Genomic DNA, 226560 nt, shown 5'->3' with positions numbered 1-226560 from the left:
TCTTCGACGTCGCGTGCCTGGGGTTCGCGTGCTGGGCGGTGGGCGGTGAGCCGTCGCTGCCGGGCCTGCTGATCGCGTTCGCGGCGGCCAAGGCGGTGGGGAGCATCCCCCTGGCGCCGGGCGGGCTGGGGTTCGTCGACGGCACGCTGATCGCGACCCTCACCGCGGCGGGGATGAGCGCCTCGCAGGCCCTGGCAGCCGTGTTCGTGTACCGGGGCGTCAGCTTCCTCCTGGTCGCGCTGGTCGGCTGGACGGTGGTGGCCGCCAAGTTCCGGTCGAGCCAGCACGACGAGCACATCGACGCCGATCTCGAACGCGAGGAACACGCCCGTTCGGTGCTCGAGCGACGGCGCGGACGGGCCGCGAGCGAGGGCACCGCCCTGCCGGAGTGACGAAGTGTGTTCCACCTCACATCCGAAGTAGTTGCGGAATCAATCATTCGATGCGATCGTTGAGTACATCGAAGGTTGAAACTTCAACCAAAACTCGACTCGGAGGAATCCCATGACGACCGCTACCACCACCTTCCCCGGACTCACCGCCGGCACCTGGGCCATCGACTCGGTCCACTCCACCGTGGGCTTCACCGTCCGCCACCTCGTCGTGAGCAAGGTGCGCGGCACGTTCAACGACTTCTCCGGCGCGATCACCGTCGCCGAGGACGGCACCCCCGCCGTCGCCGCCGAGATCCAGGTCACGTCCATCGACACCAAGAACGCCGACCGCGACGCCCACATCCGCTCCGCAGACTTCTTCGACGCCGAGCAGTTCCCCACCGCGACGTTCAAGTCCACCGGCGTGCGCGCCGCCGGCAGCGACTACGTCGTCGACGGTGAGTTCACCCTGCACGGCGTCACCAAGCCGGTCGAGCTGAAGCTGGAGTTCAACGGCGTGAACCCGGGCATGGGCCAGGGCCCGGTCGCGGGCTTCGAGGCCACCACCGTCCTCAACCGCAAGGACTTCGGCATCTCGATCGACATGCCGCTCGAGGGCGGCGGCGCCGTCGTCGGCGACAAGATCACCATCAACCTCGAGATCGAGGCCGGTCTGCAGGCCTGATCCGCCGCACCCGCACGACACGCGAGCGCTCTCCGTCCCGGAGGGCGCTCGCTTTCGTCGGCGACCTACGCTGGACGACGTGAAGAAGTACGCACCGGCCCTGCTCGACGTCGTCCTGGTCATCGTGTTCGCCGCCCTCGGGCGCGCAAGTCACGACGAGGGGCTGACGCTGGCGGGACTGGCGAACACCGCGTGGCCGTTCCTCGGCGGCCTCACCGTCGGATGGCTCGCGACGGCGGCCCTCTACAAGGAGAAGTTCGATCCGTGGCTGGTCGTGCCGACCGGCGTGATCGCATGGGTGTCCACCGTGGTCGTCGGGATGCTGCTGCGCGTGATCACGGGCCAGGGCACAGCCGGTTCGTTCATCGTCGTCGCGTCCATCGTGCTGGGCGTGTTCCTGCTCGGCTGGCGCCTGCTCGCCGGGCTGTGGCTGCGGCGCCGCGTCGACGCCGCCTGACCCCGGCCGCGCGGAGGTGACCCTCCGCACCGCCGAAAGCCGCGCGCCGGAGGTGGCCGCGGTGCCAGAGTGACAGCCATGAGCGAGACCGCCGCGCCCCCCGATCGGACGAAGGAACGCACCTTCTTCGGCCAGCCCTTCGCGCTGGCCAACCTGTTCGGTGTCGAGATGTGGGAGAGGTTCTCCTTCTACGGCATGCAGGGCATCCTGATCTATTACCTGTACTACTCGGCGGCCGACGGCGGACTGGGGATCAGCGAGCTCGCCGCCACGTCGATCGTCGGGGCGTACGGCGGCACGGTCTACCTGTCGACCATCCTCGGCGCGTGGATCGCCGACCGGCTGCTCGGCTCCGAGCGCACGCTGTTCTACAGCGCGATCCTCATCATGCTCGGCCACATCTCCCTGGCGCTGCTCCCCGGCCTCGGCGGCGTGGCGGTGGGCCTGGTGTTCGTCGCCGTCGGCAGCGGTGGCCTCAAGGCCAACGCCACCTCCCTGGTCGGGGATCTCTACGACGAGCAGGACACCCGGCGCGACGCCGGGTTCTCGATCTTCTACATGGGGATCAACCTGGGCGCACTGATCGGCCCGCTCCTCACCGGCTGGGCGCAGACCGAGCTGGGCTTCCACTACGGCTTCGGCCTGGCCGCCATCGGCATGGCACTCGGCCTGATCCAGTACACCCTCGGCCGCAAGCACCTGCGCGGGATCGGCGCCACGCCGCCGCACCCGCTGCCCGCCGACCGGCGCACCAGGGCCGCCGGCGTCGCCGTCCTGGCCGTCGCGCTGATCGCGGCGCTGTTCGGCACCGGGCTGGTCACCGTCGACAACCTGTCGGACGTCGTGGTCGCAGCGACCGTCGCCGCGTCCGTCGTCTACTTCGTCGTGATCCTGTCCAGCCGGCAGATCACCGCCGTCGAACGCAGCCGGGTGATCAGCTTCGTCCCCATGTTCCTGGCCAGCGCGGCATTCTGGTCGCTGTTCCAGCAGCAGTTCACCACCGTCGCGGTGTACGCCGACAAGAGGCTCGACCGCAACCTGTTCGGCTGGGACTTCCCGCCGGCGTGGGTGCAGTCGATCAACCCGGTGTTCATCATCGTGTTCGCGGGCGTGTTCGCCGCCGTGTGGACCCGGCTCGGCCCGCGGCAGCCGTCGTCGCCGGTGAAGTTCGCGATGGGCACCGTGATCATGGGCATCGCCTTCCTGTGCTTCATCCCGATGTCCGGCGGCGGCCCCAACAGCGCCCCCCTGCTCGGCCTCGCGGGCATCCTCCTGCTGTTCACGTTCGCGGAGCTGCTGCTCTCCCCCGTGGGCCTGTCGCTGGCGACGAAACTGGCCCCGCGCAACTTCCACACCCAGATGGTGGCGCTGTTCTTCCTGTCGGTGGCGCTCGGCACGGCCATGGCCGGCACCCTCGCCAAGTACTACGACGAGGCGAACGAGAAGCCGTACTTCGCCTGGGTCGGCCTCGGCTCGATCGCGATCGGCGTCGTGCTGGCGCTGCTGTCACCGTGGATCCGGCGGATGATGCGCGGAGTGCACTGACCGGTTCTCACCGCACCGCCAGCCACACCGCGAGCCCGAGGCCGGCGAGCGCGACCGTCACCCGCAGCACCTCGGGTGGGATGCGCCGGACGACGGGCGGCCCGCACCAGCCGCCCGCGACGGCGCCGAGCGCCATCGCGGCGGCCGCACCCCAGTGCACGGGGCCGAACACGGCGAAGCCGATCGCAGCGACGAGGTTGGCGACCCCCAGCAGGTAGCTCTTGAGGATGGTGGCGCGCCAGATGTGCTCGGAGGTGCAGATCAGGGTGAGTGCGAGGAAGACGACACCCGCACCCGCCCCGAAGTAGCCGCCGTACACCGCCACGACGAACAGCAGCGCCGAGTACGTCCGGGGCAGGTCCCGGCTCCCGGACATGGCGCGGATCCGGGGTTGCGCCAGCAGCGCGAGGGAGGCGAACGCGACCATGTAGGGCACGACCGTCTCGAAGGACCCCGCGGGCGCCCACATCAGGACGACGGCACCGACGAGGCCGCCGAGCGCCGAGTACAGGGTCCACCGCCACAGCCGCGGGCCGGTGTCGACGACCTCGCGGGTCGAGTTGGCGAGCGCCCCGACGCCGACCCCCACCATCGCGACGGTGTTGGTGACGTTGGCGGCGACGGGCGGCAGCCCCGCGGCGAGCAGCGCGGGGTACGAGACGATGGACGCGAGGCCGGTGACGAACCCGATGAGCCCGGCGAAGAACCCCGCGACCGCGAGCAGCAGCAGGTCGACAGGGGTCACGACCGACAAACGTACCGGGGTCCGCTTCGGCCGGTCCGGCGAGGGCGGCAGCGGTCAGCGGTCGGCGGGCGGCTTCCCCAGCTCCCGCAGGAACATGTCGGCCATCTTCACCGCGCGGTCGCCGCCGTCGGCGTTGGCGACGAACACCGCGAACGCCAGGTCGCCGGTGTACCCGTAGAACCAGCGGTCGTCACCGCTCGCGGCCGCGATGCCGGACAGACCGGGGTGCCCCTTCAGGAACGACGCCGGGCCGCTGCGCACGTTCTCGGCCATCGCGGCGCGCAGCGCGTCGGTCACGTGCGGCGGCAGCGGTTCGGCGGCCTCCCCCACCGTCGCGGGCTTGCCCTGCACGATCGCGGGCAACGGCGCCTCCCCCCGCGCGACGGACGCGGCGAGCAGCGCGGCACCGAACGGACTGAGGAGCGCCTCCCCGCCGCCGTCCGAGCCGGAGAACTGCACCACACCGGACCGGTCCTCCCCGATCTGCGCGGTCTCGAAGTCGAAGCCGGGGACGTCGTAGTCCAGGCCGAGCCCGAGCCGGCGGGCGGTGTCGGCCAGATCGTCGGTGCTCACCGAGGCCGGGTCGACGCCCCGGTCCAGGCCCGCGGCCAGCCGCACCGGATCCAGCGTCTGCCCGGCCGGATACAGCCCGCGGGAGGCGACGGGTCCGAGTTCCATCGCCCAGTTGTTCACGTCCAGGGCCAGGACGCCGCCGGTGGACGGCTGGATCGCCACGATCGCCGCCGGGGTGCCCACGCTGACCACCGCTTCCTTGGCGGCGAGCTGGACGTGCGCGTCGAGGGTCGCCTGCAGGTCCGGCGGCGGCGGGCCCTGGAAGCCGGCGACCTGCACCGGGTCGGCGCCGGGCTCCTCGAGGGTGACGGCCCACCCGGCGGTGGCGTCACGCTCGAGCTGCCAGGCCGCGCGCAGCGGGTCCAGCAGCGGCGTGGAGATCCGCCGGTCCGCGCTGATCAGCGTCGGGGTCTTGACGACCACCACGCCGGGGATCGGGACGATCTCGTCCTCGAGGAACTGGTAGTCCTGGTCGCGCAGCTTCACCGCGGTGATGCGCGCCCCGGGGTCCGCCGCGAGGTTGCGCTGCAGCAGGTCGGCGGTGATGACCGGCGCGACGGGTTCGAGCACCTTCGCCAGCCGCGTCGTGGTGTCGACCGGGTCGGGCATGAGGGCGGGATCGACGACGACGGCGTTGATGGTCTGCTCGGCCATGAGCAACTGACCGGTGCGGTCGAAGATCTTCGGCGGCGCGGCGTCGGTGCGCACGTGGTGCACGGTGCGGGTCCGGTTCAGCTCGGGCACCAGCACCTGCGGGTCCCAGGAGATCCGCCAGCCGACGGCGAGGTTCTTCGCCACGCCGTCCACCTGGTATCCCCAGTCCTTGCCGGGTCCGAAGTTCCAGTCGGCGCCGAGGGTGAAGAACCCCGTCTGCTCGTTGAGTTCGACGAACTGGGCGACGTCGTAGTCGACGCTGCCGTCCTTCATGCCCTCGAACATCTGCCGGATCGACGCCTCGGCGGCGTTCGGGTACGACGTGAGCGCGGCAGCGCCGGCGGCGTCGCCCTCGTTCAGTTCCGCGACGAAGTCGTCGACGAGTCGCTGCGCATCGCTCCGGGGTTCACCGAACACGCACGACGCCATGCCGGCCGCGAGAACCACGACGGAGACCAGGGCTGTCACGCGGCCGCGCCCCCTGCGCCAGTCCCGAAAACCCATAACGACCAACCTTCACTTCTGTCACTTCAGTAACAAGCACGCCCTGCCTACGATGCGATCACGATTGCGCCACAAGCCGCGCATCACCCCCTCAGCAGGCGTCCCGCCACGTCCACTGCCGGCGCCGAACTGCCCGCTCCCGCAACGAAAACCGCGAACGCGAGGTCTCCCTGCGAGCCGACGAACCAACCGTGGGCACCGGTGCCATCACCGTACTCTGCCGTCCCCGTCTTACCGACGAGTTCGGGTAGGTCCCGCAGCGTGCTCGCGGTTCCACCCGTCACAGTCTCCCGCATCATCGTCCGCAACGCGGCAGTGACCTCCGCCGGCGCGGCACCAGGGGTGCGATCGGCCACCGTGGGCCGGCCCTCGACGAGCACCGGCAGCGGCGTCGAGCCGTGCGCGATGGACGCCGCCACGAGTGCCATACCGAACGGTGACGCCGTCACCCGGCCCTGGCCGATCGCGGACTCGACGCGCTCCGCCGGGGTCTGCGCCTCGGGCACGCTGCCGGTGACCGTGACCAGTCCGGGCGTGACGTAGTCGACCCCGAGCCCGAACTGCAGGGCCGCGTCGGTGAGCGCGGTCGCCGGCAATCCCACCGCGAGCCGGCCCATCGTGGTGTTGCACGAGAAGGCGAAGGCCGTGTGCAACGGGACCGGTCCGAGGTCGAAGCTGTCGTCGTTGGGGATGACCCGACCCTCGATGTTCGCCGTCCCGGGGCACGGCACCACCGTGTCGGGGGTCACGGCCCCGGCCTGCAGGGCGGCCGAGGTGGTGACGGTCTTGAAGGTCGAACCGGGCGGATACAGCCCCGTCAGCGCGATCGGTCCCTCGGCGTCGGCGGCGGCGTTCTGGGCCACCGCGCGTACCGCCCCGGTGGACGGTTCGATCGCGACGATCACCGCCGGCTGCGGCAGCGGCGCCAGCACCGCCTCGGCGCGGGTCTGCAGACCCAGGTCGAGCGTCGACTGCAGGTCCGGCGCCGGCGGACCGTCGGCACCGGCGACGCGGCGGGCGCTGCCGTCTTCGGACACCGTCTGCACGGCCCAGCCGGCGGACGCGTCCTGGCCCTGCTGCCACAGCTCCCCGAGCCCGGAGAGGACCGGGGACGCGAGCGCGCGGTCGACCGTCAGCAGCCGGGTCTGCCGGACGAGGGTCACGCCGGGCAGCGCGGCGAGCCGCGCCTCGATCGGCGCGATGTCCGCGTCGCGGAGGGTCACCGCGGTCACGGGCTTGCCCGCCGCCGCGGCGACGTCGGCGGCGAGCGACTCGGCGGTGACGGTGGGCGCGGCGGTCGCGAGCAGCGGCGCGACGGCCGCCGGGTCGGCGGTGGCATCGACGTTCACCAGCGTCACGACCTGCTGTTCGAGGATCGGCCGCCCGCCACGGTCGAGCACGGACGGCGGCGGGCCGACGGTCGTCGTGTAGCTCAGCGTGGTGCCGGCGGTCAGGCCCGGGGCCAGCACCGCCGGGTCCCACTCGATGCGCCAGCCCTCCGCGTCGACGTCCAGGGCACTGCCGGACGTGCGGTACGACCAGTCCCGGCCCTCGGCGAAGTGCCACGCGACGTCGAGTTCGAAGGTGCCGCCGTCGCCCGTGCCGGCGAGCTCGAGGTCGGGCCGGACCCCGCCGAGCCCCTCGAACACGCCGTCGATCGTGGCGGCCGCCGCCGCGGGATCGGTGGTGAGCTCCGCCGCGGCCCGCACGTCACCGGCCTCGAGCGCCGCGGCGAACTCCCCCACGACCGTCTCGGGCTGGTCGGGCCCGAAGGAACACCCGGCGGCCGCCAGCGCGGCGGCGACGGTCAACAGGAGCGGAACCGGTCGGCGTCGGAGGAGTGGCACAGCAACGATCATGCCCGAAGCCGGACGGTGCCGTCGTTCACCACCGCCCGCACGTTGCGTACACGCTGCCTGTAGTGACGCGGCCCCCAATTCGGGAAAATCGATTGCCGGCCCCACGGACGCTGTTCTACCGTCGGTTCCTGTCACATTCCCGTCGATCGGAGAAGGCCGTTGCTCCTGTAGAGGTTTCGCCCGCCGCGCCGCACCTGCGCGCGGTACCGTCACCTACTCCGGGAGCAGCCATGTCACACCCTTCCCCGTCCTCGGGCCTTTCCCTGTCGGACCTGACCTTCGCCTGGCCGGACGGCACCGCCGTGTTCGACGGTCTCGACACCACCCTCCCCGCCGGGCGCACCGGACTCGTCGGACGCAACGGGTCCGGCAAATCAACTCTGCTGCAGATCATGTCGGGTGAGATTCAACCGACCCGGGGCTCCGTCACGGTGCGCGGCCGGGTCTCGCGGCTGCCGCAGGACGTCATCCTCGATCCACACCGCGCCGTCGACGCCGTCCTCGGCATCGACACCGTGCGCGCGGCGCTGCGGCGCATCGAGGCCGGCTCGACCGCCGTCGAGGACTTCGACGCCGTCGGCGAGCGATGGGACATCGAGGAGCGCGCCCTGGCCACCCTGCACCGTCTCGGTCTCGACCGAATCGTCGCCTCCCCCAGCGACTTCGAGCGCACCGTCGGCACCCTCTCCGGCGGCGAGACCGTCCTGCTGGCGCTCACGGCACGCCTGCTCGACGAGCCGGACGTCCTGCTGCTCGACGAGCCGACGAACAACCTGGACTCGGCGGCCCGCGCGCGGCTGTACGACGTGCTGCGCGAGTTCGCCGGCACGCTCGTCGTCGCCACCCACGACCGCGACCTGCTCGAGCGGGTCGACACCGTCGCGGAGATGCGCGACGGGCGGCTGCGGCTGTTCGGCGGCAACTACAGCGAGTACGAACGCATCGTCGCGGCCGAGCAGGAGGCGGCACTGGCCGCGGTGCGCGACGCCCGGGCGGACGTGCGCCGGCAGGCACGCGAGCTGAGCGACTCGCACATCAAGCTCGCCCGACGAGAGCGATACGGCCGCAAGATGTTCGAGAACAAGCGGGAACCGAAGATCGTGATGGGGGCCCGCAAGCGGCAGGCCCAGGAGTCGGCGGGCCGGCTCCGCCGCGAACACGAGGGCAAGCTCGCCGGCGCGCGCGAGAACCTCGAGCGCGCCCAGGGCACCGTGCGCGACGACCGGGAGATCCGGGTGGACCTGCCCGAGACGGAGGTGCATCCCGGTGCGCGCGTCGCCGAGGGGCCGCTCGAGATCGTCGGCCCGGAGCGGATCGCGCTGCGCGGACCCAACGGCTCGGGCAAGACGACGCTGCTGCGCGACATCGTCGCGGCCGGTCCCCGGGTGCCGTTCGCGGTGCTGCCGCAGCGGCTGGACGTCTTCGACGAGTCGCTGTCGGTGGCGGACAACGTCGCGCTGCGGGCCCCGCATGCGTCGCCGCAGCAGGTGCGGGCACTGCTCGCCCGGTTCCTGTTCCGCGGCGCCGACGCGGACATGCCGGCGGCTGCCCTCTCGGGCGGCGAGCGACTGCGGGCGGCGCTGGCGACTCTGCTCGCGGCGGACCCGGCTCCGCGGCTGCTGCTCCTCGACGAACCGACCAACAACCTGGACCTGCCGAGCCTCGCGCATCTGGTGCAGGCACTGCGCGCGTACCGGGGCGCCTTCGTGGTGGTCAGCCACGACGAGCGGTTCCTGGCCGACATCGGGGTGACCCGGTCGGTCAGACTGGAGCGGTGAGCCACGCGATCAACCCTGTCGACGGAACCCGCATCGCCTTCACGGTGATCGAAGCGGACGCCGGCGCCGGCAGCCCGTCGCTGCTGCTCGCGCACGGCAGTGCTCTGTCGTCGGCCATCTGGCGGGGATTCGGATACGTGCGCCCCCTGCGCGAGCGGTACCGGCTGATCCTGCCCGACCTGCGCGGTCACGGCCGCAGCGACAAGCCGCACGTCCCCGACGCATACGCGATGGACCTGATCGTCGGGGACGTGCTGGCGGTCCTCGACGCCGCCGGCACCGAGCGCGTGCACTACCTCGGGTACTCGTTCGGAGCGCGGGTCGGCTTGTCCCTGGCGGTGCGCGACGCCGGCCGGCTGCAGACGCTCACCGTGGGCGGCGGCAGTGCCCGCGCGCAGGCCGGGGCGTTCGATCGCCTGTTCTTCCCGGGATGCGCCGACGTGCTCGGGCACTACGGGATCGACGGGTTCCTCGAGGCGTGGGCGGAACACCTCGGTTCGCCCGTCGATGCCGCGACGCAGGCCGCGTTCCGGGCGAACGACGCCGCCGCCCTGGCCGCGTACATGCGACGGTCGGATCGCGAACCCGGGATCGACGACGCCGACCTCGCCGCCCTGGACGTGCCGACGCTGGCGTTCGTCGGTTCGGAGGACCGCGAACGGATCGACGACACCCGCGAGCTGTCGCGGACGATCCCCGGTGCGCTGCTCGCGGTGATCCGGGGATATGACCACGCCACGACGATCGCGGCGGCGCCGGAGGTGCTGTCGGTGGTCGGACCGTTCCTCGCGGCGCACGCCGGCCGATCGTCCGGCTAACTCACCGAGGGCGCCTCGTCCATCCACTGCACGAGCTGGTAGACGATGCCGTTCGGGTCGCGCATCTGGAAGTACCGCTCGCCCCACGGCTCGGTCTCGATCGGCGTGACGATCGGAACCCCCTCCGCCCGCAGTCGTTCGTACTCGTCGTCGATGGCGTCTACGACGAACGCGACGAGCGTCCCCTGCCCGGCGTCGCCGGCGATGCTCGCGGGCTTGAAGGTGCCGAGCCCGGTGCGCAGGAAGACGAGGCTGAAGCCCGCGTCCTCACGGGTGAGCGAGACGAACCCGTCCTCGGCCATCGTCTCGGTGAACCCGAGGTGACGGGTCACGAAGTCGGCCGACGCGGCCACGTCGGGAACGTTGAGGGACAGGGCACTGGCGGTGATCTGCAAGGTGAACTCCTTCCGGTTGCACGACTCCGAACGTCCAGGGCCCCCGTCCGGTTCCCGCGCCCCGCTGCGGGGCCGAATGTGACACCGGATCGACGAGGTGTCACATTCGGCCCCCATGGGGGCGTTGTCCGCCGCCCGGAACCGGAGGACTCTCGGAATCACCCCTGTCCCTCTCATCCGGAGGCCCCACCGTGACGCACACCGTTTCCCCCGTCGACACCGTCGCCCAGCGCGTCCTCGACTCGGCGCTCGGCGCCGTCGATCTGATCGCGATCTATCTCGGCGACCGGCTCGGCTGGTACCGCAGCCTCGCCGCCGACGGTCCCGCCACCTCCGACGAGCTCGCGGCGCGGACCGGGACCGACCCGCGCTACGCCCGCGAATGGCTCGAGCAGCAGGCGGTGACCGGCCTGCTCGAGGTCGACGACGGCGATCCGCCGCGCTTCACGCTGCCGCCCGCGGTGGCCGAGGTCCTCACCGACGAGCACAGTCTCAACTACCTCGGACCCCTGGCCCGCATGTTCGCCGGGGTGTCCGCGCAGCTTCCGGCCCTGCTCGACGCCTACCGCACCGGGGGCGGCGTGAGCTGGGCGCAGCTCGGCACCGATGCCCGCGAGGGGCAGGCGGACATGAACCGGCCGTGGTACGAGAAGGCGCTGCCGGGCGCCCTGGCGTCCGTGCCGGACCTCGACGCGCTGCTGCGCCGACCGGATGCCGAGATCGCCGACATCGGCTGTGGCGGTGCGTGGTCCACGATCGCGCTGGCCCGTGCGTACCCGCAGGCCCGGTTGTTCGCCATCGACATCGATCCGGCGACCGTCGCCCTGGCCCGGACGAACGTCGCGGCCTGCCCCGACGTCGCCGACCGGATCACCGTCGTCGAGACCGACGCGGCGAGCCTGCCCGACGAACGCTTCACGGCGGCGTTCGCCTTCGAGTGCGTCCACGACATGCCACGTCCCGTCGAGGTGCTGTCCGCGGTGCGCGGCTCGCTCGCGGCCGACGGGGTCATGGTTGTCATGGACGAGGCCGTCGCCGACCGGTTCACCGCACCCGGCGACGAGGTCGAGCGGCTGATGTACGGGTTCAGCATCTCGTGCTGCCTGCCGGACGGCATGAGCCACCCGCCGAGCGCGGGAACCGGCACGGTGATGCGTGCGGACACCCTGCGCCGGTACGCGCTCGACGCGGGCTTCTCGGACGTGTCGGTGCTGCCGATCGAGGACTTCGGGTTCTGGCGGTTCTACCGTCTGACGCCCTGACCGGCCTCAGCACGATGTCGGCTGGCGCGCCTCCGACAGCAGTGCCGTGACGGTGTGCTTCATCAGTTCGGCGGCCTCGGCCACCGGCAGGTCCAGCACATCGCGCAGCGCCACCCACGACGCCCAGGTGCTCGCCACCGCCACGGAGCGCACCAGCGTGGCCCGGCGCGACGCGTCGAGCGCGGCGAGTTCCGCCGCGAACAGCTCGTCGACCTCGTTGACCACACGTGCGATGTGCCGCAACCTGTTTCGCTGGATCCTCTTGGACTGCGGGGCCCGGATCGCCGACGCGCGCGCGAACGGCGCCATCAGCTCGAGCAGTTCGGCGCGCTGCCGGCAGAACGCGTCGATCCGCTCGTCGAGCGGCAGGTCGACGGGGACCGGGGCGAACGCGGTGTCCTGCCGCCGCAGCAGCTCCGTCCCCGTCTCCTCGAACAGCGTTTCCAGATCGTTGAAGTTCGCCCACAACGCCCGGAGCGAGACCCCGGCCCGTGCGGCGATCTGCGCACCGGTCGGTTTCAGCTCACCGGCCTCGATCAGGGCGATGTGCGCCTCTATCACTGCGTGGCGGGTCCGTTCGGCCCGCGCGACGCGTCCGTCGGTGACGGTCACGTGTCCCTCCTCCCGTGTCGCCGACCGGTTCCTCCCAACCGGTGCGGCGCACTCGATTGTGCCAGGGCCTGTGTCACCGAGGGGGTGGCGCCGCGCGGGGGCGGGTCAGTCGTGGTCGAGGACGGGGGTGCGGGCGGTGGCCCGGACGATCGCGTCGTACAGCGAGCGAGCGGCGCGACGCGTGGCGCCGGCCCCTCGGACGAGGGTGAATCCGTGGAATACGCCCGGCCAGCAGTGCAGTTCGACGCGTACCCCGGCCTGCAGGAGACGCTGGGCGTAGACGAGCCCCTCGTCGCGGAGCGGGTCGAGTTCGTTGACGGTGAGGTAGGTGGGCGGCAGGCCGGTCAGGTCGGCCCGGCGCGCGGGCACGGACTGCTCGGTGGGCTCCTGCCCGCCGAGGTAGTGCCGCCAGCTCTGGGCGGCCTTGCGGTTGTCCCACACGGCGGTGGCGCCACCGCCGCGCATGGAGGCGGTCTCGAGCCGGTCGTCGAGTGCGGGTTCGAGCAGGGCCTGCAGCGCAATGCGCGGGCCGCCCTCGTCCCGGGCCCGCAGCGCGACGGTCGCGGCGAGGGCGCCGCCCGCGGAATCGCCGAGGACGACGACGCGGTCCGGATCGATGTCGAGACATGCTGCGCCGGAAGCGATCCACTCGAGGACCGCGTAACAGTCGTCGGCGGCAGCGGGATAGGGGTGCTCGGGGGCGAGCCGGTAGTCGACGGAGATGACGACGGCACCGGTCGCGCGGGCGACGGCGGCGGCGAAGGCTTCGCTGTGGGCGGCGCTGCCGAGGACGAATCCTCCGCCGTGGATTTCGAGAACGACGGGCCGGCCCGCGGGGTTGCCGTCGGGACACATGTCGGGCGTGTGGATCCGCACGGGCACCTCGGGGCCGCCCGGCGCGCCGGGGACGAGCCACTCCTCGACGGTGACACCGGTGGTGTCGGCGGGGCCGGCGGCCGCAACGATCGAGTCGAGGGTGCGACGGCCTCCGTCCACGTCGGCGAGATCGAGGTCGGGGAGGGTCGTCACCGCGTCGGCCAGTTCGGGATCGACGTCGGTCGAGACTGGCATGATCTCGGTCATGGCGACACGATAGTGGAATGTGCAGCGTAGGTGCAGATACCGGTCCCGGGTACCGGGACCCCGGACCGCGCGGCCCGGCCCGGGGTCCCGGTCATTCGGCGAGCAGGCCCTTGGCGATGTGCGTCACCTGGATCTCGTTGCTGCCCGCGTAGATCATCAGCGATTTCGCGTCCCGCGCGAGCTGCTCGACGCGGTACTCGGCCATGTAGCCGTTGCCGCCGAAGAGCTGCACCGCCTCCATCGCCACGTCGGTGGCCGCGCGCGAGGAGTACAGCTTCATCGCCGAGGCCTCGGCCAGGCCGACGGGCTTGCCGGCCTCCGTGCGTTCGATGGCGCTGAACACCATGTTGCGGACGTTGATGCGGGCGATCTCCATCTCGGCGAGCTTGAGCTGGATCAGCTGGAACCGGGAGATCTCCGCTCCCCACAGCTTGCGGGTGCGGGCGTAGTCCTTGCACAGGCGCAGACATTCCTCGATGATGCCGAGGGCCAGGTAGGCGATGCCGATCCGCTCGGCGGCGAAGGATTCGCGCGCGCTCTCCTTGCCGTCGCTGCGGCCACCCTCCTCCGTCTCGCCGAGCAGCCGGTCGCGGGTGATGCGGACGTTGTCGAAGAACAGCTCGCCGGTCGGCGAGGAGTTCATCCCCATCTTCTTGAACGGCGGGCTCTGGGTCAGTCCCTCCATGCCCTTCTCGAGCACGAATGCGAGCACCTTGCGGTCCCGGCGGTCGATGCTCGGGTCGCCCTCGTCGAGCTTGGCGTACACGATGAGGACGTCGGCGTAGGGACCGTTGGTGATGAAGGTCTTCTGCCCGTTGAGGATGTAGTCGTCGCCGTCGCGCCGGACGGTGGACTTCATTCCACCGAAGGCGTCCGACCCGGAGTCGGGTTCGGTGATGGCCCAGGCGCCGACCTTCTCGAAGGTCACCAGCTCGGGCAGCCACCGCTTCTTCTGGGCGAGCGTGCCGCGGCTGCGGATGGTGCCCGCGGTGAGGCCGAGGCTGACGCCCATCGAAGCGACGAGCCCGAGGCTGACCCCGGCGATCTCGCTGTTGAGCAGGGCCGCCATACCGCCGGAGCCCATGCCGCCGCCCGGCTTGGCAGTCGACGCCTCGCCGGCCTCCTCCCGGGCGAGGGCCTTGTTGAGGCCGTCGCGGGCCAGCTCGTCGATGCCGAAGGCGGCGAACAGTCTGCGGATGATGTCGTAGGGCGGCAGCTCACCGCTCTCGAGCCGATCCACGTGGGGGCGGATCTCCTTGTCGATGAATCCGCGCAGCGCGTCACGGAACATGAGATCGGTGTCGGACCACTCGTACATGCCTCGAAATATAGAACACGTTCTCGTGTACGTATACGGATCCACGGAACCGGCAGTGACATCGGGCATATTTAGCCTACGATTAGTTAATGCACGATCTATTTGCGTAGACTTCTGGTGTCGCCCCCGCACGAAAGGCCCGAGAGATGCGCACCCGTCCCGGCCCGTTCCAGTGGCTCGCCTACGCCGTCGGCCGCCCCCTTCCCGCCTCGATGCGCGAGTGGGTGCGCAACGACCTGATCGGCGACCACGCCGTCGCCCGCCACATGGTCCGCAGCCAGGTCCCGTTCCTCCCGCTGTACGCCGCATTCCTGCTGCTGCCCGGCCCGGTGTGGCTGCGCCTGTCCACGATGGGGCTCGGCGTCGCCCTCGCGCTGTTCTTCTCCGCCGCCTACATGGCGCAGAACCGCCGGCGCCGGCTCGAGCGCAACGGCCTGCCGGGAGACCTCGAGAATCCCCGGCGCGTCCGGGAGCGCGACGCCGAGAAGGCCGCCTACGAGCGGCTCCACTCCACGATGCGCGCCGACCTGCGGACGCGGGGGTAAGGCGCAGTCACCTCTGCCGAGTTGACGTTGCAGAGGTGGGTCCGAGGAAGCTTCACCACAGGACGACCAGCCGTCGGTGTGGCCTTTCAGCCCGAGATCCGGTTTCTCACAGCTGATACGGCAGCGGCGTGCCGATCGCCTCCACCAACGGCAGAAGACGGCACCGATCGTCTCCTCCTCGAGCCGCGCGACGACGTCGACGGCGTCACCGCTCACGACGGTCGCGTTCGGCCAGTCGAGGGCCCCTTCCAGTGTGGTCGACACACCGTGCGGCATGCTCCTCATCCGGGTGACCCATGAGTCGTTCGCGCCGGACTCCTCGGTCCTCGAGGCCGGCAGTCGCACGAATTGCCGATAGGTAGTGGCTCCGAGGACCATCCGCCCGCTCCGCGTCGTACAGGGCGAGGCGGTGGTCGAGCAGCGCGGGGCCCTGCTTGCCCCGGTTGCCGCGGTGGGAGCCGTAGCCGTCCGGGCTGGAAAAGACGTCGAAGGTGGAGGTAGCGGTCCTGATGCTCTCCTCGAGAGCGGGTGATCGGGTGTGGATACAGACTGAAACCACGGCCGAACTCATCGCCGTCGGACTCCAGAAGTCCGGCCGCCCGGATGCCACCGACGGACCACCGCTCCACGGTGACCGGGATGCGCTAGGGAAGACCAGCCCTCGGCGTCCTTCCGGCGCCGGTGGTCCCCACGGGTGCGCTGCTCGCCGCCCGGCTCGGCACGGGCGCCGCCGTCGGCTCCGGCCGACCGACAGGTGCTCTAATTCGTCCCCGACTCATCCGGTCGCAGCGCCCGAAAAAGCCGGTCCGGGTCGAGTTCGGCTACCGGGGCCACCACCACACCGAGCGCCCGCGCCTCGGCCACCGCACGGGCCAACAACCGGCGGGCATACTCGTAGCGGCACCGAAGATCGTCGGTCAGCGCAACATCGCGCAGTGCGACTCCCGCGGGGACCTCCTCGAGCGCCTCCGCGACCAGAGACCGCACGATGAGAACCCCGGTCTGTACACCCTCGACCGCCCAACGCTGCTGCCACTGCATGCCGACCGCCCTCGACTCGGCCCAGCACCGATCACCCGCCGCCATTATCCGCCCCGCAGGCCCACGGCGTCACGCCTGGAACAAGGGGATCGCCGTCGGTGACGTGCCCGGTGTCGCAGACTGCCGCCGCGACGAGACGGGGTCGCCGCCCGGCTGGACCGGGTCGCCGGTCCGGGGGATGCAGGCGCCCGAGATCGCCCCTGGGTGGACGTCGATTCGACTGCGGGAGGTGGCACACCGCCCTCACACCACCCCGGTTTCGGATCCCGGAGTCCGAGCCGGGTGATGCGGTGACAAACGCCTTATCGTGGAGTTGAGTCGACTCTGTGCGTCCAACCAAACTGTCAGTCGCCTTGGGCCGAGAAGCCCTCGCCGCACGTACCGAATCCGCGAACGGCTGGTTGCAGGGAACACCACCGGGACGGACGGTCCGGCGTGTCATCGACGGACTCATCGACATCGAGCTCGCCGACCGATCGATGAGCCTCGCAGCCAAGATCTTCACCTCGGTACTGCCGCTGATCATAGCCGCCTCGATCTTCAGCAACTGGGATCTGGCCACCCACGCAATCGAGGAACAACTCGGTATCGACTCGACCGACCTGTCGGCCTGGGCCAGCGAGTACGACGCCACCGACCCGACCTTCGCGGCATTCGGTGTCCTCGGATTGCTGCTGGTCGCCATCAGCGGCACATCATTCACCCGGACCCTGGCACGGATCTACGGAAAGATCTGGAACGTGCCGCCGATCAGCGCCCGCGATGCCTGGCGGTGGCTGGTGGTCCTCCTCTTGGTCGCTGCGTCGGCTGCGCTGATCGGCGTGATACGGCAGGTGTCCGGTCCGCACTTCGTCGGCAGGTCGCTGGCGATCCTCGGCGAACTGGCGGTGTGGGCGGTCGTGTGGACCGTGTGCCCGTATCTGCTCACCAGGGGCGCGTTGTCCGGTCGCGTGCTGTGGGCCACCGGGATGCTCACCGCGTCAGGCCTCACTGTGGTCCGTGCCGCAGGTCGAATCGTGCTGCCGAAGCTTACAGCCACAGCAGAGACGAAGTTCGGTCCCCTGGGGGTGGTGTTCACCTCGATCAGCTGGCTGTTCGCGCTGTCGATGGTGATCGTGGGTGCCGCGACGATCACCAAAGCACTCGCCCTCGACGAGAGTTACCTCGGCAGATACCTCCGCGGGCCGAGCGCCGGCGCCTGAGGTAGCCCGTCGCACTCAGGCCCGTGAGGAGTAGCTGCCGACGGCACGATGAACCGTCCTGGATCGAGTGGAGACCTCGTTCAGGCCACCTCGAGACCTGAGGCGGCGGTGGGACGGGGTTCGCGAGAGCGTGTCTCGTAGTCGATCGGCGAGAGGTATCCGATCGACGAATGCAGCCGGTCCGCGTTGACCAGCGCACCCACTCCGCGGTTTCCGTCTCCACTTCTCCGCTTGCGTCCGCACGGACCACAATCGGCCCGGTGGATCAATTCGATCTTGTAGAGCCCTACGGTCGGTTCCCTCATCGCGTTGTCGAGGGCGTCCCCGACGCCACCGATCGAGCCGGCGATGCCCGATTCGGTCCGTGCCTCGGTGAACGTCCGTGAGGTGCACTGACCGACCACATCCGGGCGATACACCAAACCCGTTGAGATGGAACGCAAATCGGTTCTCTTCCGGATGAACAGCGCTAACCCGTGCACGCCGCCGACGGCGCGGGGGCGTGCCGGTGTGGTTGAGCTCGGCCGCCGGCCCGGACGAACGGTGGTGGACGTTTTCCGGGTTACGCTCAACCGGCCCCAGAAGGACGATAAGAAAAGTGCTGTAATGCTCTGCAGTCAAACACTTTATCCGGTGTCGCCGTATACCGAAGCCGCGCGACGGGCAGGCCGGGTCCATCCCGGTCCGACGTCGGCGCGCCAGGGGGCGCGTCGTTCGACGATCGTCGGGTGGCGCGTCGTGATGCCGCGGACGTACGCGCGGAAGACGGCCCGTTCGCAGTCGGTATCGAGCAGCATGAGCTCCACAGTGTCGTGGCCACCTCGTCCGGGATCCGGAGGTGGTGCACCGGGCTCCTCGGCACGGCAGCGCACTGACCCAGCGGACCCCGATTCCCGGCGGTGGCGGCCCGCACCGGCGCACCCGACTGCTCGGCGAGACGGCGCGCCGGGCCGGGAGCCTCGTCCGGCAGCTCGCGAGAAAACAACGCCGATCGCCGACGAGCACGCTGTCAAGGACTCGACTCCGGGCACGTCCGTGGTCCGCAAGCCCAGGACCTATCCGATACGGCGGGGACGTACCCGATACCCCTGGTCCGTGAGCCATGCGCGGGCGCGACCAGCTCTGCGTTCGTCCGAGAACAGCCGATACCGGTGAAACTCGTTGGGCGACTGCGAGAGCACGTCCTTGAAGCGGCGGAAAGCGCCTCGCCCACCGAGCGCGATGCGCAGCTGCTCGGCCAGGGCGGGATCGGCCACCGAGTCGAGGAACACCTCCATGTCGCGGTAACCGGGGCGCGATCCGACGCACTCGACGAACAACCAGCGGTCGGGGTCGCCGTCCGTATCGTCGTCGGACATCTCGTCGATGACCATGGCCGGCCACGTGTGCCCGGTCTCGAGGTCGAGACGGCCGCCGCCGTAGACGACGTCGCCTTCGAGCAGCGAGGACAGCTCGTCGAGATCGACCGGCAGTGGCCGGAGCATCGGAGTGGCCCGGGCCAGTGCGGCCTCGAGCTGGTCGGCGAGCTCCGCGTCTCCGGTCCAGCCGCGCACGTGCAGCGCCGCGGCGCACCGGGTGGCCACCTCCCGCGCTCCGGGCAGCCGATCGTCGACGGCCGCGACGAGCGCGTCACCGATCAACTGCAAGACCGCATCGGCGGGTCGTCCCCGCACCAGCTCGAGGACCGTGTCGGTACTCGTGTGCAGAGCGGCACGCAGCGCCCGCACCGCGTGTTCGTCCCAGCCGGTGTCCATCGAGTGCCGACGATAATCGCACCGGCCCCGACGCGGCATCGTTTCGGCCTTCCGGTCGACCACCTCCCTGCCGCTGGCGACAGCCGCACCGTCCGATACGACGAGCGCCCAGGACCATACGGCCCATGGCTCCCTCGCACCGACATGAAAGCGAGAAACTCGCTTTTCGGACTGCCTCACGGTCGAGCTGCGAATCCCGTTGCGGACTGACACCGAGGATCACTGCGATATCCCGCACCGACAGCCCAGGGCGGCGCAGATGCACCACCGCCGCCCGCGCAGCCTGCTCCTGCGCGCGAGCGGCTGCTTCGACCCGGGTCCGCGCCTGGCGTGCTTCGGCGATGGAACGACGGTCCGACCTACCACCATCTGTGGGCAAAGCAGAAGCCGCTGTTGTGGGTGCCCGATGCGGTGACCTGGTGCAGCTCCTGCAGGGACGAGCACCTACCGCAGGTGCGCCGGCGGGTCGCCGGGGGTGATACCGAGGTGGATGTGATCGTGGTGGACGCGGTCGGAGAAGAAGCCCTTGCGTACTCCGTTGAGGTCGACAGGTCCACCGACCTCGGTGGCCCCCAACTCGGCGGCTCGCCGCATCAGGCGAAGCGGTCGATCGTCACCGGCCGGGGCGACCACCGGCCGACCGTCGATCTCGCGGATGTCCACGGCTCGTCCGACGGCGTGGTTGGACACCCGCGCGGTCGGAAACACCGTCTGGATGTGGCCGGTATGCATCACCTGGATCGTCAGGGTGAACTCCCGGGACAGTGCGTGAAGTATCGCCAGCAGCTGGGTGTCGATCCTGCCGGTGCGGACGTCGCTCCGGGCGGGGTCCGGCAGGACGATCTTCGGGTCGGCGAGCACCGCTGCGGCCGTGTCGGTCAACGGCAGCGGCGAACCCAGCGAGGTCGGTGGGACGAGTCGCTCGACGGTCCAGTTGCCGCCGGGTTCTCGGGCCAGCCGCACGTCCACGACGAGTTCTCGGATCCAGGGCCCCGAGACGGTGCGCAGGTTCTGACCGACCAAGGCGATCACCGCCGCGGTGTCGCGGGCCAGCCCGCCGTACTGCGGATAGACCACGGTCAGTTCCCCGGCGCGGGCGGTGGCCGGTTGGAGGACGGACGCGGTCGCTGCCGCCGCCGGTGACGCGCCGGCCCGGACGAGGTTGTCGACGGCCGTCCCGTCGTCGCTCCAGTTGCCGGCGGTTTCCAGAAACGCCGCCGCGGTGCGCTTGATCTCCGGGGACACTTCGCCTGGGGCCGGCCGCCAGCGACTCGCGTCGGCGGACAACGGAGAACGAAGTGGGCCGGCTCCGGGACCAGGGTGAGGTTGCTGCGGTGTCGGCGTGGTTGCCGGGTGCGCAGGTTCGGACGGGGTCCACTCGACGGCGCACGATGCCACTGCGGCGGCCGAGCCCGCGGTCAGCAACGTCAACAGCTGACGCCGGGTCAGATTCATCAGGGATCTGTCCCGCACCGGTCGCAGAAACTGCCGGGGCGGGCCGGAGGCACGACGGGGTGGCGATAGCTGCGTACGGCGACGCCGTCGCGGGTGAGGTGTTCGCGCACCGGGCTCCATCCCAGGTGTTCGTAGAACGCGCCGGCGCCGTCCGGGCCGGCGCTGGTGAGCAGCTCGGCTGTTGCAGCGCCCCGCTCGTGCGCATGGGTGAGAAACAGCTCGACCAGGCACGCACCGACGCCGCTACCCCGCAGCGGCGGCCGGACGGCGACCGCGGCCAGCAGAGCTACCGGCACGGGATCGATCTGGGCCGAGTGCGCGGCAGGCCGTGAGGTGATCGTGCGAAGAAGGCGTCGGGTCCACGGCCCCGCCCGTGTGCGCAGGAACCGCACCGCCAGTGGTGGGTGATGCAGCAGCGACAAGGCTGCGGTCGACGCCAGGGCCAGCATGCAGCGGCGCTCGGCCAGCACCGCCCGCATGTGTGCCGATTCGTCGGTCGATCCGAACAGGAAGGCGCACACGTCCTCGCCGGAGTCGCACCGACGCACCGCGACGAACGCCACTGCATGCGGTGAGTCGAGGAATGTCCTGTGCCAGCGACGCATGAAACGCGGCCCCAGAGCGGGGAAGAACCCGACAGGCAGCTGCTCGATGTGCAGTTGCGCTGTGGCGTCGAGATCGGCGGCAGTGGTGCCTCGCAGGACGAGATCGTTCGCGGTCAACGGACCGGGCCGTGGAGAAGGCGCCGGTCGGGCACGGCACCGCGGGCGGCGGCGACGCAACGTCGGTCGGTACACGAACCGGTTCCCCTTCTGCGGTCAGGTCAGGCCGGGCATGCCGTGGTCATTTCTCGACGTCGCATCTCTCGATACGGCCGCCGAATCTCCGACGCAAGGCCGGACAGCATTGCGCCGATCCCTGGGCACGGAGTCTTCTGCGCCGCAACTGGGGGGTCCGGGCCGTGAGATGGCGGAGCCCGAGCGATCGCGCCGACACGAGGAGGGCGACGCGCGTCGCGGCTCCTCCCGCGGGCCCAGAAGCACGTGGCGTCGTTGACGGTGTGGTCTTACCCGAACAGGGTGCTGCTCCTCACGGACGACGGCCTGCCCTCAACCCTCTTCCCCGGTCCGGACCGGGGAAGACGAAGTCCTGTCTCGAGTGTGCCCCTGGCGGTATGGCTTCGCCCGCGTTTCCGATGAATCTGCTCGAGACCCGAGCCGGGCGTCTCACGGAGCGGACCCTCGCCGGAAACCACGGCTGGGCCGAAACGCGGCTGCCGGACTCGGCTGTCAGGACAGCGACGGGACGGCGGTAGCCTCAGGTCGTAATCGAGCACCACCTCGATCTCCTCGACGGAACATCCTCGAGCAGATGCACGGCATCGACGACCATCTCCGGGACCTGGTCGAGCCGACGAGCCTGGGCTGCGGCCTCAGGGCCGCAGGGGGCGCGGTGTCCGCCACCCGAGCGAACTCGTCCGCGGCGGTCTCGACCGTCACCTCCGGCTCGCGGGCGTGGAACTGGACGCTCGTCCCGGTTCGCCGGCGCCGGCCCCCGAGCGGCCGCGTCATGCCGACAAGGATACATACCGCCTGAATGTCTTACCGCCTAATGTAATTCGATACTGTTGGACGTCACAGCATCAATTCGGTGAGACAATCCAGGAGTCGAAGGGAGGCGCATGATGGCCCAGGCACGAACCGTGATCGGTGAGAGCGTCGAGGAGTCGATCGGGGGTGGCGAGGACGTCGCGCCCCCGAGGCTCGGGCCGGCCGTCGGCGCCCTGGCCGACGTGTTCGGTCACGGCCGGGCGGTGGCCCGGCACGGCGTGTCGTTCGGCAGGGAACTGGCGAAGATCGCCGTCGGCCGGTCGACGGTGGCTCCGGCGAAGGGAGACCGCCGGTTCGCCGACTCGGCGTGGAGTGCGAACCCCGCCTACCGCCGGCTCGGGCAGACCTACCTGGCGGCAACCGAGGCCGTCGACGGAGTCGTCGACGAGGTCGGTCGCGCGATCGGCCCGCGACGCACGGCCGAGGCCAGGTTCGCCGCCGACATCCTCACCGCGGCCCTGGCCCCGACGAACTACCTGTGGACCAACCCCGCGGCGCTGAAGGAGGCGTTCGACACCGCCGGACTCAGCCTCGCACGCGGCACCAAGCACTTCGTCTCCGATCTGATCGAGAACCGGGGCATGCCGTCGATGGTCCAGCGCGGCGCCTTCACCGTCGGGAAGGACCTTGCGGTGACCCCGGGTGCGGTGATCTCCCGCGACGAGGTCGCCGAGGTGCTGCAGTACACCCCGACCACGGAGACGGTCCGCCGCCGGCCGGTGCTCGTGGTGCCCCCGCCGATCGGCCGGTACTACTTCCTGGACCTGCGGCCGGGACGCAGCTTCGTCGAGTACAGCGTGGGCCGGGGCCTGCAGACCTTCCTGCTGTCGTGGCGCAATCCCACCGCCGAGCAGGGCGACTGGGACTTCGACACGTACGCGGGCCGGGTGATCCGGGCGATCGACGAGGTGCGGGAGATCACCGGCAGCGACGACGTGAACCTGATCGGTTTCTGCGCCGGCGGGATCATCGCCACCACGGTGCTCAATCACCTTGCCGCGCAGGGCGACACCCGAGTGCACAGCATGGCCTATGCGGTGACGATGCTGGACTTCGGCGATCCGGCACTGCTCGGCGCGTTCGCCCGGCCCGGCCTGATCCGGTTCGCCAAGGGCCGGTCCCGCCGCAAGGGCATCATCAGCGCCCGCGACATGGGGTCCGCGTTCACCTGGATGCGCCCGAACGACCTGGTGTTCAACTACGTCGTCAACAACTACCTCATGGGTCGCACCCCACCGGCCTTCGACATCCTCGCCTGGAACGACGACGGCACCAACCTGCCCGGCGCCCTGCACGGTCAGTTCCTCGACATCTTCCGTGACAACGTGCTCGTCGAGCCCGGCCGGCTCGCCGTGCTGGGCACGCCCGTCGACCTGAAGTCGATCACCGTGCCCACGTTCGTCTCGGGCGCCATCGCCGACCATCTGACCGCATGGCGCAACTGCTACCGCACCACCCAATTGCTCGGTGGAGAAACAGAATTCGCGCTCAGCTTCTCCGGGCACATCGCCAGCCTGGTCAACCCGCCGGGCAATCCGAAGGCACACTACTGGACCGGGGGCACACCCGGCCCGGACCCGGATGCCTGGCTCGAGAACGCCGAGCGGCAGCAGGGCAGCTGGTGGCAGGCCTGGTCCGACTGGGTGCTCGCCCGCGGCGGGGAGGAAACCGCCGCGCCGGACGCACCCGGCAGTGCGCAGCATCCCGCGCTCGACGCCGCTCCCGGCCGGTACGTGCGCGACCTGCCCGCCGGCTGACCGCCCGTCCCCCGGCGACCCGTCCGGACCCGGACCCGGACGGGTGTCCCACCACAGCGGTAGTGACGACCGCTCTGCTCCTGCTGGAGACCCGCTCTCCGGCACCTTGGAGACGTCTCGGGTTTGCAACGCCTTCCGATCGTTGCATCGACCCATGGAACGGGCGCCTCCCGTACCCGTCGGACAACGCGCAGACGCACCCGACGGCGTGGTGACACAACACCGGCGCAGCATTCTGCTGTGGACACCGAGGGCATGCACCTCGGAAAACACGAGACCCCGCGAGCCCGCGACGACTGCGACCGCTCCTGGCCGCCGAGAGAATCGGCCACCGCCCATTGCCTCCGGCGGATTGAGGGAGCAGGGTGAAGCACGGGGGAATGACCGGCGACGCCGCGTCGGCGCCGCCCTGAGGAGAAGGGTGCCGATCATGTTCGCACGCTCCACCACAATTCACGCGCATCCGTCGTACATCGACGCCGGGATCAAGCACGTACGCGACACCGTGATGCCCGCGCTGGCGGACATCGAGGGCTGCCTCGGAATGTCCCTGCTGATCGATCGCGGCTCGGGCCGGTGCATCGCGACCAGTTCGTGGCGGGACGAGGAATCGCTACGCGCCAGCGAGGGCCCGGTGCGGACGCTGCGTGACGCCGCCGCCGAGATCTTCCACGGCACCACGGAGGTCTCGCGGTGGGAGATCGCTGTCATGCATCGCGACCACCATTCCGAGCGCGGGGCCTGGTGCCGCGTCACATGGGTCAAGACCGAACCCGCCCACATGGACCGCGGCGTGGACATGTGGAAGATGGCCGCACTGCCCCAGATGGAGGAACTCGAGGGCTTCTGCAGCGCCAGCCTGATGCTCGACCGCGCCGCAGGTCGCGGGGTGTCGTCGCTGACGTTCGACAGCGCCGAGGCGATGGAACGCAACAGAGAACGCGTCGACAGCATCCGGGCCGAAGTGGCTCGCGCGGCGGGCGCCGAGGTGCTCGATACCTGCGAGTTCGAGCTCGCCATCGCGCACCTGCACGTCCCCGAGATGGCGTGAGCTGATCAACTTTCGAGAAGGACGACCCCGGCCGGTTGCGCCGGCTGCCGCAGCGACCGGCCGTCATTCGAAGATCGAATATGTGCTCGGGCAAGGGGAGCGGTCTACGCACCGAAACCGTGTCCGAAGACATGAATGCCGTGTCCGAAGACGTAGATTCAGGGACCGGAGACCGGTCACCATCACTCACACCCGGTGGGGGCGCGGCGGTGCGAGGCCGGATAGGAGGCCGCCATGATCGAAGTCGAGGACAGCATTGTCATCGCGCGCCCGATCGGCGAAGTATTCACCTTTGTCGCGGACCAGACCAACGCTCCCCGATGGCAAGACGGATTGCTGGAAGTACGCCGGATCACCGACGGACCGCCGGGAGTAGGTACCAGGCATGTCGCTGTCCGTAGATTCATGGGACGCAAGCTCGAGCTGACCAACGAGTACGTCCACTACGAGCCGAACACGAAGATCACCTTCACCGGGGCTTCGGGACCGAGCAGTTTCGAGGCGGCGTATCTGACCGACACGACAGCCGACGGGACCCGGGTGACGTGCCGCATGCGGATGGAGCAGAGGGGCCTCTTCAAGCTCGGTGACCCGCTGGTTGCTGCCGGCCTCCGACGGGAATTTGCCGTGAACCTGGAGAACCTCAAGGGTCTGCTCGAAACGAAGGCCGACGGCCACCTGCCGACGAAGGACCGTGTCATGCGTGTCGACCGTTCGACCATCGACCTGTCCGGCTACCCGGACCTGGTCGTCGTCTACCTCGGAATGCGCGTGAATCGTCCTCGCGGCTTGCTGCGGATGCTGGGGCTCGGACCGCAGATCAACCGATCGTGGAAGGACAAGCCCGACGGGCTGCTGCTGCACGAGGACTTCATCTGGTCCCTGCTTCCGCCCCACGCCGGGATGCGGCAATACTGGCGCGACCTGGACAGTCTGGAACGCTGGACCCGCTCCGACCCGCATCGGCTCTGGTGGCGCACGTTCCTGCGCGACTCCGGCGGCACCGGGTTCTGGCACGAGACCTACTTCATGCGCGGCGGCGTCGAGGCGATCTACGACGACATGGCCGAGCCGACCGGTCTCGCGCGGGTTGCCCCACGCGTGCCGGCCCGCGGAGCGATGTTCTCCGCACGACGGCGCGCGGGCGACACGACGCCGGCAACGGTCGCGCCCGTGGTCTTGGAGAGCAACTACTACGCCGACGAACCAGAGACGCGCTGACGTTGCTCCCTGGTGTTCCGAGTGGGCGCGGCGACCGGTCCGGGGAAGCAGCCCCCGCCGGGCCCCGACTGCGGTTCCGCCCGGCCCCGGCGCTGCAGACAGGGATACCCGTCGCTCGCGGTGGTTGTCACAGGGGGCCGGTTATCGGACGAGTCTGACTTCGACGAGAGCCGTGCCCGGGTAGTTCTTCTCCGCTCCGTCGGGCAGGAAGCCGTTGCGGCGATAGAAGCTGTGCGCGCGGGGATTGTCCTCGGCGACCCAGAGTTGCGCACGGTCCCCGGCCAGAACCGCGTCGAGAAGTGCCTGCCCTGCACCACTCCCGTGGTGTTCGGGCAGGAGATAGAGGGTGTAGAGCTGAAGATCTCGGACGGGGTCCTCGTCGTCTATCGGTATGCCTGCAGAAGCGAACCCGACAATCTCCCCGTGAGCCTCTGCAACGCGTAGTCGCGGCGGCCGCCGCGGTCCGTTCAGCATGGAGCGCCACATGGCCGTCCGCTGTTCGAGCGCGTCGTCGTCGAAGAAGGAGCTCGGGAGAAGGTGCCCGTACGTGGCGCGCCAGGTGACGATCAGCACCCGAGCGATCGCATCGGCGTCGGCCGGTCCGGGCGCCCGCACGTGGAACTCCGAAGCCTCCCGCACGGTTCGAGACTAGCAATGCGGGCAGATACCGCACGCAGGGCTCGTCGGAGGGCCGATGCCGACCCTGACCGATTCGGCGAGCCCTGTCAATCCTCGTACGGCGCGAGGACGTAGATCGGGATCTCCCGCTCGGTGCGCCGGGCGTACACCTCGTAGTTGGGCCACACCTCCACCAGCACCTCCCAGTGGATCGCCCGCTCGCTGCCCTCCGAGCGTCGCGGTACCACCACGGTCTCGCGGCCGCGGTAGGTGACCCGGGCCTCGTCGGCGGCGTCGAGATTGCGGGCCCAGCCGGGCAGCTCCGGCATCCCCCAGTTCGAGCCGGCGACGAGCCAGGCGTCGTCGTGCGGAACGCCCAGCAGCGGCGTGCTCCGCTCGACCCCGCTCTTGCGGCCGCGGACCGTGAGGACGAGCTCCGGCAGGCCGGCCAGGGTGAGCAGGGTGACGCGGCCGAACGTGACCCGCTGGATGGTGTGGTCGACGGTGACGATCTGCTTGCCGAACCGCGGCAGCCACGGCTGGCTCCCCAGTTTCACCGCCACCGGCCGGATCGGATTCACGCCGGCGACCAGGCCGCCAGGACCGTGCGCACGGCGGTGACCACCGCCAGCGGCTGGTCGATGACCGGGTGATGTCCCGCGACCGGCAGATCCGTCACCAGCGCGTCCGGACCGAACTGGGGCCGCATCCGGGCCAGCAGGTCGGGACCGACGATGCCGTTCTCCGAGCGGAAGTAGGCGATGCGGCACTTCGCCTCGAAGCTCTCGAGGCTGGTGCGCCGGTCCTTGGTCATCCGCAGGGCGTCGAACTTCCAGCTCCACCCCCCGGGCACCTGCCGCATGGACTGCCGCGCGATGTGCTCGAGCACGTACGGCTCGGCGGTCTCCTGGGGCGGGACCAGCCGGAACCGCGCCATCGCCTCCTCCGCCGTCGGATACACCTTCGTGCCACTGCGCTCCCGCGCGGCCTGCGCCCGCATCTCGATCTCCTCGGGCGTCAGGTCCCGGATCGGGGAGTCGAGGATCACCACCCCGTCCAGCCGGTCGCCGTACAGATGGGAGGCCGCGAAGGAGACGATCCCGCCCATGCTGTGGCCGACCAGCACCGGGGGCCCGGCGATCCCGCCGGCCTGCGCCACCGCGAGCACCTCCGCGGCCCACAGTTCGAGGGAGTAGCCGTCGCGGTGGCCGCTGTCCCCGTGCCCGCTCATGTCCAGCGCGACGACGCGCCGGCCCTCGGCGAGCTGGGGTGCGACGTGATCCCACCAGCGCGAGTGCGCCATCCCGCCGTGCACCAGCACGATGCCGGGACGGCCCTCCTCACCCCACGCGCGGTAGGCGATCGAGACGCCGTCGACCTCGACGTTGCCGGTCTCCACCGGCGCGGCAAGTGCCTCGACGAACCACTTCGGCGCCGATTCGTTGTCGATGCTCATTACCCGAACCTACTTCGCTCTCACCTTCCGGTCACCAGCTGGGCCACCAGAGCGAGACGCGGCTCCTCCTGCTCGGGCTGCGGGTGGACCACCGCGGCGACGGCCTCCCCGTCCAGCAGGTGCACGATCGTGAACAGCAGCGTGTCGAATTCCGCCGGTTCGAACCGGGAGGCGATCGGCAGGGTGCGGCCGAACTCGGCGATCTGGGCGTGGTACCGCTGCGCCATCGGAGCGAGACGGGCGCGCAGCGCGGGATCGGTGCGCGCCGCGCCGAGCAGTTCGTACCAGGCGGCGTTGATCGGGGCGCGGCACGCGGCCCGCAGCAGCCGCAGGCACTCGCGGACCGACTCGGGGCTGTCGCCGGGCCCACCGAGTTGTTCGAGCCCGAGCCGGAAGTTCGCGAACTGCCGCTCGCGGACGGCGTCGGCGGCGGCGACCATCAGATCGAGCCGGGCCGGGAAGTGCCGGAACACCCCACCGGAGGACACCCCGGAGCGGCGGCACACCTCCCCGATGGTGGTGGCGGTGTAGCCGAGTTCACCGAGGGCCTCGACGGTCGCGTCGAGGATCCGCTCGATCGTGGCCGTGCGGCGCTGCTGCTGGGTGCGCCGCCCCGCGACCGGGTGTCGTTCTCGCTCCGGCGCTTCCGTCATCGGGTGCCGCTCCGCGCCGGCACGGGTCCACGCGCGTCGACGCCCGCGCGCAGGAAGCGCCCGGTGCCGACGGTGGCGCCGTAGCCGGGCACGAACTCGCCCGCACGGAACACCACGCGCCCGGCCACCGCGGTCGCGGTGACGGCGGCGTCGTTGCGGTTGACCATGCGGCTCAGTCCGCCGAACTCGGGCATGGGCGCCTCGTGGTAGGCGTCGGTGTCCTCGTTCAGACCGGCCGGGTCGACCACCACGACGTCGGCGCGGTCGCCGATGCGCAGGTGCCCGGCGTCGATGCCGTAGAAGTCGCCGAGTTCACCGGTGAGCTTGTGGATCGCCGATTCCAGCGGCATGACGGGCTTTCCGCGCCCGGCGTACTCGTGGATGCGGCGCAGCATGCAGATGCCGTAGTTGTAGAACGCCATGTTGCGCAGGTGCGCGCCGGCGTCGGAGAAGCCGACGGTCACACCGGGCTGCCCCAGGAGCCGGTTGGCCACCTCGGGCCGATCGTTCGCGATCACCGTGTGCCAGCGGAACTTCCGTCCGTGTTCGACGACGAGGTCCAGGAAGGTGTCCACCGGGTGCACACCGCGTTCGCGCGCCACGGCGCCGATGGAACGGCCGACGAGCGACGCGTCGGGGCACTCCACGATGGTGGTGTCGTCGAAGTCGCGGTGCCACACGCGCGGCGAGAACTTCTTGTCGAAGTCCTGCCGGAACCAGCGGCGGTACGCCTCGTCGCGCAGCAGCTCGTTGCGGGCGACCTCCTCCTTCAGGTGCAGGGCGGCCCGCCCAGAGCCGAACTCCTCGAACACCACGAGGTCGATCCCGTCGGAGTACACCTCGAACGTGGTGGGCAGGTGCTGCCAGCGGAAGGCGCCGCGGCCGATCCGGTTGGCGGCGAAGGCGATCGGAGCGAAGATGCGGTGCACCCAGCGTTCGGCCTTGGTGTCGGCGGCGGCGAGCACGGCGGCCCTCATTGGCTTGCGGCCCAGGCCGGTGGTGGCGAGGGCGAAGAACGCCACGTCGTACTTGGTGTTGAGGTTCGGCACGGCCTGCAGGACGCGGCCGCGGCGGCGCAGGATGCGGTGTATCCGGCGGAACTCGGACCACGAGGCGTGGGTCGAGGGCAGCGTGCGGGAGCGGTAGCGATCGCCGTCGAGTTTGTCCCAGGGATTCGTCATGGTGGACACGCCGAGGAATCCGGCGTCGAGGGCGTCCTCGATACCGGCCTCGATCGCGGCGAGTTCGGCACGGCTCGGAGCGCTGGCGGGATCGGTGGAGCGGCCGAGCCCCAGGACGGCGGCCCGGACGTCGGAATGCCCGATGAACGCGGCGACGTTCGGACCGAGCGGCAGGGCGTCGAGCGCGGCGACGTATTCCCGGGGCGACGACCAGGTCCTGCCCTGCTCGAGCGCGGCGAGCACGTGTTCACGGGGCAGCGCCTCGACCCGGCTGAACAGGTCCGCGGCGTCGAGCGGCGGCACGAACACCGTCGAGAGCGAGCAGTTGCCCATGAGGACGGTGGTGACGCCGTGCCGCACCGACTCGGGCAGGCCGGGCGAGACGAGCACCTCGGCGTCGTAGTGGGTGTGGGGGTCCACGAAGCCGGGCATCACCCACCGGCCTTCCGCCTCGATCACCTCGGTGTCCGGCCCGATGGGCAGCGGTTCGGCGCTCGCCGCCGCCACCACCCCGTCCCGGACACCGAGGTCGCGGACGACGCCGGGTGCGCCGGTGCCGTCGAACCACAGACCTCCGCGGACAACCAGGTCGAACTCGGCGGGCGCCGGTGTCGTGTCCATGTGACCTCCCTCACGTCGATGCACCGAGCATAGCGAGAAAGAGGACGACCGCTCTCTATTTTCGGTAACTCGCCGGGCAGGCGCCGGACCGGTCGGGGCCACGAATAGAGTGCGGCCATGCCCGCGTTCCCGGCCGTCCCCGCCACCCCCGCTCTGCTCGTCGACCGTGACGTCCTCGACCGCAACATCGCGCGGATGGCCGACGCGGCGCGCATTCGTGGCGTGACCCTGCGCCCGCATGCCAAGACGCACAAGTGCGTCGAGATCGCCCGTCGCCAGATCGCCGCCGGCGCCGTCGGGCTGACCGTCGCGACGGTCTCCGAGGCCGAGGTCTTCGCCGATGCCGGTTTCCGCGACCTGTTCATCGCGTATCCCCTGTGGACGGACGCCGCGCGCGGGGCCCGGCTGCGTGCGCTCGCCGCGGAGGTCCGCCTGACCGTCGGGGTGGACTCGGCCGAGGGCGCGCGGGCACTCGCCGAGCACGCCCGACCGGGCCTGCACGTGCTCGTCGAGGTCGACAGCGGTCACCACCGCACCGGGGTCGCCCCGGAGCGGGCCGGGTCGGTCGCCGTCGCGGCCGCCTCGGTCGGGCTCGAGGTGCGCGGCGTGTTCACGTTCCCGGGGCACTCCTACGGGCCCGGTCGGCCGGCCGTCGCGGCGGCGGACGAGGCGACGGCACTGAGCCGGGCGGTGGCGGCGGTGGCGGCCACCGGACACGACGCGAGCGTGGTCAGCGGCGGCTCGACCCCCACCGCGCACCTCGACGTGCCGGCTGCCACCGAGCTGCGGCCGGGCGTGTACGTCTTCGGCGACGCGCAGCAGCTCGAGCTGGGCACGGCCGGTGCGGACGCGATCGCGCTGACGGCGCTGTCGACGGTGGTGTCGGCGCGTGACGACACGGTGGTGCTCGACGCCGGCAGCAAGGTGCTCGGCGCCGATCGCGCCGCCTGGGCGACGGGCTACGGCCGCATCCTGGGCGCACCGGACGCGCGGATCGTCGCGCTGTCCGAGCACCACGCCACCGTGCAGTGGCCGGACGCCGCCGATCGCCCCGCGCTCGGCACCCGGGTCCGGGTGATCCCCAATCACGTGTGCACCACGGTCAATCTCGCCGACGACCTGATCGTCGTCGCCGGGGACACGGTCGTCGACCGGTGGCCCGTCGCCGCCCGCGGCTGCAACACGTAGGCGGCTCCGCCGCCGGTGCGTCCTTTGGGCGGCTAGGACAGCCCGAAGGACACACCGCGCAGGGCCGCCCCGATCGCGTCGGCCGCGTCCACCGCCCGGGATTCCGGCAACCGCGCGTACCCGCACACGAGTCCGCGCGGACCGCCGGGGGCCGCGCTGTACGTGCTGAGCGGCGCGCTCTCCACCCCGAGCCGTCGTGCTGCGGCGGCGACCGCCACGTCGTCGACGTCCTCCGGAAAACGCAGCACCACATGCAAACCCGCTTCGATACCGGTCACCGACACGCCGAACCGCTCGAGATCGCGTAGCGCACCGACGAACGCGGACCGCCGGGCGCGGTACGTGCGGGACGCACGCGCCAGATGCCGCGACAGCGCCCCCGACTCGATCAGCCGGGCCAGCGCGGACGCGGTGACCGAACACGCCACCTCCCCGCTCTCGGTCACGGCTGCCGCGATCCGCGAACGCAGCGGGACCGGCGGTATCAGCCACGCGAGCCGCAGATCCGGCGACAGGATCTTCGAGGCAGTCCCCACGTAGGCGACGCACTCGCGCCCGCCGTCGATGCTGCGCAGCGCCGGGAGTGCGGACACGTCGTATCGGAACTCGCCGTCGTAGTCGTCCTCGACGACGACAGTCCCGGTCTCGGCGGCACGGGCGACGAGCCGTGCCCGACGGGACACCGGCATGCGCGCCCCCATCGGATACTGATGAGCGGGTGTGCAGTACACCGCGGCGTCGGTCTCCCGCACCAGGTCGGGATCCAGACCGTCCTCCCCCACCGGGATCGGCCGCGGCCGGGCGCCCTCGCCGACGAGCGCCCGTCGCGCACGGCCGTACCCCGGGTCCTCGAACGCGACGTCGCGGTCCCGCAGCGTCGCGGCGATCGCGAGCACCCGGATCGCGGCGGCGACGCCCGGCAACACGACGATCTCGTCCGGGCCGCAGGCGAGGCCCCGCGTCCGCCGGAGGTGATCGGCCAGCGCCCGGCGCAGCTCCGGATGCGCATCCGGATCGGCGACGCCGAGGGGGCGTGGTGCCGCGGCGGCCGCACGCCAGGCCCGGCGCCACTCCGCGTCCGAGACCAGCGCCGGGTCCGGTATGCCCGGCCGCAGGTCCAGTACGGGCGCGCGACGAGCCCGGTCCGGCTCCGACGGCGGCGCGGCGGCCACGACCGGGTGTGATGCGGCGTGCGCCCGGGCCGCCACGTCCGCTCCGGCCGCGACGCGCGTACCCGAGCCCGCCCGGGCCACAGCGAAGCCCGAGGCGCACAGCTCGTCGTACGCCTCGACCACGCAGCCGCGGGACACCCCGAGCTCCGCGGCCAGCGTGCGGGTCGACGGCAGGAGATCGCCGACCCGGATGTGACCGCACCGGATCCGGTCGACGACGGCCTCGGCGAGACGCTGCCGCAGGGGGGCGCCGGTGTCGGGCAGCTCGAAGGTCAGATGGACGACGGGCGCGACGCGGGGCACGGCACGACAATACTGGTCCTGGATTCGGCGGGTCTTGTGGATCTGTTCATCGGTCCGCATATCGACGAGGCTCGCCTGCATGGACAACATCAGGCGCTATCCCGAACGGGCCCGGACCCGGCGGGCCGACCTCGACGCGGTACTGGACGCGGCGGTCACGTGCACGTTCACCACCGTCGCCGACGGCCTGCCGTGGGTCGTACCGATGCTCTACGCGCGCGACGGCGACCGGCTCCTCCTGCACGGCTCCACCGGCGCGGGCGCGCTGCGCCTGGCGACGTCCGGGGCGCCGGTGGCCGTGTGCGTGTCGATCCTCGACGGCGTCGTCGTGGCGCAGGACCTGTTCCACTCGTCCGCGAACTTCCGATCCGCCGTGGTCCGAGGCGAAGTCACCGTCCTGTCCGCAGAGGAGTCCGCCGGCGCACTGGACGTCCTGTCGGACGGCTTGATACCGGGGCGCAGCGCCGAAACCCGGGCACACACCAGGAAGGAACTGGCGGCCACGGCCACCCTGGCGCTGCCCATCCGGCCGGGGCAGTGGACGGTCAAGATCCGCGACGCACCGCCGTCCGCGCCCGACATGAGCGACGGCTCCTGGGCGGGCGTGGTCCCGTTGCGGACGGTCGCGGGCCGGCCGGTCGCCGCGCCGTGGGTCGCGGACGACGTGCCCGTACCCGCGTCCGTCCGCAGGCTGGTGGACCGCTACGCGACGAGCACGACGATGGTCTCCGCGACCAGCGCCGGCTTCTCGGCGCCCTCGGCCTCGACGGTGTAGGTGACGGTGAGGTTCGCGCCCTTGGCGGTGCGCTCGAGGGACGCGAACTTCGCGGTCGCCCGCACCTTCGAACCCACCGGGACGGGCGACGGGAAGCGAACCTTGTTGGCGCCGTAGTTGATCTTCATCTTCAGGCCCTCGATGGCGAAGATCTGCGATCCGAGGACGGGCAGCAGCGAGAGGGTGAGGTAGCCGTGGGCGATGGTCCGGCCGAAGGGGCCGGACTTCGCCCGCTCGGGGTCGACGTGGATCCACTGATGGTCGCCCGTGGCATCGGCGAACTGATTCACCCGTTCCTGGGTGATCTCGAGCCAGTCGCTGTGGCCGAGGTCCTCGCCGACGGCCGCCTCGATCTCGTCGATTCCGTTGAAGGTCCGCATGTTCCATTTCTCCTGTGTCAGGGCCGCAGTGGCCGGTGCCCGGCGCGGCGGAGGGTGACGCGATACGTGTAGTGCTCGGGCAGAAAGTAGCTGACGGACAGCTCGGTCGGTTCGCCCGCATCGTTCGAGTACAGCCGGTCCACCCGCAGCAGCGGATGTCCGGCTCCGCAGTTCAGCTCGCGCGCAACCTCTTCCGTGGCCCGCGCGACGGTGATCGTCTGCGCCGCCTCGACGATGGGGTGCTCGAGGTACGGCTCGAGCAGGCCCATCACCGTGTTCCGGCTCGACGCCCCGGCCGCGAGCTCCGAAGCGCCCTGCACGTGCGCGGCCACGTGATCGGGCAGGTACACGGTGGTCAGCGCGAACGGGATCCCGTCGTGCACGCGGCGCAGCACCACCGCGTGCACCAGATCGGTGTCCAGGCGCAGCCGGCTCGCGGCCTCGATGTGCACGCCGCGGCGCAGCGGCGCGACGATCTCCATCGTGGTGTCGGCGGCGAGGTCGAGCAGGTCCTCGATGGAGCCGAGCTGGCGCCGGTAGCGCCGCCCGTCCTCGTTGGCGAACGTGCCGCGGCCGGGCACCCGGTAGACGACGCCGTCGGCGACGAGGTCCTGGAACGCGCGCCGCACCGTCTGCCGGCTCAGCCCGTAACGCTGCGCGAGTTCGGCCTCGGTGGGCAGGCGGACGCCGCCGCGGTACTCACCGGCGTCGACGGCCTCGCGCAGCCGTCGCGACAGCTGCGCGTACGCCGGTTCCGTGTCGCGTTCGCCCATGACGACCATGAATCCTAGTGACGGCTGGTCACAGGCCGCCGCGGGCCACCAGTTGGGACGCGATGACGCCCTTCTGGATCTCGTTGGTGCCCTCGCCGACGATCATCAGCGGGGCGTCGCGGAAGTAGCGTTCGACGTCGTACTCGGTGGAGTAGCCGTAGCCGCCGTGGATGCGCACCGCGTTCAGCGCGATCTCCATCGCGATCTCCGAGCAGTACAGCTTGGCCATGCCGGCCTCCATGTCGCACCGCTCGCCGCTGTCGAACTTCTCCGCCGCGTAGCGGGTCAGCTGCCGCGCCGCGGTGAGCTTGGTGGCCATCTCCGCCAGGTAGTTGCCGATCGACTGGTGCTTCCAGATCGGCTGCCCGAAGCTCTCGCGCTGCTGCGCGTAGGCGAGGGAGTCCTCGAGCGCGGCCGCTGCGACACCGAGGGCGCGGCACGCGACCTGGATGCGGCCGGTCTCGAGACCCTTCATCATCTGCGCGAAGCCCCGGCCGGGCTCACCGCCGAGGATCGCCGTCGCCGGGGCACGGTAGCCGTCGAAGCTCAGCTCACAGCTCTCGACGCCCTTGTAGCCGAGCTTGGGCAGATCCCGCGAGACGGTCAGGCCGGGCCCGTGCTCGACCAGGACGATGGAGATGCCCTTGTGCCGCGGGGTGGCGGCCGGGTCGGTCTTGCACAGCAGCGCGATCAGCCCGGCGCGGCGGGCGTTGGTGATCCACGTCTTGGCGCCGTTGATGACCAGGTCGTCGCCGTCCCGGCGGGCGGTGGTGGTCATCGCCTGCAGGTCCGAGCCGCCGCCGGGCTCGGTCAGCGCCATCGTCGCCCGCACCTCGCCGGTCGCGAGGCGGGGCAGGTACGTGCGCTTCTGCTCCTCGGTGCCGAACAGCGACAGCAGCTTGGCGACGACGGTGTGCCCGCCCATCGCGCCGGCCAGCGACATCCAGCCGCGGGCGAGTTCCTCGGTGACCTGCGCGTAGCACGGCATCGACACCGGCATCCCGCCGTACTCCTCCGGCACCGCCAGCCCGTAGATCCCGATCTGCTTCATCTGCTCGATCCACTTCTCGGGGTACTCGTTTGCGTGCTCGACCTCCTGCACCGACGGCTTGACCTCCCGGTCGATGAACTCGCGCACCGTCTTGACCAGGAAGGTCTCTTCGTCGCTCAGGTAGCTCACGGAAAATCCTCGAATCGACACGGGACCTGCGATCCCACCCGTCATTTGTACGGCCATTTTTAGCCTCACGCCCTCGCGATGTCAATACCTCTGGGCGCGAGACACCCCCTGAACGGCCTATGCGTTGCCCCAGTCCTCGCTTATGAGTCGGCGCCGGGTAGCGCTGGACCAGACAATGGCCGTACATTTATCCCGTTCCCGACCGCCCCACAGCAGAGGTTGATCCGTGAATCCTGCGCAGCCCCGCCGCCGGCGAGCCGTGCTCGTCGCCCCCGGCTCCGACGAACGCAAGGCCGGCAAGGCGCTGGCCTCCTCGGCCGACGAGGTGGTCCTCGACCTCGAGGACGCCGTCGCCACCGCCCTCAAGGACACCGCCCGCGACCTCGTCGCCGATCTGGTGTCCACCCGCGGCACCGGCCGCGCGATCGCGGTCCGCGTCAACGGTCCCGGCACGCCGTGGTTCGCCGACGACCTGCGCGCCTGCGCCGCCCTCGGACCGGCCCTGTCGTCGATCGTGGTGCCCAAGGTGGAGGGCCCGGCCGACCTCGCCGAGACCGACCGGATCCTCACCGAGGCGGGCGATGCCGACCTCGTGGTGCAGGCACTGATCGAGACCCCGGCCGGGGTGACCCGCCTCGACGAGATCGTCACCGGCCCCCGGCTGGCCGCGGTGATCCTCGGCTACGCCGACCTCGGCGCCGCGCTCGGCCGCGCCCGCACCGCCGCCCCCGAGCACTGGCTGTACGTGCAGGACCGCCTCCTGCACGCCGCCCGCGCCGCGGGCGTGCAGGCGATCGACGGACCGTTCCTGTCCATCACCGACGACGAAGACTTTCGTCGCGCCGCCCGCTGGACCGCCGACCTCGGCTTCGACGGCAAGTGGGTCATCCACCCGGCCCAGATCGACTCGGCCGCAGCGGCCTTCACCCCCGACGACGCGCAGGCCGAGCAGGCCCGACGGGTGCTGGCCGCCCTGGCCGAGGCCGAGGCCCGCGGCGCCGGAGCCGCCCAGCTCGACGGACAGATGCTCGACGAGGCGGTCGCCGTCGCCGCCCGCCGCACCCTCGCCCTGATCGGAGACAAGTGAGATGACCACCGCACGCACCGCCACCGAGGTCGGCGGACCCTACTTCGACGAGCTCACCGTCGGCCAGGTCTTCGACACCGCCCCGGCCGTCACGATCACCGACGGCCTCGCCGCCGCCCACCAGGCGATCCTCGGCGACCGGCTGCGCCTGCCCCTCGATGCGCACCTGTCGGCGGCCGTCGCCGGTGGGCCCGTCGCGCACGCCGGCCTCGTCACCGACCTGGCGATCGGCCAGTCCACCCTGGTCACCCACCACGTCAAGGCCAACCTGTTCTACCGCGGCCTGCGCTTCCACCGCTTCCCCCATATCGGCGACACCCTCTACACCACCACCGAAGTGGTGGGCCTGAAGGAGAATTCGGCCAAGCCCGGCCGCAAGCCCACCGGGCTGGCGGCGCTGCGCATGAACACCGTCGACCAGAACGGGCACACCGTCCTCGACTTCTACCGGTGCGCGATGCTGCCGCTGAGCGAAACCCCCGATCCCGCGCGCGTCGTGCCCGCCGACGACCTGTCCGCGATCGGCCCGCAGGAACCGCCGCGGTGGTCCGCCCCCGCCGACTGGGACCTCGCCGCCTACCGGACCCGCGTTCCGGGACCGCATTTCGATCCGTCGCTCGCCGGTGCAGTGCTGCGGTCCAGCGGCGACGTCGTCTCCAGCGCACCCGAACTCGCGCGCCTGACCCTCAACATCGCCGCCACCCACCACGACGAACGCGTCGGCGCCGCAGGACGACTGGTGTACGGGGGCCACACCATCGGCCTCGCCCTGGCCCAGGCCACCCGCGCGCTGCCCAACCTCGTCACCGTCCTCGGCTGGCACTCGTGCGACCACACCGGCCCGGTCCACGAGGGCGACACCCTCACCAGCGACCTGCACATCGACTCCGCCCAACCCCTCGACGGCGGCGGGGGCGTCCTCGAACTGCGCTCGATCGTCCACGCCCACCGCGGCACCGACGCGCCGGCACCCGTGCTGGACTGGCGCTTCACCGCCCTCATGGCCTGACCCCGGAACCGACATGACACTCCCCGCCTTCGCCCCGAGCCCCACCGAAGTCCCGGACCCACACGACGGGCACCACTGGCGTCTGCACGCCCGCTGCCGGTTCATCGGACCGGACACCTTCTACGCCCCCGAGGACGAGACCTGGGGCGAGCGGCAACGCCGGGAACGAGCGGCCCGGGACATCTGCGCGGCCTGCCCGGTCCGCATCCCGTGCCGCGACGATGCCGTGAAGAACAAGGAACAGCACGGGATCTGGGGCGGACTGACCGAAAGGGAACGCCGCGGACTGCGGTATGTCCGCTGGCTGCCGGACGGTTCTGCGACTCGTGGGGCGGGTACGTCGGCGGCCGGCTGACCTCCCTCGCATGCGCTCGGGGCCGAGCGAATGTATCGCCCACTCGATCTGATCGAGTGGGCGATACATTCGCTCACTCCCCTTCGCTCACTCCCCTTCGCTCACTCCCCTTCGCTCACTCCCCGCGGACGGCGATCTCGTCGATCAGCCCCCACTCGAGCGCCCGCGGTGCCTCGAGCGCGACGCCGGTGACGAACAGGTGCAGCGCGCGCCAGCGGCCGATGCGGCGGGGCACGCTCACGGTGCCGCCCGCGCCGGGGATCAGGCCCATCGTCACCTCGGGCAGCCGGAAGAGCGTGTCGGGGGCGGCGACGATCCGGTGTGCGAACGCCGGGACCTCGATGCCGGCGCCGACGCAGTGCCCGTGCACGCGCACCTCGGTGCGGTCCGCGAGCGCGGCGATCAGCCGTCCGGCGCCGCCGCGGGTGCGGATCAGGTGCGCGGTCGCGGTGTCCGGGGTGTGGCCGAACTCGTCGAGGTCACCGCCGGCGCAGAACGACGGCCCGGCGCCGTCGAGCACCACCCGCGCGACGGTGTCGTCGAGCAGCGGCAGGCGCAGCGCCTCGACCAGGGCGTCGCGCAGCGCGGTGCCGTAGGCGTTGCGGCGTTCGGGCCGGTTGAGGGTGAGGTGCAGGGTGTCGCCGTCGCGGTGGATCAGCACCGGATCCGCGACGGGCGGCGGCGGCAGCGGCCGCCCGAGCCTGCGACGCTCGTCGAGCCAGCCACCGAACTCGGCGCCGCCCTGCAGGGTGGAGTAGGCGAGCGATTCGACGTCGATCGCCTCGGGCACCGGCAGCGTCTCGGTGATTCGCAGCACCTGCCCGGCGACGAGGGCCGACTGCGGATACCGCCCCACCGCCCGGACGAACTCGGCGAGCGCCGTTTCGACGTCCTCGGTGCCGACCACCGCCCGGTCCGCCGGATCGGGCCCCGCGACGTACGTGAGGTCCAGCGCGGCGGTCAGCGGCGCCAGGGCGGCCGGGACGGCGCCAGTGCAGCGCCCGACGAGCAGCCGATCCAGTGCCGGCACGTGGGCGGCCGCGGCCTCGACAATCGACGCGTCGGCGTCGTCGAGGTCGACGATCAGCACGGGTTCGCACAGGGCGGCGCCGTCGCCGAGAACCGGTGTGTCCGCGTCGCCGCCCGCGAGTTCCGCCACCGTGAGGGTTCGTACGCCCGTGCCCATGTCCGCCGTCCTGAAGTCGTTTCGCGGACTGTAGCATCGGCGGCGTGTCGACCTCCGCGCGCCCGGATGTGCTGCGGGACTGGGCCGAGAGCGGAATCGCTTCTCTCACCGGCCGTCCCGACGGGCCACCCCTGATTCCCCCCGGTCGCGCGGCGACCGTCGCGCGGGAACGCACCGCCTGGATCGCCGACGTCACCGGCGGAGCGGTGCAGCTCGACGGGGCGCGCATGCTCGCCGAGCGCGCCGCCTTCACCGGGCATCGCCGCGGCGGCGCGACGTCGGCCGGCGGTTCGTGCCGGCTGCTGCCGACGGCCGACGGCTGGGCCGCCGTCTCCTGCGCCCGGCCCGACGATCCCCTGCTGCTCGGCGCCCTCGTCGGCGCCGACGTCGGGGACGACCCGTGGCCCGCGGTCGAGGCCTGGCTGCGCGAGCACACCGGCGCCGACCTGGCCGAGCGCGCCGACCTGCTCGGCGTCGCGGCCGGACCCGTCACCCCTGCGCACGCTCCTGCCCCCCTGCGACCGCCGGCGCCGCGCCCCGTCGACGGGTTGCTCGTCGTCGACTTCAGTGCGCTGTGGGCGGGACCGCTGTGCGCGCACGTGCTGGGCCTGGCGGGGGCGCGGGTGATCAAGGTGGAGACACCGTCCCGGCCGGACGGCGCCCGCCGCGGCAATCCCGACTTCTATCGCCTGCTGCACGGCGGCCACGAGGCCGTGACCCTCGATCCCGCCCTCCCCCACGAGCGCGCAGCCCTCGCTGCGCTCGTCGCGGCCGCCGACATCGTGATCGAGGCGTCCCGCCCGCGCGCGCTGGCCGGATTCGGCCTGCACGCAGACGAATTCGTCGCCACCGGCGGGACCTGGATCTCGATCACCGCGCACGGACGCGCCTCGAACCGGATCGGTTTCGGCGACGACATCGCCGCGGCCGCGGGACTGGTCGCCCGCGACGGCGACGGGCCGATGTTCGTCGGCGACGCGATCGCCGATCCACTCACGGGTCTGACCGCGGCGGCGCTGGCGATGTCCACACCCGGCGACGGCGGCGGGGTGTTGTGGGACATCTCGATGTCGGCGACGGTGGCCGCCACCCTGGACGGAGCCGAAACTGCTGCGGCGCAGGCATACCGGCGGGGCGAGAAGTGGTACGTCGACACCGCGGCGGGCACCGCGCAGATCGAGACGCCGCAACCACGCGCCCCGCGCGGCGACGTCGCCGAACCGGGTCGCGACACCGCCGCGGTGCTCGCCGAACTGGGGTCGGCGCGGTGACCGGCCTGCTGCTGCGCGACGTCGCGCTGCCGGCCGGCCGGTGCGACGTCGCGGTCCGCGACGGCCGCATCACGGCGATCGGGGTCGGCCTCGAAACCGACGGCGAGGTGATCGACGGCCGTGGTGGGGCGCTGCTGCCGGGACTGCACGATCATCACCTGCACCTGCACGCGATCGCCGCGGACGCCACCTCGGTCCGGTGCGGGCCCCCGCACGTGCGCACACCCGGCGACCTGGCCCGGGCGCTGGACGCCGCGCCCGGCGACGGCTGGGTCCGCGGCGTCGGCTACGTCGAGACGGTCGCGGGCCTGCTCGACGCCGCGGCGCTGGACCGGCTGCACGCGCGGCGACCGGTGCGGGTGCAGCACCGCAGCGGCGCGATGTGGGTGCTCAACTCGGCGGCGACGATCCTGGCCGGACTGGACTCGGCCGACCATCCCGGGGTGGAGCGCGACGACGCCGGTCGCCCCACCGGGCGGGTGTGGCGGGCGGATGCCTGGCTGCGCGAGCGGCTGCCCGCCACCGGGCCGCCCCCGCTCGATGCCGTGGGCGCGGACCTGACCCGCCTCGGGATCACCGGGATCACCGACGCCACCCCAGATCTGGCGCCGGGCTCGCTGGCCGCGCTGATCGACGCACACGTCTCCGGCGCGCTGCCGCAGCGAGTGCACCTGCTGGGGGTGCCCCTCGGCGACGAACCCGAGGATCGACCGGCGACCGTGACGACCGGCCCGTACAAGATCGTTCTCACCGACTCGGGACTGCCCGACTTCGAGGCCCTGGCCGGCACCGTCCGTCGCGCCCACGCCCGCGGCCGGCCGGTGGCGGTGCACTGCGTCAGCCGCGAGGCGCTGCTGTTGCTGCTCGCGGTGTTCGAGGAGGCCGGCACCCGTCCCGGAGACCGGATCGAGCACGGGGCGCTGGTCCCGGCCGAGTCGATCGGCGAGCTGCGTCGTCGCCGGGTGTGCGTGGTGACCCAGCCCGGCTTCCTCGCGCACCGCGGCGACGACTACCTCGAGCGGGTCGATACCCGGGATCTGCCGGACCTGTACCGCTGCCGGTCCCTGCTCGACGGCGGCGTGCCCGTCGCCCTGTCGAGCGACGCCCCGTACGGGCCGCTCGACCCGTGGGCTGTGATCGCGGCCGCGACGAACCGTCGCGCCCCCACCGGCGACGTCGTCGGTCCACAGGAGCGGATCACCGCCGCCGCCGCCCTCGACCGCTACCTGTCCCCCCTCGACGACCCCGGTGCCGAGCCGCGCAGGGTGCGGGTGGGCGCGCCGGCGGATCTGGTGCTGCTCGACCACCCGCTCACCGATGCGCTTGCGGAGCCGACCGCGGAAGCAGTGCGCTGCACCGTGATCCGCGGCGAGATCCGGTATCGCCGCTGAGCCCGGGCCCGGTCGGACGAGGTCCTGCCCGGGCTGCTGCACCCGTTCGCGGGTCACGCCCGCACCACCGTCATGAATACCTGTTCCTTGGTCGAGGAGTGCGTCCGCGCTGCACGACGAGGTCGTCCCGGTGGGTCGCGATCTTCGTCTCCAGCGCGGCGCACCGCCCAGGTGGGCTGCCTCAACGCGCGACCAATGCGCGCACCCGGCGCGCGATGCCGGGCAGGAGCGTCACCACCGCCCCCAGCGCGACCGCGGCGACGACGGCAGTGGCCGTGTCGCCGAACGTGGCGGTGCCGAGCTCGTGGCCGCGCAGGGCATCGGTGGCGTGCGCGACCGGGTTGAGCGTCGCGGCGGCCTGCATCCAACCGGGCATGGTCTCGATCGGGGCGAAGGCGCTCGAGACGAACATCAGCGGCATCATCACCATCATCCCGGCGAACTGCACCACGTCGGGACGGCGGAGTCGGTCACCGATGAGCCCGAACAGGGCACTCATCGCCGCGGCCAGCACGGCGAGAACGACGATCCCGGCCAGGGCGTCGACGACGGTGCCATGGAACTCGAATCCGAGTACGACGGCGGCGACACCGAGGAGCGCGGCCCGGGCGAGCGTGAATGCGGCTTCGTTGAGCGTGCGCGCCACACCGGGCAGCGCCCCCCGCATGGGTAGCGCGGCGAAGCGATCGTGCAGGCCGTTGGTGTGATCGATCGCCGCGGACACCCCCGCGTTGGTGCCGGCCATCACGGTGGAGACTGCCAGCATGGCGGGGGTGAGGAAGTCGATGTAGCTGACCCCGGGAGGGAAGCCGGGTCCGGCCGCCACACTGCGGAACACCTGACTGAACAGGACCAACATCGCCATCGGCATGGTCAGCGAGAACATCAGCAACTGCGGGACGCGGGCACTCGTGCGCAGATTGCGGACCACGAGGGCGGCGAGCTGGTCCGCGGCGGGTGAGCGCCCGGGTCCGGTGGTGAGCATGGCGTTCATCGGGTGGCTCCGTTGTGGGTGAGGTGGGTGAAGACGTCGTCGAGGCTGGGCGAGGTGACATCGAGGTCGCTGATGCCGACGCGGTCCCGGGTGAGCTGGGCGACGAGTTCGGCAGCGGTCATCGCGTCGCCCACGGTGAGTGCGACACGGACCCGGCCGTCCTCGACGGGATTTTCGGCGTCGGGGCGGAACGGCAGGTCGCCGAGCTGGTGCGTGGGGATCGTGGCGGTCACCACCTTGCCGCCGACAATCCGCTTCAGCTCGGCGGGAGTGCCGCGGGCGGCGACCCGCCCCTGGCTGAGCACGACAATGTGGTCGGCAAGCCGGTCGGCCTCTTCGAGGTACTGGGTCGTGAGCACGACGGTGGTGCCGTTGGTGGTGAGTTCGTCGACGACGTCCCACAGCGCGCTGCGGGCGATGGGATCCAGGCCGGTGGTCGGCTCGTCGAGGAACAGTACCGACGGAGATCCGACCAGGCTGGCGGCCAGGTCGACCCGACGTCGTGAACCGCCGGAGAGCTCACCGACCCGCCGCGACGCTAGGTCGTGCAATCCGAGCCGGTCGATCAGGGTATCGGCCCGAGCCCGTGCCCGACCACGCAGGCCGGCGAGGCGGCCGATCAGTTCCACATTCTCTCGGGTAGTGAGGAACTCGTCGAGGCCGGCGTACTGGCCGGTGACCCCGATCCGGCGGCGGACGTCCATCGCATCGGTGACGACGTCGAGGCCCTCGACCAGCGCCCGGCCGACGGTCGGCCGCACCAGCGTGGTGAGCACGCGAATCAAGGTCGTCTTACCGGCGCCGTTGTGGCCGAGCACGCCGAGCGTCGTGCCCGCCCCCACCTCGAGGTCGAGGCCGTCGAGCGCCCACGTCTTGTCGTAGGCGACATGGAGATCTTCCACAACTACTGCAGGGGTGTTCATCTCACGCCTCCGAACCGGTGCCGGGCACGTGCACCGCCAGCGCGCCGCGATGTCGCCGGCCCGGACGGTGGGGCACCCCCGCAGGGAGGGGCGGTGCGTTGGTGTCGTCGACGTCGAGCGCGATGTGGACACGGCTGGTCATCATCTGAGGGTCCTTCCGAGACGCGCTCCCCTGGGTGGGGAACTTGACTCTTCTGACGAGCGACCCGCGATGTGGACGCATCACATCGACAGCGTCTGCTCGAGCGCGGCGCGGCAGGGCCGAACGAAGGGATCGTGGTGGGAGCCCGATCGGCCCACCAGAACCGGCGCATCTCCCGGGGCAGATGCGAACGGCGGAAGGGCCCGGGCCGTCTCCCGCAGGTCGCACAGGTCTTCGACGACCTGACTGCCCGCGCACCCGCGGGCTCGGTGCAGCAGGCCGAGCTGCTCGCCCCGGCCGCCTCCATGTGGAGCTTGACCGGCTACCAGGGGAACTCGGTGTCCCTGGCGCGGACTACCTTGACGAGCGCGGAGCCGACGCCGAATTCGCCTGAGAACCAAACGGGCGGACGGGCGCGCCGGTCAGGCGCCGAGGTCGTGCGCGAGCCGTTGCACCCGCTCGCGCGCCGCGTCCAGGCTCGCCGTGGAGCGCTCGGTCATCGGCGCCAGCGCCGGAATACGGGACGCGAGAGTGTATTCGGCGGTCACGACCGTGACGTCCATGCCCAGTGACGTGCCGAGCACCTGCTGCAGCGGCGGCACGGTGTGGTCGAGGCCCTCGTCCGGATCGCCGGGCCCGTAGGCCAGCCCACGGCTCGAGATCACCACGACGGGCGTGCCCGCGAACGGCTGGTCCAGCGTGTCGAACGGCACGGTGGTGCCGAGCACGTGGACGTGGTCGATCCACGCCTTCAGCGTCGACGGCAGCGACCAGTTGTACATCGGGGCGCCGATCACGACGACGTCGGCGGCGGCGACCTCGGCGATCAGCTCGGTCTGCACCGCCTCGGCCGCAGGATCGACGGCGACGCCGGAAACCCGCAGCCGGGGCGCATAGTGCAGTTCCGCGTCCGCGAGATGCGGGACCGGGTCTCGGTGCAGGTCCCGCTCGACCACGGTGTAGCCGGGTCCGCGGCGGCGCCACGTGTCGGCGAACAGGCGGGTCAGTTCGCGCGTGACGGACGTCTGCCGGTTCGCGGACGAATCGAGCTGCAGCAGCTGGGGCACGTCGGGCTCCTTCGGGTTCGGGTACTGCGCTGGACGACTACCGGCTACTGCACGATGCCGGCGGCACGCAGCCCGGCGACCTGCGCGTCGGTGAGGCCGAGTTCGGCGAGCACTGCGTCGGTGTGCTGTCCCAGCGCCGGTACCGCACCCATGCGCATCTCGACATCGGAGAAGGTCATGGGCGGCAGCACCGCCCGCACCGCGCCGGCCTCGGTGCCGACCTCCCGCCAGCGGTCGCGCTCGGCGAGCTGGGGATGCTCGATCAGGTGCTTCATGTCGTTCAGGCGGGCGGCCGGAACACCGGCCGCGGCGAGACGTTTGTCCAGTTCGGCGGTCTCGAAGCGGCGTGTGTTCTCGGCGACGACCGCGTCGGTCTCGGCGCGGTGTTGCACCCGCAGGATGTTCGTCGCGAACTTCGGGTGCCCGGCGAGATCCGGGCGGCCGAACACCTCGGTGACCAGCGCCCGCCAGCCCCGGTCGTTCTGCACGCCGATGAGGATCTTTCCGTCGACGGTCGGGTACGCGTCGTAGGGCGCGATCGACGCGTGGCTCAGACCCATCCGCTGCACCTGCGTGTCCTGGTACATCTGCAGGTACATCGGGTGGCCGAGCCACTCGACGGTCGCGTCGAACATCGACACGTCGATCGTCGCCCCCGCGCCGGTGCGTTCGCGCCGGAACAGCGCCGCCTGGATCGAGGTGAGCGCGTACATGCCGGCCGCGATGTCGGAGGTTGGGATGCCGGTCTTGGTGGCGGTCTCCGGGGTGCCGGTGATCGAGCACAGCCCGGTCTCGGCCTGGACCAGCATGTCGTAGGCCTTGCGCTCGCGCAGCGGGCCTTCGGTGCCGTAACCGGTCATGTTCACCACGATCAGCTCGGGCCGCTCGCGCCGCAGCTCGTCGGCGCCGAGCCCGAGCCGCGCCGCCGCGCCGGGCGCGAAGTTCTGGATCACCACGTCGGCCTCGCCGACGAGCCGGCGCACCGCGGCGACGCCCTCGGTGGACTTGAGGTCGACGCAGATCGACTCCTTGCCGCGGTTGAGCCACACGAAATGCGATGCCAGCCCGTGCACGGCGGCGTCGTAGTTGCGGGCGAAGTCGCCCTCCCCGATGCGTTCGACCTTGATGACACGGGCGCCGAGATCGGCGAGATGGCGGGTCGCGATGGGGGCGGCGACCGCCTGCTCGAGGCTGACGACGGTGATGCCTTCCAGCGGCAGTCCCGCCGATCCCCCGGCTTTCGGCTCGCTGTTCTCGCTCATCGCGTCGGTGCCTTCCTGTCTCCGTATACCGTTGCAGCCACGTCTTCTCCTCGGGCACGTGCGCGCCACCGCCGCACGTCGTCCTCCCCCGCCCCGTGGTCGATCAGCCACGCCCCCGGCCCTCCGGGATGCGCGACGAGGCGTTCGACGATCGGGGAGATCGCCTCGGCCGGGGCGCGGAACAGGTCGGACGGCACCGCCCGGTCGCCGCCCGGGAACGAGCCGCCCACGCGCAGCCCGACGGCCTCCCAGCGACGGAGGAGCAGGGGCATGTTCGTGTCGGTGGCCGCGTAGTCGTCGACGACGGCCTGCGGTTCCACGCCTGCGGCGAGCAGCAGGACGGCGACCGCGAGACCGGTGCGGTCCTTGCCGGCGGTGCAGTGCACGAGGACCGGGCCCGCGGCCCGCGCGACGACCGGCACGAGCCCGGCGAACAGCGGCGCGGCCACGTCGAACACCCGGCCGTAGAGTTCGGCGAGGCCGAGGCCGGTGCGCCCGGCCGGCGCGGCGTCCGCGTGCAGCGACAGGCGATGCACGTGCGTGCCGTCCGGCCAGGTGAAGGCGCGGTGCCCGCGTTCGGCGTCGGATCGCAGGTCCACCACCGTCGTGGGCGGCCGGTCGGAGAGGATGCCGCGCACCACGTCGCCGGTGTAGCAGGCGTCGCCCCGATACAGCACGCCGGGCGCGGTGCGACCGCCGTCGGTCAGCGGCAGTCCGCCGAGATCTCGCAGATTCACCGGTCCGGGCACGCGCTGTTGCTCGTCCTGCACTCGCACCTCTCCTCGTCGGTCCGGCACCGCCGGAACACGCGCCGTCACCCCACAGTTCATACCGGGCCGGTGGTACCTGTCCAGCGGGCCGCGGCGGATGCCCTATTCCGGTCGGCCGTCCGCGATCAACGGCCACAGCCCCCGGGACCCGGCGTCGACGGCCGCCGCGGTGAGCACCTCGTCCCAGAACCGCACGGAGCCGAACTCCCTGCGCCACGACAGCAGCCGGTTCGCGTGCCGGTGCAGCTCGTGCTCCATGGTGAAGCCGATCGCGCCGAGGCTCTGGTGGGCGTTGCGCACGACCACCGACGCGGCGTGCCCCGCGCAGGACTTCGCGGCAGCGATCGCGAATCCCGCTTCGTCGCTGCCGAATCCGGAATCCTCGGCGATCGTCACGGCTGCCTGCGCGGCGGCACGCGCGAGCGCGCCCTCGGCGGCGATGTCCGACACCAGGTGCTGCACGGCCTGGAACTTGCCCAGGGCACGGCCGAACTGCACACGCGTGGTGGTGTGCTCGACGACCAGGTCGAGCACCCGCTCCATCGCGCCGCTCATCGCGAGAGCCCGGGCGAGCGCCCCCCGGCGCAGGAACTCCTCCGCGGTGCCCGCCGGAACTTCGGCGCCGGACAGCGCGGCGACGTCGACACGGATGTGGTCGCGCGGCTCGGACGCGACGTCGACCGCCTCGGTGACCTCGACGTCGGCGCGGGCGACGTCGGCGACCCGCCACGTGCCGTCCGCCTCCCACAGCACGACCACGGCGTCGACGTCGCGGGCCCACGGCACGTGCCGGGCCGAGCCGTCGGCGGTCAGCACGGCGGCGGTGCGTGCCGCCGCCGGATCGGTCACCGCGCGCTTGCAGCCGGACAGCTGCAGCAGCCAGCCCGCGAGGAGGTCGTTCTCGGCCACCGGCACCGCCGCGGCACCGGCGCCCGCGGCGCCGAGCAGATATGCGGCCTCGGCCCAGCCCGCCTCGCTGCCCCCGTCCGCCTCCGGACCGGTGAGCCGGGCGAGACCGAGTTCGACCAGAGTGGACCACAATTCGCGGTCGAGGCGCAGCGGCCCGGTGAGGCGGTGATCGTCGCCGCGGCGCTCACCGAAGACCTGTTCGAGCATCTGCGCGAATTCGCGCATCTCCACATCGTTATCGGTCGACGTGCCGTTCGTCGCGTTGCTCATCAGCGCATCCCCAATCCCCGCGCGATGACCCCGCGCAGAATCTCACTCGTGCCGCCTCGGAGGGTGAATCCGGGACGCTGCATGACACCCGACCGCACCAGCTCGGCGAACTCGTCACCAGCGGTGTCGCTCTCGCCGGCCAGCTCGTCGGCGAGGTCGGCGATGTCGCCCTCGGCCTGCGTGCCGAGCACCTTGACCACCGAGGCGGCGACCTCCGCGTTCTCGTGCCGCTGCAGCGCCTCGGACACCCCGCGCGACATGTGGTGCAGGCCGAAGATCCGGCCGACGAACGCGCCGATGCGGGGGTCGGCCGGCAGGCGGCCGGCGGCTGCCTCGTCCACCGCGCCGGCGAGCACACCGAAGGTGGACATGAAGCGTTCCGGGCCGCTGCGCTCGTAGCCGAGTTCGGAGGTGACCTGCGCCCAGCCGTCGCCGATCGTGCCGAGCACGAGGTCGTCGGGCACGAACACGTCGTCGAGGACGACCTCGTTGAAGTGGTGCTCACCGGACATCGACAGCACGGGCCGGATCTCCACGCCGGGCGAGTCGAGCAGGACGATGAACTGGCTCAGCCCGGCGTGCCGGTGCGCCGGGTCGAGCGGGGCGGAGCGGGCCAGCCCGAAGAAGGCGTCGGCGTGGTGGGCGCCGGAGGTCCACAGCTTGGTGCCGGTGATGCGCCAGCCGCCGTCGACCTGCACGGCCTTGGTCTTCACGCTCGCCAGGTCGGATCCGGACTCGGGCTCGCTCATGCCGATGGCCCAGCAGATCTCGCCGCGGGCGATGCCGGGAAGGAACCGTCGCTTCTGCTCCTCGGTGCCGTACTTGAGCAGCGAGGGCGCGGCCTGCCGGTCCGCCACCCACTGGGCGGCGACCGGCGCGCCGACCGCGAGGAGTTCCTCGGTGACGACGAAACGCTCCATGAAGGTGCGGCCGTGCCCGCCGTACTCGGTGGGGATGGTCATGCCGACCCAGCCGCGGGCGGCCAGGGCCTTGGTGAAGTCGGTGTTCCAGCGGGCGAGCCAGGTGTCCACGCCCGGGGTGAACACGCCGGCCTCGATCTGCTCGCGCAGGAAGGCGCGCACCTCGGCCCGCAACGCTGCGAGACTCGGGTCGGGGGCACCGGCGGACGGTACCAGTGATGTACGCATGGTCGTCTTCTTCCGTGAGGGGGTCAGGGTCGCGGCTGCAGCAACAGCAGGGCCAGATCGCCGTACCGGGCCGCGATGTCGGCGGGGGTGTCCGGACCGTCCGGGTCGTACCAGTTCGCGATCGAGGTCGTCATCGCCAGGATCGAGCGGCGACAGTCCTCCGGGTAGGGGGTGGTGAACGCTCCGGATCGCATCCCGTCGTCGATGATGCTGCCCAGCAACTCGTTTCCGGAACGCCGCCGCTGCTCGTAGACGGCCGCGTTCTCCGGTTCCAGGTTGCGAACCTCGGTGCCGATCATCAGGCTCTGTTCCTGGCAGATGGTCCGGAACCGGACCAGGGCGACCACCAGGGCCCGGAGCCGCTCCACCGGGTCGTCACCGACGCGTGACAGCTCCTCGTCGCACATCGCGTCGAAGGCGTTCACGCCGTCGATGAGGATGGCCAGCAGCAGGTCCTGCTTGTTCTTGTAGTGGTAGTACAGCGCCGACAGGCTCACGCCCGCCTCCTGGGCGATCGTCCGGATCGACGACGCACCGTATCCGTTGCGGACGAACTCGCGACGCGCCGCCTCGATGAACACCCGTTGCCGCTCCGACGGCGCCACGGTGTCGCCCTGTCGTGCGTATGTTCCCCGTCGAACACTCATCCGTTTCCTCCGGCGGTCGCGGGGCGCAGCGCCCCCTTGACGAGCTTGCCGGTGGGTGTCCGGGGCAGCGCGTCGACGAAGTCGACGCTGCGCGGGCACTTGTACCCGGCGATGCGGTCGCGGCAGTAGGCGATCAGCTCCGCGGCGAGCGCGTCGTCGCCGGCGACGCCCGCCGCCGGCTGGACGACCGCCTTGACCGATTCGCCCATCTCGGCATCCGGCACACCGATCACTGCCACGTCGAACACCTTGGGGTGCAAGGCGAGGGCGTTCTCGATCTCCTGCGGATAGATGTTCACCCCGCCGGAGATGATGGTGAACTTCGCCCGGTCGGTGAGGAAGAGGTAGTCGTCCTCGTCCAGGTATCCGATGTCTCCGGTCGTCGCCCAGGTGGGGTGGAGCGGGTTGCGGGACTCGGCCGTCTTCTCCGGGTCGTTGTGATACTCGAAGCTGTAGCCGGGACGTTCGAAGTAGATCAACCCGATCTGTCCGTGCGGCAACTCCGTTCCGTCCTCGGCACAGATGTGCGCGAGGCTGGCATGGCCGTGTCCGGTGCGGCCGACGGTGCCGGGCTTCCGGAGCCATTCCTGCGGCGAGACGATGGTGCTGCCCACGGATTCGGTGGACGAGTAGTACTCGTAGATCACCTCGCCCCACCAGTCGATCATCGCCTGCTTGACCTCGACGGGGCACGGCGCGGCGGAGTGGATGGCGGCGCGCATCGCGGACAGGTCGTAGCGGCCGCGGACCTGCTCGGGCAGCTTCAGGAGCCGGACGAAATGCGTGGGCACCCACTGACTGTGGGTCACGCGGTAGCGCTCGAGGTCGGCGAGGCAGGTCTCGGCGTCGAACCTGCCCGCGACGATCGCTGTGCCGCCGAGTGCCTGCGCCGCGGCGCCGAACCGCAGGGGCGCGGCATGGTAGATCGGGGCGGGCGCGTAGTACACGCAGTCGTCGTCGAAGCCGAAGCTCTGCAGCAGCCCGACCGCGTTGGAGGCCGCCTGCTCACCGACCTGCGCTCCGCTGAGCGCGGGCTTGATCCCCTTCGGCCGGCCGGTCGTGCCCGACGAGTAGAGCATGTCCGTCCCGCCGGGCTGGTCGACCGGCGCGGTGGTGCTCATCGCGGCGATCTCGGCCTCGTATCCGAGGTGGCCGGGAACGTCGCCGCCGAACGCCAGGCGGTGCCGCACCTTCGGCGTGTCGCCGGCCACGGCGACCGCGAGGTCCACGAGCGGCGCGGACACCACGAGAGCCGCGGCGTCACAATCGTCCACGATGTAGGCGACCTCGGGCGGGGCGAGATGCGTGTTCACGAACGTCACGTACATGCCGGAACGCACTGCAGCCCAGTACAGTTCGAAGACGGTCACGTCGTTGACCGACAGCACGGCGAGGTGGTCGCCCGCGCCGAGGCCGTGGGCGCGGAGCCAGTGCGCGAACTGCACCGAACGGTCCTCGAGCTCGCGGTAACTGATCTCGCGCCCCGTGGCCGCCTCGATCGCCGCCGGCTTGTCCGGGGTGATCGAGGCATAGCGTCCTGGATACATTCGTGCTCCTTCTGCCGGTCCCACCGGGACGTCTAGAGGCCGAGGTCCTTGGCGATGATCGTCTTCATGACTTCGCTGGTGCCGCCGTAGATCCGGCTGACGCGGGTGTCGGCGTAGAGGCGGGCGATCGGGTATTCGGTGATGTAGCCGTAGCCACCGTGCAACTGCAGGCACTTGTCGATCACGCGGCCGGCGACCTCGGTGCAGTACAGCTTGGCACGGGCGGCGTCCGCCACCGACAGCTCGCCCCGGTCGAGCAGCTCGAGGCAGTGGTCGGCGAAGACTCGCGCCGCCTGCACCTCGGCGGAGCATTCCGCGAGAACGAACTTGGTGTTCTGGAAGGAGGCCACCGGCTTGCCGAACACCTTGCGGTCCTTGGTGTATGCGACGGCATGCTCGATCGCGGCCGCGGCCTGGCCGACCTGGTTGAGCGCGATACTCAGACGTTCCTGGGGCAGGTTGTGGGCGAGGTAGCCGAAGGCCTTGCCCTCCTCGCCGAGGAGATTCTCCACCGGAACCCGCACATCCTGGTACGACAGCTCGGCGGTGTCCTGCTGGTGCAGCCCGATCTTGTCCAGCTTGCGACCGACGGAGAACCCCTCGGCATCGGTGGGCACGCAGAGGATCGACAGGCCGGCACGGCGGTCCTCCGGGTCGAACGGCGCCGTCCGGCAGACGGTGAGGACCAGGTCGGCGGTGACGCCGCCGGTGATGAACGTCTTCGCGCCGTTGACGACGTAGTGCGAGCCGTCGGCGGACAGCTTGGCGGTGGTGGCGATGTTGGCCAGGTCCGAGCCGGTGCCGGGCTCGGTCATCGCGATGGCGGTCATCATCCGGCCGGACGCGAAGTCCGGCAGCCAGCGCTTCCGCTGCTCGTCGCTGCCGTACTCGAGCAGGTACGGCAGGATCAGGCAGGAGTGCACGGTGTAGGAACCGAACGACACGCCGGCCCGGGCCACCTCCTCGAACACGATGGCGTTGTACTTGAAGCTCGATTCGCCGCCGCCGCCGAACTCCTCGGGCACCTGGATACCGAGGACGCCGAGCTCACCGAGACGGTGGAAGAACTCGCGCGGCGGCCGGCCCAGCGCATCCCACTCCGCCTGATGCGGCAGAACCTCGCGGTCGATGAAATCCCGCAGCATGGAACGGAATTCGTCGTGTTCCTGAGTGAAGATCGTCCGCTCCACGGCCGTCTCTCCTTCGTTGTGTGCGGCGGCTCGGGGGCCGGGGCGGTCAGTTGCCGGTGAAGTTCCCGGTGCGGCGTTCGAGGAACGCCGAGAGTGCCTCACCGTGGTCGGCGGTGTGGTGCGAGAGGGCCTGGAACGCGGCGGAGAGCTCGAGGATGCTGTCGAGATCCTGGCGCTGCCCCTCGCGCATCAGCTTCTTGGTCATGCGCAGCGCGTGCGGCGGATTCACCGCGACGCGGGCGGCGAGTTCGTTCGCGGTGACCAGCAGCTGCTCGGGTTCGACGACGCGGGAGACCATGCCCCAGTCCAGCGCGGTCGCCGCGTCGACCCGGTCGCCGGTGAAGGCCATCTCCGCGGCCCGCGCCGCACCGATGGCGCGGGGCAGCAGCCACGCGCCGCCGTCGCCGGGGATGATGCCGAGCTTGACGAAGCTCTCGGCGAAGAATGCGGTGCTCGAAGCGATCCGCATGTCGCACATCATGGCCAGGTCGCAGCCGGCGCCGACCGCGGGTCCGTTGACGGCGGCGATGATCGGCACCTCGCAGTGGTAGATCGCCTTGGGCAGCCGCTGGATCCCGCGACGGTAGCCCTCACGCAGCTGATGCGGGGCACCACCGAACATCCCGGCGCGGTCGGCCATGTCCTTGACGTTGCCGCCGGCCGAGAACGCGCTGCCGGCGCCGGTGAGGATCACCACGCGGGTCTCGTAGTCCGCGTTCGCCTCCTCCACCAGCTGCACCAGCCGCTCGACGACGTCGTCGCCGGAGATCGGATTGCGCGCCTCGGGCAGGTTGATCGTCCACGTCGTGACGTGGCCTTCCCGGCGGGAGAGTACGACGTCCTCGGGTGCGCTCATGCGGAGGTCCTTTCGGCCGGCGATCGGCGGCAGGCAGTAGATTAGGTCGAACGATCGTTCAAATTACTGCCTTGCGGACCGGTTGTAAAGGCATGGACGGATCGACTGCCGTTGTTCGGTGACCGACGGTCACGCGAAGTCGAACATCGGCGGGAGTAGGCAGACGACCAGCGCCGCCCAGATGCCGAAGACGGGCAGGTAGCGGGTCTGCCAGCGTTCGAGGGAGCCGAACCCGCGGCGGCCACGGACGAACCCGAGGACGAGCCGGGCCGACCAGGCAAGATTGACCAGTAGGACCAGGTTCATCCCGAGAGCGGCCACCTTGTTGGGGGTGAAGCCGAACTCCGCGATCCGGGTGAGCATGGCTGTGAGCATGAGCAGGTCGACCGCGAGAGCGAGGACGACGAGGACGAGCTGGAGACGGTCGAACAGGTCGGGCGGCAGGTGAGGTTCGCGGGCGGAGATCGCATACAGCAGCAGCCCCAGGACGACGACGAGGATGAGGTCCATCAGGATCAACAGGTTTCGGTCGACGTCGACGACGCTACCGGTCGTCGCGAACGCCGCGAGCAGCACCAGCAACATGAGGATTGTGAGGGGTGTGAACACGCGGGTGAGGACGGGCGCGATGTTCTCCACCACGTTCTGCTTCGCCTCCACGAGCCAGGCGGCGACGACGACCGCGCCCGCCGCACCGAACGGCAGCACCCACTCCTCGACGACCCACTCGGCATCCGTGCCGAGCGCGTCGAACGCGCCGATCGTCAGGCCCACGAGGACGCCGCCGCCGAGGGCGAGCAGGGTGAGATAGACGACCCATTCGCCGGTGAATCGGACGAAGTCCATCCACCGCCGGTCGGACCGCCACTCGCCTCCGACGTAGGCGAGGCCGACGACGAACCACAAGGCGATCGGGGCATGGATCGCGGCGATCACCTCGGTCGATCCGTTCGGGACGAAGGGAAACGCGTTCGTCACGACCGCCACCAGGGCGAACGGCACCAGCAGCGCCGCGGCGCCGCGGGGCGTCACGCGGCGCTTCCAGGCGAAGTACCCGGCGAGGAACGGAAGCACGAGCAGGCTGACGTTGCGCACGACGACGCCCTCGTCCAGTGTCGCCAGTCCGGCCTTCAGGGCGACCGCCGCGCCGACGGCGAGCGCGAGCACGACGAACAGCTCACGTGTGGGCCGCGTGGCACCGTCGTCCGGTGCGGGCATCAGCACGAGTTGCTTCCACAGGCGTTCGGAATGCTCCCGCGCGAACTCGCGGGAGATGTCGTCCACGCTGCCCATGCGTTTGACCGCGACCAGGAAGGCCTCGTCGGCCCCCAGTCCGGCGGCGGACAGATCCGAGATCTGGTCACGCAGGTGGTCTTCCATCTCGTCGGCGTCGGCGGCGGATATCGCGCGACGACGCTCGACGTAGACGCGCCACTGACCGATCTGCGACTCCAGCGCGGCATCGGTGTCCATCACGACCATCCTCCGGCGGGGGTCGCGGGCACCTCGGCGCAGCGCCAGACCTGGTCCAGCGCGTCCGCCACGACGTCCCACTGACTGCGCCGTTCCGCGAGCACGCTCCGGCCTGCGTCGGTGATCGCGTAGTGCTTGCGCCGTCGCCCACTGTCGGAACTTCCCCACGACGCCGACACGTATCCGGACCGTTCCAGGCGATGCAGCAGCGGGTACAGCATTCCGTCGGTCCATTGGATCCGTCCACCGGACAGATCCTTGACTCGTTTGAGGATGGCGTACCCGTAGGAGTCGCCGTCGGCGAGGATTCCGAGCACAAGCGGGGTCGCCGAGGCCGCCACCAGGTCCTTGTCGAGGTACATAGAACTCCTATGCCTAGATCAGCTAGGTATCAACCTAGCAGATTCAGACATGAGCCAACCGCACTTCTCGATGCGCCCGGTTCGTCCAAGGCCGGCACGCCGGCGGGGTTGATCGCGAGGGTCCGGGGCGTACGGACAGCGGTCAGGACTTCTTCGGCTCCGCCTCGACCTCGTCGTCGTCGGCGAAGACGAGCCGGCCGTCGTCCAGCGCGACGGCCCACCGGCGCACCGGCGCCCAGTCCCGCCCGAGCTGCTCGCCGGCCCGGGCGGCTTCGCTCGCATAGTCCTCGACCACCACTCCGGGCAGTCGGCTCTTGTCGTCGCCACGACGCACCACCACCCGCGAGCCGACGGTGAGCCCGCCCCTGCCTGCAACTCCCGAGTTGTCACTCATGACAAATGATCATTGCATCGATCGCTCTTCCGGACACCCCTACCACGGCAGGACCGCCTCCGTGTCGGCACCTGCGCGTCACCGGCGGCGCCCATCTCACTCGACCACCGGGAAGAGGGACTCGCCGTCCTCGGGGCTGCCGCCGATCTGACCTCGATCGACCCGCGAGTCCTCGACGATGACACCCTCGACCAGCTCTGCGTGCTTACGTCCGCCGTCGTAGACGGCTGTGCCGCCTCCGCCGTCGTAGACGGCTGTGCCGCCTCCGCCGTCGTAGACCTCGTCGACGATGTCCTCGGTCAGCTCGTCGTCCGGCATGGCCGCAACCGGCCGCTCGAGCGGCTCCGGGGGCGCCACGTCGGGTTCCTCCTCGGCGAGGCGCTGGTCCAGCGACTCGCCTTCCTGCTCCTCCCGCTGCGTGGTGCCGAACCGGTCGGCCCCGCTCCAGCCCTCCGGCGGGTCCACGACCTCGTCGCCGTCGTCGTTGCGGACTTCGTCGGAATCGAGGCCCTCGCTCGGGCTGAGCGTGTCGCCGGGACCGTCTTCGATACTCATGGCTGCGAGGTACCCGAGCCGTGGGACCGCGAAACGCGGACGGGTTTGTCTGCCCCGGATACCGTCTATGCCCGGGGCACGACCACGGCGAGGGGGCCTTCCCATGGGCGAGAACGACCTCTTCCAGCACATCGAGGGGCTGGTGAGCGAGAAACGGTCGACTCCCGTCGCCGGTGACGGACACCGCGAAGGACGAGGTGGGGAGTAGACATGGGCGAGAGCTCGGGAACCGGGGACGCGGAGACGCTGACCGTGGAGCTGGAGGACGCGGGCGGCACGTCGTGGTGGGCCTCCCTGCTCGCGACGCTGAGTTCGCAGTACGGCAACGCGTACAAGCGGTTCGTCGGCCGGGTGGACGAGGAACGCCGCTATGTCGGTCCCACCTTCCCGGTCCCCCGGACGTGGGGGGACATCCCGCCGCAGGAGGCGTGGGCGCCGGAGATGAACCGAAGCCTCGCCGAGGTGCTCCGGCACATCGAGGACGATCACTGGGTGCAGACCGGTAAGGGGCAGCAACCGTGGGAGTTCCGGTTCACCCGGCCTCGGTGACCGGATCGCGACGAGGATTCCGTGCGGGTACGATTGCCGAAAACTGTTGCTGCAGTGACTGTCTCGGTAGGATTGGTCGCGTCGTGCGGCGACGGCGACACCACGCCGGGCGCGCAATCGACCACGAGCGCGTCCGTTCCCGCGTCGGCACCGGCACCGGCGACGACGGCCGAGAGCGCCCCCGCGTCCTCCTCGCCGGAGACGTCGCCGGCCGCGACGAGCGAGGACGCGACGCCACCGGCCGGGTCGTCCTTTCCCGGAGAAGACCTCACCCCGGAGCAGGCCGAAGCGCTTCAGCGCGCGGTCGACGAGGGTAGCCAGCCGTGGCGGCTGGATCCGTCCCTCGTCGCGCAGGCGTTCGTGGCGGACCGATTCGGATGGAGCGACACCGACGCACGCGCGGCCGACCCGCACACCGTCGAGGTGACCAACCGGGCGGACGGCAGCATCGTGGTGCTCCAGCTGCGCCGGCCCGTCCGGGAGAGCGCCGACGGAATCTGGGTCGTCACGGACGGCGTCCGGATCGGCTGAGCCACCAGCGGAAGTGCAGCCGGCACCCGCTCGCCGGAATCATGCCTCCGCCGCGGCCCGCCGGACCAGGTCGACGATCGCCTCGGGGACATCCCACTGCGGCGCATGCCCGGCCCACGGCAGCGGCACGAACCGGGCCCCGGGAACCAGCGGGACGTACCGCACCGTCTGCGCGGAGGCGACGACGTCGAGTACGCCCTGCGCGAGGGTGACGGGGCACGCGATCCGGTCGAGACCCGTCGGCACGGCGTTCCACAGCATCGCCCCCCGATTCCGCGAATCCTCCCTTCACGGAATGTGATTCGGATCGCGAGGCGCGCCACGGCAGGGCCGCCCGAGCCCCGATGGCCCCGCGCCGCTCACACCGGCTCGAGCAGTTCCGGGCGGTTGTTGCGAGGGTTGTTGACCGCGGTGCCGACCTCGTAGGGCTCCAGGTGGGGTTCGGGGACGGAGGCGATCAGCGCGTCGACGTCGTCGCGGTCGGTGAGGGCCGGATCGAGCCACACGTCGTGGAAGGACGGCGGCAGCACCAGCGGGCACCGCTCGTGGATCTGCCCGGCGGCGTCGGTGGCCTCCGTCGTCAGCACCGTGACGGTCCACAGCCACTTGTCGGGATGGTCGTCCGGCAGGCTCGGATCCGGCCACAGCTCGTACAGGCCGGCCATTCCGAGCACGCCGTCGCCGTGCAGGAAGTACGGCACCTTGGTGCCGTCCTCGCGCTTCTGCCACTCGAAGTACCCATCGGCCGGCAGGATGCACCGTCGCCGGGCGGCCGCGGCCTTGAACGACGGTTTTTCGGTGATCGTCTCGCAGCGGGCATTGATCAGCCGGTTGCCGATCTTCGGGTCCTTGGCCCACGACGGCACCAGCCCCCACCGGGCGGACCGGAGCTGACGCACCGCCTCCCCGCCCGGATCGTCCTTCGGGGCGCGCTCGAGCACCACCCGCACCGTCTGCGTCGGCGCGACGTTGTACGACGGGGGCAGCGGCTCGCCCACCGTCTCCACCACGTCGAACAGGGAGCGCAGTTCCTGATCGGTGACCGTGCTCGCATACCGACCGCACATGCCGCCCACCTTCTGTCGTCGTGCCTCGACCGGTCGATTCCCATGGTGCCGCACCGCACCGACATGCGCCGGGCCGCATGTGACGCCGGTCATCGGCGCAGGTCGTCCGGCCGGGACGCACGGCCGGGCGCGCTAGCCTGGTGCCGGGACCGATCGTGCGAACCCGGCGACGACGTCGCGGGCAGCCGTGGTCTCCCCCGACGTGCCGGTACCTTCCGGGTCCGGCACGCAGTCTGTCCCCCATCGGATTGGAGTACATCGTGGTCGACCTCGCCTATGTCATCGCCGGGTCCGAAGCCACCGGCGGCGCAGGGTTGCAGGTGGATCTGAAGACATTCCAGGAGCTGGGCGTCTACGGCGTCGGCACCACCACCTGCATCGTCTCGTTCGACCCGCGGAACGACTGGTCGCACCGCTTCGTCCCGATCGCGCCCGAGGTCATCGCGGACCAGATCGAGGCCGCCACCGCGGCCCACGACCTCGACGTCGTCAAGATCGGCATGCTCGGCACCCCCTCGACCATCGAGGTGGTCGCCGAGGGCCTGCGTCGCCAGTCGTGGCGGCACGTCGTCCTGGACCCGGTGCTGATCTGCAAGGGTCAGGAGCCCGGCGCCGCGCTCGACACCGACAACGCGCTGCGCGAGGCCGTGCTGCCCCTGGCCACGGTGGTCACCCCCAACCTGTTCGAGGCCCGCACCCTGGCGGGGATGGACCGCATCGAGAGCGTCGACGGCCTCGTCGAGGCCGCCCGCCGCATCCACGCCCTCGGCCCGCGGTACGTCCTGGCCAAGGGCGGCGTGGAGCTGGCCGGCGACGACGCCGTCGACGTGCTCTTCGACGGTGTGGAGGTCACCGTGTTCTCCGCGCCGAAGGTCGGCCGGGAACGGGTCTCCGGCGCCGGCTGCACGCTCGCCGCGGCCGTGACCGCCGAACTCGCCAAGGGCGCCGACGTGCCCGCCGCCGTCGCGCTGGCGAAGGACTTCGTCACCGCCGGCATCGAGGGCCGGGTCGGGGCGCACACGCCGTTCGACACGGTGTGGCAGGGCGCGTACGCGGCGTCGCGCACGGCATAGGACCACCCCCGTCCGTCGGCGATCCGGATTCGACTATCGGAGTGCATGTTTCGGACATCGACAACCGCCGGGACGGTTGTCGATGTCCGGAACCGGCACGTGTGGCTCGGTATCGCGATGCGCGGGCACGTCCGACGCCTATCGTGGACGGGCATCCGTCCGCTCGGCCGAGAGGATTCCCATGACCGCGATCCGGACCGCGCTCGTCACCGGCGGCACCGGCGGGCTCGGTGCCGCCGTCACGACGCATCTGCTCGAGACCGGCTGGCGGGTCGTGGTCCCCTGGGTGGCTCGTACCGAACTCGGCCGGCTCGCGGACCATCCGCGTCTGCATCTCGTGGAGGCGGACCTGTCCGACGAGGCGCAGCTGCGGCAGGCCGTCTCGCTCGCGGCGGCCGAGGAATCCGCGCCCCTGTTCGGTGTGGTGAATCTGGTGGGCGGGTTCACCTCGGGGCCGCGGGTGCACGAGACTCCGATCGAGGTCCTCGACGCCCAGCTGGATCTCAACGTGCGCACCGCCTACGCCGTGACCCGCGCGGCGCTGCCGCACCTGCTCGCGGGCAGCGGTGGGTCGGTGGTCTGCATGTCGACCGCGGCGACGAAGCGGCCGTTCGCCGGGGGCGCCGCCTACGTCGCGTCGAAGGCCGCCGTGACCGCACTGGTCGAGACCCTGGCCGTCGAGTACGCCGCCGACGGCGTCCGGGTCAACGCGCTGCTGCCCGTCGTAATCGACACGCCCGCGAACCGGGCGGCGATGCCCGACGCGAACCGGCGCTCGTGGTCGCAGCCCGCCGAGATCGCGCGCGTGATCCGGTTCCTGCTCTCCGACGACGGCGCCGCCGTCACCGGGGCTTCGATACCCGTCACGCATGTGGGCTGACGCGCCCGGCGCACTCCGCACCCGTCGGGCCGCCCCGGCTCGAACCGAGCGAATGGACCATGCTGTCGACGTGAGGAGCTGAACGATACATTCGCTCGCCCCCGCGCCCCGCGCGCCCGCGCCCGCGCTACGCGGGTAGCTCGAGCCCCTGCTCGCCGGCGCGGCGCGCCACCTCCTCCGGGAAGACGTTGCGCAGCAGGTACAGGTCCTGGCCGATGACCCAGCCGGGGGCGAGGGCGGTGGCGTAGCGCTCGAAGTAGCCGAGCTGCTTGCCGAACAGCACCAGTTCCTCCGGGCTGGCGATCCCCCATTGCTTGCCGAGCCGGATCAGCGCGACGATGAGTTCGCTGAGCCGGAGCTGCCCGAGGTCGCGGCCGAGGAGCGGAGCGAGGGCCTGCGCCACCTGCCGGCCGATCTCGGCATCGTCGGCATCGAGTCCGCTGGTGTAGCCGAGTGCGCGGATGCCTTGCGCCACGCGGGCGAAGTCCCCGTCGATGGCGGTCGCGCGGAACAGGTCGCGCAGGATGGCGCGCCAGTGCTCGGGCAGCTCGCCGACGATGCCGAAGTCCAGGAAGGCGAGGCGGCCGTCGTCGAGCAGCCACAGGTTCCCGGCGTGCACGTCGCCGTGGAACGGCCCGTGCAGGACGACCGATTCGATCCATACCTTCACCCCGCGGCGGATGAGCAGGCGGGTGTCGATGCCGGCGTCGGCGGGCACGCGGTCCATGGGCACACCGCGAAGGCGTTCCATGCAGATCACGCGCGGCCCGCAGTAGTCCCAGTACACCTGCGGCGTGGTGACGGCCGTGTTGTCCCCGAACGCGCCGATGCACTCCCGGAACCGGCTCTGCCGGTCCGCCTCGACCGCACTGTTGAGTTCGGTCATCGTGGACGAGTGCAGGTCGCGGATGATGGCGGTGGCGTTCGCGATGCGGAAGAACTCGAAGGCCTGCAGCAGGCGCGCGCCGAGGTAGGCCGCACGCAGGTCGATGAGCATGCGGTGGGCGATGCCGGGCCGCTGCACCTTCACGACCGCCTCCCGCCCGTCGTGCAGCACGCACGCATGCACCTGGCCGACGGACGCGGCGGCCAGCGGCAGGTCGTCGAACCGGGCGAACAGTTCGCCGACGGGATGCCCGAGGTCTTCCTCGATCACGGCGCGGGCCTGGTCCGCGGAGACGGGCGCGACGTCGTCCAGGCAGCGCAGGCACGCGTCGGCCAGCGGCTTGGGGAACACACCGGACGACGACGCCATGAGCTGGCCGAGCTTGACGAACGTGGGGCCGAGGATCTCGAATGCGTCGACGGTGCCCTCGGCGGCGGCGTCGGCCGGGCCGCGCCCGTCGGGTCGCAGTGGCCAGGCCAGCAGCTTCAGCAGCACGCTGACGACGAGCACCACGGCGACGACGACCGTGCGGCCGGCTTCGCGCAGACCGAAACGCTCGAGCGGGGGCATGTCGACGTGCAGGGCCGACGCGGGCGGTCCCCCGGCGTACGGGCCTGTCGGTCGTGGCGCGATGTCGGGCACGCGTCCCCCTCGTCCTTGCTGCCTGCCGGCGGGGCTGTCGGCCGGGGGCAGTTACTGGACGGTACCCGGAGTGCACAGATAGTTCGAGACCCTGTTTCCTGTCGGCCCCCAGGGCTACGCTCACGCTCGTAACTGCACTTCGGACCGACGGGCAGGCGGGGGCACACCATGACGGAGCAGGTTCTCGATTCGCAGGACGACTTTCTGACGCTCGCCGGTCCGTACCGGCGTGAGCTGCTGGCGCACTGTTACCGGATGAGTGGCTCGATCCACGACGCGGAGGACCTCGTGCAGGAGACGTACCTGCGCGCCTGGCGCGGCTACGCCAACTTCGGCGGCCGCTCGTCGCTGCGGACGTGGCTGCACCGCATCGCGACCAACGTGTGCCTGACCGCGCTGGAGGGCCGGTCGCGCCGGCCGCTGCCGACGGGGCTGGGGGCGCCGAGTTCGGATCCGGTCGACGACCTCGTCGAGCGCGGGGAAGTGCCGTGGCTCGAGCCGATTCCCGGCGGATCCCTCGGCGACGACGGTCGGCCGGACGACCCGACGGACCCGGCGGCGATCGTGACCTCGCGCGAGTCCATCCGTCTGGCGTTCGTGGCGGCGCTGCAGCATCTGTCGGCGCGGCAGCGGGCAGTGCTGCTGCTGAGGGACGTGCTGCAGTGGCGGGCGACGGAGGTGGCCACCGCGCTGGACACCTCGACGGCCGCGGTGAACAGCCTGCTCCAGCGGGCCCGCGCGCAGCTGCAGCAGGCGCAGGTGACGAAGGAGAATCTGGTCGAGCCGGAGAGCCCGGAGGCGCAGGCGCTGGTGCGGCGCTGGGTCGAGGGGTTCGAGAAGTACGACATCGATTCGATCGTCGAGATGCTCACCCAGGAGGCGGTCTGGGAGATGCCGCCGTTCGAGGGCTGGTACCGCGGCGCCGAGGCGATCGGGACCCTCATCCGGACGCATTGCCCGGCGAGCGGGCCGGGAGACCAGGTTCTGCTGCCGACGGTGGCGAACGGGCAGCCCGCCCTCGGCCTCTATATGAGAGGCGAGGACGGGCAGCACCATCCGTTTCAGCTGCAGGTGCTCGATGTCGTGGGCGACCGGGTGGTGCATGTGACGGTGTTCTTCGACACCGAGCTGTTCGCCCTGTTCGGGCTGCCCGAGCACCCCTGACGCCGGCCGCTACGTCTGCACGGACGTCTCGGCCTGGGGTCCCATCGCGGCGGCCGCGGCCTCGACGTCCATCCACATGACCTCCCAGACGTGCCCGTCGAGGTCGCGGAAGGCCCGGCCGTACATGAAGTCGGTCTTCATCTCCTCCGAGCCGGCGGTGATCCAGTCGCTGCCACCGGCGGCGAGCGCGGCGTCGACGAGCCGGTCGACCTCGTCGCGGCTCTCGGCGGACACGCTCATGAGCACCTCACGGGCCGTGGCGGTGTCGCAGATGTCGCCGGTGATGAAATCGCGGAAGCGCGGCTCCTCGAGGAGCATCACGTAGGTCTGTTCGTTGATCTCGAGGCAGGCGGTGTTGGCGTCGCAGAACATCTCGTTGAAGGTGAAGCCGAGAGCGTCGAAGAACGTGCGGGTGGCGGCGACATCCTTGACGGCCAGGTTGGCGAAGAGCATGCGGGACATCTTCAACTCCTTGCGTGTGAGCGGGCGGACGGTACCTCGGGTGAGGGTGTCGAGCAGGTAGACCACCCGGCAGCGGGAAACTCATCGCCCGCCCGGGATCGCCGAAATCCCGGCGCAGAGCCGTGCGAGGAACTATGCTCTGCGGCCGGTGCTCAGCGCACCGAAGCGATGGACCATACCCCAGCGGGTATGTATCCTGGCTTCATCCGGCCGACGGAGACGATCGGCCGTCACAGACACCGCGTCCCACCTCCCTCCCCCCGTAGGCGGGACGTGGCGCCGGGCGTCACGCGCCCGGCGCGGACCCCCTGCCCTCCCCTCCCCTCGGGCAGGGGGTTTGCCGTTTCCGGACCGGCCGGCTCGCGCCCGTCGCACGGCAGGAACAAATCCCCCGGCCGGTCGGTTAGAGTAGTTGAACAGTCAACTACATGCCGAAGGAGCCCGCCATGCCCGCGGTGACCGTAGACAACATCCTCACCCTGCCCCGCATCCCGTCCCCCGCGCCCGACGCCCCCGCCCGTCCCGTCCTCGGCGTCCGTACCGCCCCCCTCGGATACGAGGGTGAGGGTTTCCCCGTGCGCCGGGCATTCGCAGGCATCGACCAGCGCTTCCTCGATCCGTTCATCCACATGGACCAGATGGGCGAGGTGCAGTACGCACCCGGTGAACCCAAGGGCACCCCGTGGCACCCGCACCGCGGCTTCGAGACCGTCACCTACATGATCGACGGGATCCTGGAGCACAAGGACTCCAACGGCGGCGGCGGCACCATCGGCGGCGGCGACACCCAGTGGATGACGGCGGGGTCGGGCATCCTGCACATCGAGGCCCCGCCCGAACATGTCGTGGCCAGCGGCGGCCTGTTCCACGGCGTGCAGTTGTGGGTGAACCTGCCCCGGGACAACAAGATGGCGCAGCCCCGATACCAGGACATCTCCGGCAGCCAGGTGGCCCTGGCCTCCTCCCCCGACGGCGGCGCCCTCGTCCGCGTCGTCGCCGGCGAGATCGGCGGTGTGCGCGGCCCCGGCGTCACCCACACCCCGATCGCCCTGGCCCACCTGACCGTCGCGCCCGGCGCCTCGGTGACCCTGCCGTGGCGCCGGGAGTACAACGCGCTCGGTTACGTGCTCGCCGGGGACGGCACCGTCGGCGCGGAGCGCGCACCGATCCGGGCGGGACAGACCGCCGTGTTCGGACCCAACGGTGACAGCGTCACGTTCACCGCCGCCGCCACCCAGGACTCGCGCACCGCGTCGCTCGAGGTGTTCCTGCTCGGCGGGCGGCCGATCCGCGAGCCCGTGGCGATGTACGGGCCGTTCGTGATGAACACCAAGGCCGAGATCATCCAGGCGTTCGAGGACTTCCAGGCCGGCCGGCTCGGGACCGTCCCGGCCGAACACGAGCAGTTGCCGTAACGCGCGCCGGGACCGGGGCGCGCATCCGAAAGCTGCGCGGCCCGGCCCGTCCGCGCCCCGTTCCGCTCCGTACCCTGAACCGCGATACCTTTCGAGGAGACACCATGACCGACGCCCCGACCATCGACATCCGGCGCGCCGAGGACCGGCTGACGACGAAGATCTCCTGGCTCGATTCGAAGCACTCGTTCTCCTTCGGGCACCACTACGACCCGGACAACACCCACCACGGGCTGCTGCTGGTCAGCAACGACGACACCGTCCTGCCGGGCCAGGGCTTCGACACGCATCCGCACCGCGACATGGAGATCGTGACCTGGGTGCTGCGCGGCAGCCTCGTGCACCAGGACTCGATCGGGCACTCCGGCGTCATCTACCCCGGCCTGGCGCAACGGATGAGCGCCGGGACGGGCATCCTGCACTCGGAGAAGAACGACTCCTGGCGACTGCCCGGCGTCACGGGGCTGCACGCCGGGGAACACGCCGAACCGGTGCGCTTCATCCAGATGTGGGTGGTCCCGGACGAGTCGGGCATCACCCCCGGCTACGAACAACTCGAGATCGACGACGAGCTGATGCGCGGCGGACTGGTGCCCGTCGCGACCGGGATCCCCGAGCACCGCGACCACGCCGCCATCCGCATCCACAACAGGTACGCCGGGCTGTCGGTCGCCCGGCTGCAGCCGGGCCGGACGGTCGTCCTACCCGATGCGCCGTACCTGCACGTGTTCGTCGCCCAGGGCACGGCCGAGCTCGAGGGCGCCGGCACCCTGCGGGAGGGTGACGCCGTGCGACTGACCGGGTCCGGCGGACAGCGGATCCACACCGACACGGCCGCGGAGATCCTCGTGTGGGAGATGCACGCGCATCTCGGCTGACCGGGGTGGGCGGGACGCCCCGGTCCCGGCCTCGGTACGGTGACCGAGCGAACCCTCGCTCCGTCCCTCCCGATCCCAGGATGCCTCCCGTGACCGTCACCGCCCCCGAAACCGATCGCCTCAACGCCTTCATGGGTATCGACACCGTGGTCGGGGAGCCCCGAACGGTGGCGTTCCGCCAACCGCTCGGCAACCGGTTTCTCGACCACCGCGGCCGCACCACCGTCGGGTCCGTCGGTGTGCTCACCGACGTCGTGCTCGGCGCCGCCCCGCACCTCGTGTGGCGGGGCCAGGGCCGCGACACCCGGTCCGTACTCACCCAACTCAGCGCGTCGACCGCGAATCCGATTTCCGCCCAGGGGAATCTGCACGGTACCGGCCGCGCCGTCCACGTGGACGAGGACACGGCACTGAGCACCGCGCAGATCCGCGACGACGCAGGCGATCTGGTGATCCAGCTGACGGGGCGGTCCATGGTCGTGAATCGTCCCGCCGTGTTCGACGCAGACTCGTTCGCGGACGCGTCCGGTCTGTCCCGGCCCACCCCCGAACCCTGGACGGATCCGGCGGAGCTCACCGACCGCCCCGGGCTCGACGTAGTCTCCGGCATCGCCGCCGGCACGGTGGCCCGCGGACCGCTCGCGGGACTACTCGGCCTGCGCCTGCAGACCGTCGAGAAGGGCCACGTCACCGCGGTGGTGCCGCCGGTGGAGTGGATGGCCAATCCCATGGGGGCGGTGCAGGGCGGGGTGCTGGTCTCCGTCGCCGACGCCGTCGCCGAACTGGCGGCCCAGACCCTCACCGCCGCCGGCCGGCAGTACCGGCTGCTGAACCTGACCCTCGACTACCTGCGCTCACCCGAGGCGCCGGGGCCCGACATGCTCGTCGAGGCGAAGGTCACCCGTGCGGGCCGGCGACTCGCCTCGATCGACACGCACCTCACCGCACCGGACGGCGCGGTCCTGGTGCGGGCCCACGCGAGCGTGCACATGGGTTCGCTCTGAAGGTGTCGGCTTCCGACCGCGCTCGATCAACTCGCCGAGCGGCGGGCGGAGACGACCCTCGTCCGGCCCCCGGGCTCGGACCGTCGCATCAGGGGCGGGCGCAGGTCGTACCGGTCAGTGGTCGTCGTAGTGCCCGTCGTGCGCGGCGTGCCGGTGCCCGTCGTGGATGTAGTCCAGGTGATCCCCGTGCGGGACGGCCACGTGCCCGCAGCCTTCACCGTGGACGTGGTCGTGTCCTTCGTGGGCCACATGCTCGGCGGGTTCACACTCGTCGACGTGTCCGTCGTGGACTCGGTGCAGATGCCCGTCGTGCACATAGTCGACGTGGTCGCCGTGTGGCACGGCCACGTGCCCGCAGCCCTCGCCGTGGGCGTGTTCGTGGCCTGCATGTTCTCGGTGGGTGGTCATCGCCGCGCTCCTCGGACAGACGAAACCGTTTCGCGCTTCCCAGTCTCCCACCGTCATCCGTGGTTCGGAACAGAGCCGCCGGTGATCCTGCTGTTCGTGGTCGAGGCGGTCACCGGGCGCCGCGTGCACCACTGACAGGTCCCGGGTCGGCACGGGGTGCGGGCTCCTCGGCAGGCCGTCAGGTAGCCCGCCGTCAGGCCGCCTGCCGGGCGACGACGACACCCGCGGCGCCGAGGCGCGGGAACCGCATGTCCGAGATGGGGGTGACGCTCCCGAGGCGGTTGGTGACGAAGGCGATCGACAGGCCGGTTTCCGGATCGGCGAACGCGCCGGAGCCGCCGAAGCCGAAGTGGCCGATCGACTGCAGCGGCTGCTCGCGCAGGGCGACCCAGCCCGGGTGGTAGCCCAGCCGCCAGTTCGGGCGGATACCGAGCACGTAGTCGCGGCGACGGGTCTGCACCTCCAGGACCTGTTCGAGGGTCTCCTCCTTCAGCAGCCGCGCCCCGCCGAGTTCGCCGGCGTTCGCGAGGGCCCCGTACATCCGGGCCAGCGCGCGAGCGGTGAACACCCCGTTCCACCCCGGCATCACCGCGTCGTGCGCCGCGGGGCTGCGGGCCAGCTCGTCGAAGCCTTCGGCCATGCCCGCTTCGGCGACGCCGCGCAACCCGGGCAGCCGCGACAGCACGGTGCCGGTGACCGCCCACGGCGCGGGGGTCGGATTCAGCCGGGGGAACACCCGGGCGATGCGGTGCCGATCTTCCTGCGGCACGTGGAACCAGAACTCGCGCAGACCGAGCGGGCCGGCGATCTCCTGCTCGATCAGCTCGGTGAAGGACAGGCCGGTCACCCGGATGGCGATCTCGGCGACGAGGTTGCCGTAGGTGACGGCGTGATAGCCGGGGCCGGCGAGCCGGCGCGGGTCCGGCGCGGCTGCCGCGAGGGCGGCCGCCACCGCGTCGGAGTCGAGCAGCCCGAAGCGTCCCGGCACGAGGCCGCGCGCGCGGTGCAGGCCGGCGCGGTGCGACATCAGTTCCCGGACGGTGATGGATTCCTTCCCGGCGGCCCCGAATTCGGGCCAGTACGCCGCGACCGGTTCGTCGTAGTCGACCAGCCCGCGCTCGGCGAGCCGGTGCAGCACGGTGCTCGCGACGCCCTTGCCGGTGGAGAACGACAGCGCCACCGTGTCGTGGGTCCAGCGCTTGTCCCGGGACGCCCAGCCCGCCCAGATGTCGAGCACCGGTTCGCCGTGCAGGTACGCGGCCAGCGCCCCGCCGCCCTGCCGGGTGTCGCGGAACATCTTGAAGAACCGGTCGGCAACCGGCAGGAAGCGAGGGTCGACGATCATCTCCGTCCGGGGGTGCTCGCCGTCCACCCGCCTGGTCGCTCCGGTGTCGGAACTCATGGCGCCACTCCTACCGCGGCCTCCAGTTGTGACAGAGACCGCTCTGTCAGAGGTATCAACGCTTCGATGTCCGGTATTACTTCCCCACCGGCCACATATCCGAAGCCGACTCGGTCGGCATACGAGCACACCGTGACGTTGAGAGCCATCCCGTCGTACACGATCGACACGGGGTAGATCTCCTCGAGGTGGGCGCCGTTCCAGTACAGCTCGGTGCGCGGGCCGGGCACGTTGGAGATCGGGAGGTTGTAGCCGGGCCGCACCCTCGGGTCGAACGGGAGCATCGGGACCAGAATGGTCGGCAGGATGCTCGGAGCTGCCACCAGCAGCGACGGCACCGGCCCCAGCGACGCGACGCGCTCCTTGGCCACCTGCATCGACCGGTGGATCAGGCCCAGCCGGTCGGCCGGATCGGCGAGGTCGGTGCCCAGGGTGCACACCGCGGTTCCGAACGCATTGCCCGCCGTCCCGCCGTCCTCCCGCCCGCGTACCGAGACCGGGCAGATCGCCACCAGGGAGTCACCGGGCAGTTCGTCGTGCTCGGCGAACCACGAGCGCAACGCCCCGGCCACAACGGCCGTGACGACGTCGTTGCCGGTCACCCCCGCCGCGTGCTGGATCGCGCGCAGCCGCGCCTTCGGCCAGCCGGCGGCCGCGAAGGTGCGGCCGGCTCCGAGAGGGCCGTTGAGCCGGGTGCGGGGCGCCGCGAACGGCAGCACGGTGGTGTCGGTGGTCAGGCCCTGCACCGTGGAGCGGACCTGCCCTTCGACGGTCCGACGGACCAGACCCATCCCGGAGGCGACCGTCCCGACGGCCGAGCGGGCCAGGGCGAGCGGGGTGGGAAGCCCGCCGTGCGCGGACCCGGGCCGGTCCCGCCCGCCGGTGGCGAAGAACGGGGACATCGATCGACGATCGGGGTCCGGCGACATCGACTCCTCGATCATCCGCAGGCCCGCGATCCCGTCGAGGACCGCATGGTGGACCTTGATGTAGAGCGCGTACCGGCCGTCGGGAAGGCCGTCGACGAGGTGTGCCTCCCACATCGGGCGGGAGCGGTCGAGGGGCTCGGCATGCAACGCGCCCACCAGCTGCCACAGCTCGTCCCGTCCGGCGCCCGGCGGCAGCGACGCCCGCCGCACGTGGTAGCTCAGGTCGATGTCGTCCACGTCGCGCCAGGCCCACCACCCGCCGGTGTCCACTCCCCGGTGCGCCCGGCGCCGCAGCACCGGATCCACCTCGCCGCCCCGGCCGAGGGCGTCCCGGTACGCGTCGTCGACGAACCGCGGGCCGGCATCCTCGGGCGGGTCGAGGATCAGCACCACCGCGACGTGCATGGGGTTGGCCAGCAGCTCCGCCGTCATGAGAACGGCGTCGATCGGGTCCATCAGACCCACATGCTCACCCCGCTTCCACGTGTCTGTGAGGCTTCGGTCACGGTAACTCGAGCGGGACGCGTCGCGGGCCGGGACGGCCGGTCGCGCACGCGCAGGCCCGTGCCGGGTGCGGAGAATGGGTGTAAGGATGGACGACATGACCATCGTGGAGCATTCCCGGGCTCGGCACTCGGGCATCGACCTGACCCACCTCGACGAGAGCACCCGAGCGCAGGACGATCTGTTCGAGCACGTCAACGGGCGCTGGCTCGCCGAACACGAGATCCCCGCCGACCGGGCCCTCGACGGCGCGTTCCGCACGCTGTTCGACAAGGCCGAGGTCGACGTCCGCACCCTCATCGAGGAGGCGGCCGCGTCCTCGGCCGAGCGGGGCACCGACGCGCAGCGCATCGGCGACCTGTACGCGAGCTTCCTGAACACGGAGGCCGTGGAGGCGGCGGGGCTGAGCCCGATCGCCGGCGAGCTGGCCGCCGTGGCGGACGCCGCGGACCGGGCCGAGTTCGCGGCCGTGCTCGGGCGGCTGCAACGCGTCGGGGTCGGCGGCGCCGTCGCGCACTACGTCGACACCGACGCGAAGAACTCGTCGCGCTATCTGATGCACACGACGCAGTCCGGCCTCGGCCTGCCCGACGAGTCGTACTACCGCGAGGACGGCCACGCCGAGATCCGGGCGCAGTACGTCGCGCACATCGGGCGCATGTTCGAGCTGGCGGGCATCGGGCACGACCCGCAGCGGGTCCTCGACCTCGAGACGCGGCTGGCGGCCGGGCACTGGGACGTGGTCAAGCGGCGCGACGCCGACCTGTCCTACAACCTGGTGACGTTCGAGGCGCTGACCTCCGATCGGCCCGGCTTCGACTGGCGCGGCTGGATCGACGCGCTCGGCGCCACCGAGGAGCAGTGGGCCGAGATCGTGGTCCGCCAGCCGGACTTCCTCGACACGTTCGCGCGGCTGTGGGCCGACGCGCCCCTCGAGGACTGGAAGGCTTGGGCCACCTGGCGGGTCCTGCACGCCCGCGCGCCGTACCTCACCGAGGCGCTCGTCGCCGAGAACTTCGCGTTCTACGGCCGCACCCTGACCGGCGCGCAGGAGATCCGCGACCGGTGGAAGCGCGGCGTGGCGCTCGTACAGGACCTGCTCGGCGAGGCCGTCGGCAAGCTGTATGTGGAACGGCACTTCCCGGCCGAGGCCAAGGCCCGCATGCAGCACCTCGTCGCCAACCTGCAGGAGGCGTACCGGCGCAGCATCGCCGATCTGGAGTGGATGAGCCCGCAGACCCGCGAGGCGGCGCTGCGCAAGCTGGAGAAGTTCACCCCCAAGATCGGCTACCCGGACAAGTGGCGGGACTACTCGGCCGTGACGATCGACGCGGGCGATCTGGTCGGCAACTACCGCAGCGGCTACGCCGCCGAGTACGACCGCGACCTGGCCAAGCTCGGTGGGCCGGTGGACCGCGACGAGTGGTTCATGACGCCGCAGACCGTCAACGCCTACTACAACCCGGGTATGAACGAGATCGTGTTCCCTGCCGCGATCCTGCAACCGCCGTTCTTCGACCTGCACGCCGACGACGCCGCCAACTACGGCGGGATCGGCGCCGTCATCGGCCACGAGATCGGGCACGGCTTCGACGATCAGGGCGCCAAGTACGACGGCGACGGCAATCTCGAGAACTGGTGGACCGACGACGATCGCACCGAGTTCGGCAAGCGCACCGCGGCGCTGATCGCGCAGTACGACGAGTTCGAGCCGAAGGCGCTCGCCGGCCATCGCGTCAACGGCAGCTTCACCATCGGCGAGAACATCGGCGACCTCGGCGGGCTGTCCATCGCGCTGAAGGCGTACGAGATCGCACTCGACGGCGCCGAGGCGCCCGTGATCGACGGCCTCACGGGCCTGCAGCGGGTGTTCTTCGGCTGGGCGCAGGTGTGGCGGACCAAGGTCCGCGACGAGGAGGCGCTGCGCCGGCTAGCCGTGGACCCGCACTCGCCGCCGGAGTTCCGCTGCAACGGGGTGGTACGCAACATCGACGCCTTCTACGAGGCGTTCGACGTGCGTCCCGGCGATGCGCTGTATCTCGCGCAGGAGGAGCGCGTGCGGATCTGGTGAGCCGGACGCCGGTGCGCCGCGCCCCCCGACGGGGCGGCGTACCGGCGCCCGACTAGGAGCGCGAGGCCTGAGGTACCGAGATCCCGCGCGAGCCGAACCAGGCCATCGGGTCCATCTTGGCGCCGCCCGGCTGCCACACCTCGAAGTGCAGGTGCGGCCCGGTGGACTGGCCTCGGTTGCCCATCGTGGCGATCACGTCGCCCGCCCGCACCTGCTGGCCGACGGACACGAGCGACTCGTTGATGTGCCCGTAGACGCCGATGGTGCCGTCGTCCTGTTGGATGCGAACCCACAGCCCGAAGCCGGAGGCGGGACCGGATTCGATCACGGTGCCGTCGGTGACCGACTTGATCGGCGTGCCGATGGCGTTGGCGATGTCGATGCCGTTGTGCGCCGTTCCCCAGCGGGGACCGAAGCCGGAGGTCAGCGCCCCGACGGTCGGGAAGACGGCGCTCGGGCGGCTCGCGAGTTCCCGTGCGATCCGCTCGGACTCCTGCTGGGCGAGGCGTTCGGCCTCCTGCTGGGCGAGGCGCTCCGCCTCGCGCTGGCGCTCCGCGGCCTCCGCGGCGAGGCGCGCGGCCTCCCGCTCGGCGGCGCGCTGCAGCTGGTCGACGTACCGGTCGGTGCCGGCGTCCGGAAGCTGCAGCACCTGCGGTGCCGTCGAGAGTCCGACCGTCGGCTGCTGCCGCTCGGGGGCGGCCTCGGCCCGGGGTTGGCCGGGCGCCGCCTGGGCCGCGGCGCTGCCGGCCGCGAGCACGGCGCCGACCGCCAGGGGGATGGTCAGCAACCGGCGCGCGGGCCCGGTCCGGGTCGAGCGCCGGTGGGCCCCACGCCGGGGCGCCACGGGTTCGGAAGCTTCGCTGGAGTTGTCACCATCGTGGCGGGCGTACGGGGCCAATCTGCTGTCCTCGCCGTTCGAGCGGTCCGTTTAATAACGGATTGATCACGGTCGAGTCACAGATTAGCGCATAGCTCCGCTGGTGGGTAGCCGCTCCCAGCGGACCGAATGTCACAGGCGTTCCGCTCCGCGATCCAAATGTGACATTCGGCCCACTAGGAAGGGGTCGCCGGCTCGCGCACCAGCCGCTGGTACGAGACCCGCCACAACCACTCGACCGGCCCCTGCCGATATCGCCACAGCCACCAGCTCGCCGTGACGAGCAGCACCGCACACACCAGCAGGTACACCGCGACGGTGAACGGCACCCGCAGCGACGGATCAACTCTCGCCGCCAGCCCGAGGCCCCAGCCGTAGCACAGCGCAGAGGCGAGAACGTTCTGCGCGACGTAGCAGCTCAACGCGGTCCGGCCGATGCGTTCCAGCCCGGTCCCGACCACCCCCGCCCGCCGCGGCGTCGCGTGGAACTGCGCGATCCAGGCGAGCAGGCCGACCGCGACGAACGGGGCCACGCCGTAGCGGGCGACCAGCACACCGGCCTCACCGCCGCACAATCCCACGACCGCGTCGACCGGGGCGGCGACCGCCCCGAGCAGCATCAGCTTCCGCCGCAGCACCCGGCTGCCCGGATCGAAGATTCCCGCCTCGTACAGCGCGGCACCGGCGAGGAACATCGCGATCGTCATCGGGATCACGAAGATCACCTCGGCCCGGAACGCGCCGACGTTCTCGGCCCGGAACACCACCAGATCCCACCAGCTGCCGGTGGCGAACACGTCGGTGGCCGGGGCGGTGGGCGCCCCGGAATCCGGCTCGGCCGCGATCGCCGCCACCAGCGCGGTGAGCAGCAGCACGTGCACGGCGGACGCGGCGACGGCCACCCACAGCCGCGCCCGTGCCGATGCGACGACGAGACCGCACACGAGCATCGACACCAGTGCGTAACCCATGAGGATGTCGAATTCGGCGACGAGCAGGTAGTGCAGCGCGCCGTCGAGCAACAGCAGCGCGGCACGCACCCGGTACCCGCCCGGCCACGGCCGTCCCGCCCGTCGCGCCGACGCCGCCTGGATCGCCAGACCGATCCCGAACATCAAGGTCAGCAACCCCAGGAACTTGCCCTGGGCGAGTGGCATGAGGATCCGCTGGGGCCACGGCTCGGAACCGAGCGTGTTCAGGTAGCCGACGATGCCGGCCGGGTCGGTGAAGATCCAGATGTTCGTGCCGAGCGTGCCCAGGATGGCGATGCCGCGCGCGACGTCGAGCGCAACGATGCGCCCGGGCCGGGTCGTCGTCTCGGTTGCAGTCATGACTTCGACCCTGACGTGAGGCGGTCGCCGGCGCGTCGGCCACCCGACGGACCGGGTGTCCTCCCTCCGGAGGAGGCGACCTACCTGCCCGCGATCTGCCGGGCGACGAACGCGGCGTGCAACCGCGAATCCACCCCCAGCTTCGCCAGGACCCGGGAGACGTGGGTCTTGACGGTGGTGGCGCCGATGTTCAGGCGCTCGGCGATCTGCTGGTTCGCCAGGCCCTCACCGAGGCAGTCGAGCACCTCGCGTTCCCGGTCCGTGAGCAGGTCCACGCCGGTCGGCGGCGGCACCGGTTCGGCGGCGCCGGTGGCCAGGCCCGCGATGACGGTGCGGGTCACCTGCGGGGACAGCACGCCGTCGCCGTGGGCCACCCGCCGGATACCGTCGGTCAGTTCCTGCGCGGAGGCCGACTTCAGCAGGAAGCCCGCGGCGCCGGCGCGCAGCGCACCCAGGACGTACTCGTCGACGTCGAAGGTCGTGAGGACGAGCACCTGGGTATCGCTCGTCTCGCGGATCCGGCGGGTGGCCTCGATGCCGTCGGTGCCCGGCATGCGGATGTCCATGAGCACCACGTCCGGCCGCAGCGCCCGCACCTGACGCACGGCGACGTCGCCGTCGGCGGCCTCGCCGACCACCTCGAGATCGGAGGTCGCGGACAGGATCATCGCCAGCCCCGCGCGGATGGCTCCGTGGTCGTCGGCGAGCAGCACCCGGATCACGACGGCGCTCCCGGGCGCAGCGGCAGCGACGCCCCCACGACCCACGTCCCGTCGGACGGACCCGCCCGGAACCGGCCGCCGAGAAGTTCGGTGCGTTCCCGCATGCTCGCCAGGCCCCGGCCGCCCGACGGCGTGCGCGGCGCGGCAACCGTCCCGTCGGGGAGCGGGTTGCGCACGGTCACCTCCAACCGGTCGCCGCGCGCGTCCAGCGACAGCTCGACGGGGACGCCGGGCGCGTGCTTGGCGGCGTTGGTCAGGGCCTCCTGGACGATGCGATAGGCGGCGTGGTCGACGGCGACGGGCAGCTGCCGCCCCGGACTCGACCGGCGGACGTGGACGACGGTGCCCCCGGCGTGGGCCGAGTCGACGAGCTTGCCGAGGTGGGCCAGCCGCCCGGGCGCGGTCGTCTCGCCGAGGACGGGCCGGTCCCGCAGTAGTCCGATCATCTCCCGCATCTCCTCGAGCGCGTCGACGCTGTTGCTCCGCACCGATTCGAGCACGGCGTGCAGCGCCTCCATCCGGCGGGCCGTCGGCGACGACGCATCGCGGGAGAGGCCCAGCGCGGCCTCGGACTGGATCGCGATCGCCGACAGGTGCCCGGCGACGACGTCGTGCAGATCGCGGGCCATGCGGTTGCGCTCGGCCGCCACGGCGGCCCGCCGGTCGAGTTCGGCGATCGTGGTGACGGCCTCGGCGCGGGCGCGTTCGGCGTCGGCGATGTCCTTGTGCAACCGGACCGCGCGCCCCCACCACAGCGGAGTGCCGACGAACGCGGACAGCGCAATCGCCGTGAGCACCAGCAGCTGCCAGTTCCCGGTGACGACGTAGACGACCCCGAAGCAGGCCGCGGAGAGCGCGGAGGCGAGGCCGAGCAGCGCCCGTGCCTGCCGCTCGGTGCCGTAGCGGACGCCGGCGTAGAGCAGGTCGGAGTAGACGAGCCACACGGGCAGGGACGGTCCGAGCAGGAGGTCGATGCCCAGCGGCACCGCACCGAGCACGAGTGCCGCCACCGGCCGCCGCACCCGGAGCACCGCTGCGCCGCACACGGCCGCCAGCAGGCCGACACGCACGGCCGCCGGAGCCTCCACCCTGACGGGGGCGAGTTCGTACAGACCTGCGGACAGCAACAGCAGCCCGAGCAGGAACTCGGCCACCGCGATACACCAGCCCTGCGCGGTGACGGAGAGAGACGACCAACGCGGCACCCGTTCATCACAGCACAGGCGCGCGGCCGGTTCGTCCTCCCGACGGAGGACCCCGCCTCGTTCCGAAGACCGACGACACGCGTGCGGTGACCGCCGAGCATCGAGCCATGGACCTCGCTCTCCTGGGCACGCTCGCGGTGCTGGCGCTCGTGGACAGCACCAGTCTCGGCACCCTCGTCGTGCCGCTGTGGTTGCTCACCGTGCCGGGCCGGCCCCCCGTACGCCGCCTGCTGGTGTACCTGCTGTCGATCGCCGCGTTCTACTTCGTCGTCGGACTCGTGCTGATGTCCGCGGGCCGGAGCGGCGCCGCGGCGCTCGCGCGGTGGAGCGACACGACGGCGTGGCACTGGGCGCAACTCTCGGTGGGCGCGGCTCTGTTCGCGGTGAGCTGGCGATTCGACTCGGGGAAGGCGCGGGTTGCGGGCCGCGGGAGCCGGCTGCGGCACTGGCGCTCCCGGGCCCTCGAGCGGCAACGGACGGCGTCCGGTGTGGCAGTGCTCGCGCTCGGTGCCGGGACCGTCGAGGTCGCCACGATGCTGCCGTACCTGGCGGCGATCGGGACGATCGTGGCGACGGGCCTGCCGGCCGCCCCCGGCGCCGGCCTGCTCGCCGGGTACTGCGCGGTGATGGTGCTGCCGGCCCTGCTGCTGGTGGTGGGCCGGCTCGTCGTGCACCGGCGGATCGAGCCGCTGCTGCGACGTCTCGACGAGTTCACCGCCCGGCACGCCGACTCGGCGCTGGGATGGGTGCTGGGTATCGCCGGGTTCCTGATCGCGCGGGATGCGGCGGCGGCCCTGTTCTTCGCGGACTGAGGAGGTCTCCGGGCCGGATCTCCTGCCCGGCGGCCACCTCGCTCAGCCGTCCGCCACCTCACGCGCCGACGCGCCGCCGGAGGCCCGGACGCGGGCCCGGTCGGCCAGCACCGTGTCCAGCCAGTCGAACATCCGCTGGTCGGTGAGGCTGCGAGCGAGGGGCTGGCAGTGGAAGTTGGCACCCTCCGCCGCGGTGAACGACGCCAGTTCCTTCGCCCCGCGCAGCCGCTCGGCGAGCTGCCGGGACTGGCCGGGCCAGAACTGCTCGTCCTCGGGGTCGGTGACGAACAGCGGCGTCGTGATCGACTCGGGGAGATCGCCGAGCCGGTACTTCAGCACCTCGGTGAGGGTGTCGAAGTACGAGTCCATCCTGCGGTAGGGGCGGGCCCGGAACCGCCATGTGCGCTCGAGCCGGCCCGACAGCCGCATGCCGAAGGCCATGTCGCGATCGAACTTCTCCCGGTCGCCCTTCTCGAGCAACTCGATCATGTTCTTGGGCATGTGGGCGAGCCACGACGCGGACACGTCGACCACCCCCGGATCGGCGATTGCCGCCGCGATCCGGTGCTCGAAGGCCAGTGCGCGCGGCACCCAGTATCCGGCCTGACTGATCCCGTAGAGGGCGATGCGCGAGCCGTCGACCTCCGGGTACCGGAGGAGGAAGTCCACGATCGGCGTGATCACGGCCTCCCAGTCGTGCCGGAACGGCACGCCGCGCTCGAACAGCATGGACTGCTGCCCTGGACCGTCGAAGAACAGCACGTTGTAGCCGCGGGCGAGGGCGCCGGCCCCGGCGGCGGTCCACAGGCTGCTGATGGGCCCGTCGCTGCCGTTGTTCAGGATCAGGGTGGGGCGTGGTTCGCGGGTCTCCTCGCCGAGCGGCCGCAGCAGGTAGCCCGGCAGGAAGCCGTCCTCGTAGGGAATGTCCACCCGCTCGGCCGGGTGCGCGGTGGTCTCGACGAACCGGTCCCACGCCGCCCGGTGCTGCCGAAACGTCGGCAGCAGCGGGCCGTCGTCGGCCAGACCGTCCACGGAGTTGACCGCGGTAGCGAAATACGTTGCGGCACGCAGGTATGCGCCCGCGGCGCTGACGACGTGCCCGGCCTCGGCGGAGGCATCGGCGAGCCCCCGGACTCGACTGCCGAGCGCCACCCAGGCCTCGAACCACTTCTCGTGATCCTTCTCGCCGAGCGGGGCGATGGTGGCGAGTACCTCCCCCACGTCCGCCGCACCGTGCACGGCCTGTCCGAGCAGGAACCGGACCTCGAAGTCGAAGTCCTCGTCGCGGTAGAAACCTGCGGTGAACGCCTGGTGCGGATGCGCAAAGAAGGATGCAGGCATGTGGGCTCCCTCGGGCGGTGGCGGGGCACACCCACCGTACGCCCGAACCGGTCGTTCGGCTCGATATCCGACTTCCGCCCGTCACAGGCGGTGCAGTTCCACCTCGTGCAGTCCGCCGTCGGCGACGGTCGCGGTCACGAAGGTGCAGAACGGTTGGCGCCGACGGTCGGTCGGTGACCCCGGGTTGAGCAGGCGCAGCCCCGTCGCCGTGGTGGTGTCCCACGGAATGTGGCTGTGCCCGAACACCAGAACGTCGGTGTCGGGATGAGCGGCCGACATCCGCCCGTCCCGGCCTGCCGAGGCTCCGGTCTCGTGGACGACGGTGAAGCGCACACCCTCCAATGTCACGCGCGCGGTCTCGGGCATCCGGCCCCGCAATTCCGCACCGTCGTTGTTGCCCCAGCACGCGACCAACCGTCCGGCCCGCTCGGACAATGCGTCGAAGAACGCGACCTCGACCCAGTCGCCGGCGTGCAGCACCACGTCGGCGCGGTCGACCTCCTCCCACACCCGCGCCGGCAGGTCCCGCGCGCGGACGGGGACGTGGGTGTCGGCCAGCAGCAGCAACCTCATGCGACCAGTGTGCCGCCCACCCGAGGTTTCGCCCGTCCCCCACCGGGCACCCGGCCCCGGAGGACACGACGAAGGACGCCCGCGGCGGACGCCGGGCGCCACCGGGAGGAACAGCATGGCCAACGTCGCCGACGGGATAGTCGACCGGCTCCGGGCGTGGGGCGTCCACCGCGTCTTCGGCTACGCCGGAGACGGGATCGACCCGATCCTGGCCGCCCTGGATCGGGCGGCCGAGCACATCGAACTCGTCACCGCCCGGCACGAGGAGATGGCGGCCTTCATGGCCACCGGGCACGCGAAATACACCGGGGAGGTAGGAGTGTGCCTCGCCACCCAGGGACCCGGGGCGGTGCATCTGCTCACCGGCCTCTACGACGCCAAGCTGGACGGCAAACCGGTGGTGGCGATCGTCGGGCACGTGGTAACGACGGCCCAGGGCAGCGGCTACCAGCAGGAAGTCGCGCTGCCCACGCTGTTCAAGGACGTGTGCGCCCAGTACGTGCAGACCCTCGATACCCCCGAACAACTCGGCGCGGTGCTCGACAACGCCTTCCGCACCGCACGGGCGACCTCCAGCCCGACGTGTGTGATCGTCCCGCACGACGTGCAGCAGGCCGACGCCGCCGGGGAGGAGCACACCCACGGCGTGGTCCCCAGCGCCGCGACGGTCGCGGTCCCGCGGGTGCTGCCCACCGACGCCGATCTCGACCGGGCCGCCGACCTGCTCAACGCCGGGCGACGGGTCGCGCTGCTCGTCGGCCAGGGCGCATACGGCGCGGCCCCGGAGATCGGCGAGGTCGCGGAGCTGCTCGGCGCCGGCGTCACGACGTCGCTGCTCGGCAAACCGGTGATCGACGAGTCCCGGGACTGGGCCTGCGGTGTCATGGGACACCTCGGCACGACCGCCTCTGCGGACCTGACGGCCGCGTGCGACACCCTGCTGATCGTGGGCAGCAACGATCCGTGGACGGAGTTCTATCCCGCCCCGGGACAGGCACGTGCCGTGCAGATCGACATCGCCGCCCGCAACCTCGGCGCCAAGTATCCCGTCGAGGTGCCCCTCGCCGGGGACGCCCGCGAGACCCTGCGCGCCCTGCTGCCCCGGCTGCACCGGACCGCCGGACCGTGGCGCCGCGACGTCGAGCAGATGGTCCGGAACTGGCGGCGGATCGCCGCCGCACGGTGCGCGGAGCCCCCGGACGGTCTCGATCCGCAGGCCGTCGTCCTCGATCCGCAGGCTGTCGTCGCAGCCCTGTCCGACCAGATCCCGGCGGACGCCCAGGTGGCGGTGGACGTCGGATCGGTCGTGTATTGGTACGCGCGTTTCCTGCGACTGCCGCCGGGAGTGCCGGCGCACCTGTCGAGCACGCTCGCCTCGATGGGGTCCGCGATGCCGTACGGACTGGCCGCCAAGCTCGCCCATCCGGATCGTCCGGTGATCGCCCTGGCCGGGGACGGCGCCATGCAGATGAACGGCATCTCGGAGCTGATCACCCTCGCCCACCGCTGGCGAGACTGGGCCGATCCGCGCTTCGTCGTCCTCGTCCTCGACAACGGCGACCTCACCGAAGTGTCCTGGGAGCAGAGGGAAATGGAGGGCGACGCCCGCATCCCCGCCTCGCAGACCGTCCCGCCCTTTCCCTATGCCGACTACGCCCGGCTGCTCGGCCTGGAGGGCATCCGGGTCGATCGCCCCGAGGACGTCGACGGGGCATGGCACACCGCCCTGACCGCCGACCGTCCGGTGCTGATCCAGGCGGTCGTCGATCCGGCTACCCCGCTGCTGCCGCCGCGCGCCTGCGGACAAGGTCGAGAAGATGCTCCAGGCCCTCGAGCGGGAAGGCGCGCACACGGCCGCGCAGCGGCTGCGGCGGCAGCGCGAGCAGGAAGCCGAGAACTGACGGCGGCGGTTCCCCGGCCCGAAGGGCCTCCACCGGGCGTCGACGGGGCCGCTTCCGGGTATACCCCCGTAACGGCAACGGAGGACAGCGCAGTGGATCGGTGTACATGAGGGCCTCGTTCGATCAACAGTTACGCGACCTCACCGGCAGGCTCCGCGGTCTCGCCGAGCTCGCGGCGAAGGCCCTGGAGCTGTCGACGCGTGCGCTGCTCGACGGCGACGTGGCCGCGGCCGAGGAGGCGCTCGATCTCGGCGAGCAGATCGACACGTTGCACACCGAGTGCAGCGAGCGGGCCGTGGCGATCCTGGCGTTGCAGCATCCGGTGGCCGGCGATCTCCGGTTCGTCTTCTCGGCGGTGCGGATGAGCAGCGACCTGGCGCGGATGGGCCAGCTCGCCCTGCACATCGCGCGGGCAGCCCGGCGGCGCACCCCCGGAGAGCTCGCCCCCGACGAGGTCCGGGACGACATCGCCCGGATGGGCGAACTCACGGCCGGCATGGCGCGCGGACTGTGTGACGTCTTCACGGAGCCGAATCTGGAGCTGGTCACCCGGGTCCGGAGCACCGACGCGGAACTCGACGCCGTCCACGCCCGTCTGCTCGGGACGCTCCGGGACCCGGCGTGGACGCACGGCGTGACCCCCGCCGTCGACCTCGCCCTGGTGGCACGCTTCTACGAACGCTTCGGGGACCAGGCCGTGGACGTGGCCGAACGGGTCATCTTCCTCATCACCGGGCGGCGCCCCGACGGCGATCCAGCTCCACCCGAGCGGCCCTGAGAATGTGCCCGGGCCGGTCCGGGTTCACGGTCCGTTCGAGGTCGGCGACGAACTCCTCCAGGCGCTCCGTAGGCCACGATTCGAGTCCCGCGCCCGTGCGTTCGGGATAGGCGGCGTGGACGACGTCGAGAATCCGGTGTGCGAGCCGGCGCGCGTCCGCCACGCCGAGGCGGTGGGTCGTGGCGTCGACGGTGACATCCAGCCCGTCGCCGGTGTCGGTCACGGCAAAGGTCGTCATGGGTGCACCTCCTGTGCTCACCGGTCATGACGTTACTCGAGGTGAGCGCCCGTCGACCACCGATCGGCGTGGAGGGGACGACGAGTGGGTACAGGCCCTGCATGAGTATTCCTGCACCCGAGAGACTTGCGATCGTCACCGGAGCCGATTCGGGAATCGGAAAAGCCACCGCCGAGGTGCTGGCCTCGGAGGGATTCGACGTAGGCATCACGTTCCACACCGACGAGGCCGGGGCCCGGAACACCCGGGACGGGATCGAGGAGCGCGGACAGCGCTGCTTCGTCGTCCGCCAGGACCTGACCAGTCCGGACATTGCCGACGTCGTCGACACGCTCGCCGAGAAGCTCGGCGGCCTGGGCGTTCTGGTCAACAACGCCGGAACCGGGCACATGGACCGGATCCTCGACCTGAGCTACGACACGTGGCGGGAGGTTCTCGCGACCGACCTCGAGGGTCCGTTCCTGTGCGCTCAGCGCGCCGCCCGTCGGATGATCGCGGGCGGCCGCGGTGGCCGGATCATCAACGTCACGAGTGTGCACGAGCACATCCCCCGGCTCGGCGCCGCCGCCTACTGCAGCGCCAAGGCCGGCCTGGGCATGCTCACCAAGTGTCTCGCACTCGAGCTGGGACGGCACGGCATCCTCGTCAATGCGATTGCGCCGGGCGAGATCTCGACCCCGATGACGGGCATGGACGAATCCCAGGCATATCGTGAGGACCGCCCCGGCAACCCGGTCGGCCGGCCCGGGCACGTCAACGAGGTCGCGTCGGCCATCGCATTTCTCGCGTCGCCGCGCTCGTCGTACCTCACGGGCGGCTCGATTCCCGTCGACGGTGGACTGATGCTCATGGCGGCACACGGCCACGACATGGCCGGGGAGAGCTGGCGCGAGATCTGAGATCGCACCGACCTGATCTCGCGGTACCGGGCGGAGGGCACGACGATGCCGCGTCGGCGCCTCTACGCGAGTCGCTCGATGTCCGGCAGCTGCCACGTTTTGTCGAACCACGGTGCGAGGGGACCGTACAGCCGGAACATGGCCCACCAGCTCTTGCCGGGAACGGTCTGGATCCAGTTGTGACCGTCCTCGGGCGGTTCGGGACCGAAGTGGACGTCGACGGAGCCGTCCTCGTTCGTGGTGAAATCGCGGTCCTGGCTCGTCACCGACGGCCACTCCTGTCCGGTCTGCAGCATGGACCGGGTCTGGGTGTCGTAGGCGAGGATCGACCAGAAGTCGCCGGCCGGAACGTTCGCAGGGACGCGGAGCCGGTAGGTCCGGCCGCCGTCGAACGGGGCGCCGTCGGCGTCGACGCAGGCGACGACGTACTGGGATCCGGTGCCGATCCTCTCGACGTCCTCTGCCGGACTCACGCCGGTTACCGAGAAGTTGAACTGAGCGGCGGCGTCGAGCAGGGCGACCCCGTCCTCCTCGAACCGATGACCACCGAGGAAGAATGCGCGCCAAGTACTGCCCGGGTAGCGGTAGGCCTCCGGCTGCCGGAACCGGTAGGTGAGGGCGCGACCGGTGGCGTCACCCACCGCGGCGGCTTCGGTGAGGATCGCGCGCATGCGCTCGTCGGGGTCGAACGGCCTGCCGCGCCGGATGCCGATCGAGGCGAAGAATCCCAGGGTGAGCGGATCGGACGACTCGGGCGGCTCCGACTGCACCACCTCGTCGAGCATTTCCCACGCCCGGAAGTCGGCCGGGGGGACGCCGACCATGGGTTCGGGCGACACGTTCACGAACCGCATGGACGGCGGACGGTCCGCGAGCGCGAGGGGGTAGGCCCGGGTCTTGTCCTTGATGACCTCGACGGCGGGGTGGGGATCGCCGTGCTCGTCGAGGAAGCCCCGAACGAACAGCACCATGCCGAAGCTGTTGGTCCGCACCACGAAGTAGCCGCCGGGGACCTCACCGTCGTAGCCGGGGGGCAGCAGCAGGTAGGCGCCGCCCCGGCCCTTGTCGGGTCCGGTCAGGCCGACGTCGACCACCCAGCGTCCCCAGCTGTCGTCGATCGCGCCCAGCACGCCGGGCGGCGCCTCGATCACGAGCGGACCGTCGCGCAGGTCGATCCAGATGGCCGCGTACGACGTGCTCGTGTTCGCCGTGAGCCACACGGTGCGCGGATGCATCAGGTCTTCGAAGACGTACGCCGTCGAGTTCACCGGGCCCCACTCGAGGAGCGCGCTGCGCATCGCCGCCATGTTCAGCGCGGGCAGAGCCAGCAGGTACGCCTGCACGGCACGCTGAAAGTCCAGGTTGTCGAACAACGTCCGGACCGTCGCGTCGTCCGGGAAGCCGTCGAAGAACCGCAACGTGCCCAACCGGGTGTGAACCTCGTCGGGCGACTCGATGCCGGCCGGGATGGGGGTCGCCGTCGTATCAGTCATCGCCAGCCTCCTCGTCGCGATGCCGCCGACTCCGACGCTACGAATCACATCACCGGCTCTCTAGGGTCCAAAGCCCATAGCTCGCCCCCAGGGACGACCGAAGTCAGCGGCTTCTCCGGGACCCGTCATCCAGGAACCTTCGCCGTTGTGGCCACGGCGCCGCCCCGGGCCGGGTGCCGCCGTACCCAGCACACCTGTGTCAGCCGAGGTTGCCCTCGGAGGTGGATCGCAGTTACTCGGAGATGGGCAGGCACATCCGGACCTCGGTACCGTGCGGGTGGTTTGGCAGGTACCGGATGCTGCCCCCGTGTCGCTCGACGATGTGCTCCGAGATGATCAGGCCGATCCCGGAACTGTCCTGCTTGGCCGAGAAGGCCCCGGAGGCCAGACGGTTTCCCGAGGCACCGTCCATCCCTCGTCCCTGGTCGAGAACGGAGACGCAGGCCCACTCACCCCGCCGGGCCGTCCGGACGGTCAGCTCCTTGACGGAAGTCGAGGGCAACACGATCTCGTCGATCGCGTTGAAGCAGAGGTTGATGACCACCTGCCCGATCAGCACGCTCTCTCCTTCCACCGGCAACGGGGAACGGGACCTGTCGATCGATATGTGCACGCCCCGCTCGGCTGCCCGCAGACGAACGAAGTACAGGCTCTCCTCGACCGTCTCGTTGAGGTCGATGGCAGCCTTGGTGCTCTCGATCCGCCGCACGTAGCGCTTCACGGAGGACACGATTTCCGCCGCCCGGCCGAGCTGCTTCTCCATCCTGTCCAACCCGTAGCTCAGCGCCTCGGGGTCGAGGGATCGGTCGGAGATGCGCGCCTTGAGGCCGCTCAGATAGTTCGTCGAGGCGGCGAGGGGCTGCCCGAGTTCGTGAGCGAGGATCATGGCCATGTCACCCATCGCGTTGTACCGGCTGAGGTACTGGAGGTTGGCCTCCTGATACGCATGCCGGCGTTCCCACTCCACGCGATCCGTCACGTCACGGATCGTCAGCACCCGGGACGTCATTCCGTCGTGCACCACGGCCTCGAGAAAGCCGGCCAGCCAGGTGGTGCTGCCGTCGCTCTTCTCGATCTCCTGCATGATGCCCACCGGCCCGGCCGCCGCGTCCAATTTGGCGACGACGGGCTCGGCGGTCAGGCGAGGCTCACACCGGCCCAGATCCTCCAGGTACACACCGGACAGTTCGTCCGGCGTTCTGCCGAAGAGCTGGGCCGCGAGCGGCGAGATGTCCTCGATGCAGTTCATCTCGTCGAGCACCACGATGCCCGCCGACGTGTGCGTCATGATGCGCTGTAGGGACTGCGACACCCAGCTGAGCTCCTCCTGGAGCTCCACCTCTTCGGCGATGTTGCGGAACTCGACCATCACGACCTGCCCGTCCTGGAAGGTCAGGAGCGAGGCGACCGCGTCTGCCAGGAAGTCCTGACCGTCCTTGGTCCGGTACTTCCACTGTCTGCGGCTCGAGCCGTGTACGACCGCGTCCTGCAACCACGCCACCCCGACCGAGCGCCGGTACTGACGCTCCTGGCTGCTCATGTGGTGGGCCTTCAACGGGCGCAGTTCGTCGAGGGTGAAACCGAACATCCGGCACGCGGCGGGGTTGGCCCAGAGGATGTTCTTGGACGCGGCCTCGTGGATGAGGATCCCTGTTTCCGTCTTCTCCACCATCTCCTGGAAGTCGCGGCCTGTCGGGAACATCGATCCTCACCTCCGGGTGCCGTGACGGTTCATTGTCGACCCACGAGCGGCGGATCGACCATAGGGGAATGCTTTATGACCGGCGGAGGAAATCCCGATACCGCGTCGTCCGAACCTTTCCTAGCGTTTTCCTCAGCGCGACACGACGAGGTGGATGGAGACGACGATGGCGATCCGGAGCACGATCAAACCAGTGCAGGCGGCAGCGGGGGGTCCTGCACGGGAGAAGGCCTTCGAGGACGCCCTCGCCGTGCTGCTGGACCGGCGCGACGAGTTCAACCGGCAACGATTCGTGCCGAAGGACTTCATCGCGCTCTTGAAGCAGGCCGGACTCTACCGCGCGTCGACCCCGGCACGGTTCGGCGGAGAACCGATGGCCCCCTCCTCCTTCATGAGGCAGATCGAGCGGATTTCCGCGGTGGATCCGGCCACCGGGTGGGTGGCAAGCTTCGGATCCTCGCTCGTGTACTTCGCGGCCCTGCCGGTCGAAACCCAGGAGACGATCTACTCCGACGGCCCGGACGTCGCCTATGCCGGCGGGTTGTTCCCCATGCAGAAGGCCGAGAAGGTGGACGGCGGCTACCTGTGCAGCGGGCTCTGGCAGTTCGCCAGCGGATGCCTGGGCGCCGACATCCTCGGCATCGGTCTCGCCGGAGGCCCGGAAACGAACGGCAAGCCACTGACCGCCCTCGTGGACCCTGCCGACGTGGAGATCGTGGAGAACTGGGATGTCGCCGGAATGAAGGCGACGGGGTCACACGCAGTGAAGGCCGACAGGCTCTTCGTCCCCGAGGAGATGACGTTCGTCCGCGGTGGCGCTCCCCTGATCGACGAGCCGCTCACGCGGTATCCGTCGCTCGCCTACGCCGCCCAGGTGCTGGCGGTGGTGACTCTCGGCGCCGCCCGCGGCGCGCTGGACTACGTCCACGAGGTCGGAGCGGTCCGATCCAGCATCACCGGCGGTGACAGCAAGGGAAACCGGCCCGCCTACAAGACCGGCCTGGCCCGCGCCGAGGCCGATCTCCGCTCCGCTCGGGCCTTCTTCTACGAGATCACCGACGAGGTGTGGGACCTGGCGGTCCGCGGCGACGAGATCACCGACGAGTACACGGCCCTGCTCCGTCTGGGAGCAACCCAGGCCGCCCACGTCGGCCGCAACGTCGTGCTCGCCGCGTTCGACCTGGCCGGCACCGGGGCGATCTACGAGAGCCACCCGCTGCAGCGCTACCTTCGGGACGCTCTCGTCCCGGCTCAGCACGCCATGCTTCAGACCAACACCTTCGAGGCGGCCGGAGCCGTTCTCCTCGGCCTGGAACCCGGGATCCCCAGTTTCCCCTGACCAGGGCGGGATCTTCGAGACCAGCGCCTGCCTTCCCAGCGAAAGGACGCCCCATGACCGCCGAACCGTTGCGCACCCTGTTCTGCATCGGCAACAACCAGAACTTCTTCGACCTGCCGAAGGCGGAGATCGGCCCGGTGTGGGTCGGCATCTCCACCATGCTCTCGAATCTCGCGAACATGGACGGCATCCATGTCATCGGCACGTTCGACGACGACGCCCACATGGTGGGCCCGTCCGACGGCTGGCCCTGGACCTGCTACGTCCTGGCCGACGTGAAGGACCAGGAAACCGTGCGGGCCGCGTGCAACCTGTTGCGGACGACGATGATCGGCGAGTACGCCCTCTGGAAGTACTTCAAGATCGAGGCCCGCATGGGCCGAGAGCTGACGATCCGCGCCGACGTCGGGGTCTGATCCGTGACCGACACGGAGCACCGCCTCGAGGTGGTCGAGGCGAAGGAGGCCGTCCGCGACTGTCTCGCCCGATATCTGGACCTGTGTGACGTGCCCGGCCCGCTGCAGAGCCCGGATCAGCTCGGCGTCCTGTTCACCGACGACGCGACCTGGGAAGGACTGGGTCCGGAGTACGCCGGCAAATTCGGAATCGCCCGGGGCCGAGACGAAATCGTGGCCCTCGTGTCCCGGTACCTGCCGCCGGCCGACCACTTCCTCCGCAACGTGCATCTCCTCGGGAGCGAGCAGATCCGTCTCGACGGCAACCGTGCGAGCGGGCAGTGGATCATGCAGCAACTGTCGCTCTATTCGACGGGAACGGCCGAGATTCTCTGCGCCCGGCTCACGATCGACTTCGACCTGGGCCGGACCGGGGGACGTACGGCGGCTCACATGAGCCGGTTCTGCACCCGCCGGATGTTCGCCGCGCCGCTGCCCGCCGAGGCGATGTTCCAACGGATCTGATGCATCCCGGTGATGCCCGCCCTTGCACTTCACGAACGAAGGAATCACATGACGACGACAGAAGAACCCACCGCACGCACCTACGCGGACCTCGTCGCGAACGACCGGGTCGCGGGCCGGCTGTACACCGATCCGGACATCTTCCAGGAGGAGATGAAGAAGATCTTCTACAAGACCTGGGTGTGGGTGGCACACGAGAGCGAGATCCCGGAGGCGGGCTCGTTCAAGACCACCCAGGTCGGAGACCAGCCGGTCATCGTGACCCGGGATCGCAAGGGCAACTTCAACACCCTGCTGAACCGGTGCCGGCATCGGGGGGCGACGGTGTGCGACCAGCGCAGCGGCAAGGCCAACGGCTTCACGTGCCCGTACCACAACTGGTCCTACGCACTCGACGGACGTCTGCGCGGCATCCCCTACCCGGACGGTTACGAGGGCGTCGTGGACAAGAAGGACTTCCCGCTCCAGACGCTGCGCACCGAGAGCTACCTGGGGATGATCTGGGCAACCTTCGACCAGGACGCCGAGCCGCTCGAGGACTTCCTCGGCGACGCCAAGATCTGGATGGAACGCTTCTTCAAGCAGAGCAACGGATTTCCGACCAAGGTGCTCGGCGTTCACAAGTTCCGGTTCAAGGGGAACTGGAAGATCCAGCTCGAGAACACCACGGACGGGTACCACTTCCCGATGGTGCACAAGTCGTGGATGGCCTCGGTCGACGCCGAGACGGCGGACATGATGTCGTTCATGGACGACCCCGCGGCCGAGACCCACGCCCTCGGCAACGGGCACAGCGTCGCGATCATGGCCGCGGCCCACGCGGATCTCGATGTGGACGACGGAACGGAGGAGATCCAGCCCCGCTTCCAGCATCTGGTCGACGAACTCGCCGCCGCGGGAGAAAGCCCCGAACGGATCCGTCGCTATATGCGTTCCATGCACGGTTGCGGGTTCAACCTCAACACCTTCCCGAACGTCGCGATGTCGTCGTCGTTCTTCCGGGTCCTGATCCCTCTCTCCGTCGACGAGACCGAGATCTGGCACATGGCCCTCGGCATGGACGGCGGGCCCGAGAGCGTCAACCGCGAGCGACTGAGGATCCACGAGCACTTCCAGGGGCCGTTCGGTTTCGGTAGCCCCGACGACGCCGAGGGTTGGATCCGGGTGCAGATCGGGGCCGGCGGCAATCCGAACATGCCGATCCTCGTCAACCGCGGCGAGGGACGCGAGTACACGACCGAAGAAGGCTGGCCCACCTCTCATGTCACCGACGAGACGGGGATGCGGGAAGCCTACGCGATGTGGAAGAAGATGATGAGCAATGACTGAGGTCGTACCGATGCCGACCCTGACGGACTCCCGTACCCTCCGGGCCATCGAGCTCGTCTGGAAGGAAGCTCAGGTCCTCGACGCCAAGGACTATCGAGCCTGGGAGCAGATGTACACGGACGACGCACATTACGTGATTCCCATCGATCCGGACACCGACGACTTCGCCGCGGGCCTGAACATGGTCTACGACGACAAGCGCATGCGGCACCTGCGCGTCGAGCGGATGATGCAGGGCTACTCGCCCTCCGCGGTGGCCGCGGCCCGGACCGTGCGGATCGTCTCGCGGTTCACCGTGGAGGAAATCACCGACACCTCGGTCACTCTCCGATCGGCCCAGATCCTCAATGCGTTCAAGCGCAACGAATTCACGACGCTCGGCGCCGAGCTGACCCACCGGATCGTTCTCGGAGCGGACGGGGACAGAATCTCGCTCAAGGTCGTGCGGCTCATCGACAGCGAGGACGCGGTCAGCGCCTCGGGTTACCTGCTGTAGGGGGCCGATGTGATCTCTCAGTCCACCGGCACCGGGCCGGGTATCGCCGTTGTCACCGGCGCGGCCGGAGGTATGGGTGCCGCCATTGCCCGGAAACTCCACGCCGACGGTAGAAGGGTTCTGCTCGCCGACATCGACACGGCCGGTGTCGAAGCCCTCGCGGCGGAGTTGTCCCCCGACGGATCGACCGCACGCGGTCTCGAGCTCGACGTCAGTCGCAAGGTCGGATTCGAGGAGGCCCTGGCGACATGCCGGCAGATCTGGGGCATCCCCACGATCGTCGTCAACAATGCTGCCGTCACGCAGGCAGCGGATCTGATGAACCTGGCGGAGGCGGACTTCACGAGTGTGCTCACGACGAACGTGAACAGCATCTTCTTCGGTTGCCAGGTGTTCGGCGCGGCCATGGCCGACCAGGGCTTCGGACGGATCGTCAACATGGCCTCACTTGCCGGCCAGAACGGAGGGACGGCAACCGGTGGCCACTACGCGGCCTCCAAGGGAGCGATCCTGACCACCACCAAGGTCTTCGCGCGCGAGCTGGCCGGCCGGGGAGTGACCGTGAACGCGATCTCTCCCGGGCCGCACGACCTCCCGGTCGTGCGGGCCACGGTGCCCCCGGACAGGCTCGCGGGCATCGTCGCCGGGATTCCGGTGGGCCGCTTGGGAAGTCCGTCGTTCGTGGCGGACATGGTCGGGCTGCTCACCTCGGACGACGCCTACTTCGTCACAGGTGCCTGCTGGGACGTCAACGGCGGGCTGTACCTCCGCTGAGCGGAGTCCTCCCGTCCGGGAGGGCCCCGGTCGGCGTTTTCCGTCCGGAGAAATTCACGAGGAGAACGGACATGGCACTCATCGACGTCACCGTCGCCGAGATCATTCAGGAATCACCCACCGTCAGATCGTTCAGGCTGGCGAAGACCGACGGGTCGCCACTGGGTACGTATCTGCCGGGCGCGCACATCGATGTCGTCGGACCCACGTCGATCACCCGCCAGTACTCGCTGTTCAGCACGCCCGATGCGCAGGATTCGTTCGCCTTCGCGGTGAAGCGCGAGGAGAACTCCCGCGGCGGCTCGGCCGCCCTCCACGAAGTGGGGGTGGGCGACGTTCTCCGGATCAGCTCCCCGCGGAACCTGCTGAGCATCGCGACGGACGCCACGCACCACGTCCTGGTCGCCGCCGGCATCGGCATCACCCCGATGCTGAGCCTGGCGCGCTACATGGACGTCCACGGCATCAGCTTCGAACTGCACTACTTCGCGCGCAGCGAGAAGGAAGCCGCCTTCCTTCCGCTGCTGCGTGACCGCTGCCCGGAGAAGCTCCGTGCCCATCTGGGGGTGGCCCGGGAGGACCAGGACGAGATCCTCGGAACCACCTTTGCGGGAATGGATCCCGGCGCCCACGTCTACACGTGCGGACCCGACGGGTTCATGACCAAGGTCGTTGCGCTCGCCGGCCGGCACGTCCCGGCCGGGTCGATCCACCTCGAGAACTTCCACGCGGCGGAACAGCCGGACGCCTCCGAGAACTCCGCGTTCGAGGTGGAACTGGAGGGGGAGACCTATCAGGTCCCGGCCGACCGGAGCATCGTCGAGGTGCTTCAGGAGAACGGCTGCGACGTGGACACGTCCTGCCAGGAGGGCATCTGCGGTACCTGCATCATGCAGGTGCTGGCAGGGACTCCGATCCACCGGGACAACGTTCTCACGCAGTCCGAGAAGGAATCCGGCGAGATCATGGCAGTCTGCGTGTCCCGGGCAGCGGGCGAGCGCCTGGTGCTGGACTACTACTGATCCTCGACTACTGATCCTCGACCGGCACGTCCACCCCGTACCGAAGGACGTCCCGCACGAGGGTGCTGATGCTGTCGGCGTCCGTCTTGCTCTTGATACGAGCACGATGGACGTCGACGGTCTTCACGCTCATGCCGAGTTTCCGGGCGATGTTCTGGCTGGGTAGGCCTTCGACCACCAGGGCCAGGATCTGACGCTCGCGCGGCGTGAGGGACGAGACCTTGTTCCGGACGGATTCCCGCACGACATGGTCGGTGAAGCGGAGCCGGGCCTTCTCCACCCCGGCCTGCACGGCGTCCAGCAGCCGTTGCGGATCGTAGGGCTTCTCGAGGAAGTCCAGCGCCCCCGCCTTCAGGGTGGAGACGGACATCCGGATGTCGCCGTGGGCGGAGACGAAGATGATCGCCACGTGCGGCGCGAACTCGTTGAGCTTCTCCTGCAACCGTGTCCCACTCATGTGGGGCATGCGCACGTCGAGGACGATGCAGGCCGGCCGGCTCCCGTCGTAGGCGTTCAGGAACTGCTCACCGCTGTGGCAGATCACCGGTCTGATCCCGATGCTCTCCAGCAACCAGTCGACGGATTCGCACAGTTCCAGATCGTCGTCGACCACGTACACCGTCGTCTCGGCTCGGAGGTCGTCCGCACTCTCCGCCATGGCTCTTCACCTCCGGATTCGGGGGCCAGGGCGTATCCCTGGCTCCCGACATTGTCCCCGTCCGCCCCGCGGTGGGAACCACCTGCTCAGGCGACGTCCGCCGCGGCGTCGTCCCAGCCGGCATCGGCGGTCCAGTAGTTCATTCCCGCCGCGCTCACCTGGTGCCGCCAGGCGGTGGTCCGTCGCAGGAGTGGTTCTTCCCTGCGGACCGACTCGTCGGCCGCCTCGGGGCCGTCGGCCTCCACCGTCCAGTGGACCCAGTTGACCTCACGACCGTACTCGTCGTGGACGAACAGATCGACGTGGTGCCAGCCACGGTCGAACGTGTCCTCGTAGCAGGTGAGGAACATCCTGTGATGGTTGGTGGGGCGGGGTTCGAGCATGGCTGATCCTTTCACCGAGCCGAGCGAGTAATGTCACCGAGCCGAGCGAGTAATGTCACCGAGCCGAGCGAGTAATGTCACCGAGCCGAGCGAGCGGGCGGCTCAGACGGCAATCACGGGCAGTTCACGTAGGAGGGCCTCGAGCTTCTCGCCCACGTCGAGCAGCCGGTCCTCGTGCCCCGGCAGCCCGACGATCTGCAGGCCCAGCGGCAGTCCCGCGGGGGTATGGGCACCCGGCACGACCACGACCGGTAGACCGAGCAGCTGCCACGGCCGGCTGAGGATCGGCGATCCGGTCGCGGACAGGCCGAGCGGGGCCGGACCCAGCGCTGCAGGGCCGACGATGATCGGAGCGGAGTCCAGAATCTCGTCCAGCAGTTCACGAGAGCGGTCCCGACGGGTCAGGGCCGCGGAATACTCGGCCCCGGGGGTTCTGCGACCGTTCTCCAGGAGGTCTCGGATCGGCGCGCTCAGTGCCTGCGCGTGTTCGTCGAACTCGTGTGCCCGTGCCCGGGTGGCTTCGTACGACATGACGGTGATGTGGTCCTCGGCCAAGGTCTGAACATGATCGTCCCAGTCGAGCGGTTCGGCCTTCACTCCGATCTCTTCCAGCAGGGCGGGCACATGTTCCAGCAACGCCGCCATGGGCGGCTCCAGGGGGTGGAGAGCACCGGCGTTCCAGACCAGGCCCCGGGCAACCGGCTCCGGAGCTCGGGCATCGGAGCGCTCGCGACCGGTGAATGCGTTGTGCACGAAGCGAAGATCGGCCACGGACCGGGTGAGCAGGCCCAGCGAGTCGAGTGACTCGCTCAGACCGGTGATGCCGGACATGTCCGTGGTGCCGTGGGCGAGGACCATCCCGGCGGCTCCGCAGTACGAGGCCGGCCGGGTCAGCGAACCCGCCGTCTGGGTGCCGAGCGCGAGGGGCACGGTCCCCGCCGCGACGGCCGCAGCCGATCCACTGGAGGACCCGCCGGGGGTGTGATCGAGGGCGTGGGGATTGCGGGTGGGGCCGGGGGTGAAGTAGCCGAACTCGGTCGTCACGGTCTTGCCCTGGACGATCGCACCAAGGGAACGCAGACGGGTCACGCAGGCAGCATCGGTGCCGACGGCATCCGGGGAGGTGACTGCGGAGCCGGCACGCGTGGGCATCCCGGCTACGTCGATGAGGTCCTTGACTCCGACGGACACACCGGCCAGAGGCGCAGAGCCAGGGTCCCGGTCGACGGCACGAGCCTCTGCCGCAATCGTCGACGACAGGCACACCCAGGCGTCGAGTTCCGGTTCGCGCAGCTCGATCGCTCGTCTGACCTGCGTGGCGAGGTCCTCGGCCGGCACCGACCCGGTCCGGACCACCCCGACCTGCTCCCGCAGAGACAGCTCCGACGCGCGCGTGCTCATACTCCTCCTCCGGTCTCGACTCCTCCATTCTGGGCGAACAAGCCGAGGGCCGACAGTAAAGGTTTCCCTCCTACCGCAGTAAGGACGCATGGAAATAGCTTCTGAACCACTGTCGACCCGCTGGCGGATTCCGCATCCGCAGCTCGCTAGGAAAGGTGGCTGCTCATGGCTTCGACCGTGGCGCCCGAAGTCTCTGTCTCCCCGGAACCCGGGGAGAAGAGGATCGACTTCCACAGGATGAACCGCAAGGCGTGGATAATCACGGCTCTGCTCGTCCTCTTCCAGATCGTGGCCTTCGCCGACAAGGCCGTACTCGGCCTGGTGGCCTCGAAGGCCATGCCCGATCTCGGAATCTCCGCCGTACAGTTCGGTTTCATCGGCAGCGCGTTCTTCTTCCTCTACGCGGTGGTCTCCGTGGTCACGGGTTTCCTCGCCGCCAGGTTCTCGGTCAAGTGGATCATCCTCACCATGGGCGTCGTCTGGGCGGTCATGCAGTTCCCGATGCTCCTCGGTGGCGGTGCCGCGGTGCTGCTGGTGACCCGCATCGTCCTGGGCGGCGCGGAAGGTCCCGCCACGGCGATGTCCCTCACCGCGGCCCATTCGTGGTTCGAACCGCGCCGTCGCGCCCTGCCGTCCAACCTGGTGGCCGCCGGCTCGACGCTGGGCCCGGTCATCGCCGCGCCTGCCCTCGCCTGGGTCATCGTCGCCTGGGGATGGCGCTGGGCCTTCGGCGTCCTCGGCATCGTCGGGCTCGTGTGGGTCGTCGCCTGGCTCCTGATCGCCGGTGACGGACCGTTTGCCGGGCACGGCAAGCAGAACCCCGCCGCCGCCCGCACCGCCGATCGGAAGCCGGCCGATGCCGCCGACGAGGTGGCCACGAACGATGTGGACGAACAGAAGCCTGTCGTCGTATGGCGTGCCCTGCTCAGCATGACCTTCCTCGCCGCGGTGATCGGCGGCGCCTCGAACTTCTGGGTCCAGGGGTTCGTCACGACATGGTTGCCCCAGTACCTCGGCACCGTCGTCGGCCTGTCGCTTCCTCAGGTCGGCACCGTCACCACCTTTCCCTGGATCCTCGGAGCCGCCGTGTTGCTGCTGCTCGGTTTCCTCGGCCACCGGTTGATGAAGCGCGGCCACAACGCGCATCGCGCGATCGCTGTCCCGTTCGGCATCGCGGCTCTGGTGGCCGGAGTCTGCTTCATCCTGGTCCAGGCGACCTCCGGTGTGCTGGCCGTCGCCCTCCTGTGCCTCGCCGCGGGCTGCAGCCTCGCGTACCCGATGACCGCCTCTGCGATCGCCTATGCGGTCGGCGCCAAGCAGCGACCGATTCTCATGGCCACGCTCGGCGGCGTGGCGTCGATCGGTGCCATCGTCTCCCCCACGCTCGTGGGCTGGCTGATGGCCCGCGCCGGTTACGTCTCTCCCGCTGCAGGAAGCGAACTGACCACCGAAATGGCGACGAACATGGCGATCGGTGTGCACCAGGCATTCACCATCACCGGCATCATCCTTCTCGTCGGCGGTCTCCTCTGCATCCTCTTCCTGCGGCCCGAGAGCCTCGGCCGGAAACTGCAGTCCAAGTACGTCAAGCACTGAACCCGGCATCTCGATGCATGCCGGCACCATCCCACCGTCCCCGAGATCAGGAGGACCTCCATGACAGGTTTCGCGACCCCGGTCGACCAGGGGCTCTTCCGGGAAGTGATGGGGCACTACCCGACCGGTGTGGCTGTCGTGACCGGCCGCGCGGACGACGGGGAACTGCTCGCCCTGGTGGTCGGAACCTTCGGTTCGGTGTCTCTCGATCCGCCCCTCGTCTCCTTCATGCCGATGAAGACGTCGAGGACGTTCGCCAAGATGCGGGAGTGTACTTCGCTGTGCGTCAACATCGTCGGCGGCGAGCAGGAGGAACTGGTCGCCACCGTCGCACGACGCTGGGAGAACAAGTTCGACGGGATCGACTGGTTCCCGTCCCCGTCGGGGGACCCCGTACTGGCGGAATCGGTGGCGTGGATCGACACCCGCATCACCGACACGGTGGAGGCGGGCGACCATTGGATCGTCCTGTGCGCTGTGGCGGACATGGCCGTCACCAACCCGGTGGCCCCGCTGATCTTCTTTCAGGGCGGTTACGGAAGTTTCGTCGGCACGTCGCTGATGGCCCGGATGGAGCACCGGATTCTGTCGGCGATTCAGGATGCGGACTGCGCGCGGCCGGCCGTGAGGGACCTCGCGAACGAAATAGGTTGCGAAGTCACGCTCTACACGGCCGTCGGCCATGACGAGATGGCGACCGTTCTCTCCGCGTCGGCTCCCGGAATCGACCCGGAGAACGGACTGGCGCAGCGAGTTCCGATCGTGCCACCCATCGGCGATTCACTCGTCTTCGATCTGTCTCCCGAGGATCAGGAGCGGTGGATCGCCAAGGCTCGCGGCGTCGAGGAGTCCGGCAGACAGCTCTACCGGGACCGTCTCGACTTCGTCCGCGAACACGGGTTCCTGCTGTCGTTCCTGCCCCGGGAGGGCGGTGCCGCATACGAGGAGATGCGCGCCGCCACCCGCCGGTACGAGAGCGGAAGGCTGACACCGGCACAGGAACGGAGCATCCGGGAATGCGTCGTAAGGTCGACGGTCGACTACCGGTTGCACGACCTCGACGGTGCGGAAACGTACGACCTCGGTTCGGTCGTACTACCGGTTCGCGACCGAAAAGGTGACTACACGCTCACGCTGCGATTGGCGCAACTTCCTCGCCGGGTGTCCGGGACGCGGGTACGAGAGTGGATCGCTCGGGCCAAGGCGGTCGTCGGCGTCCTCGAGAGCGGTACCGACTTCGACCGGTAACCCGTTCCCGCGGAACGCGGTACACCGCGACATCCGGTGCCATGAGGGGTACCGGTCGGTCTTCGCCAGCTTGCATGTCGACCGGGTCGGTCACGGCTCGCCGGGCCGTGGGACGTGCGCCTGCCCCGTGCGTGTGTTCCACGGCTCCCGGATCCTGGCTGTGCGCGTCAGGCCGAGGGCGCTACCCGCACAGCCGCCGATCAAACTCGAGACGCTCCCCCGGCAGTGCGACGATCCCGTCCGCCGGATCGAGGCACGCGTGCGTCCGAGACGATTCCGCCTCCTCGGTTTTACCCGCCGCAGAATCGGTAACCCTGTGCCCATGGCGCACCCACCGAACGTGCTTCCGCGGCAGATCCACGGCTCGTGGACGCCCTCACACGTTCAGGGGTCCCAGGACCCGTTGCCGTCCCTCCTCGACGGCGGGCCGTGGGCGCGGGGCTGCTGCGGGCGGTACGCGCTGATCGACGAGGTGACGAGCGCGGCAACCCGCAGGAGGGAAGGGCCATGAAGATTGCGATGGTGTCCGAGCACGCACGCCTCCTCGCGGCCCCGAGCGACGCAGACTCCGGCGGCCGGGACGTGCACGTCGCCGAACTGTCGGCGGCGCTGGTACGGGCGGGACACGACGTCACCGTCTACACCCGTCGCGACGACCCCGATCTTCCCGAACGAGCCCGGACCGAGGAGGGGTACGAGGTGGTCCACGTCCCCGCCGGGCCACCCACCCGCCTGCCGGCGGACGAGCTCCTCCCGCGGATGGGCGAGTTCGGCACCTTCCTCGAACGCGCATGGACGAAGGACCGGCCCGACGTCGCCCACGCCCACTTCTGGATGTCGGGCATCGCGACCCAGCTCGCCGCCCGCAACGCCCGGGTGCCCACGGTGCAGACCTTCCACACCCTGGGCGTGGTCGAGCGCCGGCACCAGGGCAGCGCGGACGCCGGCTCGTCGAGCCGGATCCGCGTCGAGCGGCTCCTGGCCCTGGGCGCGAGCCGGGTGGCCGCCACCTGCTCGGAAGAGGTGTTCGAGCTCGCCACGCTGGGTCTGCCCCGCACCCGCACGTCCGTCGTGCCCTGCGGCGTGAACCTCGAGCTCTTCACGCCCACCGGCCCCGGGGATCGGGCGCGCGGGGCCGGGCACCGCATCGTCACCGTGGGCCCGCTCGTGCCGCGCATGGGCTTCGACGTCGCGATCCGGGCCCTGGCCCTGCTCCCCGACACGGAACTGGTGATCGCCGGCGGACCGGTGGACGGCGACCTCGCCGACGATGCCGAGGCCGCCCGCCTGCGCGCCGTCGCCGAACAGCACGGTGTGCGGGACCGGGTGCGGATGACCGGGCCCGTGCCCCGGAAGGACATGCCCGCGCTGCTGCGGTCGGCGGACGTGGTGGTGTGCACTCCCTGGTACGAACCGCTCGGCATCGTGCCGCTGGAGGCGATGGCCTGCGGGCGGCCCGTCGTCGCGACCGCCGTCGGCGGCCTGCTCGACACGGTCGTCGACGGGGTGACGGGCACGCTGGTGCCCCCGCACGCATCCGAGGCCGTCGCTGCGGCCGTGCACGGCCTGCTCACCGACGACGTCCAGCGCACAGCCTTCGGTCTCGCCGGCCACGACCGGGCAAGCACCCGCTACTCGTGGGACCGGTCCGCCGCCGACGCCGTGCGCACCTATGAGCGGTGCGTGCCGGAACCGCGGCAGGCGGTGCGGTCCACGCGCTCCGGAGCGCGCTGAAGGGACTCCCGGGATCTTCACGGAAATTTCACAGATTCGGCCGCCGGGCACAGGGCCGAGACGTTACTGTTGCGAACAAGGTTGAGAAGCAGCCGGTTCTCGTCTCGTGGAGGCGATTGCTGCGCTCCCCTGTCCCCCGACCGGGCGCTGCTCCAGCAGTCGGAATCATCGGAGGAACAGCCATGGTCTATCTGCGCTCCATCCTGGACTCACCGCACCGGTATTCGTCGTCGCTGCTCGACACCGCGCTGTTCGACGATTTCTCCGGCGACGGGACCCGGGTCTGCATCGACGTCGACGAACCGCCGGGCGGTCCCGTCGTGGTGCAGGTGTCAGGGAGCGTCGACGAGGCCGCCGCGCCGGTGCTGCACTCATTCCTGCGCGAGGCCGTCGTGCGGGGTCGAGGCGTGGTTCTGGACCTGTTGCAGGTCACCGCCGTCGAGTGCGACACCGCGGCACTACTCGAGCGGGCCGAGTCGCTGCTCCGCGAGCGGGGCGCGAACATCACCGTCGCCGGCGGTGCGGCGGTGCGGCGCGCGGTACGGGACGCGGGATTCGAGGACCGGATCGCGTGCTTCGACACCTTCGGTCCGGCATTCGAGGCGGCACACCGCGGGTGCGACCTCCGGACCGCGGCACGGCGGGTGCAGCCGTGACCGCCAATGTCGTCCTGCTGCTGTTCGTGCTGGCAGCAGGCATCGGTGGCACCGCAGCGTTGCAGGGGGCGCTGCGGCGCCGCCGCTGACTTCACACCTTCCGGACGGCCGTGTGCGGTGCGTCGTGCGCGGGCGTGTGCTGTCCGCGCCGAGGCCGTTGGCCGATCGCCCGCCCGTTGATAGTGTTCTGCGTCACCTACCTCGGTCGCCGAGACCTCGGGGAACGGAGAAGCGCGATGCACGACGAGCACGTCGACGTCCTGATCGTCGGCGCCGGACTCTCCGGGATCGGCGCGGCCTGCCATCTGCAGGACGAATGCCCGGACAAGAGCTACACCGTCCTCGAGGCGCGCGACGCCATCGGAGGCACCTGGGACCTGTTCCGCTACCCGGGCATCCGCTCCGACTCCGACATGTTCACCCTGGGGTACTCGTTCCAGCCCTGGACCGAACCAGAAACCTTCGCCGACGGCCCGTCCATCCGCGACTACGTCCGTCGCACCGCGCGGACCCGCGGCATCGACGAGAAGGTCCGGTTCCACCATCGTGTGGTCCGCGCCGAGTGGTCCACGCCCGAGGCCCGCTGGACCGTGACGGCCGAGCGCACCGACACCGGCGAGCGCATTCGTCTCACGTGCGGCTTCCTGTTCGTCAACTCGGGCTACTACCGCTACGACGAGGGATTCACCCCCGAACTGCCCGGCGTCGAACGGTTCACCGGCACGCTCGTGCATCCGCAGCACTGGCCCGAGGACCTGGACTGCACCGGCAAGCGCGTTGTCGTCATCGGCAGCGGCGCCACCGCGGTGACCCTCGTCCCGGCGCTCGCGGAGTCGGCCGCACACGTGACGATGCTGCAGCGCTCCCCGAGCTACGTCATGTCACGGCCTTCGATCGACCCCGTCGCCGGTGCGCTGCTCGGCCGGGTGCCGTCGAAGATCGCCTATCCGATCGTCCGCTGGGCCAACGTGCTGGGCAGCATGGCCTTCTTCCAGTTGAGCCGGCGCCGGCCGGCTCTGGTCAAGAGGCTGCTGCGCAAGGGCGTGCTGAGCCACCTGCCCGCGGACTACGAGGTGGATGTCCATTTCCGGCCGCGGTACGACCCGTGGGACCAGCGGGTGTGTTTCGTTCCCGACGGCGACCTGTTCAAGGCCCTGCGCGAGGGCCGGGCGACGGTCGTGACCGACACGATCGGCACGTTCACGGAGAACGGAATCCGGCTCGCCTCCGGGCAGGAACTCGAGGCCGACGTGGTCGTCACCGCGACGGGGCTGAACCTGCTCCTGCTCGGCGGGATGGCCGTACGCGTCGACGGTCGCGACGTGGAGATGGGAAAGACGCTGGCGTACAAGGGGATGATGCTCTCCGGTGTCCCCAACCTGGCGTTCACCGTGGGATACACCAACGCGTCCTGGACATTGAAGGCCGACCTCGTCGCCGGATACGTGTGCCGCCTGCTGCGGCATATGGACGCGCGCGGGTACGCCTACTGCACCCCGACCGCTCCCGCCTCCACGACGGCCGCGTCACCGCTGGTCGATCTGGCGTCCGGGTACGTACTGCGCAGCATCGATTCGCTCCCCAAGCAGGGCCCCGCGGCTCCGTGGCGACTGTTCCAGAACTACGTCCGTGACCTGGTGATGATGCGCCGCGGCGGGCTCGAGGACGGCGCCATGCGCTTCTCGCGGGCAGCGGTCCCGACAGCGAAGCAGCCGGCCGCCTGAGGTCCCCGTACGGAATCTCCGAGCATCCCGGGGCCCGCTTCCGCGGATGCGTATGTCCGCGTATCCGCGAGGAATCTCGCTGCCCGCCCGATCGAAAGTAGCAGCGTAGGTGGGCGGTTCCCAGCCGAGCGCGACACCATCCGGATCCGCCGCATAGACTGCCGGTGGAGGAGGCGGTCGACCCTCCCCTCCCCGGCGCACAGTTCCGCAACCGCGGCAATTTCCAGGGGCGGAGAGTGACATATGCAAGTTGGTGCCCTGTTCGGCAGGTATCGCCTGGACCGTCCACTGTCGGTGGATGCGACCGGCGAGGTGTGGGCCGCGTTCGACACGATCACGCATCGGCACGTCGCCGTGCGGGCGCTGCCGCCGGAGGCGACCGAGGACGACGACTACCGCGCTCGTTTCGAACGGGAAGCCGAGATCGCAGCGCGCATCCGGAACCCGCATGTGGTCCCGATCCACGACTTCGGGCAGATCGGCAGCCGGCTCTTCCTCGCAACGACGATCGTCCAGGGCACGAGCCTGCAGGCGATGCTCCGGGCCACCGGCGCAATGGAGGTGCCGCGCGCGGTCGACGTCGTCGAGCAGCTGGCGTCGGCCCTCGAGGCCGTGCACGCGGCCGGACTGGTCGAGCAGGAGGTGACGTCGGCGAACGTCCTCGTGCAGGACGACGGGCTGATCTGCCTCACCGATGTGGGGTTCCCCCCACATCCCGGCGCGGCGTCGGGCGTCTACGGCCTGACCACCGTGCTGTACGAATGCCTCACCGGCCGACTCTTCCAGTCGTCGAGCGGACCGACGTTGCCACCGCAATCGTCGTCGGTGCTCTCGACCCTGCCCGCCGGTATGGTCGACGTGATCGCCCGCGGAACGGCAGCCGAACCCGCGCGGCGTTACGGATCGGTGGGCGAGCTGGCCGCTGCCGCGCGCACCGCGGCAACATCGCAGCGACCCGCCCACAGGGCCTCGACCGCGATCGTTCCGGTCGACTGGAGCCGGCGCATCCTGGTCGCAGGCCTCGCGCTGGCGGCGATCATCGCCGTTTTCGTCGTCGGCAGCATGGCACTCGGCGCGATATCGCCCTCGTCCGAGGGCGCCGACCCCGCTCCGCTCCCGATCGCGGCGCGGCCGGCCGCGCCGACACCGTCGCCACCGACCACCCCGACAGGTGCGGACGAGGTGCCGCCGGAACCAGCGACACCTCGGACGGAAGCTCCGGCCGCCGAGGCTCCTCCGCTTCGGGAGGCGGCCCCACCGGCACCCACACCCCGATCCGCACCGCAATCGCCACCTGCACCGGCACCGGCACCGGCACCGCCACCTGCACCGGCACCGCCGGCGCCCGCGCCGCAGGTACTGCCCTGCTACCCCGGCTACGAGCACACCCCGCCACCGGACGGACCCTGCCTTCCGGCCGGCTCACCCCCCGCACCAGCCCCGGCACCGCCGGCGCCCGCGCCGCAGGTACTGCCCTGCTACCCCGGCTACGAGCACACCCCGCCACCGGACGGACCCTGCCTTCCGGCCGGCTCACCCCCCGCACCAGCCCCGGCACCGCCGGCACCCGCGCCCGCGCCCGCGCCGGAGATACTGCCCTGCTACCCCGGCTACGAGCACACCCCGCCACCGGACGGGCCGTGCTGGGCCCCCGCGAGCCTGCGAGGCCCGACCGGCGACGGGTGATCCCGGTGAACCGTCCGCTCGCCGTCGGGCCGAATGTCACACGCATTCAGTTCAATCGAATGCATGTGACATTCGGCCGCCCACTCGGGATCAGAGGCGGGCGCCCGTCGTCGCCGAGAAGAAGTAGACCTCGCCCGCCTGCGGGAGCAGGTGCACCCGCTCGCCCGGACCGATCGGGACGCGTCGATCCACCCGCACCACGACCTTGCCCGACGCGCTCGACCAGTCGGCCGGCTCGGCGGCCGTCGCGTGGACGAACGATTCCGCGCCGAGTTGCTCGACGAGGTCCACCGTCAACGACAGGGTTCCGGAACGCCACGCCCCGACGGGGGTCCACGCCTCGGGCCGCACCCCGACGACGATCCGCTCGGCATCGACGTCGGCCGGCACGGCGACCCGCAGACTGCCGAGCACGGCCGCGCCGTCGCGGACGGGCGCGTCGAGCAGGTTCATGCCGGGCGACCCGATGAATCCGGCGACGAAGGTGTTGACCGGGTTGTCGTACAGGTCGCGGGGCGCGGCGACCTGCTGCAGGCGGCCGCCGTCGAGGACGGCCACCCGATCCCCCATGGTCATCGCCTCCACCTGATCATGGGTGACGTACACGGTCGTGGTGCCCAGCCGACGTTGCAGTCCCGCGATCTGCGAGCGTGTGCTGACCCGCAACTTCGCGTCGAGGTTGCTCAGCGGTTCGTCCATGCAGAACACCGCGGGCCGTCGCACGATGGCCCGGCCCATCGCCACGCGCTGCCGCTGCCCGCCCGAGAGCTTGCCCGGTTTGCGGTCGAGCAGCGGCTCGAGCTCGAGCATCCGCGCGGCTTCGAGCACCCGCGCCGACCGTTCCGCCTTGCCGACGCCGGCGTTGCGCAACGCGAAACCCATGTTCTCCGCCACCGTCATGTTCGGATACAGCGCGTAGTTCTGGAACACCATCGCCACGTCGCGTGCCTTGGGCGGCAACCCCGTCACGTCGGCTCCGCCGATGTCGATGCGGCCGTCGTCGACTGCCTCGAGCCCGGCGAGCATCCGCAGGCTCGTGGATTTCCCGCAGCCCGACGGACCGACCAGGACCAGGAACTCCCCGTCCGCGACGTCGAGGTCGAGCCGGTCCACCGACGGCCGTTCGACGCCCGGGTAGCGGTGGGTGACGGTCCGGAAACCTATGCTTGCCAAGGCTGTTCCTACAGGTTCGGGGTGATCTGGCGATCGATGATCTGCTGCAGCTGACGGGTGACGTCGCCGAACGCCGTCGTCACGTCGGCGCCCTGGAGGGCGATCTGCTCGAGGCCGGTGCCGATGATCTGGTCGCCGCCGGGTACGAAGACGCGCGCGTAGTCCTGCGAGCGAGTGCGCGCGAGTTGGTCGACGGCGGTACGAGAGTTGGGGTTCTGCTCGAGGAACGCCTTCATGTCGGGGTTCTCGGTGGCGGACTTGCGCACCGGCATGTAGCCGATCCGCTGCGAAAAGTAGGCGGTGTTCTCCCCGTTGGTGACGAAGTCGATGAACTTCAGCGCGTTGCGCTTTCGCTCGTCGGAGATGTTCGCGGGGATCGCCAGTCCGGCGCCGCCGGTGGGACATCCCGGAGTACCGTCGGGGGCCGGCAGGAACGCGGTGCCGAAGTCGAACGCGGCGTTCTTCGTGATGCCGGACAGGTCGCCGGTGGAGGCGATCGTGGACGCGATGATCCCGGCGGAGAAGTCGTTGGCGATGTCCGTGGAGACACCCGCGTACTTCCCGGTGTGGATCATGTCCTTCAGGAACTGTCCCGCGGCGATCGTCTCCGCGTCGCCGAAGCGCAGCCGCCAGCCGTCGGAGTAGGCACCGCCGAACGTCCAGATCGGTCCTTCGAAGGTCCAACCCAGGTAGTCCTTGGCGTTGCCCCAGCCGTGCGCCAGCTTGCCTGAGCCGACGGCACGTTGCAGTTCGGGCCCCCACTCGGAGAACTCCTGCCAGGTGGCGGGCCCGCGGTCGGGCAGTCCCGCCTGCCGCCAGACGTCGCGGTTGTAGTAGAACAGCGGGGTCGAGCGGGCGTAGGGCAGCGCGAAGTGGCGGCCCTCGAAGAGGTAGTCGGCCAGCAGGGAATCGACGTAGTCGCCGGTATCCACGCCGACCTCGGTGAACAGGTCGTCGAGCGGCGTGATCGCGCCGGCGAGCGCGTAGTTGAACCACCACACGTCCGACAGGACCACAACGTCGGGCAGATCACCCCCGGACAGGGCTGCGTTGAACTTCTGTGACACCTCTTCGTAGTTCTTGCCGCCGTCGACGAGGTCGACGGTCAGGTCCGGGTACTTCGCCTGGAACCGGGCGATGAGTTCCTTCTCCACGTCCTGGGACTTGCCCGGGTGGTTGGACCAGAACTTGATCGTGTTCGTATCGGAAGCGGACCCCGAGGTGCCCGCCGACCCGGACGAGCCGGTGCCGGCGCACGCGGCCAGCGCTGCGCTCGCCGCGACCACCCCGGTCAGTCCCAGAAATCCACGCCTGTCGATGTTCACGAAGTTGCTCCTGGAAGAGTTCAGCCCTTGACCGCACCGGAGGTGAGGCCCTTGATCATGTGTCGTTGCAGCGCAAGGAAGACCACGAGGATCGGCAGCATGGCCAGCACCGTGCCGGCCATCACCGGACCCCAGTTGGTGACGCCGTCGTTGTTCTGCAACTGGGTCAGTCCGATCGGCAGCGGGGCCACCGACGCGTCGTCGGCCATGAGGAACGGCCACAGGTATTCGTTCCACTCGTTGACCACGGTGATGAGCGCGAACGCGACCAGGGTCGGGCCGGACACGGGCAGCACGACCCGCCACAGCAGACGGACGTGCCCGGCGCCGTCCATCCGTGCCGCCTCGATGATCTCCGCGGGAATGGACAGGAAGTGGTTGCGCAGCAAGAACGTTCCGAACGCGACGCCCGCGAGCGGCACGATGATCCCCTGGAAGGTATTGCGCCATCCCCATTCCGCCACCAGCGCGTAGTTGGAGATGACCGTGATCTGGTTCGGCACCATCAGGGTGGCGACGATGCCGAGGAACACGAGATTCTTGCCGGGGAACCGCAGGAACACCAGACCGTAGGCGCTCAGGATGCCGAGGACGAACTTCACGCTCGACAGCACCGTGGTGATGATCAGTGAGTTCCGCAGGAACGTGCCGAACGGCACCGAGGTGACGGCCTCCGTGTAGTTCTGGGGATGGAACACGCTGGGCCACCAGGTGACCGGCAGCGTGTAGATGTCGGGCCGCTGCTTGAACGACGTCACCACGATCCAGTACAGCGGCAGCGCCACGACGAGCAGTGCGACGACCATCGCGGCGTAGGCGAGCACACGGATCGCGCGCTCCCGACGCCGGTACGGCTCTGCCGCCGTCGGCTCCGCACGTACGATCCGGCGGTCCAGAAGCGCCGTCATCCCACGATCTCCTTGCGCGCCACCGGCCGGATGTCACATTCCGTCGATGGGACCGAACGCGTGTCACATTCGGCCCCGCGCCCGCGCCCGCGACGGCGAAGACGGGGGCCGCGGACGGGGCGCGGCCGGTCGTCGCGGTCCATGAGACGCACCTGGTACACCGTGACCGCCAGCAGTACGAGGAACATGACGGTCGCGACGGTGGCGCCGTAGCCGGCCCGGAAGTTGCGGAAGGACTCGTTGTAGACCTGGTAGACCATCGTGGTGGTTCCGGTGCCGAGCGGTCCGCCCCGGGTCATCACGTTGATGATGTCGAAGACCTGGAACGAATTGAGCAGCACGGTGATCGACAAGAAGTAGGTGGTGGGCCGCAGCTGCGGCAGGAGTACGCGCCGGAAGGCGGTCCACGACGAGACGCCGTCGATCGCGGCGGCCTCGGAGAGTTCGGGGCGCAGGCCCTGCAGGGCGGCGAGATAGATGACGAAGGTGTAGCCGAGGTTCTTCCACAGGTAGGTGAGGGTGACCATCACCAGCGCCCAGGCCGGATCCTGGTAGAAGTCCGGGGCGCCGATCCCGACCCTGTCCAGCAGGTCCTGGACGAGGCCGAAGTTCGGGTCGAACACGAACTGGAACGCCACGCCCACCGCGGCGCCGGAGATGACGAACGGCGCGAAGAGTGCGGAGCGGACGAGGTTGCGGCCCAGGAGTTTACGGTCCAGCAACAGCGCCAGCGCCAGACCGAGCAGCATGGATCCCGCGACGGTGGCGACGGTGAACACGACGGTGTTGCCGACGATCTGCCAGGTGTCGGCGCGGCCGAACCACTCGCGGTAGTTGCCGAATCCGACGAACGTGGCGGTGGGGCTCGAGATGTTCCACTCGAAGAACGAGAGGCGGATGTTGTCGACGAGCGGCCGGTACGTGAACAGGATCAGCAGCGCGAGATTCGGTCCGATCAGCGTGGCGAACAGCGCGTAGTCGCCCCATGGGCGTCGCGACAGCCCCCGATCGGGTTGGGGCAATACTCTTTCCGGACTCGAGCGCACTGCGGCAGTGTGCCTGCCGCGGGCGAACCGGAGGTTACGCCGGTCTGGCGCCGGCGAGTACTCTCGCCACCCGGAAGGTCACCAGGTGCTCGCCGGCGTCGACCGTTGTCCGGCTAGAGGTTCCAGTCGCCGAGGCCGTCCCAGCCGTTGAGGGTGCCGCCACCGGTGTTCTGCACGATCACCGGGTCGCCCTTCTGGGCGTTCTCGAAGAACCAGCGACCGTCCTCGGTGCTCACGTTCAGGCACCCGTGGCTGACGTTGGTGTTGCCCTGCGCCCACTCGGACCACGGCGCCGCATGCACGAAGATGCCGCTGTTGGAGATGCGGGTCGCGTACTCGACGTAGGTGCGGTATCCCTCGGGCGAGTCGACCGGAACGCCGTACGTGGACGAGTCCATGTACATGTCGCGGAACTTCTCGCCGACGATGTAGGTGCCGTTGGGCGTCTCGTAGCCGGGCTTGCCGAACGACGTCGGCATGGTCTTGACGACCTCGCCGTTGCGGGTGACGGTGATGGTCTTGGTGTTGTCGTCCGCGACGGTGATCAGCGCGTCGCCGACGGTGTACGACGACTGCGTGCCCCCGGCGTTCACGGTGACCTGGGTGTGGGCCGGCCAGAACTCGAACGGCCGCCACCGCACCTGCCGGTCCGAGGCCCAGTAGAAGTGCCCGGACACCGGCGGGTTCGACGTGACGGTGATGGCGCGCTCGGCGGCCGCGCGATCGGTGACGTTCTCGTCGAAGCGGATGATGATCGGCTGGGCCACGCCGACCGTCTCACCGTTCGACGGGTTGATCGACGGGGCCGAGAACGGCGGCGGCGTGGGTGCGACGGAGTTCGAGCCGCCCGGAAGCCTCTCGACGAGTTCCTGCACGCTCGGCAGTTCGGGCCCGCCCGGCCACAGGGGTACCGCGGCGGCGGGTCCCGTCATGGTGAGCATGGCGGCGCCGGCCCCCACCAGCGCGGTGGCGACACGGCCGGACCAGCGACCGGCGCGGCCACGACTGCTCGGCCGACCCTTCTTCTCGAACATTCGACAACCCATCGTTCGTTCGTGCCGTCGCACCCACGTCCGCCCCGACAGCGACGACTTGGCGAACCCATTAGACACAGCTCCCCCGCAAGCGGGCAATTCGACCATGCCCGCCCGGACCACCCCTCGCGGGCTCGCGCCCAGGTCAGGACTCGATTCGAGAGGCGGCAAGGAGATCGGCGACAGCGACGAACTTCACGCGAGAGCGACCCGCGGCGCCGCCCCGGGCGCGTTCCTGCTTGTCGATCTGCTGCCAGCCCCGGTAGTCGACGTACTCCGGCCGGCGCTCGGAGACCAGCGCCGCGAGCTTCTCCCGGTCGGCGACGGGTGCGACGAGCCGGCCGGCCACGAAATCCTGGACCAAGTGCTCGACGGTCTGGGCGGAGCACTGCTTGTTGGTGCCGATGACGCCGGTGGGTCCGCGCTTGATCCAGCCGGCGGTGTACACGCCGGGCAGCGGCTCGTTCGTCTCCGGGTCCACGACCCGGCCCTCCTCGTTGGGGAGGATGCCGCGCTGGTCGTCGAACGGCAGGTCGGCGACGGGGGCCCCGCGGTAGCCGACAGAACGCAGGACCAGGCCGGTGGCCAGGGTCTCGGTCTGCCCGGTGCGGTGCGCCTCGAGCCGGCCGTTCGCCTCGACCAGTTCGGTGCGTTCGAGGGTGATCGATTCGACCCGGCCGTCACCGCTCAGCTCGACAGGGGCGGCGAGGAAGCGCAGCACGATCCGCTTGTTGCCCTCGGTGGGGCGCCGCTGGGCGAAGCCCTGGACCTGTTCGACCTTCAGCGCGATCCGCGGTTCGGCGGTGGGGTCGTCGACGAGGGCGCGGCTGGCCGGGTCGAGTTCGGCCTCGGCCGGGTCGACGACGACGTCGACGCCCGTGAGCTGACCGAGGGCCAGCAGTTCCGGGTTGGTGTAGGCGGCCTGGGCGGGTCCGCGGCGTCCCACGACGACGACCTCGCGGATGTTCGACTCGCGCAGGGCGGCGACGGCGTGGTCGGCCATGTCGGTCTTCGCCAGCTCGTCCGGGTCCATGACCAGTGCCCGCGCCACGTCGAGGGCGACGTTGCCGTTGCCGACGATCACCGCGCGTTCGCCGGACAGGTCGAAGGTGCGGTCGGCGTAGTCGGGGTGTCCGTTGTACCAGGCGACGAACTCGGTGGCCGCGTGCGAACCGGGCAGGTCCTCGCCGGGCACGTCCAGGCGCCGGTCCCCGGCGGCGCCGACGGCGTAGAGCACGGCATGGTGGTGCGCGAGTAGTTCCTCGTGGCTGATGTGGGTGCCCACCTCGACGTTGAACCAGCACTGGCTCTTCTTGTGGCCGAGAGCACTACGGAACAGCTCGCCGACGGCCTTGGTGCTCTGATGGTCCGGGGCGACACCTGCGCGGACGAGGCCGTACGGGGTGGGCAGGCGGTCGAAGATGTCGACCTCGACACGGGCCCGGCCGGTCAGCTCCAGCGCGGCGTAGCAGGCCGCCGGCCCCGAGCCGACGATCGCCACCCGCAGGGTGCCGAGCTCGGCGGGAATCTTGGTGCGGTCGCGTTCCTCGGGCCAGTCCGGTCCGATCGGGTATCGCCGGTAGTAGTCCTCGGCGATCTTCAGATAGGGCTCGTGCGCGGCGGGCAGCTCGTTGTCGGCGTAGATCGCGTCCACCGGGCATTCGTCCACGCACGCGCCGCAGTCGATGCAGGTGTCCGGGTCGATGTAGAGCATCTCGGTGGTGGCGAACGGCGCCTCGTCGGGCGTGGGATGGATGCAGTTGACGGGGCAGACCTCGACGCACGAGGCATCGTTGCAACACGCCTGGGTGATCACGTAAACCACGGTGGATACCTGCCTGAAGTGCCGGGGGTTCGACGACCCACTCAGACTATAACGTGTTCCAATTCCGGTCGAGATCCGGTTCGCCGCCCCTGCTCTCCCGGCGTGTCCCCCGCCACCGGACCGGACGCGTCAGCCGTCGGTCGGCTCGATGCGGAAGCCGATCTTCACGGTCACCTGGATGTGCGCGACGGCCCCGTCGTCGATGTGGCCCCTGACGTTCATCACCTCGAACCACTCGAGGTGGCGCGTGGTCTCCGCCGCACGCGCGACGGCCTGCTTGATCGCGTCGTCGACGCTGTCCGTCGACGAACCCACCACCTCGATCACCCGGTACACGTGGCTCACAGTGTCGCTCCCTCCGTATCGAACTGCTTCGAACAATCGTGGGGGTAGGCGCCGCGGCACCTTCCTCAGGCGCGGCGGGCCAGGTCGCGCGCCAGCGCGCCGAGCCGCGCGAGGCGCAGATCGCCCAGCGCGATCGGACCGCTGCCCAGCCGGTTCGTCGTGAACGCGAGCGCCAGTCCGGTGTCGAGGTCGGCGAAGGCGCCGGAACCGCCGACCCCGTAGTGGCCGAGCGCCCCGCGCGGCCGCTCCCGGCTGACGAACACCGGCTGGTGGTAGCCGAGCCGCCACGCCATCGGGACCCCGAGCACGTAGTCGCGGCCGCGCACCTGGACCTCGCTCATGGCCTCGATGGTTTCCGGGTGCAGGAACTGCACGCCGTCGATCGTGCCGCCCGCGGCGATCGCCCCGTACATCCGCGCCAGGGCGCGCGCCGAGAACACCCCGTTCCAGCCGGGCATCACCGCGTCGTGCACCGCGGGATCGCGCACCAGCTCGTCGAACTCCTCCGGCATCGCGGCCTCCGCGAGGCCCCGGGTGAGGCTCACCCGGGACAGCACCGAGGCGGTCATCCCCCAGTGCAGGCCGGCGGGATTGATCCGCGGGAACAGCTTGGCGATGCGGTGCCGCTGCTCCTCCGGCACCCGGAACCAGAATTCGGGGGTACCCAGGGGTTCGGCGATCTCCTGCCGGACGACGTCGACGAACGGCGACCCGGTCACGCGCTGCACGATCTCCGCGACGAGCCAGCCGTACGTGACGGCGTGGTATCCCGGGCCTTCCAGCCGGCGCGGGTCGGGTGGGGCTGCGGCCAGCGCACGCACCGTGGCGTCGTAGTCGACGATGCCCATCCGGCCGGGCCGCAGGTTGCGCACCCGGTGCAGTCCGGCCCGGTGGGTGAGCACGTCCGCGACGGTGACGTCCTCCTTGCCGGCCGCCGCGAACTCCGGCCAGTACCGCGCGACGGGGGCGAAGTAGTCGATCAGGCCGCGGTCGGCGAGCCGGTGCACCACGGTGGACGCCACGCCCTTGCCGGTGGAGAAGGACAGCGACACCGTGTCGCGGTTCCACCGCCGGTCGCGGGTGGCCCAGCCCGCCCAGATGTCGAGCACCTTCTCGCCGTCCAGGTAGGCCGCGAGGGCCCCGCCCCCGTGCCGGGGCAGCCGGTACAGGTCGAAGAAGCGATCCGCGAGCGGCAGGAATCGCCGGTCGACGTGCATCTCGGTCGGCGGCGGTTCCTGTACCGCCGCCGCGCCCCGCACCGGTCGGGCTGTCATCCGTGGTACCTCCCAGTCGACATCGTGCCGCCAGGTTACGTCGCAGCGTCCGGTCCCGAACGGGTTTTCCGCAGGCTCCCGGTCAGGGCGTGACGTACCGGAACGTCCCCAGCACGACGCACCCACGGCCGGTGGTGAGGTTGACGGCGGTCGCGGCGGACCCCTCGCACAGCACCGGGTCGCGCAGGTCGCCGATGAAGGCCTGGGACTGCGGGCCGGCCACGACGAGCGCGGTCGCGGGCTCCTCGACGATGCCCAGGGCCAGCGCGTCCTCACCGAAACCGAGCGTGGCGAGAGAACCGCCGCGGGCCTCGCCCGCCCCGGCACCCCCCGAGAGCCCGGCCGCGAGCACCCGCGCCCCGGTGCGCGCGTCGGCGAAGCCGACTCCGCCGTCGCCGTGGGCCCACGCGCCGCTCGGTGCGTCCGCGACCGCGCCGCACGCGGTCCGCCCGTCGAGCTGGGTGACCGAGGCCGCCGAACCCGGGGGCGCCGCACACGTCACCGCCTGCGCGGACGGCGCCGCGACGAGTGCGGCCCCGACGGCCGCCGCCACCACGGCCCCACCACCGAGAACCCGAACCGACTTCCGCGCATCCGCTACCACCGACACGGTGACTGCCTCCTCCGGCCTCGTCCCCCGCAAACCGAATCCCCCAGGGGGAGTCTACGGAGACGCTCACCGGTTCACCGGGTCGGCGGGCATCGATGCGGTCACGAGAGGTCACCGCCCCGGTGAATCCCTAGCCGGGCCGCTTGCGGTCGGTGTCGCGGGACGGCTGCACCCGCTTCGGCTCGCCCGGCATCTTCGGATGGGTCGGCGGGTAGGGCAGGTCGCCGAGGCCCGCGGCGGCGTCCCGCTCGGCCATCTCGAGCAGCACGTCGAGCGCCTGCGCGGTCTCGTCCATCGCGGCCATCGGATCGCCGCGGCGCTCGAGCAGGCCCGGCACGGTCGCGATCGTGAGATCGTCCGGGTCGGCGTCGACGAGTTCGTCCCACGTCAGGGGTGTCGACACCGTCGCGATCGGGGTGCGCCGCACCGAATATGCCGACGCGATCGTCTTGTCCCGGGCGTTCTGGTTGAAGTCGAGGAAGATGCGCTGCCCGCGCTCCTCCTTCCACCACGCGGTGGTGCCCCGGCCGCCGCTGCGGCGTTCCACCTCCCGCATCAGGGCGATCCCGGCGCGGCGCACGCCGACGAAGTCCCACTCCGGGACGATGCGGACGTACACGTGCAGGCCGCGGCCGCCCGACGTCTTCGGGAAACCGACCAGACCCAGCTCGTCGAGCAGCGGTCGCAGCACCTCGAGCGCGACCGCGCGGGCGTCGTCGAACGCGGTCCCCGGCTGCGGGTCGAGATCGATGCGCAACTCGTCCGGGCGGTCGACGTCCCCGCAGCGCACCGCCCACGGGTGGAACGTCACGGTGCCCAGGTTCGCCGCCCACACGACGTCCGCCGCGCTGCGCACCCGCAGCACGTCGGCGGTGCGGCCGGACGGAAACGTCACCTCGCACGTCGCGACGTGGTCGGGCCGGCGGGCAGGCACCCGCTTCTGGTAGATCTCCTCGCCCTCGATCCCGTCGGGGAACCGCTGCAGATGTGTCGGCCGCTCCCGCAGCGCCTGCAGCAGCGGCGCCGAGCCGGCCGTCGCGACGGTCCGGTAGTACTCGACGAGGCGGCGCTTGGTGCCGGCCTCTCCGAGCCGGGGGAAGTACACCTTGTCGGGGTTGGACAGGCGGACGGGCACGCCGCCGACGTCCAGTTCCACGGCGGGAGAACGCTTCGCATCGGGCACCGGAGGTCACACTCCTGTCCGGTCGAGGACGTCGCCGAGGTCGTACCGCACCGGCACGTCCAACTGCTCGAAGGTGCAGCTGCGCGGCTCGCGGTCCGGTCGCCACCGCAGGAACCGCGCCGCGTGCCGGAACCGCAGGCCGGTCTCGGCGTTGCCCTCCATCTGGTCGTAGGCCACCTCCAGGACCCGCTCCGGCCGCAGCGGTATCCATCGGCGGTCCACCGCCGTCCGCCACCGGCTCGGCTCCCCCTCGGCGACGACGTCGGCGCCGACCCGCAGCGGTGCGAGTTCGGCGAGCAGCTCCTTGCGCTGTTCGACGGTGAACGCCGACGCACCGCCCACCATCACCGGTTCGTCGCCGCCGTCGTACAGGCCCAGCAGCAGGGACCCGACCCCGTCGATGCTCTTGTGCGGCCGGTAGCCGATGAGCACGCAGTCGGCGGTGCGGGCGTGCTTGACCTTGAGCATCTCCCGCTTGTCCGGCACATAGGGCCCGTCGAGACGCTTGGCGACGACCCCGTCGAGACCGGCACCCTCGAACTCGGCGAACCACCGGCCGGCGGTGTCCGCGTCGCGGGTGGCGGCCGTGACGTGGCAGCTGGGGCCGCCGCCGACCACCGCCCGCAGCCGCTCCCTGCGCCGCGCGAACGGCGCCTCCATCAGGTTCTCGTCACCGATCGCGAGCAGGTCGAAGCCGACGAACTGCGCGGGGGTCTGCTCGGCGAGCAACGCGATGCGGCTCGCCGCCGGGTGGATTCGCTCGGACAGCGCCTGCCAGTCGAGCCGGATCCGGCCGTCGCGCGGGCGCGGCACCACGATCTCACCGTCGACGACGCACCGGGCGGGCAACTCGGCCCGCACCGCCGCCGCCAGTTCCGGGAAGTACCGCACGAGGTCCTTGCCGCCGCGCGAGGCGAACACCACCTCGTCGCCGTCGCGGAACACGACGGCGCGGAAGCCGTCCCATTTCGGCTCGTACGACCACTCGGGGTCGCCGTCGGCGGGCTGAGCCGGGACCTCGGACACGGCCTTGGCGAGCATCGGTGCGATCGGCGGAGCGACGGGCAGCTGCACCGGCCCATGGTCGCACCCGGAGCCGACTCGTGCCCGCCGGATTTGCGAGAAATCACCCTACGTTTCCCGCCCGAGGCGGACATTCCGTACGCTCTCCCCCCATGAACTTCATTCGACGGGTGAGCGGCACCGCCGTCGCGCTGGCCGCGGCGGCTCTGGTACTCGGCGCGTGCGGATCGGACGTCGAGCCCCGGGCGGTGCCCGAGTCCGGGTCCGAGACCACGTCGGCCAGTGCATCGGATACCCGGACCACCACCGGCCGTCCGACCACTACCACGGCACCGACGTCCCCCGGCTCCTCCGGCCTGGACATCGACGTCGAGATCGGCGACTGCGTGCGCCTCGGCGGCACCGTCGACGACGCGACCATCGAGAACGCGACCTGCGGCAGCATGGACTCGAACTACAAGGTGATCGACATCGTCGACTCCAGCGAGCAGTGTGTCTCGGACGCCGACCAGACCTACTACGAATCCTCCGCCGGTGTCGAGGTGGGCGCCCTGTGCCTCGACGTCGACTGGGTGGTGGACAGCTGCATGGACATCTCCGGTGAGGACCCGCAACGCGTCGACTGCGCCGCGCCCGGCCCCGAGACGGAGAAGGTCACCGAGATCCTGCAGAACACCGACAACGTGAACGACTGCTCCGTCTCCGAAGGCGGATTCGTCTACAGCGAGCGTCGTTTCGTGGTCTGCACCGACACACTCTGAGGTCGCCGTCCGCCGCGGCCGGCTACAACCAGCCGCGGCGGCGGAAGATCGCGTAGAGCCCCGCGCACGTCATGACCATCATCAGTAGAGCCATGGGATATCCTGCGGCCCAATGCAATTCCGGCATGGTGTCGAAATTCATCCCGTAGACCGTGCCGATCAGCGTGGGCGCGAACAGAATCGCCGCCCACGCCGAGATCCGCTTGATCTCCTCGTTCTGCTCGATGCTCGCCCGGCTGAGATTGCGCATCTCCTCGTTCTGCATCTGTGAGACCAGCGTCGCGTTGACCGTGAGGATGTTGCCGAGCAGCTGACGGAAGCTGTCGACCTGCTCGACGACCGTCGTCGCGTGGTCGGTGACGTCCCGCAGGTAGCGCTGCAGTTCGTCGTCGGTGCGGTACTTGGCGAATCCCGACGACAGACCGGACAGCACGGTGAGCAGCGGCTTGGCCGCCCGCTGGAACTCGATGACCTCACGGGACAGTTCGTAGATGCGGCGCGAGACCCGCGGATCGCCGCTGAACACCTCGGTCTCGATCTCGTCGATGTCGTTCTGCAGGCCCGCGACGACCGGCGCGTACCCGTCGACGACGGCGTCGAGGATCGCGTAGAGCACCGCCTCGGGGCCGAGCCGCAGCAGATCCGGCTCGCTCTCCATCCGGTCCCGCACCGCCGACAGGTCGGGCGATTCGCTGTGCCGGACGGTCAGCACGAACGTCGGGCCGACGAAGACGTGCACCTCACCGAAGTCGACCCGCTCGGATTCGTCGACGTAGCGGGCGGCCCGCAGCACGACGAACAGCGTGTCGCCGTACCGCTCGAGCTTCGGGCGCTGATGCGCGACGATGGCATCCTCGACCGCGAGTTCGTGCAGCCCGAATTGCTCTGCGGCGGCGTTGAGTTGAGCGTCGGTGGGCCGGTACATCCCGATCCACGCCATCGAGCCGGGCTCGGGCAGGCAGTCGAGGGCCTGCGCGAGTGTCGCCGGCGACGCGACGCGGCGGCCGTCACGGTAGACCGCGCTGTCGACGATGCTGCTCTCCGCCCCCGCGGCGTCACGGCCGGGACTCGACGCGACGGCGGGGTGCAGGGACGCACCGAACCCGGCGGACGGGTCGGCGGTCGCCGCCGCGGAGCGACGCGGCAGCAGGGCACGGACGGAACGGTTCGGCAGCATGTCGGCACGGCCTTTCGGGGGGCACGGGGGACGACGGCGACGGCATTCGCCGTGGGACGTACACGCGGCGGCAACCGTCGCGCACCGAAAGGACGCGTACGGGCTGCCGTCAGCCGGTACTCGGAGGTCGACTGCGCATCGCGAGTCCCACCTCCTCCACATCACCCGGAACCGCTCCGGGGGCCTGACGAAACACCAGCAGCGTACGCCTTCGTGCCGCACGGAGCCATTTCGGCCGGTCCGGCGCACGACGTCGCGCCGCCCGGCGGACGGTGTCGGTGGCTGCGGCCACAATCGCCGTGACCGCCCTCACCGCCCGCACGACCGACGACAGGACCCCCGATGACGCACTGGCCCGATCGACCGATCTGCGCGTTCGACCTCGAGACCACCGACCGCGATCCGCGGATCGCGCGCATCGTGACCGCGTCCGTCGTCGTCCTCGACGGTGACACCGTCGCGTCGCGGACGTGGCTGCTCGATCCGGGCATCGAGATCCCGGAGGAGACGTCGGCGATCCACGGCGTGACCACGGAGCGGGCGCGCGCCGAGGGCCTCGAGTACACGGCCGGCTACGCCCAGATCCGCGAGGCACTGTGCGAGGCCTGGGTCCGCGATCACATCGTCGTGGCGTTCAACGCCAGTTACGACCTGACGGTCATCGACGCCGAGGGCCGCCGGCTGGGCCTGCCGGGACTCGCCACGGGCCTGGTGTTCGACCCGTACGTCGTCGACCGCGAGATGGACCGCGGCCGCGAGGGCGGCCGCACCCTGCAGGCGGTCTGCGCTGCGTACGGCGTCACGCTGACCGCCGCCCATCAGGCCGAGGCGGACGCACTCGCGGCCGGGCAACTGGCGCGGGCGCTGTGCACCCGCTTCCCGCAGCTCGCCGACCTGGACATCATGACGGACCAGGCGGCCTGGCACGCGGAGCGGCAACGCAATTTCGCCGAGTACCTCTCGGGCCTCGGCCGCGACGCGTCGGACGTGGACCCGCAATGGCCCATCCGCGGTATCGCCTGAGAGAAGTTGCCGGGCAGCGGTTTCCAATGCAGAAACTCTCGACACCGTCCGTGGGCGACCGAATGTCACATGCGTTCGATCGAATCGAACGCATGTGACATTCGGTCCGGCCGCTCGGCGCTCACCCCTTGACGACGCCGAGCGGCACGAGCCGGGCGATCCGGCGGGCCAGGCCCGCACGTTCGCTCACCTCCGCCACCGCGTCGATGTCCTTGTACGCCTCCGGCTTCTCCTCGGCGAGTCCCCGCCACGAGCTTCCCCGCACGAGCACCCCGTGCGTCTCGAGTGCGTCGCGCACCGCCCGGCCGTCGGTGTGCCGGGCAGCACGGTGCCGGCTCTGCACCCGACCGGCCCCGTGCGCGGTGGAGTAGAACGCCGGGTTCCCGGCGACACCGGCCAGCACGTACGACGCGGTGCCCATCGTGCCGGGGATGAGCACGGGCTGCCCTGCATCGGTGAGGTCGGCGGGCACGTCGGGGTGGTCCGGCGGCAGGGACCGCGTCGCGCCCTTGCGGTGCACGCACAGCGCGCGGACCCGGCCGCCGACCTCGTGCCGCTCGATTTTCGCCAGGTTGTGCGAGATGTCGTAGAGGAGGTCGAGGGTCGTGCCGGCCGTTTCCTCGAAGACCCGGCGGGCCGCCTCGGTGAGCAACTGCCGGTTGGCCCGGCCGTAGTTGGCCGCCGCCACCATGGCCCCGAGATAGGCCTCCCCCTCCGGCGACCGGACCGGAACGCACGCCAGCTGCCGGTCGGGGACGTGAATCCCATAGCGGCCCATTGCCTTACCCATCTCACGTACATGGTCGGTGCAAATCTGGTGGCCCAGGCCGCGGGATCCGCAGTGGATCATCACGCACACCGTGCCCACGTCGAGCCCCATCAGCCGCGCGGTGTCCGGATCGAAGACCCGCTCGACGGCCTGGACCTCGAGGAAGTGGTTTCCCGACCCGAGGCTGCCGAGCTGACCGAGGCCCCGCTCGACGGCACGGTCGCTCACCGAGTCCGGGTCGGCGCCGTCCAACACGCCACGGTCCTCACACCGCTCGAGGTCGCGGGCGACGCCGTGCCCCTGCTCCACCGCGAAGCGGGCGCCGCCCGCGAGCACCTGCCGCAGCACGGTACGGTCCGGGAGTTCCCACACGCCCCGGGTCTCCATGCCGCGCGGTACGACGCGACCGAGCCGGTCCATCAACACACCCAGGCGCGACGCGAGGGCGGACCGGTCCGCGTCGCGTGCGATCAGGAGCCGTACGCCGCACGAGATGTCGAAGCCCACGCCGCCGGGGGAGACGACGCCGCCGTCGTCGATGTCCGTCGCCGCGACCCCGCCGATGGGAAAGCCGTAACCCCAGTGCACGTCCGGCATGGCGAACGACGCGGTGACGATGCCGGGCAGCGTCGCGACGTTGGCGACCTGGGTGAGCGCCTCGTCCCCCTCCGCGACGGGGAGCAGGGACCGGGCGGCGAAGACGATCCCGGGTACGCGCATCGCGCCGGCCCGATCGATCCGGAACCGGTACGGGGTCTCCTCGACGATCCTCATCACTGTCCGATCCGGGGGCGGGAACGCGACGTCGGCGGCCTCGTTCCACCATAAGATCTGCAGTGCCTGCTGCACAGGCCCGGGAGCGAATCATGAACGGAAGCGGGTACCGGTCGGTGCCGCACACGGCGGATCTGCGCATCGAGGCGTGGGCACCGACCCGTGACGAGTGCATCGCGCAGGCGGTGCGCGGCGCCGTCGCGAGCTTCGCCGACATCTCGTCCGCGGGACCCGGCCGGGTCCGCAACCGCCCGTTGACGGCCGACGGCGACGAGGACCTGCTCGTCGCGGTGCTCGACGAGGTGATCTATCTGCTCGACACGGCCGGGGAGATCCCGATCGACGTGGTCGTCGAATCCGGCGGCGGCACAGCGGAGGCGCGGTTCTCGATGGTCGACGCCGCCGCGGTGCCCCAGATCGGTGCGGTCCCGAAGGCGGTGTCGCTCCACGAGCTGCGCCTCGACCGAGGACCGGAAGGGTGGTCGTGCTCGGTGACGCTGGACGTGTGAACCGGCGACGAGCGCCGCAGTACCGGTCGCGGCACGCCGAGCGCAGGCGACCGTGTGGGCGCCCTCGCCGTTGTGACTTTCCGCTGTAGATGGCCGGGATTGCCTGCCGGGCCGGTGCCCGTTGCCGGGGCCGAGACCCGGGTGGTCGGCGAGCGGCGGCGCTACATCGGCATGTTCATCATGGGCATCCCGCCCATCTGGTGGAGCCACATCATCAGCTGGTGCAGCAGGGTGTGCGCCTGGTCCATCATGCCCATCATGTTCACGGCCGTGACCTTTCTGGAGCCGAGTAACCCTCGGGGGCGGGATCGTCCCACTATGGCGCTCTGTTGTTCCCCGATGTGCCACCTCGCCTGCGAGATCCGTCTTCTTCAACAGATCTTCACGAGATCTCGACTTTCGGTGTCCGGACACGGCAGGAGTGGGCCGCAGCACCCCCGCACTTCGGAACCTGCCGGCGCGCATGGCGTGGCACCGGTTCATTCGAGCTGTCGTGCGCCGCCCGGCGTGGGTGCGCTGCGGCTGTGCCAGTGGGGCGGTGCGGTTGCCCGCTCGGAGGTCAGTCCGCAGCGATGATGGGGGTGCCGCGGTCGGCCAGCCACTGCGCCGGGTCGGTCTTGGCGCCGGAGCGGTCTTCGACCTCGAAGTGCAAGTGGGGTCCGGTGGAGTTGCCGCGATCTCCGACGGTGGCGATCTTCTGCCCGGCTTCGACTCGTTGCCCGGCCGTCACCAGGTTGGTGTTGTTGTGGCCGTAGGTGGTCACCGTGCCGTCGTCGTGCCGGATGCGTACCCACAGCCCGTAGCCCTGTGCCGGTCCGGCGCTGATGACCTCCCCGTCGGCGACGGCGACGATCGGTGCGCCCATGGTATTGGCGATGTCGATGCCTCCGTGTCCCCGCCCGTCCCCGAAGGTGGAGGTGATCACCCCGGCGGTCGGGGCGACGGACCGCCCGGTCCCGCCCCAGTGCCCGCCGTCGGCCGGGCGCGGCAGGGTGGGGCTTGCGGGTGCGGCGCCGGGGTCTTCCCCTCCGGTGGCGCTCTTGTTGCCGGGGCCGTATCGGGTGTGCCCGCAGCAGGCGCGTCGTCGCCGCCGGGCGGCGCCCCAGGCTCCGGTGCCGGGGGTTGCCCGAATCTCGCGTGCTCTCGACCGCTACCGTCCCCCTACACTGAGGGCACTCGGTCTGTCGAGTGTGAGAGGAGCGGAGATGCGGAACCTGTCGCCGCTGACGATCGTGCTGACCGAGCAGGAGCGCCTGCGGGTGCGCGAACAGCTCCGGCAGCGAGCTGCATGAATCGCGACCAGTTCTCCATGGACCTCAAGGCGCGTGCGCGCACCTGGACGAGCCTGCCGGGCGCGGTGTCGGCGTTGGCCGCAGCTGCCCTGCTCGTGGCCGGATGCTCGTCCCCCGACACCCCTCGCGCGGCGACCGTACCCTCCGGCGCCGCCACCGCACCGCGCGTTGCGTTGTCCCCGGCGCTCGATCACGTGCACGGGATGAGCGTCGATTCCGCCGGCACGATCCTGGCCGGCACCCACAGCGGACTGGTCGCGGTCGCGCCGTCCGGCGCCACCACCGAGGTCGGCACCTCCGACGACGATCTGATGGGGCTGGCCGGGGTGTCCGGCAGCGACGTGCTGGTCGCCTCGGGCCATCCGGGTCCGTCGAACCCCGGCCCCAACCCGCTGGGTTTGCGCCGCAGCGACGACGGCGGGCGCACCTGGACCGACCGGTCCCTGCTCGGAGAGGTGGATTTCCACGCCCTGGCCACGGACGGCACCGTGGTGGTCGGTTTCGACGGCACCCGCGGCATCCGGGTGTCCACCGACGCCGGCGCCACCTGGAGCGCCGGTGCCACCGTGGCGGCCGCGGCCCTGGCCCTGACCCCGGGCGCGGTGTGGGCGATCACGCCGGCCGGGCTCGAGCGCAGCACCGACCTGGCACGCACCTTCACCCCGGTCGAGGACGCACCCGCCCTCGTGCTGCTGGCCGGCACCGGCGACGGGCTGTGGGGCATCGATGCCGACGGCTACGCCTGGCGCAGCCGGGACGGCGCCGCCTGGGAGCAGCGGGCCTTCGTCGGGCAGGTGGAGGCGCTGACCGCCACCGGGTTCGACACCGCCTACGCCGCCACGGCCGAGGTCTTGTACACACTGAACTGACGCGGTCGGACCGGGCGGTGCTCCCCGCTGACCGGTGGGGCCCGGCACGTCCGCGTGCCGGGCCCCACCGTGTCGACCGCGCGAGCGCGGCGGCTTTCTCGCGGTCACAACGAGGACAAAATGTTCTCCATCGTGGTGATCTCCTGCTGCTGCGTCTCGGCGATGGTGCGCGCCATGGCCACCGCGTCGGAATTCTGCCCGGAGTCGACCTCGGTCTGCGCCATCGCGATCGCGCCGCGGTGATGTTCGATCATCTGGGTCAGGAACAGGCGGGACGCGTCGACACCCTGTGCGTCGCGCAGGGCGGTCATGTCCTCGGCCGACATCATCCCGCTCATGCCGCCACCCATCTGTCCGCCGCCGGGCATCGTGGTGGACTGCATCGGCATGTCGTGTCCGGGCATCTCCATCCCGGGGGACGACATGGGCATGTTCGGAGTGGCCATCGGCATGCTGGTCGTGCCCATGGGCATGGTGGGCTGCCCCCAGTCGGTGAGCCAGCTCTGCAGCTGCTCGATCTCCGGGCCCTGGGCGGCCTTGATCTGCTGGGCCAGTTCGGTGACCCGCGGGTCGATGCCCTCCTTGGCCAGGATGACGTCGCTCATCTCGATGGCCTGGCTGTGGTGCGGGATCATCTGCTGGGCGAAGGTCACATCCGCCTGGTTGTGGTCGGCGGCCGTCTCGGCGGAGGCGCTGGTGGTCGCCGTCGCCGACGGGCTCGCCTGCGAGGCCTGATCGTTGCCCGAGTCGCTGCAGGCGGCCAGGGTGAGCGCCGCAGCGACCGCCACTGCGCCGGTGGCCAGAGACTTCTTCCTCACAAGAACATTCCTTTCCGTCGTGTACACGCACCGGGCCGACACCACGGTCGCGATAGCGAAGGCATCCCCCACAGCGGCTGCGGCAAACCCGGCCCGCCTCACCCCTCGGCGGGGGACGCGGACCACTGCGGGTGTGATACGCCCTCTGCGGTGCGGCCGACCGGCCGGCCGCACCTCGTCCGGATCCGAGCCTGGCAGCCGCACCCGGCGACAACTCGGACCTTTCGGTGAAGATTTCCTGAAGAACCACCGCGCCGAGCCCGGAGCCGGGGTCACACGGCGCTCCGTGCCCGGACCGTGGACGCTGCGGCCCCTTCCCGCCCCGGCCCCTCCGGCAATCGGCGACCGACCCGGACGCCTGGGCGACCATCGCCGCTGTTCTTGAGCAGATCTTCACGGAAACGACGGCGAAGAGCTCATCGAGGCCGGGCACCGTGGACAGCGAACACACCGGGACCGCGCACCGCTGCCCCACGCGGGGTGCCGGTGCTGCGGCCGACCGGGTCGGACAGCCGGTGTCCGGTAGCGCCGACCGAGGGCGAGGAAGGGTGGTTTCGATGATGTTCTGGTACGGCAACGGCATGAACGGTTGGGGTTATGTGCTCATGACCGTCGGGATGGTGGCGTTCTGGGCGTTGGTGATCGTCGGCATCGTGATGCTGGTGCGCGCCGCGACTCCCCGGTCGACACCACCGCCGGCGCCCTATGCCCCGACGCCGGAAGAGATTGTGGCCATGCGCTTCGCCCGCGGCGAGATCGACGAGGACGAGTACCGGCGCCGTCTCGACGCCCTGCACACCCATCGGCCCGGCCCGGGGGCGTGAAGACCGCAGTCAGGTCGAATCGCCCTGCCCACCTCAGGTGCGCCGGGTTCAGGAGCGGCGGTGTCAGCGGCGGTAGTGGCGACCGTCGGAGTCGTCGGTGACCAGGCGGTACAGCACGTAGACCGAGAACCAGACGATCAGCACGGACACCAGCACGAGCGCGATCTCGTACACGAGGACCACACCACCGATCCTACGGCCGCGCCGGCCACCCGATCCCACCCTGGCGTCGACCCCTGGATGCGCCGACACCGCGGTGAGGTCAGCGGTGCGGGCTGGTAGGGATCGGCTCCGGTGCCGGGCGCGGCGCCGGCTGCTCCTGCGGTGGGGACGGCAACCGCAGCCGCTTGAGCATCAGCGCATTGACCGCGACGATCAGGCTCGAGCCGGACATCGACAACGCCGCGATCTCCGGGCGCAGCACCAGCCCGAAGGCGGGCTCGAACACGCCGGCGGCGATCGGCAGCGCGATGACGTTGTAACCGACCGCCCAGCCGAGATTCTGCCGCATCTTGCGCAAGGTGCCCCGGCCGATGCGCAGCGCAATCGGCACATCCAGCGGGTCCGAGCGCATCAGCACCAGATCGGCGGTTTCGATCGCGACGTCGGTGCCGGCACCGATGGCGATCCCCAGATCCGCCTGCGCGAGGGCGGGTGCGTCGTTGACGCCGTCGCCGACCATGGCGACCTTCTTCCCGGCTCTTTGCAGTTCGGCGATCTTGTCGGCCTTGTCGCCGGGCAGCACCTCGGCGATGACGGTGTCGATGCCCAGTTGTCCGGCGATGCGGCGGGCTGTGGCCACGTTGTCGCCGGAGAGCATGACCACCTCGATGCCGAGTTCGTGCAGCGACGCCACCGCCTCGGCCGAGGTCTCCCGGGCGGCGTCGGCCAGGGCAATCGCCCCGACGCCGCGGCCGTCGACAGCGACGAGGACCGCGGTGCGGCCGGTCGAAGCCAGCTCGTCGCGCCGGTCCATCAACGCGCCGAAGTCGACATTCTCGGCGACCATGAGTTTGCGGTTGCCGACGGCCACCCGCCGGCCCGCCACCTCGGCAACCGCACCGTGTCCGGGCACGTTGCGGAAGTTCTCCAACGACACCGCGGGAAGGCCGCGGGCGGCGGCATAGCGCACGATCGCACCGGCGAGAGGATGTTCGGATTCGCGTTCGACCGCCGTCACCAGGGTCAGCAGCTCGTCCTCGGTGAGCCCGTCGACGACGACGTCGGTGACCTCCGGCTCGCCCTTGGTCAAGGTGCCGGTCTTGTCCATCACCACGGTGTCGATGCGGGCCGAGGTCTCGAGGGCGGTGGCGTTCTTGAACAGCACGCCGCGCTGGGCGCCGAGACCGGTGCCGACCATGATCGCGGTCGGGGTGGCCAACCCGAGCGCGTCGGGGCAGGTGATCACCACGACGGTGATGGCAAACAGCAGCGCCCGCTGCACATCCCCGTCGACCGCCCACCACACCACGAACGTGCCCAGCCCCCCGATCAGGGCGACGAGCACCAGCCAGAATGCGGCGCGATCGGCCAGGCGCTGGCCGGGTGCCTTGGAGTTCTGGGCCTCCTGCACCAGCGCGACGATCTGCGCGAGCGCGGTGTCGGAGCCGACCTTGGTCGCCCGTACCCGCAGAGTGCCGGTGGTGTTGATCGACGCACCGATCACCTCGGATCCTTCGGCCTTGGTCACCGGCAGGGACTCCCCGGTGACCATGGATTCGTCGACCTCGGAACTGCCGGTCTCGACGGTGCCGTCGACCGGGATCTTCGCCCCCGGTCGGATCAGGAGCAGGTCCCCGACCACGACCTCGGCGGTGGGGATCTCCACCGGCTGCCCGTCGCGCAGTACCACCGCCATCGGCGGGGCGAGTTCGAGCAGGGTCCGGATGGCATCGTTGGCGCCGCCGCGGGCGCGCATCTCGAACCAGTGCCCGAGCAGCACGAAGCTCGCCAGCACGGAGGCGGCCTCGTAGAACACCTCGCCGCCGCCCGTCAGTGTCACGCCCACGCTGTAGAGCCAGCCGGTGCCGATCGCGACGGCGACGAGCACCATCATGTCCAGGGTCCGCGCCTTCAAGGCCCGGTAGGCACCGTCGAAGAAGATCCACGACGAGTAGAAGATCACCGGCAGGCTCAGCAACAAGGTGAACACGTCGTCGCGCAGGCCGAACGGCGCCGGGACGGTGAACCCGAACATCTCGCGACCCATCGGCGACCACAACATGATCGGGATCGACAGCACCAGCGCCACCAGGAACCGATTGCGCATGTCGCGGACCATGGCGTCCATCGACATCCCGGCGTGACCGCCGTGACCCATCAGCTCCTGCGCGGTGTGCCCGCCAGGCATCTCGTGCGCCGCCGGCTGCGGGGGATGTGCGGGTGTGCCCGGGCCCGGAGCCGGTTCGCTCATCGGGTCGCACACGTGCTCGGGCACCGAGCGGCCGGCGCAGTGATAGCCGCAGTCCCGCACCCATTTCGACAGCTCCGCCACCGACGTGCGGTCCGGATCGTAGGTGACGGTGGCGGTCTGGTTCACCGCGTTGGCCTCCACCGCGGTCACTCCCGGTCGGCGCAGCAGGGCCGATTCGATGACCGGCGTCGACGTCGCCCAGTGCAGGCCGCCTACTTCGAGAACGGTGGTTCGGTTCATTCGATCCGGTCCCTCCCTCTGATAGCGGGGACGCATTACTCGCCCCCGTACGCAGTGCGGTTCCGCCGAACCGCAGTACCGGTAGCCGACACCGGTGAACGGTCATCGCTGATCGAGTCCGAGTCTGCCCCGCCCCGCCCCGGCATCTTCTGGTGGTTGGATGAAGATCCGTTGAAGAAGTCCGGGTCTCGGTCAGGGTCCGTGCTCGTCGGTACCAGTGCCCCGGCGATGATCAGCCATCTCGCCTCCTCGGATTCCGGATGTGCGGGTCGGTTGGTACCGGAGCCGTGCGCCGATGACTCTTCCCGCCGCGGTGGGGGTTTCGGCTGGTGGTTCGGTGAAGATCTGTTGAAGACTCTGCATCCCCCGAAACGGGTACCGCCGAGCCCTGCGGTGACAGTCCCTCAGCCGCTGTGGTGTTCGCCGTGGTCGGCCGGGACGGTGGTGGTCGGCACCGAGCTCGGTCCCGGCGCCGGCGCAGGGTTCGGGGCCGAGGGGCCGGTCAGAGCCGGTCCGAGCACGAACGCCGAGAGCGAGAACATCGCCGCGAACACCACCAGGGCGAACGCCGGGGCCTTCCAGGTGTGGAACCGCCGGAACAGCCGGCGCAGCAGCGGAATCGAGAACACCACCCCGAGGGCGAAGAACAACAGGTTGCCCCCGGCGCCGGTGACCAGCGCGGCCCCGGCGATCAGGCCGACGTGGTGCAGCACGTGCGGCGCCAGCCCCATCACCGCGCCGAGGGCCGCGGACACGGCGTTCCAGGTCGCGGCCAGCGGGCCCTTGCGGGCCGGCACGGCCGCCGGTGGGGTGCTCATGGCTTCGGCGGTGGCGGGGTGCTCGCCGGGAGGAGTCGTCACACGCAGGCTCCGTCTTCTCAGGCGCGGTAGGACAGGGTCGTCATCATTCCGGCTTCCTGGTGGTAGGCGTTGTGGCAGTGCAGGGCCCACTGGCCCGGGTTGTCGGCGTCGAACTCGATTTCCACAGTCTGCATCGGACGCACCGTCACGGTGTCCTTGCGGGCTCCGCCGTCGACCAGGGCGAAGGTGTGTCCGTGCACGTGCATCGGGTGGAACATGGCCGACATGTTCCGCAGCCGCATCCGTACCCGTTGTCCCTGGGCGACGGTCAGCGGCGCGGTGTCGGGGAAGGTGGCGCCGTTGAGCATCCACCGGTACGGGGCCATCGTGCCGCCCATGTCGACGCTCAGGTAGTTGTCGTGGGATCGTCGGGGCAACCGCACCTGCTCGGCCGGGGACAGGGCGGTGCCGAGCAGCACCCGCCGATCCAGCTCGCCGGGCCGGGTATCGGTGGTGGCCGTCCCGGCGGCGGTGCGCACGACGGCCACCGCGTGGCCGGGTTTGCCTTCGGCGGCGGCGTAGAGCGGGAACACCCCGTCGGCGAGGGTGACCAGCACATCGAACCGTTCGCCCATACCGATCAGCACCGCGTCGGTGTTCCGGGGGGACACGGGGAAACCGTCACTGTGGGTGACCGTCATCGCATGTCCACCGAGCCCGACGCGGAAGGCGGTGTCCGAGGCGGCATTGACCAGCCGGATCCGCACCCGCTGCCCCGGGGCGGCGGTCAGGGTCACCGGGTCGACGGGGGTGCGGCCGTTGAGCAGGTAGTACGGGTAGTTCACGTCGCCGGCACCGCCGAGCAGGTCCGAGCGCATGCTCTCTGCACCCATCATCGAGCCCATGCCGCCCATCGCGCCGTGGTCCATCATCGAGCCCATCCCACCCGCGCGGGGGGCGAGCCGGCCGGGGGCCGGCATGCCGAGTTCGCGGGCGACATCGTCGGGGGTGCGGCCGGTGCCGTCGACCCAGTCGTCGAGCACGACGACCCATTCGTCGTCGTAGCCGCCGGGCTCGGCCGGGTCGTCGATCACCACCACCCCGTACAGGCCGCGGTCGAGCTGCAGCCCGGTATGCGAGTGGTAGAAGTAGGTGCCCGGATGCGGGGGCGTGAATTCGTAGGTGAACGACTCCCCGGCGACGATGGGCTCCTGCGTGAGCCCCGGTACCCCGTCCATGTCGTTGCTCATCGCGATGCCGTGGAAGTGGATGCTGGTGTCGGCCTCGAGTCGGTTGTCGACCCGCACCTGCAGCAGATCCCCGGCCCGGGCCCGCAGCAGCGGACCGGGCAGCGTGTCACCATAGCCCCAGGTCGAGACCACCGTACCGCCGAGGTCGACCTGCACAGGCCGCGCCGTCACCTGCGCGGCGACCACCGCCTGCCCGGTGGTACGGCGTTGGGCCTCGAGCCGGCGCACCGCCTCGGCGCCCGGCCCGACCGGATTTCCCGCTACACCGGGGCGGGCGCAGCCGACCGGCCCACCGAGGGCCATCGCCCCGGCGGCCGCGGACGCACCGAGCAGAAACATACGGCGGGACATCTGCACCACACACATCTCCTGGAAACGTTGGGACGACAACGGACGACACGAGGTCGGCGCCGCTCACCGATAGGGACGCAGCGCCCGCCGCCGGGCTTGGTACTCGTCGGCGTCGATCTCGCCCCGTGCGAAACGGTCGTCGAGGACGCGCAGCGGATCGGCCGGCGGTGGCGGGGTGCCGGTGCGGTGACCGGTGCGGAACAGCGCGGCGATGCCGAAGGCCACCAACGCCCAGAAACCGATCATCGTCAGCGCCATCACCATCCAGCCGGCCCAGCCCACTGCGCCCGATCCCCACATCACGGCCGCTCCTTTCCTCGAAAGGCCCGGATCCGAGTCTGGGCCCGTTACCCGACGCCGCGGGTTGGCGTTCGATGAAGGTTCGCTGAAGAACGTCGCCACCGGCCCGCCGCGGCGGTCACGATGGGACATGGCCTCCGGTTCCGATCAGCTCGTCCCCGCCTCTGCCTCGAGCGCAGCGGTCCCCCCGAGCGGCCTGCGGGCGCTGGTGGTCGAAGACGAAGTGGCGCTGGCCCGGGTTGTGGGCACCTACCTCGAACGCGCCGGCTGCGAGGTCACGCTCGTGCACGACGGGCTCGACGCCGTCGAGCGCGCCCGGCAGGTCGATCCGGATGTCGTGGTGCTCGATCTGGGGTTGCCGCACCTGGACGGGATCGAGGTGTGCCGGCAGCTGCGCACGTTCTCCGACGCCTACGTCGTCATGCTCACCGCCCGCGCCGACGAGATCGACACCCTGGTCGGCCTGTCGGTCGGCGCCGACGACTACATGACCAAACCCTTCAGTCCGCGTGAACTCATCGCCCGCATCCAGGCCATGTTGCGGCGCCCCCGACCCTCGACCGGGGACGGCCGCACCCCCGCGCAGTCCGGCACCGATACCGGCCGCCGTACGTTCGGGTCGTTGACCCTCGATGCGGCCGGCCGCGAGGTGTGGGTCGACGGTACCCCGATCGCCTTGACCCGCACCGAATTCGACCTCCTCGCCGCGCTGTCCGCACACCCCAACATGGTGTTCACCCGGGCGCAGCTCATCACCGCGGTGTGGGGCCCGAGCTGGGTCGGCGACGAACACCTGGTCGACGTGCACATCGGGCACCTGCGCCGCAAACTCGGCGACGACGCCACCCGCGGGGTCTTCGTGCGCACCGTGCGCGGGGTCGGATACCGCATGGGAGCCGGGCAGTGACCACACCACCCCCACGGGCGGCAGCAGGGCGGAGGCCCGGGCGCCGCAGTGTCGGATTCGGCAGCCGGCTACTGGCCGCGCAGGCGATCGTCGTCGTCGGCGGCGCGATCAGCGCCTGGCTGGTGGCCGCCGCCGTCGCCCCGGGACTGTTCCACAACCACCTCGAGCAGGCAGGTATCGAGCACGTCTCGACCGAGGCGGCGCATGTGGAGGAGGCGTTCACTTCGGCGATGATCATCTCGCTGGCCATCGCGCTGGTGGTCTCGGCGCTGATGGCGCTGGCGGTGAGCTGGTACTTCACCCGCAGGGTGCAGCGCTCGGTCACCGGCGTGGCCGCCTCGGCCACCGAGATCGCCGGCGGCCACTACGGCGTGCGTCTGCCCGGACCCGGTCTCGGGCACGAATTCGACCAGCTCGCCGAGACGTTCAACCAGCTCGCCGATCGGCTGGACTCGGTCGAAACCACCCGGCGGCGCATGCTCTCGGATCTCGCGCACGAGATGCGCACCCCGCTGGCCACTCTCGATGCCCACCTCGAGGCCCTCGAAGACGGCATCCGGGTTCCCGACGCCGAGACCCTCGCGGTCCTGCGGTCGAGCACCGCCCGGCTCGGGCGGCTCGCCGAGGACATGGGCGCGGTCTCGCGCGCCGAAGAGGGCCGGCTGTCCGTCACGCCCGTGCCCACCGACACCCGCACCCTCGTCGACGCCGCGGTCCGCGTCGCCGCCGACCGCTACGCCGCCAAGGGCGTCGCCCTGGTCGAAGACGTCGAGCACCCCGCCGCGGTCACGGTCGACCCGGACCGGATCGGGCAGGTGCTGGGCAATCTGCTCGACAACGCCCTGCGGCACACCCCCGCCGGGGGCACGGTCACCGTCGCCACCACCGCCGTCGACGGAGAAGCCGGGATCACCGTCACCGACACCGGCGACGGCATCGCCGCCGAGCACCTGAGTCATCTGTTCGACCGGTTCTACCGTGCCGACCCCGCCCGCCGACGGCAAGAAGGCGGCAGCGGCATCGGATTGACCATCGCCCGCGCCCTGGTCGAAGCCCACGGCGGTACGCTGACCGCCTCCAGCGGCGGAGCCGGAACCGGCGCCCGATTCACCGTGCACCTGCCCACCGCCGCAGGCGCCCGCAGCAGCGCGCGCACCACCCCTCCGCGGGGTGCCGTGCACGCCGGCACCGGTCCCCGGGAGCGGCGATGAAGAAGCTTGCGCTCGATGCGCTCGCCCGGCACCTGGCCGCGCATGCCGCCGCCGCGCCCAGCGGCCGCAGCGCCGAGACCGTCTACGGCGGGCACGAACACGTGCTGCGGCAGACTCTCGTGGCGTTGCAGGCCGGACAGTCCATGGCCGAGCACGTCAGTCCCGGTGAGGCCACGGTGTACATCCTGCGCGGGCGCATCCGTGTCGTCGCCGACCGGACGAGCTGGGACGGACGCAGCGGGGACCTGATCGCCTTACCCCGCACCCGGCACCGGATCGACGCCGTCGCCGACACGGTCGCGCTGCTCACCGTCGCCAAGTACTGACCTCCGGGTGGTTCAGAGCCCGGCGCCGGGCCGCGGCGGGCTCGCCGGGGCCCGGTGGAACAACCAGGCCGCCACCGCAGTGAGCCCGACCAGCCACCCCAGCGCAGCCAGCAACGGCCCGGCGGCGTCGAAACTGTCGGTCAGCCCGCCGTCGAGGATCATCCGGGTCGCGCCGTAGCCGGGGAGCGTCTGCGCCCACTGCGACGGCTGCGGCCGCAGCATCGGGCTCTGCCCGATTCCCAGATCCACGAACGGCACCAAGAACGCGATGAATACCCCGCCCACCCGCCCGAACAACGGTCCCAGACACACCCCCACCAGCCCGTAGGTCAACGCCAGCAGCAGGTTCCCGGCCGCGTACAGGCCCCACTGACGCGCATCGAACACCGTGGCGGTGACCAGCAACGACGAGGCGGTCACCACCACCGCCGCCACCGCGATCACCGTCAACCGGACCGCCAGCAGCACCCCGGCACCGAAGCCGGCCAGCGACAGTCGCCGATCACCGCTGCGCGCATCGAGTACCACGAACAACCCGGCCAGCGCCGACAGCGACGCAATGGCGATCGGAGTCATGGTCCCGGCATGCACGTCCGGCAGCCAGAACACCTCCGTCACCGTTCGTCCGTCCTCGACCAGGGAGAACATCCCGAACTCGGGGACGGTCATCGCCTTCGACAACGCGATGAACACGATCGGCACCACCACCAGCAGCACCCACAGCACCGGGTTGCGGCGCCAGTCCCGCAACCCCATGTCCAGCCCCACCGCGAACCGATCCGCCCGCCCGGCCCGGCCGCTGAGCCCACCGCTGCGGCGCACCCCGCCGACCGTGGCGGTGACCACCACCGCCCCGACGAGGAGAGCCCCGGCCATCCACACCAGTGCCCATCCCAGGTCCCCGACCTTTCCGCCGTGGCGGGAGGGCACATCCACCATCCACAGCGTCACGAAATGGGTGGGAAACCCGCGGGTGGCCACCCGCTCCGCCGAACCGATCGCCGGCCCGAAGAACACGTCGACGATCCAGACGAACAGGATCAGCACGGTGCCGTTGACCGGATTGGGCACCAGTGCGCCGACCACCGCCCCGATCGCCAGGTAGATCATCGCGAACATCACCGTGCCCACCGTCACCCGCACCGGAGCATCGATGCCGACACGCATCGCCAGCGCCAGCAACGCCACCGCCGAGACCAGCACCGCCAACACCAGGCCGGTGCCGAGCCGGGCCAGCACCAGCCGCCCTGTCGCCAGGCCCGCCGACACCAGCCGCCGGTCCGCCGCCCGGGCGGCATTGATCTGGAAGTACATCGCGATCCCGGCCAGGAAACCCGCCGCCCACCCGGCCGTCGCCGTTTCCACCGCCGGTCCACCCGCGCCACCGAGCAGCCTGGCCGCATCGGCCATCGCTCCAGCCGCGACGATCACGAACACCACAGGCACAATCACCAGCACCAGCAGGTTCACCGGGTTGCGGACATAGTCGGCCAGGAACCGGCCGATCAGCGCCCGGACGTCGCCGACCGCCGACCGCACGGTGGGGGCGAGGCTCATCGTGGGGGCGAGGCTCATCGCGGCACCGTCCGGCCCTCCCGCAGATCGACGATGCGATCGAACCGCTGCTCGTCCGCCACGAAATGACTGATGATCAACACCGAGCGGCCCGCCTGCCGACGCTGCGCCACGATCTCCCAGAACCGCAGATAGGTATCCCAGTCGAACCCGGCATACGGCTCGTCCAGCAGCAACACCTCCGGATCGGCCAGCAGCGCCAGCCCCAGGTTCAATTTCGCCAGCGTCCCGCCCGACAACCGGTCGGCACGGGTGCCGGCGTAGCGGTCGAACCCCAACGTGGCGTACAGGTGGCCGCGGGAGCGGTGCGCAACCTCCGGGCTCATCCGGTACGCCCGACCGAACAACTCGAAGTGCTCGTCGCACGTGAGCCGTTCGTAGACCACCGGCTGTTGCGGGCAGTAGCCCAGCCGCCGCGGACGGCGCACACTGCCGGCATCGGCCCGCAGGTCCCCGACGAGAATCTTCATCAGCGTCGACTTGCCCGAGCCGTTCTCCCCCGCCAGCCCGACAACCTCCCCGGGGCGCAGCACCAGGTCCGCCCCGCGCAACACCGGGGTGCGGTGCCGTCGCGGCCACCAGCCGCGACCGAAGCTCTTCTCGATCCCATCAGCCGCCAGCAACGACGACTGCGCCGAATCGGCCGTGGACTCCGGGGAACCGGACTCGGATGCAGCCATCTCTCACCTCGGACACTCGAAGGCGTGCACGCGCCACCGGCGCCTTCTTCCACCGCGGTTGTGGCGGGCGCACTCACCGTAGGTGCCCACCGCTGTAGCCCAGCACGAGATCCGGTGAAGATCTGCTGAAGAAACCCATCCGATGTCGGCGCTGCCCACCGCTACCGGCTGGCGCCGAGCCGGGAATCCGCCCCGGTCCGCTCCGCAGGTGGGCTGTGACAAAGCCCTGCTAGGGCAGCAGGCCCTGCCGACGGGCCTCGACGACCGCCTCGTGCCGGCTGCCCACCTCGAGCTTGCCCATCAGATTGCGCATGTAGCTCTTGACGGTCTCCACGCTCAGCGACAGCCGCTCGGCGATCTCGGCGTTGCGGCACCCGAGCGCCACGTACGCCAGCACATCCCGTTCCCGCGCCGAGAGCCGCACCGTCGGTGTGGCCGCCCCGCCGGTCAGCGTCCGCAGCTTCTCCTCGACCTCCCGCAGGCGCGCTTCGATCCCCGGGTCGGACGTCTGTGCCGCGATCTCCCGCAGGGCCAGGTAGCTCTCGGTGATGCCCTCCGACACCGACGCGGACACTGCGGACGGGGCGGCGGCGCGGGCGTTGTCGATGAGGGCGACCCGCCGGTCCACCTCGTCCCGGATCTCGATCTCGCGGGCGAGCCTGCGGGCCGACCGCATCACCTGCTCGACGACCACGTCGCCGATCGGCAGGCTGGTCCGCAGGCCCCCGTACAGGGCGGCGCGGGTGCGGCGGCGCACCACCACCGGCACGGCGAGCAGCGACTCGATGCCCTCCCCCGCGACCTCCCGGTCGTACTCGTGGGAGATCTGGGGGGAGTTGAAGTAGTCCGACACCGCACCGGGCCGCTGCTCGGCGACCACCTTGCCGCCGAGCCCGCACTCGGAGCTGATCACCAGGTCGCGGAGGATGCCGCTGCGGGTGCCGACGAAACCGGACAGCAGCATGTCCCCGCCGTGCACGGTGCCACCGAACAGCACGGGCATCCCGGTCGAGATCTGCAGCTGCCGCAGCTCGGCGCGCAGGGCGTCCTCGTCGCTCGGCCGCAGGTGCGCGTGCGGGCCCTGGCGCGTCGCCGCAACATTCGGCGTCCCGACCCTTGCCGACGCCGGGTTCGTCGACGCCGTGCTCGTCGACGCTGGGTTCGTCGACACAGACCTCACCGGAACCACCTCCGAGACCGCGAATACCCACTTCGGAGGGTAGCGGGGAATCTGTCGTGACTCATAACCTCCACCCGTTCCGGTGTTGCAGCGATCACAATGGCGTACACCGACCGAGTGCCGAAGTCCCGGAGGTATCCGTGCCCACCCCCACGTCCGTCCCCACCGCCCGAACGGCGAACCACACCCCGCTCAGCCCCCTGCGGTTCCTCGAGCGTTCGTCGTCCGTGTTCCCCGACCGCACCGCGATCGTCCACGGCGACCGCCGATACACGTACGCGCAGTTCGCCGACGAGGCGCAGCGCCTGGCCCGGGTCCTGCGCAGCCGGATCCAGCCGGGTGACCGGGTGGCCTTCCTGGCGCCGAACGTGCCGGAACTGCTCATCGCGCACTTCGCGGTGCCGCTCGCCGGGGGCGTGCTGATCGCGCTGAACTCCCGGCTCGCCGGGCCTGAGCTCGAGTACATCCTCGGGCACGCCGAGGCGTCGCTGCTGTTCGTCGACTCGGAGTTCGTGGGGTCGGTCGCCGGTGTCACGGCCGGCGTGCCGTCGCTGACGGCGGTCGTGGAGGTGCCGGATTCGACGGTCCCGTACCCCGACGTGCCGGCCGGGATCGTCACCACCCGGTACGACGAGTTCCTCGCCGCCGCCGACGACCTCGACGACACCCCGCTGCACTGGGGCGTCGACGACGAGGAGCAGGTGATCACCCTGAACTACACGTCGGGCACCACCGGCAAGCCGAAGGGCGTGATGTACACGCACCGCGGCGCCTACCTCAATTCCTTCGGCGAGACGTTCCACAACGGGTTCGACGGGAAGACGCAGTACCTGTGGACCCTGCCGATGTTCCACTGCAACGGCTGGTGCACGCCGTGGGCCGTGACGGCGGCCGCCGGCACGCACATCTGCCTGCGGGCCGTGCGGGCGGACGCGATCTGGGACGCCATCGACAACCTGGGCGTGACCAACCTCTGCGGCGCCCCGGCGGTGTGCTCGACCATCGCCGAGGCCCCGCAGGCCCACCGGCTGGACCGGCCGCTGCGGATCACCACGGCGGGCGCGCCCCCGTCGCCGACGGTGATCGCGCAGCTCGAGGCGATCGGCGTGACCGTCGTGCACGTGTACGGCCTCACCGAGGTCTACGGGCCGTACACGATCTGCGAATACCAGGACTCGTGGGACGACAAGCCCGCCGAGGAACGCGCGGCGCTCCTGTCGCGGCAGGGCGTGGGCATGCTGCAGGCGGAGAACGCACGGGTCGTCGACGCGAACATGAACGACGTGCCCGCGGACGGGCAGACGATGGGCGAGATCGTGCTGCGCGGCAACAACGTCATGGCCGGGTACTTCAAGGATCCGGAGGCCACGGCGGAGGCGTTCAAGGGCGGCTGGTTCCACACCGGCGATCTGGGCGTGATGTACCCGGACGGATACATCCAGCTCAAGGACCGCGCCAAGGACATCATCATCTCCGGCGGCGAGAACATCTCCACCGTGGAGGTCGAGCAGGCCATCGTCAGCCACCCGGCCGTGCTGGACGTCGCGGTGGTGGGCGTGCCCGACGAGAAGTGGGGCGAGCGTCCCAAGGCGTTCGTGATCCTGAAGAAGGGCGAGACCGTGACGGCCGAGGAGCTGATCTCCTACACGCGCACGTTGCTCGCCGGGTACAAGGTGCCGCGGGAGATCGTGTTCCCGCTGGATCTGCCGCGGACGCCGACCGGCAAGATCCTCAAGTTCGAGCTGCGGGCCGCGCACTCGGCGCAGGCCTGACGCCGGCCGCGCCGCCGGGTCCGGCGGCGCGGCCGTTTCGACTTCGATACCGCGGATTGGATACTGAGAACCATGGCACTCGGTCCCGACTCCGCCCGCCGCATCGACGCGACCGGCCCCGATCCCGCCCAGTTCCGGGTGCACGTGGTGACGCAGGCGATCCGCCTGTTCTCCGAGTACGGCTACGAGTCGACCACCGTCGAGCAGATCGCGTCGGCCGCGGGAGTGTCGCGACGGACCTTCTTCCGGCAGTTCCGCTCGAAGGAGGACGTGATCTTCGCCGATCACGAATCGCTGCTCGAGCAGGTCGGACACTATCTGTCGGGGAACTTCGACGATCCGTGGGCGGCCGCCGCCGAGGCCGCCGAGCTGGTGTTCGGGCACTTCCGGGACAAGCGGGAGCTTGCGGTGTGGCGGTATCGCGTGGTGCAGCGGGTGCCTGCGCTGCGCGAGCGGGAGCTGGTCACGACGTACCGCTACGAGCGCCTGTTCACCGACTACCTGCGCTCGGCGGTGCCGTCGGAGTCGGGGGTGCGGATCGTCAGCTTCGCGGCCGCGATGACCGCGACGCACAACTTCCTGCTGCGCGCGATGATCCGCGGCGACGAGTCCGCGACGGCTGAGGAACTGCGCCGCGCGCTGCTCGAGGTGCGGCGCTCGTTCGGTGTCGCACCGGGGCAGAGCGCCGCGCCGGCCGTCGGTCCGGCGCGGGACGCCGAGCGCGCGATCACGGTGGTGACCTATCCCCCGGGCACGTCGCCCGCGGAGGTCGCCCGCCAGGTGCAGGCGCAGCTCGAGGCGGCGTCGGACTGACGTCAATGGGGTGGCCGACGATCCACCACCCCATTGACGTGGCACTGAGTGCCGTGGTTCACTGGAACCGATTTCGTGACGTCGCGAGCCCTCCACTCAGTAGGATGGATGCGACACCCAAACAAGAACTGGCACTGCGTGCCGATAGGAGTCCGCCGTCATGGCCTTCAACCCGGAGTTCGGTCTGTTCAAGCTGGGCGAGGAGCACGATGAGCTCCGCGCCGCCATCCGCGCGCTGGCCGAAAAGGAGATCGCGCCCTACGCCAAGGACGTCGACGAGAACTCCCGCTTCCCGCAGGAGGCCCTCGACGCCCTCAACAAGTCCGGCCTGAACGCGATCCACGTCCCCACGGAGTACGGCGGCGACGGCGCCGACTCGGTCGCCACCTGCATCGTCATCGAGGAGGTCGCCCGCGTCTGCGGTTCGTCCTCGCTGATCCCGGCCGTGAACAAGCTCGGCACCATGGGCCTGATCCTGTCCGGCTCCGAGGAACTCAAGCAGAAGGTCCTGCCCGACCTGGTCAAGGGCGACATGGCGTCCTACGCGCTGTCCGAGCGGGAGGCCGGCTCCGACGCCGCGGGCATGCGTACCCGCGCCAAGGCCGACGGCGACGACTGGATCCTCAACGGCTCCAAGTGCTGGATCACCAACGGCGGCAAGTCCAGCTGGTACACCGTCATGGCCGTCACCGACCCCGACAAGGGCGCCAACGGCATCTCCGCCTTCATGGTCCACAAGGACGACGAGGGCTTCGTCGTCGGCCCCAAGGAGAAGAAGCTCGGCATCAAGGGCTCCCCGACCGCCGAGCTGTACTTCGAGAACTGCCGCATCCCCGGCGACCGCATCATCGGCGAGCCCGGCACCGGCTTCAAGACCGCCCTCGCGACCCTCGACCACACCCGCCCCACCATCGGCGCGCAGGCGGTCGGCCTCGCGCAGGGTGCGCTCGACGCGGCGATCGCCTACACCAAGGACCGCAAGCAGTTCGGCAAGCCGATCTCCGACTTCCAGGGTGTGCAGTTCATGCTGGCCGACATGGCCATGAAGGTCGAGGCGGCACGCCTGATGGTGTACACCTCCGCGGCGCGCGCCGAGCGCGGGGAGCCGAACCTGGGCTTCATCTCCTCCGCCGCCAAGTGCTTCGCCTCCGACGTCGCGATGGAGGTCACCACGGACGCCGTGCAGCTGTTCGGCGGTGCCGGCTACACCACCGACTTCCCGGTCGAGCGGATGATGCGCGACGCCAAGATCACCCAGATCTACGAGGGCACCAACCAGATCCAGCGGGTCGTCATGTCCCGCGCGCTGCTCCGCTGACGCGGCGGCAGTAAGTTCACCCTGGTCCAACCTTCGTATCGAGGAGAATCTCCCGTGGCAGTGGAATTGATCGGTGTAGTCGGTGGCGGCACGATGGGGGCCGGCATCGCCGAGGTGTGCGCCAAGGCCGGCAGCGACGTGATCGTGCTCGAGACCAGCGAGGAGTTCGCCGACGCGGCCCGCAAGCGCGTCTCCGGCTCGATCGGCAAGGGCGTCGCCCGCGGCAAGATCACGCAGGAGGAGGCCGACGCCGCGATCGCGCGGGTTCGGGTCACCACCGATGTCGCCGATCTCGCCGACCGTGATCTCGTCATCGAGGCGGCACCCGAGATCGAGTCGCTCAAGGTCGACATCTTCACCAAGCTCGACGCGGTCGTGAAGCCCTCCGGCATCCTGGCGACCAACACGTCGTCGCTCCCGGTGATCAAGATGGCCCAGGCGACGTCGCGCCCGGGACAGGTCGTGGGTGTGCACTTCTTCAACCCGGTGCCGGTGATGCCGCTGGTGGAGATCATCTCGGCGCTGACCACCGAGGAGGAGACGGCGAACGCCGTCTTCGACTACGTCAAGAACACCCTCGGCAAGATGACGGTCCGCGCGGGCGACCGCGCCGGCTTCATCGTCAACGCGCTGCTGATCCCGTACCTGACGTCCGCCGTGCGGATGCTCGAGTCGGGCTACGCGACGAAGGAAGACATCGACGCCGCGATGAAGGGCGGCTGCGGCTACCCGATGGGCCCGCTCACCCTCATCGACACCGTCGGTCTCGACGTCACCCTCAACGCCGCCCAGTCGCTGTACGACGAGTTCGCCGAGCCGCACTACGCGCCCCCGGCGCTGCTGCGCCGCATGGTCGACGCCGGCCGCCTCGGCCGCAAGACCGGCCAGGGCTTCTACAGCTACAACTGAGCCCCGCAGCACGAACCCCGTCGCGACGCGCTCGCGGCGGGGTTCGTCGTATCCGTGATCCCCCGCGCGCATCGGTGCCGTCCGCGCGCGGCCACGCCGGGCGAGCGGACCTACGCCGGAGGTGCGTCCCGGTCCGCCTCGGACCGCTCCTCCACGTGCCGCTGCAACGCGCCGATCCGCGAGTCGAGATCCCGGGCGCTCTCCGCGGCGGCGCGCAGTTCGTCGAGCATCTCCCGCGGGACGTGACCGTCGAACTCGGTGCGCAGCCGCGTCGCCACGCTCTCCCACGACTCCATGACCCCGGTGCGGATCTGCACCTCCACGTACACGGTCCGCACCCGGCCGGTCGACGCCACCGGCACCTCCACGACGAGGCACAGCCCGCGGTACCCGTCCGGGCCGGCGCGCCTGATGTAGTCCCTCGCCTCGATCACCCGCACGTCCCGCCGGGCGACGAGCAGGTCCCGTACGCGGTACACGTCGGCGGTGACGGCGCACGTGAGCCGGATCCCGGCGACGTCCCGCCCGAGGTCCTCGACCCGCAGCGGCGGATCGGCCTCGTCCAGGACCGAGTCGGGCGTGGTCAGCCACGTTTCGGCATGCTCGACGGGATCGTAACCGTGGGTGTCGGCGAACTCGCTGCGGACGATGTCGATCTTCGTCCGCAACTCTTCGACACCGAACCCGCAGGTCTTCAGGAACCGAGCCAGATCCCGCCGGAGGATGTCAGTCCGCCCGGGTCCGCTCCCCGTCATCGCCAGCCTCCTCGATCCGCGTCTGCGAATTCGCCGGCCCCGCGCGACGACCGTCGCGCAGCACCTGCCGCAGCGTCCGCGGCGACACGCCCGCCTCGCGGCGGGCCTTGCCGCGGGTGACGAGCACCCCGATGATCGCCACGACCCACACGGGATACTGCGCCAGCCAGGCGACCCGGAACGCCTCGAAGGTGTAGCCGCCGAGACGCTGCAGGATCAACCCCATCGCCTGGATCACCAGCAGGGACGCCAGGAATCCGCCGATGTTGACCATGCCCTGGGCGGTGCCGAGCGCGGTGCTCGGGTTGAATGTCCGCGCATAGTCGAATCCGATCATAGACCCGGGTCCGCCCACCGAGATGGTCACGATCAGGAGGACGAGCAGCCACATCGGGGCCGGCGCCGGCAACAGCAGCACGACCGTCCACATCGCGGCGTTGCTCACCATGATCGACAGCACCAGCCACGATCGGTGCAGCGGGAACCGGCCGCTGAGGATCCCGAGCACCGGGCCGGCCGCGATCGCCGAGACCACGGAGAGGGTGAGCAGCGAACCGGCGGCCGCCGCGGACAGGCCCTGCGCGGACTGGAGGTACGGCACGCCCCACAGCAACGCGAACGTGGTGATGGAGAATTGGGTGCCCATGTGGGTGAAGAAGCCGAGCCGTGTGCCCGGTCTGCGCCACACCACCCCGATCTGCCCGAGCACCTGCCGCATCCCGGCAGCCTCGGTCCGCACGACCACCCCCGGCGGCGCGTCGCGCACCACTGCGACCGCGAGCACGCAGGCGAGCACGCCGAGCGCCGCGGCGCTCGCGAACGCCGCGCTCCACCCCGCTCCGCCCAGGATCAGCACGAAGGGCAGCGCCGAGAGCACCTGACCCAGCTGCCCCAGGATGCCGGTCAGCTGCGACACCAGCGGCACCCGCCGCGTGTCGAACCACACCGGCACCAGCCGCAGCACCGAGATGAAGGTCAGCGCGTCGCCCGCCCCGACGAAGACGCGGGCCGCATAGGCGGCGGGCAGGGACTCGGTGAACGCCAGCACCAGCTGCGCCACCGCCATGATCGCCGCACCCGAGGCGATCATCACCCGGGAACCGAACCGGTCGAGCAGCACCCCGGCCGGGATCTGCATGCTCGCGTACACCACGATCTGCAGGACCACGAAGCCCGACAGCACGGCCGGGGTGATGTCGAAGCGTTCGGTCGCGGCGAGTCCGGAAACGCCGAACGACGTGCGATGCATGACGGCCACGACATAGGCGAGGACACCCACGCCCCACACCCACCAAACCCGTTTCATGATGAAACGACCCTACGCGGCGACGCGACTACCCGCCGGTAGTCACTCCCGGCCCCACGACACCCAGGTCGGGTCCGCGGCCCGCCCACCCACGACCGCGTCGGCGAGGGTGTCGAGCCTGGCGACGTGCTCGTCGGTGAGACGCACGTCGAGCGCGCCGGCATTCTCGGTGACCCGCGCGGCGGAGCGGCTGCCCGGGATCGCCACCGACGGCAGCCCGAACTGCCGCGCCTTGGCGTCGAGCCACGCCAGCGCCAGCTGCGCGATCGTCGCGCCCACCTCGTCGGCCACCGCGCGCACCGCGGCACGCACCTGCAGGTTCGCGGGCAGCGCGTCGGCGTCGAATCGGGGGAAGCGCCGGCGCAGGTCCTTCTCCCCGATCCGGGCGGCATCGAAGGCGTCGGTGAGCAGACCTCGGCTGACCGGCGAGTACGGCACGAAGCCGATGCCCAGCTCGGCGGCGGTCGGCACGACGTTCTTCTCGACGTCCCGGGAGACGATGCTCCACTCGGACTGGATCGCGGCGATCGGGTGCACGGCGTGCGCGCGGCGCAGCTCGTCGCCGGTGGCCTCGGACAACCCGATGTGCCGGATCTTGCCGGCCTGCACCAGCTCGGCCAACGCGCCGACCGTGTCCTCGATGGGCACGTCCGGGTCCACGCGGTGCAGGTAGTACAGGTCGACGCGGTCCACCCCGAGCCGGCCGAGGGACTCGTCGAGGGCCTTCTTCGCGTACTCGGGACGGCCGTCGATGCCGCGATTACCGCTGCCCAGCGCGCCGACGAGCCCGAACTTCGTGGCCACCTGCACCTCGTCGCCGCGGTCCTGCAGCAGCTTCCCGACGACCCGTTCGCTGGTGCCGTCGCCGTAGACGTTCGCGGTATCGACGAACGTGACCCCCAGGTCGACGGCGTGATGCAGCGTCGCCAAGGCCTCGTCGAGATCGACGGGGCCGTAGGCGGGCGAGACCGACATCGCGCCGTATCCCTGTGCGCTGACGGTCAGGCCGGGGGCGAGCTCGACGGTGGGGACGGGCATGACTTCTCCAGTACTGTCCGGACGATCGGGGGACCGCACCAGGTGCGGCGACACCGATCCTTCCGAACATCGCGGGCCGCCGCACGCCGGGAAACCCGGTGCCGCCGCCACGGCCCGCCTAGTCTGAATCCATGTCGTACGACTGGCTCGAACTGCAGCACATCGCCCGGCAAGGTTTCGAGAGCCGGCTCTCGGCGGTCACCGACTGGTCCGCCCCCACCCCCGACACCGAATGGGACGTCGCCACCCTGGTCCGGCACGTCGTGGACGAGCAACGGTGGGTGCCGCCGCTGCTCGCCGGCAGGACGATCGCCGAGGCGGAGGCCGAACTCGACCCGCTCGGCGACGACCTGTCCGCCGAATGGGACCGGCACGCCGTCGACGCCTCCGTCGCGTGGGCGTCCACCGACCCGGACAAGCAGGTGCACCTGTCCTACGGGATGGTGCCCGTCCGCGACTATCTGCGGCAGCAGGTCGCGGACATCGCGATCCACACGTGGGACCTGGCCCGGGCCGTGGGGGCCGACGAGCGCCTCGATCCCGACCTGGTGGCGGCCGTGTGGGAGGACATACAACCGCAGCGGGACATGCTGGCCGCGAGCGGGCTGTTCGCGCCGCCCGTGCCGGTGCCCGACGACGCGGCCGTGCAGGACCGGTTGCTGGCGCTGACCGGGCGTGATCCCCGACCGGGAGGAACGCGATGAGCACGCCGACCGAGCCGGAGGCGAGCAGCGCGACCGCGCCGGAGGCGAGCACGCCGACCGAGCCGGAGGCGAGCAGCGCGACCGAGCCGGACATCAAGCCCCGCAGCCGCGACGTCACCGACGGCCTCGAGAAGACCGCGGCGCGCGGCATGCTCCGCGCGGTCGGCATGGGCGACGACGACTGGGGCAAGCCGCAGATCGGGGTGGCCTCGTCGTGGAACGAGATCACCCCGTGCAACCTGTCGCTGGACCGGCTGGCGCAGGCGGTCAAGGACGGCGTGCACGCCGCCGGCGGGTATCCACTCGAGTTCGGCACGATCTCCGTCTCCGACGGCATCTCGATGGGCCACGAGGGGATGCACTTCTCGCTGGTGTCGCGGGAGGTGATCGCCGACAGCGTGGAGACGGTCATGCAGGCGGAGCGGCTCGACGGGTCGGTACTGCTCGCAGGATGCGACAAGTCCCTGCCCGGAATGCTGATGGCCGCCGCGCGTCTCGACCTGGCGGCCGTGTTCCTGTATGCGGGGTCGATCCTGCCGGGCGTCGCGAAGCTGTCCGACGGATCCGAACGCGACGTGACGATCATCGACGCCTTCGAGGCGGTCGGCGCCTGCGCCCGCGGGCTGATGAGCCGGGAGGACGTCGACGCGATCGAGCGGGCCATCTGCCCCGGCGAGGGCGCGTGCGGCGGCATGTACACGGCGAACACGATGGCCAGCGCGGCCGAGGCGCTCGGCATGTCGCTGCCGGGAAGCGCGGCGCCGCCGGCGACGGACCGCCGCCGCGACGGGTACGCCCGCCGCAGCGGGCAGGCCGTGGTGAACCTGCTGCGCCGCGGCATCACCGCCTCCGACATCCTCACGAAGGAGGCGTTCGAGAACGCGATCGCCGTGGTGATGGCGTTCGGTGGGTCGACCAACGCGGTGCTGCATCTGCTCGCGATCGCGCACGAGACGCAGGTCGAGCTGAGCCTGGACGACTTCTCCCGCATCGGTGCGCGCGTCCCGCACCTGGCCGACGTCAAGCCGTTCGGCCGGCACGTGATGCAGGACGTCGACCGCATCGGCGGCGTGCCGGTGATCATGAAGACCCTGCTCGACGCGGGCCTGCTGCACGGCGACTGCCTCACCGTCACCGGGCGGACCGTCGCCGAGAACCTGGCCGAGATCGCCCCGCCCGACCCGGACGGGAAGGTGTTGCGCGCACTGAGCGAACCCATCCATCCCACGGGGGGCATCACGATCCTGAAGGGCAGCCTCGCCCCGGGCGGCGCGGTGGTGAAGTCCGCCGGGTTCGACGAGTCGGTGTTCGAGGGCACCGCCCGGGTCTTCGAGCGCGAGCGTGCCGCGATGGACGCGCTCGAGGACGGCACGATCACCGCGGGAGACGTGGTGGTGATCCGGTACGAGGGCCCGAAGGGCGGGCCGGGAATGCGGGAGATGCTCGCCATCACCGGCGCGATCAAGGGTGCCGGCCTCGGTAAGGACGTGCTGCTGCTCACCGACGGGCGGTTCTCCGGCGGCACGACGGGCCTGTGCGTCGGGCACGTGGCTCCCGAGGCGGTGGACGGTGGCCCGATCGCCTTCGTCCGCGACGGCGACCCGATCCGCCTCGACGTCGCGAACGGCACCCTCGACGTGCTGGTCGACGAGGACGAACTCGCGTCCCGCCGGCAGGGGTGGGAGCCGCTGCCTCCCCGCTACACCCGCGGGGTGCTGGCCAAGTACACGAAGCTGGTGGGTTCGGCGTCGAGCGGCGCGGTCTGCGGCTGACCCGATTCGCGGATCCGTCGAGGCGGTGGAGAATCGGCCTGCGCGACGGCGCCCTACAGATCGAGGCCGAGGTCGACGTCCCGGCCGTCGAGGGCGCCCCGCAGAATCGCCTGGTCGGCCAGGTCCTCGGCCAGGAATTCCCGGAGCAGGTCCACCGCCTGCACGATCTTCCGGCTGCGCAGCGAATAGAAGACGTTGTTGCCGGAACGTCGCGCGTTCACGATCCCGCGCTCGCGGAGAACGGACAGATGCTGGCTGGCGTTGGACTGGCTGAAGCCCAGCGCCTCGCACAGGTCACCGACGCTGAGTTCGCCGTCCCGCAGCTCGTTGATGATGAGCAGTCGCTTGGGGTCGGCGATGGCCTTGCAGACTCGGGCGTGGAGTTCCTGCAACTGTGCCGCGATGTCCTGTTCCATCACCCCTCCGAACCGAGCGTCGGGTGCCGATTATAGGTGCGCCGGCCGGGCGGCAGCGGATCGCGGCGGGGCGCCGGCCCGGCGAGCGCGACGGTGCCGTCGGTGGCCGCACCGCTCAGTGGGCGGCCCTCAGCGAGGTGGCTGCCGCGCATTGGTTGCGGCCGACGTCGAGGACCTCGAGCTCGTCCTCGGCGGGGGCGAGTTGTCCGGCGTTCACGCGGCGGATCGTCTCGTAGGTGTGCGGGGCTGCGGGCAGCGAGTTCACGATCTGCTCGACGAAGCGTTCGAGGGCGTGCTCGTTCAGCAGTGTGGCGGTGAAAACCTCCTCCAATGTGGTGACGACCAGTCCTTCGGCGTTGATCTCCTCGCTGCTCGACCAGTGGGCCGGGGCGATCATCGTTCGCGGGTCGAGGGGCCGCAGCCTGTCGTGCACGCTGCGGAACAGATCCCGCGCCAGCTCCTCGGCCCGGCCGGTCAGGTCGGGCCGGCCGAGTCCCCGGACGAAGACGGTGTCGCCGACGAGCAGGACCGAATCGCTGACCAGCAGTGCCGTCGTGCCGGGGGTGTGGCCCGGCAGGTGCATGGTCATGGCCCGGACGACGGTGGACCCCAGGTCGAGTGCGTCGCCCTCCTTCAGCGGCCGGTTGGGGAACGGGACGATGCCGCCGGCGTCCTCCGGCGGCAGGTGATACTCCGCATCGAGCCGGGCGGCCAGTGCCGGGCCTCCACTGACATGGTCCGCGTGCACGTGGGTGTCCACGACGTGCACGATCGAAACATCTTGCATTCGAGCGAGTTCCAGGTATGCCTCGGTCGATCTGGCGGGGTCGACGACGATGCCGCGGCCGCCGGGCACGCCGACGAGGTACGACAGGCAGGCCTTCGCCGGGCGCTGGAACTGCCAGATGCGCACGTCGCCGGGGAGTCCGGTGATCTCGACGGGAACGAGGAGCCGGTTCCACGCGTCGGTACCGCCCTCGAGGGAGCGGGTGCGCAGGCCCAGCGTCTCGAACTCCTCGGCGACCAGTTCGGAGCCGTTGCCCTGTCCGCAGACGACGACGGCGCCCGCCCGCGTGACGGCGGCCTGTTCCTCGAGTTCTTCCATCACCCGATAGACCGGGACGTGGCGAGTGGGAACGGGCCGGGGTCCTTCGATCCGGCCGGCCCGGAAATCCTCGGTGCTGCGGATGTCGAGGATCTCGGGAACGGTGCCCGCCTGGAGCTCGCGAAACAGTTCCAACGCTGTGACGGTATCGGCCACGTGTCCTCCCAGGGACGAAACGGGCGGGTGGTCCGCACACCGGGAGGGCGACTTTCCGAACCATCTTGCGGTATGCGCATACACGAATGTAGTGTTCTGGATCACATATCGCAACACTCCGCGCGAAGGCCGCACGAGGCCTCCCCGGCAACCACGAAAGGGGCCGGCGCATGTCGGACAACCCGCAGCGTGACGTCGACGACGCCCCGGAGAGCATGACGATCGTGGCGTGGAGCGGCGATCTGGACAGAATGTGGCCGACCCTGATTCTCGGCTCCACCGGCGCCGCCTACGGCATGTCCACGACGATCTTCTTCACCTTCTGGGGACTGTTCCCCCTGGTGCGCGACGACGTCCGGATCACCGGCACCGACGCGATGACCAAGGCGCTGGCCGGCATGAACCGGCCGGGCATGCGGCACATGAAGCTGTCGAAGCTCCACCTGGCCGGCGCCGGGCCCTGGATGATGAAAAGACTTGCGCGCCAGAAGAACGTGGCCCACCCCGCCGAGCTGGTCGAGATGTGCACCGAGCTGGGCGTGAACCTGTGGCCGTGCGAGATGACCATGGACCTGCTGGGCCTTCGCCGCGACCAGCTCCTCGAGGGAGTGGGCGAGCCCGTCGGTGCCGCCACCGCCCTGTCCGCGATGAGCAGGTCCCAGATCAGCCTCTTCATCTGACCCTTCGGAACCCAGGAGCGGACCGTGGACTACCAGATCGACGTCGTCGTCGACGCCAAGGGACAGAAATGCCCGATGCCCGTGCTGCTCGCCTCGCGTGCGATCAAGAAGCTCGAGGCCGGGCAGATCCTGCTCGTCGAGGCCACCGACGGCGGATCGAAACGCGACATCCCGTCGTGGGCGACCGACACGGGAAACGAACTGCTGGAGAACAACAGCGAGGACGGCGTCCACCGCTACCTCATCCGGAAGAAGTGAGACGGTGCGCTACGGCTTCGCGATCGATCAGCGCACGTGCATCGGCTGCCACGCCTGCACGGTCGCCTGCAAGACCGAGCACGAGGTGCCGCTCGGCCAGTTCCGCACGTGGGTGAAGTACGTCGACGCGGGTGAGTTTCCGAACACCACAAGATCTTTCGGTGTGATGCGCTGCAACCACTGCACCGACGCACCGTGCGTGAAGATCTGCCCCACCGGCGCGCTGTTCAAGCGCGACGACGGAATCGTCGACTTCGACAACGAGCGCTGCATCGGCTGCAAGAGCTGCATGCAGGCGTGCCCCTACGACGCCATCTACATCGATCAGGACACCCACACCGCGGCGAAGTGCAACATGTGCGCGCACCGCGTCGACAACGACATGGAGCCTGCCTGCGTCGTGGTGTGCCCCACCCACTCGATCTGGGTCGGCGACCTCGACGACCCGACCAGCGGCATCGCCACCCTGGTCAGCACGCAGCAGACCGCCGTGCGCTCGCCGGAACAGAACACCGGGCCGAACGTCTTCTATCTCGGTGCCGACCGGGCGGTCCTCGATCCGCTGGTCGCCCCGGTCGCCGACACCTACATCTGGGCCGAGCCGGACGCGCACCGCCGCGAGACCGCGGCCGACCTGCCCGGGGATCGCACCACGAAGGCGCGCACCACGCTGAACACCGCGCATCCCCGGCCGTGGGGATGGCGCGTGACGACCTACCTGTGGACCAAGGCCGTCGCCGCCGGCGCCCTCGCCGTCGCGGGGCTGGCCCACCTCCTCGGCATCGACCTGGGGTGGCTGGGCGACTACGCGGCGCCCGCAGTGGCCATGGCGGGCGCGGCCCTCACCGGAGTCCTGCTGATCTGGGACCTGAAGCGGCCGGAGCGTTTTCTCTACATCTTCCTGAGATCCAACTGGTCCTCGTGGCTCGTGTGGGGCGCCTACGCGCTGGCCGCATTCGGCGGGGTGGCCGCCCTGTGGGTCCTCGCCGCCTTCCTCGGATCGGATTGGGGCGCAACCGTGCTCGCCTGGGCCGCCCTGGTCTCCGGCGCGCTGGTCGCCGGCTACACCGGATTCCTCTTCGGGCAGGCCGAGGGCCGCGACCTGTGGCAGTCACCGTTGTTGTTCTGGCACCTGCTGGTTCAGGCCGCCATGGTCGGGACCGGGGCGCTGCTCGTCGTCGCGCCGTTCGCGGGTCTCTCCGACGGGGCGGTCGGCTTCCTCGTGCGCGTCTTCGTGCTCTCGACCGGACTGCACCTGCTGATGCTGGTCATCGAGTACTCCGGCCGGCACGCCAGCCGGCAGGCGACCCTGGCCGCGCACATCATCACCCGCGGCCGCTACGCCCGGCTGTTCTGGCTGGGGGCGATCGTCCCGGCAGTGGTGGCGGCCGCACTGGCCGCCCCGTCGTGGAACGGCTCCGCCGGTGCCGTCCTCCTCGTCGCGGCCGGCCTGCTGACGCAGATCTCACTGCTGGCCTACGAGACTGCGTTCGTCCGGGCGGGCCAGGACCCACCCCTGTCGTGAGCGGCCCGACCGGCACCCGACCACCCACCCGAAGGGAACCCCATGACTGCCGAGACGGAGCACACCCCGACCGGGGCGGCGCTGCCCGGTCAGCGCACGCACGAGCGGCTGCGGAACTTTCCTCCGGTCGAAAACTGGGACCACCACGTCGAATACGACGCCAAGGCCCACCCTCGTAAGGTGCCGCACGAATACATGCTGGTGCCCACCACCTGCTTCAACTGCGAATCGGCGTGCGGCCTGCTCGCGTACGTGGACAAGTCCGACCTGTCCATCAAGCGGCTCGAGGGGAACCCGGCGCATCCGGGCTCACGCGGACGCAACTGCGCCAAGGGTCCCGCGACCATCAACCAGATCAAGGACCCCGAGCGCATCCTGTACCCGCTCAAGCGCGTCGGTGCCCGCGGCAGTGGGCAGTGGGAGCGCATCGGCTGGGACGAGGCCCTCGACGACATCGCCGCCCGGATCCGGGCCGCCATCGTCGAGGACCGCCGGGACGAGGTCGTCTACCACGTGGGCCGACCCGGCGAGGACGGCTTCGCCGAGCGGTTCCTGCTGGCGTGGGGGGTGGACGGACACAACAGCCACACCAACATCTGCTCCGCCGGCGCCCGCCTGGGCTACGCCCTGTGGGGTGGCTACGACCGGCCCTCACCGGACTACGCGAACGCCAAGGTCATCCTGCTGATCTCGAGCCACCTCGAGACCGGGCACTACTTCAACCCGCACGCGCAGCGGATCATGGAGGGCAAGGTTGAGGGCGGCGCCAAGGTCGTCGTGCTCGATCCGCGGCTGTCGAACACCGCGTCCCACGCCGACCTGTGGATCGCCCCGTGGCCCGGCAGCGAGGCGGCGATCCTGCTGTCCGTCGCGTCGTACCTGCTGCGCACCGGCCACATCGACCGGGCATTCCTGCGCCGCTGGGTGAACTGGCCCACCTACATGAAGCACCGCCACCCCGACCTGCCCGCCGACGACTTCGACGTGTTCGTCGGCGCACTGACCGAGGACTACGCCTGCTTCACCTTCGCCTTCGCCGCGCAGGAGGCGCAGGTACCCGAGAAGCAGATCGCCGAACTCGCCCGGATCGTCGCCACCGCCGGCTCGGCCCTGTCGGCGCACGTGTGGCGGGCGGCGACCGCCGGCAACCTCGGCGGGTGGCAGGTCTCGCGGGCCCTGTTCTTCCTCAACGTGCTCACCGGCAGCGTCGGCACCAAGGGCGGCACCAGCCCCAACGGCTGGGACAAGATCATCGCCCACGGCCCGAACCTGCCCCAGGGACACGAGTCCTGGAACGAGCTGCTCTGGCCCCCCGAGTTCCCCCTGTCGACCAACGAGATGTCGATCCTGCTGCCGCATCTGCTCCAGGACGGCCGCGGCACGCTGTCGATGTACTTCTCGCGCGTCTACAACCCGGTGTGGACCAACCCCGACGGCTTCAGCTGGCTGGAGGCCCTGACCGACGAATCGCTCGTGGGCTGCCACGTCGCACTCACCCCCACGTGGTCCGAGACGGCAACCTTCGCCGACTACGTCCTGCCCATGGGGCACAGCACCGAGCGGCACGACACCCAGTCCTACGAGCAGTACGCCGGCAAGTGGCTCGGATTCCGCCAGCCCGTCACCCGGGTGGCGCTCGAGCGCATGGGCCGGAGCGTGTCCGACTCCCGCGAGTCCAATCCCGGAGAGGTGTGGGAGGAGAACGAGTTCTGGTTCGAGCTGTCCTGGCGCATCGACCCCGACGGCAGCCTCGGCATCCGCAAGTTCTTCGAATCCCCCTACCGGCCCGGGCAGAAGGTCACCGTCGACGAGTACTACCGGTGGGTGTTCGAGAACAGCGTGCCGGGCCTGCCGAAGGCCGCGGCCGACCAAGGGCTCACCCCGCTGGAGTACATGCGCAGATACGGCGTCTTCGAGGTCGCCAAGGACACCTACCGGCTCGACGAGCGGCCGCTGACGGTCGCCGAGACCGAGGGGGCGGACCCGGACGAGCACGGGGTGCTGCGCAAACCCGTCACCCTGGACACGACCCCGCCGCTCGTCGGCGAGGCGGGTGCCGTCGGTGTCGTCCACGAGGACGGCAGCAGGACCGCCGGGTGGCTCACCCCGTCGCGCAAACTCGAGCTGTTCAGCGAGACCATGGTCGACTTCGGGTGGGAGGAGTACGCCACGCCCGGCTACATCGAGTCCCACGTCGGGCACCGCTCGATCGACCCGGCGAACAACGAGATCGTGCTCGTGCCGACCTTCCGCCTGCCGACCCTGGTCCACACCCGGTCCGCGAACGCGAAGTACCTCAACGAGATCAGCAACACGCATCCGCTGTGGACGAATCCCTCGGACGCCGCGCGCTTCGGCGTCGGCACGGGTGACCTGGTCCGGGTCAACACCGAGATCGGGTACTTCGTGGCCCGTGTGTGGGCGACCGAGTCGATCCGCCCCGGCGTCCTCGCGCTCTCGCACCACATGGGCCGCTGGCGCACGTCCGAGAACGCCGGATCCCGTTGGGCGATGGGCCTCGTCGATCTCGACAACGACGGAGACGGGGTGTGGCGGTTGCGCTACAAGCAGGGCGTGCAGCCGTTCCGCAGCGACGACCCGGACAGCGAGCGGATCTACTGGAACGACCCCGGCGTGCATCAGAACCTCGCCTTCGCCGTGCACCCCGACCCGCTGTCGGGCATGCACTGCTGGCACCAGAAGGTGCGCGTGGAGAAGGCCCACGCCGACGACCGGTACGGCGACGTGGTGGTGGACACCCGGCGGTCCCGCGAGGTCTACCGCGCCTGGCTGGCGTACACCCGGCCCGGCCCCAGCCGGTCCGGGCTGCGCCGCCCGGAGTTCCTGATGCGCCCGGTCAAACCCCGCCGGCGTGCCTTCCGCGCGCCCGGGACGGAGGAGCGAACATGAGCCTGCTGTCGCGGAGGACGTCCGGCCCGGCGGTCTCCGCGGCTGCGGTGCGTGCCGCGCTGGCCCGGGTCGAGGATCCCGAGCTGCATCTGCCGCTCGAGCAGGCCGGCATGCTCGGCGAGGTGAGGATCGATCGCTCCGGACTCGTCCGGGTGACCGTCCGGCTCACCACCTCCTCGTGTCCGATGCAGGCCTCCCTCTCCGCCGACGTCACCGCGGCCGCCGGGGCAGTCGCCGGCGTGACCGGCGTCGAGGTCGTCTTCACGGCGATGAGCGAAGCCGAGCGGAGGCGGCTCGCCGCCCGCTTGCGCGGCACGAGACCAGAGGACGCTCCCCCCTTCGGTCCCGATTCGGCGACCCGGGTGTACGCCGTGGCCTCCGGCAAGGGCGGCGTCGGCAAGTCGACGCTCACGGCCAACCTCGCGGTGGCGCTGGCCCAGCAGGGCAAGCGGGTCGGCGTTCTCGACGCCGACGTCTGGGGTTACTCCGTTCCGCATCTGTTCGGGGTGCGCCGCGCACCGGTCGCCCTGCACGGAACGATGCTGCCGGTCGAGGCGTTCGGCGTCGCCCTCATGTCCGTCGGGTTCTTCGTCCGCGACGACGAGCCGGTCGTCTGGCGCGGCCCCATGCTGCACAAGGCGATCGAGCAGTTCCTGCGCGACGTGTACTGGGGTGAACTCGACGTCCTGCTCATCGACCTGCCACCGGGCACCGGAGATGTGACACTTTCGCTGCTCGAACTCGTGCCGGACGCGGCGCTCCTCGTCGTCACCACGCCCCAGCCGGCGGCCCAGACCGTCGCCCAGCGGGTGGGCCGCATGGCGCGTGACCTGCGGATGCCGGTCGCCGGCGTCGTGGAGAACATGTCGGCGCTGGTGTGCTCGTCGTGCCACGCGAGCACACCGTTGTTCGGTACCGGAGGCGGCGAGTGCCTCGCCCGGGCCATCGCGGCACCGCTCCTCGGGCAGGTGCCCCTCGACCTCGACCTGCGCGCGGCGGGCGACAGCGGCATCCCGGCCATGGTGGCGACGCCGCACGCCCATTCCGTCTCGCAGATCCGGCAGATCGCCGCGGCCCTGCCGGCCCCGAGACGAAGCCTCGTCGGCCGGCCGCTACCGCTGTCGGTCCCGTAGCCGGCCGACGAGCCCGCGCCTGTACGTCAGATGGGGCGGTAACCCGCGCCGACGCCGCCCCGGGCGTCGACGTCGCCGAGGATCGTGACGAAGTTGGTGCCCACCTCCGGGCCGATGCACGGTGTGAGCAGGTAGGCGTTGACCATCGCGACGAGCGTCGTGCCGACGACCAGCGGGGCGCCGGAGTCGCCCTCGACGACGCACACCTGCGTCCAGGTCTCCTGGGAGTTGAACACGTCGCCCCACACGACACCACAGGTGTTGCCGGTGGTGCGGCCTTCCTTGCACGCCACGTTGGGGAACCCCACGGGGGTGCCGACGCCGGTGATGGTGACGTTGCCGACCCGGTTCACCGGCGCGACGCGGCCGCGGTCGAACTCGATCACCGAGTAGTCGAGCACCTCGTTGGTGCCGACGATGCGCCCGACGACCCCGGCCCCGGGGTCCGCCTCGGACTTCACGGTCGTCCCGGGACCGCCGCAGTGGCCGGCGGTGAAGCCGACGAGCCGGCCGCCACGGTCGTTGCCGATCGTGGCGAGCGTGCAGTCGAACAGATCCTCGGATCCGTTGCCGAGCGTGATGCCCGACCCGCCCCCGAGCGGAACCGGCGGCGCCGCCACCGCGACCCCCGTCCCACCTGTCAGCAGTGCGACCCCCGCGACGATCGCCATCGCAACGCGCTTGAACATGAGCCCTCCCGCCTGGCCGGTTCCGGCCGCATCAGCGGATCAGACTACCCGGTCGGGCCCGATCCCAGACTCTCCAACGCCTTTCTGGCCTCCTCGAGTTCGCGGCTGAGCTGCGCGACGCGTTCCTCCGCGGCCTGGCGCGCCGCGTCGATCACGGACCGGACCGCCTCGAGGGCCGCCTCGTCGCCGAGCTCGAGCACGGCGCGCTCCACGGCGTCGGGGCTGACGGGATTGGCCTTGCTCAGGCGCCGGGTGCCCTGCGCGACACCGACCGTCCACTCCTGCTCGGGGTCGATGGTGATGGTGACGGTCACGCCGGGCTGCTTCTTGGGCCGGCGCGACGCCGCCTTCGGCTTCGGGGTCGCGCCGGTCTGCGGTTCGGGTGCGGTCGGCGGCACGGTGGTGGTCTCCTTCGTGGCGGGGGTGGATGCCGGGGACGACGAGCTCTTCGGGGCGGGAGCGCGGGAGGGACCCGACGTGGTGGGCTGCGACGCGGACGTGCGCGGGGTGGTGGGGCGCGGGGTGGTGGGGCGCGGGGTCGATCGATCCGCGGCCTTGCGGACCGGCTTCGACGGCTCCTTCGTCAGACGCAGCTCCTCGGCCTCGAAGGGCAGCTCGTCGTCGACGCCCTTGGGACGGACGGTGACCGTGCGGCCCGCCACCGACACCGCCCGGGCCGACGCGCCCGGGGCGATGCCCAGGCTCGTAATGCCCTCGATGAGATAGACGGTGGCGCGGCGACCGTCCGCGACGGCGGTGGTCAGCTCGGCGAGCTGCTCGTCGGTGAGGTGATCCGGGCCGGTTGTGCCGGCTCGTCTGCGGGGCGGCATGCCACGTCCTTTCGGGCTGGGTGGTGCAGGAGGCGCGACCACTGTCGCACACAGGTGCGACACTCTCGCGGATTCGTTGCGCGCCCGAACCGAGGTGGGCCATGCTGGGTCGGCCGGTCACGTTCGGCGGCCGGGAAGGAGCGACGTGAGCGCGTCGGAGCAACCGGAGCTCGAGCCCGAGCTCCTGCAGGCCGTGCAGGCCGAACTCGAGCGGACCCTGCTCGGCGGCGAGCGCCGCTACACCCAGCGGGAGAGCGCCGACCTGGCCGGGGTGGACTCCGAACGCGCCCAACGACTCTGGCAGGCGCTCGGATTCACCGTGGATCCGGACCCGGACGCGCGGACCTTCACGGACGGCGACGTCGCGGCGCTGCGGAACATCGACGCGATCGTGGCGAGCGGCGCCCTGCACCCCGACCTGGAACTGGCGGCCGCGCGGTCGCTGGGACAGTCCATGTCGCGGCTGGCCGAGTGGGAGGTGGCCCTGATGAACACCCACATCCTCGATCGGCTCGAGACCGAGTACACCGGGACCACCCCCTCCGAGCGGGAGATCCGGTCGTTCGTCGACGAACTGCTGCAACGGGTCCTGCCCCTGACCGAGACCTTGCAGCTGTACGTGTGGCGACGGCACCTGGCGGCAACGACGGGACGCAACGTGGTGCGGGCCGGGGGCGAGTCGGCCGGCCGGGTCCTGGTCGTCGGCTTCGCCGACATGGTGGGGTACACGCGCCTGACCCGCCGGATCGACGCCGACGAGCTCAACGACCTGCTCGAGGACTTCGAGTCGACCGCGACGGGGATCGTGACCCAGGGCGGCGGCTGGGTGATCAAGACCGTGGGCGACGAGGTGATGTTCGCCGCCGAGGATCCGGCGGACGCCGCGCGGATCGCGCTGGCGCTGCAGGAGTCGTCCGGCTCCCGTCCCGACGCCCCGGATCTCCGGGTGGGAATGGCGCAGGGGCCGGTGCTGGCCCGGTTCGGGGACGTGTTCGGGTCGGCGGTCAACATCGCAGCGCGGCTGACCGGTGCCGCGCGTCCGGGAACGGTGCTGGTCGATTCGACCCTCGCCGGCGTGCTCGACGGCGACGACCGGTTCCGGCTGCGTCCCCTGCGCGCGCTGCGGGTCAAGGACTTCCACCGGCTGCGGCCGTCGGTGCTGCGTCCGCCTCAGGACTGAGCGGTGCCCGTGCCCGACGGGTTCGCGGCGGGCACGTCGTCGACGATCCGCCCGCATGCGTCGCGGCCCGTGCTGGCGGGCGCGGTGCCGTGCGCGTGGTGGCCCGGGCCGGAAGTCACCGTTGTGCGACGGCGGCCGTCGAGGTAACCTCGGATTAACAGTTACCAGTCGTCACACTAAAAAGGTGGAGACATGACCGCATCGCTCACCCGCCCGTCGGAAGCCGAGAGCACGGGCTTCGTCCCCGGCGTCCCGCTCTCCGACCGCGAGGAGACGGCGCAGCGCCTGCTCGCCTCGTCGGCCCGCAAGTCCTACGACCCGACGGTCGAGGTCGACTGGGAGGCCCCCGTCCCCGCCGACAAGTACGGCATGACCCCCGAGTGGAGCACGCTGTACGGCACCGCGCTGTGGGACGAGATGACCGAGGAACAGCGCATCGAGCTGACCAAGCACGAGGCCGCGAGCGTCTCGAGCGTGGGTCTGTGGTTCGAGATCCTGCTCATGCAGATGCTGCTGCGCGACGTCTACAACCGCGACAAGCACTCCCGACACGTCCAGTTCGCCCTCACCGAGGTCGCCGACGAATGCCGTCACTCCGTCATGTTCGGCCGCGCCGGCGAGCGCCTCGGCATGCCGGACTACGGTCCCGCCCGCTACATCCACCGCCTCGGCCGGCTGTGGGGCGGATTCTTCCGGGGCGCCAACGCCTACGCGAGCGTCATGGCCGCCGAGGAGATCCTGGACATGATGCAGCGCGACTTCATGCGCGACGAACGCGTCCAGCCGGTCACGCGCACGGTCAGCAAGATCCACGTTCTCGAGGAGGCCCGGCACATCCGGTTCGCCCGCGAGGAGGTCGCGCGCCGCCTGGCCGGCGCGAGCCGCGCCCGCCTGCAGTTCGAGCGCATCAACACCGCCGTGACCGTGTACTTCGTGGTCAAGAGCATGATCCACCCCGACGTGTACAGCAACGCGGGCGTCGACCGCGACCGGGCAATCGCCGAGGCCCGGAACAACACCCACTACCACGACCGCGTGCGCAAGTCCGGCGCCAAGCTGATGACGTTCCTCGACAGCGTCGGCCTGATCGGCGGTCCGTCGAAGATCCTCTACAAGAAGGTCCATCTCCTCTGAGCCGCCGACTCGGAGGTCGCGCGAGCTCGTGGGGTCTCGCGCGACCCCGCCCGGCCGTCGGGCCGCCCGGATTCGTCGAACGTGCTCACCGCGGTCGACGCTCGAGGTAGGCCCGATCCCAGTGGCCGAGCTCGGCGGCTGCCTCATAGGTGCTGCGCAGGAACCGCAGCAGTTCCGCGTCGGGGTCGGCGGCGGTCCGCACCGCCTCGTACGGCAACAGGAACTCACCCAGCTCGGCGGAGTAGTAGGCGGCGTCCGGGCGCACCGGATTCGCGGCGAAGCCCTCCGGTGCGGGATAGGCGTAGGAATAGAAGGCCCCTTCGTCCGCACCGCCGGGCCAGAATCCGCAGCTGCTGAGCTCGTGCGAGTACGCCTCGGTCATCACCCAGTCGGCACAGTTGGGGATTCCTCCGGGGTGCGGTGGCGCGGTGCGTCCGGAGAAGCGGGTACAGGCGAGATCCATCGCGCCCCAGAAGAAGTGCACCGGACTGACCTTGCCGAGGAAGTCCCCTCGGAACTCGTGGAGGATGCGGTCGGCCTGGAGCAGTTGCCGCCAGAAGAGGTGGGCCGCATCGGGGTCGTACGTGTTGTGCTCGCGGTCCTGCGCGAACGGGATCGCCGGATCCACCTCGTTGGGGGTGCCCTGGATTCGCGTGGCGATGCCCAGCTCGTCCAGGGCGCCCAGAGTGCGGGAGTAGAAGTCCGCCACCGATTGTGCGGTGAGCGGGACGAAACGGCTGCCACCATCGCTCGAGCGGATGTGCAGGCGGTGCTCGCAGAAGTCGAACTCGATGTCGAAGGTGGCGTGCCGGTAGGGGATCGACGAGGTGCCCAGCCCGCGTGGAGTGACATACAGCGTCGCCTGCCACCAGTGGTTGACCATCGGCGCGTGGGCCAGCCGGATCTTGCCGACGATCTGCAGCCACATGTGCAGGGTGTCCCGGGTCGCGGCCCAGTCGGCCGTACGCAGAGTCGGCCACGCCCCTCCGGGAACCGGTGTCGATTCGTTCACTACGCCTCCCACGGTCCGGGAATCGACCCTACTCGGCCGGACCGCCGGGCGGGGCGGTGTCGACGGGATTCTCCGCTCCGGCCGAGGCACCGGTCCTGTGCGTGTTCGTCGCCCGCGGAGCCGGGGAGGACCGTACTGTGCGGGCGGCGACGCACGCCGATCCGCCAACCCGGATTCGTGCAAGTGCTGCAGCACCGTCACCGGCGGCGCAGAATTCAGGTACGAACCGCGAGTCCCGCCGGGAGCACCATGGCCACATCGTCCGACCTCCCCACGGTGGGGGTCGAGGAGGAGTTCCTCCTCGTCGACGCGGAAACCGGGGAACCCGCCGTCAACAACTCCGAGGTCGTCGCGCAGGCCCGCGACCTCGGCGTGGAACTGCAGTACGAGCTGGACCGGTGTCAGGTGGAAACGGCGTCGGGCGTGTGCCACGACGCCCTCGAGCTGTACACCGACCTGTCCACCCGGCGGTCCCTGGTCGCCGAGGCCGCCCGCCGCTGCGGCTCCCGGCTGGTGGCGGTCGGTGTCCCGGTCGTCGGGTCGCGCGAGCTGCCGGTCACGGCGAAGCCGCGCTACCTGCGCATGGAACGCGTCTTCGGCATGCTGGCCCGGGAACAGGGCATCTGCGGCTGTCACGTGCACGTGGCCGTGCCGGATCGCGCCACCGCCGTGCAGGTGAGCAATCATCTCCGGCCGTGGTTGCCGTCCCTGCTGGCGCTGTCGGCCAACTCCCCGATCCACCGCGGCGTCGACACCGGGTACGCGAGCTGGCGCTCGATCCTGTGGTCGCGCTGGCCGAGCGCCGGTCCGCCACCGTACTTCTCGTCCCTCGAGGAGTACGACCGCACCGTCGCGGCGATGCTGGAGTGCGGCAGCATCCTCGACAAGGCGATGGTCTACTGGGACGTCCGCCCGTCGACCAATTTCCCCACCGTCGAGGTGCGGGTGTGCGATGTCCCCTCGACCGTCACCGAGACGGTCCTCGTGGCCGTCCTCGTCCGCGCTCTGGTGCTCACCGCTCTGCGCGCCCTCGATGCCGGCCGCATCGCCGAGCCGTTCTCCTCCGAAGTGCTGCGGGCCGCGTACTGGCGCGCGGCGCACGACGGGCTGCCCGGTGACGGCATCGACCTTCCGTCGACCGCCCGTCGCCCGACCGCGCACCTGCTCCGGGCGATGATCGAGCACGTCCGGCCGGCCCTCGAGGACCTCGGCAGCTACCAGCACGCCCGCGAGGGCCTGCACACCGTGCTGGCGTGCGGCAACGGGGCCGTCCGGCAGCGGCAGGTGCTCTCGGCAGGCGGCACCGCCCGGGACGTGATCGCCCGGCTGGCCGAACTGACGCCCGCCGGGTGCCCCCACTGAGCCGCGGAACACACGCACCTATCCCTAGCTTTCCGGTCGGGAATTGGTTACGGTCTGCGCCGTGCTCCTGCTGACCCGTCGCCGCCACATCGACTTCGCCCGCACGGCGACGTCCACGTGTCCGTGCCCGTAGGCCCGTCTCTCCCCCGAACCGACTGTCGAGGAAGCACATTCATGACCACTGCTCCGTCCACCCACCTGCGCGCCGTCGTCGACACGAATCGTGAGGCGATCGCCGACGACCCCACCCGGGCTCACGCCGTCTTCCGCGCCGAAGCGCACGGGCACGACGCCGTCGCCAGCACCGTCGCCCTCGGCAGGTTCAGCGTCGAGGTCGACGAACCGCCGGCCCTGGGCGGGGAGAACACCGCGCCGAACCCCGTCGAGTACTACCTCGCCTCGCTGCTGTCCTGCCAGGTGGTGACCTACCGCGTCTGGGCGGAGCGGCTCGGGATCCGCGTCGACGACATCTCGGCGCGCGCCGAGGGCGATCTGGACGTGCGCGGGTTCTTCGGCTTCGACGACGTCCGCCCCGGATTCGGGGAGGTGCGGGTCGCCGTCACGCTGTCGGGACCGGAGCCGCGCGAACGCTACCTCGAACTGCAGGAAGCGGTGGACGCCCACTGCCCCGTCCTCGATCTGACGCGCAACCCCACCCCGGTGCGGACCGTGGTCGAGATCGCGTGAATTCCGGGGAGCGCTGGTCGGCGCCCCGCACACCAGATAGTGTCGGGCGCGTGAGCCGGACACGAATGCAGGCAATGCCGGGGCCTTCCGCCCGCTGCCGGGCCGTGCGCATGTGTATCTGCGGGTGTCCGGCCGCCTGACCGGCCGCACCCGGACCTCGCCCGTATCGGGCATCCCGATTGTGCATCCGACGTGGCGTTCCCCGTGTCGAGTTCCGCGCGGGAACCATCACGTCACCTCGAGACGATTGTCGAACGAAAGACGGAGCAGCAACCCATGAGCGAAACCCCCGCAACCGATCCCGCCGCCGGCTGGAGCTTCGAGACCAAGCAGATCCACGTGGGCCAGCCCGGCGGCGGCGACACCCGCGCCCGCGCCCTGCCGATCTACCAGACCACCAGCTACACCTTCGACAGCACCGACCACGCCGCCGCCCTGTTCGGCCTCACCGAACCGGGCAACATCTACACCCGCATCATGAACCCCACCCAGGACGCGGTCGAACAACGCATCGCCGCCCTCGAAGGCGGCGCCGCCGCCCTGCTGCTGTCCTCCGGCCAGGCCGCCGAAACCTTCGCCGTGCTCAACCTCGCCGCCGCCGGCGACCACCTCGTCTCCAGCCCCTACCTCTACGGCGGCACCTACAACCTGTTCCACTACACCCTGCCCCGACTCGGCATCGAGGTCACCTTCGTCGACGACCCCGACGACCTCGACCAGTGGCGCGCCGCGATCCGCCCCACCACCCGCGCCTTCTACGGCGAAACCATCGCCAACCCCAAGAACCACCTCCTCGACCTGCCGGGCATCTCCGGGGTGGCCCACGAGCACCACCTGCCGCTGATCGTCGACAACACCGTCGCCACCCCCTACCTGATCCGCCCCCTCGAGCACGGCGCCGACATCGTCGTGCACTCGGCCACCAAATACCTCGGCGGCCACGGCACCGCCATCGCCGGCGTCCTCGTCGACGGCGGCACCTTCGACTGGACCGCCACCGGCCCCGACGGCACCGCGCGGCACCCCCAGTTCGTCACCCCCGACCCCAGCTACCACGGCGTGGTCTACGCCGACCTCGGCGCCCCCGCCTACGCCCTCAAGGCCCGCGTGCAACTGCTGCGCGACCTCGGCGCCGCGGTCTCCCCGTTCAACGCCTTCCTCATCGCCCAGGGCCTGGAAACCCTGTCGCTGCGCATGGAACGGCACGTCGCCAACGCCGCCCGCGTCGCCGAGTTCCTCACCACCCGCCCCGAGGTCACCGCGGTGTCCTACGCCGGCCTGCCCTCCTCCCCCTGGTACCGACGCGGCCGGCAGCTCGCCCCCCGCGGCACCGGCGCCATCGTCACCTTCGAACTCGCCGGCGGCGTCGACGCCGGCAAGAAGTTCGTCGACGCACTGACCCTGCACAGCCACGTCGCCAACATCGGCGACGTCCGCTCACTGGTCATCCACCCCGCCTCCACCACCCACTCCCAGCTCACCGCCACCGAGCAACTCGCCGCCGGCGTCACCCCCGGCCAGGTCCGCCTCGCCGTGGGCATCGAAGGCATCGACGACATCCTCGCCGACATCACCACCGGCCTCGAGGCCGCCGGCGCCTGATCACGGCCGCACGCATCGATCCCGCCCCGGATGCCGGGGCGGGATCGCGCATGTCGGAACCGGGCGCTACCGCACGGCGACCGGGGCGGACACTTCGCCGAGCGCCCTGAGCGCCGGCACCCCGACCGGTTCGGTCGCGAGTAGCGGCACGACCGCGTAGCGATCGGCGAGTTCGGTACGGATCTTGTCGATCTGCTCGAGCTCGGCGGCGGCGCGGCGGCGCAGCAGCGGCGCGGTGGGCGCGGCGGCGGCCACGGAGTTGTCGATCACCCACGCCCAGGGGTGAATACCGGCACGTTCGAGGTCGGCCTGGAGCCCGGCGGCCTCGAGCACGGGGGTGGTCTCGGCGAGGGTGATCAACAGGACCTTGGTCGAAGCCGGGTCCTGCAGGCGCATCATCGGGGTGACGGCGTGCAGGCCGGGGCCCAGCTGCCGGGTGACATCGCGGTGGTAGGACCCGGTGGCGTCGAGCAGCAGCAGGGTGTGGCCGGTGGGCGCGGTGTCGATGACGACGAACTTGCGCCGGGACTCCTGGATCACTCGCGAGAAGGCTTGGAAGACAGCCACTTCCTCGGTGCACGGGGAGCGCAGGTCCTCGGCGAGGGTCGCCCGGCCCTGCTCGTCGAGGTGCGCACCCTTGGTGGCCATCACCCGCTCGCGGTAGGCGCGAGTGGCCTCGGCGGGATCGATGCGCGAGACGTGGAGGTGTTCGACGTCGCCGTGCAGGGTCTCGGTCAGGTGTGCGGCGGGGTCGGTGGTGGTCAGGTGGACCTCGTGCCCGCGTTCGGCCAGGGCCACGGCGACGGCCGCGGCGACCGTGGTCTTCCCGACCCCGCCCTTGCCCATGCACATCACGAGACCGTGCCCGTCCCGCTCGATCTCGTCGATCAGGGCGCGCAGCGGTGCATCCGCGACCTCCGGCACCGCGCCGGTCTCCGGCGGGAGGTCCGTGCCGCCGTCGGCCGTCTCGAACAGCGTCCCGAGGGCATCGAGACCGATCATGTTCGCGGCCTTGAGCTCGATCAGGTCCAGTGGCAACGGTTTCAGCGCCGCCGGCATGCCCGCCAATGCGGCCTGTTCGCGACGGTGGATCGCGAGGGCGAGGGGGTCCGTGTCGCCGGACGGCGCCGGCAGGACGCCGTTGACGACGACGTGCTGGCGGCTCAGCCCGAGGGTGGCGAGTTCGCCGTGCGTGCGGTCGATCTCGGCGAGGGCGGAGCGGGTGGCGCGGGCGACGAGCACGAGCCGGGTGCGCTGCGGGTCCGCCAGTGCGTCGACCGCGGCGGCGTACATGGCTTTCTGCTTGTCGAGCCCGGCGAGCGGTCCGAGGCACGACGCGTCACCCTTGCCCGCCTCGAGGAACTCGGTCCAGTTCCCGGGCAGCTGTAGCAGCCGGATGGTGTGTCCGGTGGGGGCGGTGTCGAACAGCACGTGGTCGAACGAGGCGATCTCGCCGTCGGTGTCGGTCAGCAGGGAGGTGAACTCGTCGAAGGACGCGACCTCGGTGGTGCACGAACCGGAGAGCTGCTCGGTGATCGAGGCGATCTCCGCGTCGGGCAGCAAACCCCGCACCGGTCCGACGATGCGTTCACGGTAGGCGTCGGCGGCCTGCTCGGGATCGATCTCGAGCGCCGACAGGCCCGGCACCGCGGGAATTGCGGTGAGGGCGTTGCCGATCGCCAGGCCGAAGACCTGGCCGACGTTCGAGGCGGGGTCCGTCGAGACCAGCAGCACCTTCTTCCCGGCGCGGGCGAGGCTTAGCGCGCTCGCACAGGCGATGGAGGTCTTGCCGACGCCGCCCTTGCCGGTGAAGAACACGAACCGCGGCGGGTCGGTCAGGAACGTGGGGGTGGTCATCCGGTGATCTCCTCGTCCTCGACAGCTCAGCAGCAGGTGGAGTCGCCGGGTGTGCAGCAGGCATCGTCCGCGAGATTCAGCATCGTCGCGCCGACGGGCGCCTGCGCGGCGTCGAGTCCCGCCCACGCGGCGAGCTGGGTCCGATCGGGGTAGCGGCCGGTGAGCACGGTGACGTCGTCGACGAGCACGAGCGGCAGACCGGCGGAGCCGGCGACCTCGAGGAAGCGCTTGACGGCGGGATTGTGCGCGAAGGCCAGCGGATCGTTGGCGAGGTTGTGCCGGGTGATGGCGGCACCCTGATCCTTCAGCCACTGCATGTCGGCCGTGAAGGTGACGAGGTTCCGGTCCACGTCGTCGCCGCACACGCCGGTGTTGCAGCACAGGGCCGGCTCGAAGACTGCGATGGTGCTCATGAGTTTCTCCTGGATCGGTCGGATCAGCGGGTGGGGGAGGCGGAGTCGAGCAGGCGGGCGGCGAGCGCGTCGACGCGGGCGGCGATGTCGTCGCGCACGAGGCGCATCCGTTCGATGCCGTCGATGCCGCGCTCGGACGGCTCGTCGGTGTCCCAGTTCTCCACGTACGCCGCGTCGACGCGGGCGTCACGGCCGAGGGTGACGACGAGGTCGACCTCCCGCAGCAGCTGCGGATCGATCGGCTTGGGGTACTCGCCGTCCACCGGTGCGCCGACCTCCTCGAGCGCCTGCACCGAGAGGGCGTTGAGCGCCGGACCCGGTGCCGTTCCGGCGGAGTGCACGGCGATGCGGCGGCCGGCGGCCTTGCGCATCAGCGCGGCGGCCATCTGGGACTTGCCGCCGTTCTTCACGCAGACGAACAGCACCGAGGGTGTACGCACGTGAGAGTTTCCTTCCGACCGGGCCGGCTGTCCGTTTGACGCCGTGTTTCGACAACCGTCAATATAGACGCATGCCGAATCAACCGCCGCGCGGGGACGAGCCCTGCTGCCCGCCGCTCAGCCGCGAGCCGCTCACCTCCGATTGGGCCGGTGACCTGGCCCGCATGTTCAAGGCCCTGGGCGATCCGGTGCGCCTGCGGATGCTGAGCCTGATCGCCAGCCACGAGGGCGGCGAGTGCTGCGTGTGCGACATCTCACCGTCCTTCGACCTGTCGCAACCGACCATCTCGCACCATCTGAAGGTGCTGCGGGAGGCCGGCCTCCTCGACTGCGAACGTCGCGGCACCTGGGTGCACTACCGGGTCGTCCCCTCCGCTCTGGCCCAGCTGTCCGCGGTGCTGTCCGTCGAATCCGGGATCGTCGCGAACTCGTCCTGCACGCCCGCCGTCACCCTCGAGGAGGTCGCCTCGTGACCACCACCAGCGACCATCCGGCCGTGGTCGGCAAGCTGTCCACACTCGACCGGTTCCTGCCGGTGTGGATCGGCGTCGCCATGGTCGCCGGCCTGTTGCTCGGCCGCCTGATCCCGGGCCTCGGCGACATCATCTCCACCGTCGAGATCGACGGCATCTCGCTGCCGATCGCCCTCGGCCTGCTGATCATGATGTACCCGGTGCTGGCCAAGGTGCGCTACGACCGGCTCGACACCGTCACCGGCGACCGGCGGATGCTGATCGGCTCGCTGGTCCTGAACTGGATCGTCGGGCCGGCGTTGATGTTCGCCCTGGCCTGGCTGATGCTGCCCGACCTGCCCGAGTACCGCACCGGACTGATCATCGTCGGTCTGGCCCGCTGCATCGCCATGGTCATCATCTGGAACGACCTCGCCTGCGGCGACCGCGAAGCCGCCGCCGTGCTGGTCGCGCTGAACTCCGTCTTCCAGGTGATCATGTTCGCCGGCCTCGGCTGGTTCTATCTCTCGGTGCTGCCGGGCTGGCTCGGACTCGAACAGACCACCCTCGACGTCTCACCCTGGCAGATCGCCAAGTCGGTGCTCATCTTCCTCGGCATCCCGCTGCTCGCCGGTTTCCTCACCCGGCACTTCGGCGAGAAGGCCAAGGGCCGCACCTGGTACGAGCAGAAGTTCCTGCCCAGGATCGGGCCGTGGGCCCTGTACGGGCTGCTGTTCACCATCGTGATGCTCTTCGCGCTGCAGGGCGAGCAGATCACCTCCCACCCGTGGGACGTCGCCCGCATCGCCCTGCCGCTGCTGGCGTACTTCGCGATCATGTGGGGCGGCGGCTATCTCCTGGGCGCCGCGATGGGTCTGGGCTACGAGCGCACCACCACCCTCGCGTTCACCGCGGCCGGCAACAACTTCGAACTCGCCATCGCCGTGGCCATCGCCACCTTCGGCGTCACCTCCGGGCAGGCCCTCGCGGGCGTCGTCGGGCCGCTCATCGAGGTGCCCGTGCTCGTCGGCCTCGTCTACGTCTCGCTCGCCCTGCGCAAGCGTTTCACCCCCTCCGCCACCCCCGCTGCTTCGTGAAGCCCGAGAGCCAGGGAGACGGCATGTCCGACCGCCACCAGCGCTCACCGACGACGTCGTCGCCGCCGCCGCGGACGTGGTCGTGACCATGGGCTGCGGCGACGCCTGCGCCGTCTACCCAGGCAAGCGCTACCTCGACTGGACCGTCCCCGACCCGGACGGACAATCCCTCGAGGTGGTCCGCACCCTCCGCGATGACCTCGACGCCCGGGTCCGCGCTCTGCTCGCCGACCTCACCGCTGTTCCCACCGTCTGACACCCGAAAGGTTCCCTCGATGACCACCAAGCCGTCCGTGCTGTTCGTGTGCGTGCACAACGCCGGCCGCTCCCAGATGGCCGCCGGATTCCTCACCGCCCTCGCCGGCGACGCCGTCGAGGTTCGTTCCGCCGGCAGCGCCCCCGCCGATCAGGTCAACCCCGCCGCCGTCGAGGCCATGGCCGAGCTCGGCATCGACATCTCCACCCAATCCCCGAAGATCCTCACCGCCGACGCCGTCGAAGCCTCCGACGTGGTGATCACCATGGGCTGCGGCGACACCTGCCCGGTCTTCCCCGGCAAGAGCTACCGCGACTGGGTGCTCGAGGACCCGGCCGGCAAGGGCGTCGAGTCGGTCCGCCCCATCCGCGACGAGATCAAGACGCGGGTCGAGGCACTGATCGCCGAACTCGTCCCCGGCGCCGTCCGCAGCTGACCCGACAGCAGGGCGGGCCCCGGCCGGATCCGTCGGGACACGCCCTGCGGCCCGGCCGGGTCGGCCACACTGGAGCCCGGGGCGACTCCCACCTTCCCCGCGAACCGAGAAGGGGTGTGCGATGACGGCACTGCCCATCGTCTGGCAACGCCTGGTCAGCCAGGGCCAGACGTGCCGCCGCTGCGCCGGCACCGGTGAGCAGGTCCAGCACGCGGTCGGCACGCTCGAGCAGGTCCTGCGCCCGCTCGGCATCGCACCGCAACTCGAGGTCCGCGAACTCGACGACGCCGCCTTCGCCGCGAACCCGGCCGAATCCAACCGCATCTGGATCGCCGGCCGTCCGCTCGAGGACTGGCTCGACGCCGAAGTCGGCAGCAGCCGCTGCTGCTCGGTGTGCGGCGACTCCCCGTGCCGGACCGTCGCACTCGGACCGGTCACGTTCGAGGAGATCCCCGAACGACTGATCGTCAAAGCCGCCCTGATCGCCGCGGCGAGCCTGCTCGACGCCCCCGAACACCCTGACGGCTGACACCGGTAGCTCTGCGCACGACGACGGGCCACGGGTGACGAGGGAGACGATGAGCGCGATCGAGGTGGACGTCGTGGTGATCGGGGGCGGGCAGGCCGGCCTGGCCGCCGGGTACTACCTGCGCCGGGCCGGGCACGAGTTCGTCATCCTCGACGACCGGCCCGCGCCGGGCGGGGCGTGGCCACACACCTGGCCGTCGCTGCGGCTGTTCTCCCCCGCGGAGTACGCGTCGCTGCCGGGATGGCCGATGCCGCCGTGGCGGGACGGGTTCCCACCCGCTCGGCATGTGATCGAGTATCTGACCGCGTACGAGCGTCGCTACGGCCTGCCGGTGCGGCGGCCGGTGCGGGTGCGGGCGGTCACCCGTGACGACGACCGGGAGCGGCTGCGGGTGGACACCGCGGAGCAGGTGTGGCGGGCGCGGCGGGTGATCAGTGCCACCGGCACCTGGCAGCAGCCGTTCTGGCCCGTCTATCCCGGAGCCCGCAGCTTCGCGGGCAGACAGTTGCACACCGTGCAGTACCGCACCCCGGATGACTTCGCCGGTAAGACGGTGGTGGTGGTCGGCGGCGGCAACTCCGGGGCCCAGCTGGTCGCCGAGATCTCGGAGGTCACCGGCACCACCTGGGTGACCCCCCGGCCGCCGCGGTTCCTGCCGGACGACGTCGACGGACGCGTGCTGTTCGAGATGGCCTCGCGGCGCGCGCTGGCGCTGGCGGCCGGACGCCCCGATCCGGGCGGCATCACCGACCTCGGTGACATCGTGATGGTCCCGGAGGTCCTCGCGGCCCGGGACCGCGGCGCCCTGGATCCGCTGCCGATGTTCGACCGACTGACCCGTGACGGCGTCTTCTGGGACGACACCGGCGAGAGCCGGCACGCGGAGGTGATCGTGTGGGCCACCGGTTTTCGGCCCGCCCTGACGCCTCTGCGGCCGTTGCACCTGCGTGGGCCGGACGGTTCGATCGCTGTGGCGGGCACCCAGGCGTTGAAGGAACCCCGGCTGCATCTGCTCGGCTATGGGGACTGGACCGGCCCCGGCTCGGCCACCCTGATCGGGGTCGGGCGCACCGCCAAGGCCGCCGTCGCCGGGCTGGCGATGGACCCCAGCCCTGAGCCCCCCGTCGTTGATTCGTATCGGATTCCCAACCGTTTCAGGACGTGACTCCGGTTTCGGGCATGGGTGTGTCGCCGACACCCTGGCTGCGTGCCGAGCATCCCGCCCGCCCGGGTGTGGTGGACGACCGTCGACTCCGGTTCCGACCCGGGCCTCGCCGTCTCTTGTCACCGTCTACGACTGGCGTGGTGAGCGGCGCACGAGAACGGCCCACCGCACCCGGACGCTGCTCGTGGTCCGCACCTCACCGGTCTCGGTCACCGCGGGCGGTTCGGGTGTGCGCATCGGTTCTGGAGACTCCGGTGCACGGTGGTACGTCGCGTCGAGTGTGCGCGTGGCGGCCCGTTCGACCAGCAGGGGGACGAAGTCTCGGATGCGGCATCCGTCGAGCCGACCGAGCGTGGCCTCGATCAGGCTCGCGACCACCTCGGGGTCGAGGTCGGGGTAGCGCTGGCCGAGTCGGATTCGGACGACGTCGATGGCGTGCACTTCGCTGTCGTCCATGAGAAGTATTGTCCCGCAAAACAGGACGGGTAGGAACACGTTTCGATACCACTTCGATCTGCGCACCCGCGGCGGAATCAGGCCTCTCTGCACGAGGCCGGTGGGGTCTGTTCGGATCGTCGGCCGGCCCGAGGTCATGTCGAACGCCTGCGGCGGTGGGCACGGGCCGGCGGCGGGCCACTCGATGACGAGATAGTCGATCGGGCCAGGCTCCTCGCTGTCGATAACGGCCGTCGCAGAGCCTCTCCCACTGTTGCGAAACGCTCGAACCGACTCCGCCGAGGCCCTATCCTCTGCACGGCGGGTCGTGTACGGGGGGCAGGAACCGGGTTCGTCGTTGACGGTGGCCCTGTGTGCCCACCTTCGGCGCGGTGTCCGCCCGGGGAAGGCACCTCGTGCAACCGAGCGAAAGCACGTGAGACCGTTTCCCGGACCACGCACCGTTCACCCCGGACGGTGAGGAAGATCAGCACTTTCCCCGAGGCGGATGCGGGATCGGCGCATACTGCTGATGTCTCATCCAACCTGTGAAGGGGACCGCCATGTCCGAGGATGTACGTCACGACCCGGGAAGCATCAGCGTCAAGCAGGGCATCGCGGCGGGCACGTCGGTGGGGGCGGCGGTCATCATGGCCACCGTCGGCATCGTCCAGTTGCTCCAGGGCATCGCCGCGGTGGCCGAGGACGAGTTGTTCGTCCAGGGCCAGGAGTACACGTTCAAGTTCGACTTCACCGCGTGGGGGTGGATCCACATCGTCCTCGGAGTGGTGTTGGTGGTCGTGGGCATCGCCTTGATCACCGGCGCAACGTGGGCGCGGGTAGCGGCGATCGTCGTCGCGGCACTGTCGATCCTGGCGAACTTCCTGTGGCTGCCGTACTACCCGTGGTGGTCGATCCTGATCATCGCCTTGGACGTGGTGGTCATCTGGGCGGTGTCGACCTGGAATCCGCGAGCCGACTACTAGGACGAATCCTGCCGTCGGGCCGAGCTTCGCCCTCGGCAACGCGACGGCCGTCAGGCGCTGACGTCCGTCGGTCAGCCCCTGCAGGTCGATCAGATTTCGGAGGTTTGCACATGAGCAAGCACGAGCACGACATCCTGTACGTAAGCGCTGCGGCATACGACAGCGTCGACGACGCCGTAGCGGACTACGAGGCACTCGAGCAGCTGTACCGCGAGATACGCACCTCCCACGACTTCGACGCGTCCGTCATCGCCAAGGACGAGAACGGGAAGGTCCACATCGTCAAGAAGCACGAACAACCCACCCGCCACGGGGCAGCGGTCGGCCTCGGCTGGGGACTGGCGGTGGGTGTGGTGGCGGCGCTGTTCCCGCCCGTGGGCATCGGTCTCGTCGGCGCTGCCGCCGGCGGGACGGCCCTCGGGGCCGTGGTGGGGCACGCCAGCGACCGGATGAAACGCAGTGACGTCAAAGAACTCGGTGAGACCCTCGACGAGGGCCAGGCCGGCGTGATCGTGGTGTACGAAACGAACCTCGCCGATCAGATCGTCGCAAACATCAAAGCCGCCAACCGGATCGTCTCCAAAGCCACCGACATGGCCGCCGACCAACTCGCCGTCGACATCAGGAACGCCGAGCAGAATCGATAACCTCGCGAACGCTCGCATCGCCCCCTGAGCTCCGCGTTCGAGCGCGTCCGCACACGGCCGCATACCTGCCGCTCAGGCCGGCCATCCCGGCGTGGTGCCCAGCCCGCGCCACTCGCTGTCCCAGGCCGCCCCTCGGCGATGCTCGGCCCACCGGTGCAGCCCGTACAGCCCCGCGCCTGCCGCCGCCGTCACCGTCCATACCGTCAGGGCCGTGACGACGGCGGTGGCGGCACTGTCCGCCCCGCTCCGCGGAGGGGCGACCGGAGTGCCGGTCACATCGACCCACAGGTCGATCGTCTCCCCGGGGCGGGCACCGGCAGCCGGATCCCACCGCGCGGTCCGGGATTGCCCGTCCTGCATCCACCGCACCCAGCGGCCATCGTCGACTTCCCCGGTGCGCGGTGACGTCTCAGTGTCCTGCCGAGCAGCCGCATTCCCCGGTGCCGAGCCGAGCACAACGGCCTCGACCTGGCGGCTGGTCTGCCGGTCCAGACGCGACCGCTCCACCAGCCCGTCATAGGTGATCGTGCCGTATGCCGCGGCGAGGGGAACCATCATCAGCACGAACACCACCACCATCAGAGCGAGGCCCGATTCGATCCGGTCGTACCGGCGCATCAGCGGACTGCGGCTCCACGGGGCCTGACGCCACAGGCGAACGGTCCGGGACGGTCCGGTCTCCATCACCTTCACCCCGCACGTCTACTCCGGCCCGAGGTCACGGCCGGCGCAGGCGGTCCCCGCACCGGCACCTCGTGCAGTCGCTCGTCAGCGACGGGGCATGCTGTCGCGCCCGGTGGTGCCCTGCCCGGCGGTATTCTGCCCCACCGCCTTGGCCTTGAGCTGCGCGAACTCCGCGGGGGTGATCGCACCCGAGTCGAGCAGGGCCTTCGCGTCGGCGATCTGCCCGGCCGGAGATCTGCCGGCCGTCACCTGCCGGATGTACTCGTCGGTGGTCTGCCTGGCCGCGAGCTGCGCCTGCCCGGCCCGGATGGCCATCCCCTGGCCGCGCACCACGAGGTAGATCAAGGCGCTGAAGAACGGGACCACGATCAGCACCACCACCCAGAAGGCCTTGGCCACGCCGGAGACGGTGTGGTCCCGGAACAGATCGATCAGGATCCGGAACAGCACGATCAGATACGCCGCGAACACGAACACGACGATCGTGTACCACAGGAAATCCCAGAACGACTCCATGATGTGCACCTCCTCGACCGCCGCAGCGGCGTCGACACCGCTGCTACGGCACCGCACACTGCCCGGACTCGACCGGATCGAGCAGGCGCCGTCGGACGAATCGTTCGACCAGCTCGGGGCAGGTCCGGCACCGGAACCCCCGCAAGTCCTCGACGCCGACGCCACGACCGCCTCCACTCGATGCAGGTGGGGACGGCCGTCGAACTCGGCGACGAGCCGCTCCACCGCTCCGCGGTGAGGGGAACCGCACCCGCCTCGGTCATGCTCGTCTCGAATCACGCAGTCCCGGTGTGCTCCGCCGGAAAGGACTGCCTCGAGTGTATGTCCGGCCACCGCCCCAGCACCCGGGATCGCCCACCCGACGGGAAGAAGTGCATCATTGCCCCCGTACGACCGGCTGCCCGAGTGTCGGTGCCGACGTGCCAGCCGCCGACCTGCGCCGCCCAGGCGATCGGGTCGCCCCGGGCGGCCACGGGAAAGCGCCCGAGGTCGCCCGGCGTCATCCCACCGAACAACGAGATGACGGTGATCACCTGGTCGGTGAACCACGCGATCCGCGTCCCTCGGGTGAGGTGTGCGACCCCGACCTCGAGGTCCTCCCACGCCCCGGCCGAGATCCCGTCGCACCGCTCGAACACCAAGACGAGGCGGATCTCGCTGCCGCGGTCGCCAACTCGTGCACGACCGGCATCAGCACGTCGTCGTCATCGGAGGAGTAGAGCCCACCGACCGCTGCGAAGCCGAGGACCCCGTCGGGCGGCCCTTCGAGCGGTTCGAACATGGCGACGACGCGAGGGGCGGTGATCGGTGGCGGTAACCCCACCCGGGTGCGGAAGGCTCCGGGGACACCGCGGAGGACCGGCCCCATCGGTCCCACCGCCGGGGTCGGGCTCACCGCGCTTTCGGGGCCCGGTGGGTGCGTAGGCGGCTCCAGATCGTTTCGAGCACGACCGCCAGCGCCACGATCGCGATCATCGCCGCGAACGTCTCGGGCGAGGTCTGCAGGGTCTGCACCGCGAAGACGGCGAGCACGATCACGGTCAATGCGATGCCGGTGACGAGGATGCCGGCCCGGGAGGCTGTTTCGCGGCGGAGGCGGTACGCCGCGATCGAGGTCACGAGGAAGATCGCCAGGGCCACGACGCTGCCGAGGGAGGCGATGGCGGTCAGATCCACCAGGTTCGCCAGCAGCAGGATCAACACGACTGAGATGGACAGCCCGCGCGTGCCCCCGAGCCTGGCTCGACTGCCGAACACCGGGGGGAAGGTGCCCGATTCGGCCAGCTTCGCGGTGGAGCCGACCGCCGCGTAGATGTTGGCGTTGACCGAGGAGGAGGTGGCCAGCAGGGCAGCGAGGGCCATGATCGCGAAACCGGCGTCGCCGAGGGCGGGTTTGGCGGCGACGGCGAGGGCGGTCTCGCCGTTGTCGATGACCTCCTGCACGGTCAGGGTTCCGAAGACTCCGACGGCAATCGCGACGTACACGGTGACCGTGATGCCCAATGCCAGATACATCGCCCGCGGCAGGTTACGGCTCGGGTCGGGAAGGTCGTCGCCGGTGAAGCTGACGACGGTGAAGCCGAGGTAGGCGAAGAAGGTCAGCGCCACGCTGGAGACGATGTCGACCGTCGGTGGGTAGGTGGACGGCGCCAGCAGCTCCGGGTCGAGTTGAGTGAGCGTGACGACGACGAAGACCGCGAACACGGCCAGCAGTATCACCACGATCGCGCTCTGGACCCGCTCGATGGACTTCGCGCCGGCGATGTTGACCGCCGCCACGAGCAGGACCACGACGGTGGTGAGAATTTTGCTCCAGGCGGTGGACTCGTCGAAGAACAGTGCGGCGCCGTAGCTGCCGAACGAGACGGACACCATGGCGGTGACGATGACGGCCGCGAAATAGAGCAGCCAGGAGGTGATGGCGGTGAGGTGTCCTCGGCCGTACGCCTGCAGCAGGAACGTCACGATGCCCCCCGAGGACGGGTAGCGCGCCCCCAGCTTCGCGACGGCGTAGCCCTGCAAGGTGGCCACCACCCCCGCGAGCAGGAACGACACCCACACCGCCGAGCCGGCCACGGCTCCGGCTTCTCCGAGAAGCGCGAAGATGCCGGCTCCGACCATGGAGCCGACCCCGAGGAAGGCGGCGCCACGCACGGTCATGGTCCGGGCACCTGGGGGCGCGGCCTCCCCTGCGGGAGGATGTCGCCAGCCACTGTCACGGCCGTCGGGCGGCCTCGGGGCCCTGTCGTCCATGTCCTACATGATGCAACCGGCACGGTCGGCCACGGCCGAGTTCGATCCGATCAGTCCGCTGTCCGACCCCCGACCCCGGACGGCCTTTCGGGAGACGGCCTCAGGGGCGGCCGGAGGAGGCGAGCGCTCCCCGGAGGGGGACATGCGATTCGGACTACGGCGCTCGGGCACCAACCCTCGCCCATCGGGATCGGCTCGCTACCGCGCTCTCCGACACGACCGAGCGCAGTGACGACACCGCATACGTACCGACCAGGGTGCCTGCGGGGCATCTCGATTCCGCCCGGGCGCCGCGGTTCTCGGGGCGGCTTCCCCTGCGCTCTTGACAGGGCACCACTGCAGCTCAGCGGTGTCGAGTCTCGGCAGTGACAGTTGTACGCGATTCGGCTGCGGGTGCGATCCGGGCGGGTGCACAATTCGGCATAGCGGGCAATGCACACCGCCGTAGAGGTGAACCGTGTCGATGGGGTGTCGATCGAGTACCGGCCCTGGGAAGCCGTCATCCCAGGGCCGGGGACGTGGCGAGTGGTGTGCATTCGGTTCTGTTTCTCGAGGTTCGACTCGGCGGTCGAACCTCCCCCGAGGCCACCGGGGGCTGCGATGACATCGATCGTGCATCCGACACCGGCACCGTTCACCGGCGACGATTACGCGGCCCGCATGGCCCGGGTGGTGCGCGTTGCCGTCGGCGCCGGCCTCGACGGTGTGCTCCTCACTCCCGGACCGGACCTGGTCTGGCTGACGGGGTATCGGCCGACGGCGATCACCGAACGCCTCACCGTTCTGGTGCTGCGCCCCGATCGACAACCGACCATGGTGGTGCCCGCGCTCGAACGCCCCGACGCCGAAGCCGCGGACGGTGCGGCCGCCGTGTCGTTCGTGGAGTGGACCGATGGCACCGACCCGTATCGGTTGGTCGGCGCGCTGCTGGCTCCCTCCCGGACCTATGGCATCTCGGATTCGGCCTGGGCGATGCACCTGCTGGGCCTGCAACGACAGGTGCCGCACTCGTCGTATGTGGCCGTGACCGAGGGCATGCCGATGTTGCGTGCGGTCAAGGACGCCGGCGAACTGGCTCGGCTGACGGCGGCCGGCGCCGCAGCCGATGCGGTCTTCGAGCAAATCGTGCGGACCCGTTTCGCCGGGCGGCGAGAACTCGAGGTGGCAGCGGAGCTGGCGGGACTGTTGCGCCGATTCGGACATGAGCAGGTCGACTTCACCGTGGTCGGGTCCGGACCCAACGGGGCCAATCCGCACCATGAGGCCGGGGACCGGGTGATCGAACCCGGCGACACCGTCGTCCTGGACTTCGGCGGCCTGATGTTCGGCTATGGATCGGACACCACCCGCACGGTCTCGGTCGGAGAGCCGACACCCGAGGTGCGGCAGGTGCACGAAATCGTCCGGCGGGCACAGCAGGCGGCAGTGGAGGCGGTCCGGCCCGGGGTGAGCTGCCAGCACATCGATCGCGTGGCGCGATCGGTGATCAGCGAGGCCGGATACGGCGAGCAGTTCATTCACCGCACCGGACACGGGATCGGGGTCACCACACACGAGCCGCCGTACATCGTCGAGGGCGAACAGCAACCCCTGGTGCCCGGCATGTGCTTTTCCATCGAACCGGGGATCTATCTCGCCGGCCGCTTCGGGATCCGCATCGAAGACATCGTCACGGTCACCGCCGACGGCTGTCGCCGTCTCAACACCACCAGCCACGAACTAGAGGTCGTCGACTAACTGCCGCAGGAGGTCGGATCGAGCAGAAAAGGCGCCGGTCGTGCACCGGCACAGCAGTTCCACGACGAGGGCGCCCCGACTGCGCCGTGACGAGGAGGACAGTGGGATGACTTGCTGCACCGAGGTATCGACCACCCCCGGCCGGCCGCGGCGGCGGCGCGCTGCGGGCGCGGGCGCCGAGTGCCGGATTCGCGACGGGTGGAGGTCATGAGCGCGCCGGACATACCCGCCGACCGGCCGCCCACCGAGGCCGGGGCCCGTACCCGAGCTCCGGCGGGTTCCTGGATCTCCTGGGTCGCTCTGGCGTTGATGACCACCAGTTCGGTGGCGAGCTTGCGGCCGTCGCCGACCATGGCCGTGTACGGCTTGGCGTGCGTGTTCTTGTATCTGATCCCCGCCCTGGTGTTCTTGCTGCCGACCTCGCTGGTGTCGGCCGAGTTGGCGTCGGGATGGGAAGGCGGGGTCTACAACTGGGTGGCTCTCGGAATCTCCAAGCCGATGGGGTTCTTGGCCGTGTGGTGCCAGTTCGCCATGACGATCTTCTACTACCCCAGTCTGCTCGGGTACGTCGCAAGTACCCTTGCCTACGTCATCAACCCGGCACTGGCCAGCAGCGGAGTATGGACCGCGTTGGTCATCGTGGTCGCCTACTGGTCCGGGGTCTACATCTCCTCCCGGGGCACCAAGGGCGTTGCCGGTCTGGCCAGCGGTGGCCTGATCATCGGCACCCTGGTGCCCGGCGCACTGCTGGTGATCCTGGGCATGGTCTTCCTCGGCCAGGGCAATCCCTCCGCCGCGCCGATGACCGTCGACAACCTGCTGCCGGCCTGGGCCGGTCTGGCCAGCCTCGTGCTGATCGTCAACAACTTTCTCTCCTACTCCGGTATGGAGATGAACGCAGTGCACGTGTCGTCCCTGCGCAACCCCGCCAAGGAATTCCCCCGGTCGATGTTTCTGTCCATGGCCCTGGTGCTGTTGATCTTCATCCTGCCCGCGTTGGCGATCAGCTGGGTGGTCCCGGCCGAACAGTTGTCCCTCACCGCCGGCGTGATGCAGGCCTTCGACGCGGTCTTCGCGCAGTTCGGCTGGCAATGGCTGACCCCGGTCATCGGAATCATGCTGGTGACGGCGTCGCTCGGAGGCATGTTGACCTGGCTCGCCGGGCCGTCGAAAGGCCTGCTGCTCATCTCCCGGCAGGAAGGCTACCTTCCCCCGTTCCTGCAGCGGGTCAACAAGCACGGCGTCCAGCAGAACATTCTCGTCACCCAGGGCCTGCTCACCACCGTGATCGCCCTGCTCTACGCCTTCATCCCGGACGTGTCCAGCGCGTACTGGATCTTCTCGGTGATCACCACGCAGGTGTACCTGATCATGTACCTGCTGATGTTTGTCGCCGCAGTCCGGCTGCGCCGCCGGTACCCCGACCACCCGCGGGGCTACCGGGCACCGATGCTGGTGGGACTGTGCGGAGTCGGGTTCGCCGCCTCGCTCGCCGCCTTGCTCATCGGTTTCATTCCGCCGTCGCAGTTCAGTTCCGGCAACGCCGGGGTGTACTTCCTGATCATCGCCGCCGGAGCCCTCGGCCTCGGCCTGCTCGTGCCGTACCTGTTCTACAGGTCGCGCAAGCCGTCCTGGAAGCAACCGGAGGTGAGTTCGTCATGACCACCGAGACGGAGACCTCGAACCCCCGCGAGCGCATGATCATCTATGCCGTCGTCGCATTTGTCGTCGTCCTCCTCGTGTTCATCGCCCTGCTCCTGTTTCCATATGTCTCGTCGAGCGGAGAGGCCGAGGCCAAGGCGGACCAACTCATTGCCGCACTCGACGAGGCCGGCGCCCGAACCCCGGCGCGCGAACAGATCACCCGGGTTCTCGGTGACGACGGCGGGGCGATCTGCGCCAACCCGAATGCGGCGCTGACCCGCGCAACGCTGCTGTCCCAGATGGTCAACGGAGCCGGGGGTCCGGGAACCCGGCCGGTCGTCGTCGACGACCGGGTCGTACAAGGAGAACTGTTGGTCCTCGAGATCTACTGCCCCGAGGAGCTGGCCGAATTCCAGCAGTTCGTCGGCACCCTCGAGACGAGCGACGTGGCAGGGGAGTAGGCGATGGACCTGAGAGAACGCATTGCCGACCTGATGCCGCAGGTGCGAGAAGAACTGACCGAACTCGTCGCCCTGCAATCGGTGGCCGACCCCCGCCGGTATCCTCCCGAACAATGCCACCGTGCTGCCCAGTGGGTGCGGGAGGCGTTCCACCGGCTCGGCTTCACCGATGCCCGTCTGGAGGACACCGCCGACGGCAGTGCGGCCGTGGTGGGATCGCGGCCCTGCCCGAACCCGCACGCCCCCACCGTGCTGCTCTACGCCCACTACGATGTCCAACCCCCGCTCGACGAGAGTGCCTGGCACACACCCCCGTTTCAGCTCACCGAGAAGAACGGACGCTGGTACGGTCGCGGGACCGCCGACTGCAAAGGCAACATCCTCGTCCATCTGACGGCGCTGCGAGCCCTCGGCGACGAACTGCCGGTGCACCTGAAACTCGTCGTCGAAGGCTCGGAGGAGCAGGGCACCGGGGGCCTGGAAGCTTTCGTGCCAGACCACGCCGATCTCCTGCGGGCCGACGCGATCCTCGTGTGCGACACCGGCAACGCCGCCGTCGGTCACCCCGCCGCCACCGTCAGCCTGCGCGGCATGGTCAACGTCGTCGTCACCGTCGACGCCCTCGCCTCCGAACTGCACTCGGGCATGTTCGGGGGCGCCGCCCCGGACGCTCTCGCCGCCCTGGTGGCCATGCTGGCGACCCTGCGCGACACCGCAGGCAACACCACCGTCGAAGGCCTGGACAACACCCAGACCTGGACGGGTCAGACCTACCCGCCCGAACAGTTCCGTACGGACGCCGGCATGCTCGCCACCGAATCGCTGCTCGGCGACGGCACCGTCTCCGACATGCTCTGGGCACGCCCGGCCCTGACCATCCTCGGCATCGATTGCCCGTCGGTGCTCGGCTCGGCGGCCGCGATCGCCCCGCGAGCACGCGCCCGCCTGAATCTGCGCATCCCTCCCGGACTCGAACCAGCACAGGCCCAACAAGCCCTGAGCGCCCATCTGCACGCCGCCGCGCCGTGGGGAGTCGCCGTCGAAGTCGAAGTCGAAGCCTCCGGATCCCCGTTCCGGGCCCGCACCGACGGACCCGCCTACCGGGCCCTCGACGCGGCCATGCAGGAAGCCTACGGCCGGCCGATGGCCATGCTGGGACAGGGCGGATCGATTCCCCTGTGCAACGTCTTCGCCGACACCTACCCCGGCGCGGAGATCATCTTGATGGGCGTCGAGGAACCCCAAGCCCTGATCCACGCCCCCAACGAAAGCGTCGACCCCACCGAGATCGCGGCGATGTCCCTGGTCGAAGCCCGGTTCCTGCAGAACTACCCGATCACACATCCGTGACGCCCGGTCCGGACGACGCCGCCTCGGGTCAATCGAACACACGGTCGCGGTGAGCCGGCGCTCGTGAGCGGGCACAGGGGCTGCCGGGTCGAGGCGGTGGTGACGCTGGGACAGCGACCTCGGCCGGTCTGTCCCGCGGTCAGCCCCGGGATGCCGGGCGTCCCGGGTCATCCGCACCAGTCGTCGCGTCCTGCTTCGTCACCGCTGGGCGCGGCCCCGTCGAAAAATCCCGCCAGCCGACGAGCACCGTGTGCACGGTTTCGGCGCCGTGCAGCGGTTCGGGCGGGGCGGGCAGATCGGCGGGGTAGACGAGAAACGGAGTGCTCTGCGGTCCGCCCATGCCGCCGTGCGAGCCGACCTGCTCCTCGAACGCCGCGACCTCGTCGGTGTCGGGCCAGTACGTGCCGCCGACCATGATGTCGGCAACGTTGTCGAAGGTGTCGGTGCGACGCACCTTCGCCAGCGCGTCGGGGCCCATCACCGCCAGCGGGTTCCGGCCGGTGACCTTCCCCGTGGTCACGTCGACCTCGCCGTGGGGCCCGAGCACCACGGACCCCCCGGGAGCGGCCACGAGCAGGAAGCCGATCCCGGGATGCTCGCGCAGCCCGGTGAGCAGACCGGGGTGGGCGGCCTCGATGGCGTGGACGTCGGCGCGTCCGGGCAGGTGCGGGAAGTAGACCAGGCCGAGGTTGCCCGAGCCGAGCACGATCGGCTCACCCGCGCAGGCGTGTGCCTCCTCGGCGGCGGCCGGCGAGTGCACGCTGGCCGCGGCGTAGGCGCGCCCCTCCGACCCGGGCTGGGCGGAGACGTCGGATTCGCGTTCGTACCAGTGGCGCTTCGCCGGTTCGCGCCGGGTGGCCAGCCGGATGACCAACTGCCCCAAGGTTTCCCCGTAGCGTTGCAGAAAGGTCGCGCCCTGACTCTGCCCGTGGTCGGACAGCACGACGACGCGGTAGGGCCGATCGGCCTGCGCCACCACGGCGAGCAGCATCTCGACGACGTCGTCGAGTTTGGTCAGCACCGCGAGGGTCTCGGGCCGGGAGATGCCGGAGTGGTGCGACACCTCGTCGTAGCCGATCAGATCGACGTAGACGACGCTGCGCCCCTTGATCAGATCGCCCACCACCGCCGCGACGGCGACATCGGTGGCGAGCACGGTCGCGAACGCCCGCACGAACGGATAGAGCCCGCCCCGCGGCACCCGCGGCTGGATGTCCTTCCGCTTCTGCCGCAGCGACTGGCGTAGTTCCCGTTGCAGTTCCGCGAGCATCCGGATGAACGTGCGCAGCGCGCTCGCCGGGTCGGCGAAGTAGTGGCTGTAGCCGGCACCGCCGCCGAGGCGGGCACCGCGCATCCGGCTGACGACGAGCACGTTGTCGTGCGCGCCGCCGGTGAACAGGTTGCCCCGGCTCGTACCGTCGTGCGCCAGCAGGCCGGGGATGTGGGTGCGTTCGAGTTCGCGTTGCTCGTTGTCGACCGGGTTGCTGAACACCGAGACGTGCTCGGTGGTCTTGTCGTACCAGCGGAACGCCGGCACGTTGTGGTTGGAGCCGTGCAGCACGCCCAGCTGGGTCGCACCCGTCTGACTGCTCCAGTCGGTGTGCCACGGCATCAGCCGGTGGGTCTCGCGCACCAACTTCGCCAGCGCGGGGGTCACACCGTCGGCGATCGCGCGACGCAGCACGTCGTAGCCGAGGCCGTCGATCTGGATGCACAGCAGCCCCGGGGACGCGTCCACGAGTGCGGTGTTGCGACGCAACCGGAACCGCTGTCGGCGCACCTGCATCAGCCGGTACGCGGTATCGGAACGGGACGCGATGGCGCCCGAGACGACGGAGGTGAACAGCGAGAGCAGCGCCGCGAGGTAGAACGCATCCCGGCGCTGGTCCACCGACGCGACCGGTACCAGGTAGAGCGTCAACAGCATGATCACACCGCCCGCCACGAACACCCCGACGAACAGCAGCACCGGACCGATCCACGACATCAACCGCATCATCACCGGCCACAGCGCCGCGTTCAGGAGGCCGAACACCAACGCGAGCACCAGCGCGGCCGGCAGCGTTGGTAGCGGAGTGAAGCCCGACGGGTCCAGGGTGATGCCGTCGAGGATGCGGTCGAGCACGATGAGCGCGAGCGCCGACGACCCCCACAGCACCAGGAACTCGACGAGCACCCGCACCATGCCGCCCACCGTGCGCATCGCGCCCCCTTCCCTCGTCTGGAATCGTAAGGGTCGTGAGCACGCCACCGGGTCCGGATGCCGCCACATCCGGTGTGCGCTGGCTCGGACATGCCAGCGCGCTGATCATGGACCGCGGGACGGTCGTCCTGACCGATCCGGTGCTGACCGACCGCGTCGCGCATCTGCGCCGCCGCCGGGGGCCCACCCCGATCGGGCCGCACGTGCGCAACCCGGACGCCGTCCTGCTCTCGCACCTGCACGCCGACCACACCCACCTGCCGTCGCTGCGGCTGCTCGACCCGGACGTTCCGATCGTGGCCCCGTGGCGGGCGATCGACGGCCTGCCCGCGCTGCGCCGATTCGCCGACCGCCTGGTGCCGCTGCGGCCCGGCGACGAGACACGGATCGGCACGCTCACCGTGCGCGCCGTGCCCGCCCGACACGACGGGCGGCGCTGGCGACGCGGCCCGGAACTCGCCCCGGCGATCGGGTACGTCGTCGAGGGGGACCGGCGGACCTACTTCGCCGGCGACACCGACCTGTACCCGGACCTCGCCGACCACGTCGGCCCGGTGGACCTCGCGTTGCTACCCGTCGGGGGCTGGGGTCCGACCCTCGGCAACGGCCACCTCGACCCGTCCCGGGCCGCGGTCGTCGCGCGCCTGGTGGCAGCGGGCCTGGCGGTGCCGATCCACTACGGCACGCTGTGGCCGATCGGCCTCGACGCCGTACGCCCCCGGTTGTTCTTCGGTCCGGGCGCCGAATTCGTCCACCACGCCCAGCGGGCGGGGATCGTCGCGGTGGAATTGCCCCCGGGTGGCGCACTCGGCGCACCGGGCGCCGGCCCCGGTTCGCCGGGACCACACCGCGTATGAACTCGGCCACCTCGGCTCACGGGATGCCGTAGGCGCGGTGGTCGGCCTCGCGGAGCGCGCTCACGTAGTCGCCCCGTCCGCGGCCGGTCCCGTCCGCGCCGGGCGGCACGGCGAGCATCCCCCGGAACTCGTCGACGCTGCGATACCCCTTGCGGCGCATCCACTCGCGCACGCCGTCGAGCAGGACAGCGGCGTAGTCGGGACCGTGGCGCAGCAACGCCGAGGCGGACTGCACGACGTCCGCGCCGGCGAGCAGGTACTTGATCACGTCGGTGGCGTCCTCGACGCCGGTGGTCGCGGCCAGGTCGGCACGCACCCGTCCACGCAGCAACGCGATCCAGGTCTGCGGCAGCCGGGTTTCCGCAGCGGTCGAGAGGGTCACGGCAGGCACCAAGGCGAGGGTTTCGGGATCGATGTCGGGCTGCAGGAACCGGTTGAACAGCACCAGCCCGTCGGCCCCGGCCTCGTCGAGGCGAAGCGCCATCTCGGCGATCGAACTGAACTGGGGGCTCACCTTGACCGCCACCGGCACGGTGACGGCGTCCGCGACCCGGGCCAGGACGTCGAGGTGCCGTTGTTCGACGTCCCGGCCGCTGATGTGCGGATCACCGGGCAGGTAGTAGATGTTCAGCTCGATCGCGGCCGCACCGGCGTCCTGCATCGACCGGGCGTAGCCCGCCCACCCGCCCGGGGTGACGCCGTTCAGGCTGCCGATCACCGGGACGGCGACCGCCTGCGCGGCGCGTTCGAGCAGACTCAGGTAGCGGCGCGGTCCGTGGTCCTCGACGGCTTCCTCCGGAAAGTACGAGAGGGACTCGGCGTAGCTCTGCGAACCGTGCTCGGTCAGTGCCGCATTGCGCTCCGCTTCGCGCAGCAGCTGCTCTTCGAACAGCGAATAGAGCACCACCGCACCGACGCCTGCCCCGGCGAGCCGTCGGACACCGTCGACCGTGCGGGACAGCGGGGATGCCGCCGCCATCAGTGGGTTCGGCAGGGCCAGGCCCAGATACCGCGTCGACAGGTCCATCAGCGGTCCTTGCGGGCGTCGGCGGTGAAGTGGTGCGACCCTTGCGACGCCATGTCCTCGTACCGGTCCCAGCGCTGAGCGATCGCCTCCTCGGAGAGGCCGAGGAGCCGGTCGTATTCCGCCGGATCGGTGTTGGCGAGCGCGCGGTACCGTAGTTCGCGGCTGCGGTAGTCCTCGAGCGGAATCCTCGGCCGGTGCGAATCGAGCAGGAACGGATTCTGCCCGGCCGCCCGCAACACCGGGTCGTAGCGGATCAGCGGCCAGTGCCCGCTGGCCACCGCCCGGTACTGCTGGTCCATCCCGTGACGCATGTCGATGCCGTGCGCGATGCACTGACTGTAGGCGATCACGAGCGAGGGCCCCTCGTAGGCTTCGGCTTCCCGCATCGCCTGCAACGTGTGTTGCGGATCGGCGCCCATCGCGACCCGGGCGACGTAGACGTTGCCGTAGGCGATGGCCTGCAACGCGAGATCCTTCATCGGGACCGTCTTGCCGCCGGCGGCGAACTTCGCGATCGCCCCGAGCGGGGTGGCCTTGGACATCTGCCCCCCGGTGTTGGAATACACCTCGGTGTCGAGGACGAGGACGTTGACGTTGCGGCCGCTGGCCAGGACGTGGTCGAGGCCCCCGGCACCGATGTCGTAGGCCCAGCCGTCGCCGCCGACGATCCACACGCTGCGCCGCACCAGGTGGTCGAGCACACTGCGCAGGTCGGCGGTTACGGCGGGATCCAGCTCTGCGAGCAGGGTTTCGAGTTCGGCCACCCGCTCCCGCTGGGCGCGCAGCTCGGACTCGCGCAGTTGCGGCGCCGTCAGGATGTCGTCGACGAGGTCGGCACCGATCGCCTCCCGCAGTTCGGTCAGGCGCCGCCGGGCGAGCCGGGTGTGCTCGTCGGCGGCCAGCCGGAACCCGAGCCCGAATTCGGCGTTGTCCTCGAACAGGGAATTGGACCAGGCGGGGCCGCGTCCGTCCGCGTTGGTCGTCCAGGGGGTGGTGGGCAGATTGCCGCCGTAGATCGACGAGCAGCCCGTGGCGTTCGCGATCATCAACCGGTCGCCGAACAGCTGGGAGAGCAGCTTGAGGTACGGGGTCTCCCCGCAGCCCGCGCAGGCGCCGGGAAACTCGAACAGCGGCTCGAGGAACTGCGTTCCGCGGACGGTGCCGAAGTCCACCCGAGCCCGGTCGGCCGTCGGCAGCGTCTCGAAGAAGGTGATGTTCTCGCGTTCGGGGGCCACCCGTGGTTCGCGGGGGGCGAGGTTGATGGCCTTGGTCACCGTCGCGCCGGGGGCCACGGCAGGACAGGCCTCGACGCACAGCCCGCATCCGGTGCAGTCCTCGGCGTAGACCTGCAGGGTGTACCGGGCATCCGGCAGGCCCACAGCGCCCAATGCCGCCGAGCCGAACTGCCCCGGGGCACCGTCCAAGTGGGACTTGTCGTAGAACTTGGTACGGATCACGCTGTGCGGACAGACGAAACTGCAGTTTCCGCACTGGATGCAGGTGTCCGGGTCCCACACCGCGACCAGTTCCGAAATGTTGCGCTTCTCGTAGGCGGTGGTGCCGCTCGGGTAGGTGCCGTCCACGGGAAACGCGCTGACCGGCAAGGTGTCCCCGCGCCCGGCCATCATCTCCGCGGTGACGGTGCGGACGAACTCGGGCGCGTACTCGGGCACGATCGGCGCCGGCACCCGCGTGGTGGTCACCCGGTCGGGCACATCGATCCGGTGCAGCTCTTCCAATGCCCGGTCCACCGCGGCCAGTTCGCGCCGCAGCACGTCGGCTCCGCGGTTGCCGTAGGTCTTCTCCACCGACTTCTTGATCCGGGCGACGGCCTGCTCGCGCGGCAGCACATCCGAGATCGCGAAGAAGCAGGTCTGCAGCACGACATTGATCCGCCCGGCGAGCCCGACCTCACGAGCGATCCGGCCCGCGTCGACCGCATACAGCGTGATCCGTTTGTCGAGGATCTGTTCCTGGACCCGGCGGGGCAGCGCGTCCCAGACCTCGTCCGGCCGGTGTCTGCAGTTCAGCAGGAGGGTCGCTCCCGGCGCGGCCGGCCCCAGGACGTCGATCTTGTCGAGGAATCGGAACTGATGGCAGCCGACGAGGTCCGCGCGGCTCACCAGATACGGTGCGCGGATGGGCCGTGGCCCGAAGCGCAGGTGCGAGACGGTCTGCGAGCCGGACTTCTTCGAGTCGTAGACGAAGTAGCCCTGCGCGTGCAGGTGCTCCTCGTCGCCGATGATCTTGATGGTGTTCTTGTTGGCCCCGACGGTGCCGTCGGAGCCCAGGCCGTAGAAGATCGCCCGCACGGTGTCGGAGGATTCGATGTCGAAGGACGGGTCGTAGGTGATGCTGGTGCCGGACACGTCGTCGTCGATGCCGACGGTGAACCGGCGCCGGGGCCGCTCGCGGGCGAGCTCGGTGAAGACGCCGGCGACCATGCCGGGCGTGAATTCCTTCGACGACAGGCCGTAGCGTCCGCCGCAGACCCGGGGCATGACGGCCCGCTCACCGTCGGCATGTGCCTCGACGAGGGCCGCGACGACGTCGAGATACAGCGGCTCGCCGAGCGAACCCGGTTCCTTGGTGCGGTCCAGCACGCCGATCGTGCGCACCGTCGCCGGCAGCGCCGCCGACAGCGCCTCGGCGGGGAAGGGCCGATACAGCCGCACCTGCACCACCCCGACCCGCTCACCGCGGGCGGTGAGCGCGGCAGCGGTTTCGGCCGCGGTGTGCGCCCCGGACCCCATCAGCACCAGCACCCGTTCCGCCTCGGGGTGCCCGGTGTAGTCGACGATGCGCATGTCGCGGCCGGTGCGCTCTCCCAACCGCGCCATCAACTCGTCCACCACCGCCGGAACCCGGGCGTAGAACGGGTTGACCGTCTCACGCGCCTGGAAGTAGGTGTCCGGGTTCTGCGCGGTGCCCCGGATGAACGGCCGCTCCGGCGACAACGCGCGTCCGCGGTGCTCGCGGATCAGCTCCTCGGGCACCAGGGCCCGCAGGTCGTCGTCGGCCAGCGTCTCGATGGTGTTGAGCTCGTGCGAGGTGCGGAAGCCGTCGAGGAAGTGCACGAATGGCACCCGCGTCCGCAGGGTGGCGGCCTGCGCCACCAGCGCCAGATCGTGCGCCTCCTGCACCGAGGCCGAGGCGAGCAACGCGAACCCGGTCTGGCGCACCGCCATCACGTCCGAATGGTCACCGAAGATCGACAGTCCCTGCGCGGCCAGGGACCGGGCGGCGACGTGCATGACCGCCGAGGTCAGCTCACCGGCGATCTTGTACATGTTCGGGATCATCAGCAGCAGCCCCTGCGACGCGGTGAACGTCGTCGCCAGTGCCCCGCCCTGCAGCGCGCCGTGCAGCGCGCCCGCCGCGCCGCCCTCGCTCTGCATCTCCACCACACTCGGCACGGTGCCCCACACGTTCGGCCGGTGCCGGCTGGACCATTCGTCGGCCAGCTCGGCCATCGCCGACGACGGGGTGATCGGATAGATGCAGCACACTTCGTTGAGCCGGTAGGCAACCGACACGGCCGCCTCGTTACCGTCCACCGTGGCACGCGTCATGTCGGCTCCGGAAACATCTCGATGGCGTGGACCGGGCACTGCTCGAAGCACTCTGCGCAGCCGGTGCACTTGTCGTAGTCGTACCGGTAGCCGTGGCCGGCACCCAGCTTGACGATCGCGTCCTCCGGGCACGCGCCGAGACAGCCGTCGCACTCGAAGCAGTTGCCGCACGACAGGCACCGGCCCGCCTCGAACGTCGCCGCCTCGGCCGATACCCCGCCGACCACCTCGTCGAACCCGGAAACACGTTGCTCGACAGGCAGTTCGGGCTGCACCCGCCGATCCGCGTCGGCGAAGTACCACAGGTGCAGCTGGTCGAACGTCGCGATCGGATGCTTGGCAGGCCGCTCGTCGGGCACTCGGCGCAGCCAGGCGTCGATGTGGTGTGCCGCCTTCTTCCCGTGCCCCACCCCCACCGTCACGGTGCGCTCGCCGGGCACCATGTCGCCGCCCGCGAACACCCCGGAGCAACCGGTCATCAGCGACCCGTCCACCCGCACGCTGCCGTCGCGCTCGAACTCGACTCCGGGCAGCGTGCGCATGAACGCCGACTCGGTCTCCTGGCCGATCGCCATGATCAGGGTGTCCGCGGCCAGGGTCTCGAAACGTCCGGTCGGCCGCGGACGACCGGACTCGCCGAGTTCCATGACCTCGACCTGCAGTTCGGGACCGTCGAAGGCGGTGACCGTGCGCAGCCAGTTGATCCGTACGCCTTCGCGTTCGGCGTCCTCGGCTTCCTCCTCGTGGGCGGACATCTGCTCGCGGGTGCGGCGATAGACGATGACCGCGTCCTCGGCCCCGAGCCGGCGGGCCACCCGGGCCGCGTCCATCGCCGTGTTGCCGCCGCCGTAGACGGCAACGTGCCGCCCGACGGCCGGGGGTTCCCCGGCGGCGACACCGCGCAGGAACGACACCGCGTCGATCATCGTGCCCGCGTCGCAGGCCGGGATATCGACCCGTTTGGCCAGATGCGCGCCGACCGCGACGAAGACCGCGTCGAAACCACCCTCGGCGCGTTCCGCCGCGAGGTCCTCGACCCGGTGGTTGCAGGTCAGCTCCACGCCCAGCGCCGCGACCCGCTCCAGTTCCGCCTCGAGCACGTCGCGCGGAAGCCGGTAGTTCGGGATGCCGTAGCGCATCATCCCGCCGGGCTCGGCGCCGGCGTCGCGGATCTCGACGTCGTGGCCGCGGCGGGCGAGGTGACAGGCAGCGGACAGCCCGCTCGGTCCGGCACCGATCACCAGTACCCGCTTGCCGCTGCGGGCGGGCGGCGGCTCGAACATCCAGCCCTGCTCGCGCGCCCGGTCCCCGAGAAACCGCTCCACCGAATGGATGGACACGGCGCTGTCCAGAGTGGCGCGGTTGCAGACGGATTCGCAGGGGTGGTAGCACACCCGGCCGTGGATGGCGGCGAACGGATTGTCGGCGACCAACTGCCGCCAGGCCTGCTCGTAGCGGCCGGCCTTCGCGTGCGCCAGCCAGGCCTGGATGTTCTCCCCGGCGGGGCAGCGGGCGTTGCAGGGCGGCAACAGGTCCACATACACGGGCCGACGCCGGCGCACCGGCCCCGCGCGGGGACGGCCGTGCACCAGATCCGGCAGCGGTGTGAGCTCCTCCGACGGCCGGGCCGGACGCCCGCCCGTCGCCCCGCCACTGCGCTCGTCGGCAGTCATCCCCTCACGATAGGGCTCCGGCCGGGTGTCCGGCACCGGATTGCGGCGGCACGGACGTCCCGACGACCCGTCTCCGACGGATCGGGCCCGCTACGGACATGCGTCCGTAGCGGGCCCGTGGGTGTCGCTCAGCAGCACGTCGTCGCGGCGGGCGCCTTCTCGGTGCCGGTCGCCGGTTCCTGCTCGGCGGCGGTGCCGCAGCAGACTCCCTCCGAGTTCTCGCCCTGGTCGAGCAGCTTCGGGCTCGTGCCGAAGGTGTCGCTGTCGGCGAGGACGGTGTAGACCTCCCACTTCTCCCCCGCCGGGCCGGTGACCCACACCTTGTCCTGGGTGGCGAAGCAGCACGTGGTGCCGATCTCCTCGTCGGTGAACAGCCCTTCGTCCGTGAGGCGGGCGATTTCGGAGTGCACCTTTTCGCTCGACTCCACCTCCACCCCGAGGTGGTTGATCGAGCCGCCCTTGCCCGCGTTCTCGATCAGGACGAGCTTCAGCGGCGGCTCGGCAATCGCGAAGTTCGCGTAGCCGGGCTTCACCTTCGCCGGCTCGGTGCCGAACAACTTCGAGTAGAACGTCACGGCCTCCTGCAGATCGTCGACGTTGAGGGCGAGCTGAACGCGGGACATGATGACCTCCACCTGTGAGACATACATCGAATTAGTACGCCCACTGTCACCCTCTTTTTGACATATGTCAAGAGGGGTGGATGATGGAGACATGCCCAAGGCGCTCCCGGTCATCGACGTCTCCGCCCCCATCTGCTGCGCGCCGGTCTCGGCCGCACCGATGAGCGAGGCAGCCGCCCTCGAGGTGGCGCTGCGGCTCAAGGCGCTCGCCGACCCGACCCGGATCCAGCTGATGTCGATCCTGCTCACCACGCGGGAGGACGACGTCTGCACGTGCGACCTGGCGTCGGCCGTGGGCCTGACGGAGTCGACCGTCAGCCACCACCTCGGCCAGCTCCGCAAGGCCGGGATGGTGCAGTCCACGCGCCGCGGCATGAACGTCCACCATCGCGCCTGCAACGAGGCTCTGCAGGCACTGCGTCTCGTCCTCGACCCCAACTGCTGCACGTGAGAGGGGCCGAATGTCACATGGGTTCGATCACATCGAACCCATGTGACATTCGGCCACACAGCCCCCGGCTCACACCGCGCCGAACAAGACCTGTGCGTTGTCCCAGCACACCGCGCGGACCCATTCGCTGCCGAGACCGAGCCGTTCGACCGCCTCGAGCTGATGGACGTACGGGTACGGGATGTTCGGGAAGTCGCTGCCGAACAGCACCTTCGAACCCAGTGCCTGCAGCCGCGGCAGCTCGTCCTCCGGGAACGGCATCGACTCCTGCGTGAAGTCGGTGAACGCCATGGTGGTGTCCAGGTGCACCCGCGGGTACTTCTCCGCCAGATCGAGGAACTGGCGGTACTCCGGCATGCCCATGTGCGCGACGATCAGCGCCAGCCGCGGGAACCGTTCCAGCAGCGCGGCGATCGGTCCGGGCCCGGTGTGCGTCCCCGGAGCCGGTCCCGATCCGCAGTGGATCACGATCGGCACGCCGGCATCCTCGAGCAGTCCCCACACCGGGTCGAGCAGCGGGTCGTTGGGGTCGTAGTCGCCGACCTGGATGTGCGACTTGAACACCCGTGCCCCGTGCTCGAGTGCCGCGGCCACGTAGCCGGCGGCGTCGGGCTCGGGATAGAACGTCGCGGTGTGCAGGCAATCGGGGGTGCGGGCCGCGAAGTCCACCGCCCACGCGTTCAGCCACGCGGCCATCGCGGGCTTGTGCGGATAGAGCATCGCCGTGAACCGGCGGACCCTGAAACCCCGCAGCCGCTCGACGCGCTCCTCCTCGGCGTGCCGGTAGGTGATGGGCCACGCCCGGCCCACCAGCGGCCCGGCGGAGTCGAAGTAGCTCCACACCTTGTCCATCACGTTCGACGGCATGAAGTGGGTGTGCACGTCGATAAGGCCGTTGAGGCCGTGCCGGGCCCGGAAGTCGGCCACCTGCTGCGCTTCGTCCATCACCCGAAGGTAGCGACCCCGTCGCCGGTGCGTCTTTTGGGCTGCCCCAGCCGCCCGAAGGACACACCGGCGCCGGAGGCGCCTCAGAAGTACACGGCGATGCGACGGCCGTCGATCTCGTGCACGGCGATGTCCATGTCGTACACCTTGCGCAGCACCTCGGGCTGCAGGATCTCGTCGACGCCCCCGTCCGCGACGACGGCACCGTCGCGCATCGCGACGATGCGATCCGAGTGGCACGACGCGAAGTTGATGTCGTGGATCACCAGGATCACGGTCTTGCCCATCTCGTGGGCCATGCGTCGCAGCAGCTGCATCATGTGTTGCGAGTGCTTCATGTCCAGGTTGTTGAGCGGTTCGTCGAGCAGCACGTAGTCGGTGTCCTGCGCGAGCACCATCGCGACGAACGCGCGCTGCCGCTGTCCGCCGGAGAGCTGGTCGAGGAAGCGGTACTCGAACCCGCCCAGGCCGGTGTACTCGAGGGCGCGGTCGACCGCGTCGTGGCAGGCCGCCGAGAGCCGGCCCTTCGAATGCGGGAATCGCCCGAACTCGACGAGTTCGCGCACCGACAACCGCACCGCCGTGGTGTTGTCCTGGCGCAGCACCGACAGCTTCTTCGCCAGCGCGTCCGAGGGGGTGGCCCGCAGGTCGAGCCCGTCGATGCTGACCGATCCGGCGTCGGTGTCGAGCAGCCGCGCGACGATGGTCAGCAGTGTCGACTTGCCGGCGCCGTTGGCACCGATGATCGACGTGAGGCCGCCGCGCGGGACGTCGAGGTCGACGGGCCCGAGCACGGTGGTGCCGGCGTAGTTCTTGGCGAGGTCCCGAACGGTGATCACAGGCGCGCACCCCTCACGAGCAGGGAGATGAAGTAGATGCCGCCGACGAAGTTGACGACGACGATGAGGCTCGAGTTGTAGTCGAGCAGCCGGGCGAGGACGAACTGCCCGCCGACCAGGGCGACGATCGCGACGAGCGTCGCGGCGGGCACCGTCCAGCGGTGCCGGAACGTGCCGACGAGTTCCCGGGCCAGGTTGGCCACCAGCAGCCCGAGGAACGTGATGGGCCCGACGAGCGCTGTAGACACCGAGACCAGCACCGCGACGACGATCAGCGCGCGGGTGACGACGCGCCGGTGGTCGACGCCGAGGCCGATCGCGTGCTCGCGGCCCAATGCGACGACGTCGAGCTGACGCAGCAGCGGCACCGAGAACGCCGTCGCCGCGACGACGAGCAGGGCCGACACGGCGAGCAGGTCGACCTGCACGTTGTTGAAGCTGGCGAACAGCACGTCCTGCAGGGTCATGAAGTCGTTGGGGTCGATCAGCCGCGACACCAGCGACGACAGCCCACCGAACAGCGCGCCGAGCACGATGCCGACGAGCACCAGCACGTACAGGTCGCGGGATCCGCGGTCGAAGAGCCATCGGAACAGCACGAGCGCGAAGCCGACCATGGCGAGCACCTCGACCCCGAACTTCAGGCGCGGATCCAGTGTCGCGAGGGCGCTCGCGCCGAACAGGAACACCACGAGGGTCTGCAGCAGCATGAACAGGCTGTCGAAACCCATCACGCCCGGGGTGAGGATGCGGTTGTTGGTGACGGTCTGGAAGATCACCGCGGCGAAGGCGGTGGCGTAGCCGACGAGCACCATCGACAGCACCTGCCGGCCGCGGATCTTCATGGCGAAGTCCCACGAGCCGGTGACGAAGAGGAACAGGTAGGCGCGCACCGCCAGTGCGGCGACGACGGCGAGCACGACGAGCACACGGGCAGGGTTCCGGCGACTCGTCACGGCGGGTGCGGCGACGGCCGGGCTCATCGCGCACCTCGCCGGGTGCGCAGGATCAGCGCGATGAACACGACGGCGCCGACGACGCTCGCGACGGTGCCGACCGGGATCTCGTACGGGTAGCGGAGGACGCGGCCGACGACGTCGCACGCGAGCACGAATCCGGCGCCGGCGAGCGCGGTGATCGGCAGGACGCGGCGCAGGTTGTCGCCGAGCGCCAGGGTGACAAGGTTGGGCACGACGAGACCGAGGAACGGGATGGCGCCGACGACGACGGTGACGACGGCGGTGGTGACGGCGACGACGACCATCCCGATGTTGATCACCAGCTGGTACGGGACGCCGAGGTTCTTCGCGAAGCCCTCACCGAGGCCGGCCACGGTGAAGCGGTCGGCGTACAGATAGGCGACGGCCATGACGGCGACGACGACCCAGATGATCTCGTAGCGGCCGCGCAGGATGCCGGAGAAGTCACCGCTGGTCCAGGTGTTCAGGGCCTGCATCAGTTCGAGCCGGTAGGCGAAGAACGTGGTGACGGCCATGACGACGCCGCCGAACATGAGGCCGACGAGCGGCACGACGATCATGTCGGTGAACCGGACGCGGCGCAGGAGCCGCAGGAACAGGAAGGTGCCGACGAGGGAGAAGGCGACGGCGACGAGCATCTTGCCGAGCACGGACTGTCCGCCGAGGAACAGGGTGGCGACGAGGATGCCGAGCAGGGCCCATTCGACGGTGCCGGCGGTGTCCGGCGCCACGAACCGGTTGCGGGTCAGGTGCTGCATGATCAGGCCGGACACGCTCAGGGCGGCGCCGGCGAGCAGGATCGCGATCAGGCGGGGCACGCGCGAGACGAAGAACACCTCGAGGGTCGCGGTGTCGCCGCGCAGCAGGTCGGCGGGGGTGACGTCGGCGACGCCGACGAACAGGGACGCGAAGGCGGCGACGGCGAGCAGCGCCGCGCCGATCAGGACGGGACGCAGACGCGCGGCGGGGCCGGCGGCCGCACGCGGGGTGCGGTCGCCGGCCCTGCCGGTCGTTACCGGGGAGCTCACGGGCGGGAGGCGGTCATGCCGCCGCGGCCTTGCCGACGGCCTGCCCGACGACGTCGATCTGCGACTGGACGGAGCTCAGCGCGCTCGGCGCCATGTACCAGGTGTACAGGTCGAGGTAGGTGATCCGGCCTTCCTTCGCGGCGGTGGTGCCGCCGACGAGCGGGTTGTCGAGGACTCGGGACGCGTTGGGGCCGGTGGTGTCGCCGAGGGGTGCCTCGCGGTCCTGAACGAACATCAGGTCGGGGTCGGCCTGGGCGATGTACTCGAAGGACACGGCGTCACCGTGGGCGACGTCGTCGGCGAAGGTCTCCGACACGGGCTTGACGCCGAGGTCGTGGATGATCCCGTACCGGGAGCCGGGTCCGTACGCGGTGACCTCGGCGGCCTCGACGCGCGTGATGAGTCCCCGCAGGTTCGCCTGTGCGGCGGCAGCGGACACCGCGTCGAACGACGCCTCGATGCCGGCGAACTTCTCCTCGAACGCGCCCTCGGCGCCGAAGATGGTGGCGAGGTTGCGGTTCTGCTTCGCGACGCTGGCGAGGAAGTCCTTGGCGTCGACGGAGAGGTCGACGGTCGGGGCGATCTCGCTGAGCGCGTCGTAGCTGGTGGCCGACCGGGCGGCGACGATGATGAGGTCGGGCTCGAGGGCGTTGACGGCCTCGAAGTCGGGCTCGAACAGCGAGCCGACCTTGGCGACGTCGTCGCCCCGGTAACGCGCGAACGATTCGGGCCAATTCGTGAGCGCGGGGACGCCGACGGCGTCGGGCAGGTCGAGGTCGATCATGGACTGCAGCACGCTCTGGTCGAAGACCACGACCCGTTCGGGATCGACGGGCACCTCGGTATCGCCCTGGGCGTGACTGATGACGACGGTCTCGCCGGTCTCCGCCGCGGTGTCGGAGGAGGTGTCGGAGGAGCAGGCGGAAAGCCCGAGCGAGGCGGCCGCGACTAACGCGACGGCGGCGGACAACCGGATACGCATGGGCAATCTCCTTGAAAATTGAACTTCCGAGGTAGACGGAGCCACCCGCGCAGCCCCACCCACCGCCTCGAACTCAGCCAAGCGTTGCCTAACTTAGCATGCCTTTACTTACCGTTGGCAAGGGTCGTGTCGCCCCACGGACGAGCGCGCCGCCCACTACGGTCGGACCCATGACCTCCACCACGTTCTCCGCCTGGGTCGCGCGCGAGCACGACGACGCGATCGACTTCGCCCCCGAGACCGTCGACGAGACGATGCTGCCCGACGACGGCATCACCGTCCGCGTCCTGCATTCGAGCATCAACTACAAGGACGCCCTCGCCGTCGTCCCGCGCGGCGGCGTGGTCCGCAACTACCCGATCATTCCCGGCATCGACCTTGCCGGTGAGGTCGTCACCTCCGATCACCCCGACTTCGCGCCCGGGGACCGGGTCCTTGCGCACGGCTACGAGATCGGCACCGGCCGCCACGGCGGCTACGCCGAGTACGCCCGCGTCCCCGCCGACCAGCTCGTCCGGCTCGGCGAACTCTCCACAGCCGACGCCGCCGCCATCGGCACCGCCGGATTCACCGCGGCGCTGAGCGTGCAGGCCCTGCTGCGGCACGGCCTGACCCCGGACGACGGGCCCGTCGTCGTCACCGGCGCCTCCGGCGGCGTGGGCACCGTCAGCGTCGACCTGCTCGCCGCCGCCGGATTCGAGGTGGTCGCCTCGACCGGCAAGCCGGAAGCCCACGACCTGCTCACCGAACTGGGCGCCGCCTCGGTGATCGGGCGGCTGCCCGAGGACCCCGACGCGAAGCCGCGACCGCTCGGCAAGGCGATCTGGGCCGGGGCCGTGGATTGCGTCGGCGGCGCCACACTCGCCCACGTCCTCAGCACCGTCCAGTGGGGCGGCGCGGTCGCCGCCAGCGGACTCACCGGCGGCGCCGCCCTGCAGACCACGGTGATGCCCTTCATCCTGCGCAGCGTCGCCCTGCTGGGCATCGACTCGGTGCAGCTGCCCATCGGCCCGCGCCGGGCGCTGTGGGAGCGCCTCGCGGGCGACCTGCGGCCCCGGCACCTGGCCGACATCACCCGCCACATCCCCGCGCGAGAGCTGGTGCCCGCGCTCGACCTCGTGCGGGCCGGCAAGTTCACCGGGCGCGCGGTGATCGAGGTTGCCGGCGGATTCTGAGGGCTCGTCAGAAGAGGGTGAGCTCGACCTCCTCGACCACCTTCACCGTCCGGCGCACCACCTTCTTCGCCCGCGCGGGTGCGGCGGTCGGCTCGGGCCGCGCAGCCGCGGCGGTCGGCTCGGGCCCGGCCGGTTCGGAGACGGGCGGGGCCGCCGCCTGCGCGCGCGCCGCCTCGCCCGCGAGGGTGTCGGCGAGTTCGTTGAAGTGGTTGCCGACGTGTCCGCGCACCCACCGGAACCGCACCGGCCCGGACCGGTCGGCGAGGACGCGGTCGATGGCCTGGACCAGATCGAGGTTCTTCACCGGCGCGCCGGTCGCCGTCTTCCAGCCCTTGCGCTTCCAGCCCGGCAACCATTCCGAGGCGCACTTGATGGCGTACTGCGAGTCGGATTCGATGATCATCGGTTCCGGACCGGGATGGGCCTTCAGCGCCTCGAGCAGCGCCCGCAGCTCGGCGATCTGATTGGTGCCCGAGTGCTCCCCGCCCGAGCGGCTCGGTCCCTCGTGATTGACCCACGCCCATCCGATGGCGCCGCCCGGATTGCGAAGGCAGGAACCGTCGGTGCTCACGATGATCATGTGCCAGACCATATCCCGTGGCAGGGGCGACGTCGCGCCCGAGGCGCCGACGCGCCGCGGCTGCGCAGAAATCGCGGCACCCATCGGCGTGTCGGCGCGAGAAGCGCACGCTCGGCGGGTCGCCGCCTTCGATCCGCACCTCGTCGCACGGTCACCTCGTCGCACAGTACGGTGGACCGGTGCCCTCCCCTGCTCCACCCAGCACCGGCGCGCTCGTCGTCCGCGCCGAGCTGCCCCGGCCGGTGGACGTCGCGCTGACGCTGCAACCCCTGCAGCGCGGGCCCTACGACCCTTGCCATCGCCGCGACGGGCAGGCCGTGTGGCGCACGTCCCGGTTGGCGTCGGGGCCGGTCACCTACCGGCTCGTGCAGGACGGTCCGCGCGGCGTGCGCTGCCACGCGTGGGGTGCCGGGGCCGAGGAACTGTCGGCACACCTTCCCACCCTTCTCGGTGCCGAGGACGACCCGACCGGGTTCCGGCCCGAGCATCCGAGCCTGGCCGAGGCCCATCGCCGCCTGCCGGCCCTGCGGATCCCGCGCACCGGCCGCGTCCTCGAGGCCCTGGTCCCGGCGATCCTCGAACAGCGGGTGCACAGCGTCGCCGCGTTCGCGTCGTGGCGGCGGCTCGTCACGTGGTTCGGCGACGTCGCGCCCGGTCCGGCACCGGAGGGGATGCGGGTGCCCCCGGCCGCCGAGACGTGGCGCCGCGTCCCGTCGTGGGAGTTCCACCGCGCCAACGTCGACCCCGGCCGGGCCCGGACCGTCGTGAGCTGCGCCCGGCTGGCCGACCGCCTCGAGCGGCTCGTCGACCTCGCGCCGGCCGAGGCGCAGCGGAAGCTGCGCTCGATCCCGGGCGTGGGCGTATGGACCGCCGCCGAGGTCGCGCAGCGCGCCTTCGGCGACGCGGACGCGCTGTCGGTGGGCGACTACCACCTCGCGACGATCGTCGGCTGGTCGCTGCTGGGCGCACCACTCGACGACGCCGGCATGGTGAAGTACCTGGAACCGCTTCGGCCGCACCGTTATCGAGCGGTGCGACTGATCATGGCGACCGGCGGGGCGGGGCGGGTCCCGCGACGGGGACCCCGCACGCCGATCACCGATCACCGCGGGCGCTGAGCAGTTCCCCCGCGCCGGTCGCGCCGCCGGGGCCGGAATCGTCGGCCCGGTACCGCGGGGCTGCGCTGCCGCGGCGCCGACGGCTGACCGTCGGAATTCCGGCCGTCGAACCGTACCCTGGTGGCATGTCCGACCCAGACATTTCGACCGCGCCCACGAGGCTCGAGCGGCTCCCGAGCTGGCTGCTGACCCAATCCGCCCGCCACGTGCACCGGGTGGTGGTCGACCGGCTCGGCCAGGCCGACGCCCGCGGCTACCACTACCGCGCGCTCGCGGCACTCGAGGAGTACGGCTCGCTGTGTCAGACGGATCTCGGCCGTCGCGCGGGGATGGACCGCAGCGACATCGTCGCCACCGTCAACGAGCTGGCCGACCGGCGGCTCGTCGACCGCAGCCCCGATCCCACCGATCGGCGCCGCAACATCATCAGCGTCACCCGCCGCGGGCGGCAGCACCTGCGCACCCTCGACGACGTGCTCGTCGCGGCGCAGGACGAGGCGTTCGCGCCGCTCGACCCGACCGAGCGCGACCAGCTCGCCGTCCTGCTCGCGAAGGTGCTGGCCCACCACACCCGGCAGGCCGGCAGGTGAAGGGTTCCTCGCGGGAACCCTCCACCCGGGGCGGGCTCAGAGGGAGCGGGCGATGATCTGCTTCATCACCTCGTTGGCGCCTGCGTAGATCCGCTGCACGCGGGCGTCCTCGTACATCCGCGCGATCAGGTACTCGCGCATGTAGCCGTAGCCGCCGTGCAGCTGCACGCAGCGGTCGATCACCTCGCACTGCCTGTCGGTCAGCCAGTACTTGACCATCGCGGCGTCCGCGTCGTCGAGCTCGCCCTTCAGGTGCTGCTCGATGCAGTGATCCAGGAATACCTGGCACGTCCGGGCGATGGTCCGGCACTCCGCCAGCTCGAACGCGGTGTTCTGGAACTCGAACAGGCTGTGCCCGAACGCCTGCCGCTCCTTCGTGTAGCGGACGGTCTCCTCGACCGCCCGCTCCATCGCGCCGGCCGCCTGCGCGCCGATGATCAGCCGCTCCTGCACCAGCTGCGCCATCAGCTGCGCGAAGCCCTGCCCCTCGCTCCCGCCGAGCAGGTTCGCCACCGGCACCCGCACGTCGGTGAACGACAGCTCGGAGGTGTCGGCGCCGTGCTGGCCAACCTTGTCCAGCACCCGCCCGACCGCGAAGCCGGGGCAGTCGCGCAGGTCGACGATGAGCAGGGACACGCCCTTGGCACCGGCCTTGGGGTCGGTCTTGACGGCGAGCACGATGACGTCGGCCGACGAGCCGTTGGTGATGAAGGTCTTCGAGCCGTTGACCACGTATGTGTCGCCGTCGCGGATCGCGGTGGTCTTGATGGCCTTGAGGTCCGAGCCGGCGCCCGGCTCGGTCATGCCGATCGCGCCGAGGATCTCACCGGTGGCCATGCCGGGCAACCAGGTCCGCTTCTGCTCCTCGCTGCCGTACTCGAGGATGTAGTGGGCGACGATGCCGCTGTGCACCGAGATGCCCAGTGCGAGGTCACCCGAGTAGCCCTGCGCCTCGAAGACGGCCAGATCGTGGGCGAAGGTGCCCCCACCGCCGCCGTACTCCTCCGGCACCGAGCACAGCAGCAGCCCGAGCTTGCCTGCGGCGAGCCACACGTCGCGATCGATGCGCCGCTGCGCGTCCCACTTCTCGGCGCGGGCCATCACCTCGCGCTCGAAGAAGTCACGGGCGAGTTCGGAGACCGCCTGTACCTCGTCGTCGTGCCAGGACGGCACGTGCTTCTTGACCATCGGTGTCCTTCAGCCTTCCGTCGCGTGTGACCGAATGTCACACCGCTCCACTTCGATCGAACTCATGTGACATTCGGTCACGTGGTGCGCAGCTCGCGCTTGAGCAGCTTGCCACTCTGGTTGCGCGGCAACGTGTCCACGAACCGGACGAGCTTCGGCACCTTGAACGGCGCGAGCCGCTGCTTGACGTGGTCGATCAGGTCGCGCTCGTCGACATCCGCGCCGTCGCGCAGCACGACGACGGCGGTGACGGCCTCGATCCACTTCTCGTCGGGCGTGCCGATGACCGCCACCTCGGCGACGGCCTCGTGGGTGTAGAGCGCGTCCTCCACCTCCCGGGAGGCGACGAGGATGCCGCCGGTGTTGATGACGTCCTTGATGCGGTCGACGACGGTGATGTAGCCCTCGGCGTCGCGCGTGACGAGGTCGCCGGAGTGGAACCAGCCGTCGCGGAACGCTTCCGCGGTGGCCTCCGGGTTCTCCCAGTAACCCAGGCACAGCTGCGGCGACCGGTACAGCACCTCGCCGGACTCACCGTCGGGCACGTCGTTGCCGTCGGCGTCGACGACGCGGGTCTCGACGAACAGCACCGCCCTCCCGCACGACGACGGCCGGTCCTCGTGCTCCTCCGGGCGCAGAACCGTTGCCAGCGGACCGATCTCGGATTGACCGAAGCAGTTGTAGAACCCCAGGTCGGGGTAGCGCCCGCGGAGCCGGTTCAGCACGGTGACGGGCATGATCGACGCGCCGTACTGGGCCTTGCGCAACGACGACAGATCGCGGGTCTCGAGGTCGGGGTGGTTCGCCAGCGGCACCCACACCGTGGGGGCGAGGAACAGCGAGCCGATGCGCTCGGACTCGACGAGCCGGAGGATCTCCGGGATGTCGGGGGCGGGCAGCAGCGTGATCGTGGCACCGACGGCCAGGTACGGCATCATGAACACGTGCATGCCGGCCGAGTGGTAGAGCGGCATGCAGACCAGCGGGTTGTCGTCCGCAGCCAGGTCCAGCGCGACGATCGACGAGGTGTACTCGTGCACCAGCGCCCGGTGGGGCATCATGGCGCCCTTGGGCTTCGACGTGGTGCCGGAGGTGTAGAGCAACTGCACGAGGTCGGCGTCGGAGACGGTCACGTCGAGTTCCGGAACCTCGCCCGCGCACGCGGCGGTGAGCAGCGAGTCGTCGGCGTCGCGTAGCGGCAGGACGTGTTCGGCCGGGACGTCGGCGAGCACCTGCTCGAGGTTGCCGGCCAGGGCGGGGTCGACGAGGACGGCACGCGCCCCGGACTGGCCGAGCAGGTAGCTCAGCTCCTCGCCGCGCAGCGCGTAGTTGATCGGCACATGTACCAGGCCGGCCCGGGCAACGGCGAGGTACCCGACGACGTAGGCGTCGGAGTTGGTGCCGTACGCGGCGACGCGATCGCCCTGGTCCAGGCCCAGCGCGCGCAGCCGGGCGGCCGCCCGGGTGACCGCGTCGTCGAGTTCACGGTAGGTGAGGGTGCGGTCGCCGAACCGCAGGGCGGTGCGGTGGGGGAAGCGGGCGGCGCTGCGGTGCAGCACGCCGTCGACGGTGTTCGCGCGCGGGTCTGAGCTCATGATCGGACACGTTATAGGACGTCCAACCAATGGTCCAGACTTAACGCTCGATAAGCCTAGCGGCCCTGCCATACGGGACGGCGCTTCTCCACGAACGCGGTCATGCCCTCCTGCGCATCGCAGATCATCGCGTTGGTCGCCATGGTCTCGGCCATCGCCTCGTAGGCCTGTTCCTGCGGCAGCTCGATCTGCCGGTAGAAGGCCTCCTTGCCGATCCGCACCGTCGCCGGCGACGCCGAGACGATCTTCGCGGCCAGCGCGGCGGTCTCGGTTTCCAGCGCCGCCGGGTCGACGACGAAGTTGACCAGCCCCCAGTCCGCGGCCGTCTCCGCATCGATGGTTTCGCCCGTGAGCAGCATCTGCATGGCCCGCTTGCGCCCCACCGCGCGGCTGAGCGCGACCATCGGCGTGGAGCAGAACAGGCCGATCTTCACCCCCGGGGTGCCGAACACCGCGTCCGACGACGCGACCGCCAGGTCGCACGACGCCACCAGCTGGCACCCGGCCGCGACGGCCGCACCCTGCACCGACGCGATCACCGGCTGCGGCACCGACTGCACGGTCTGCATCATCTCGGTGCAGGTGTCGAAGATGACCCGCTCGCCCTCGAGGGTGCGGCCGATCATCTCGCGCAGGTCGTGACCGGCGGAGAACACCGGCCCCTCGGCGCGGATCACGATCACCCGGGTCGCGGACTCCGCGGACAGCGCGCGCAGTCCCATCGTGACCTCGCGCATCGCCGCCGCGGACAACGGGTTTCGCTGATCGGGACGGTTCAGGGTGAGCAGGCCGATGCCGGAGGCCTCGTCGACGGCGATGAGAACGGCGGCGGGCTGGTCGGTGCGCGTGTCGGTCATGTGCTCCTGCCTACACGACCCCGACGGGGGTGGCCACCCCCCGAACGTGGGTGAGCAGTCGCAGCAGCGCGGCCGCCACCTCGTCGGCGCGCTCGACGATGAGCGAGTGCCCCGCGCCGTCGACCCGCACCAGTTCGGCGGCCGGCAGCCGCGCGGCGATGGCCCGCGAATGCGCGAACGGGGTCAGCTCGTCGGCCGACCCGCCGACCACCAGGACCGGGATCGCCGCGAGCACGGCCAGCGCCGCCGACTCGTCCAGCACCGCGAACGCCGCTAGGAAACGCGAGAGCGTCACGATCGACGTCTCGTTCGTCAGGGTCGTCGCCAGCGAACGCGCCCACGAGTCCGTGGTGCCGCGACGGACCACCGGCGCGCACATCCGCCCGCCGACGCGCATCGATCCCTGCATCACCCGCGGTGCCCGTCGCACCGCGCGGTGCAGCACGGACACCGCCGGGTGCCGCAGGTAGCGGCCGAGCCCCAGGTCGGCCAGGCCGCTCGCCGCGGTCGCGACGAGCGCGGCGGCGACGACGCGGCTGCCGATCGCCTCCGGGTACAGCCGTGCGTAGGCCATCGCCACCATCCCGCCCATCGAGTGCCCCGCCAGCACCACGGGCCCGCGGGGCACGACGGTGCGCAGCACGGCGTCGAGGTCGTGGGCGAGCTGCTCGATGGTGTACGTCTCGGGCGCGCCGACCCCCGACCGGCCGTGACCGCGCTGGTCGTAGGCGACGATGCGGACCGCCGCGCCGGCCTGCCCGGCAAGGCGCTCGCGCACCGCCGACCAGCTGTCGGTGCGCAGGCAGTGCCCGTGCACCAGCACGACCGTGACGGGCGCGTCGGCGGGTCCGTGCACCCGTACCGACAGGGGCAGGCCGTCGTCGGCGGCGACGGTCACCCGACGCAGATCCGGTCCAGGCATCGCGGCCTCCCAGCGGTCGATCTGCCCGGAATGTCGTCGGTGCCCGACGGGGACGTTACCGCCGCGACCGAATCGTGACGACGCTGGGCGCCGAACCGATCGGCACGGAACTGCCGCACGGGTCCCGGACAGTGGCGCGCTCGATTCGCGGTCGACCGCCCCGGCGCGGATCCGGTACTCAGCGTGGGGCGAGGGCCCGGATCATCTCCGTAGGATCGCCCGCGGTGGTCATCGCGATCACGGGGGTGGTCACACCCGCCTCGACGTACCGTTCGATGTGCTCCCGGCACGCCTCCGGCGGACCGTGCACGACCAGCTGATCCACCACGTGATCCGGGATCGCGGCGAGGGCCGCCGACCGCTCCCCCTCCCCCCACAACCGCCACATGCCCTCGAAATCCTCTCTGCGGCCCAGGAATTCGTGGAAGGCACGGTAGACGGGGACGTTCATATAGGCGGCGATCATGCGGCGGCCGATGCTGCGGGCGGTCTCGGCGTCGAAGCCGGGCAGCACGAAGATGCGGGCGACGATTTCCTTGCCCGCTCCGCCCTCGTGCACGTACGGCGCGACGGTGCGCACGTCGTCGGCCGAGAGCCAGTTGACGATCGCACCGTCGGCCTCGCGTCCGGCGAGGCGCAGCATGCCGGGCCGCAGGGCGGCGAGCAGCAGGGGCGGGGCGGGATCGGGGACGAGGCCGGCCCGGAACCCGCTGACCTCGAACGTGTCGTACTTGTGGGTGACCTTGTCACCGGCGAGCGCGGCGCGCAGGAACTGCAGCGTGTCGCGGGCCCGCTTGAACGGCTCCTCGAACGGGGTGCTGTTCCACTTCTCGACGATCACGTTGGACGAGGTTCCGACGCCGAGGACGAAGCGGCCCGGGGCGGCGGCGGCGAGAGTGGCCGCGGAGATCGCCAGGGTGGCCGGGCCGCGCGTGAACACCGGGACGATCGCGGTGCCCAGGCGCAGCGTCGGTGCCCACACGCTCGCCAGCGCCAGGGGCGTGAAGGCGTCGGCCACGCTGCTCTCGGACGACCACACGTCGGTGTAGCCGAGGTCGGGCAGTTCGGCGATCAGGTTTCGCTGATCCGGCAGGGAAATGCCGTCGAGGGGGATCGTCAGGCCCCAACGGCGCGGCGTCGCATCATCGCTCATACGCCACACCTTAGGCTGCGCCGGTGCGTCCTTCGGGCTGCCACGACCGCCCGAAGGACACACCGGTCCGTATGCTGGCCCGTTGTGCAGGTCTCTCAGCTCTGGCGTTACCCGGTCAAGTCGTTCGGCGGCGAGCAACTGCAGTCGGCGGCGATCGAGTCCGACGGGCTGCGCGGCGACCACATGTGGGCGGTGATCGACGCCGAGACCGGCACCGTCGCGTCAGCGAAGAAGGTGCGGGCCTGGTCGCGGCTGCTCGAGTGCCGTGCCCGCCTGCTCGACGACGCCGACCCGTCGGATCCGTCCGTCCTCGAGATCACGCTGCCCGACGGCCGGTGCACCCGCGGCGACGACCCGCGCACCCCCGGGCTGCTGTCCGAGCTGACCGGGCGTGCGTTGACCCTGGAGGCCCGCCCCCGCACCTACGACGAGGCGCCGTTGCACCTGCTCACGACGGCCGCCGTGGAGGCGCTCGGCACGGGCGACACCGCCGGTGTCGCGCTGCGCCGCTTCCGGCCCAACCTCGTGGTCTCGACCGACGACACCGGGTTCGTCGAGGACGACTGGCTGGGCCGGCGTGTCGAGGCCGGTTCCGTCGCGCTCGTGCCGACGCAGCGCACGGCGCGGTGTGTGATGGTGACGCTGCCGCACCAGGAGGTGCCGGCCCGGCGCGACATGCTGCGCACCGTCACCGACCGCAACCGCGTCCCGAACCGGGCGGGCGGCAAGCCCGCCCCCTGCATCGGCGTCTACGCCGACGTGGCATCGGACGGCGTGCTGGCCGTGGGTGATTCGCTGATCGTCCGCTGAAACGGATCCGCGCGCCGACCGGACGTCGACACGCGGTATGCACCGCGCCGCTGTCGAACCGGCGCGCGGATCCGGGGAGAGTCGGCTCAGCGGCCGGCGTCCTTCGCGGGCAGGATGCGGGTGCGGACCTCGCCGAAGCCGATTCGGGTGCCGTCCGGACCCGGCGCGGTCGCGGAGATCGCGATCTCGTCGCCGTCCTCGAGGAAGGTGCGGGTCTCGTCGCCGACCTGAACCGGTTCCTTACCGCCCCAGGTGAGTTCGATGAACGCGCCGCGCTGGTCCTTGTCCGGCCCGGAGATGGTGCCGGATCCGAACAGATCGCCGGTGCGGGTGGCGGCACCGTTGACGGACGTGTGCGCGAGCATTTGCGCCGGCGACCAGTACATCTGGGCGTACGGCGGACGCGAGACGACGTGGCCGTTCCATTCGACCTCGAGATCGATGTCCAGGCCCCACTTCTCGGTGCCCTTCAGGTACGGCAGCGGCTCCGGGTCCTGCACCGGGGTGTCGACGCGGGCGGCCTCGAGTGCGGCCAGCGGCACGACCCACGGGGAGATCGAGGTCGCGAAGGACTTGCCGAGGTTCGGGCCGAGCGGCACGTACTCCCACGCCTGGATGTCACGGGCCGACCAGTCGTTGAGGATGACGGCCCCGAAGCAGTGGTCGGCGAACTCGTCCGGGGTGATCGACGATCCCATCGGCGAGCCGACACCGACGACGAAGCCCATCTCGGCCTCGATGTCGAGACGGATCGACGGACCGAAGACGGGCGCCGGATCGTTGGGGCCCTTGCGCTGGCCACACGGGCGCACGATGTCCACGCCGGAAACGACGACGGTGCTCGACCGGCCGTGGTAGCCGACCGGCAGGTGCTTCCAGTTCGGCATCAGCGGCGACGGGTTGTCGGGCCGGAACAGCCGTCCGAGGTTCGACGCGTGGTTCTCCGACGCGTAGAAATCGACGTAGTCGGCGACCTCGATCGGCAGGTGCAGTTCGACGTCCGCGACGGCGTGCACGGCCTCGGCGGGCACGTCCCCGGTGACCAGGCTCTGCAGCGCGGCGCGCACCTCGTCCCAGCGGGCGCGGCCCTGCGCCATGAAGGCGTTGAGGGTGGGCTCGGCGAAGGCGGGGTCGTCGAACACGACGGAGAGGTCGAGGACGGAGTCACCGACGCGCACACCGACGCGGGGCTCCGTTCCGGCCGTGGAGAACACACCGTAGGGCAGGTTGTTCGCGCCGAAGAGCGAACCTTCCGGAATGTCGATGACGGTCATGCAAGGGATCCTTCGGTGATCGGGGACATCGTCGACGGGGCCAGGCCGACCTCGACGAGATCGGCGAGCGGCTCCGCAATGCTGCAGGTGCCGAACGAGCGGAAGCTGTTGCGCAGCTCTTCGATTCGAGTAGGCGACAGGTCGCGCAGTCGGGCGGCGAGGCCGGCGCCGTCCCGGTCGGCGAGCACCGCCGCGACGGCCGCGGTGTCCGCACCGTCGAGCACGGCGTCGACGGCGGCGAGCACGTTGAGGAATCCGTGCTGTTCGAATCCGGTGTGCGGGTCGGTGTTGCGGACCGCGTGGTGCAGGCCCGCCGTGGCCTTGAAGGGGACCTTCGTGCGGACCACGGTCGAGAGGGCGTCGGCGAGTTCCCGTTCGTCGGGGTACGCCTCCGCGACGACCCCGCCCGTGCGGAACTTCGCCGCGTAACGCGACCCCACGAGTCCCTGGAGGATCTCGGCGCGGCGCTCGTCGCGCGGGACCTCCACGAACAGTGCGACTCCGGGGTACTCGGCGGCGATCAGGTCGAGGGCGACGAGCACACCGGCGGGGCTCTCCCCGGCGGGCACGGCGATCTCGAGGGCGGCCACGGTGACGCCGTCGACGTCGCGCAGGCTCTCCATCGCGGGAACGACCGCGGACGGCCCGCCCGGAACGGTCAGGCTCAGGGTGAGGTCGCCCCCGAACGGGCGCTGTCCGAGTGCCTCGAGCAACTCCGGGATCCGCGGCGCCGGGAACACGAACGTGCCCACCAGCCCGGCATGGTCGGCGACGCGGTGCGCGGCGTGGGCCGGCAGGGCGCGATCGAGCGGGGCGTTGCCGGGCGGGAACAGCGCGGCGTCGTCGCACAGTTCCGTCAGCAGGGCTCCGAGAGTGCTCACTTCTGCAGCCCCCGGTTCCAGCTTCCGGCGTAGGCCGCATCCTCGCACGCGAGCGCACCCTCGCCGAGTTCGAGCGGCCGGAACGTGTCCACCATGACGGCGAGCTCGTCGAAGAAGTCGACGCCGATGCTCCGCTCGTAGGCACCGGGCTGCGGACCGTGGGCGTGGCCGCCGGGATGGACGGAGATCGAACCCTGGCCGATGCCGGAGCCCTTGCGGGCCTCGTAGTCGCCGCCGCAGTAGAACATGATCTCGTCGGAGTCGACGTTGGAGTGGTAGTACGGCACCGGGATCGCCAGCGGGTGGTAGTCCACCTTGCGGGGCACGAAGTTGCAGATGACGAAGTTGTTGCCCTCGAACGCCTGGTGCGCCGGCGGCGGCTGGTGGACTCGGCCGGTGATGGGCTCGTAGTCGTGGATGCTGAAGGTGTACGGGTACAGGCAGCCGTCCCAGCCGACGACGTCGAACGGGTGGTTGGGCACGAGGTAGCGGGTGCCGACGATGCCGTGCGAGGTGCGGTGCTTGACCAGGACCTCGACGTTGGTGTCCTCCACCTGGATCAGCTCGGTCGGGCCGTGCAGGTCGCGCTCGCAGAACGGCGCGTGCTCGAGGAACTGGCCGAACCGCGACAGGAAGCGCTTCGGCGGGACGATGTGGCTGTTGGCCTCGATGACATAGGCGCGCAGCGGCTCGTCGCCGGTGGGGATCCAGCGGTGCGTGGTGGCCATCGGCAGCAGCACGTAGTCGCCGGCCTTCGCGTCGAGCACACCGAAAACGGTCTCGACGCGGGCGGTGCCGGACTCGACGTAGACCATCTCGTCGCCGACGACGTTGCGGTAGAGCGGCGACTCCTTCGTCGAGACGACGTAGGAGAGGCGCACGTCCGCGTTGCCGAGGATCAGCCGGCGGCCGGTGACGACGTCGGTCTCGGCCCAGACGGTCTCCGGGAACAGATCGTGCAGCTTCAGGTGGCGCGGCTTGAGGGGGTGGTTCGGGGTGGTGGCCTGCTCGGGCAGCTTCCACTCGGTCGCGTCGACGATGGCCGACGGGATGTGGCGGTGGTAGAGCAGCGCCGAGTCCGAGGAGAAGCCCTCCTCGCCCATCAGCTCCTCGTAGAACAGCCCGCCGTCCTCGTTGCGGTGCTGCGTGTGCCGCTTCGGCGGGATGACGCCGAGCTGTCGATAGAACGCCATGAGATTCCGCTCCTCGGGCTCTGGGTGGCTGATCCGCGGAGATCCCCCGCGGTGTTAGTAAATACCTTAACTAGTTTTCGGACGTGAGCGCAACCACATCGGGAAGATCGGTTGTCAGTTGCGGTCGCGCATATCGAACCGGCTGCGCTTGGTGATGAGCTTGTTGAGCAGCATGACGAGGATCTGCTGCTCCGCCTCGGTCAGCACATCGACCCAGGCGGCCTCGCGCTCGTTCTGGGCGCGGAACGTCTCCACGATCTCCCGCTCGCCGGCCTCGGTGAGCGACAAGCGGACCGACCGGCCGTCCTCCGGATCCGGGGTGCGAGCCAGCAGGCCGGCCTCGACCAGCGGTTTCGCCAGATTGGAGACAGCGGCGCGGCTCATGCCGGTGAGCTTGGCGGCCACCTTCGGCTCGATGGGGCCGGCAAGCCAGGTGACGAACATCAGGCGGTACGCCGACCACGACCGCCCCCTCGGGCGGTGCACGGCCGCCTCCAGGTCGTACGTGACGATGTCGGAGGCCCGGTTGAGGGTCAGCAGCACCTCGGTGGCCTGCTCGTGGTAATCGCCGTATCGGCTGCTCAGGCGCCGGTTCGCGAGTTCGACGAAGGACCAGTAGTCGAGGTCGCGGGCGTCCGCTTCGGTCATGGGCGCCACCTTATCCGAGGACGGCCGCGTTAGTATATGTGTTAATCAATTCCGATACGGAAACCCGGGCTGTCCGCCGTTGTGTGTCGGCACCGCACAATCGGGCAGAACGCACGACCGCCCGGCCGACACGTGGTCGGCCGGGCGGTCCGGGGACATGTCACATCTTGCTCATCGCGTCCGCGCCGCCGGCGAGCATCGCCGCAGTGACACCCACGGCGGTCACGCCCGTCATCACGAGGGCCACGGCGGCCACCAGCGGGTACCCGCCGTTGGACCAGTACTCGAACAGGATGGTGCCCATGACCTGGGTCCGGGACGCGCGCACGAGCAGCGACGCCGTGAACTCGTGGGTGAGCAGCACGAACAGCAGTGCCGCGGTGCCGCCCAAGCTGCCGCGCATGAGCGGCAGCAGGATCTTCACATTCGTGGTGACGAAGCCCGCGCCGCTGACGCGGGACGCTTCGAGGTAGCTGTCGCCGAGCGCGAGCATCGACGACAGCTGCATGCGGGTCGCGAACGGCAGCATGAGCGTGACGTACACCAGAATCACGACCCACGGCGTGCCGTACAGGATGATCGGACCGGTGGTGTAGGTCAGCAGGAACGCTGCGCCGAAGATCACGGCTGGAACTCCGAGCGGCATCGATACCAGAACGTCGACGAGGAGGCGAAGGGCCGGGTAGCGCTGGCCGCGCACGATCAGGCCGGCCGCGACGAAGCCGAGCGGCAGCACGATCGCCATGGCCGCGAACGAGAACATCAAGCTGTTGCCGACCGCGGCCGGCACGGCCGTGCCGGAGAAGATCGTGCGGAAGTTGTCGAACGTCAGGGTCGAGAAGTCGATGGTGCCGCGCCAGTATCGGGACAGCGCGACGAACACCAGGGCGAGCAGCGGCAGGATCGTCGACAGCAGCGAGAACACCAGGATCACCGCGACGCCGGCCTTGGAGGGCCGACCCTGTGATTTGAACGCCTTGCCGCCGTGCGTGACGAACCGACGCTGATTGCCGAGCATCGCCTTCTGCGCGAACACCACGACGACACCGACGACGAGCAGCGGTGAGCCGAGCGCTGCGGCGGTCGCGAACTGCGCGGGACTGTCACTGATCTGGAAGTACATCTCGGTCGTGAGCACGCTGACGCCGGAGTTGGTGCCCAGAAGCAGTGGTCCGGTGAACTGGCCGAGACCGAGCAGCAGCGCGACACCGGAGCCGTAGATGAGGGTCGGGCGCAGCAGCGGAAGGGTGATCCTGAAAAAGACCTTCCATTCCGGCATGCCGGAAACCTGTGCGGCCTCGATCATCTCGGAGTTGATGTTCTCGAATCCGGAGCGGACGAACATGAAGACGAACGAACTCAGCGAGAAGCCGGTGATGATGACGATCCACTCGATCGAGTAGATGTCGACCGGGCCTTCCTCGAGGTGCGACCACCACGGCAGATTCCGCAGCATGGCGTTGAGGTAGCCGGGCCGCGGCGACAGCAGAAACGCCCAGCCGACGATCGAGGCGACAGCCGGAATGACGATGGGCAGAATCGGCAGGACTTCGAGGAACGCGAATCGGCGGGGCAGGCGGCTGGCCGCCCACGCCAGAGCGGTTCCCAGCACCATCGCGATGGCCAGTGATCCGATCGCCAATCCAAGTGTGTACCAGAGGATCTGACCGATACGCGACAATCCGAATGCCCGCGAGTAACCGGCAGCGCCGTCCTCGAACGCGGTCAGTTGCAGGCGCACGATCGGGAGGACGACCAGGTAGGCGAGCAACGCGGTGAACGCGACGACACCCATTCGGCGTGCCCCGGCGCGCACCGCCGTATTCCGCATGCCGTTCGGGGCGGTTGTGACGGACTCGTGCTCCTCGGTCCGTGGCAGTGTCAGAATCGCCATCGCCCTCACCCCACCAGGGCGCTGACGAGCGCCTGCTGATCCATCGGCAGCGCCCTGCCGTCGGTGTCGAAGGTGCGCCCGTCGATCGGGTCGAAGGCGAGAACCATCCGCGCATCGCGTTCGATCAGCCGCGGTGCGCGGAACGAATCGAACGTCGCGACGCGGGCGTGCAACTGGCGGCGTGGGGAGCCCTCGACCGCGACCGAGAGCATGACGTCCAGGTGCAGGCCACCGTACTCGACGTCGTCGACGTTGACGAACATGCCCGCCTCGCCGGGCTGCAGGTCCGCCACGTCCGGGACCAGGCGTACCTTTTCGGGGCGCAGGCGCACCACGAACGCGCCGACCGACGCGGCCGCACGCGGCTGCATGCCGTGGATCTCGGTGCCCAACGCGTACCAGCGGCCGTCGACGTACTCGCACGGGACCCGGTTCGACATGCCGGTGAAACCCGCGACGTACTCGTCGACCGGCTCCTCGAAGACCTCGCGGGGCGGGCCCATCTGGACGATGCTGCCCGACCTCATGATCGCCATCCGGGTTCCCAGAGCGAGGGCTTCGCTCTGGTCGTGCGTGACGAACACCGCGGTGAACGGCTTGCGCTGGTGCAGGTCGTGGAGCTCCGCGCGCACCTGGTCGCGCAGGCGGGCGTCGAGGTTGCTCAGCGGCTCGTCGAACAGCACCAGGTCAGGGTGGGAGACCAAGCCGCGGGCCAGAGCCACGCGCTGCTGCTGACCGCCGGACAGCTCGGCGGGGAGACGGTCGAGCAACCGCTCGCAGTCCACCAGCGCCGCGGTCTCCTCGACGCGCCCGCTCGCGAGAGCGTCGGTGAGCTTGCGGGACTTGAGCGGATAGGCGATGTTCTTGCGCACAGTCATGTGCGGCCACAGAGCGTAGGACTGGAACACCATTCCGATGAACCGCTTGTCCGGGGTGAGGTTGATGCCGCGCTGCCGGTCGAACACCACCTGGTCGCCGAGGGTGATGGAGCCTCCGGCCGGCTGTTCGAGGCCCGCGAGGCAGCGGAGTGTCGTGGTCTTGCCGCAGCCCGACGGGCCGAGCAGCACGAGGAATTCGCCGTCCTCGATCTCGAGGTCGAGGTGGTCGACGGCGACGGTGGGTGGTTTTCCGTCGAAGTTCTTGAGCAGCTGGCGTACGGAGACGTGGGACACGGTGTACTCGCTTTCTGAACGAGCGGGGTTCAGGACTCGGTGGAGGAGAGCACGGCGGATGCCGGCTCCTGCCTCGGATCGGTGGATGCCTCGCTGCTTGTCGCGGCGCCTGCCGCGGCCAGAGCATAGAGGCGCTGGGCATGATCGTCACCGCTCCCCCACAGGACGCCGGAAGTCAGAGCACGGCGGTAGTACAGGTGTGCGGTGTGTTCCCAGGTGAAGCCGATGCCGCCGTGCACCTGGACGTTCTTCTCGACGGCGAGGCGTGCGGCGTCCCCGCAGGCGAGGGCTGCGATCGCAGCGGCCTCGGCCAGATCGTCGTCGCTCCCCTCCACGACGGCCCACACGGCGTGGGCAACGGCGGACTCGGCGAGTTCGACGGCCACGGAGACCTCGGCGAGCATGTGCTTGATCGCCTGGAATCCGCCGATGACGCGGCCGAACTGGACGCGCCGGCCGGCGTAGTCGACGGCATTGGCCAGGCAGGTACGCGCGACGCCCAGGCTCTCGCACGCGAGGGCCACGACCGCCCTGTCGTGGATCCACCCGAGTGGAGCGCGCTCCGCGAGGACGGTCGCCGGGGCGGCCTCGGCACGAACCCGGGACAAGATCCGGGTCGCATCGGTAGTGTCCATCCGCTCGGACGTGAGCACGGCTGCGTCGACGGCGTAGAGGCCCACCGTCCCGGATTCGTCGACGGCGGGCAGCAGCACGGTGTCGGCGACGTCGCCATCCACGACGAAACCGGCTCGGCCCGTCACGAACACGTCGTCACCCACGTGTTCGGCCCGAAATCCGGGGTCCGTACCCGGTGCGGTGACGACCGTGGCGACGACGGTCTCCCCCGTCGCGATGCCGGCGAGCAGCTCCGCGGCACGCGGCGCGCCGTCGCAGCGCGACAACGCCGCGGCGGCAACGACGCCGCTGAGGACCGGGACCCTGCACAGTTCCGCACCGAGCAGCTCGAGGACGGCGGCGACGTCGGCGAACGACGCGCCGAGACCACCGGCGGCCTCCGGAACGGCGAGTGCACCCACGCCGATCTCGGTGCCCAGCACGGCCCACAGGTCACGATCGACCGGACCGTCGCGGTATACGCGCTCCGCGCGTCCGTCGACCGGGTCCGTCCGACGGATCACCGAGCGGATGGTGTCGGTGAGCAACGCGGTGTCCTCTGCCGCGGCCGAGGTTCCGAGAATCATGCTGTCGCCTTTCGTGGATGAGGGAGCGCCGGGTGCCCGGTCAGTCCGAGGACGGGAGGGGCTTTGCCTGCTTCTGGCTGAGGACCTCGTCGCCGACCGCGAGCGGCCCGGCGCCGCCGCGCACGACCACGACCTCGACGCCGCCACCGGAGTAGCGCTTACCCATGAGAAGCTCGCCGCCCTGCGCGGGTGCGGCCGGCGCCGCATCCGCACTCATCGGCTCGCCGCCGCACAGCAGCGGCCCCGTCGCGCCGTCGTCGATACGGACGACGATGACCTCCGCGGTGCACACCGCGCTCTTCAAACGTTCACCGACGTTCATCGGAAGTTCCTCTCGTGTCAGGTCCGTACCGAACCCGGTGTGCTTATTGGGAAGCGCCGAACAACTGCTCGAACTCGGCGCGGAAGGCCTCCACATCGGCGGCGGTGACGGTCCGCGAGTTGACCCAGATGTTCTCGGCCGGAGTCGCCGCCGTCGCGATGTCGGGCAGGACCGCGCCGGCCCGGTTGGCGACCGCTTCCTGACCGGCCTTGGTCACGAGGAAGTTCGCGAACAGTTGCGCCGCGTTGGGATGCGGAGCGGCGCCGCTGACGCCCGTGTAGAAGGCCGCACCGAACACCGGCTTCGGCATGGCCGACTCGACCGGAGCGCCGGCCGCCTTCTCGGCGGTCAGCGGGACGGTGTAGACGGTGGCGGCGAGTTCCCCGGAGGCCAGGGCCTGACCCATTGCCTGCGCACCCGGATAGGTGCGTGGTTGCTGCGCGGCGAGTTTCGCGACGAAGTCGGGTGAGACAGTGTCGGCGAGGTAGTCGTAGAAGTCGACGATCGCTGCGGATACCGGCAGGATCACGCCGATCTTGCCGCCGGCCAGCTCGGGGGCGAGCAGGTCCTCGTAGCTGTCCATGCCCTCGGGGACCCGGTCGGTGTTCCAGCCGTAGGTGAGCACGGCCGCCGACGAGGTGAAGATCGTGTCGCCGATCATGAACTTCTCACTGTCGAACTCGGCTGCGTCGAACGCCGGGCCGGTGACCGGGGCGTAGTAGCCCTCGGCGATACGCTCGTCGACCCACGGGCGGGCCGCCGAGGCGACGACATCGGCGACCTGCCGGCCGGTCGAGGCCTCCGCGGCCAGTTTGGTCTGCAGATTCGCGTCGTTGTCGCGGACGATGTCGACCGTGACCCCGTACGCCGACTCGAAGCGGTTGGCGAGGTTCTCGAGATTGTCGGTCGCCTGCCCGGTGTAATACGTCACCGAGCCCTCCTGCTTGGCCGCCTCGATCACCTCCTGCCACGCGGCGTCCCCCTGCGGGCCCAGGTCCTCTGCGGCGACCTCGGTGGTGGTGCCGGAACCGCAGGCGACCGCGGTGAACGTCAGCGCGGCGACCCCCAGTCCGGCGATCGTGCGGCGCAGCGTCGAGATTCTCATGGAACACGGCCTTTCGTGAAGAGCAGTACTCGAGGGGTAGTACACAAGGGTGATGTTCGGATCGTGGCGCCGAGGGTCGGCTCAGGCGGTCGCGGCGGCGGCACGGGCGCGCGCTTCCCGCCAGGTCACTCCGCGGTCGACTCGAACTTCCGGCGGCAGTCCGAGCAGTCGCTCGGCAACGATGTTGCGCTGGATCTCGTCGGAGCCACCGGCGATGCTGTACCCGGGCGCGCCGAGCACGTGCGCGTTCCAGCCGAACGTGCCCGGCACGCCGGTGTCCGCGACGAGATCACGTCCGAGGATGATGCGCGCAGCCTCGGAGACCGCGGCGAGCTTGTCGACCCACTGGATCTTGCGCACCGACCCGACCGCCGTCGGGGCGGCGTCGGCCTCCCGGGCCTGACGATCTCGCAGCATGTCGACCTGGGCGAGCTTCTGCCGCAGGTAGACCCGCGCGAGGAGCTCGCGCACCCGCGGATCGGTGTCGCGGCCGAGAGTGCGGGCGGTGGCGAGGAGCTGGTCGAACTGCCCGCCGACGTTCGCCGAGTTGGACCCGCCCTCCCGCTCGAACGCCAGCGTGGTCAGCGCGACGGACCAGCCCTTGCCGATTCCACCCAGGCGCAGCGAATCGGGGATGCGCACCCGGTCGAGGAAGACCTCGTTGAAGCTGCTGCCACCGGACATCTGCCGGATCGGGCGGATCTCGACACCCGGGGCGTCCAGCGGAATCAGAAACGCCGTCATGCCCGCATGCTTGGGCTGGTCCGGGTCGGTGCGCGCGATGAGTTCACCCCAGTCGGCGAACTGTGCGCCCGAAGTCCACACCTTCTGTCCGGTGATCACCCAGTCGTCGCCGTCGCGCACGGCTCGGGTACCCAGGTTCGCCAGATCGGATCCGGCATCGGGCTCGGAGAAGAGCTGGCACGCAAGCAGGTCGCCTCGCAGCATCGCAGGCAGGAACTCGCGCTTCTGCCCCTCCGTTCCGAGGAGCCGAATAGTAGGAGCGATCAGATGCATTGTCACGGAGAATAATTCGTGCGGTCGCAAAGGACAGTGATCGTTCTCGATACGGGAGAACGCCTCCGCGACATCGGCGCCGAGACCTGCGCCACCGAACTCCTCCGGCCAGTCGAGAGCGCCGTAGCCGGCTTCGAGCTTGACCTTCTGCCACACGCGGTGCTGATCGAGTAGTGCCTTCTCCTCGTCGAATCCGAGATCGTGGAACACGGCCACGTCGTAAGGGTCGTCGACCCGGTCGAACCCGAGTCGGGCGACGTTCTCGACGACCCACGCGCGGGCGCGGGACTCGAACTCCGAGAGGGACATCTTTCCTCCACAGTGCTGGGCCGTGCGAATGCGCGGCAGACGGGGTAGCGGCGGGGCTGCGGACTCAGGAGTCCAGGTTGTACAGCGCGGCGGCGTTGTCGTGCAGGATCTTCCGGGCGTCCGCCTCGGACAGGTGTGCGAAGTTGCGACGCAGGTACTCGTCGGGAGCCAGCGCATCGGAGGCCGGACCGGGCGACATCGACGTCGGGTGCGGGTAATCGGTTTCGTACAGGACGTTGTCGGCGCCGAGCTGCTCGATCGCGCTGCGGGCCGAGTCCTGCTCGAACCAGAAGCAGCCGTAGATCTGCCGCTTGAAGTACTCGCTGGGGAGCAGTTCGTACTCCGGGTGCTCCTTGTGCACACCCGAGTTCTTCCACTGCCAGTCCAGGCCCTCGAGCGCGAACGGGATCCAGCCGATGCCCGACTCGACCGAGACGAACTTCAGGTCGGGGAATCGATCGCAGATGCCGCCGCAGATGAGCTGAGAGATGGTGCGGGCGTTGTCCATGAAGAACGAGATGCCCATCATCGCGTAGTTGGCGTGCACGCCGTTGCTCTCGTGGCCGAAGCCGCTGAGGTCGACCTCGCCGGACGCGATGTGGAAGTTGATCGGCAGCTTCTTCTCCTGCGCCGAAGCCCACAGGCGGTCCCAGTACGGGTCGGTGAGCATCGGCAGACCGAATGCCGCCGGATTCTGCGTGAAGACGAGCCCCTTGTGACCCGCCGCGGCGACGCGCTCGACCTCGGCGAGCGTGGCCTCCATGTCCCAGAAAGGCAGAATGCCGACCGGAATGTACCGCCCGGGAGCGAATTGCGCCCACTCGCTCAGGTAGTCGTTGTAGGCCTTGATGCACGCGATCTGCAACTCGTTGTCACCGTTGGACTGCAGCGTCTTGGAGCTGAACACCGCGACGTTGGGGTAGAGGATCTGCGCGTGGATGCCGTAGTCGTCCATGATCGTCAGGCGCTTGGCCGGATCCCACGAGCGCGGGTCGGTGTCCTCGAATCGCGGCGGGCAGCTCGGCGGGTACTCGTGCCAGCCAGCCATCGCCGGCGAACCGACCGCGCTCATGCGCTTGCCGGCAACGAACCACGCCTGGTCACCGCGGTGATCGTCCCAGCGCACGTGCGGCACCAGATCGCCCCACTTCTTGGTCGACATCCGCGATGTCCACAGGTCCGGGGGCTCGACGACATGGGTGTCGGTGTCGATGATCTTGATATCGCGAAGGTCGTACACGTAATCCTCCTGAGAATCGGATGGAGTTCGAACGGAAGATCCGCTCGGCGGATTGCATGCCCTTACTATTAGGAACATGCGAATATTAACGGAGATTTAGATCACAGTCCATACCCGGAAGCGTTCCGCGTCACGAGGGCCGAGTCACTCGGCCAGAGCCGGGAATACGTCCGTTCCCAGCAGCCGGATCGACTCGCGGGTCGCTGCATCGTCAACTCCGGGGAACACCACACGCACCGTCACGTGCGCGCTCACCGTCTGCGGCAGCGCCCTCAGCAGTTCCCACCACGGACGCAGTTGGTCGACACACTCTTCGGGCGTGCCGGCCACGACATGGTCCGGCCGCGTCGAGACGGGCACGTTCGTGCCCGGCCCGTCCGGGACGGCGCCGTCCCCGGCCTGCGCCATCCAGCGCCGGTACCGGTCGCCGACAAGGGAATGCCCGGCCGCCACCGTCTCCCACGCCCCCGAAGCCGCGGTGAACGCGCACATCGTCAGGGCGATGTGGAAGGGCCGGTCCAGGTCTGCGAGTTCGAGCGTCCCGATCCGGCGGGCCAGCTGCGCGACGGACGCGAGCTCGGGCGCGATCCAACCGTCGGCGATGCGCGCCGCGCGGCGCACACCCCGACTCGCGAACGCCCCGAGGAGAATCGGCGGTCCCCCGGTCTGTGCGGGGAGCGGGCGCACCGGCACAGCATGTCCGGTCCGTCCGTCCGTCACGACCGCCTCGCCCGACCAGGCCGCACGCAGTGTGCAGACGGTCGTCTCCAGAATTCGTCCGCGCCGCGAACGATCGACGCCGAGGGCCGCGAATTCCTCCGGGCGATAACCGAGTCCGAGGCCCAGAATCACGCGCCCGCCGCTGAGCTGGTCGACGACCGCGACATCCTCGGCCAGCCGCAGCGGATCGTACAGCGGCCCGATCGCGACGTTGGTCGCGAGGTCGACAGCGGTGGTCTCGCGAGCGAGCGCACCCATCACCACCAGGGGACTGGGAAGATGGCCGTCCTCTGCGAAGTGGTGCTCGCTGAGCCAGACCGAGTCGAACCCGGACTTCTCAGCGGTCACGGCATGCCGCACGAGGGCGTCCAACGCCCGGCCCGACTCCGCCGCGGTCCCGCCGACAGTCTGGGCGGTCAGCGCTCCCAGGCCGACCCGGATGCGACGGCGTCGGTGGCCCACCGTCGCGTCCCGGAGCCGGCTCACTTGATCGCGCCGTCGACCTTGAGCTGGACGATCTGATCCCAGTCGAGGCCGTGCTCGAGCAGCACCTCCTCGGTGTGTTCACCGTGCTGGGGGGCACGGGTGAGCACCGGCGCCTCGTTTCCGAACCGCATCGGCGCCGTGACGAGATCCAGAGTGCGCCCGTCTTCGTACTCGACGGTGCGGACGTACTCGTTCGCGATCGCCTGCGGGTCCGTCAGCACGTCGAGGGGCTTGCGGAAGACGTCCCACTGTCCCTCCTGCTTGCCGAGGATGTCCGTCCACTCCGCGAGGGTGCGGGTCCGGAACACCTCGGTGAGCTCGGCGGTGCACTCGCGAGTGTTGCGGGCGCGGTCCTCGAACGTCGCGTAACGCGGGTCGTCGATCAGGTCGGGTCGGCCGATCGCCTCGCACAGCCCGGGCCAGTACTTCTGGCTCTGCAACAACGCCAGATGGATGTACCGGCCGTCGCTGGTCCGGTAGATGTTCGAGACCGGGTTCACCGGCGCGGACCGGTCCGGATAGGGCAGTTCCGCGGCCCCGACGAGCTGGGCGCCGGCGATGGTCGCCTGCATCGCCCACGCGCCGACCGCGAACAGCGACGTGTCGACGACGATGCCCTCCCCGGTGCGTTCGCGGTGCAGCAGTCCGGCCGCAATCCCGCCGGCGAGCGCCATGCCGCTCTGCACGTCGCCGAAGGCCGGGCCCGGCATGTTGGCCGGCCACTCGAGGTCGCCGGGGGCGATCGACCCCGCCGCACCGGAGCGCGCCCAGTAGGTGATGCCGTCGAATCCCCCCTTCTCGGAGTCGGGTCCGGCCACCCCCTGGGCGGTGCCGCGCGCGTAGACGATGCGCGGATTGCGCGCCATGATGTCGTCGACGTCGATACCCAGCTTGGTCCGCGCATCCGGCAGGAAATTGGTGGAGAAGACGTCGGCCGTCTCGACCAGCTTCATGAGGACCTCGCGACCCTGCGGGGTGGCGATGTCGAGGGCGATGGCGCGCTTGCCACGGTTGTTGATCTCCCACAGACCCGACATGCCGTCGACGTCGCCGGGCACGCCCCACGCCGCGGTCGTGCGCATCGGATCCCCGAAGTCGGAGTGCTCGACCTTGATCACGTCGGCTCCCCAGTCGGACAGGATCGCGCCGGCCGAGGGGACGAACGCATACAACGCGACCTCCACGACCTTGATTCCGTTCATCACCTTGGTCATCGAGCGTTCTCCTTCGTCGTACCGCAGTCACGTTCTACTGCAAAGATTTTCGGGCCACACGGCAGCTACGCTGCGTGTGGTGGTGGTTCCGTCGGCCGGCGCGGCGACACACGGGCGCGGATTCGACGGAGCGGCCTCCAGAGCCGGGGTGAAAAACACCGTAACTATAGCAATGTTTTATGAGTTGTACATCACATCACCGTTGAAGGCCTGTTCGATACGCACGGGATCCGGTCCCGCGGCTTCCGCGCGACAGGTCAGTACAGGGACTCCCCGCCGTCGACGACGAGGTTCGTCCCGGTGACGAACGCCGAGTCCGGGCCCGCGAGGTACAGCGCCGCGCTCGCCATGTCCGCCGGCGTACCGGCGCGCCCCATCGGCACGGTGGCGGCACGCTCGTCGAACAGCGAATTGCGCTCCTGCGTAAGTGGCGTCGCAGTGATCCCGGGGGACAGTGCGTTGACCCGAATGCCCGTGGGGGCGAGCTCGTAGGCAGCCATTCGTACCAACTGGTTGAGACCGGCCTTTGCGGTGCCGTACGGCACCAGGCTCGGCCGCACTCCCAGCGCCCGGATCGACGAGACCACGACGATCGAGCGATTCGTCCCCTCTCGGCGGACCATCGCGCGGGCCGCGGCCTGCACGCACCGGAACGTGCCGGTGAGATTGAGGTCGATGCAGGCCTGCCACTGCTCCTCGGTGAGTTCGAGGAACGGCGCCACGGTGCCGCTGCCGGCGTTCGCGACCAGGACGTTGAGCGAACCGAACTCCCGCTCGACCCGTTCGAACATCGCCGCTACCGAGTCGGCGTCGGCGATGTCGGCCACGATGCCCGCGACCCGCGACTCGTCGCCGCACCGGGCGCGCAACGATGCGACGGCCTCGTCGAGGATCTCGGGGCGGCGGGCCGCCACCGCGACCGTCGCGCCGGCGTCGAGCAACCGCTCCGCGATACCGCGGCCAATGCCTTCGCTACCGCCGGTGACCAGGGCATTCTGCCCGACCAGCGCCTGGTGCCGCGAGCCGGAGTGCGTCGAATAGGGTTCCACTGTGTGCTGCGTCATAGCTTTGGTATAGCATTAGATACGAAATATTGGCATGGTTAAGGAGGAGTGCCCGGTCGGGACGGTCCCCGTCCCTATACTCATCACCACCCCGATCGCCGACCGAACAACCGACGAGGACATCGAATGACGCGCAACACCATGGGTTCTCCCACAGGAACCGCCGCCCTCCGACGCGCCATCGCGATGACACGGAACGAGAAGGTCTCGCGGACGGTCGCGCGCATGGTCGCCAAGGACATCGCCGACCGCCGGCTCGGCCCGGGTTCCGCGCTCGAGTCCGAGAACGACATGGCCAAGCGGTTCGGGGTCGGCCGCGCGTCGGTGCGAGAGGGCCTGCGCCTGCTCGAGGCGCAGGGGCTGGTGACGGTCCGGCAGGGCCTGGGCGGGGGCCCGATCGTGTCGGAGCCCTCGGGCTCCGAGTTCGGCGACACGCTGTCGATGTATCTGCAGGCGAACGGCATTCAGTTCCGCGAAGTCGCCGAGGCTGCCCTGGAGATGGAGGGGCTGGCCGCAGCAATGCTCGCCGATCGGATCGCCGCCGGAGAGGACGTCGACCTCACTCCCCTGGCCGCCCACGATCTCAGACCGGACATGTCGAACGAAGAGGTCACCGAGACCGCCACCGGATTCCACAGCGCGCTGCGGAACCTGACCGGCAACTACGTCCTCGACCTCACCGGTTCGGCCCTGGCCCACCTGTATACCGACCGGATGCTCGGCGCCCACCCCGAGGAGTGGAACGAGAAGGAGCGGGAGGCCTTCACCGAGCCGCACCGCCAGATCCACGACGCCATCGCTGCCGGCAACGCCGAACTCGCCCGCACTCTGACCCGCGCACACATGCGCGAGGTCATCGACCGCATCAGCCGCCAGAACCCGCGCATCCTCGACGAGCGGGTGGAGTGGCTCTGACCGACTAGCCTGCCCTTCGTCGTCCGGCCGCCGCCTCCCCGGGTCCACCCGGCAGGTGCGGCCCGTTCGTATGCGGCATGACCGTATCCGGAGGAGTTCCGCGGCGTTCTCGGTCGAGCGTGTCCCGTCGGGTGACGAACGAGAGCGGAGACCCCTTGACGACCAGACCCTCCATACCCGCCGCCGAGACTTCCCTCCCGGCGCGTCCGGCAGAACCGCTCAGAGCCGCTGCCGCGCCTCCCCCGGGTGCGGCACCGGGACAGCCGAAGCAACCGCGCGCGGTATGGGCCATCACGTTCGCCGTGATCGTCGCGTTCATGGGTATCGGCGTGGTCAGCCCGATCCTGCGCCCGCTGGCCGAGCAGCTCGGCGGCACGCCGTCACAGGTGTCGTTGCTGTTCACCGGCTACATGGCCGTGATGGGTCTCGCGATGCTGGTCACCGGCGCGATATCCAGCCGCATCGGCACCCGCAAGACCCTGTTGCTGGGCCTGTTCGTCATCGCCGGGTGCTCCCTGGGCGCGAGCCTGTCGGGGACGCTCGGCCAGATCATCGGCTTCCGCGCCGGATGGGGACTGGGTAACGCGCTGTTCGTCGCGACCTCGCTCGCCGCGATAGTCGGCGCCGCGACCGGCGGTGCGCCGAAAGCGATCGTGTTCTACGAGTCGGCCGTCGGCATCGGCATCGCGACGGGCCCGCTCGTCGGCGGGCTTCTCGGCCAGATCTCCTGGCGCGCCGCCTTCCTCGGCGCCTCCGTACTCATGGCCGTGGCCTTCGCGCTGCTCGTCGTCCTGCTGCCGCCCGCCACGACGCCCGACCGGCCGATCCCGCTCATCGCACCGCTCCGGGCGCTCGGGCACGCGGGCCTGCTGTCGATCGCCCTCGTCTCCCTGCTGTACCACCTCGGCCTTTTCGCCCTGTTCGCATACGCGCCGTTCGTCCTCGAACTCGATCCACTTCGGCTCGGATTCGTCTTCTGCGGCTGGGGCGTGTGCGTGGTGATCTCGTCGGTGTCCGTCGCGCCTCGGTTGCGCACCGCGCTCGGCGCGATCGGCGCGACCGCCCTGGGCCTGGCCCTGTTCGCCCTCACCCTTGCAGTCGTGGCCGTATTCACCGGCAACCGACCGGCGGTCGTGACGTGCATCGTCGTCTCGGGCCTGTTCCTGGGCGTCCTCAACACCCTGGTGACCGAAATCGGTATGGACGCCGCGCCGGTGGACGGGAGCACCGCAGCCGCGGCGTACAGCTTCGTGCGCTTCGGCGGCGGCGCGGTGGCCCCGTGGCTCGCAAGCCGGATGGGCGAGATCTTCAACCCTCACGTTCCGTTCGCCGCCGCCGCCGGCGCCGTCGCGCTGGCGTTGGGGGTGCTGGCCCTCGGCCGGCGCCGACTGCCCGTTCACCACCGTCGGCAGCGTTGAACCGCAAAGCCTTACAGCGGCCCGGTGACTTGCGCCACAGCAAAGGATACGGTACATATCGATAACCACACCAAATATTGCAATATTTAGCCGGGCGCGCGGACACACCGTCGGCCGGCGCCGGACTCCGTGAGGACCGTGATGACCGACTACCAGTACCTGACCTACGAGTCCCTCGACGCGGGTCGCATCGTCCGCATCATGCTCGACCGCCCGAAGCAGCGGAACGCCCAGAACCGGGGCCTGCTCGTCGAACTCGGCAAGGCCTACGCACGCGCCGAGGCCGACGACACGGTGCGCGTGGTCATCCTGGGGGGCCACGGACCGTCCTTCTCGGCCGGGCACGATCTCGGGTCCTCGGACGACGTGCGCGAGCGCGCTCCGGGCTCGGGCCAGCACGTCTCCTACGCCTGCAACGGAGCCACCTACTCCGAGATAGAGATGCGGCTCCACCAGGAGTGGCACTACTACTTCGAGAACACCCGCCGATGGCGTAACCTCCGCAAGATCACCATCGCGCAGGTGCACGGAGCCGTGTACTCCGCGGCGCTCATGTTGATGTGGAGCTGCGATCTGATCGTCGCAGCCGAGAACACCACGTTCGCGGACGTCGTCGGCACCCGGTTGGGGATGTGCGGCGTCGAGTACTTCGCACATCCGTGGGAGTTCGGTCCCCGCAAGACCAAGGAACTGCTCCTGACCGGTGACTGCCTCGACGCGGCCGATGCCCATGCCCATGCCCTCGGCATGGTCTCGAAGATCTTCCCCGAGAAAGAACTCGCCGACTCGACCCTCGCGTTCGCGCGCCGAATCGCCCGGATCCCCACCATGGCAGCCCTGCTGATCAAGGAATCGGTGAACCAGAGCCAGGACGCCGGCGGATTCCAGTCCGCCCTCGACGCGGGCTTCACCCTTCACCAACTCAATCACGCCCACTGGTCCGCGCTGACCCGTGGCGAAACTTGCATCGGCACGGTCGAGCACGGGCTGGACGACTGGCGCGCGGCCCCCGAGATCCGGCGCGCCGACCCTCGCGTGCCCTGACCGCACCTCCCATCCCGATACCACCCGTTCGCACCTCGAAAGGCTCTGCCCATGAACGAGACGTCCCCCGCCCGCACCGTGATCGTCACCGGCGGCACCGGCGGCCTCGGCGCCGCGGTCACCCGCCACCTCCTCGACGCCGGCTGGCGGCTGGTGGTCCCCTGGTACGTCGAGGCCGAACTCGACCGCGTCGCTCCGCACCCGAACCTCGAGACGATCCGCGCCGATCTGTCCGACGAGCAGGACGTCGAGGCGGTCGTGGAGTGCGCGACGAAGGACGAGGCCCGGCCGCTGTACGGCGTGGTCAACCTCGTCGGCGGATTCGCTGCCGGCCGCCGGGTCCACGAAACGCCCATCGAGGTCCTCGAAGCCCAGTTGTCGATCAACCTCACGATCGCCTACCGCGTCATCCAGGCCGCCCTACCCGAACTCATCCGCCACGGCGGCGGGTCCGTGGTGTGCATCGGCTCCGCCGCCGCAGTCCGGCCCTTCCCGGGCGCCGCCACCTACGTCGCTTCCAAGGCCGCCGTCTCCGCCCTGGTCCAGGCGCTCGCAGTCGAATACGCCGGCGACAACATCCGCGTCAACGGTCTGCTGCCTACCATGGTCGACACCCCCGCCAACCGGGACGCAATGCCCGAGGCCGACCGCTCCAGCTGGGCCCGCCCCACCGACATCGCCGAGGTCATCGGCTTCCTGCTCGGTGATTCCTCGCGCGCGGTCAGCGGCGCGTCGATCCCGGTCGTGAACGTCGCAGGCTCGGACTGACTCTTACACCCGCGACGGTCCCACACCCAGGCGATCGGCGGCCGCGGTCAGGAAGGCGCGGCGCTCTTCGGCGGAGTCGCCCTTCCAGACCGAGTCGGCCCAGACCACGAGGTCCTCGATGCCGTGGTCGCGATACCGGTGCAGGTCCGCCGAAGTCGCCGCGTCGACGCGCACGTAGCACGGAAACTCGCCGATCCGACCGAATTCGCGCCGCAGCCTGCGAATCTCGTTCACCATCTCCACCGCCTGCCCGAAGCTCGGGGTGCCGGAGGAGAACCATCCGTCTCCCAGCCGCGCCGCGCGGGCAAGCGCCTTCGGGCCGTTACCGCCGTGGATGACAGGCACGTGCACGGGGCGAGGATGCAGTTGTACCTCATCGAACCGGTAGTGCTCGCCCTCGTGGGAGAACGGCCTGCCCGACCACGCCTTCCGCAGGATCGTCACGCACTCGTCGGTGCGCGAGAAACGTTTGCGGAACGGCACGTCCAACGCTGCGAACTCCTCCTCGAGCCATCCGGCGCCGACCCCGAAGAGCAGACGACCGCCGCTGAGTTCCTGCACGGTGATGGTGGTGCGCGCAGTGTGCAGTGGGTGCCGCAGGGCAGTGACATACACGGCCGTGCCCAGTTTGATGCGGTTCGTGGTCGCGGCCACGGCCGCGTGCACCGCCCACGGATCCGTCAGCTCCGTCGACACATCGACGATGGGTCCCGTGTGGTGCTGCGCCGTCCCCGTCGAAGGGTGGCTGCTGGAGTAGGCGACCGGATGGAGCACGTGCTCCCCCAGCCACAATGCGTCGAATCCCAGGTCGTCGGCGCAGACCGCCAGTTCGACGAGTTCGGTGGGATTCATTCCGTATGCGCTCAGTCCGATGGAGGCCATGGGGTTCGCCTTTCGTGTGATCGATGGTGAGACGACTCGTCCGCGCGGTGGCCGGTGCCACCGCGCGGACGGGCGTGCGGAGGCGGGGTCAGGCGGGGAGCAGGCCGAGCGCGCGACGGGCCAGGGGCGCGACGAATTCGCCGCGTTGACCCATCCGCGCGTCGGTGGTCTCGCCGCGCACGAACCGTGCGTAGAGCTGCTGCAGAATGACCACGGTCTTCCAGCATCCGAACGCCTCGTACCAGTCGATGTTCGACAGGTCCAGATCGCTACCGGCCGCGTACCGCGCGACCACC

General features: G+C 70.3%; 216 protein-coding genes and 3 pseudogenes (2 of these 219 running past the window's edge). 91 read left to right on the top strand and 128 right to left on the bottom strand.

Annotated features, from left to right (window positions below; all coding sequences use genetic code 11):
* The 4 genes from A4U64_RS01915 to A4U64_RS01900 form a co-directional block, all read left to right on the top strand.
* On the top strand, positions 1–392 hold the final stretch of the coding sequence (locus A4U64_RS01915; RefSeq protein WP_198163363.1) for a lysylphosphatidylglycerol synthase transmembrane domain-containing protein. The gene continues 742 nt to the left of window position 1, outside the view; only the last 392 of its 1134 coding nucleotides appear in the window; its start codon lies off the left edge, out of view; its stop codon occupies positions 390–392.
* Positions 393–504: 112 nt separating this feature from the next.
* Positions 505–1059, top strand: coding sequence for a YceI family protein (locus tag A4U64_RS01910; protein WP_006941512.1), 555 nt, complete (start codon positions 505–507; stop codon positions 1057–1059).
* Positions 1060–1138: 79 nt separating this feature from the next.
* Positions 1139–1516 carry a DUF3054 domain-containing protein gene (locus A4U64_RS01905; protein WP_006941502.1) on the top strand — a complete coding sequence of 126 codons (378 nt, stop codon included), beginning with the start codon at positions 1139–1141 and terminating at the stop codon, positions 1514–1516.
* A 78-nt stretch (positions 1517–1594) separates the two neighbouring features.
* Complete coding sequence (locus tag A4U64_RS01900) at positions 1595–3061, top strand: peptide MFS transporter (protein ID WP_006941500.1); 1467 nt, start codon at positions 1595–1597, stop codon at positions 3059–3061.
* Positions 3062–3068: 7 nt separating this feature from the next.
* Here A4U64_RS01900 and A4U64_RS01895 read toward each other — a convergent pair whose 3' ends face one another.
* The 3 genes from A4U64_RS01895 to A4U64_RS01885 all read right to left on the bottom strand — a co-directional run bounded on the left by A4U64_RS01895 (position 3069) and on the right by A4U64_RS01885 (position 7396).
* Positions 3069–3806, bottom strand: a complete 738-nt coding sequence (locus tag A4U64_RS01895; RefSeq protein WP_065922070.1) for a sulfite exporter TauE/SafE family protein — start codon at positions 3804–3806, stop codon at positions 3069–3071.
* 54 nt (positions 3807–3860) lie between these two features.
* Positions 3861–5537, bottom strand: coding sequence for an NTF2-like N-terminal transpeptidase domain-containing protein (locus A4U64_RS01890; protein ID WP_065922069.1), 1677 nt, complete (start codon positions 5535–5537; stop codon positions 3861–3863).
* Positions 5538–5620: 83 nt separating this feature from the next.
* Positions 5621–7396 carry a penicillin-binding transpeptidase domain-containing protein gene (locus A4U64_RS01885; RefSeq protein WP_065922068.1) on the bottom strand — a complete coding sequence of 592 codons (1776 nt, stop codon included), beginning with the start codon at positions 7394–7396 and terminating at the stop codon, positions 5621–5623.
* A 230-nt stretch (positions 7397–7626) separates the two neighbouring features.
* Between A4U64_RS01885 and A4U64_RS01880 the strand changes: the two genes are divergently transcribed.
* Together A4U64_RS01880 and A4U64_RS01875 are read left to right on the top strand one after the other, a co-directional pair.
* The gene (locus A4U64_RS01880; protein WP_029546156.1) at positions 7627–9174 is read left to right on the top strand and encodes an ABC-F family ATP-binding cassette domain-containing protein; all 1548 of its coding nucleotides are present in this window, start codon (positions 7627–7629) and stop codon (positions 9172–9174) included.
* A complete protein-coding gene (locus A4U64_RS01875; RefSeq protein ID WP_065922067.1) occupies positions 9171–9992 on the top strand; it encodes an alpha/beta fold hydrolase in 822 nt (273 codons plus the stop codon). Before A4U64_RS01880 ends, A4U64_RS01875 begins: the two co-directional genes overlap by 4 nt.
* Here the strand turns inward: A4U64_RS01875 and A4U64_RS01870 are convergent.
* Positions 9989–10387 (bottom strand): VOC family protein, encoded by a 399-nt coding sequence (locus A4U64_RS01870; protein ID WP_006941490.1) that lies wholly within the window; start codon positions 10385–10387, stop codon positions 9989–9991. The two genes, A4U64_RS01875 and A4U64_RS01870, sit on opposite strands and share 4 nt — an antisense overlap.
* A gap of 191 nt (positions 10388–10578) precedes the next feature.
* On the opposite strand from A4U64_RS01870, the gene A4U64_RS01865 reads away from it, so the two are divergent.
* Positions 10579–11649, top strand: a complete 1071-nt coding sequence (locus A4U64_RS01865; RefSeq protein ID WP_006941489.1) for a class I SAM-dependent methyltransferase — start codon at positions 10579–10581, stop codon at positions 11647–11649.
* Positions 11650–11655: 6 nt separating this feature from the next.
* Here A4U64_RS01865 and A4U64_RS01860 read toward each other — a convergent pair whose 3' ends face one another.
* The 3 genes from A4U64_RS01860 to A4U64_RS01850 form a co-directional block, all read right to left on the bottom strand.
* Entirely contained in the window at positions 11656–12261 is a 606-nt protein-coding gene (locus A4U64_RS01860) for a TetR/AcrR family transcriptional regulator (protein ID WP_043802700.1), read from the bottom strand.
* A 105-nt stretch (positions 12262–12366) separates the two neighbouring features.
* Positions 12367–13344: an alpha/beta hydrolase gene (locus tag A4U64_RS01855; protein WP_043802701.1), complete on the bottom strand. Its 978-nt coding sequence runs from the start codon at positions 13342–13344 to the stop codon at positions 12367–12369.
* A 91-nt stretch (positions 13345–13435) separates the two neighbouring features.
* The gene (locus A4U64_RS01850) at positions 13436–14662 is read right to left on the bottom strand and encodes an acyl-CoA dehydrogenase family protein (RefSeq protein ID WP_029546166.1); all 1227 of its coding nucleotides are present in this window, start codon (positions 14660–14662) and stop codon (positions 13436–13438) included.
* A 146-nt stretch (positions 14663–14808) separates the two neighbouring features.
* Here A4U64_RS01850 and A4U64_RS01845 point away from each other — a divergent pair, with 146 nt between their 5' ends.
* A complete protein-coding gene (locus tag A4U64_RS01845; RefSeq protein ID WP_065922066.1) occupies positions 14809–15207 on the top strand; it encodes a DUF5313 family protein in 399 nt (132 codons plus the stop codon).
* 168 nt (positions 15208–15375) lie between these two features.
* Here A4U64_RS01845 and A4U64_RS28660 read toward each other — a convergent pair.
* Positions 15376–15778: pseudogene (locus A4U64_RS28660) on the bottom strand (dihydrofolate reductase family protein); the annotation flags it as partial.
* Positions 15779–15966: 188 nt separating this feature from the next.
* A complete protein-coding gene (locus A4U64_RS01840; RefSeq protein ID WP_139310911.1) occupies positions 15967–16248 on the bottom strand; it encodes a hypothetical protein in 282 nt (93 codons plus the stop codon).
* Between the two features lie 326 nt (positions 16249–16574).
* On the opposite strand from A4U64_RS01840, the gene A4U64_RS01835 reads away from it, so the two are divergent.
* A complete protein-coding gene (locus A4U64_RS01835; protein WP_065922064.1) occupies positions 16575–17450 on the top strand; it encodes a hypothetical protein in 876 nt (291 codons plus the stop codon).
* Positions 17451–18076: 626 nt separating this feature from the next.
* Here the strand turns inward: A4U64_RS01835 and A4U64_RS28440 are convergent.
* From A4U64_RS28440 to A4U64_RS01810, 4 genes are all read right to left on the bottom strand, one after another.
* Positions 18077–18247, bottom strand: coding sequence for a hypothetical protein (locus A4U64_RS28440; protein WP_174824758.1), 171 nt, complete (start codon positions 18245–18247; stop codon positions 18077–18079).
* A gap of 258 nt (positions 18248–18505) precedes the next feature.
* The gene (locus A4U64_RS01820; protein ID WP_198163361.1) at positions 18506–19204 is read right to left on the bottom strand and encodes a UPF0158 family protein; all 699 of its coding nucleotides are present in this window, start codon (positions 19202–19204) and stop codon (positions 18506–18508) included.
* A gap of 444 nt (positions 19205–19648) precedes the next feature.
* Positions 19649–20449, bottom strand: a complete 801-nt coding sequence (locus A4U64_RS01815) for an extensin family protein (RefSeq protein WP_232334149.1) — start codon at positions 20447–20449, stop codon at positions 19649–19651.
* Between the two features lie 209 nt (positions 20450–20658).
* Positions 20659–21381: a GNAT family N-acetyltransferase gene (locus A4U64_RS01810; RefSeq protein WP_006941470.1), complete on the bottom strand. Its 723-nt coding sequence runs from the start codon at positions 21379–21381 to the stop codon at positions 20659–20661.
* A 962-nt stretch (positions 21382–22343) separates the two neighbouring features.
* Between A4U64_RS01810 and A4U64_RS01800 the strand changes: the two genes are divergently transcribed.
* From A4U64_RS01800 to A4U64_RS29140, 3 genes are all read left to right on the top strand, one after another.
* A complete protein-coding gene (locus tag A4U64_RS01800) occupies positions 22344–24026 on the top strand; it encodes a PHA/PHB synthase family protein (protein WP_006941466.1) in 1683 nt (560 codons plus the stop codon).
* A gap of 421 nt (positions 24027–24447) precedes the next feature.
* Positions 24448–25077: an antibiotic biosynthesis monooxygenase gene (locus A4U64_RS01795; protein ID WP_050035931.1), complete on the top strand. Its 630-nt coding sequence runs from the start codon at positions 24448–24450 to the stop codon at positions 25075–25077.
* A 234-nt stretch (positions 25078–25311) separates the two neighbouring features.
* Positions 25312–26298 carry a monooxygenase family protein gene (locus A4U64_RS29140; RefSeq protein ID WP_335740034.1) on the top strand — a complete coding sequence of 329 codons (987 nt, stop codon included), beginning with the start codon at positions 25312–25314 and terminating at the stop codon, positions 26296–26298.
* Positions 26299–26439: 141 nt separating this feature from the next.
* Here A4U64_RS29140 and A4U64_RS01785 read toward each other — a convergent pair whose 3' ends face one another.
* The 5 genes from A4U64_RS01785 to A4U64_RS01765 all read right to left on the bottom strand — a co-directional run bounded on the left by A4U64_RS01785 (position 26440) and on the right by A4U64_RS01765 (position 30827).
* Entirely contained in the window at positions 26440–26937 is a 498-nt protein-coding gene (locus tag A4U64_RS01785; RefSeq protein WP_231385953.1) for a GNAT family N-acetyltransferase, read from the bottom strand.
* A gap of 86 nt (positions 26938–27023) precedes the next feature.
* The gene (locus A4U64_RS01780) at positions 27024–27479 is read right to left on the bottom strand and encodes a nitroreductase/quinone reductase family protein (RefSeq protein WP_231772428.1); all 456 of its coding nucleotides are present in this window, start codon (positions 27477–27479) and stop codon (positions 27024–27026) included.
* A 14-nt stretch (positions 27480–27493) separates the two neighbouring features.
* Positions 27494–28372 carry an alpha/beta fold hydrolase gene (locus A4U64_RS01775; protein WP_029546187.1) on the bottom strand — a complete coding sequence of 293 codons (879 nt, stop codon included), beginning with the start codon at positions 28370–28372 and terminating at the stop codon, positions 27494–27496.
* 20 nt (positions 28373–28392) lie between these two features.
* The gene (locus tag A4U64_RS01770) at positions 28393–29025 is read right to left on the bottom strand and encodes a TetR/AcrR family transcriptional regulator (RefSeq protein WP_006941449.1); all 633 of its coding nucleotides are present in this window, start codon (positions 29023–29025) and stop codon (positions 28393–28395) included.
* Complete coding sequence (locus A4U64_RS01765; protein ID WP_065922063.1) at positions 29022–30827, bottom strand: N-acyl-D-amino-acid deacylase family protein; 1806 nt, start codon at positions 30825–30827, stop codon at positions 29022–29024. The genes A4U64_RS01770 and A4U64_RS01765 overlap by 4 nt, the downstream gene beginning before the upstream one ends.
* A gap of 117 nt (positions 30828–30944) precedes the next feature.
* Between A4U64_RS01765 and A4U64_RS01760 the strand changes: the two genes are divergently transcribed.
* Positions 30945–32015, top strand: a complete 1071-nt coding sequence (locus tag A4U64_RS01760; RefSeq protein WP_006941447.1) for an alanine racemase — start codon at positions 30945–30947, stop codon at positions 32013–32015.
* Between the two features lie 32 nt (positions 32016–32047).
* Here A4U64_RS01760 and pdxR read toward each other — a convergent pair whose 3' ends face one another.
* Entirely contained in the window at positions 32048–33550 is a 1503-nt protein-coding gene (gene pdxR / locus A4U64_RS01755) for a MocR-like pyridoxine biosynthesis transcription factor PdxR (protein ID WP_232334148.1), read from the bottom strand.
* A gap of 19 nt (positions 33551–33569) precedes the next feature.
* Between pdxR and A4U64_RS01750 the strand changes: the two genes are divergently transcribed.
* Complete coding sequence (locus A4U64_RS01750; RefSeq protein ID WP_029546196.1) at positions 33570–34265, top strand: pyridoxamine 5'-phosphate oxidase family protein; 696 nt, start codon at positions 33570–33572, stop codon at positions 34263–34265.
* On the opposite strand, the gene A4U64_RS01745 is transcribed toward A4U64_RS01750, so the two are convergent.
* From A4U64_RS01745 to A4U64_RS01735, 3 genes are read right to left on the bottom strand one after another with little or no spacing between them, the layout of a single operon-like run.
* Positions 34193–34645 (bottom strand): MaoC family dehydratase, encoded by a 453-nt coding sequence (locus A4U64_RS01745; protein WP_006941443.1) that lies wholly within the window; start codon positions 34643–34645, stop codon positions 34193–34195. The two genes, A4U64_RS01750 and A4U64_RS01745, sit on opposite strands and share 73 nt — an antisense overlap.
* Before the next feature lie 17 nt (positions 34646–34662).
* A complete protein-coding gene (locus tag A4U64_RS01740; RefSeq protein WP_050035933.1) occupies positions 34663–35427 on the bottom strand; it encodes a GntR family transcriptional regulator in 765 nt (254 codons plus the stop codon).
* A 19-nt stretch (positions 35428–35446) separates the two neighbouring features.
* Complete coding sequence (locus A4U64_RS01735; RefSeq protein WP_006941441.1) at positions 35447–36598, bottom strand: acyl-CoA dehydrogenase family protein; 1152 nt, start codon at positions 36596–36598, stop codon at positions 35447–35449.
* 259 nt (positions 36599–36857) lie between these two features.
* Between A4U64_RS01735 and A4U64_RS01730 the strand changes: the two genes are divergently transcribed.
* Genes A4U64_RS01730 through A4U64_RS01720 form a run of 3 tightly spaced genes read left to right on the top strand, consistent with a single transcriptional unit; the run spans position 36858 to position 39049 of the window.
* Positions 36858–37685 (top strand): HpcH/HpaI aldolase/citrate lyase family protein, encoded by an 828-nt coding sequence (locus A4U64_RS01730; protein WP_037201171.1) that lies wholly within the window; start codon positions 36858–36860, stop codon positions 37683–37685.
* A gap of 1 nt (position 37686) precedes the next feature.
* Positions 37687–38694: a MaoC family dehydratase gene (locus tag A4U64_RS01725; protein ID WP_065922062.1), complete on the top strand. Its 1008-nt coding sequence runs from the start codon at positions 37687–37689 to the stop codon at positions 38692–38694.
* 13 nt (positions 38695–38707) lie between these two features.
* Positions 38708–39049 (top strand): WhiB family transcriptional regulator, encoded by a 342-nt coding sequence (locus A4U64_RS01720; protein WP_043802729.1) that lies wholly within the window; start codon positions 38708–38710, stop codon positions 39047–39049.
* A gap of 115 nt (positions 39050–39164) precedes the next feature.
* On the opposite strand, the gene A4U64_RS01715 is transcribed toward A4U64_RS01720, so the two are convergent.
* On the bottom strand, positions 39165–40235 hold the full coding sequence (locus tag A4U64_RS01715) for an enoyl-CoA hydratase/isomerase family protein (protein ID WP_065922061.1): 1071 nt from the start codon (positions 40233–40235) through the stop codon (positions 39165–39167).
* A 44-nt stretch (positions 40236–40279) separates the two neighbouring features.
* Here A4U64_RS01715 and A4U64_RS01710 point away from each other — a divergent pair, with 44 nt between their 5' ends.
* Both A4U64_RS01710 and A4U64_RS01705 read left to right on the top strand, forming a co-directional pair.
* Entirely contained in the window at positions 40280–41506 is a 1227-nt protein-coding gene (locus A4U64_RS01710) for a CoA transferase (protein ID WP_065922060.1), read from the top strand.
* Positions 41503–42897, top strand: a complete 1395-nt coding sequence (locus A4U64_RS01705) for an amidohydrolase family protein (protein ID WP_065922059.1) — start codon at positions 41503–41505, stop codon at positions 42895–42897. The genes A4U64_RS01710 and A4U64_RS01705 overlap by 4 nt, the downstream gene beginning before the upstream one ends.
* Positions 42898–43078: 181 nt before the next feature.
* On the opposite strand, the gene A4U64_RS01700 is transcribed toward A4U64_RS01705, so the two are convergent.
* The 16 genes from A4U64_RS01700 to A4U64_RS01630 all read right to left on the bottom strand — a co-directional run bounded on the left by A4U64_RS01700 (position 43079) and on the right by A4U64_RS01630 (position 57406).
* Complete coding sequence (locus A4U64_RS01700; protein ID WP_006941430.1) at positions 43079–43891, bottom strand: ABC transporter permease; 813 nt, start codon at positions 43889–43891, stop codon at positions 43079–43081.
* Positions 43888–44814 (bottom strand): ATP-binding cassette domain-containing protein, encoded by a 927-nt coding sequence (locus A4U64_RS01695; protein WP_050035939.1) that lies wholly within the window; start codon positions 44812–44814, stop codon positions 43888–43890. The genes A4U64_RS01700 and A4U64_RS01695 overlap by 4 nt, the downstream gene beginning before the upstream one ends.
* Position 44815: 1 nt before the next feature.
* On the bottom strand, positions 44816–44959 hold the full coding sequence (locus A4U64_RS28435; protein ID WP_198163359.1) for a hypothetical protein: 144 nt from the start codon (positions 44957–44959) through the stop codon (positions 44816–44818).
* Positions 44960–45378: 419 nt separating this feature from the next.
* Positions 45379–46023 carry an FMN-dependent NADH-azoreductase gene (locus tag A4U64_RS01690; protein WP_065922058.1) on the bottom strand — a complete coding sequence of 215 codons (645 nt, stop codon included), beginning with the start codon at positions 46021–46023 and terminating at the stop codon, positions 45379–45381.
* A 44-nt stretch (positions 46024–46067) separates the two neighbouring features.
* Positions 46068–47285: a CaiB/BaiF CoA transferase family protein gene (locus tag A4U64_RS01685; RefSeq protein WP_065922057.1), complete on the bottom strand. Its 1218-nt coding sequence runs from the start codon at positions 47283–47285 to the stop codon at positions 46068–46070.
* The gene (locus A4U64_RS01680; protein ID WP_044476590.1) at positions 47282–48061 is read right to left on the bottom strand and encodes a tyrosine-protein phosphatase; all 780 of its coding nucleotides are present in this window, start codon (positions 48059–48061) and stop codon (positions 47282–47284) included. Before A4U64_RS01680 ends, A4U64_RS01685 begins: the two co-directional genes overlap by 4 nt.
* A gap of 96 nt (positions 48062–48157) precedes the next feature.
* Positions 48158–49234 carry an acyl-CoA dehydrogenase gene (locus A4U64_RS01675; protein WP_006947370.1) on the bottom strand — a complete coding sequence of 359 codons (1077 nt, stop codon included), beginning with the start codon at positions 49232–49234 and terminating at the stop codon, positions 48158–48160.
* Positions 49234–50382, bottom strand: a complete 1149-nt coding sequence (locus A4U64_RS01670; RefSeq protein WP_006947369.1) for an acyl-CoA dehydrogenase family protein — start codon at positions 50380–50382, stop codon at positions 49234–49236. Before A4U64_RS01670 ends, A4U64_RS01675 begins: the two co-directional genes overlap by 1 nt.
* A gap of 23 nt (positions 50383–50405) precedes the next feature.
* Positions 50406–51029 carry a TetR/AcrR family transcriptional regulator gene (locus A4U64_RS01665; RefSeq protein WP_043802744.1) on the bottom strand — a complete coding sequence of 208 codons (624 nt, stop codon included), beginning with the start codon at positions 51027–51029 and terminating at the stop codon, positions 50406–50408.
* A complete protein-coding gene (locus A4U64_RS01660) occupies positions 51026–52576 on the bottom strand; it encodes an acyl-CoA synthetase (protein ID WP_029546230.1) in 1551 nt (516 codons plus the stop codon). The genes A4U64_RS01665 and A4U64_RS01660 overlap by 4 nt, the downstream gene beginning before the upstream one ends.
* A 32-nt stretch (positions 52577–52608) precedes the next feature.
* A complete protein-coding gene (locus A4U64_RS01655) occupies positions 52609–53766 on the bottom strand; it encodes an acyl-CoA dehydrogenase family protein (protein ID WP_029546232.1) in 1158 nt (385 codons plus the stop codon).
* Between the two features lie 46 nt (positions 53767–53812).
* Positions 53813–54622, bottom strand: a complete 810-nt coding sequence (locus A4U64_RS01650; RefSeq protein WP_006947364.1) for a crotonase/enoyl-CoA hydratase family protein — start codon at positions 54620–54622, stop codon at positions 53813–53815.
* Positions 54623–54751: 129 nt separating this feature from the next.
* Complete coding sequence (locus A4U64_RS01645; RefSeq protein WP_065922056.1) at positions 54752–56095, bottom strand: permease prefix domain 1-containing protein; 1344 nt, start codon at positions 56093–56095, stop codon at positions 54752–54754.
* Positions 56095–56457, bottom strand: coding sequence for a PadR family transcriptional regulator (locus A4U64_RS01640; protein WP_006947362.1), 363 nt, complete (start codon positions 56455–56457; stop codon positions 56095–56097). Before A4U64_RS01640 ends, A4U64_RS01645 begins: the two co-directional genes overlap by 1 nt.
* Positions 56458–56599: 142 nt before the next feature.
* Positions 56600–56851: a hypothetical protein gene (locus tag A4U64_RS01635; RefSeq protein WP_006947358.1), complete on the bottom strand. Its 252-nt coding sequence runs from the start codon at positions 56849–56851 to the stop codon at positions 56600–56602.
* 96 nt (positions 56852–56947) lie between these two features.
* Complete coding sequence (locus tag A4U64_RS01630; RefSeq protein WP_065922055.1) at positions 56948–57406, bottom strand: hypothetical protein; 459 nt, start codon at positions 57404–57406, stop codon at positions 56948–56950.
* A gap of 210 nt (positions 57407–57616) precedes the next feature.
* Between A4U64_RS01630 and A4U64_RS01625 the strand changes: the two genes are divergently transcribed.
* Both A4U64_RS01625 and A4U64_RS01620 read left to right on the top strand, forming a co-directional pair.
* A complete protein-coding gene (locus tag A4U64_RS01625) occupies positions 57617–57955 on the top strand; it encodes a hypothetical protein (RefSeq protein ID WP_006947355.1) in 339 nt (112 codons plus the stop codon).
* 54 nt (positions 57956–58009) lie between these two features.
* Positions 58010–58486, top strand: a complete 477-nt coding sequence (locus A4U64_RS01620; RefSeq protein WP_065922054.1) for an acyl transferase — start codon at positions 58010–58012, stop codon at positions 58484–58486.
* Between the two features lie 39 nt (positions 58487–58525).
* Here the strand turns inward: A4U64_RS01620 and A4U64_RS01615 are convergent, their stop codons facing one another.
* On the bottom strand, positions 58526–58747 hold the full coding sequence (locus tag A4U64_RS01615; protein ID WP_232334147.1) for an alpha/beta fold hydrolase: 222 nt from the start codon (positions 58745–58747) through the stop codon (positions 58526–58528).
* A 98-nt stretch (positions 58748–58845) separates the two neighbouring features.
* Positions 58846–59553, bottom strand: coding sequence for an SOS response-associated peptidase (locus A4U64_RS01610; protein WP_044476587.1), 708 nt, complete (start codon positions 59551–59553; stop codon positions 58846–58848).
* Positions 59554–59813: 260 nt separating this feature from the next.
* Here A4U64_RS01610 and thiD point away from each other — a divergent pair, with 260 nt between their 5' ends.
* Both thiD and A4U64_RS01600 read left to right on the top strand, forming a co-directional pair.
* Positions 59814–60626 carry a bifunctional hydroxymethylpyrimidine kinase/phosphomethylpyrimidine kinase gene (thiD, locus tag A4U64_RS01605; RefSeq protein WP_065923381.1) on the top strand — a complete coding sequence of 271 codons (813 nt, stop codon included), beginning with the start codon at positions 59814–59816 and terminating at the stop codon, positions 60624–60626.
* Positions 60627–60807: 181 nt separating this feature from the next.
* Positions 60808–61506 (top strand): SDR family NAD(P)-dependent oxidoreductase, encoded by a 699-nt coding sequence (locus tag A4U64_RS01600; RefSeq protein WP_029546250.1) that lies wholly within the window; start codon positions 60808–60810, stop codon positions 61504–61506.
* Between the two features lie 127 nt (positions 61507–61633).
* Here the strand turns inward: A4U64_RS01600 and A4U64_RS01595 are convergent, their stop codons facing one another.
* Positions 61634–63034 carry an ABC1 kinase family protein gene (locus A4U64_RS01595; RefSeq protein ID WP_006947345.1) on the bottom strand — a complete coding sequence of 467 codons (1401 nt, stop codon included), beginning with the start codon at positions 63032–63034 and terminating at the stop codon, positions 61634–61636.
* Positions 63035–63202: 168 nt separating this feature from the next.
* Here A4U64_RS01595 and A4U64_RS01590 point away from each other — a divergent pair, with 168 nt between their 5' ends.
* Entirely contained in the window at positions 63203–64198 is a 996-nt protein-coding gene (locus A4U64_RS01590; RefSeq protein WP_006947344.1) for a sigma-70 family RNA polymerase sigma factor, read from the top strand.
* Positions 64199–64207: 9 nt separating this feature from the next.
* On the opposite strand, the gene A4U64_RS01585 is transcribed toward A4U64_RS01590, so the two are convergent.
* Positions 64208–64660: a VOC family protein gene (locus A4U64_RS01585; protein ID WP_029546253.1), complete on the bottom strand. Its 453-nt coding sequence runs from the start codon at positions 64658–64660 to the stop codon at positions 64208–64210.
* 446 nt (positions 64661–65106) lie between these two features.
* Here A4U64_RS01585 and A4U64_RS01580 point away from each other — a divergent pair, with 446 nt between their 5' ends.
* The 3 genes from A4U64_RS01580 to A4U64_RS01570 all read left to right on the top strand — a co-directional run bounded on the left by A4U64_RS01580 (position 65107) and on the right by A4U64_RS01570 (position 67957).
* Positions 65107–66075: a pirin family protein gene (locus A4U64_RS01580; protein ID WP_065922053.1), complete on the top strand. Its 969-nt coding sequence runs from the start codon at positions 65107–65109 to the stop codon at positions 66073–66075.
* 104 nt (positions 66076–66179) lie between these two features.
* The gene (locus A4U64_RS01575) at positions 66180–66953 is read left to right on the top strand and encodes a pirin family protein (protein ID WP_006947341.1); all 774 of its coding nucleotides are present in this window, start codon (positions 66180–66182) and stop codon (positions 66951–66953) included.
* An 89-nt stretch (positions 66954–67042) separates the two neighbouring features.
* Positions 67043–67957, top strand: coding sequence for a PaaI family thioesterase (locus A4U64_RS01570; RefSeq protein ID WP_006947340.1), 915 nt, complete (start codon positions 67043–67045; stop codon positions 67955–67957).
* A gap of 114 nt (positions 67958–68071) precedes the next feature.
* On the opposite strand, the gene A4U64_RS01565 is transcribed toward A4U64_RS01570, so the two are convergent.
* The 3 genes from A4U64_RS01565 to A4U64_RS01555 form a co-directional block, all read right to left on the bottom strand.
* Complete coding sequence (locus A4U64_RS01565) at positions 68072–68365, bottom strand: hypothetical protein (protein WP_037201177.1); 294 nt, start codon at positions 68363–68365, stop codon at positions 68072–68074.
* Positions 68366–68558: 193 nt separating this feature from the next.
* Complete coding sequence (locus A4U64_RS01560) at positions 68559–69767, bottom strand: serine hydrolase domain-containing protein (protein WP_006947337.1); 1209 nt, start codon at positions 69765–69767, stop codon at positions 68559–68561.
* Positions 69764–71161: a WS/DGAT/MGAT family O-acyltransferase gene (locus tag A4U64_RS01555; protein WP_006947329.1), complete on the bottom strand. Its 1398-nt coding sequence runs from the start codon at positions 71159–71161 to the stop codon at positions 69764–69766. The genes A4U64_RS01560 and A4U64_RS01555 overlap by 4 nt, the downstream gene beginning before the upstream one ends.
* Positions 71162–71297: 136 nt before the next feature.
* Between A4U64_RS01555 and A4U64_RS01550 the strand changes: the two genes are divergently transcribed.
* Positions 71298–73271: a M13 family metallopeptidase gene (locus A4U64_RS01550; protein ID WP_065923380.1), complete on the top strand. Its 1974-nt coding sequence runs from the start codon at positions 71298–71300 to the stop codon at positions 73269–73271.
* A 52-nt stretch (positions 73272–73323) separates the two neighbouring features.
* Here the strand turns inward: A4U64_RS01550 and A4U64_RS01545 are convergent, their stop codons facing one another.
* The 4 genes from A4U64_RS01545 to A4U64_RS01530 all read right to left on the bottom strand — a co-directional run bounded on the left by A4U64_RS01545 (position 73324) and on the right by A4U64_RS01530 (position 77406).
* Positions 73324–74058, bottom strand: a complete 735-nt coding sequence (locus A4U64_RS01545; protein WP_006947325.1) for a M23 family metallopeptidase — start codon at positions 74056–74058, stop codon at positions 73324–73326.
* 266 nt (positions 74059–74324) lie between these two features.
* Complete coding sequence (locus A4U64_RS01540; RefSeq protein WP_065922052.1) at positions 74325–75479, bottom strand: DUF418 domain-containing protein; 1155 nt, start codon at positions 75477–75479, stop codon at positions 74325–74327.
* Positions 75480–75559: 80 nt separating this feature from the next.
* A complete protein-coding gene (locus A4U64_RS01535; RefSeq protein WP_050036446.1) occupies positions 75560–76201 on the bottom strand; it encodes a response regulator in 642 nt (213 codons plus the stop codon).
* Positions 76198–77406, bottom strand: a complete 1209-nt coding sequence (locus tag A4U64_RS01530; protein WP_065922051.1) for a sensor histidine kinase — start codon at positions 77404–77406, stop codon at positions 76198–76200. The genes A4U64_RS01535 and A4U64_RS01530 overlap by 4 nt, the downstream gene beginning before the upstream one ends.
* A 107-nt stretch (positions 77407–77513) precedes the next feature.
* Between A4U64_RS01530 and A4U64_RS01525 the strand changes: the two genes are divergently transcribed.
* The gene (locus A4U64_RS01525) at positions 77514–78218 is read left to right on the top strand and encodes a GAP family protein (protein WP_065922050.1); all 705 of its coding nucleotides are present in this window, start codon (positions 77514–77516) and stop codon (positions 78216–78218) included.
* A 42-nt stretch (positions 78219–78260) separates the two neighbouring features.
* Here A4U64_RS01525 and A4U64_RS01520 read toward each other — a convergent pair whose 3' ends face one another.
* Positions 78261–79559, bottom strand: coding sequence for an alpha/beta hydrolase family protein (locus A4U64_RS01520; protein ID WP_065922049.1), 1299 nt, complete (start codon positions 79557–79559; stop codon positions 78261–78263).
* An 81-nt stretch (positions 79560–79640) separates the two neighbouring features.
* Complete coding sequence (locus A4U64_RS01515; RefSeq protein WP_029546272.1) at positions 79641–80132, bottom strand: metallophosphoesterase family protein; 492 nt, start codon at positions 80130–80132, stop codon at positions 79641–79643.
* A 115-nt stretch (positions 80133–80247) separates the two neighbouring features.
* Between A4U64_RS01515 and A4U64_RS01510 the strand changes: the two genes are divergently transcribed.
* Positions 80248–82143, top strand: coding sequence for a thiamine pyrophosphate-requiring protein (locus A4U64_RS01510; protein ID WP_157127552.1), 1896 nt, complete (start codon positions 80248–80250; stop codon positions 82141–82143).
* Positions 82140–82811 carry a phosphate signaling complex protein PhoU gene (gene phoU, locus A4U64_RS01505; protein ID WP_006931809.1) on the top strand — a complete coding sequence of 224 codons (672 nt, stop codon included), beginning with the start codon at positions 82140–82142 and terminating at the stop codon, positions 82809–82811. The genes A4U64_RS01510 and phoU overlap by 4 nt, the downstream gene beginning before the upstream one ends.
* Here the strand turns inward: phoU and A4U64_RS01500 are convergent.
* Positions 82762–83049, bottom strand: coding sequence for a hypothetical protein (locus A4U64_RS01500; RefSeq protein WP_065922048.1), 288 nt, complete (start codon positions 83047–83049; stop codon positions 82762–82764). The two genes, phoU and A4U64_RS01500, sit on opposite strands and share 50 nt — an antisense overlap.
* Positions 83050–83150: 101 nt before the next feature.
* On the opposite strand from A4U64_RS01500, the gene A4U64_RS01495 reads away from it, so the two are divergent.
* Positions 83151–83948 carry an SDR family oxidoreductase gene (locus A4U64_RS01495; RefSeq protein WP_065922047.1) on the top strand — a complete coding sequence of 266 codons (798 nt, stop codon included), beginning with the start codon at positions 83151–83153 and terminating at the stop codon, positions 83946–83948.
* Between the two features lie 62 nt (positions 83949–84010).
* Here A4U64_RS01495 and A4U64_RS01490 read toward each other — a convergent pair whose 3' ends face one another.
* Entirely contained in the window at positions 84011–85441 is a 1431-nt protein-coding gene (locus A4U64_RS01490) for a DUF1254 domain-containing protein (protein ID WP_065922046.1), read from the bottom strand.
* 232 nt (positions 85442–85673) lie between these two features.
* Positions 85674–87143: a PAS domain S-box protein gene (locus tag A4U64_RS01485; RefSeq protein ID WP_006931801.1), complete on the bottom strand. Its 1470-nt coding sequence runs from the start codon at positions 87141–87143 to the stop codon at positions 85674–85676.
* A 154-nt stretch (positions 87144–87297) separates the two neighbouring features.
* On the opposite strand from A4U64_RS01485, the gene A4U64_RS01480 reads away from it, so the two are divergent.
* The 7 genes from A4U64_RS01480 (at position 87298) to A4U64_RS01450 (ending at position 93023) form a co-directional block, all read left to right on the top strand.
* Positions 87298–88482: an acyl-CoA dehydrogenase family protein gene (locus tag A4U64_RS01480; RefSeq protein WP_065922045.1), complete on the top strand. Its 1185-nt coding sequence runs from the start codon at positions 87298–87300 to the stop codon at positions 88480–88482.
* Positions 88483–88535: 53 nt separating this feature from the next.
* Positions 88536–88898, top strand: a complete 363-nt coding sequence (locus A4U64_RS01475; RefSeq protein ID WP_006931798.1) for a hypothetical protein — start codon at positions 88536–88538, stop codon at positions 88896–88898.
* A 3-nt stretch (positions 88899–88901) separates the two neighbouring features.
* Positions 88902–89402 (top strand): nuclear transport factor 2 family protein, encoded by a 501-nt coding sequence (locus tag A4U64_RS01470; protein ID WP_065922044.1) that lies wholly within the window; start codon positions 88902–88904, stop codon positions 89400–89402.
* Positions 89403–89450: 48 nt separating this feature from the next.
* On the top strand, positions 89451–90731 hold the full coding sequence (locus tag A4U64_RS01465) for an aromatic ring-hydroxylating oxygenase subunit alpha (RefSeq protein WP_006931795.1): 1281 nt from the start codon (positions 89451–89453) through the stop codon (positions 90729–90731).
* Complete coding sequence (locus A4U64_RS01460) at positions 90724–91227, top strand: aromatic-ring-hydroxylating dioxygenase subunit beta (RefSeq protein WP_029546282.1); 504 nt, start codon at positions 90724–90726, stop codon at positions 91225–91227. Before A4U64_RS01465 ends, A4U64_RS01460 begins: the two co-directional genes overlap by 8 nt.
* Before the next feature lie 9 nt (positions 91228–91236).
* Positions 91237–92001: an SDR family NAD(P)-dependent oxidoreductase gene (locus tag A4U64_RS01455; protein WP_080688648.1), complete on the top strand. Its 765-nt coding sequence runs from the start codon at positions 91237–91239 to the stop codon at positions 91999–92001.
* Positions 92002–92072: 71 nt separating this feature from the next.
* Complete coding sequence (locus A4U64_RS01450) at positions 92073–93023, top strand: PDR/VanB family oxidoreductase (RefSeq protein ID WP_006931788.1); 951 nt, start codon at positions 92073–92075, stop codon at positions 93021–93023.
* 7 nt (positions 93024–93030) lie between these two features.
* Here A4U64_RS01450 and A4U64_RS01445 read toward each other — a convergent pair whose 3' ends face one another.
* The 3 genes from A4U64_RS01445 to A4U64_RS01435 form a co-directional block, all read right to left on the bottom strand.
* Positions 93031–93681: a response regulator transcription factor gene (locus tag A4U64_RS01445; protein ID WP_065922043.1), complete on the bottom strand. Its 651-nt coding sequence runs from the start codon at positions 93679–93681 to the stop codon at positions 93031–93033.
* Between the two features lie 86 nt (positions 93682–93767).
* On the bottom strand, positions 93768–94064 hold the full coding sequence (locus tag A4U64_RS01440) for a hypothetical protein (protein WP_006931784.1): 297 nt from the start codon (positions 94062–94064) through the stop codon (positions 93768–93770).
* A 102-nt stretch (positions 94065–94166) separates the two neighbouring features.
* The gene (locus tag A4U64_RS01435) at positions 94167–95465 is read right to left on the bottom strand and encodes an amidase (protein WP_065922042.1); all 1299 of its coding nucleotides are present in this window, start codon (positions 95463–95465) and stop codon (positions 94167–94169) included.
* Between the two features lie 165 nt (positions 95466–95630).
* Between A4U64_RS01435 and A4U64_RS01430 the strand changes: the two genes are divergently transcribed.
* The 6 genes from A4U64_RS01430 to A4U64_RS01405 all read left to right on the top strand — a co-directional run bounded on the left by A4U64_RS01430 (position 95631) and on the right by A4U64_RS01405 (position 104109).
* A complete protein-coding gene (locus A4U64_RS01430; RefSeq protein WP_044475636.1) occupies positions 95631–97061 on the top strand; it encodes an MFS transporter in 1431 nt (476 codons plus the stop codon).
* A gap of 60 nt (positions 97062–97121) precedes the next feature.
* On the top strand, positions 97122–98309 hold the full coding sequence (locus A4U64_RS01425) for a flavin reductase family protein (protein WP_065922041.1): 1188 nt from the start codon (positions 97122–97124) through the stop codon (positions 98307–98309).
* Positions 98310–98816: 507 nt separating this feature from the next.
* A complete protein-coding gene (locus tag A4U64_RS01420; protein ID WP_065922040.1) occupies positions 98817–100043 on the top strand; it encodes a glycosyltransferase in 1227 nt (408 codons plus the stop codon).
* 182 nt (positions 100044–100225) lie between these two features.
* Positions 100226–100699, top strand: a complete 474-nt coding sequence (locus A4U64_RS01415) for an STAS domain-containing protein (RefSeq protein ID WP_065922039.1) — start codon at positions 100226–100228, stop codon at positions 100697–100699.
* 236 nt (positions 100700–100935) lie between these two features.
* A complete protein-coding gene (locus tag A4U64_RS01410) occupies positions 100936–102423 on the top strand; it encodes a flavin-containing monooxygenase (protein ID WP_029546298.1) in 1488 nt (495 codons plus the stop codon).
* A gap of 243 nt (positions 102424–102666) precedes the next feature.
* Positions 102667–104109, top strand: a complete 1443-nt coding sequence (locus tag A4U64_RS01405; protein WP_065922038.1) for a serine/threonine-protein kinase — start codon at positions 102667–102669, stop codon at positions 104107–104109.
* Positions 104110–104199: 90 nt separating this feature from the next.
* Here A4U64_RS01405 and A4U64_RS01400 read toward each other — a convergent pair whose 3' ends face one another.
* The 11 genes from A4U64_RS01400 to A4U64_RS01350 all read right to left on the bottom strand — a co-directional run bounded on the left by A4U64_RS01400 (position 104200) and on the right by A4U64_RS01350 (position 115906).
* On the bottom strand, positions 104200–105282 hold the full coding sequence (locus A4U64_RS01400) for an ABC transporter ATP-binding protein (protein WP_029546308.1): 1083 nt from the start codon (positions 105280–105282) through the stop codon (positions 104200–104202).
* Positions 105283–105290: 8 nt separating this feature from the next.
* A complete protein-coding gene (locus A4U64_RS01395) occupies positions 105291–106607 on the bottom strand; it encodes an ABC transporter substrate-binding protein (protein ID WP_050035960.1) in 1317 nt (438 codons plus the stop codon).
* 20 nt (positions 106608–106627) lie between these two features.
* Complete coding sequence (locus A4U64_RS01390; protein WP_065922037.1) at positions 106628–107515, bottom strand: carbohydrate ABC transporter permease; 888 nt, start codon at positions 107513–107515, stop codon at positions 106628–106630.
* On the bottom strand, positions 107512–108561 hold the full coding sequence (locus A4U64_RS01385; protein ID WP_043802936.1) for a carbohydrate ABC transporter permease: 1050 nt from the start codon (positions 108559–108561) through the stop codon (positions 107512–107514). Before A4U64_RS01385 ends, A4U64_RS01390 begins: the two co-directional genes overlap by 4 nt.
* A 113-nt stretch (positions 108562–108674) precedes the next feature.
* Entirely contained in the window at positions 108675–109595 is a 921-nt protein-coding gene (locus A4U64_RS01380) for a L,D-transpeptidase (protein WP_029546319.1), read from the bottom strand.
* 145 nt (positions 109596–109740) lie between these two features.
* On the bottom strand, positions 109741–111420 hold the full coding sequence (locus A4U64_RS01375) for an FAD-dependent oxidoreductase (protein ID WP_065922036.1): 1680 nt from the start codon (positions 111418–111420) through the stop codon (positions 109741–109743).
* Positions 111421–111549: 129 nt separating this feature from the next.
* Entirely contained in the window at positions 111550–111765 is a 216-nt protein-coding gene (locus A4U64_RS01370) for a dodecin (RefSeq protein WP_006931721.1), read from the bottom strand.
* 65 nt (positions 111766–111830) lie between these two features.
* Complete coding sequence (locus A4U64_RS01365) at positions 111831–113039, bottom strand: serine hydrolase domain-containing protein (RefSeq protein ID WP_029546323.1); 1209 nt, start codon at positions 113037–113039, stop codon at positions 111831–111833.
* Positions 113040–113121: 82 nt separating this feature from the next.
* Positions 113122–113649, bottom strand: coding sequence for a DUF6764 family protein (locus A4U64_RS01360; RefSeq protein ID WP_006931715.1), 528 nt, complete (start codon positions 113647–113649; stop codon positions 113122–113124).
* Positions 113650–113779: 130 nt separating this feature from the next.
* Entirely contained in the window at positions 113780–114832 is a 1053-nt protein-coding gene (locus tag A4U64_RS01355; RefSeq protein WP_065922035.1) for a DNA polymerase domain-containing protein, read from the bottom strand.
* A 6-nt stretch (positions 114833–114838) separates the two neighbouring features.
* Entirely contained in the window at positions 114839–115906 is a 1068-nt protein-coding gene (locus A4U64_RS01350) for an ATP-dependent DNA ligase (protein WP_006931710.1), read from the bottom strand.
* 101 nt (positions 115907–116007) lie between these two features.
* Here A4U64_RS01350 and lppU point away from each other — a divergent pair, with 101 nt between their 5' ends.
* The gene (gene lppU / locus A4U64_RS01345; protein WP_006931708.1) at positions 116008–116616 is read left to right on the top strand and encodes an LppU family putative lipoprotein; all 609 of its coding nucleotides are present in this window, start codon (positions 116008–116010) and stop codon (positions 116614–116616) included.
* Positions 116617–116638: 22 nt separating this feature from the next.
* Here lppU and corA read toward each other — a convergent pair whose 3' ends face one another.
* Entirely contained in the window at positions 116639–117793 is a 1155-nt protein-coding gene (gene corA / locus A4U64_RS01340) for a magnesium/cobalt transporter CorA (RefSeq protein WP_006931706.1), read from the bottom strand.
* Positions 117794–118135: 342 nt separating this feature from the next.
* On the opposite strand from corA, the gene A4U64_RS01335 reads away from it, so the two are divergent.
* Positions 118136–118816, top strand: a complete 681-nt coding sequence (locus tag A4U64_RS01335; RefSeq protein WP_006931704.1) for a 3'-5' exonuclease — start codon at positions 118136–118138, stop codon at positions 118814–118816.
* Between the two features lie 121 nt (positions 118817–118937).
* On the opposite strand, the gene A4U64_RS01330 is transcribed toward A4U64_RS01335, so the two are convergent.
* Entirely contained in the window at positions 118938–120359 is a 1422-nt protein-coding gene (locus A4U64_RS01330; RefSeq protein WP_029546328.1) for an RtcB family protein, read from the bottom strand.
* Between the two features lie 92 nt (positions 120360–120451).
* On the opposite strand from A4U64_RS01330, the gene A4U64_RS01325 reads away from it, so the two are divergent.
* Positions 120452–120868, top strand: a complete 417-nt coding sequence (locus A4U64_RS01325) for an archease (protein WP_006931695.1) — start codon at positions 120452–120454, stop codon at positions 120866–120868.
* 559 nt (positions 120869–121427) lie between these two features.
* On the opposite strand, the pseudogene A4U64_RS01320 reads toward A4U64_RS01325, so the two are convergent.
* Positions 121428–121892 (bottom strand): annotated as a pseudogene (locus tag A4U64_RS01320) (M23 family metallopeptidase); the annotation flags it as partial.
* Between the two features lie 264 nt (positions 121893–122156).
* On the opposite strand from A4U64_RS01320, the gene A4U64_RS01315 reads away from it, so the two are divergent.
* The gene (locus A4U64_RS01315; RefSeq protein WP_373867484.1) at positions 122157–123029 is read left to right on the top strand and encodes a F510_1955 family glycosylhydrolase; all 873 of its coding nucleotides are present in this window, start codon (positions 122157–122159) and stop codon (positions 123027–123029) included.
* 104 nt (positions 123030–123133) lie between these two features.
* Here the strand turns inward: A4U64_RS01315 and A4U64_RS01310 are convergent, their stop codons facing one another.
* Positions 123134–123847, bottom strand: a complete 714-nt coding sequence (locus A4U64_RS01310) for a DUF305 domain-containing protein (RefSeq protein ID WP_029546334.1) — start codon at positions 123845–123847, stop codon at positions 123134–123136.
* A gap of 557 nt (positions 123848–124404) precedes the next feature.
* Between A4U64_RS01310 and A4U64_RS01305 the strand changes: the two genes are divergently transcribed.
* Positions 124405–124671: an SHOCT domain-containing protein gene (locus A4U64_RS01305; protein WP_006945984.1), complete on the top strand. Its 267-nt coding sequence runs from the start codon at positions 124405–124407 to the stop codon at positions 124669–124671.
* A 262-nt stretch (positions 124672–124933) separates the two neighbouring features.
* Here the strand turns inward: A4U64_RS01305 and A4U64_RS01300 are convergent, their stop codons facing one another.
* The 4 genes from A4U64_RS01300 to A4U64_RS01285 all read right to left on the bottom strand — a co-directional run bounded on the left by A4U64_RS01300 (position 124934) and on the right by A4U64_RS01285 (position 130025).
* A complete protein-coding gene (locus A4U64_RS01300; protein WP_065922034.1) occupies positions 124934–127324 on the bottom strand; it encodes a heavy metal translocating P-type ATPase in 2391 nt (796 codons plus the stop codon).
* A gap of 404 nt (positions 127325–127728) precedes the next feature.
* Entirely contained in the window at positions 127729–128184 is a 456-nt protein-coding gene (locus A4U64_RS01295; RefSeq protein ID WP_065922033.1) for a hypothetical protein, read from the bottom strand.
* Between the two features lie 17 nt (positions 128185–128201).
* A complete protein-coding gene (locus tag A4U64_RS01290; RefSeq protein ID WP_164528082.1) occupies positions 128202–129740 on the bottom strand; it encodes a multicopper oxidase family protein in 1539 nt (512 codons plus the stop codon).
* A gap of 48 nt (positions 129741–129788) precedes the next feature.
* Positions 129789–130025, bottom strand: coding sequence for an SHOCT domain-containing protein (locus tag A4U64_RS01285; RefSeq protein ID WP_037201187.1), 237 nt, complete (start codon positions 130023–130025; stop codon positions 129789–129791).
* Positions 130026–130155: 130 nt separating this feature from the next.
* Between A4U64_RS01285 and A4U64_RS01280 the strand changes: the two genes are divergently transcribed.
* From A4U64_RS01280 to A4U64_RS01270, 3 genes are read left to right on the top strand one after another with little or no spacing between them, the layout of a single operon-like run.
* The gene (locus tag A4U64_RS01280) at positions 130156–130932 is read left to right on the top strand and encodes a response regulator (RefSeq protein WP_373566451.1); all 777 of its coding nucleotides are present in this window, start codon (positions 130156–130158) and stop codon (positions 130930–130932) included.
* Positions 130929–132143, top strand: coding sequence for a sensor histidine kinase (locus A4U64_RS01275; RefSeq protein ID WP_065922032.1), 1215 nt, complete (start codon positions 130929–130931; stop codon positions 132141–132143). Before A4U64_RS01280 ends, A4U64_RS01275 begins: the two co-directional genes overlap by 4 nt.
* Positions 132140–132469: a cupin domain-containing protein gene (locus A4U64_RS01270; RefSeq protein ID WP_029546350.1), complete on the top strand. Its 330-nt coding sequence runs from the start codon at positions 132140–132142 to the stop codon at positions 132467–132469. The genes A4U64_RS01275 and A4U64_RS01270 overlap by 4 nt, the downstream gene beginning before the upstream one ends.
* Before the next feature lie 12 nt (positions 132470–132481).
* Here the strand turns inward: A4U64_RS01270 and A4U64_RS01265 are convergent, their stop codons facing one another.
* The 3 genes from A4U64_RS01265 to A4U64_RS01255 all read right to left on the bottom strand — a co-directional run bounded on the left by A4U64_RS01265 (position 132482) and on the right by A4U64_RS01255 (position 135790).
* The gene (locus A4U64_RS01265) at positions 132482–134026 is read right to left on the bottom strand and encodes an ABC transporter permease (RefSeq protein ID WP_065923379.1); all 1545 of its coding nucleotides are present in this window, start codon (positions 134024–134026) and stop codon (positions 132482–132484) included.
* Between the two features lie 14 nt (positions 134027–134040).
* Positions 134041–134598 carry an ATP-binding cassette domain-containing protein gene (locus tag A4U64_RS01260; RefSeq protein ID WP_065923378.1) on the bottom strand — a complete coding sequence of 186 codons (558 nt, stop codon included), beginning with the start codon at positions 134596–134598 and terminating at the stop codon, positions 134041–134043.
* Between the two features lie 355 nt (positions 134599–134953).
* Complete coding sequence (locus A4U64_RS01255) at positions 134954–135790, bottom strand: helix-turn-helix transcriptional regulator (RefSeq protein ID WP_037202046.1); 837 nt, start codon at positions 135788–135790, stop codon at positions 134954–134956.
* A gap of 254 nt (positions 135791–136044) precedes the next feature.
* Here A4U64_RS01255 and A4U64_RS01250 point away from each other — a divergent pair, with 254 nt between their 5' ends.
* The 4 genes from A4U64_RS01250 (at position 136045) to A4U64_RS01235 (ending at position 140716) form a co-directional block, all read left to right on the top strand.
* Positions 136045–137676: an acyl--CoA ligase family protein gene (locus A4U64_RS01250; RefSeq protein WP_065922031.1), complete on the top strand. Its 1632-nt coding sequence runs from the start codon at positions 136045–136047 to the stop codon at positions 137674–137676.
* Between the two features lie 72 nt (positions 137677–137748).
* Positions 137749–138489 (top strand): TetR family transcriptional regulator, encoded by a 741-nt coding sequence (locus A4U64_RS01245; protein ID WP_006930316.1) that lies wholly within the window; start codon positions 137749–137751, stop codon positions 138487–138489.
* 160 nt (positions 138490–138649) lie between these two features.
* Positions 138650–139807, top strand: coding sequence for an acyl-CoA dehydrogenase (locus A4U64_RS01240; protein WP_006930317.1), 1158 nt, complete (start codon positions 138650–138652; stop codon positions 139805–139807).
* Positions 139808–139867: 60 nt separating this feature from the next.
* Positions 139868–140716, top strand: a complete 849-nt coding sequence (locus A4U64_RS01235; protein ID WP_029546354.1) for a 3-hydroxybutyryl-CoA dehydrogenase — start codon at positions 139868–139870, stop codon at positions 140714–140716.
* Between the two features lie 110 nt (positions 140717–140826).
* Here the strand turns inward: A4U64_RS01235 and A4U64_RS01230 are convergent, their stop codons facing one another.
* From A4U64_RS01230 to A4U64_RS01220, 3 genes are read right to left on the bottom strand one after another with little or no spacing between them, the layout of a single operon-like run.
* Positions 140827–141471 carry a GTP pyrophosphokinase gene (locus tag A4U64_RS01230; protein WP_065922030.1) on the bottom strand — a complete coding sequence of 215 codons (645 nt, stop codon included), beginning with the start codon at positions 141469–141471 and terminating at the stop codon, positions 140827–140829.
* On the bottom strand, positions 141443–142777 hold the full coding sequence (locus A4U64_RS01225; RefSeq protein WP_006930320.1) for an MFS transporter: 1335 nt from the start codon (positions 142775–142777) through the stop codon (positions 141443–141445). The genes A4U64_RS01230 and A4U64_RS01225 overlap by 29 nt, the downstream gene beginning before the upstream one ends.
* 42 nt (positions 142778–142819) lie before the next feature.
* On the bottom strand, positions 142820–143815 hold the full coding sequence (locus A4U64_RS01220; RefSeq protein WP_065922029.1) for an aldo/keto reductase: 996 nt from the start codon (positions 143813–143815) through the stop codon (positions 142820–142822).
* 131 nt (positions 143816–143946) lie between these two features.
* Between A4U64_RS01220 and A4U64_RS01215 the strand changes: the two genes are divergently transcribed.
* Both A4U64_RS01215 and ilvD read left to right on the top strand, forming a co-directional pair.
* Positions 143947–144519: a TIGR03086 family metal-binding protein gene (locus A4U64_RS01215; RefSeq protein ID WP_006930322.1), complete on the top strand. Its 573-nt coding sequence runs from the start codon at positions 143947–143949 to the stop codon at positions 144517–144519.
* Entirely contained in the window at positions 144516–146291 is a 1776-nt protein-coding gene (ilvD, locus tag A4U64_RS01210) for a dihydroxy-acid dehydratase (protein WP_232334145.1), read from the top strand. The genes A4U64_RS01215 and ilvD overlap by 4 nt, the downstream gene beginning before the upstream one ends.
* A gap of 53 nt (positions 146292–146344) precedes the next feature.
* Here the strand turns inward: ilvD and A4U64_RS01205 are convergent, their stop codons facing one another.
* Positions 146345–146707, bottom strand: a complete 363-nt coding sequence (locus A4U64_RS01205) for an ArsR/SmtB family transcription factor (RefSeq protein ID WP_006930324.1) — start codon at positions 146705–146707, stop codon at positions 146345–146347.
* Positions 146708–146822: 115 nt separating this feature from the next.
* Positions 146823–147947: an MBL fold metallo-hydrolase gene (locus tag A4U64_RS01200; RefSeq protein WP_232334144.1), complete on the bottom strand. Its 1125-nt coding sequence runs from the start codon at positions 147945–147947 to the stop codon at positions 146823–146825.
* 191 nt (positions 147948–148138) lie between these two features.
* Here A4U64_RS01200 and A4U64_RS01195 point away from each other — a divergent pair, with 191 nt between their 5' ends.
* Genes A4U64_RS01195 through A4U64_RS01175 form a run of 5 tightly spaced genes read left to right on the top strand, consistent with a single transcriptional unit; the run spans position 148139 to position 154474 of the window.
* Positions 148139–148648: a DsrE/DsrF/DrsH-like family protein gene (locus A4U64_RS01195; protein ID WP_006930336.1), complete on the top strand. Its 510-nt coding sequence runs from the start codon at positions 148139–148141 to the stop codon at positions 148646–148648.
* Between the two features lie 24 nt (positions 148649–148672).
* Positions 148673–148906 (top strand): sulfurtransferase TusA family protein, encoded by a 234-nt coding sequence (locus tag A4U64_RS01190; protein WP_006930338.1) that lies wholly within the window; start codon positions 148673–148675, stop codon positions 148904–148906.
* A 4-nt stretch (positions 148907–148910) separates the two neighbouring features.
* Positions 148911–150431: a 4Fe-4S dicluster domain-containing protein gene (locus A4U64_RS01185; RefSeq protein WP_065922027.1), complete on the top strand. Its 1521-nt coding sequence runs from the start codon at positions 148911–148913 to the stop codon at positions 150429–150431.
* 42 nt (positions 150432–150473) lie between these two features.
* Positions 150474–153341, top strand: coding sequence for a molybdopterin-dependent oxidoreductase (locus tag A4U64_RS01180; RefSeq protein WP_065922026.1), 2868 nt, complete (start codon positions 150474–150476; stop codon positions 153339–153341).
* Positions 153338–154474 (top strand): Mrp/NBP35 family ATP-binding protein, encoded by a 1137-nt coding sequence (locus A4U64_RS01175; protein ID WP_051446183.1) that lies wholly within the window; start codon positions 153338–153340, stop codon positions 154472–154474. Before A4U64_RS01180 ends, A4U64_RS01175 begins: the two co-directional genes overlap by 4 nt.
* 26 nt (positions 154475–154500) lie before the next feature.
* Here A4U64_RS01175 and A4U64_RS01170 read toward each other — a convergent pair whose 3' ends face one another.
* Together A4U64_RS01170 and A4U64_RS01165 are read right to left on the bottom strand one after the other, a co-directional pair.
* A complete protein-coding gene (locus A4U64_RS01170; RefSeq protein ID WP_043802893.1) occupies positions 154501–155163 on the bottom strand; it encodes a hypothetical protein in 663 nt (220 codons plus the stop codon).
* 44 nt (positions 155164–155207) lie between these two features.
* Positions 155208–155993 carry a DUF6319 family protein gene (locus tag A4U64_RS01165; RefSeq protein WP_065922025.1) on the bottom strand — a complete coding sequence of 262 codons (786 nt, stop codon included), beginning with the start codon at positions 155991–155993 and terminating at the stop codon, positions 155208–155210.
* 145 nt (positions 155994–156138) lie between these two features.
* On the opposite strand from A4U64_RS01165, the gene A4U64_RS01160 reads away from it, so the two are divergent.
* Both A4U64_RS01160 and A4U64_RS01155 read left to right on the top strand, forming a co-directional pair.
* Positions 156139–157173: an adenylate/guanylate cyclase domain-containing protein gene (locus tag A4U64_RS01160; RefSeq protein WP_029546367.1), complete on the top strand. Its 1035-nt coding sequence runs from the start codon at positions 156139–156141 to the stop codon at positions 157171–157173.
* Positions 157174–157365: 192 nt separating this feature from the next.
* Complete coding sequence (locus tag A4U64_RS01155) at positions 157366–158307, top strand: AurF N-oxygenase family protein (RefSeq protein ID WP_029546368.1); 942 nt, start codon at positions 157366–157368, stop codon at positions 158305–158307.
* 85 nt (positions 158308–158392) lie between these two features.
* On the opposite strand, the gene A4U64_RS01150 is transcribed toward A4U64_RS01155, so the two are convergent.
* Complete coding sequence (locus tag A4U64_RS01150; RefSeq protein WP_231772966.1) at positions 158393–159235, bottom strand: DUF5996 family protein; 843 nt, start codon at positions 159233–159235, stop codon at positions 158393–158395.
* A 333-nt stretch (positions 159236–159568) separates the two neighbouring features.
* On the opposite strand from A4U64_RS01150, the gene A4U64_RS01145 reads away from it, so the two are divergent.
* From A4U64_RS01145 to A4U64_RS01135, 3 genes are all read left to right on the top strand, one after another.
* On the top strand, positions 159569–160681 hold the full coding sequence (locus tag A4U64_RS01145; protein WP_065922023.1) for a carboxylate-amine ligase: 1113 nt from the start codon (positions 159569–159571) through the stop codon (positions 160679–160681).
* Positions 160682–160855: 174 nt separating this feature from the next.
* Positions 160856–161368, top strand: a complete 513-nt coding sequence (locus A4U64_RS01140; RefSeq protein WP_006930353.1) for an OsmC family protein — start codon at positions 160856–160858, stop codon at positions 161366–161368.
* A 276-nt stretch (positions 161369–161644) separates the two neighbouring features.
* Positions 161645–162970: a bifunctional o-acetylhomoserine/o-acetylserine sulfhydrylase gene (locus tag A4U64_RS01135; RefSeq protein WP_065922022.1), complete on the top strand. Its 1326-nt coding sequence runs from the start codon at positions 161645–161647 to the stop codon at positions 162968–162970.
* Positions 162971–163036: 66 nt separating this feature from the next.
* Here A4U64_RS01135 and arsA read toward each other — a convergent pair whose 3' ends face one another.
* The 3 genes from arsA to A4U64_RS01120 are packed head-to-tail and all read right to left on the bottom strand — an operon-like array spanning position 163037 to position 165680.
* The gene (gene arsA / locus A4U64_RS01130) at positions 163037–164827 is read right to left on the bottom strand and encodes an arsenical pump-driving ATPase (RefSeq protein WP_006945084.1); all 1791 of its coding nucleotides are present in this window, start codon (positions 164825–164827) and stop codon (positions 163037–163039) included.
* A gap of 26 nt (positions 164828–164853) precedes the next feature.
* Positions 164854–165240: an arsenite efflux transporter metallochaperone ArsD gene (arsD, locus tag A4U64_RS01125; protein ID WP_006945082.1), complete on the bottom strand. Its 387-nt coding sequence runs from the start codon at positions 165238–165240 to the stop codon at positions 164854–164856.
* 23 nt (positions 165241–165263) lie between these two features.
* A complete protein-coding gene (locus A4U64_RS01120; RefSeq protein ID WP_006945080.1) occupies positions 165264–165680 on the bottom strand; it encodes an arsenate-mycothiol transferase ArsC in 417 nt (138 codons plus the stop codon).
* 71 nt (positions 165681–165751) lie between these two features.
* Between A4U64_RS01120 and A4U64_RS01115 the strand changes: the two genes are divergently transcribed.
* The 6 genes and pseudogenes from A4U64_RS01115 (at position 165752) to A4U64_RS01090 (ending at position 169615) form a co-directional block, all read left to right on the top strand.
* Positions 165752–166153, top strand: a complete 402-nt coding sequence (locus A4U64_RS01115; RefSeq protein WP_043797947.1) for an ArsR/SmtB family transcription factor — start codon at positions 165752–165754, stop codon at positions 166151–166153.
* On the top strand, positions 166150–167229 hold the full coding sequence (gene arsB, locus A4U64_RS01110) for an ACR3 family arsenite efflux transporter (RefSeq protein WP_006945076.1): 1080 nt from the start codon (positions 166150–166152) through the stop codon (positions 167227–167229). Before A4U64_RS01115 ends, arsB begins: the two co-directional genes overlap by 4 nt.
* A gap of 43 nt (positions 167230–167272) precedes the next feature.
* Positions 167273–167485: pseudogene (locus tag A4U64_RS01105) on the top strand (arsenate reductase ArsC); the annotation flags it as partial.
* A gap of 19 nt (positions 167486–167504) precedes the next feature.
* Positions 167505–167921: an arsenate reductase ArsC gene (locus tag A4U64_RS01100; RefSeq protein WP_065922021.1), complete on the top strand. Its 417-nt coding sequence runs from the start codon at positions 167505–167507 to the stop codon at positions 167919–167921.
* A gap of 121 nt (positions 167922–168042) precedes the next feature.
* Positions 168043–168450, top strand: coding sequence for a DUF2703 domain-containing protein (locus A4U64_RS01095; protein WP_065922020.1), 408 nt, complete (start codon positions 168043–168045; stop codon positions 168448–168450).
* Positions 168451–168499: 49 nt separating this feature from the next.
* Entirely contained in the window at positions 168500–169615 is a 1116-nt protein-coding gene (locus tag A4U64_RS01090; RefSeq protein ID WP_065922019.1) for an ArsO family NAD(P)H-dependent flavin-containing monooxygenase, read from the top strand.
* 126 nt (positions 169616–169741) lie between these two features.
* On the opposite strand, the gene A4U64_RS01085 is transcribed toward A4U64_RS01090, so the two are convergent.
* Positions 169742–170071, bottom strand: coding sequence for a three-helix bundle dimerization domain-containing protein (locus A4U64_RS01085; RefSeq protein ID WP_065922018.1), 330 nt, complete (start codon positions 170069–170071; stop codon positions 169742–169744).
* Between the two features lie 542 nt (positions 170072–170613).
* Between A4U64_RS01085 and A4U64_RS01080 the strand changes: the two genes are divergently transcribed.
* Complete coding sequence (locus tag A4U64_RS01080; protein ID WP_006945066.1) at positions 170614–171036, top strand: DUF7144 family membrane protein; 423 nt, start codon at positions 170614–170616, stop codon at positions 171034–171036.
* 110 nt (positions 171037–171146) lie between these two features.
* Entirely contained in the window at positions 171147–171683 is a 537-nt protein-coding gene (locus A4U64_RS01075; protein WP_029546380.1) for a DUF1269 domain-containing protein, read from the top strand.
* A gap of 72 nt (positions 171684–171755) precedes the next feature.
* Here the strand turns inward: A4U64_RS01075 and A4U64_RS01070 are convergent, their stop codons facing one another.
* The 4 genes from A4U64_RS01070 to A4U64_RS01050 form a co-directional block, all read right to left on the bottom strand.
* Entirely contained in the window at positions 171756–172367 is a 612-nt protein-coding gene (locus tag A4U64_RS01070; protein ID WP_065923377.1) for an Rv1733c family protein, read from the bottom strand.
* A gap of 84 nt (positions 172368–172451) precedes the next feature.
* Positions 172452–172883, bottom strand: coding sequence for an SHOCT domain-containing protein (locus A4U64_RS01065; protein WP_065922017.1), 432 nt, complete (start codon positions 172881–172883; stop codon positions 172452–172454).
* A gap of 275 nt (positions 172884–173158) precedes the next feature.
* Complete coding sequence (locus tag A4U64_RS01055; protein WP_157127551.1) at positions 173159–173521, bottom strand: STAS/SEC14 domain-containing protein; 363 nt, start codon at positions 173519–173521, stop codon at positions 173159–173161.
* A 253-nt stretch (positions 173522–173774) separates the two neighbouring features.
* On the bottom strand, positions 173775–175043 hold the full coding sequence (locus A4U64_RS01050) for an APC family permease (protein ID WP_065922014.1): 1269 nt from the start codon (positions 175041–175043) through the stop codon (positions 173775–173777).
* 693 nt (positions 175044–175736) lie between these two features.
* Between A4U64_RS01050 and A4U64_RS01045 the strand changes: the two genes are divergently transcribed.
* The 4 genes from A4U64_RS01045 (at position 175737) to A4U64_RS01030 (ending at position 180328) form a co-directional block, all read left to right on the top strand.
* Positions 175737–176873 (top strand): M24 family metallopeptidase, encoded by a 1137-nt coding sequence (locus A4U64_RS01045; RefSeq protein ID WP_065922013.1) that lies wholly within the window; start codon positions 175737–175739, stop codon positions 176871–176873.
* 207 nt (positions 176874–177080) lie between these two features.
* A complete protein-coding gene (locus A4U64_RS01040) occupies positions 177081–178535 on the top strand; it encodes an APC family permease (protein ID WP_029546387.1) in 1455 nt (484 codons plus the stop codon).
* Positions 178532–178978: a hypothetical protein gene (locus A4U64_RS01035; protein ID WP_029546388.1), complete on the top strand. Its 447-nt coding sequence runs from the start codon at positions 178532–178534 to the stop codon at positions 178976–178978. The genes A4U64_RS01040 and A4U64_RS01035 overlap by 4 nt, the downstream gene beginning before the upstream one ends.
* A 3-nt stretch (positions 178979–178981) precedes the next feature.
* Complete coding sequence (locus A4U64_RS01030; protein ID WP_029546389.1) at positions 178982–180328, top strand: dipeptidase; 1347 nt, start codon at positions 178982–178984, stop codon at positions 180326–180328.
* 139 nt (positions 180329–180467) lie between these two features.
* On the opposite strand, the gene A4U64_RS01025 is transcribed toward A4U64_RS01030, so the two are convergent.
* Positions 180468–182531 (bottom strand): phage holin family protein, encoded by a 2064-nt coding sequence (locus tag A4U64_RS01025; RefSeq protein WP_065922012.1) that lies wholly within the window; start codon positions 182529–182531, stop codon positions 180468–180470.
* A 35-nt stretch (positions 182532–182566) separates the two neighbouring features.
* Between A4U64_RS01025 and A4U64_RS01020 the strand changes: the two genes are divergently transcribed.
* On the top strand, positions 182567–183388 hold the full coding sequence (locus tag A4U64_RS01020) for an MBL fold metallo-hydrolase (protein WP_006945056.1): 822 nt from the start codon (positions 182567–182569) through the stop codon (positions 183386–183388).
* Positions 183389–183404: 16 nt separating this feature from the next.
* On the opposite strand, the gene A4U64_RS01015 is transcribed toward A4U64_RS01020, so the two are convergent.
* The 4 genes from A4U64_RS01015 to A4U64_RS01000 all read right to left on the bottom strand — a co-directional run bounded on the left by A4U64_RS01015 (position 183405) and on the right by A4U64_RS01000 (position 190283).
* Positions 183405–184415 carry a dihydroorotate dehydrogenase-like protein gene (locus tag A4U64_RS01015; protein WP_065922011.1) on the bottom strand — a complete coding sequence of 337 codons (1011 nt, stop codon included), beginning with the start codon at positions 184413–184415 and terminating at the stop codon, positions 183405–183407.
* Positions 184415–187987: a pyruvate:ferredoxin (flavodoxin) oxidoreductase gene (gene nifJ / locus A4U64_RS01010; protein ID WP_065922010.1), complete on the bottom strand. Its 3573-nt coding sequence runs from the start codon at positions 187985–187987 to the stop codon at positions 184415–184417. Before nifJ ends, A4U64_RS01015 begins: the two co-directional genes overlap by 1 nt.
* On the bottom strand, positions 187984–189660 hold the full coding sequence (locus tag A4U64_RS01005; protein WP_065922009.1) for an NAD(P)-binding protein: 1677 nt from the start codon (positions 189658–189660) through the stop codon (positions 187984–187986). The genes nifJ and A4U64_RS01005 overlap by 4 nt, the downstream gene beginning before the upstream one ends.
* Positions 189661–189788: 128 nt before the next feature.
* Positions 189789–190283 (bottom strand): ArsI/CadI family heavy metal resistance metalloenzyme, encoded by a 495-nt coding sequence (locus tag A4U64_RS01000; protein ID WP_029546394.1) that lies wholly within the window; start codon positions 190281–190283, stop codon positions 189789–189791.
* 91 nt (positions 190284–190374) lie between these two features.
* On the opposite strand from A4U64_RS01000, the gene A4U64_RS00995 reads away from it, so the two are divergent.
* Complete coding sequence (locus A4U64_RS00995) at positions 190375–190734, top strand: Rv2640c family ArsR-like transcriptional regulator (protein ID WP_006935749.1); 360 nt, start codon at positions 190375–190377, stop codon at positions 190732–190734.
* 69 nt (positions 190735–190803) lie between these two features.
* Here A4U64_RS00995 and A4U64_RS00990 read toward each other — a convergent pair whose 3' ends face one another.
* From A4U64_RS00990 to A4U64_RS00970, 5 genes are all read right to left on the bottom strand, one after another.
* Positions 190804–191679, bottom strand: a complete 876-nt coding sequence (locus A4U64_RS00990) for an amidohydrolase family protein (protein ID WP_044475904.1) — start codon at positions 191677–191679, stop codon at positions 190804–190806.
* An 83-nt stretch (positions 191680–191762) separates the two neighbouring features.
* Positions 191763–192518 carry an iron ABC transporter ATP-binding protein gene (locus tag A4U64_RS00985; RefSeq protein ID WP_065922008.1) on the bottom strand — a complete coding sequence of 252 codons (756 nt, stop codon included), beginning with the start codon at positions 192516–192518 and terminating at the stop codon, positions 191763–191765.
* The gene (locus A4U64_RS00980; protein ID WP_232334143.1) at positions 192515–193501 is read right to left on the bottom strand and encodes an iron chelate uptake ABC transporter family permease subunit; all 987 of its coding nucleotides are present in this window, start codon (positions 193499–193501) and stop codon (positions 192515–192517) included. The genes A4U64_RS00985 and A4U64_RS00980 overlap by 4 nt, the downstream gene beginning before the upstream one ends.
* Positions 193498–194526, bottom strand: coding sequence for an ABC transporter permease (locus tag A4U64_RS00975; RefSeq protein ID WP_006935724.1), 1029 nt, complete (start codon positions 194524–194526; stop codon positions 193498–193500). The genes A4U64_RS00980 and A4U64_RS00975 overlap by 4 nt, the downstream gene beginning before the upstream one ends.
* Before the next feature lie 13 nt (positions 194527–194539).
* Positions 194540–195508, bottom strand: coding sequence for a siderophore ABC transporter substrate-binding protein (locus tag A4U64_RS00970; RefSeq protein ID WP_006935723.1), 969 nt, complete (start codon positions 195506–195508; stop codon positions 194540–194542).
* Positions 195509–195678: 170 nt separating this feature from the next.
* Between A4U64_RS00970 and A4U64_RS00965 the strand changes: the two genes are divergently transcribed.
* Positions 195679–196683 carry an acrylyl-CoA reductase family protein gene (locus A4U64_RS00965; RefSeq protein WP_006935722.1) on the top strand — a complete coding sequence of 335 codons (1005 nt, stop codon included), beginning with the start codon at positions 195679–195681 and terminating at the stop codon, positions 196681–196683.
* Between the two features lie 7 nt (positions 196684–196690).
* Here A4U64_RS00965 and A4U64_RS00960 read toward each other — a convergent pair whose 3' ends face one another.
* Entirely contained in the window at positions 196691–197263 is a 573-nt protein-coding gene (locus A4U64_RS00960) for a ribonuclease H family protein (RefSeq protein WP_065923376.1), read from the bottom strand.
* 179 nt (positions 197264–197442) lie between these two features.
* Between A4U64_RS00960 and A4U64_RS00955 the strand changes: the two genes are divergently transcribed.
* Positions 197443–198381, top strand: a complete 939-nt coding sequence (locus A4U64_RS00955; protein ID WP_006939802.1) for a DNA-3-methyladenine glycosylase family protein — start codon at positions 197443–197445, stop codon at positions 198379–198381.
* A 125-nt stretch (positions 198382–198506) separates the two neighbouring features.
* On the top strand, positions 198507–198971 hold the full coding sequence (locus A4U64_RS00950; protein ID WP_006939806.1) for a MarR family winged helix-turn-helix transcriptional regulator: 465 nt from the start codon (positions 198507–198509) through the stop codon (positions 198969–198971).
* A gap of 36 nt (positions 198972–199007) precedes the next feature.
* Here A4U64_RS00950 and A4U64_RS00945 read toward each other — a convergent pair whose 3' ends face one another.
* The 5 genes from A4U64_RS00945 to A4U64_RS00925 all read right to left on the bottom strand — a co-directional run bounded on the left by A4U64_RS00945 (position 199008) and on the right by A4U64_RS00925 (position 204686).
* A complete protein-coding gene (locus tag A4U64_RS00945) occupies positions 199008–200159 on the bottom strand; it encodes an acyl-CoA dehydrogenase family protein (protein ID WP_006939807.1) in 1152 nt (383 codons plus the stop codon).
* A 77-nt stretch (positions 200160–200236) separates the two neighbouring features.
* Entirely contained in the window at positions 200237–201754 is a 1518-nt protein-coding gene (locus A4U64_RS00940; protein WP_065922006.1) for an acyl-CoA synthetase, read from the bottom strand.
* 56 nt (positions 201755–201810) lie between these two features.
* Entirely contained in the window at positions 201811–202611 is an 801-nt protein-coding gene (locus A4U64_RS00935) for an enoyl-CoA hydratase (RefSeq protein ID WP_065922005.1), read from the bottom strand.
* Positions 202612–202621: 10 nt separating this feature from the next.
* Positions 202622–203509 (bottom strand): alpha/beta fold hydrolase, encoded by an 888-nt coding sequence (locus tag A4U64_RS00930; RefSeq protein WP_006939810.1) that lies wholly within the window; start codon positions 203507–203509, stop codon positions 202622–202624.
* 202 nt (positions 203510–203711) lie between these two features.
* Positions 203712–204686 (bottom strand): LLM class F420-dependent oxidoreductase, encoded by a 975-nt coding sequence (locus A4U64_RS00925; protein ID WP_065922004.1) that lies wholly within the window; start codon positions 204684–204686, stop codon positions 203712–203714.
* Between the two features lie 84 nt (positions 204687–204770).
* Between A4U64_RS00925 and A4U64_RS00920 the strand changes: the two genes are divergently transcribed.
* A complete protein-coding gene (locus tag A4U64_RS00920) occupies positions 204771–205496 on the top strand; it encodes an MOSC domain-containing protein (RefSeq protein ID WP_065922003.1) in 726 nt (241 codons plus the stop codon).
* An 86-nt stretch (positions 205497–205582) separates the two neighbouring features.
* On the opposite strand, the gene fahA is transcribed toward A4U64_RS00920, so the two are convergent.
* The 14 genes from fahA to A4U64_RS00850 all read right to left on the bottom strand — a co-directional run bounded on the left by fahA (position 205583) and on the right by A4U64_RS00850 (position 221237).
* A complete protein-coding gene (gene fahA, locus A4U64_RS00915; protein WP_065922002.1) occupies positions 205583–206770 on the bottom strand; it encodes a fumarylacetoacetase in 1188 nt (395 codons plus the stop codon).
* On the bottom strand, positions 206767–207651 hold the full coding sequence (locus A4U64_RS00910) for a hypothetical protein (RefSeq protein ID WP_065922001.1): 885 nt from the start codon (positions 207649–207651) through the stop codon (positions 206767–206769). The genes fahA and A4U64_RS00910 overlap by 4 nt, the downstream gene beginning before the upstream one ends.
* Positions 207648–208844, bottom strand: coding sequence for a homogentisate 1,2-dioxygenase (locus A4U64_RS00905; protein WP_006939821.1), 1197 nt, complete (start codon positions 208842–208844; stop codon positions 207648–207650). Before A4U64_RS00905 ends, A4U64_RS00910 begins: the two co-directional genes overlap by 4 nt.
* Positions 208845–208958: 114 nt before the next feature.
* A complete protein-coding gene (locus A4U64_RS00900) occupies positions 208959–209492 on the bottom strand; it encodes a MarR family winged helix-turn-helix transcriptional regulator (protein WP_006939823.1) in 534 nt (177 codons plus the stop codon).
* A 160-nt stretch (positions 209493–209652) separates the two neighbouring features.
* The gene (locus A4U64_RS00895) at positions 209653–211386 is read right to left on the bottom strand and encodes an ABC transporter permease (RefSeq protein WP_029546405.1); all 1734 of its coding nucleotides are present in this window, start codon (positions 211384–211386) and stop codon (positions 209653–209655) included.
* Between the two features lie 5 nt (positions 211387–211391).
* On the bottom strand, positions 211392–212558 hold the full coding sequence (locus tag A4U64_RS00890) for an ABC transporter ATP-binding protein (protein ID WP_065922000.1): 1167 nt from the start codon (positions 212556–212558) through the stop codon (positions 211392–211394).
* A gap of 29 nt (positions 212559–212587) precedes the next feature.
* A complete protein-coding gene (locus tag A4U64_RS00885) occupies positions 212588–213760 on the bottom strand; it encodes an acyl-CoA dehydrogenase family protein (RefSeq protein ID WP_006939831.1) in 1173 nt (390 codons plus the stop codon).
* Between the two features lie 40 nt (positions 213761–213800).
* Positions 213801–214082 (bottom strand): hypothetical protein, encoded by a 282-nt coding sequence (locus A4U64_RS00880; protein ID WP_006939834.1) that lies wholly within the window; start codon positions 214080–214082, stop codon positions 213801–213803.
* A gap of 43 nt (positions 214083–214125) precedes the next feature.
* The gene (locus tag A4U64_RS00875) at positions 214126–215187 is read right to left on the bottom strand and encodes an ABC transporter substrate-binding protein (RefSeq protein ID WP_065921999.1); all 1062 of its coding nucleotides are present in this window, start codon (positions 215185–215187) and stop codon (positions 214126–214128) included.
* 81 nt (positions 215188–215268) lie between these two features.
* On the bottom strand, positions 215269–216513 hold the full coding sequence (locus tag A4U64_RS00870) for an acyl-CoA dehydrogenase family protein (protein WP_029546409.1): 1245 nt from the start codon (positions 216511–216513) through the stop codon (positions 215269–215271).
* A gap of 64 nt (positions 216514–216577) precedes the next feature.
* Positions 216578–217753, bottom strand: coding sequence for an amidohydrolase family protein (locus A4U64_RS00865; protein WP_029546410.1), 1176 nt, complete (start codon positions 217751–217753; stop codon positions 216578–216580).
* A 144-nt stretch (positions 217754–217897) separates the two neighbouring features.
* Complete coding sequence (locus A4U64_RS00860; protein WP_232334142.1) at positions 217898–218959, bottom strand: LLM class flavin-dependent oxidoreductase; 1062 nt, start codon at positions 218957–218959, stop codon at positions 217898–217900.
* Positions 218956–220173, bottom strand: a complete 1218-nt coding sequence (locus A4U64_RS00855) for a CaiB/BaiF CoA transferase family protein (protein ID WP_006939844.1) — start codon at positions 220171–220173, stop codon at positions 218956–218958. The genes A4U64_RS00860 and A4U64_RS00855 overlap by 4 nt, the downstream gene beginning before the upstream one ends.
* 257 nt (positions 220174–220430) lie before the next feature.
* A complete protein-coding gene (locus tag A4U64_RS00850) occupies positions 220431–221237 on the bottom strand; it encodes an SDR family NAD(P)-dependent oxidoreductase (protein WP_065921998.1) in 807 nt (268 codons plus the stop codon).
* A gap of 126 nt (positions 221238–221363) precedes the next feature.
* Between A4U64_RS00850 and A4U64_RS00845 the strand changes: the two genes are divergently transcribed.
* The 4 genes from A4U64_RS00845 to A4U64_RS00830 all read left to right on the top strand — a co-directional run bounded on the left by A4U64_RS00845 (position 221364) and on the right by A4U64_RS00830 (position 225382).
* Positions 221364–222152, top strand: a complete 789-nt coding sequence (locus A4U64_RS00845; protein ID WP_006939847.1) for a FadR/GntR family transcriptional regulator — start codon at positions 221364–221366, stop codon at positions 222150–222152.
* Between the two features lie 302 nt (positions 222153–222454).
* The gene (locus A4U64_RS00840) at positions 222455–223570 is read left to right on the top strand and encodes an MFS transporter (RefSeq protein WP_006939852.1); all 1116 of its coding nucleotides are present in this window, start codon (positions 222455–222457) and stop codon (positions 223568–223570) included.
* Positions 223571–223711: 141 nt separating this feature from the next.
* A complete protein-coding gene (locus tag A4U64_RS00835) occupies positions 223712–224614 on the top strand; it encodes an enoyl-CoA hydratase (RefSeq protein ID WP_065921997.1) in 903 nt (300 codons plus the stop codon).
* Positions 224615–224665: 51 nt separating this feature from the next.
* Positions 224666–225382, top strand: a complete 717-nt coding sequence (locus A4U64_RS00830; RefSeq protein ID WP_043797999.1) for an SDR family NAD(P)-dependent oxidoreductase — start codon at positions 224666–224668, stop codon at positions 225380–225382.
* Between the two features lie 3 nt (positions 225383–225385).
* On the opposite strand, the gene A4U64_RS00825 is transcribed toward A4U64_RS00830, so the two are convergent.
* Complete coding sequence (locus tag A4U64_RS00825) at positions 225386–226264, bottom strand: TIGR03619 family F420-dependent LLM class oxidoreductase (RefSeq protein WP_065921996.1); 879 nt, start codon at positions 226262–226264, stop codon at positions 225386–225388.
* A gap of 88 nt (positions 226265–226352) precedes the next feature.
* On the bottom strand, positions 226353–226560 hold the 3' end of the coding sequence (locus A4U64_RS00820) for a phosphotransferase family protein (RefSeq protein ID WP_065923375.1). The gene runs 914 nt beyond the window's last position; 208 of the gene's 1122 nt are visible here — the last part of the coding sequence; the start codon falls outside the window, past its right edge; the stop codon is at positions 226353–226355.

The organism is Rhodococcus sp. WB1 (assembly GCF_001700945.1).
Lineage (GTDB): Bacteria > Actinomycetota > Actinomycetes > Mycobacteriales > Mycobacteriaceae > Rhodococcus > Rhodococcus aetherivorans.
The sequence above is the reverse complement of the archived record's forward strand: the minus strand, read 5'-3'. Positions and strand labels throughout refer to the sequence as shown.

Excerpts from the sequence above, each read along its gene's own strand:
- A4U64_RS01910 (WP_006941512.1), top strand. The coding sequence starts at position 505 with ATGACGACCGCTACCACCACCTTCCCCGGACTCACCGCCGGCACCTGG.
- A4U64_RS01900 (WP_006941500.1), top strand. The coding sequence starts at position 1,595 with ATGAGCGAGACCGCCGCGCCCCCCGATCGGACGAAGGAACGCACCTTC.
- A4U64_RS01890 (WP_065922069.1), bottom strand. The coding sequence starts at position 5,537 with ATGGGTTTTCGGGACTGGCGCAGGGGGCGCGGCCGCGTGACAGCCCTG.
- A4U64_RS01885 (WP_065922068.1), bottom strand. The coding sequence starts at position 7,396 with ATGATCGTTGCTGTGCCACTCCTCCGACGCCGACCGGTTCCGCTCCTG.
- A4U64_RS01880 (WP_029546156.1), top strand. The coding sequence starts at position 7,627 with ATGTCACACCCTTCCCCGTCCTCGGGCCTTTCCCTGTCGGACCTGACC.
- A4U64_RS01855 (WP_043802701.1), bottom strand. The coding sequence starts at position 13,344 with ATGACCGAGATCATGCCAGTCTCGACCGACGTCGATCCCGAACTGGCC.
- A4U64_RS01850 (WP_029546166.1), bottom strand. The coding sequence starts at position 14,662 with ATGTACGAGTGGTCCGACACCGATCTCATGTTCCGTGACGCGCTGCGC.
- A4U64_RS01845 (WP_065922066.1), top strand. The coding sequence starts at position 14,809 with ATGCGCACCCGTCCCGGCCCGTTCCAGTGGCTCGCCTACGCCGTCGGC.
- A4U64_RS01840 (WP_139310911.1), bottom strand. The coding sequence starts at position 16,248 with ATGCAGTGGCAGCAGCGTTGGGCGGTCGAGGGTGTACAGACCGGGGTT.
- A4U64_RS28440 (WP_174824758.1), bottom strand. The coding sequence starts at position 18,247 with ATGCTGCTCGATACCGACTGCGAACGGGCCGTCTTCCGCGCGTACGTC.
- A4U64_RS01820 (WP_198163361.1), bottom strand. The coding sequence starts at position 19,204 with ATGGACACCGGCTGGGACGAACACGCGGTGCGGGCGCTGCGTGCCGCT.
- A4U64_RS01800 (WP_006941466.1), top strand. The coding sequence starts at position 22,344 with ATGGCCCAGGCACGAACCGTGATCGGTGAGAGCGTCGAGGAGTCGATC.
- A4U64_RS29140 (WP_335740034.1), top strand. The coding sequence starts at position 25,312 with ATGATCGAAGTCGAGGACAGCATTGTCATCGCGCGCCCGATCGGCGAA.
- A4U64_RS01775 (WP_029546187.1), bottom strand. The coding sequence starts at position 28,372 with ATGAGCATCGACAACGAATCGGCGCCGAAGTGGTTCGTCGAGGCACTT.
- A4U64_RS01770 (WP_006941449.1), bottom strand. The coding sequence starts at position 29,025 with ATGACGGAAGCGCCGGAGCGAGAACGACACCCGGTCGCGGGGCGGCGC.
- A4U64_RS01765 (WP_065922063.1), bottom strand. The coding sequence starts at position 30,827 with ATGGACACGACACCGGCGCCCGCCGAGTTCGACCTGGTTGTCCGCGGA.
- A4U64_RS01760 (WP_006941447.1), top strand. The coding sequence starts at position 30,945 with ATGCCCGCGTTCCCGGCCGTCCCCGCCACCCCCGCTCTGCTCGTCGAC.
- pdxR (WP_232334148.1), bottom strand. The coding sequence starts at position 33,550 with ATGCGGACCGATGAACAGATCCACAAGACCCGCCGAATCCAGGACCAG.
- A4U64_RS01750 (WP_029546196.1), top strand. The coding sequence starts at position 33,570 with ATGGACAACATCAGGCGCTATCCCGAACGGGCCCGGACCCGGCGGGCC.
- A4U64_RS01745 (WP_006941443.1), bottom strand. The coding sequence starts at position 34,645 with ATGCGGACCTTCAACGGAATCGACGAGATCGAGGCGGCCGTCGGCGAG.
- A4U64_RS01740 (WP_050035933.1), bottom strand. The coding sequence starts at position 35,427 with ATGGTCGTCATGGGCGAACGCGACACGGAACCGGCGTACGCGCAGCTG.
- A4U64_RS01725 (WP_065922062.1), top strand. The coding sequence starts at position 37,687 with ATGACCACCGCACGCACCGCCACCGAGGTCGGCGGACCCTACTTCGAC.
- A4U64_RS01720 (WP_043802729.1), top strand. The coding sequence starts at position 38,708 with ATGACACTCCCCGCCTTCGCCCCGAGCCCCACCGAAGTCCCGGACCCA.
- A4U64_RS01715 (WP_065922061.1), bottom strand. The coding sequence starts at position 40,235 with ATGGGCACGGGCGTACGAACCCTCACGGTGGCGGAACTCGCGGGCGGC.
- A4U64_RS01700 (WP_006941430.1), bottom strand. The coding sequence starts at position 43,891 with ATGAACGCCATGCTCACCACCGGACCCGGGCGCTCACCCGCCGCGGAC.
- A4U64_RS01695 (WP_050035939.1), bottom strand. The coding sequence starts at position 44,814 with ATGAACACCCCTGCAGTAGTTGTGGAAGATCTCCATGTCGCCTACGAC.
- A4U64_RS28435 (WP_198163359.1), bottom strand. The coding sequence starts at position 44,959 with ATGATGACCAGCCGTGTCCACATCGCGCTCGACGTCGACGACACCAAC.
- A4U64_RS01685 (WP_065922057.1), bottom strand. The coding sequence starts at position 47,285 with ATGAGCGAGAACAGCGAGCCGAAAGCCGGGGGATCGGCGGGACTGCCG.
- A4U64_RS01675 (WP_006947370.1), bottom strand. The coding sequence starts at position 49,234 with ATGAGCAACGCGACGAACGGCACGTCGACCGATAACGATGTGGAGATG.
- A4U64_RS01670 (WP_006947369.1), bottom strand. The coding sequence starts at position 50,382 with ATGCGTACATCACTGGTACCGTCCGCCGGTGCCCCCGACCCGAGTCTC.
- A4U64_RS01665 (WP_043802744.1), bottom strand. The coding sequence starts at position 51,029 with ATGAGTGTTCGACGGGGAACATACGCACGACAGGGCGACACCGTGGCG.
- A4U64_RS01660 (WP_029546230.1), bottom strand. The coding sequence starts at position 52,576 with ATGTATCCAGGACGCTATGCCTCGATCACCCCGGACAAGCCGGCGGCG.
- A4U64_RS01650 (WP_006947364.1), bottom strand. The coding sequence starts at position 54,622 with ATGAGCGCACCCGAGGACGTCGTACTCTCCCGCCGGGAAGGCCACGTC.
- A4U64_RS01645 (WP_065922056.1), bottom strand. The coding sequence starts at position 56,095 with ATGGACACCGATGCCGCGCTGGAGTCGCAGATCGGTCAGTGGCGCGTC.
- A4U64_RS01640 (WP_006947362.1), bottom strand. The coding sequence starts at position 56,457 with ATGTACCTCGACAAGGACCTGGTGGCGGCCTCGGCGACCCCGCTTGTG.
- A4U64_RS01635 (WP_006947358.1), bottom strand. The coding sequence starts at position 56,851 with ATGAGTGACAACTCGGGAGTTGCAGGCAGGGGCGGGCTCACCGTCGGC.
- A4U64_RS01630 (WP_065922055.1), bottom strand. The coding sequence starts at position 57,406 with ATGAGTATCGAAGACGGTCCCGGCGACACGCTCAGCCCGAGCGAGGGC.
- A4U64_RS01625 (WP_006947355.1), top strand. The coding sequence starts at position 57,617 with ATGGGCGAGAGCTCGGGAACCGGGGACGCGGAGACGCTGACCGTGGAG.
- A4U64_RS01615 (WP_232334147.1), bottom strand. The coding sequence starts at position 58,747 with ATGCTGTGGAACGCCGTGCCGACGGGTCTCGACCGGATCGCGTGCCCC.
- A4U64_RS01610 (WP_044476587.1), bottom strand. The coding sequence starts at position 59,553 with ATGTGCGGTCGGTATGCGAGCACGGTCACCGATCAGGAACTGCGCTCC.
- A4U64_RS01600 (WP_029546250.1), top strand. The coding sequence starts at position 60,808 with ATGACCGCGATCCGGACCGCGCTCGTCACCGGCGGCACCGGCGGGCTC.
- A4U64_RS01590 (WP_006947344.1), top strand. The coding sequence starts at position 63,203 with ATGACGGAGCAGGTTCTCGATTCGCAGGACGACTTTCTGACGCTCGCC.
- A4U64_RS01585 (WP_029546253.1), bottom strand. The coding sequence starts at position 64,660 with ATGTCCCGCATGCTCTTCGCCAACCTGGCCGTCAAGGATGTCGCCGCC.
- A4U64_RS01580 (WP_065922053.1), top strand. The coding sequence starts at position 65,107 with ATGCCCGCGGTGACCGTAGACAACATCCTCACCCTGCCCCGCATCCCG.
- A4U64_RS01575 (WP_006947341.1), top strand. The coding sequence starts at position 66,180 with ATGACCGACGCCCCGACCATCGACATCCGGCGCGCCGAGGACCGGCTG.
- A4U64_RS01565 (WP_037201177.1), bottom strand. The coding sequence starts at position 68,365 with ATGACCACCCACCGAGAACATGCAGGCCACGAACACGCCCACGGCGAG.
- A4U64_RS01560 (WP_006947337.1), bottom strand. The coding sequence starts at position 69,767 with ATGAGTTCCGACACCGGAGCGACCAGGCGGGTGGACGGCGAGCACCCC.
- A4U64_RS01550 (WP_065923380.1), top strand. The coding sequence starts at position 71,298 with ATGACCATCGTGGAGCATTCCCGGGCTCGGCACTCGGGCATCGACCTG.
- A4U64_RS01540 (WP_065922052.1), bottom strand. The coding sequence starts at position 75,479 with ATGACTGCAACCGAGACGACGACCCGGCCCGGGCGCATCGTTGCGCTC.
- A4U64_RS01525 (WP_065922050.1), top strand. The coding sequence starts at position 77,514 with ATGGACCTCGCTCTCCTGGGCACGCTCGCGGTGCTGGCGCTCGTGGAC.
- A4U64_RS01520 (WP_065922049.1), bottom strand. The coding sequence starts at position 79,559 with ATGCCTGCATCCTTCTTTGCGCATCCGCACCAGGCGTTCACCGCAGGT.
- A4U64_RS01515 (WP_029546272.1), bottom strand. The coding sequence starts at position 80,132 with ATGAGGTTGCTGCTGCTGGCCGACACCCACGTCCCCGTCCGCGCGCGG.
- A4U64_RS01510 (WP_157127552.1), top strand. The coding sequence starts at position 80,248 with ATGGCCAACGTCGCCGACGGGATAGTCGACCGGCTCCGGGCGTGGGGC.
- phoU (WP_006931809.1), top strand. The coding sequence starts at position 82,140 with ATGAGGGCCTCGTTCGATCAACAGTTACGCGACCTCACCGGCAGGCTC.
- A4U64_RS01500 (WP_065922048.1), bottom strand. The coding sequence starts at position 83,049 with ATGACGACCTTTGCCGTGACCGACACCGGCGACGGGCTGGATGTCACC.
- A4U64_RS01495 (WP_065922047.1), top strand. The coding sequence starts at position 83,151 with ATGAGTATTCCTGCACCCGAGAGACTTGCGATCGTCACCGGAGCCGAT.
- A4U64_RS01490 (WP_065922046.1), bottom strand. The coding sequence starts at position 85,441 with ATGACTGATACGACGGCGACCCCCATCCCGGCCGGCATCGAGTCGCCC.
- A4U64_RS01485 (WP_006931801.1), bottom strand. The coding sequence starts at position 87,143 with ATGTTCCCGACAGGCCGCGACTTCCAGGAGATGGTGGAGAAGACGGAA.
- A4U64_RS01480 (WP_065922045.1), top strand. The coding sequence starts at position 87,298 with ATGGAGACGACGATGGCGATCCGGAGCACGATCAAACCAGTGCAGGCG.
- A4U64_RS01475 (WP_006931798.1), top strand. The coding sequence starts at position 88,536 with ATGACCGCCGAACCGTTGCGCACCCTGTTCTGCATCGGCAACAACCAG.
- A4U64_RS01465 (WP_006931795.1), top strand. The coding sequence starts at position 89,451 with ATGACGACGACAGAAGAACCCACCGCACGCACCTACGCGGACCTCGTC.
- A4U64_RS01460 (WP_029546282.1), top strand. The coding sequence starts at position 90,724 with ATGACTGAGGTCGTACCGATGCCGACCCTGACGGACTCCCGTACCCTC.
- A4U64_RS01450 (WP_006931788.1), top strand. The coding sequence starts at position 92,073 with ATGGCACTCATCGACGTCACCGTCGCCGAGATCATTCAGGAATCACCC.
- A4U64_RS01445 (WP_065922043.1), bottom strand. The coding sequence starts at position 93,681 with ATGGCGGAGAGTGCGGACGACCTCCGAGCCGAGACGACGGTGTACGTG.
- A4U64_RS01440 (WP_006931784.1), bottom strand. The coding sequence starts at position 94,064 with ATGCTCGAACCCCGCCCCACCAACCATCACAGGATGTTCCTCACCTGC.
- A4U64_RS01435 (WP_065922042.1), bottom strand. The coding sequence starts at position 95,465 with ATGAGCACGCGCGCGTCGGAGCTGTCTCTGCGGGAGCAGGTCGGGGTG.
- A4U64_RS01430 (WP_044475636.1), top strand. The coding sequence starts at position 95,631 with ATGGCTTCGACCGTGGCGCCCGAAGTCTCTGTCTCCCCGGAACCCGGG.
- A4U64_RS01425 (WP_065922041.1), top strand. The coding sequence starts at position 97,122 with ATGACAGGTTTCGCGACCCCGGTCGACCAGGGGCTCTTCCGGGAAGTG.
- A4U64_RS01420 (WP_065922040.1), top strand. The coding sequence starts at position 98,817 with ATGAAGATTGCGATGGTGTCCGAGCACGCACGCCTCCTCGCGGCCCCG.
- A4U64_RS01415 (WP_065922039.1), top strand. The coding sequence starts at position 100,226 with ATGGTCTATCTGCGCTCCATCCTGGACTCACCGCACCGGTATTCGTCG.
- A4U64_RS01410 (WP_029546298.1), top strand. The coding sequence starts at position 100,936 with ATGCACGACGAGCACGTCGACGTCCTGATCGTCGGCGCCGGACTCTCC.
- A4U64_RS01405 (WP_065922038.1), top strand. The coding sequence starts at position 102,667 with ATGCAAGTTGGTGCCCTGTTCGGCAGGTATCGCCTGGACCGTCCACTG.
- A4U64_RS01390 (WP_065922037.1), bottom strand. The coding sequence starts at position 107,515 with ATGACGGCGCTTCTGGACCGCCGGATCGTACGTGCGGAGCCGACGGCG.
- A4U64_RS01380 (WP_029546319.1), bottom strand. The coding sequence starts at position 109,595 with ATGTTCGAGAAGAAGGGTCGGCCGAGCAGTCGTGGCCGCGCCGGTCGC.
- A4U64_RS01365 (WP_029546323.1), bottom strand. The coding sequence starts at position 113,039 with ATGACAGCCCGACCGGTGCGGGGCGCGGCGGCGGTACAGGAACCGCCG.
- lppU (WP_006931708.1), top strand. The coding sequence starts at position 116,008 with ATGAACTTCATTCGACGGGTGAGCGGCACCGCCGTCGCGCTGGCCGCG.
- corA (WP_006931706.1), bottom strand. The coding sequence starts at position 117,793 with ATGCTGCCGAACCGTTCCGTCCGTGCCCTGCTGCCGCGTCGCTCCGCG.
- A4U64_RS01335 (WP_006931704.1), top strand. The coding sequence starts at position 118,136 with ATGACGCACTGGCCCGATCGACCGATCTGCGCGTTCGACCTCGAGACC.
- A4U64_RS01330 (WP_029546328.1), bottom strand. The coding sequence starts at position 120,359 with ATGAGGATCGTCGAGGAGACCCCGTACCGGTTCCGGATCGATCGGGCC.
- A4U64_RS01325 (WP_006931695.1), top strand. The coding sequence starts at position 120,452 with ATGAACGGAAGCGGGTACCGGTCGGTGCCGCACACGGCGGATCTGCGC.
- A4U64_RS01315 (WP_373867484.1), top strand. The coding sequence starts at position 122,157 with ATGAATCGCGACCAGTTCTCCATGGACCTCAAGGCGCGTGCGCGCACC.
- A4U64_RS01305 (WP_006945984.1), top strand. The coding sequence starts at position 124,405 with ATGATGTTCTGGTACGGCAACGGCATGAACGGTTGGGGTTATGTGCTC.
- A4U64_RS01300 (WP_065922034.1), bottom strand. The coding sequence starts at position 127,324 with ATGAACCGAACCACCGTTCTCGAAGTAGGCGGCCTGCACTGGGCGACG.
- A4U64_RS01290 (WP_164528082.1), bottom strand. The coding sequence starts at position 129,740 with ATGTGTGTGGTGCAGATGTCCCGCCGTATGTTTCTGCTCGGTGCGTCC.
- A4U64_RS01285 (WP_037201187.1), bottom strand. The coding sequence starts at position 130,025 with ATGTGGGGATCGGGCGCAGTGGGCTGGGCCGGCTGGATGGTGATGGCG.
- A4U64_RS01280 (WP_373566451.1), top strand. The coding sequence starts at position 130,156 with ATGGCCTCCGGTTCCGATCAGCTCGTCCCCGCCTCTGCCTCGAGCGCA.
- A4U64_RS01270 (WP_029546350.1), top strand. The coding sequence starts at position 132,140 with ATGAAGAAGCTTGCGCTCGATGCGCTCGCCCGGCACCTGGCCGCGCAT.
- A4U64_RS01265 (WP_065923379.1), bottom strand. The coding sequence starts at position 134,026 with ATGAGCCTCGCCCCCACCGTGCGGTCGGCGGTCGGCGACGTCCGGGCG.
- A4U64_RS01245 (WP_006930316.1), top strand. The coding sequence starts at position 137,749 with ATGGCACTCGGTCCCGACTCCGCCCGCCGCATCGACGCGACCGGCCCC.
- A4U64_RS01240 (WP_006930317.1), top strand. The coding sequence starts at position 138,650 with ATGGCCTTCAACCCGGAGTTCGGTCTGTTCAAGCTGGGCGAGGAGCAC.
- A4U64_RS01230 (WP_065922030.1), bottom strand. The coding sequence starts at position 141,471 with ATGACGGGGAGCGGACCCGGGCGGACTGACATCCTCCGGCGGGATCTG.
- A4U64_RS01225 (WP_006930320.1), bottom strand. The coding sequence starts at position 142,777 with ATGAAACGGGTTTGGTGGGTGTGGGGCGTGGGTGTCCTCGCCTATGTC.
- A4U64_RS01220 (WP_065922029.1), bottom strand. The coding sequence starts at position 143,815 with ATGCCCGTCCCCACCGTCGAGCTCGCCCCCGGCCTGACCGTCAGCGCA.
- A4U64_RS01215 (WP_006930322.1), top strand. The coding sequence starts at position 143,947 with ATGTCGTACGACTGGCTCGAACTGCAGCACATCGCCCGGCAAGGTTTC.
- ilvD (WP_232334145.1), top strand. The coding sequence starts at position 144,516 with ATGAGCACGCCGACCGAGCCGGAGGCGAGCAGCGCGACCGCGCCGGAG.
- A4U64_RS01205 (WP_006930324.1), bottom strand. The coding sequence starts at position 146,707 with ATGGAACAGGACATCGCGGCACAGTTGCAGGAACTCCACGCCCGAGTC.
- A4U64_RS01195 (WP_006930336.1), top strand. The coding sequence starts at position 148,139 with ATGTCGGACAACCCGCAGCGTGACGTCGACGACGCCCCGGAGAGCATG.
- A4U64_RS01180 (WP_065922026.1), top strand. The coding sequence starts at position 150,474 with ATGACTGCCGAGACGGAGCACACCCCGACCGGGGCGGCGCTGCCCGGT.
- A4U64_RS01175 (WP_051446183.1), top strand. The coding sequence starts at position 153,338 with ATGAGCCTGCTGTCGCGGAGGACGTCCGGCCCGGCGGTCTCCGCGGCT.
- A4U64_RS01170 (WP_043802893.1), bottom strand. The coding sequence starts at position 155,163 with ATGTTCAAGCGCGTTGCGATGGCGATCGTCGCGGGGGTCGCACTGCTG.
- A4U64_RS01165 (WP_065922025.1), bottom strand. The coding sequence starts at position 155,993 with ATGCCGCCCCGCAGACGAGCCGGCACAACCGGCCCGGATCACCTCACC.
- A4U64_RS01155 (WP_029546368.1), top strand. The coding sequence starts at position 157,366 with ATGACCGCATCGCTCACCCGCCCGTCGGAAGCCGAGAGCACGGGCTTC.
- A4U64_RS01150 (WP_231772966.1), bottom strand. The coding sequence starts at position 159,235 with ATGTGGCTGCAGATCGTCGGCAAGATCCGGCTGGCCCACGCGCCGATG.
- A4U64_RS01145 (WP_065922023.1), top strand. The coding sequence starts at position 159,569 with ATGGCCACATCGTCCGACCTCCCCACGGTGGGGGTCGAGGAGGAGTTC.
- A4U64_RS01140 (WP_006930353.1), top strand. The coding sequence starts at position 160,856 with ATGACCACTGCTCCGTCCACCCACCTGCGCGCCGTCGTCGACACGAAT.
- A4U64_RS01135 (WP_065922022.1), top strand. The coding sequence starts at position 161,645 with ATGAGCGAAACCCCCGCAACCGATCCCGCCGCCGGCTGGAGCTTCGAG.
- arsA (WP_006945084.1), bottom strand. The coding sequence starts at position 164,827 with ATGACCACCCCCACGTTCCTGACCGACCCGCCGCGGTTCGTGTTCTTC.
- arsD (WP_006945082.1), bottom strand. The coding sequence starts at position 165,240 with ATGAGCACCATCGCAGTCTTCGAGCCGGCCCTGTGCTGCAACACCGGC.
- A4U64_RS01115 (WP_043797947.1), top strand. The coding sequence starts at position 165,752 with ATGCCGAATCAACCGCCGCGCGGGGACGAGCCCTGCTGCCCGCCGCTC.
- A4U64_RS01100 (WP_065922021.1), top strand. The coding sequence starts at position 167,505 with ATGACCACCAAGCCGTCCGTGCTGTTCGTGTGCGTGCACAACGCCGGC.
- A4U64_RS01095 (WP_065922020.1), top strand. The coding sequence starts at position 168,043 with ATGACGGCACTGCCCATCGTCTGGCAACGCCTGGTCAGCCAGGGCCAG.
- A4U64_RS01090 (WP_065922019.1), top strand. The coding sequence starts at position 168,500 with ATGAGCGCGATCGAGGTGGACGTCGTGGTGATCGGGGGCGGGCAGGCC.
- A4U64_RS01085 (WP_065922018.1), bottom strand. The coding sequence starts at position 170,071 with ATGGACGACAGCGAAGTGCACGCCATCGACGTCGTCCGAATCCGACTC.
- A4U64_RS01080 (WP_006945066.1), top strand. The coding sequence starts at position 170,614 with ATGTCCGAGGATGTACGTCACGACCCGGGAAGCATCAGCGTCAAGCAG.
- A4U64_RS01075 (WP_029546380.1), top strand. The coding sequence starts at position 171,147 with ATGAGCAAGCACGAGCACGACATCCTGTACGTAAGCGCTGCGGCATAC.
- A4U64_RS01070 (WP_065923377.1), bottom strand. The coding sequence starts at position 172,367 with ATGGAGACCGGACCGTCCCGGACCGTTCGCCTGTGGCGTCAGGCCCCG.
- A4U64_RS01065 (WP_065922017.1), bottom strand. The coding sequence starts at position 172,883 with ATGGAGTCGTTCTGGGATTTCCTGTGGTACACGATCGTCGTGTTCGTG.
- A4U64_RS01050 (WP_065922014.1), bottom strand. The coding sequence starts at position 175,043 with ATGACCGTGCGTGGCGCCGCCTTCCTCGGGGTCGGCTCCATGGTCGGA.
- A4U64_RS01045 (WP_065922013.1), top strand. The coding sequence starts at position 175,737 with ATGACATCGATCGTGCATCCGACACCGGCACCGTTCACCGGCGACGAT.
- A4U64_RS01040 (WP_029546387.1), top strand. The coding sequence starts at position 177,081 with ATGAGCGCGCCGGACATACCCGCCGACCGGCCGCCCACCGAGGCCGGG.
- A4U64_RS01035 (WP_029546388.1), top strand. The coding sequence starts at position 178,532 with ATGACCACCGAGACGGAGACCTCGAACCCCCGCGAGCGCATGATCATC.
- A4U64_RS01030 (WP_029546389.1), top strand. The coding sequence starts at position 178,982 with ATGGACCTGAGAGAACGCATTGCCGACCTGATGCCGCAGGTGCGAGAA.
- A4U64_RS01025 (WP_065922012.1), bottom strand. The coding sequence starts at position 182,531 with ATGCGCACGGTGGGCGGCATGGTGCGGGTGCTCGTCGAGTTCCTGGTG.
- A4U64_RS01015 (WP_065922011.1), bottom strand. The coding sequence starts at position 184,415 with ATGGACCTGTCGACGCGGTATCTGGGCCTGGCCCTGCCGAACCCACTG.
- nifJ (WP_065922010.1), bottom strand. The coding sequence starts at position 187,987 with ATGACGCGTGCCACGGTGGACGGTAACGAGGCGGCCGTGTCGGTTGCC.
- A4U64_RS01005 (WP_065922009.1), bottom strand. The coding sequence starts at position 189,660 with ATGACTGCCGACGAGCGCAGTGGCGGGGCGACGGGCGGGCGTCCGGCC.
- A4U64_RS01000 (WP_029546394.1), bottom strand. The coding sequence starts at position 190,283 with ATGTCCCGCGTTCAGCTCGCCCTCAACGTCGACGATCTGCAGGAGGCC.
- A4U64_RS00995 (WP_006935749.1), top strand. The coding sequence starts at position 190,375 with ATGCCCAAGGCGCTCCCGGTCATCGACGTCTCCGCCCCCATCTGCTGC.
- A4U64_RS00990 (WP_044475904.1), bottom strand. The coding sequence starts at position 191,679 with ATGGACGAAGCGCAGCAGGTGGCCGACTTCCGGGCCCGGCACGGCCTC.
- A4U64_RS00980 (WP_232334143.1), bottom strand. The coding sequence starts at position 193,501 with ATGAGCCCGGCCGTCGCCGCACCCGCCGTGACGAGTCGCCGGAACCCT.
- A4U64_RS00970 (WP_006935723.1), bottom strand. The coding sequence starts at position 195,508 with ATGCGTATCCGGTTGTCCGCCGCCGTCGCGTTAGTCGCGGCCGCCTCG.
- A4U64_RS00965 (WP_006935722.1), top strand. The coding sequence starts at position 195,679 with ATGACCTCCACCACGTTCTCCGCCTGGGTCGCGCGCGAGCACGACGAC.
- A4U64_RS00960 (WP_065923376.1), bottom strand. The coding sequence starts at position 197,263 with ATGATCATCGTGAGCACCGACGGTTCCTGCCTTCGCAATCCGGGCGGC.
- A4U64_RS00950 (WP_006939806.1), top strand. The coding sequence starts at position 198,507 with ATGTCCGACCCAGACATTTCGACCGCGCCCACGAGGCTCGAGCGGCTC.
- A4U64_RS00945 (WP_006939807.1), bottom strand. The coding sequence starts at position 200,159 with ATGGTCAAGAAGCACGTGCCGTCCTGGCACGACGACGAGGTACAGGCG.
- A4U64_RS00940 (WP_065922006.1), bottom strand. The coding sequence starts at position 201,754 with ATGAGCTCAGACCCGCGCGCGAACACCGTCGACGGCGTGCTGCACCGC.
- A4U64_RS00935 (WP_065922005.1), bottom strand. The coding sequence starts at position 202,611 with ATGACCGACACGCGCACCGACCAGCCCGCCGCCGTTCTCATCGCCGTC.
- A4U64_RS00925 (WP_065922004.1), bottom strand. The coding sequence starts at position 204,686 with ATGAGCGATGATGCGACGCCGCGCCGTTGGGGCCTGACGATCCCCCTC.
- fahA (WP_065922002.1), bottom strand. The coding sequence starts at position 206,770 with ATGACCGTCATCGACATTCCGGAAGGTTCGCTCTTCGGCGCGAACAAC.
- A4U64_RS00905 (WP_006939821.1), bottom strand. The coding sequence starts at position 208,844 with ATGGCGTTCTATCGACAGCTCGGCGTCATCCCGCCGAAGCGGCACACG.
- A4U64_RS00900 (WP_006939823.1), bottom strand. The coding sequence starts at position 209,492 with ATGACCGAAGCGGACGCCCGCGACCTCGACTACTGGTCCTTCGTCGAA.
- A4U64_RS00895 (WP_029546405.1), bottom strand. The coding sequence starts at position 211,386 with ATGGCGATTCTGACACTGCCACGGACCGAGGAGCACGAGTCCGTCACA.
- A4U64_RS00885 (WP_006939831.1), bottom strand. The coding sequence starts at position 213,760 with ATGATTCTCGGAACCTCGGCCGCGGCAGAGGACACCGCGTTGCTCACC.
- A4U64_RS00880 (WP_006939834.1), bottom strand. The coding sequence starts at position 214,082 with ATGAACGTCGGTGAACGTTTGAAGAGCGCGGTGTGCACCGCGGAGGTC.
- A4U64_RS00875 (WP_065921999.1), bottom strand. The coding sequence starts at position 215,187 with ATGAGAATCTCGACGCTGCGCCGCACGATCGCCGGACTGGGGGTCGCC.
- A4U64_RS00870 (WP_029546409.1), bottom strand. The coding sequence starts at position 216,513 with ATGTCCCTCTCGGAGTTCGAGTCCCGCGCCCGCGCGTGGGTCGTCGAG.
- A4U64_RS00855 (WP_006939844.1), bottom strand. The coding sequence starts at position 220,173 with ATGACCAAGGTGATGAACGGAATCAAGGTCGTGGAGGTCGCGTTGTAT.
- A4U64_RS00850 (WP_065921998.1), bottom strand. The coding sequence starts at position 221,237 with ATGACGCAGCACACAGTGGAACCCTATTCGACGCACTCCGGCTCGCGG.
- A4U64_RS00845 (WP_006939847.1), top strand. The coding sequence starts at position 221,364 with ATGACGCGCAACACCATGGGTTCTCCCACAGGAACCGCCGCCCTCCGA.
- A4U64_RS00835 (WP_065921997.1), top strand. The coding sequence starts at position 223,712 with ATGACCGACTACCAGTACCTGACCTACGAGTCCCTCGACGCGGGTCGC.
- A4U64_RS00830 (WP_043797999.1), top strand. The coding sequence starts at position 224,666 with ATGAACGAGACGTCCCCCGCCCGCACCGTGATCGTCACCGGCGGCACC.
- A4U64_RS00825 (WP_065921996.1), bottom strand. The coding sequence starts at position 226,264 with ATGGCCTCCATCGGACTGAGCGCATACGGAATGAATCCCACCGAACTC.